At 71.1% G+C, this 225,616-nt stretch carries 215 protein-coding genes, 1 tRNA gene and 9 pseudogenes (2 of these 225 only partly in view); 116 read left to right on the top strand and 109 right to left on the bottom strand.

Annotated features, from left to right (window positions below; all coding sequences use genetic code 11):
- A protein-coding gene (locus AMETH_RS29180) for a YciI family protein (RefSeq protein WP_017984753.1) crosses the window boundary here: on the top strand, positions 1-69 show its final stretch. The gene continues 231 nt to the left of window position 1, outside the view; 69 of the gene's 300 nt are visible here — the last part of the coding sequence; its start codon lies beyond the left edge, outside the window; its stop codon occupies positions 67-69.
- On the opposite strand, the gene AMETH_RS38260 is transcribed toward AMETH_RS29180, so the two are convergent.
- On the bottom strand, positions 66-227 hold the full coding sequence (locus AMETH_RS38260; RefSeq protein WP_156131735.1) for a hypothetical protein: 162 nt from the start codon (positions 225-227) through the stop codon (positions 66-68). The genes AMETH_RS29180 and AMETH_RS38260 overlap by 4 nt on opposite strands.
- Before the next feature lie 137 nt (positions 228-364).
- Here AMETH_RS38260 and typA point away from each other — a divergent pair, with 137 nt between their 5' ends.
- Both typA and AMETH_RS29170 read left to right on the top strand, forming a co-directional pair.
- Positions 365-2,278: a translational GTPase TypA gene (typA, locus tag AMETH_RS29175; RefSeq protein WP_085929378.1), complete on the top strand. Its 1,914-nt coding sequence runs from the start codon at positions 365-367 to the stop codon at positions 2,276-2,278.
- 194 nt (positions 2,279-2,472) lie between these two features.
- The gene (locus AMETH_RS29170; RefSeq protein WP_026153476.1) at positions 2,473-4,200 is read left to right on the top strand and encodes an ABC transporter family substrate-binding protein; all 1,728 of its coding nucleotides are present in this window, start codon (positions 2,473-2,475) and stop codon (positions 4,198-4,200) included.
- A gap of 68 nt (positions 4,201-4,268) precedes the next feature.
- On the opposite strand, the gene AMETH_RS29165 is transcribed toward AMETH_RS29170, so the two are convergent.
- From AMETH_RS29165 to AMETH_RS29145, 5 genes are all read right to left on the bottom strand, one after another.
- Positions 4,269-5,321 carry an ABC transporter ATP-binding protein gene (locus AMETH_RS29165; RefSeq protein WP_017984749.1) on the bottom strand — a complete coding sequence of 351 codons (1,053 nt, stop codon included), beginning with the start codon at positions 5,319-5,321 and terminating at the stop codon, positions 4,269-4,271.
- Complete coding sequence (locus AMETH_RS29160) at positions 5,318-6,403, bottom strand: ABC transporter ATP-binding protein (protein ID WP_017984748.1); 1,086 nt, start codon at positions 6,401-6,403, stop codon at positions 5,318-5,320. The genes AMETH_RS29165 and AMETH_RS29160 overlap by 4 nt, the downstream gene beginning before the upstream one ends.
- Positions 6,400-7,338, bottom strand: coding sequence for an ABC transporter permease (locus AMETH_RS29155; protein WP_017984747.1), 939 nt, complete (start codon positions 7,336-7,338; stop codon positions 6,400-6,402). The genes AMETH_RS29160 and AMETH_RS29155 overlap by 4 nt, the downstream gene beginning before the upstream one ends.
- Positions 7,331-8,311, bottom strand: coding sequence for an ABC transporter permease (locus AMETH_RS29150; protein ID WP_017984746.1), 981 nt, complete (start codon positions 8,309-8,311; stop codon positions 7,331-7,333). The genes AMETH_RS29155 and AMETH_RS29150 overlap by 8 nt, the downstream gene beginning before the upstream one ends.
- 168 nt (positions 8,312-8,479) lie before the next feature.
- On the bottom strand, positions 8,480-10,231 hold the full coding sequence (locus AMETH_RS29145) for an ABC transporter family substrate-binding protein (RefSeq protein WP_017984745.1): 1,752 nt from the start codon (positions 10,229-10,231) through the stop codon (positions 8,480-8,482).
- A 385-nt stretch (positions 10,232-10,616) separates the two neighbouring features.
- Between AMETH_RS29145 and mshB the strand changes: the two genes are divergently transcribed.
- Genes mshB through AMETH_RS29130 form a run of 3 tightly spaced genes read left to right on the top strand, consistent with a single transcriptional unit; the run spans position 10,617 to position 12,522 of the window.
- Positions 10,617-11,447, top strand: a complete 831-nt coding sequence (mshB, locus tag AMETH_RS29140; RefSeq protein ID WP_017984744.1) for an N-acetyl-1-D-myo-inositol-2-amino-2-deoxy-alpha-D-glucopyranoside deacetylase — start codon at positions 10,617-10,619, stop codon at positions 11,445-11,447.
- The gene (locus tag AMETH_RS29135) at positions 11,448-11,819 is read left to right on the top strand and encodes a hypothetical protein (RefSeq protein WP_017984743.1); all 372 of its coding nucleotides are present in this window, start codon (positions 11,448-11,450) and stop codon (positions 11,817-11,819) included.
- Positions 11,812-12,522, top strand: a complete 711-nt coding sequence (locus tag AMETH_RS29130) for a hypothetical protein (protein WP_026153475.1) — start codon at positions 11,812-11,814, stop codon at positions 12,520-12,522. Before AMETH_RS29135 ends, AMETH_RS29130 begins: the two co-directional genes overlap by 8 nt.
- 3 nt (positions 12,523-12,525) lie before the next feature.
- Here the strand turns inward: AMETH_RS29130 and AMETH_RS29125 are convergent, their stop codons facing one another.
- Positions 12,526-13,305, bottom strand: a complete 780-nt coding sequence (locus AMETH_RS29125; RefSeq protein WP_026153474.1) for a site-2 protease family protein — start codon at positions 13,303-13,305, stop codon at positions 12,526-12,528.
- A 213-nt stretch (positions 13,306-13,518) separates the two neighbouring features.
- Between AMETH_RS29125 and AMETH_RS29120 the strand changes: the two genes are divergently transcribed.
- Both AMETH_RS29120 and AMETH_RS29115 read left to right on the top strand, forming a co-directional pair.
- Positions 13,519-13,842, top strand: a complete 324-nt coding sequence (locus AMETH_RS29120; RefSeq protein ID WP_026153473.1) for a WhiB family transcriptional regulator — start codon at positions 13,519-13,521, stop codon at positions 13,840-13,842.
- A gap of 134 nt (positions 13,843-13,976) precedes the next feature.
- On the top strand, positions 13,977-15,914 hold the full coding sequence (locus AMETH_RS29115; RefSeq protein ID WP_017984739.1) for a hypothetical protein: 1,938 nt from the start codon (positions 13,977-13,979) through the stop codon (positions 15,912-15,914).
- A 108-nt stretch (positions 15,915-16,022) separates the two neighbouring features.
- On the opposite strand, the gene AMETH_RS29110 is transcribed toward AMETH_RS29115, so the two are convergent.
- Positions 16,023-16,484 (bottom strand): metallopeptidase family protein, encoded by a 462-nt coding sequence (locus AMETH_RS29110; protein WP_017984738.1) that lies wholly within the window; start codon positions 16,482-16,484, stop codon positions 16,023-16,025.
- Positions 16,485-16,580: 96 nt separating this feature from the next.
- Here AMETH_RS29110 and AMETH_RS29105 point away from each other — a divergent pair, with 96 nt between their 5' ends.
- From AMETH_RS29105 to manA, 5 genes are all read left to right on the top strand, one after another.
- The gene (locus AMETH_RS29105) at positions 16,581-16,937 is read left to right on the top strand and encodes a DUF3499 domain-containing protein (RefSeq protein WP_081617607.1); all 357 of its coding nucleotides are present in this window, start codon (positions 16,581-16,583) and stop codon (positions 16,935-16,937) included.
- 79 nt (positions 16,938-17,016) lie between these two features.
- Positions 17,017-18,372: a phosphomannomutase/phosphoglucomutase gene (locus tag AMETH_RS29100; protein ID WP_017984736.1), complete on the top strand. Its 1,356-nt coding sequence runs from the start codon at positions 17,017-17,019 to the stop codon at positions 18,370-18,372.
- Positions 18,373-18,381: 9 nt separating this feature from the next.
- Positions 18,382-18,594 carry a Trm112 family protein gene (locus AMETH_RS29095; RefSeq protein ID WP_017984735.1) on the top strand — a complete coding sequence of 71 codons (213 nt, stop codon included), beginning with the start codon at positions 18,382-18,384 and terminating at the stop codon, positions 18,592-18,594.
- Positions 18,569-19,672 (top strand): hypothetical protein, encoded by a 1,104-nt coding sequence (locus tag AMETH_RS29090; RefSeq protein WP_038532485.1) that lies wholly within the window; start codon positions 18,569-18,571, stop codon positions 19,670-19,672. The genes AMETH_RS29095 and AMETH_RS29090 overlap by 26 nt, the downstream gene beginning before the upstream one ends.
- 69 nt (positions 19,673-19,741) lie before the next feature.
- Entirely contained in the window at positions 19,742-20,965 is a 1,224-nt protein-coding gene (gene manA / locus AMETH_RS29085) for a mannose-6-phosphate isomerase, class I (protein WP_017984733.1), read from the top strand.
- Between the two features lie 411 nt (positions 20,966-21,376).
- Here the strand turns inward: manA and AMETH_RS29080 are convergent, their stop codons facing one another.
- Complete coding sequence (locus AMETH_RS29080) at positions 21,377-21,829, bottom strand: Lrp/AsnC family transcriptional regulator (protein WP_017984732.1); 453 nt, start codon at positions 21,827-21,829, stop codon at positions 21,377-21,379.
- A gap of 80 nt (positions 21,830-21,909) precedes the next feature.
- On the opposite strand from AMETH_RS29080, the gene AMETH_RS29075 reads away from it, so the two are divergent.
- From AMETH_RS29075 to AMETH_RS29065, 3 genes are all read left to right on the top strand, one after another.
- On the top strand, positions 21,910-22,368 hold the full coding sequence (locus tag AMETH_RS29075) for a DUF2000 domain-containing protein (RefSeq protein WP_017984731.1): 459 nt from the start codon (positions 21,910-21,912) through the stop codon (positions 22,366-22,368).
- A 57-nt stretch (positions 22,369-22,425) separates the two neighbouring features.
- Positions 22,426-23,340, top strand: a complete 915-nt coding sequence (locus tag AMETH_RS29070) for a cation diffusion facilitator family transporter (protein WP_017984730.1) — start codon at positions 22,426-22,428, stop codon at positions 23,338-23,340.
- Between the two features lie 80 nt (positions 23,341-23,420).
- Positions 23,421-24,956, top strand: coding sequence for an amino acid permease (locus AMETH_RS29065; RefSeq protein WP_017984729.1), 1,536 nt, complete (start codon positions 23,421-23,423; stop codon positions 24,954-24,956).
- A gap of 44 nt (positions 24,957-25,000) precedes the next feature.
- Here the strand turns inward: AMETH_RS29065 and AMETH_RS29060 are convergent, their stop codons facing one another.
- Complete coding sequence (locus AMETH_RS29060) at positions 25,001-27,301, bottom strand: hypothetical protein (protein WP_051079457.1); 2,301 nt, start codon at positions 27,299-27,301, stop codon at positions 25,001-25,003.
- A gap of 86 nt (positions 27,302-27,387) precedes the next feature.
- Between AMETH_RS29060 and ahcY the strand changes: the two genes are divergently transcribed.
- The 7 genes from ahcY (at position 27,388) to AMETH_RS29025 (ending at position 34,753) form a co-directional block, all read left to right on the top strand.
- Positions 27,388-28,860 (top strand): adenosylhomocysteinase, encoded by a 1,473-nt coding sequence (gene ahcY / locus AMETH_RS29055; protein WP_017984727.1) that lies wholly within the window; start codon positions 27,388-27,390, stop codon positions 28,858-28,860.
- A gap of 58 nt (positions 28,861-28,918) precedes the next feature.
- Positions 28,919-29,209, top strand: a complete 291-nt coding sequence (locus tag AMETH_RS29050) for a toxin-antitoxin system HicB family antitoxin (protein WP_017984726.1) — start codon at positions 28,919-28,921, stop codon at positions 29,207-29,209.
- Positions 29,203-29,649, top strand: coding sequence for a type II toxin-antitoxin system VapC family toxin (locus tag AMETH_RS29045; RefSeq protein WP_017984725.1), 447 nt, complete (start codon positions 29,203-29,205; stop codon positions 29,647-29,649). Before AMETH_RS29050 ends, AMETH_RS29045 begins: the two co-directional genes overlap by 7 nt.
- A gap of 24 nt (positions 29,650-29,673) precedes the next feature.
- Positions 29,674-30,321: a dTMP kinase gene (locus AMETH_RS29040; protein WP_017984724.1), complete on the top strand. Its 648-nt coding sequence runs from the start codon at positions 29,674-29,676 to the stop codon at positions 30,319-30,321.
- A 74-nt stretch (positions 30,322-30,395) separates the two neighbouring features.
- Positions 30,396-31,073, top strand: coding sequence for an MtrAB system response regulator MtrA (gene mtrA, locus AMETH_RS29035; protein ID WP_017984723.1), 678 nt, complete (start codon positions 30,396-30,398; stop codon positions 31,071-31,073).
- Between the two features lie 7 nt (positions 31,074-31,080).
- Positions 31,081-32,775 (top strand): MtrAB system histidine kinase MtrB, encoded by a 1,695-nt coding sequence (gene mtrB / locus AMETH_RS29030; RefSeq protein ID WP_017984722.1) that lies wholly within the window; start codon positions 31,081-31,083, stop codon positions 32,773-32,775.
- A gap of 232 nt (positions 32,776-33,007) precedes the next feature.
- Positions 33,008-34,753 (top strand): LpqB family beta-propeller domain-containing protein, encoded by a 1,746-nt coding sequence (locus tag AMETH_RS29025; RefSeq protein WP_017984721.1) that lies wholly within the window; start codon positions 33,008-33,010, stop codon positions 34,751-34,753.
- Positions 34,754-34,839: 86 nt separating this feature from the next.
- On the opposite strand, the gene AMETH_RS29020 is transcribed toward AMETH_RS29025, so the two are convergent.
- The gene (locus AMETH_RS29020; protein ID WP_026153469.1) at positions 34,840-35,493 is read right to left on the bottom strand and encodes a ComF family protein; all 654 of its coding nucleotides are present in this window, start codon (positions 35,491-35,493) and stop codon (positions 34,840-34,842) included.
- 678 nt (positions 35,494-36,171) lie between these two features.
- Between AMETH_RS29020 and hpf the strand changes: the two genes are divergently transcribed.
- Together hpf and secA are read left to right on the top strand one after the other, a co-directional pair.
- A complete protein-coding gene (hpf, locus tag AMETH_RS29015) occupies positions 36,172-36,858 on the top strand; it encodes a ribosome hibernation-promoting factor, HPF/YfiA family (protein ID WP_017984719.1) in 687 nt (228 codons plus the stop codon).
- A gap of 197 nt (positions 36,859-37,055) precedes the next feature.
- Positions 37,056-39,866, top strand: coding sequence for a preprotein translocase subunit SecA (gene secA, locus AMETH_RS29010; protein ID WP_017984718.1), 2,811 nt, complete (start codon positions 37,056-37,058; stop codon positions 39,864-39,866).
- 373 nt (positions 39,867-40,239) lie between these two features.
- On the opposite strand, the gene AMETH_RS29005 is transcribed toward secA, so the two are convergent.
- Positions 40,240-40,674, bottom strand: a complete 435-nt coding sequence (locus AMETH_RS29005) for an Rv3235 family protein (protein ID WP_017984717.1) — start codon at positions 40,672-40,674, stop codon at positions 40,240-40,242.
- Between the two features lie 102 nt (positions 40,675-40,776).
- On the opposite strand from AMETH_RS29005, the gene AMETH_RS29000 reads away from it, so the two are divergent.
- Entirely contained in the window at positions 40,777-41,157 is a 381-nt protein-coding gene (locus AMETH_RS29000) for an HAD-IA family hydrolase (protein ID WP_017984716.1), read from the top strand.
- On the opposite strand, the gene AMETH_RS28995 is transcribed toward AMETH_RS29000, so the two are convergent.
- Complete coding sequence (locus AMETH_RS28995; RefSeq protein ID WP_017984715.1) at positions 41,135-41,899, bottom strand: TrmH family RNA methyltransferase; 765 nt, start codon at positions 41,897-41,899, stop codon at positions 41,135-41,137. The genes AMETH_RS29000 and AMETH_RS28995 overlap by 23 nt on opposite strands.
- A 30-nt stretch (positions 41,900-41,929) precedes the next feature.
- Here AMETH_RS28995 and AMETH_RS28990 point away from each other — a divergent pair, with 30 nt between their 5' ends.
- Genes AMETH_RS28990 through pruA form a run of 3 tightly spaced genes read left to right on the top strand, consistent with a single transcriptional unit; the run spans position 41,930 to position 45,491 of the window.
- Complete coding sequence (locus AMETH_RS28990) at positions 41,930-43,336, top strand: WS/DGAT/MGAT family O-acyltransferase (RefSeq protein WP_017984714.1); 1,407 nt, start codon at positions 41,930-41,932, stop codon at positions 43,334-43,336.
- Positions 43,333-43,833, top strand: a complete 501-nt coding sequence (locus AMETH_RS28985; RefSeq protein ID WP_017984713.1) for a DUF6912 family protein — start codon at positions 43,333-43,335, stop codon at positions 43,831-43,833. Before AMETH_RS28990 ends, AMETH_RS28985 begins: the two co-directional genes overlap by 4 nt.
- Positions 43,834-43,862: 29 nt before the next feature.
- Positions 43,863-45,491 (top strand): L-glutamate gamma-semialdehyde dehydrogenase, encoded by a 1,629-nt coding sequence (gene pruA / locus AMETH_RS28980; RefSeq protein ID WP_017984712.1) that lies wholly within the window; start codon positions 43,863-43,865, stop codon positions 45,489-45,491.
- Here pruA and AMETH_RS28975 read toward each other — a convergent pair.
- The 4 genes from AMETH_RS28975 to rsgA form a co-directional block, all read right to left on the bottom strand.
- The gene (locus AMETH_RS28975; RefSeq protein WP_017984711.1) at positions 45,488-46,213 is read right to left on the bottom strand and encodes an SCO4651 family lipoprotein; all 726 of its coding nucleotides are present in this window, start codon (positions 46,211-46,213) and stop codon (positions 45,488-45,490) included. The two genes, pruA and AMETH_RS28975, sit on opposite strands and share 4 nt — an antisense overlap.
- A 140-nt stretch (positions 46,214-46,353) precedes the next feature.
- A complete protein-coding gene (locus tag AMETH_RS28970) occupies positions 46,354-47,178 on the bottom strand; it encodes an SCO4651 family lipoprotein (RefSeq protein ID WP_026153468.1) in 825 nt (274 codons plus the stop codon).
- An 85-nt stretch (positions 47,179-47,263) separates the two neighbouring features.
- Positions 47,264-47,545, bottom strand: coding sequence for a hypothetical protein (locus tag AMETH_RS28965; protein ID WP_017984709.1), 282 nt, complete (start codon positions 47,543-47,545; stop codon positions 47,264-47,266).
- Between the two features lie 264 nt (positions 47,546-47,809).
- Positions 47,810-48,799: a ribosome small subunit-dependent GTPase A gene (rsgA, locus tag AMETH_RS28960; protein ID WP_017984708.1), complete on the bottom strand. Its 990-nt coding sequence runs from the start codon at positions 48,797-48,799 to the stop codon at positions 47,810-47,812.
- Positions 48,800-48,907: 108 nt separating this feature from the next.
- Between rsgA and AMETH_RS28955 the strand changes: the two genes are divergently transcribed.
- Together AMETH_RS28955 and AMETH_RS28950 are read left to right on the top strand one after the other, a co-directional pair.
- Complete coding sequence (locus AMETH_RS28955) at positions 48,908-49,678, top strand: SOS response-associated peptidase (RefSeq protein WP_017984707.1); 771 nt, start codon at positions 48,908-48,910, stop codon at positions 49,676-49,678.
- Entirely contained in the window at positions 49,675-50,283 is a 609-nt protein-coding gene (locus AMETH_RS28950) for an alpha/beta hydrolase family protein (RefSeq protein ID WP_017984706.1), read from the top strand. The genes AMETH_RS28955 and AMETH_RS28950 overlap by 4 nt, the downstream gene beginning before the upstream one ends.
- A gap of 111 nt (positions 50,284-50,394) precedes the next feature.
- Here AMETH_RS28950 and ybaK read toward each other — a convergent pair whose 3' ends face one another.
- Positions 50,395-50,871 (bottom strand): Cys-tRNA(Pro) deacylase, encoded by a 477-nt coding sequence (ybaK, locus tag AMETH_RS28945; protein ID WP_017984705.1) that lies wholly within the window; start codon positions 50,869-50,871, stop codon positions 50,395-50,397.
- Between the two features lie 242 nt (positions 50,872-51,113).
- On the opposite strand from ybaK, the gene AMETH_RS28940 reads away from it, so the two are divergent.
- Together AMETH_RS28940 and rsrA are read left to right on the top strand one after the other, a co-directional pair.
- Complete coding sequence (locus AMETH_RS28940; RefSeq protein WP_026153467.1) at positions 51,114-51,749, top strand: sigma-70 family RNA polymerase sigma factor; 636 nt, start codon at positions 51,114-51,116, stop codon at positions 51,747-51,749.
- Positions 51,746-52,066 (top strand): mycothiol system anti-sigma-R factor, encoded by a 321-nt coding sequence (gene rsrA, locus AMETH_RS28935; RefSeq protein ID WP_017984703.1) that lies wholly within the window; start codon positions 51,746-51,748, stop codon positions 52,064-52,066. Before AMETH_RS28940 ends, rsrA begins: the two co-directional genes overlap by 4 nt.
- A gap of 99 nt (positions 52,067-52,165) precedes the next feature.
- Here rsrA and AMETH_RS42805 read toward each other — a convergent pair whose 3' ends face one another.
- Positions 52,166-52,240 (bottom strand): 50S ribosomal protein bL37, encoded by a 75-nt coding sequence (locus tag AMETH_RS42805; protein ID WP_369794341.1) that lies wholly within the window; start codon positions 52,238-52,240, stop codon positions 52,166-52,168.
- A 113-nt stretch (positions 52,241-52,353) separates the two neighbouring features.
- Between AMETH_RS42805 and AMETH_RS28930 the strand changes: the two genes are divergently transcribed.
- Entirely contained in the window at positions 52,354-53,859 is a 1,506-nt protein-coding gene (locus AMETH_RS28930) for a sensor histidine kinase (RefSeq protein WP_017984702.1), read from the top strand.
- A gap of 702 nt (positions 53,860-54,561) precedes the next feature.
- Here AMETH_RS28930 and AMETH_RS28925 read toward each other — a convergent pair.
- Positions 54,562-54,813 carry a WhiB family transcriptional regulator gene (locus AMETH_RS28925; protein WP_026153466.1) on the bottom strand — a complete coding sequence of 84 codons (252 nt, stop codon included), beginning with the start codon at positions 54,811-54,813 and terminating at the stop codon, positions 54,562-54,564.
- A gap of 264 nt (positions 54,814-55,077) precedes the next feature.
- Positions 55,078-55,989: a diacylglycerol/lipid kinase family protein gene (locus AMETH_RS28920; protein WP_017984700.1), complete on the bottom strand. Its 912-nt coding sequence runs from the start codon at positions 55,987-55,989 to the stop codon at positions 55,078-55,080.
- A 265-nt stretch (positions 55,990-56,254) separates the two neighbouring features.
- On the opposite strand from AMETH_RS28920, the gene AMETH_RS28915 reads away from it, so the two are divergent.
- Positions 56,255-56,725 (top strand): DUF7144 family membrane protein, encoded by a 471-nt coding sequence (locus AMETH_RS28915; protein WP_017984699.1) that lies wholly within the window; start codon positions 56,255-56,257, stop codon positions 56,723-56,725.
- Here AMETH_RS28915 and AMETH_RS28910 read toward each other — a convergent pair.
- From AMETH_RS28910 to AMETH_RS28900, 3 genes are all read right to left on the bottom strand, one after another.
- Entirely contained in the window at positions 56,722-57,204 is a 483-nt protein-coding gene (locus AMETH_RS28910; protein WP_017984698.1) for a GNAT family N-acetyltransferase, read from the bottom strand. The two genes, AMETH_RS28915 and AMETH_RS28910, sit on opposite strands and share 4 nt — an antisense overlap.
- Positions 57,205-57,252: 48 nt before the next feature.
- Positions 57,253-58,152 carry a uroporphyrinogen decarboxylase/cobalamine-independent methonine synthase family protein gene (locus tag AMETH_RS28905; protein WP_017984697.1) on the bottom strand — a complete coding sequence of 300 codons (900 nt, stop codon included), beginning with the start codon at positions 58,150-58,152 and terminating at the stop codon, positions 57,253-57,255.
- Positions 58,153-58,322: 170 nt separating this feature from the next.
- The gene (locus AMETH_RS28900) at positions 58,323-58,904 is read right to left on the bottom strand and encodes an acid phosphatase (protein ID WP_017984696.1); all 582 of its coding nucleotides are present in this window, start codon (positions 58,902-58,904) and stop codon (positions 58,323-58,325) included.
- Between the two features lie 58 nt (positions 58,905-58,962).
- Between AMETH_RS28900 and AMETH_RS28895 the strand changes: the two genes are divergently transcribed.
- Positions 58,963-59,430: a hotdog fold domain-containing protein gene (locus tag AMETH_RS28895; RefSeq protein WP_017984695.1), complete on the top strand. Its 468-nt coding sequence runs from the start codon at positions 58,963-58,965 to the stop codon at positions 59,428-59,430.
- On the opposite strand, the gene AMETH_RS28890 is transcribed toward AMETH_RS28895, so the two are convergent.
- On the bottom strand, positions 59,424-60,068 hold the full coding sequence (locus AMETH_RS28890; protein WP_017984694.1) for a hypothetical protein: 645 nt from the start codon (positions 60,066-60,068) through the stop codon (positions 59,424-59,426). The two genes, AMETH_RS28895 and AMETH_RS28890, sit on opposite strands and share 7 nt — an antisense overlap.
- A gap of 126 nt (positions 60,069-60,194) precedes the next feature.
- On the opposite strand from AMETH_RS28890, the gene AMETH_RS28885 reads away from it, so the two are divergent.
- Complete coding sequence (locus tag AMETH_RS28885; protein WP_017984693.1) at positions 60,195-61,793, top strand: GMC oxidoreductase; 1,599 nt, start codon at positions 60,195-60,197, stop codon at positions 61,791-61,793.
- Positions 61,794-61,871: 78 nt separating this feature from the next.
- The gene (locus AMETH_RS28880; RefSeq protein WP_038533533.1) at positions 61,872-62,516 is read left to right on the top strand and encodes a gamma carbonic anhydrase family protein; all 645 of its coding nucleotides are present in this window, start codon (positions 61,872-61,874) and stop codon (positions 62,514-62,516) included.
- Positions 62,517-62,520: 4 nt separating this feature from the next.
- Here AMETH_RS28880 and AMETH_RS28875 read toward each other — a convergent pair whose 3' ends face one another.
- Positions 62,521-63,123, bottom strand: coding sequence for a dTDP-4-dehydrorhamnose 3,5-epimerase family protein (locus AMETH_RS28875; protein WP_017984691.1), 603 nt, complete (start codon positions 63,121-63,123; stop codon positions 62,521-62,523).
- Positions 63,124-63,461: 338 nt separating this feature from the next.
- On the opposite strand from AMETH_RS28875, the gene AMETH_RS28870 reads away from it, so the two are divergent.
- The 3 genes and pseudogenes from AMETH_RS28870 to AMETH_RS28860 form a co-directional block, all read left to right on the top strand.
- Positions 63,462-64,682, top strand: coding sequence for an NAD(P)-dependent malic enzyme (locus AMETH_RS28870; protein WP_017984690.1), 1,221 nt, complete (start codon positions 63,462-63,464; stop codon positions 64,680-64,682).
- A 58-nt stretch (positions 64,683-64,740) separates the two neighbouring features.
- Complete coding sequence (locus AMETH_RS28865) at positions 64,741-65,829, top strand: ABC transporter ATP-binding protein (RefSeq protein WP_017984689.1); 1,089 nt, start codon at positions 64,741-64,743, stop codon at positions 65,827-65,829.
- A 161-nt stretch (positions 65,830-65,990) separates the two neighbouring features.
- A pseudogene (locus AMETH_RS28860) lies at positions 65,991-67,178 on the top strand (S8 family peptidase); the annotation flags it as partial.
- A 278-nt stretch (positions 67,179-67,456) separates the two neighbouring features.
- Here AMETH_RS28860 and AMETH_RS28855 read toward each other — a convergent pair.
- Positions 67,457-71,152, bottom strand: a complete 3,696-nt coding sequence (locus AMETH_RS28855) for a multifunctional oxoglutarate decarboxylase/oxoglutarate dehydrogenase thiamine pyrophosphate-binding subunit/dihydrolipoyllysine-residue succinyltransferase subunit (RefSeq protein ID WP_017984687.1) — start codon at positions 71,150-71,152, stop codon at positions 67,457-67,459.
- A gap of 248 nt (positions 71,153-71,400) precedes the next feature.
- Between AMETH_RS28855 and AMETH_RS28850 the strand changes: the two genes are divergently transcribed.
- The 6 genes from AMETH_RS28850 to AMETH_RS28825 all read left to right on the top strand — a co-directional run bounded on the left by AMETH_RS28850 (position 71,401) and on the right by AMETH_RS28825 (position 78,693).
- Positions 71,401-71,919, top strand: a complete 519-nt coding sequence (locus AMETH_RS28850; RefSeq protein WP_017984686.1) for a YbaB/EbfC family nucleoid-associated protein — start codon at positions 71,401-71,403, stop codon at positions 71,917-71,919.
- An 8-nt stretch (positions 71,920-71,927) separates the two neighbouring features.
- Positions 71,928-72,305, top strand: coding sequence for a type VII secretion target (locus AMETH_RS28845; RefSeq protein ID WP_017984685.1), 378 nt, complete (start codon positions 71,928-71,930; stop codon positions 72,303-72,305).
- Positions 72,302-75,562, top strand: coding sequence for a hypothetical protein (locus AMETH_RS40945; RefSeq protein WP_051079455.1), 3,261 nt, complete (start codon positions 72,302-72,304; stop codon positions 75,560-75,562). Before AMETH_RS28845 ends, AMETH_RS40945 begins: the two co-directional genes overlap by 4 nt.
- A 21-nt stretch (positions 75,563-75,583) precedes the next feature.
- Positions 75,584-76,423, top strand: coding sequence for an immunity 49 family protein (locus AMETH_RS28835; RefSeq protein WP_017984684.1), 840 nt, complete (start codon positions 75,584-75,586; stop codon positions 76,421-76,423).
- Complete coding sequence (locus AMETH_RS28830) at positions 76,420-77,232, top strand: hypothetical protein (RefSeq protein ID WP_017984683.1); 813 nt, start codon at positions 76,420-76,422, stop codon at positions 77,230-77,232. The genes AMETH_RS28835 and AMETH_RS28830 overlap by 4 nt, the downstream gene beginning before the upstream one ends.
- A gap of 81 nt (positions 77,233-77,313) precedes the next feature.
- Positions 77,314-78,693 (top strand): FAD-binding oxidoreductase, encoded by a 1,380-nt coding sequence (locus AMETH_RS28825; protein ID WP_017984682.1) that lies wholly within the window; start codon positions 77,314-77,316, stop codon positions 78,691-78,693.
- A gap of 294 nt (positions 78,694-78,987) precedes the next feature.
- On the opposite strand, the gene AMETH_RS28820 is transcribed toward AMETH_RS28825, so the two are convergent.
- The 4 genes from AMETH_RS28820 to ald all read right to left on the bottom strand — a co-directional run bounded on the left by AMETH_RS28820 (position 78,988) and on the right by ald (position 86,090).
- Positions 78,988-82,734: an ABC transporter ATP-binding protein gene (locus AMETH_RS28820; protein WP_017984681.1), complete on the bottom strand. Its 3,747-nt coding sequence runs from the start codon at positions 82,732-82,734 to the stop codon at positions 78,988-78,990.
- Positions 82,735-82,756: 22 nt separating this feature from the next.
- Positions 82,757-83,638: an ABC transporter permease subunit gene (locus tag AMETH_RS28815; RefSeq protein WP_017984680.1), complete on the bottom strand. Its 882-nt coding sequence runs from the start codon at positions 83,636-83,638 to the stop codon at positions 82,757-82,759.
- Positions 83,638-84,702 (bottom strand): ABC transporter ATP-binding protein, encoded by a 1,065-nt coding sequence (locus AMETH_RS28810; protein WP_026153462.1) that lies wholly within the window; start codon positions 84,700-84,702, stop codon positions 83,638-83,640. The genes AMETH_RS28815 and AMETH_RS28810 overlap by 1 nt, the downstream gene beginning before the upstream one ends.
- Before the next feature lie 272 nt (positions 84,703-84,974).
- On the bottom strand, positions 84,975-86,090 hold the full coding sequence (ald, locus tag AMETH_RS28805) for an alanine dehydrogenase (protein WP_017984678.1): 1,116 nt from the start codon (positions 86,088-86,090) through the stop codon (positions 84,975-84,977).
- A 155-nt stretch (positions 86,091-86,245) separates the two neighbouring features.
- Between ald and AMETH_RS28800 the strand changes: the two genes are divergently transcribed.
- Positions 86,246-87,178 carry a zinc-binding dehydrogenase gene (locus AMETH_RS28800; protein ID WP_026153461.1) on the top strand — a complete coding sequence of 311 codons (933 nt, stop codon included), beginning with the start codon at positions 86,246-86,248 and terminating at the stop codon, positions 87,176-87,178.
- Between the two features lie 228 nt (positions 87,179-87,406).
- Here the strand turns inward: AMETH_RS28800 and AMETH_RS28795 are convergent, their stop codons facing one another.
- The 3 genes from AMETH_RS28795 to rdmE form a co-directional block, all read right to left on the bottom strand.
- A complete protein-coding gene (locus tag AMETH_RS28795; RefSeq protein WP_017984676.1) occupies positions 87,407-88,132 on the bottom strand; it encodes an MOSC domain-containing protein in 726 nt (241 codons plus the stop codon).
- Between the two features lie 10 nt (positions 88,133-88,142).
- Entirely contained in the window at positions 88,143-89,660 is a 1,518-nt protein-coding gene (locus AMETH_RS28790; protein WP_026153460.1) for a PucR family transcriptional regulator, read from the bottom strand.
- A 66-nt stretch (positions 89,661-89,726) separates the two neighbouring features.
- Positions 89,727-91,277, bottom strand: a complete 1,551-nt coding sequence (gene rdmE / locus AMETH_RS28785; protein WP_017984674.1) for an aklavinone 12-hydroxylase RdmE — start codon at positions 91,275-91,277, stop codon at positions 89,727-89,729.
- Between the two features lie 170 nt (positions 91,278-91,447).
- Between rdmE and AMETH_RS28780 the strand changes: the two genes are divergently transcribed.
- Both AMETH_RS28780 and metX read left to right on the top strand, forming a co-directional pair.
- Entirely contained in the window at positions 91,448-92,752 is a 1,305-nt protein-coding gene (locus tag AMETH_RS28780) for a bifunctional o-acetylhomoserine/o-acetylserine sulfhydrylase (RefSeq protein ID WP_017984673.1), read from the top strand.
- Positions 92,753-92,766: 14 nt separating this feature from the next.
- Positions 92,767-93,888, top strand: a complete 1,122-nt coding sequence (gene metX, locus AMETH_RS28775; RefSeq protein ID WP_017984672.1) for a homoserine O-acetyltransferase MetX — start codon at positions 92,767-92,769, stop codon at positions 93,886-93,888.
- Here metX and AMETH_RS37425 read toward each other — a convergent pair.
- Positions 93,809-94,696 (bottom strand): annotated as a pseudogene (locus AMETH_RS37425) (AraC family transcriptional regulator); the annotation flags it as partial. The gene metX and the pseudogene AMETH_RS37425 sit on opposite strands and share 80 nt — an antisense overlap.
- Before the next feature lie 90 nt (positions 94,697-94,786).
- Between AMETH_RS37425 and AMETH_RS28765 the strand changes: the two are divergent.
- Complete coding sequence (locus AMETH_RS28765) at positions 94,787-95,209, top strand: pyridoxamine 5'-phosphate oxidase family protein (RefSeq protein WP_017984670.1); 423 nt, start codon at positions 94,787-94,789, stop codon at positions 95,207-95,209.
- Positions 95,210-95,249: 40 nt separating this feature from the next.
- On the opposite strand, the gene AMETH_RS28760 is transcribed toward AMETH_RS28765, so the two are convergent.
- Positions 95,250-95,660 carry a hypothetical protein gene (locus AMETH_RS28760; protein ID WP_223843266.1) on the bottom strand — a complete coding sequence of 137 codons (411 nt, stop codon included), beginning with the start codon at positions 95,658-95,660 and terminating at the stop codon, positions 95,250-95,252.
- Between the two features lie 115 nt (positions 95,661-95,775).
- Positions 95,776-96,366: an SACE_7040 family transcriptional regulator gene (locus AMETH_RS28755; RefSeq protein ID WP_017984668.1), complete on the bottom strand. Its 591-nt coding sequence runs from the start codon at positions 96,364-96,366 to the stop codon at positions 95,776-95,778.
- A gap of 153 nt (positions 96,367-96,519) precedes the next feature.
- Here AMETH_RS28755 and AMETH_RS28750 point away from each other — a divergent pair, with 153 nt between their 5' ends.
- Positions 96,520-97,299: an SGNH/GDSL hydrolase family protein gene (locus tag AMETH_RS28750; protein ID WP_017984667.1), complete on the top strand. Its 780-nt coding sequence runs from the start codon at positions 96,520-96,522 to the stop codon at positions 97,297-97,299.
- A gap of 46 nt (positions 97,300-97,345) precedes the next feature.
- Here AMETH_RS28750 and AMETH_RS28745 read toward each other — a convergent pair whose 3' ends face one another.
- The gene (locus AMETH_RS28745; RefSeq protein WP_017984666.1) at positions 97,346-97,924 is read right to left on the bottom strand and encodes a dihydrofolate reductase family protein; all 579 of its coding nucleotides are present in this window, start codon (positions 97,922-97,924) and stop codon (positions 97,346-97,348) included.
- A 155-nt stretch (positions 97,925-98,079) separates the two neighbouring features.
- Here AMETH_RS28745 and AMETH_RS28740 point away from each other — a divergent pair, with 155 nt between their 5' ends.
- The 9 genes from AMETH_RS28740 (at position 98,080) to AMETH_RS28700 (ending at position 107,717) form a co-directional block, all read left to right on the top strand.
- Entirely contained in the window at positions 98,080-99,693 is a 1,614-nt protein-coding gene (locus AMETH_RS28740) for a carboxyl transferase domain-containing protein (RefSeq protein WP_017984665.1), read from the top strand.
- A 5-nt stretch (positions 99,694-99,698) separates the two neighbouring features.
- Entirely contained in the window at positions 99,699-101,660 is a 1,962-nt protein-coding gene (locus AMETH_RS28735) for an acetyl-CoA carboxylase biotin carboxylase subunit (protein ID WP_017984664.1), read from the top strand.
- The gene (locus tag AMETH_RS28730) at positions 101,657-102,811 is read left to right on the top strand and encodes an acyl-CoA dehydrogenase family protein (protein WP_017984663.1); all 1,155 of its coding nucleotides are present in this window, start codon (positions 101,657-101,659) and stop codon (positions 102,809-102,811) included. The genes AMETH_RS28735 and AMETH_RS28730 overlap by 4 nt, the downstream gene beginning before the upstream one ends.
- A gap of 81 nt (positions 102,812-102,892) precedes the next feature.
- Positions 102,893-103,384 (top strand): SigE family RNA polymerase sigma factor, encoded by a 492-nt coding sequence (locus AMETH_RS28725; protein ID WP_017984662.1) that lies wholly within the window; start codon positions 102,893-102,895, stop codon positions 103,382-103,384.
- Positions 103,381-104,202, top strand: a complete 822-nt coding sequence (locus tag AMETH_RS28720) for a hypothetical protein (RefSeq protein WP_223842961.1) — start codon at positions 103,381-103,383, stop codon at positions 104,200-104,202. The genes AMETH_RS28725 and AMETH_RS28720 overlap by 4 nt, the downstream gene beginning before the upstream one ends.
- Positions 104,203-104,494: 292 nt before the next feature.
- Positions 104,495-105,262, top strand: a complete 768-nt coding sequence (map, locus tag AMETH_RS28715) for a type I methionyl aminopeptidase (protein WP_017984660.1) — start codon at positions 104,495-104,497, stop codon at positions 105,260-105,262.
- On the top strand, positions 105,262-105,756 hold the full coding sequence (locus tag AMETH_RS28710; RefSeq protein WP_017984659.1) for a GNAT family N-acetyltransferase: 495 nt from the start codon (positions 105,262-105,264) through the stop codon (positions 105,754-105,756). The genes map and AMETH_RS28710 overlap by 1 nt, the downstream gene beginning before the upstream one ends.
- A 33-nt stretch (positions 105,757-105,789) precedes the next feature.
- Positions 105,790-106,623, top strand: coding sequence for an SDR family oxidoreductase (locus AMETH_RS28705; protein WP_017984658.1), 834 nt, complete (start codon positions 105,790-105,792; stop codon positions 106,621-106,623).
- Between the two features lie 53 nt (positions 106,624-106,676).
- The gene (locus tag AMETH_RS28700) at positions 106,677-107,717 is read left to right on the top strand and encodes an alpha/beta fold hydrolase (protein WP_026153457.1); all 1,041 of its coding nucleotides are present in this window, start codon (positions 106,677-106,679) and stop codon (positions 107,715-107,717) included.
- Here AMETH_RS28700 and AMETH_RS28695 read toward each other — a convergent pair.
- A complete protein-coding gene (locus AMETH_RS28695) occupies positions 107,714-108,103 on the bottom strand; it encodes a VOC family protein (RefSeq protein WP_017984656.1) in 390 nt (129 codons plus the stop codon). The genes AMETH_RS28700 and AMETH_RS28695 overlap by 4 nt on opposite strands.
- Complete coding sequence (locus AMETH_RS28690) at positions 108,100-108,381, bottom strand: ArsR/SmtB family transcription factor (protein WP_017984655.1); 282 nt, start codon at positions 108,379-108,381, stop codon at positions 108,100-108,102. The genes AMETH_RS28695 and AMETH_RS28690 overlap by 4 nt, the downstream gene beginning before the upstream one ends.
- A 237-nt stretch (positions 108,382-108,618) precedes the next feature.
- On the opposite strand from AMETH_RS28690, the gene AMETH_RS28685 reads away from it, so the two are divergent.
- From AMETH_RS28685 to AMETH_RS39435, 4 genes are all read left to right on the top strand, one after another.
- On the top strand, positions 108,619-108,966 hold the full coding sequence (locus AMETH_RS28685) for a hypothetical protein (protein WP_223842960.1): 348 nt from the start codon (positions 108,619-108,621) through the stop codon (positions 108,964-108,966).
- Between the two features lie 126 nt (positions 108,967-109,092).
- Positions 109,093-109,665 carry a TetR/AcrR family transcriptional regulator gene (locus AMETH_RS28680; RefSeq protein WP_017984653.1) on the top strand — a complete coding sequence of 191 codons (573 nt, stop codon included), beginning with the start codon at positions 109,093-109,095 and terminating at the stop codon, positions 109,663-109,665.
- Positions 109,666-109,683: 18 nt separating this feature from the next.
- A complete protein-coding gene (locus AMETH_RS39440; protein WP_209436819.1) occupies positions 109,684-110,058 on the top strand; it encodes an alpha/beta fold hydrolase in 375 nt (124 codons plus the stop codon).
- An 11-nt stretch (positions 110,059-110,069) separates the two neighbouring features.
- Positions 110,070-110,504 (top strand): hypothetical protein, encoded by a 435-nt coding sequence (locus AMETH_RS39435; RefSeq protein WP_209436818.1) that lies wholly within the window; start codon positions 110,070-110,072, stop codon positions 110,502-110,504.
- On the opposite strand, the gene AMETH_RS28670 is transcribed toward AMETH_RS39435, so the two are convergent.
- The 4 genes from AMETH_RS28670 to AMETH_RS28655 all read right to left on the bottom strand — a co-directional run bounded on the left by AMETH_RS28670 (position 110,453) and on the right by AMETH_RS28655 (position 115,097).
- Complete coding sequence (locus AMETH_RS28670) at positions 110,453-111,832, bottom strand: FAD-binding oxidoreductase (RefSeq protein WP_017984652.1); 1,380 nt, start codon at positions 111,830-111,832, stop codon at positions 110,453-110,455. The two genes, AMETH_RS39435 and AMETH_RS28670, sit on opposite strands and share 52 nt — an antisense overlap.
- A 117-nt stretch (positions 111,833-111,949) precedes the next feature.
- The gene (locus tag AMETH_RS28665) at positions 111,950-113,158 is read right to left on the bottom strand and encodes an acyl-CoA dehydrogenase family protein (protein ID WP_017984651.1); all 1,209 of its coding nucleotides are present in this window, start codon (positions 113,156-113,158) and stop codon (positions 111,950-111,952) included.
- 19 nt (positions 113,159-113,177) lie between these two features.
- Entirely contained in the window at positions 113,178-114,476 is a 1,299-nt protein-coding gene (locus tag AMETH_RS28660) for an acyl-CoA dehydrogenase family protein (RefSeq protein WP_017984650.1), read from the bottom strand.
- A 117-nt stretch (positions 114,477-114,593) separates the two neighbouring features.
- Positions 114,594-115,097 carry a hypothetical protein gene (locus AMETH_RS28655; protein WP_017984649.1) on the bottom strand — a complete coding sequence of 168 codons (504 nt, stop codon included), beginning with the start codon at positions 115,095-115,097 and terminating at the stop codon, positions 114,594-114,596.
- A 120-nt stretch (positions 115,098-115,217) separates the two neighbouring features.
- Between AMETH_RS28655 and AMETH_RS38255 the strand changes: the two genes are divergently transcribed.
- On the top strand, positions 115,218-115,391 hold the full coding sequence (locus AMETH_RS38255) for a hypothetical protein (protein WP_017984648.1): 174 nt from the start codon (positions 115,218-115,220) through the stop codon (positions 115,389-115,391).
- 131 nt (positions 115,392-115,522) lie between these two features.
- Here the strand turns inward: AMETH_RS38255 and AMETH_RS28650 are convergent, their stop codons facing one another.
- Positions 115,523-116,698 (bottom strand): TetR/AcrR family transcriptional regulator, encoded by a 1,176-nt coding sequence (locus tag AMETH_RS28650; protein WP_017984647.1) that lies wholly within the window; start codon positions 116,696-116,698, stop codon positions 115,523-115,525.
- Between the two features lie 127 nt (positions 116,699-116,825).
- Here AMETH_RS28650 and AMETH_RS28645 point away from each other — a divergent pair, with 127 nt between their 5' ends.
- Positions 116,826-118,037, top strand: a complete 1,212-nt coding sequence (locus AMETH_RS28645) for an acetyl-CoA C-acetyltransferase (RefSeq protein WP_017984646.1) — start codon at positions 116,826-116,828, stop codon at positions 118,035-118,037.
- Positions 118,038-118,039: 2 nt separating this feature from the next.
- Positions 118,040-120,202 carry a 3-hydroxyacyl-CoA dehydrogenase NAD-binding domain-containing protein gene (locus AMETH_RS28640; RefSeq protein ID WP_038533528.1) on the top strand — a complete coding sequence of 721 codons (2,163 nt, stop codon included), beginning with the start codon at positions 118,040-118,042 and terminating at the stop codon, positions 120,200-120,202.
- 320 nt (positions 120,203-120,522) lie between these two features.
- Here the strand turns inward: AMETH_RS28640 and AMETH_RS28635 are convergent, their stop codons facing one another.
- From AMETH_RS28635 to AMETH_RS28620, 4 genes are all read right to left on the bottom strand, one after another.
- Entirely contained in the window at positions 120,523-122,076 is a 1,554-nt protein-coding gene (locus AMETH_RS28635) for an acetolactate synthase large subunit (protein ID WP_017984644.1), read from the bottom strand.
- A gap of 8 nt (positions 122,077-122,084) precedes the next feature.
- Positions 122,085-123,458, bottom strand: a complete 1,374-nt coding sequence (locus AMETH_RS28630) for an FAD-binding oxidoreductase (RefSeq protein ID WP_017984643.1) — start codon at positions 123,456-123,458, stop codon at positions 122,085-122,087.
- Positions 123,459-124,158: 700 nt separating this feature from the next.
- Complete coding sequence (locus tag AMETH_RS28625; protein ID WP_017984642.1) at positions 124,159-124,659, bottom strand: DUF3830 family protein; 501 nt, start codon at positions 124,657-124,659, stop codon at positions 124,159-124,161.
- A 14-nt stretch (positions 124,660-124,673) separates the two neighbouring features.
- Positions 124,674-125,933: an aspartate aminotransferase family protein gene (locus AMETH_RS28620; RefSeq protein WP_017984641.1), complete on the bottom strand. Its 1,260-nt coding sequence runs from the start codon at positions 125,931-125,933 to the stop codon at positions 124,674-124,676.
- 95 nt (positions 125,934-126,028) lie between these two features.
- Between AMETH_RS28620 and AMETH_RS28615 the strand changes: the two genes are divergently transcribed.
- From AMETH_RS28615 to AMETH_RS28605, 3 genes are all read left to right on the top strand, one after another.
- Positions 126,029-127,492 carry an NAD-dependent succinate-semialdehyde dehydrogenase gene (locus tag AMETH_RS28615; protein ID WP_017984640.1) on the top strand — a complete coding sequence of 488 codons (1,464 nt, stop codon included), beginning with the start codon at positions 126,029-126,031 and terminating at the stop codon, positions 127,490-127,492.
- The gene (locus AMETH_RS28610; RefSeq protein WP_017984639.1) at positions 127,489-128,547 is read left to right on the top strand and encodes a tartrate dehydrogenase; all 1,059 of its coding nucleotides are present in this window, start codon (positions 127,489-127,491) and stop codon (positions 128,545-128,547) included. Before AMETH_RS28615 ends, AMETH_RS28610 begins: the two co-directional genes overlap by 4 nt.
- A 524-nt stretch (positions 128,548-129,071) precedes the next feature.
- Complete coding sequence (locus AMETH_RS28605; protein WP_038532466.1) at positions 129,072-133,373, top strand: HAD-IC family P-type ATPase; 4,302 nt, start codon at positions 129,072-129,074, stop codon at positions 133,371-133,373.
- 1 nt (position 133,374) lies between these two features.
- Here AMETH_RS28605 and AMETH_RS28600 read toward each other — a convergent pair whose 3' ends face one another.
- The 4 genes from AMETH_RS28600 to AMETH_RS28585 form a co-directional block, all read right to left on the bottom strand.
- The gene (locus AMETH_RS28600; RefSeq protein ID WP_017984637.1) at positions 133,375-134,040 is read right to left on the bottom strand and encodes a hypothetical protein; all 666 of its coding nucleotides are present in this window, start codon (positions 134,038-134,040) and stop codon (positions 133,375-133,377) included.
- 215 nt (positions 134,041-134,255) lie between these two features.
- Positions 134,256-134,921 carry a GntR family transcriptional regulator gene (locus AMETH_RS28595; RefSeq protein WP_017984636.1) on the bottom strand — a complete coding sequence of 222 codons (666 nt, stop codon included), beginning with the start codon at positions 134,919-134,921 and terminating at the stop codon, positions 134,256-134,258.
- A gap of 3 nt (positions 134,922-134,924) precedes the next feature.
- Positions 134,925-135,641 (bottom strand): maleate cis-trans isomerase family protein, encoded by a 717-nt coding sequence (locus AMETH_RS28590; RefSeq protein ID WP_017984635.1) that lies wholly within the window; start codon positions 135,639-135,641, stop codon positions 134,925-134,927.
- 43 nt (positions 135,642-135,684) lie between these two features.
- Entirely contained in the window at positions 135,685-136,425 is a 741-nt protein-coding gene (locus AMETH_RS28585) for a maleate cis-trans isomerase family protein (RefSeq protein WP_017984634.1), read from the bottom strand.
- 90 nt (positions 136,426-136,515) lie between these two features.
- On the opposite strand from AMETH_RS28585, the gene AMETH_RS28580 reads away from it, so the two are divergent.
- The 3 genes and pseudogenes from AMETH_RS28580 (at position 136,516) to AMETH_RS42265 (ending at position 140,451) form a co-directional block, all read left to right on the top strand.
- Positions 136,516-137,511 (top strand): D-2-hydroxyacid dehydrogenase, encoded by a 996-nt coding sequence (locus AMETH_RS28580; RefSeq protein WP_026153456.1) that lies wholly within the window; start codon positions 136,516-136,518, stop codon positions 137,509-137,511.
- Positions 137,512-137,521: 10 nt separating this feature from the next.
- Entirely contained in the window at positions 137,522-138,928 is a 1,407-nt protein-coding gene (locus AMETH_RS28575; RefSeq protein ID WP_026153455.1) for an amidase, read from the top strand.
- A 357-nt stretch (positions 138,929-139,285) separates the two neighbouring features.
- A pseudogene (locus AMETH_RS42265) lies at positions 139,286-140,451 on the top strand (aldo/keto reductase).
- 38 nt (positions 140,452-140,489) lie between these two features.
- On the opposite strand, the gene AMETH_RS28565 reads toward AMETH_RS42265, so the two are convergent.
- Entirely contained in the window at positions 140,490-141,854 is a 1,365-nt protein-coding gene (locus AMETH_RS28565) for a WS/DGAT/MGAT family O-acyltransferase (protein ID WP_017984629.1), read from the bottom strand.
- A 93-nt stretch (positions 141,855-141,947) separates the two neighbouring features.
- Here AMETH_RS28565 and AMETH_RS28560 point away from each other — a divergent pair, with 93 nt between their 5' ends.
- Together AMETH_RS28560 and AMETH_RS28555 are read left to right on the top strand one after the other, a co-directional pair.
- Positions 141,948-142,949, top strand: a complete 1,002-nt coding sequence (locus AMETH_RS28560) for a glutathione S-transferase family protein (RefSeq protein WP_017984628.1) — start codon at positions 141,948-141,950, stop codon at positions 142,947-142,949.
- 22 nt (positions 142,950-142,971) lie between these two features.
- Positions 142,972-144,615: a thiamine pyrophosphate-binding protein gene (locus tag AMETH_RS28555; protein ID WP_017984627.1), complete on the top strand. Its 1,644-nt coding sequence runs from the start codon at positions 142,972-142,974 to the stop codon at positions 144,613-144,615.
- A 1-nt stretch (position 144,616) separates the two neighbouring features.
- Here the strand turns inward: AMETH_RS28555 and AMETH_RS28550 are convergent.
- From AMETH_RS28550 to AMETH_RS28535, 5 genes and pseudogenes are all read right to left on the bottom strand, one after another.
- A pseudogene (locus tag AMETH_RS28550) lies at positions 144,617-145,479 on the bottom strand (sigma factor).
- Positions 145,480-145,485: 6 nt separating this feature from the next.
- Positions 145,486-145,743: a VOC family protein gene (locus tag AMETH_RS28545; RefSeq protein WP_017984626.1), complete on the bottom strand. Its 258-nt coding sequence runs from the start codon at positions 145,741-145,743 to the stop codon at positions 145,486-145,488.
- A 60-nt stretch (positions 145,744-145,803) separates the two neighbouring features.
- On the bottom strand, positions 145,804-145,926 hold the full coding sequence (locus AMETH_RS41770; RefSeq protein WP_017984625.1) for a hypothetical protein: 123 nt from the start codon (positions 145,924-145,926) through the stop codon (positions 145,804-145,806).
- A 57-nt stretch (positions 145,927-145,983) separates the two neighbouring features.
- On the bottom strand, positions 145,984-146,955 hold the full coding sequence (locus AMETH_RS28540; RefSeq protein ID WP_038532463.1) for a zinc-binding dehydrogenase: 972 nt from the start codon (positions 146,953-146,955) through the stop codon (positions 145,984-145,986).
- Positions 146,956-147,354: 399 nt separating this feature from the next.
- The gene (locus tag AMETH_RS28535) at positions 147,355-147,972 is read right to left on the bottom strand and encodes a flavodoxin family protein (protein WP_017984623.1); all 618 of its coding nucleotides are present in this window, start codon (positions 147,970-147,972) and stop codon (positions 147,355-147,357) included.
- A gap of 103 nt (positions 147,973-148,075) precedes the next feature.
- Between AMETH_RS28535 and AMETH_RS28530 the strand changes: the two genes are divergently transcribed.
- Entirely contained in the window at positions 148,076-148,267 is a 192-nt protein-coding gene (locus AMETH_RS28530) for a DUF2795 domain-containing protein (RefSeq protein ID WP_017984622.1), read from the top strand.
- Between the two features lie 49 nt (positions 148,268-148,316).
- Here AMETH_RS28530 and AMETH_RS28525 read toward each other — a convergent pair whose 3' ends face one another.
- The 3 genes and pseudogenes from AMETH_RS28525 to AMETH_RS28515 all read right to left on the bottom strand — a co-directional run bounded on the left by AMETH_RS28525 (position 148,317) and on the right by AMETH_RS28515 (position 150,750).
- Complete coding sequence (locus AMETH_RS28525) at positions 148,317-149,147, bottom strand: alpha/beta fold hydrolase (RefSeq protein ID WP_026153453.1); 831 nt, start codon at positions 149,145-149,147, stop codon at positions 148,317-148,319.
- A gap of 486 nt (positions 149,148-149,633) precedes the next feature.
- A pseudogene (locus AMETH_RS41765) lies at positions 149,634-149,882 on the bottom strand (styrene monooxygenase/indole monooxygenase family protein); the annotation flags it as partial.
- Between the two features lie 463 nt (positions 149,883-150,345).
- The gene (locus AMETH_RS28515; protein ID WP_017984621.1) at positions 150,346-150,750 is read right to left on the bottom strand and encodes a flavin reductase family protein; all 405 of its coding nucleotides are present in this window, start codon (positions 150,748-150,750) and stop codon (positions 150,346-150,348) included.
- A 194-nt stretch (positions 150,751-150,944) separates the two neighbouring features.
- Here AMETH_RS28515 and AMETH_RS28510 point away from each other — a divergent pair, with 194 nt between their 5' ends.
- The gene (locus AMETH_RS28510; protein ID WP_017984620.1) at positions 150,945-151,637 is read left to right on the top strand and encodes an IclR family transcriptional regulator; all 693 of its coding nucleotides are present in this window, start codon (positions 150,945-150,947) and stop codon (positions 151,635-151,637) included.
- 37 nt (positions 151,638-151,674) lie between these two features.
- On the top strand, positions 151,675-152,127 hold the full coding sequence (locus AMETH_RS28505) for a hypothetical protein (protein WP_017984619.1): 453 nt from the start codon (positions 151,675-151,677) through the stop codon (positions 152,125-152,127).
- Here the strand turns inward: AMETH_RS28505 and AMETH_RS28500 are convergent.
- The 3 genes from AMETH_RS28500 to pepE form a co-directional block, all read right to left on the bottom strand.
- Positions 152,124-152,954: a PaaX family transcriptional regulator gene (locus AMETH_RS28500; RefSeq protein WP_267283499.1), complete on the bottom strand. Its 831-nt coding sequence runs from the start codon at positions 152,952-152,954 to the stop codon at positions 152,124-152,126. The genes AMETH_RS28505 and AMETH_RS28500 overlap by 4 nt on opposite strands.
- Positions 152,955-153,068: 114 nt before the next feature.
- Positions 153,069-153,296, bottom strand: a complete 228-nt coding sequence (locus AMETH_RS28495; RefSeq protein WP_038533525.1) for a hypothetical protein — start codon at positions 153,294-153,296, stop codon at positions 153,069-153,071.
- A gap of 233 nt (positions 153,297-153,529) precedes the next feature.
- A complete protein-coding gene (gene pepE, locus AMETH_RS28490) occupies positions 153,530-154,240 on the bottom strand; it encodes a dipeptidase PepE (RefSeq protein WP_017984616.1) in 711 nt (236 codons plus the stop codon).
- Between the two features lie 94 nt (positions 154,241-154,334).
- On the opposite strand from pepE, the gene AMETH_RS28485 reads away from it, so the two are divergent.
- Entirely contained in the window at positions 154,335-154,766 is a 432-nt protein-coding gene (locus tag AMETH_RS28485) for a TIGR03667 family PPOX class F420-dependent oxidoreductase (protein ID WP_017984615.1), read from the top strand.
- A gap of 293 nt (positions 154,767-155,059) precedes the next feature.
- Here the strand turns inward: AMETH_RS28485 and AMETH_RS37420 are convergent, their stop codons facing one another.
- On the bottom strand, positions 155,060-155,317 hold the full coding sequence (locus AMETH_RS37420; protein WP_027934250.1) for a helix-turn-helix domain-containing protein: 258 nt from the start codon (positions 155,315-155,317) through the stop codon (positions 155,060-155,062).
- 72 nt (positions 155,318-155,389) lie between these two features.
- Here AMETH_RS37420 and AMETH_RS28480 point away from each other — a divergent pair, with 72 nt between their 5' ends.
- Positions 155,390-155,674, top strand: coding sequence for a GntR family transcriptional regulator (locus AMETH_RS28480; RefSeq protein WP_017984614.1), 285 nt, complete (start codon positions 155,390-155,392; stop codon positions 155,672-155,674).
- On the opposite strand, the gene AMETH_RS28475 is transcribed toward AMETH_RS28480, so the two are convergent.
- Positions 155,671-156,726, bottom strand: a complete 1,056-nt coding sequence (locus AMETH_RS28475) for a J domain-containing protein (protein WP_017984613.1) — start codon at positions 156,724-156,726, stop codon at positions 155,671-155,673. The genes AMETH_RS28480 and AMETH_RS28475 overlap by 4 nt on opposite strands.
- A gap of 54 nt (positions 156,727-156,780) precedes the next feature.
- Here AMETH_RS28475 and AMETH_RS28470 point away from each other — a divergent pair, with 54 nt between their 5' ends.
- Positions 156,781-157,353 carry a hypothetical protein gene (locus tag AMETH_RS28470; RefSeq protein WP_017984612.1) on the top strand — a complete coding sequence of 191 codons (573 nt, stop codon included), beginning with the start codon at positions 156,781-156,783 and terminating at the stop codon, positions 157,351-157,353.
- Here AMETH_RS28470 and AMETH_RS28465 read toward each other — a convergent pair.
- From AMETH_RS28465 to AMETH_RS28455, 3 genes and pseudogenes are all read right to left on the bottom strand, one after another.
- Positions 157,337-157,729, bottom strand: coding sequence for a DUF2237 family protein (locus AMETH_RS28465; protein ID WP_017984611.1), 393 nt, complete (start codon positions 157,727-157,729; stop codon positions 157,337-157,339). The genes AMETH_RS28470 and AMETH_RS28465 overlap by 17 nt on opposite strands.
- Positions 157,726-158,171: pseudogene (locus tag AMETH_RS28460) on the bottom strand (GNAT family N-acetyltransferase). The gene AMETH_RS28465 and the pseudogene AMETH_RS28460 overlap by 4 nt, the downstream one beginning before the upstream one ends.
- Before the next feature lie 7 nt (positions 158,172-158,178).
- A complete protein-coding gene (locus tag AMETH_RS28455; protein WP_017984610.1) occupies positions 158,179-159,567 on the bottom strand; it encodes an MFS transporter in 1,389 nt (462 codons plus the stop codon).
- 103 nt (positions 159,568-159,670) lie between these two features.
- On the opposite strand from AMETH_RS28455, the gene AMETH_RS28450 reads away from it, so the two are divergent.
- Genes AMETH_RS28450 through AMETH_RS28435 form a run of 4 tightly spaced genes read left to right on the top strand, consistent with a single transcriptional unit; the run spans position 159,671 to position 162,300 of the window.
- Positions 159,671-160,213 (top strand): UGSC family (seleno)protein, encoded by a 543-nt coding sequence (locus tag AMETH_RS28450; protein ID WP_017984609.1) that lies wholly within the window; start codon positions 159,671-159,673, stop codon positions 160,211-160,213.
- A complete protein-coding gene (locus tag AMETH_RS28445; protein ID WP_017984608.1) occupies positions 160,210-161,250 on the top strand; it encodes a hypothetical protein in 1,041 nt (346 codons plus the stop codon). The genes AMETH_RS28450 and AMETH_RS28445 overlap by 4 nt, the downstream gene beginning before the upstream one ends.
- Positions 161,247-161,483, top strand: coding sequence for an ADP-ribosylation factor GTPase-activating family protein (locus AMETH_RS28440; RefSeq protein ID WP_017984607.1), 237 nt, complete (start codon positions 161,247-161,249; stop codon positions 161,481-161,483). Before AMETH_RS28445 ends, AMETH_RS28440 begins: the two co-directional genes overlap by 4 nt.
- Positions 161,473-162,300, top strand: a complete 828-nt coding sequence (locus tag AMETH_RS28435) for an SDR family NAD(P)-dependent oxidoreductase (protein ID WP_017984606.1) — start codon at positions 161,473-161,475, stop codon at positions 162,298-162,300. The genes AMETH_RS28440 and AMETH_RS28435 overlap by 11 nt, the downstream gene beginning before the upstream one ends.
- Here AMETH_RS28435 and AMETH_RS28430 read toward each other — a convergent pair.
- Positions 162,297-163,634, bottom strand: a complete 1,338-nt coding sequence (locus tag AMETH_RS28430) for an MFS transporter (protein ID WP_017984605.1) — start codon at positions 163,632-163,634, stop codon at positions 162,297-162,299. The genes AMETH_RS28435 and AMETH_RS28430 overlap by 4 nt on opposite strands.
- Before the next feature lie 112 nt (positions 163,635-163,746).
- Entirely contained in the window at positions 163,747-164,385 is a 639-nt protein-coding gene (locus AMETH_RS28425; protein WP_017984604.1) for a TetR/AcrR family transcriptional regulator, read from the bottom strand.
- 65 nt (positions 164,386-164,450) lie between these two features.
- Here AMETH_RS28425 and AMETH_RS28420 point away from each other — a divergent pair, with 65 nt between their 5' ends.
- On the top strand, positions 164,451-166,238 hold the full coding sequence (locus AMETH_RS28420) for a bifunctional sugar phosphate isomerase/epimerase/4-hydroxyphenylpyruvate dioxygenase family protein (RefSeq protein ID WP_026153451.1): 1,788 nt from the start codon (positions 164,451-164,453) through the stop codon (positions 166,236-166,238).
- Here AMETH_RS28420 and AMETH_RS39430 read toward each other — a convergent pair.
- Entirely contained in the window at positions 166,226-166,402 is a 177-nt protein-coding gene (locus tag AMETH_RS39430; protein WP_017984602.1) for a hypothetical protein, read from the bottom strand. The genes AMETH_RS28420 and AMETH_RS39430 overlap by 13 nt on opposite strands.
- Before the next feature lie 226 nt (positions 166,403-166,628).
- Here AMETH_RS39430 and sigK point away from each other — a divergent pair, with 226 nt between their 5' ends.
- Positions 166,629-167,222: an ECF RNA polymerase sigma factor SigK gene (gene sigK / locus AMETH_RS28410; protein WP_017984601.1), complete on the top strand. Its 594-nt coding sequence runs from the start codon at positions 166,629-166,631 to the stop codon at positions 167,220-167,222.
- On the top strand, positions 167,219-167,944 hold the full coding sequence (locus AMETH_RS28405) for an anti-sigma factor (protein WP_017984600.1): 726 nt from the start codon (positions 167,219-167,221) through the stop codon (positions 167,942-167,944). The genes sigK and AMETH_RS28405 overlap by 4 nt, the downstream gene beginning before the upstream one ends.
- A 422-nt stretch (positions 167,945-168,366) precedes the next feature.
- Here the strand turns inward: AMETH_RS28405 and AMETH_RS28400 are convergent, their stop codons facing one another.
- Positions 168,367-168,825 carry a nuclear transport factor 2 family protein gene (locus tag AMETH_RS28400; RefSeq protein ID WP_017984599.1) on the bottom strand — a complete coding sequence of 153 codons (459 nt, stop codon included), beginning with the start codon at positions 168,823-168,825 and terminating at the stop codon, positions 168,367-168,369.
- Between the two features lie 76 nt (positions 168,826-168,901).
- Here AMETH_RS28400 and AMETH_RS28395 point away from each other — a divergent pair, with 76 nt between their 5' ends.
- The 4 genes from AMETH_RS28395 to AMETH_RS28385 all read left to right on the top strand — a co-directional run bounded on the left by AMETH_RS28395 (position 168,902) and on the right by AMETH_RS28385 (position 171,904).
- Positions 168,902-169,348, top strand: a complete 447-nt coding sequence (locus AMETH_RS28395; protein WP_017984598.1) for an SRPBCC family protein — start codon at positions 168,902-168,904, stop codon at positions 169,346-169,348.
- Complete coding sequence (locus AMETH_RS42800) at positions 169,348-169,629, top strand: KTSC domain-containing protein (protein WP_017984597.1); 282 nt, start codon at positions 169,348-169,350, stop codon at positions 169,627-169,629. Before AMETH_RS28395 ends, AMETH_RS42800 begins: the two co-directional genes overlap by 1 nt.
- Before the next feature lie 34 nt (positions 169,630-169,663).
- On the top strand, positions 169,664-171,049 hold the full coding sequence (locus AMETH_RS28390) for an alkaline phosphatase PhoX (protein ID WP_017984596.1): 1,386 nt from the start codon (positions 169,664-169,666) through the stop codon (positions 171,047-171,049).
- A 63-nt stretch (positions 171,050-171,112) separates the two neighbouring features.
- Complete coding sequence (locus AMETH_RS28385; protein WP_017984595.1) at positions 171,113-171,904, top strand: aminotransferase class IV family protein; 792 nt, start codon at positions 171,113-171,115, stop codon at positions 171,902-171,904.
- Between the two features lie 6 nt (positions 171,905-171,910).
- Here the strand turns inward: AMETH_RS28385 and AMETH_RS28380 are convergent, their stop codons facing one another.
- Together AMETH_RS28380 and AMETH_RS41760 are read right to left on the bottom strand one after the other, a co-directional pair.
- Positions 171,911-172,588 (bottom strand): NmrA family NAD(P)-binding protein, encoded by a 678-nt coding sequence (locus tag AMETH_RS28380; protein WP_085929376.1) that lies wholly within the window; start codon positions 172,586-172,588, stop codon positions 171,911-171,913.
- A complete protein-coding gene (locus tag AMETH_RS41760) occupies positions 172,492-172,800 on the bottom strand; it encodes an NmrA family NAD(P)-binding protein (RefSeq protein WP_085929375.1) in 309 nt (102 codons plus the stop codon). Before AMETH_RS41760 ends, AMETH_RS28380 begins: the two co-directional genes overlap by 97 nt.
- Before the next feature lie 86 nt (positions 172,801-172,886).
- On the opposite strand from AMETH_RS41760, the gene AMETH_RS28375 reads away from it, so the two are divergent.
- Positions 172,887-173,237 (top strand): MerR family transcriptional regulator, encoded by a 351-nt coding sequence (locus AMETH_RS28375; protein WP_017984593.1) that lies wholly within the window; start codon positions 172,887-172,889, stop codon positions 173,235-173,237.
- 28 nt (positions 173,238-173,265) lie between these two features.
- Here the strand turns inward: AMETH_RS28375 and AMETH_RS28370 are convergent.
- A tRNA-Leu gene (locus AMETH_RS28370) sits at positions 173,266-173,342 on the bottom strand.
- A 101-nt stretch (positions 173,343-173,443) separates the two neighbouring features.
- Between AMETH_RS28370 and AMETH_RS28365 the strand changes: the two genes are divergently transcribed.
- Positions 173,444-173,665, top strand: coding sequence for a DUF3618 domain-containing protein (locus AMETH_RS28365; RefSeq protein WP_017984592.1), 222 nt, complete (start codon positions 173,444-173,446; stop codon positions 173,663-173,665).
- Between the two features lie 4 nt (positions 173,666-173,669).
- Here AMETH_RS28365 and AMETH_RS28360 read toward each other — a convergent pair whose 3' ends face one another.
- On the bottom strand, positions 173,670-174,143 hold the full coding sequence (locus tag AMETH_RS28360; RefSeq protein ID WP_017984591.1) for a hypothetical protein: 474 nt from the start codon (positions 174,141-174,143) through the stop codon (positions 173,670-173,672).
- A 230-nt stretch (positions 174,144-174,373) separates the two neighbouring features.
- On the bottom strand, positions 174,374-174,928 hold the full coding sequence (locus AMETH_RS28355) for a TetR/AcrR family transcriptional regulator (protein ID WP_017984590.1): 555 nt from the start codon (positions 174,926-174,928) through the stop codon (positions 174,374-174,376).
- A 136-nt stretch (positions 174,929-175,064) separates the two neighbouring features.
- Between AMETH_RS28355 and AMETH_RS28350 the strand changes: the two genes are divergently transcribed.
- A complete protein-coding gene (locus AMETH_RS28350; protein WP_026153449.1) occupies positions 175,065-176,540 on the top strand; it encodes a flavin-containing monooxygenase in 1,476 nt (491 codons plus the stop codon).
- A gap of 395 nt (positions 176,541-176,935) precedes the next feature.
- Here the strand turns inward: AMETH_RS28350 and AMETH_RS28345 are convergent, their stop codons facing one another.
- The 4 genes from AMETH_RS28345 to AMETH_RS28330 form a co-directional block, all read right to left on the bottom strand.
- Complete coding sequence (locus AMETH_RS28345; RefSeq protein ID WP_017984588.1) at positions 176,936-177,409, bottom strand: helix-turn-helix domain-containing protein; 474 nt, start codon at positions 177,407-177,409, stop codon at positions 176,936-176,938.
- Between the two features lie 190 nt (positions 177,410-177,599).
- A complete protein-coding gene (locus AMETH_RS28340; RefSeq protein WP_017984587.1) occupies positions 177,600-179,426 on the bottom strand; it encodes an LCP family protein in 1,827 nt (608 codons plus the stop codon).
- 88 nt (positions 179,427-179,514) lie between these two features.
- Positions 179,515-181,677, bottom strand: coding sequence for a hypothetical protein (locus AMETH_RS28335; protein WP_017984586.1), 2,163 nt, complete (start codon positions 181,675-181,677; stop codon positions 179,515-179,517).
- Between the two features lie 672 nt (positions 181,678-182,349).
- Positions 182,350-183,582 carry a GGDEF domain-containing protein gene (locus AMETH_RS28330; protein WP_410468243.1) on the bottom strand — a complete coding sequence of 411 codons (1,233 nt, stop codon included), beginning with the start codon at positions 183,580-183,582 and terminating at the stop codon, positions 182,350-182,352.
- Here AMETH_RS28330 and AMETH_RS40940 point away from each other — a divergent pair.
- Positions 183,500-183,751: a hypothetical protein gene (locus tag AMETH_RS40940; protein WP_223843301.1), complete on the top strand. Its 252-nt coding sequence runs from the start codon at positions 183,500-183,502 to the stop codon at positions 183,749-183,751. The two genes, AMETH_RS28330 and AMETH_RS40940, sit on opposite strands and share 83 nt — an antisense overlap.
- Before the next feature lie 445 nt (positions 183,752-184,196).
- On the opposite strand, the gene AMETH_RS28325 is transcribed toward AMETH_RS40940, so the two are convergent.
- Complete coding sequence (locus AMETH_RS28325) at positions 184,197-185,390, bottom strand: MFS transporter (RefSeq protein WP_017984584.1); 1,194 nt, start codon at positions 185,388-185,390, stop codon at positions 184,197-184,199.
- A gap of 437 nt (positions 185,391-185,827) precedes the next feature.
- Here AMETH_RS28325 and AMETH_RS28320 point away from each other — a divergent pair, with 437 nt between their 5' ends.
- Entirely contained in the window at positions 185,828-186,721 is an 894-nt protein-coding gene (locus AMETH_RS28320; RefSeq protein WP_017984583.1) for an SDR family NAD(P)-dependent oxidoreductase, read from the top strand.
- A gap of 4 nt (positions 186,722-186,725) precedes the next feature.
- Here the strand turns inward: AMETH_RS28320 and AMETH_RS28315 are convergent, their stop codons facing one another.
- Positions 186,726-188,513 carry an AMP-dependent synthetase/ligase gene (locus tag AMETH_RS28315; RefSeq protein ID WP_017984582.1) on the bottom strand — a complete coding sequence of 596 codons (1,788 nt, stop codon included), beginning with the start codon at positions 188,511-188,513 and terminating at the stop codon, positions 186,726-186,728.
- 132 nt (positions 188,514-188,645) lie between these two features.
- Here AMETH_RS28315 and kynU point away from each other — a divergent pair, with 132 nt between their 5' ends.
- Positions 188,646-189,812 (top strand): kynureninase, encoded by a 1,167-nt coding sequence (kynU, locus tag AMETH_RS28310; RefSeq protein ID WP_017984581.1) that lies wholly within the window; start codon positions 188,646-188,648, stop codon positions 189,810-189,812.
- A gap of 652 nt (positions 189,813-190,464) precedes the next feature.
- Here the strand turns inward: kynU and AMETH_RS28305 are convergent.
- From AMETH_RS28305 to AMETH_RS28285, 5 genes are all read right to left on the bottom strand, one after another.
- A complete protein-coding gene (locus tag AMETH_RS28305; protein ID WP_017984580.1) occupies positions 190,465-190,938 on the bottom strand; it encodes a VOC family protein in 474 nt (157 codons plus the stop codon).
- 279 nt (positions 190,939-191,217) lie between these two features.
- On the bottom strand, positions 191,218-191,913 hold the full coding sequence (locus tag AMETH_RS28300; protein ID WP_017984579.1) for a response regulator: 696 nt from the start codon (positions 191,911-191,913) through the stop codon (positions 191,218-191,220).
- Positions 191,910-193,418, bottom strand: coding sequence for a sensor histidine kinase (locus AMETH_RS28295; protein WP_017984578.1), 1,509 nt, complete (start codon positions 193,416-193,418; stop codon positions 191,910-191,912). Before AMETH_RS28295 ends, AMETH_RS28300 begins: the two co-directional genes overlap by 4 nt.
- 20 nt (positions 193,419-193,438) lie before the next feature.
- Positions 193,439-193,816, bottom strand: coding sequence for a pyridoxamine 5'-phosphate oxidase family protein (locus AMETH_RS28290; protein ID WP_026153445.1), 378 nt, complete (start codon positions 193,814-193,816; stop codon positions 193,439-193,441).
- A 220-nt stretch (positions 193,817-194,036) separates the two neighbouring features.
- Positions 194,037-194,855, bottom strand: coding sequence for an inositol monophosphatase family protein (locus AMETH_RS28285; protein ID WP_017984576.1), 819 nt, complete (start codon positions 194,853-194,855; stop codon positions 194,037-194,039).
- Between the two features lie 57 nt (positions 194,856-194,912).
- On the opposite strand from AMETH_RS28285, the gene AMETH_RS28280 reads away from it, so the two are divergent.
- Positions 194,913-195,416: an FBP domain-containing protein gene (locus AMETH_RS28280; RefSeq protein ID WP_026153444.1), complete on the top strand. Its 504-nt coding sequence runs from the start codon at positions 194,913-194,915 to the stop codon at positions 195,414-195,416.
- A gap of 389 nt (positions 195,417-195,805) precedes the next feature.
- On the opposite strand, the gene AMETH_RS28275 is transcribed toward AMETH_RS28280, so the two are convergent.
- Complete coding sequence (locus AMETH_RS28275; protein ID WP_026153443.1) at positions 195,806-198,397, bottom strand: bifunctional FO biosynthesis protein CofGH; 2,592 nt, start codon at positions 198,395-198,397, stop codon at positions 195,806-195,808.
- 147 nt (positions 198,398-198,544) lie between these two features.
- Here AMETH_RS28275 and AMETH_RS28270 point away from each other — a divergent pair, with 147 nt between their 5' ends.
- On the top strand, positions 198,545-200,140 hold the full coding sequence (locus AMETH_RS28270) for an IS1634 family transposase (RefSeq protein WP_017984573.1): 1,596 nt from the start codon (positions 198,545-198,547) through the stop codon (positions 200,138-200,140).
- A gap of 43 nt (positions 200,141-200,183) precedes the next feature.
- Here the strand turns inward: AMETH_RS28270 and AMETH_RS28265 are convergent, their stop codons facing one another.
- Positions 200,184-201,785 carry a RecQ family ATP-dependent DNA helicase gene (locus AMETH_RS28265; protein WP_017984572.1) on the bottom strand — a complete coding sequence of 534 codons (1,602 nt, stop codon included), beginning with the start codon at positions 201,783-201,785 and terminating at the stop codon, positions 200,184-200,186.
- A gap of 50 nt (positions 201,786-201,835) precedes the next feature.
- Between AMETH_RS28265 and AMETH_RS28260 the strand changes: the two genes are divergently transcribed.
- Entirely contained in the window at positions 201,836-202,357 is a 522-nt protein-coding gene (locus tag AMETH_RS28260) for an NUDIX hydrolase (protein WP_017984571.1), read from the top strand.
- Positions 202,358-202,470: 113 nt separating this feature from the next.
- Here the strand turns inward: AMETH_RS28260 and AMETH_RS28255 are convergent, their stop codons facing one another.
- Complete coding sequence (locus AMETH_RS28255) at positions 202,471-202,797, bottom strand: DUF8129 domain-containing protein (protein ID WP_017984570.1); 327 nt, start codon at positions 202,795-202,797, stop codon at positions 202,471-202,473.
- 83 nt (positions 202,798-202,880) lie between these two features.
- Between AMETH_RS28255 and AMETH_RS28250 the strand changes: the two genes are divergently transcribed.
- Positions 202,881-203,285: a four-helix bundle copper-binding protein gene (locus tag AMETH_RS28250; protein WP_017984569.1), complete on the top strand. Its 405-nt coding sequence runs from the start codon at positions 202,881-202,883 to the stop codon at positions 203,283-203,285.
- Here AMETH_RS28250 and AMETH_RS28245 read toward each other — a convergent pair.
- Genes AMETH_RS28245 through AMETH_RS28235 form a run of 3 tightly spaced genes read right to left on the bottom strand, consistent with a single transcriptional unit; the run spans position 203,277 to position 206,483 of the window.
- A complete protein-coding gene (locus AMETH_RS28245) occupies positions 203,277-204,803 on the bottom strand; it encodes a glycoside hydrolase family 13 protein (RefSeq protein ID WP_017984568.1) in 1,527 nt (508 codons plus the stop codon). The genes AMETH_RS28250 and AMETH_RS28245 overlap by 9 nt on opposite strands.
- Entirely contained in the window at positions 204,800-205,240 is a 441-nt protein-coding gene (locus tag AMETH_RS28240; protein WP_026153442.1) for a hypothetical protein, read from the bottom strand. The genes AMETH_RS28245 and AMETH_RS28240 overlap by 4 nt, the downstream gene beginning before the upstream one ends.
- Before the next feature lie 37 nt (positions 205,241-205,277).
- The gene (locus tag AMETH_RS28235) at positions 205,278-206,483 is read right to left on the bottom strand and encodes a site-2 protease family protein (RefSeq protein WP_017984566.1); all 1,206 of its coding nucleotides are present in this window, start codon (positions 206,481-206,483) and stop codon (positions 205,278-205,280) included.
- 147 nt (positions 206,484-206,630) lie between these two features.
- Between AMETH_RS28235 and AMETH_RS28230 the strand changes: the two genes are divergently transcribed.
- The 3 genes and pseudogenes from AMETH_RS28230 (at position 206,631) to AMETH_RS41750 (ending at position 208,147) form a co-directional block, all read left to right on the top strand.
- The gene (locus AMETH_RS28230) at positions 206,631-207,020 is read left to right on the top strand and encodes a hypothetical protein (protein WP_017984565.1); all 390 of its coding nucleotides are present in this window, start codon (positions 206,631-206,633) and stop codon (positions 207,018-207,020) included.
- Positions 207,021-207,174: 154 nt separating this feature from the next.
- A pseudogene (locus AMETH_RS41755) lies at positions 207,175-207,696 on the top strand (erythromycin esterase family protein); the annotation flags it as partial.
- A gap of 46 nt (positions 207,697-207,742) precedes the next feature.
- Entirely contained in the window at positions 207,743-208,147 is a 405-nt protein-coding gene (locus tag AMETH_RS41750) for an erythromycin esterase family protein (protein ID WP_323806966.1), read from the top strand.
- Between the two features lie 236 nt (positions 208,148-208,383).
- Here the strand turns inward: AMETH_RS41750 and AMETH_RS28220 are convergent, their stop codons facing one another.
- The 3 genes from AMETH_RS28220 to AMETH_RS28215 form a co-directional block, all read right to left on the bottom strand.
- Positions 208,384-209,325 (bottom strand): PfkB family carbohydrate kinase, encoded by a 942-nt coding sequence (locus tag AMETH_RS28220; RefSeq protein ID WP_223842959.1) that lies wholly within the window; start codon positions 209,323-209,325, stop codon positions 208,384-208,386.
- A 90-nt stretch (positions 209,326-209,415) separates the two neighbouring features.
- On the bottom strand, positions 209,416-209,586 hold the full coding sequence (locus AMETH_RS38850) for a hypothetical protein (RefSeq protein WP_017984562.1): 171 nt from the start codon (positions 209,584-209,586) through the stop codon (positions 209,416-209,418).
- Between the two features lie 73 nt (positions 209,587-209,659).
- Positions 209,660-210,133: a hypothetical protein gene (locus AMETH_RS28215; protein WP_017984561.1), complete on the bottom strand. Its 474-nt coding sequence runs from the start codon at positions 210,131-210,133 to the stop codon at positions 209,660-209,662.
- 48 nt (positions 210,134-210,181) lie between these two features.
- On the opposite strand from AMETH_RS28215, the gene AMETH_RS28210 reads away from it, so the two are divergent.
- The gene (locus tag AMETH_RS28210; protein WP_017984560.1) at positions 210,182-210,775 is read left to right on the top strand and encodes a TetR/AcrR family transcriptional regulator; all 594 of its coding nucleotides are present in this window, start codon (positions 210,182-210,184) and stop codon (positions 210,773-210,775) included.
- A 234-nt stretch (positions 210,776-211,009) separates the two neighbouring features.
- Here AMETH_RS28210 and AMETH_RS36130 read toward each other — a convergent pair.
- Positions 211,010-211,789: pseudogene (locus tag AMETH_RS36130) on the bottom strand (FAD-dependent monooxygenase); the annotation flags it as partial.
- Positions 211,790-211,942: 153 nt separating this feature from the next.
- Here AMETH_RS36130 and AMETH_RS28195 point away from each other — a divergent pair.
- The 3 genes from AMETH_RS28195 to AMETH_RS28185 all read left to right on the top strand — a co-directional run bounded on the left by AMETH_RS28195 (position 211,943) and on the right by AMETH_RS28185 (position 214,146).
- The gene (locus tag AMETH_RS28195; protein WP_017984557.1) at positions 211,943-212,968 is read left to right on the top strand and encodes a glycosyltransferase family 4 protein; all 1,026 of its coding nucleotides are present in this window, start codon (positions 211,943-211,945) and stop codon (positions 212,966-212,968) included.
- 170 nt (positions 212,969-213,138) lie between these two features.
- Positions 213,139-213,624 carry a MaoC family dehydratase gene (locus AMETH_RS28190; protein ID WP_017984556.1) on the top strand — a complete coding sequence of 162 codons (486 nt, stop codon included), beginning with the start codon at positions 213,139-213,141 and terminating at the stop codon, positions 213,622-213,624.
- Positions 213,625-213,684: 60 nt separating this feature from the next.
- A complete protein-coding gene (locus tag AMETH_RS28185; protein WP_020486736.1) occupies positions 213,685-214,146 on the top strand; it encodes a DUF4383 domain-containing protein in 462 nt (153 codons plus the stop codon).
- On the opposite strand, the gene AMETH_RS28180 is transcribed toward AMETH_RS28185, so the two are convergent.
- The gene (locus AMETH_RS28180; RefSeq protein WP_017984554.1) at positions 214,143-214,748 is read right to left on the bottom strand and encodes a maleylpyruvate isomerase family mycothiol-dependent enzyme; all 606 of its coding nucleotides are present in this window, start codon (positions 214,746-214,748) and stop codon (positions 214,143-214,145) included. The genes AMETH_RS28185 and AMETH_RS28180 overlap by 4 nt on opposite strands.
- 75 nt (positions 214,749-214,823) lie before the next feature.
- On the opposite strand from AMETH_RS28180, the gene AMETH_RS28175 reads away from it, so the two are divergent.
- Positions 214,824-215,243, top strand: coding sequence for a MarR family winged helix-turn-helix transcriptional regulator (locus AMETH_RS28175; RefSeq protein WP_017984553.1), 420 nt, complete (start codon positions 214,824-214,826; stop codon positions 215,241-215,243).
- Between the two features lie 208 nt (positions 215,244-215,451).
- The gene (locus tag AMETH_RS28170; protein WP_017984552.1) at positions 215,452-216,303 is read left to right on the top strand and encodes a hypothetical protein; all 852 of its coding nucleotides are present in this window, start codon (positions 215,452-215,454) and stop codon (positions 216,301-216,303) included.
- Here AMETH_RS28170 and AMETH_RS38845 read toward each other — a convergent pair.
- From AMETH_RS38845 to rfaE2, 4 genes are all read right to left on the bottom strand, one after another.
- Positions 216,300-216,458: a hypothetical protein gene (locus AMETH_RS38845; protein WP_017984551.1), complete on the bottom strand. Its 159-nt coding sequence runs from the start codon at positions 216,456-216,458 to the stop codon at positions 216,300-216,302. The two genes, AMETH_RS28170 and AMETH_RS38845, sit on opposite strands and share 4 nt — an antisense overlap.
- Positions 216,459-216,525: 67 nt before the next feature.
- Positions 216,526-217,239: a BON domain-containing class I SAM-dependent methyltransferase gene (locus AMETH_RS28165; RefSeq protein ID WP_038532452.1), complete on the bottom strand. Its 714-nt coding sequence runs from the start codon at positions 217,237-217,239 to the stop codon at positions 216,526-216,528.
- Positions 217,240-217,244: 5 nt separating this feature from the next.
- Positions 217,245-218,045: a glycosyltransferase family 2 protein gene (locus AMETH_RS28160; RefSeq protein ID WP_017984549.1), complete on the bottom strand. Its 801-nt coding sequence runs from the start codon at positions 218,043-218,045 to the stop codon at positions 217,245-217,247.
- Positions 218,042-219,547: a D-glycero-beta-D-manno-heptose 1-phosphate adenylyltransferase gene (gene rfaE2 / locus AMETH_RS28155; RefSeq protein WP_223842958.1), complete on the bottom strand. Its 1,506-nt coding sequence runs from the start codon at positions 219,545-219,547 to the stop codon at positions 218,042-218,044. The genes AMETH_RS28160 and rfaE2 overlap by 4 nt, the downstream gene beginning before the upstream one ends.
- 96 nt (positions 219,548-219,643) lie before the next feature.
- Here rfaE2 and AMETH_RS28150 point away from each other — a divergent pair, with 96 nt between their 5' ends.
- Positions 219,644-220,738, top strand: coding sequence for a glycosyltransferase family 9 protein (locus AMETH_RS28150; RefSeq protein ID WP_017984547.1), 1,095 nt, complete (start codon positions 219,644-219,646; stop codon positions 220,736-220,738).
- Between the two features lie 130 nt (positions 220,739-220,868).
- On the opposite strand, the gene AMETH_RS28145 is transcribed toward AMETH_RS28150, so the two are convergent.
- Complete coding sequence (locus AMETH_RS28145) at positions 220,869-221,969, bottom strand: FUSC family protein (protein ID WP_038532449.1); 1,101 nt, start codon at positions 221,967-221,969, stop codon at positions 220,869-220,871.
- 2 nt (positions 221,970-221,971) lie between these two features.
- On the opposite strand from AMETH_RS28145, the gene AMETH_RS28140 reads away from it, so the two are divergent.
- Positions 221,972-222,478, top strand: coding sequence for a GNAT family N-acetyltransferase (locus tag AMETH_RS28140; protein WP_017984545.1), 507 nt, complete (start codon positions 221,972-221,974; stop codon positions 222,476-222,478).
- 13 nt (positions 222,479-222,491) lie between these two features.
- Here AMETH_RS28140 and AMETH_RS28135 read toward each other — a convergent pair whose 3' ends face one another.
- Both AMETH_RS28135 and AMETH_RS28130 read right to left on the bottom strand, forming a co-directional pair.
- Positions 222,492-223,238, bottom strand: coding sequence for an ANTAR domain-containing response regulator (locus AMETH_RS28135; RefSeq protein WP_017984544.1), 747 nt, complete (start codon positions 223,236-223,238; stop codon positions 222,492-222,494).
- Between the two features lie 326 nt (positions 223,239-223,564).
- Positions 223,565-223,993, bottom strand: a complete 429-nt coding sequence (locus AMETH_RS28130) for a cupin domain-containing protein (RefSeq protein WP_017984543.1) — start codon at positions 223,991-223,993, stop codon at positions 223,565-223,567.
- A gap of 119 nt (positions 223,994-224,112) precedes the next feature.
- Between AMETH_RS28130 and AMETH_RS40935 the strand changes: the two are divergent.
- Both AMETH_RS40935 and AMETH_RS28125 read left to right on the top strand, forming a co-directional pair.
- A pseudogene (locus tag AMETH_RS40935) lies at positions 224,113-224,265 on the top strand (CBS domain-containing protein); the annotation flags it as partial.
- A 160-nt stretch (positions 224,266-224,425) separates the two neighbouring features.
- Positions 224,426-225,229, top strand: coding sequence for an SDR family NAD(P)-dependent oxidoreductase (locus tag AMETH_RS28125; protein ID WP_017984542.1), 804 nt, complete (start codon positions 224,426-224,428; stop codon positions 225,227-225,229).
- Here AMETH_RS28125 and AMETH_RS28120 read toward each other — a convergent pair.
- A protein-coding gene (locus AMETH_RS28120; protein WP_017984541.1) for an alpha/beta fold hydrolase crosses the window boundary here: on the bottom strand, positions 225,220-225,616 show its 3' portion. It continues 176 nt past the right edge of the window; the window shows 397 of its 573 coding nt (coding positions 177-573); the start codon falls outside the window, past its right edge; it ends in the stop codon at positions 225,220-225,222. The genes AMETH_RS28125 and AMETH_RS28120 overlap by 10 nt on opposite strands.

Here is a 225,616-nt window from a genome sequence, read left to right as displayed (position 1 = left end):
ATCGTCGAATTCGGCGCCACCCGCACCGCGCCGGAACTCCGGTTGGTGAACGAGGCGCTCGCCGTCTAGGCCGCCTTCTTGACGTCCGTCTTCGCCCGCTGGAGTGCGAGGACCGGGCACTTCTTGCAGCGGGGCTTCGAGCGGCAGCACTTCTTCTTGACCTTGCCCGCCTTCATGAGCTTGCGGACGACCTTGCGCGGGTCCGCGTCCTTCTTGCCCAAAACCACCACTCCACGACTCGGGGGTGCCCTCAGGTTAGGTGAGCCTAAGTGATCATCCACCGTGGCACTGGTCACAATGTGGTACCGGGTATCCTGAACGGGATCGCGTATGCCAAAGCGGGCCCGCGATTCATCCCTTCGAAATGTTCAGGAGCCCTCGCGTGCCCACAGCAACCGCCGAGAAGGTCCGCACCGACCTCCGCAACGTCGCCATCGTCGCGCACGTCGACCACGGGAAGACCACCCTGGTCGACGCCATGCTGCGGCAGTCCGGCGCCTTCGGCGAACGTGCCGAGCTCGTCGACCGCGTGATGGACTCGGGCGAGCTGGAACGTGAGAAGGGCATCACGATCCTCGCCAAGAACACCGCGATCCGCCGCCAGACCGCCGACGGCCCGGTCACCATCAACGTGATCGACACCCCCGGCCACGCCGACTTCGGCGGCGAGGTCGAGCGCGGCCTGTCCATGGTCGACGGCGTCCTGCTGCTGGTCGACGCCAGCGAGGGGCCGCTGCCGCAGACACGGTTCGTGCTGCGCAAGACCCTGCAGGCCGGGCTGCCGGTCGTGCTGGTGGTCAACAAGGTCGACCGCCCGGACGCCCGCATCGCCGAGGTCGTCGAGGAGACCCACGACCTGCTGCTCGACCTGGCGGGCGACATCGAGGACGCCGACCTGGACGCGGTCCTCGACCTGCCGGTGATCTACGCCTCCGCGCGGGCGGGCAAGGCGAGCCTGGAGCAGCCCGCCGACGGCGCGCTGCCGGACAGCGAGAACCTCGACCCGCTGTTCGACGTCCTGCTGCGCCACGTGCCGCCGCCGAAGGCCGACCCGGACAGCCCGCTGCAGGCCCTGGTCACCAACCTCGACGCGTCGAACTTCCTCGGCCGCATCGCGCTCATCCGCATCCACGCGGGCAAGCTCCGCAAGGGCCAGACCGTCGCGTGGCTGCGCGAGGACGGCTCGGTGCAGAACGTCCGGATCTCGGAGCTGCTGGTCACCGAGGCGCTGGAGCGGGTGCCCGCGCAGGAGGCCTCGGCCGGTGACCTGGTCGCCATCGCGGGCATCCCGGACATCACGATCGGGGACACGCTGGCCGACGTCGAGAACCCGGTGGCGCTGCCCCGGATCACCGTCGACGAGCCGGCCATCTCGATGACGATCGGCGTGAACACCTCGCCGCTGGCCGGCCGCAACGGCGGCGACAAGGTCACCGCGCGCCTGGTCAAGGCCCGGCTGGACCAGGAGCTGATCGGCAACGTGTCGATCCGCGTCCTGCCCACCGAGCGCCCGGACACCTGGGAGGTCCAGGGCCGTGGCGAGCTGGCGCTGGCGATCCTGGTCGAGCAGATGCGCCGCGAGGGCTTCGAGCTGACCGTCGGCAAGCCGCAGGTGGTCACCAAGACCATCGACGGCAAGCTGCACGAGCCGTTCGAGCGGCTCACGCTGGACATCCCCGAGGAGCACCTCGGCGCGGTCACCCAGCTGCTCGCCGCCCGCAAGGGCCGCATGGAGGACATGAGCGGGCACGGCACCGGCCGCATCAAGCTGGAGTTCGTGCTGCCCGCGCGTGGCCTGATCGGGTTCCGCACCGACTTCCTGACCGAGACCCGCGGCACCGGCATCGCGAACCACGTGTTCGAGGGCTACCACCCGTGGGCGGGCGAGATCCGCACCCGGCACAGCGGTTCGCTGGTCGCCGACCGGTCCGGACCGGTCACCTCCTACGCGATGATCCAGCTCGCCGACCGCGGCACGTTCTTCGTCGAGCCGGGCGCCGAGGTGTACGAGGGCATGGTCGTCGGCGAGAACCCGCGCGCCGAGGACCTCGACATCAACATCACCAAGGAGAAGAAGCTCACCAACATGCGCTCCTCCACCGGTGACGAGCTGGAGCGCCTGGCGCGCCCGCGCAAGCTGGGCCTGGAGGAGGCCCTGGAGTTCTGCGCCGCCGACGAGTGCGTCGAGGTCGCGCCGAACGCGGTGCGCGTGCGGAAGGTGACGCTGGAGATCACGCAGCGGGCCAAGGAGCGTTCGCGCGCCAAGTCGCGCGGCTGAGTTCGCCGAGCCGGGGGGCGTCCATCGCGGTGGGCGTCCCCCGTTCCGTTTTCCGGGGGAACCACGACACGCTCAGCAACGTCCACCTTTCGGCGGTACCTGATCCGGTGACAGCGAGTCCCGGCCGGTCTGGCAATCTCGGTACCGCGGCTACGGCCTTGTGACACCATCATGGGCTCATCAGGGGAGGCAGCGTGCGGGGAAGCGGTAAAGCGGCGGCACTGGTCACGGTGCTGCTGACCGCGTTGGCCGCCTGCACCAGCACCCCGCCGCCGCCGGTCGTGACGTCGCCGGTGGCCCAGTCGTCGAGCCCCGCGGCGCCGACGGCGTCGCAGATCGTGATCGGCGTCGACGACATCGCGGGCGGTTACAACCCGCACAACCTGGCCGACCAGTCCACGATCACCACGGCGCTGGCGCAGATGCTGCTGCCGTCGGTGTTCCGGCCCGACGCCAACGGCGAGAACCAGCTCGACACCACGCTGATGCGCTCGGCCGAGGTCACCTCGACCGACCCGTTCACGGTCACCTACCTGATCCGGCAGGACGCCTCGTGGTCCGACGGCGCGCCGATCGCGGTGGAGGACTTCGTCTACCTCGCCGAGGCCATGCGCGACCAGCCCGGTGTCGTACAGCCGGCCGGGTACCGGCTGATCAGCAACATCCAGCCCAGCGAGGGCGGCAAGGGCGTCCAGGTGACGTTCTCCGAGCCGTACCCGGGCTGGCGGACGCTGTTTTCGAACCTGCTGCCCCAGCACCTGCTCAAGGACGCGCCGGGCGGCTGGCAGGGCGCGCTGCAGGACAGCTTCCCGGCCTACGGCGGGCCGTTCTCGATCAAGACGCGGGACAACGCGCGTGGTGAGATCATCCTGGAGCGCAACGAGCGCTACTGGGACAAGCCGGCCGCGGTCGACCAGATCGTGCTGCGCCGGTCCGACGCCACCGGCCTGGCCGGCGCGCTGCGCAGTGGCAACGACCAGTTCGTCATGTCCCGCACCGACAGCGCCGGCTTGAACCAGTTCCAGGTGCTCGGGCCGAGCGTCCAGCTGAGCACGGTGGCCAGCCCGCGGGTGGCCGAGGTGCTGCTGCGCCCGGCGAACGGCCCGCTCGTGGACGACCAGGTGCGCGAGGCCGTGTCGGCGATCATCGACCGGAACAAGCTGATCGACGAGGGCACCGGCGGCGGCCCGTCGGCCGGGCTGCGGGCCGACGCGCAGGTGCGGTGGCCCTCGCAGGCCGGCTACGCGCCGACGATCCCCGCCGGTTACGGCGTGCCGGACCCGGCGAAGGCGGAGTCGCTGCTGACCGCGGCGGGCTACGTCAAGGAGGCCGGGATCTGGCGCAAGGACGGCAGGGCGCTCACGCTGGTCGTCGCGTCGCCGGGGCAGCAGGAGCCGTACGCGAGCATGGCGAAGGAGCTGAGCAACCAGCTCATCGCGGCCGGCATCCAGGTGAACACGCTGAACGCCCAGCCGCGCGACCTGTTCGCCAACCTGCTGGCGTTGCCGGTGAGCCAGGGCTCGACCGCCCCGACGGGCAACTCCGGCGCGGTGGGCGTCGACATCGCCGTGGTGCCGCTCCCGGTAGGCGGCGACGCGGCAACGGTCCTGGCGTCGACGTTCGGCTGCCGTCCCGGACAGTCCTCGCCGTCGGCGAACGTGGCGGTGGTCCCGGCGAACCCGGTCGCCGTCTGCGACGAAAACCTGCAGACGACGATCGAAGAGGCGCTGACCGGGGAGAAGCCGCTGGCGGACGCGCTGGCCGAACTGGAGCCGAAGCTGTGGGCGCAGCACACGGTGCTGCCGTTGTTCCAGCTGGCCGACACGCTCGCCACGGGACAGGGCATCTCCGGGATGACCGCGGGGCCGCCGCTGCTCGGCCCGTTCAGCGAAGCCGTGAACTGGACCCGCAGCCCCCGCTGACCAGAAGCTGACTCGGTGGCGGAACGAAGAAGGCCCCCGGCGGAACCGGGGGCCTTCTTCGTGAGAGATCAGATCAGCTGCCGCGCCTGCGCATAATGGCAAGCCGCCGGGTGACCCTGCCCTCGATCGACGAGCGACGGCTCCTCATCGATGCACTTCGAACGCTCCGCATCGCTCAACTCGTTCGCGAACTTCGGGCACCGCGTGCGGAACCGGCAGCCGCTCGGCGGGTTCGCCGGGCTCGGCACGTCACCGGTGATCACGATGCGCTCCCGCGAGCGTTCCTTGCGCGGGTCGGGCACCGGGATCGCGGAGATCAGCGCCTGCGTGTACGGGTGCGCCGGGTTCTCGAACAGCTCCTCCGACGGCGCCGTCTCGACGATCTTGCCCAGGTACATCACCGCGATGCGGTTGGCGATGTGCCGGACCACGGACAGGTCGTGCGACACGAACAGGTACGACAGCCCGAACTCCGACTGCAGGTCCTGCAGCAGGTTCAGCACACCGGCCTGGATGGACACGTCCAGCGCCGACACCGGCTCGTCCAGCACCAGCAGCTTCGGCTGCAGCGCGAGCGCCCGCGCGATGCCGATGCGCTGCCGCTGGCCGCCGGAGAACTCGTGCGGGTACCGGTTGCCGTGCTCGGGCCGCAGGCCGACCGTGGCGAGCAGCTCGCGCACCCGCTCCCGGCCGCCCTTTTCGTACAGGTTGTGGATCCGCAGCGGCTCCGCGATGATCTCGTTGACCGGCATGCGCGGGTCGACCGAGGCGTACGGGTCCTGGAACACGATCTGCATCTGCCTGCGCAGGCGCTGCATGTCCTTGCGGTTCAGTTTGTGCAGCTCGGTGCCTTCGAAGCGCACCTCGCCCGCGGTGGCCGGCTGCAGGTTCAGCACCACCCGCGCGGTGGTCGACTTCCCGCACCCCGACTCGCCGACGAGCGCCAGGGTCTCCCGCTCGTAGATGTCGAACGACACCCCGGACACGGCCTGGACCTCGCCGATCTGGCGCCGGATCAGCCCGCCGCTGCGCACCGGGAAGTGTTTGACGACGTCGCGGGCCGACAGCACCGGGGTCCGCTGGTCCTGCTCGGGCAGCACGCCGGCTGCGCTCTCGCTCATTCGGTCTTCTCCCCGGGGGTCACCGCGGCCACCGCGTCGACGTCGTCGACCGAGGTGGGGTTGAACAGATCAGTGGCTTCGCGGCCGGCCAGCTGGTCGCTGAAGTGGCAGGCCGCCTTGTGCAGACCGTCGGTGGTCGGCGCGAGCACCGGCTCCTCCTGGTCGCAGATGTCCTGCGCCATCGGGCAGCGCGGGCTGAACGGGCAGCCCGGCGGCATGTTGACCACCGAGGGCGGCGAGCCCGCGATCGGGGTGAGCCGGTCGGTCTTGATGTCCAGTCGCGGCAGGCTGCCGAGCAGGCCCAGCGTGTAGGGCATGCGCGGGGTGTAGAAGATGTCATCGACCGTGCCTGCCTCGACCACCTTGCCCGCGTACATGACCTGCACCCGGTCGGCCTGCCCGGCGATGACGCCGAGGTCGTGGGTGATCAGCACCATCGCGGCGCCGGTCTCCTGCTTCGCCGCCTGCAGCGCGTCCAGCACCTGCGCCTGCACGGTCACGTCCAGCGCGGTCGTCGGCTCGTCGGCGATGATCACCTCGGGCCGGTTGGCGATCGCGATCGCGATCACCACGCGCTGCCGCATACCGCCGGAGAGCTGGTGCGGGTACTCCGTGGCCCGCTGCTGCGGGTTCGGGATGCGCACCAGGTCCAGCAGCTCCACGGCCTGCTTGCGGGCCACGTCCTTGCGCACGTCGTGGTGCGCGGTGATGGCCTCGGCGATCTGGTCGCCCACCGGGTAGACCGGGTTCAGCGACGTCATCGGGTCCTGGAAGACCATCGCGATGCCGCTGCCGCGGACGCGCGTCATCTGCTTCTCGGACAGCTCCAGCAGGTTGCGGCCCTTGAAGTTGATCGTGCCCTCGACGCGCGCCGAGCGGGGCAGCAGGCCCATGATCGCCAGCGAGGTCACCGACTTGCCGGAGCCGGATTCACCGACGACACCCAGCACCTCACCGCGGCCGAGCTGGTAGCTCACACCGCGCACGGCCTGCACCAGGCCGTCGTCGCTGGGGAACTGGACGGTGAGGTCCTCCACCGAGAGGACGGGGTCGGCCGTCGTCTGGGAGTCGAACGAGGTCATGCGCGCACCTTCGTCTGCTGGGGGTCGAACGCGTCGCGGAGCCCGTCCCCGATGAAGTTGATCGTCAGCGCGATCAGGATGATGAACAGGCCCGGGAAGTAGAACAGCCACGGGCGGGTGTCGACCGCCGTCTGCGCGCTGCTCACCAGCAGGCCGAGCGAGGTGTCCGGCGGTCGCACACCGAAGCCGAGGAACGACAGCGCGGTCTCCAGCAGGATGCCGATGGACACCAGGATCGTCGCGTTCACGATCACCGAGCCGAGCGCGTTGGGCACCAGGTGCCGGAAGATGATCCGCGCGTCACCGGCGCCGAGCGCGCGGGCCGCCTCGATGAACTCCTTCTCCCGCAGCGACAGCACCACACCGCGCGCGACACGGGACACGTAGGCCCAGTACAGGCCGGCGATCACGACTGCGATCAGCCACCAGCTGCCACCCGCGTTGTGGCCGAGGACGGCGGCGACGGCCAGCAGCGGCAGGGTTAGCACCAGGTCGGCGATGCGCATCAGGACCGTGTCGATCCACCCGCGGTAGTAGCCGGCGACCGCGCCCCAGATCGTGCCGACCACCGTGGAGAAGATCGCGACCAGCACGGAGATCTGCAGCGAGATCTGGGTGCCGCGGAGCACCTGGGCCAGCATGTCCTTGCCGACCGCGTCGGTGCCGAACGGGTGCGCCAGCGACGGCGCCTCGGAGTTGTCCGGCGTGATGTCCTCGGGCCCGTACTTCCAGAGCCAGCCGCCGACGTAGGCCAGCAGCACGATCACGATCAGCAGGATCAGGCTCGCCACGGCGAGCCGGTGCTGCAGGAACCGGCGCAGGACCAGCTGGAACTGGCCGCGCTCCTGGACGGTGAACTCGCGCTCGACGGTGCCCTTGGGGCTGTCCTGCAGCTGGGCCGTCGCGGTGGTTTCGGTGGTCGAAGGCTCAGGCATGGCGGATCCTCGGGTCGAGCACGCCGTACAGCAGGTCGGCGACAAGGTTGAACAGGATGACGAAGGTCGCCGAGATCAGCAGCCAGGCCTCGACGGCGTACACGTCGCTCTGGGCGATGGCGTCCAGCAGGAAGGTACCCGCGCCCTGCCACTGGAACACCTTCTCGGTCACGACGGCTCCGGAGATGATGGACGCGAGGTCCAGCGCGGTGACGGTGGTCAGCGGGATGAGGGCGTTGCGCAGCGCGTGCCGCCGCATCACGACGCCGCGGGACAGGCCCTTGGCGCGGGCGAGCCGCACGTAGTCGCTGTTGAGCACCTCGAGCATCGACCCGCGCTGGAAGCGGCTCCAGGAGGCGTAGGAGATCAGCGCCAGCGAGATGGTCGGCAGGATCATGTGCCCCAGCACGTCGCCGAGGTGCGCCCAGAAGCCGCCCTGCACGTAGATCGAACTCGCGCCGATCGTGTAGAAGACCTGGTCGCCGACGGTGTTGTTGATGTTGATGCCGGCCTGCTTCAGGAGCACCGCGAGCCAGAACGCGGGCATCGACAGGAAGAGGAAACCGAAGAAGGTGGCCGTGTAGTCCAGCTTGGAGTACTGCTTCACGGCGCTGACGGCGCCGACGACGATCGCCAGGATCAGCGCGATGACCATCGCGAGGAAGATCAGGCGGAACGTGACGCCGAAGCGGGAGATGACCTCCGACCCGATGTCCATCGTCGAGTTGACGGATGGGCCGAAGTCGCCGCGGAAGATGCCGGTGATCCAGTTCCAGTACCGCTCCATCAGCGGCTGGTCCAGGTGCAGCCGGTGGGTCTCGGCGGCGATGGTCTGCGGGGGCGGTGGCGGATTTCGGGTGATGAGGTTGCTGAGCGGGTTGGCCGACAGCGACACCATCACGAAGACGACGAACGTCGACAAGATGAGGATCGGCACCGACACGAGCAGCCGGCGCAATGCGAAGGCGAGCATGGAGGTCTTCCTGCTGAAGTTCGACCAGCACGCCGCTCGTGACGGCGGAACCGGGCGGCGCGACCTGTCTAGTTGTGGTGGTTTCGTGCGGTTAGGGGGTGGGGGAGACCGGCGTCGCCGGCCTCCCCCACCGAATTACTTCTCAGTAATGTACTCCGGCTTGGCTGGTCAGCCCTTCCGGATGCCCCATTCCTGCATGTTGTAGACCGGCCCGTCGAGGGTCGAGTTGTTGCGGATGTTGGCGATGTTGTCGTACGACGCGATGAAGGTCGGCTTCTGGTACAGCGGAAGCACGTACGCGTCGTCGGCCATGATCTGGTCGGCCTGGTTGAGCAGTTCCGCCGCCTTCGCCTGGTCGGTCTCGGCGTTGGCCTGCGCGATCAGGTTGTCGACCTGGGTGTTGCTGTACTCGCCGTAGTTGCTCTCCGAACCGGTGGTCCAGTTCTGCTGCGCACCGGAGAACGGGAACGGCGAGGCGACCCACGCGAACACGATCACGTCGAAGTCGCCGTTGCTGGTGGTGTCACCGAGGTCGTCGGTGGGGATGATGTCCACCTTGACGCCCAGCTGGCTCGCGGCCTGCTGGAACAGCTCGCACTCGTTCTGGCGGATCTGGTTGCCCACGGTGTAGCGCATCCGCAGGGCGGGCACCGGCGCGCCGCTCGGGTCGATCAGCTGGTCGCCCTGCAGCTTGTAACCGGCCTCGGTGAGGATCTGCTTCGCCTTGTTGATGTCACCTGTGCCCTGGCCGGTGGACGAGATGACGTCCTTGTAGCCCTCCTGGCCCGGCATGAAGTTGTGGTTCTGCAGCGGCTTCACCTTGTCGGTGAACTGGCCGACGGTCTTGTCGATGACGCCCTGGACGTCGACCGCGGTGTACAGCGCCTGACGCAGTGCCTTGTTGGCCAGCGCCGGGTTCTTCAGGTTGAAGTCGAAGTGCTCCCAGGTCAGGCCGAGGCCGATGTAGGAGGACACGTTCGGGATGTTGCGCACCTGGTTGACCAGGTCGACCTGCGGCTGCGGGTAGATGACCTGGACCTCGTTGTTCTGCAGGGCCGTCGGCTCCTGCGAGGCGTCGGTGATGATCCGGAAGATCACGCGCGACAGCTTCGGCTTGGCGCCCCACCACGCGGGGTTCGGCACCATGGTGATCGACACGTTGTTCTGGAAGTTGTCGATCTTCCACGGGCCGCCGGACCAGGTCGGAACCGTCTCGCCGAACCACTTGTACGACTCGGCCAGGCCGGCCGGGGTGTTCAGGTCACCGTGCTGGGCGGCCAGGTGCGCGGGGTACATCGCACCGGTCGAGCTCCACAGGACCTTCCAGTCGGTGAACGGGTTGGTGAAGGTCACGGTGACCGTCTTGCCGTTGTCCGAGCCCACGACCGAGGCGATCCGGTCGTAACCGGAGGTGCTGGCGGGGGCGCAGTCCGGGCAGTCCTTGCCGTTCTGGACCTTCCAGTTGTAGATGAAGTCGTCCGCCGTGATCGGCGTGCCGTCGGACCACACGGCCTTCGGGTTGATCTTGTAGACCACCGTCTGCGGGTTCGTGCTGGTGATGTCGGCCGAGGTCACGAAGTCCGTCGCCAGCGTCGGCTTGAGGTCCGGCGTCGTGTAGAAGGTGTAGGGCAGGATGCCCTTGGTCACCATGCCGGTCTCGAAGACGTTGCCCTCACCGGACGTGACGTTCCAGTTCGGGATGTTCTTCTCGATCGCGAAGGTGACGTCACCGCCGTCCTGCAGCTGGTCAGCGGCGGCCGAGTTGCACCCGTTGGCGTTGGCGTCGCACTCGGCGAAGGCCTGTCCGGTCTGCACGCCGCTGTTGCCACCACCGCCGCCGCCACACGCGGCGAGGACCAGCGCTGCGGTCGCGGCGAGCGCGCCGATTCTGGCGGCACGTGACTTGGTCTTCCCTAACATTCATTACTCCTTGCTCGACGCCGTCGTGGGTAGCGAGGCGGCCTCGTCCTGTGGCGGCGAACTGTCGAGGTGATCGAGTTTGCTCACCGTAGTCGTGCAACTTAGGCAGCGGAACAGCCGAGACGGACACTCAGCGTGAGATTGTGATGGAACAGTGACGCGCGGTCCCTAACTCGAACGGGTGACGAGAGTCGCCGTTCGTGGCCGCCGGTCCTGCCCACCGGATCTCGGTGCACGGGCACCCCTTCTTGGATTTCCCCTGCTACGGCGCGGTGCGTAGCTCGGGGGAGAATAACCGACGCGTCCCACTTTGTGGACCCCACGAAAGGACTAGTCATACGCCTGTGACAGGAACGCCACACAATCTTCTAATTAACCTGAAGTCGTGACCGCTACCTCCGCACGTAGGCTCCTCCTCGTCCACGCCCACCCGGACGACGAGAGCATCACCACCGGCGGGACCATCGCCCGCTACGCCGCCGAAGGGGTTGAGACGACCCTCGTGACCTGCACACTCGGTGAGGAGGGGGAGATCATCCCGAAGCGGCTCGACCAGCTCGGGGCGTGGGCGGGGGACCAGCTCGGGGGCTACCGAGCGGGGGAACTGGCATCCGCCGTCCGGGCGCTCGGGTTGACCCGGCAGTGTTATCTGGGGGGTATCGGGCGCTGGCGTGATTCCGGCATGGCAGGCACGCCGTCGGCCGATCACCCGCGGGCGTTTTCCGGAGGAGATCCACGTGAGCAGGCCGCCCAGCTGCGGGCCGTTCTCGACGAGACGCGGCCCCATGTGGTGGTGACCTACAACGACTTCGGCGGGTATGGGCACCCGGACCACATCCGGGCACACGCAGTAACCATGCTCGCCGTCGAGGACGCCCCCTACGTGCGGCGGGTCTTCCACATCGCCGCCTCCCGCGACGCGCTCGCCCGCGGGGTCGCGCGCCTGCGTGCGGAGCCCGGCCTGCCGTGGCGGCTGCCCGCAGACGGCGAGCTCCCGGTCATCCCGGACGAGGAGATCACCACCGCCATCGACGTGCGCGACCACCTCGACGCCAAGATCGCGGCGCTGGCCGCCCACGAGACGCAGATCAGCGTGCGGCCGCCGGCGTTCGCGTTGTCCAACGGCATCGCGCAGCCCATCGACGAGGTCGAGCACTATGTACTCGTGCGCGGCCCGGCGGAGGGCGCGGAGCGCGACCTGTTCGGAGGGCTGTAGGTGTCCAGGCTGCTGCTGGTGCTGCTGGTGCTCGACGCGGCGCTGCTGGCCGTGCTCGAGCTGTTCTTCCTGCCGCTGTACGTCGGCGGGACCATCCCGTTCCCGGTGATGGTGCTCGTCGCGGCGCTCACCACCCCGCTGCTCGTGCGGCTGGCCGGACGGCTGGTGGCGCGGCGCGCGGCGTTTGCGCCGCTCGTCGCGTGGGTACTGGTGATAGTGATCGTCGGGCTGTTCGGGCCCGGCGGGGATCTCGTGCTGCTGCGGGACTGGCGAGCGTTGCTGCTCATCGCCGGCGGGGCGCTGCCGGCGGCCATGAGCCTCGGTGGCGCGCTCGCCGAACCGCCGAAGAAGGGTGCTGCCAGCCGTGGGTGAAGCGATTTCCGATCGTCAGGTCGTCGGCGTGCTGCGCCCGGTCGTGCGCGCGTCCGGCCCGGTGCTGCTCGCGTTGCGCACGCCGGGCCGCCTGGAGGGCCTGGCTTCGGTGCGGGTGCCCGGTTCGGCCGCGTGGGAGGCGACCGACCGCGACGGCCACATCGACTGGTGGGTCAACCGCCTCGGCAGGCTGACGTCGCTGGTCACCTCGATCCCCGGGCTCGGCGGCGCGCTCGCCGACCGGCTGCCGGTCCAGGACGCGCTCGGCACGGCCACGCAGGCCCTGCTGCTGACCGCCATCGCGGAGGAGTACGGCATCCGCGACGTCGGCGAGAAGGTCCGGCTGGTCGCCTGGGTGCTCTTCCAGCGCGACATCGACCCGGCGCTCGCCGCGGGCAAGAACGAGGACTTCGACGTCGCCGACGAGGACGCCGAGACCGCCAAGCTGGCCGGCGAGTTCTCCCAGGTGGAGCAGCGACCGCGCCGCATCACGCTGAAGTCGGCCGGTAAGACGCTGTGGCGCATGGGCCGCTCGCTCCTGGCCATCACCGACGAGCTGGACAAGCGGCCGCACGGCCGGTTCTACCACCGGGCCGTCGGGATGCTGCCGGTGGTCGGCATGGTCGGCGACTACCTCGGCGAGCGCAGCGGGCTGAAGCGGGTCGTGCGCCGCGCGGACGAGTGGCTCGCCCGCGCGGCCTGAACCTCAGTGGCGCCAGAACAGGAAGGTGTACTGGCCGACCGCCGCCGCGATGTCGTCGCCGCCGATCGCTCCGTAGATGAACGAGACCAGGTCCCAGAACGCGTCGCCCACCGCGGGAACCGCGAACAGCAGGGCGAACAGGACCAGTGGCGCCCACGGCCGCGCCTTCGCGCCGAACTCGCGCGCGTCCGGTGACAGGTACGGCTCGATCGCGCCGTAGCCGTCGAGCCCGGGCACCGGCAGGATGTTCAGCACGAACGTCGCGATCTGCAGCAGCGCCAGGAACGACAGGCCCACCAGCAGGCCGGCCGGCATCGGCACCAGCATCACGACCACGGTCAGCACGATGCCGATCAGCAGGTTGGACAGCGGGCCGGCGAGCGACACCCAGGACGCGACCCCGCGGGTGCGCAGCGCCCAGCGGTTGATCCACACCGCGCCACCGGGCAGCGGGATGCCGCCGATGAGCAGGAAGACGAGCGGCAGCACGATCGACAGCACCGGATCGGTGTAGTGCCGGACGTCCATCGACAGGTAGCCCTTCGAGGCCACCTCGTAGTCGCCGCCCTTGAAGGCGACGAAGGCGTGCCCGAACTCGTGCAGCGTGAGTGAGAGCACCCAGCCGGCGATCACCAGGATGAAGACGCCGGCTACCACCATCGGGTCTTGGTCGGAAGTGAGCAGTGTGCTCGCGTCACCGAACGCGGCCAGTAGGCCACCCACTACGGTGAGTGCGAGAATGCCGAAGAAGACAGGACTTGGTCGGACCGCGGATCGTTGCACGGGGTCCAGTCTGTCGCATCCTGGCGAGTTGATGTTCGGCGTGTCCGCTTGCGCGACGGGGCAGAAGCATCCCCCAACCTCGCTACTCCGCTTGACCTAGCCTCATTACACGGGTGTAATCACAGTGCTGTTATTCGTTGCTGCAAGGGGGCGACGGTGACGGCGATGCAAGACCGCCAGCCTGGGGAGTGCGTGGAAGCAGAGGAGGCGGACGTGCGGTTGGAATCCGACGGAAGGGATTGGGGGAACGTCGTGGAGTGGCGAGAAGGCCCGGAAGTGGAGCTGGGCGAGCTCGTCGACCTCTTCGACAACGACGAGCCCCCCGAGTGGCAGGACCGCGCACTGTGCGCGCAGACCGATCCAGAGGCGTTCTTCCCGGAGAAGGGCGGCTCGACCCGTGAGGCGAAGCGGATTTGCCAGGGCTGCGAAGTGAAGGGCGAATGCCTGGAGTATGCGCTGGCCCACGACGAGCGCTTCGGCATCTGGGGTGGTCTGTCCGAACGGGAGCGTCGGAAGCTCAAAAAGCGGGCTGTGTAAGGGAATTTAACGCCTGCTTCACAACGAGGTGACAGGTCTCCGCGTGCTCGTGCGGGTGCGTGGAGTCACGGTCGGCTCAGCTAGGCTGGCGCGGCAAAGATCCTCACCGATCGCCGCCGCCCACTGGAGAAGCCTTGCCCGACAACGTGAACGTCCCGGACAGGACCTCGAAGGTGGCCAGGATCGCCCCGGTGGTGGGCGTTTTCGTGGTGCTCGCCGCGCTGGGGCTGTCGGTGAACGCGGGACGACTGGGGTTCGACCTCGCGGGCGGACGGCTCCTCGAAGCCGGTTCGCTGAGCGAGGTCTGGTCGGCTTACCTCGCGGGCTGGCATGCCGTGGACGGCGGCACCGCGAGCGCCGCGCCTGCCGCGCTGGCCGTGCTCGGCACCTTCGGTGCGGTGTTCACGCCGCACGGGTTCGTGTCGTTGCTGATGATCGCCGACGCTCCGCTCGCCGGGGTGTCGGCGTTCTTCGCGACGCGGCGGTTGCCGGTGCAGCCGTGGGTGCGGGCGGTGATCGCCGCCGCCTACGGACTGCTGCCCGCCGCGACCGCGGCGGTGTCGCAGGGCCGGCTCGACGTCGTGGCCGCCCACATCCTGCTGCCGCCGGTGATCGCCGGCATCGCGGGCGTGCTCGCCGATCCGGGGCAGCGGTGGCTGCACTCGTCGTCGCTGTGCGCGCTCGGCCTGGCGTTGCTCGGCGCGTTCTCGCCGCTGGCGCATCTGCTCGCGCTGGCCGGGCTGGTCGTCGGGTTCGTCGTGCTGCCCTCGCCGGCGCCGCCGCTCAAGCGCGCCGCGTCGGTGGTCATCGTCGTGCTGGTGCCGTTGGCGTTGCTCATGCCGTGGCCGACCGTGCTGGTCAACCACCCGGCGCTGGTGCTGCACGGACTGAGCGGGCCGGGCGATCCGGTGACCGCGGTCGACCTGGCCGGGCTGGACCCGGGCGGTGCCGGGGCGTGGCCTGCCGGGCTCGCGTTGCTGCTGGCGGCCGTGATCGCGTTCGCGGTGCGCCCCAGCCGGGCCGCCGGGGCCGGGCTCGCCGTGGTGGTGCTCGGCGTCGCCGGACTGCTGGTCGTGCGGCTGGTGGAAGTGGCGCCGCTGCAGGGCGGGCCGGTGTCACCGGGCTTCGCCGGGGTGCCGCTGCTGGTCATCGGGGCTGGGCTGTTGTGGGTCGTGCTGTCGGCGTGCCGTGGCCCGGTCGGAAAGCCCTTTCTCGCTGGTGGCGCGGTGCTGCTGGTGGCGCTGGCCGTCGGGGTCGTCGTGGCGGGCAGCGGCGGGCCGCTGCACTCCGGCGGCGGGCCGGCGCTGGCGCAGGACCAGGCCGACGAGCTCGCCCGAACCGGCCGGTCGGTGCTGCTGCTGGACGCCGGGGACGCGCCCGCGCTGCAGACGGGCGGCCGGATGCCGCGGTTCGGGGACGAGCAGCTGGCGGTGAGCGCGGCGACGCCCGCCCGGCTGGCCGGGTGGCAGGACGCGCTGACCGACCCCGAGCCGGGCCGGACCAGGGCCGCCCTGTCCGGCGCCGCGGCGTCGGGGGCGTTGTTCGTGGTGCTCCCGGCGGGCGCCGATCCGCGCCCGATCGTGACGATGGCCGGCGACCTGGCGTCGTCGGTCGCGCCGACGTCCGACGGGCGGCCGGTGCTGCGGCTGCTGGAGCCGGGCGGGCAGGTCGTGCTGATCCCGCCCGGGGTGGCGCGTCAGGCGGTGACCTCGCAGGCGCCGACCAGCACGCTCGGGGTGACGCCGGTGGACGCGCAGCTGCCGGACGTGCGGGTGCGGGTGTCGGAGGGCGTGCCGGGGCGGCTGCTGGTGCTGGCCGCCGAGCACGAGGACGGGTGGCGGGCACGGGTGGACGGCAAGCCGGTGCCGATCGTGCCGGCGTGGGGGCACCAGGTGGCGGTCGCGGTGCCGACCACCCAGGCCGAGGTGACGCTCGAGCACCCATCGACCCTGCGGGACGTGCTGCTGCTGGTCCAGATCGCGGCCGCGCTGTTCACCCTGCTGACCGCGGTGCCGACCCGGCTGCGCGAGCCGCGCCCGCTGGAGCCGACCTCGGAGCCGGCGCACTCCTGAGCAATCCGGCAGGTCGGCGCAGCTGCTGCGCCCACGAGCCGGCCGGTGCCACCGCCATCGGAGAACCAGCCGCCCGGAAACCACTCGCTCCGGGCACCGCCGGGGGAACTACTCGCCGCCCTCGATGATGTCCGGTTCGACGCCCAGGTAGCCCGCCACCTGCTCGACCAGCACGTCGTGCACGAGTTCGGCCAGTTCGCCGGGGTCCTTGGCCCGCGCCTCCAGCGGCCGCCGGTACAGCACGATCCGCGCGCGCGTCGGCAGGCCGGTGCGGTCGACCCCCGCCGGGACCAGGCGGGACAGCGGCACCGCCCCGTCGTGGAGCACCCCGTCGTCCACCGGGCCCCCGGCGCCGCGGATCTCCGGCACGTCGTCGACCGCCACGTCGAGCTTGGTCAGCTGGTCCCGCCACCTGGCCTCGATCGGCTCAAGCGCGTCGAGCACGAGCTGGTCGAACTTCTCCGCGCGGCTGGCCGCGGCCGGCAGGGTCGCCGGGTACAGCGGCCCGCGCAGCCCGCGGCCATGCCGGTCCCGGCGGACACGCCGCCGATGCCGGGAACTTCGAGCCATAGACACATCCGGAAGGTTACGCGTTGGCCTCGGTCGGTGGCCTGCACCGGTGCGCCTGCGCGCACTTGTCAGGGGGAAGCGCTATCGTCCCTGATCGTGTCGAGCGTACGAAAGTGTTCGCGAACGGGGTGCCTGAACCCGGCCGTCGCCACGCTTACCTACGCCTACAGCGATTCGACCGCGGTGGTCGGTCCCCTCGCGACGACGTCCGAGCCGCATTCCTACGACCTGTGCGAGGCGCACGCGCTCCGCCTGACCGCGCCCCGGGGGTGGGAGGTCGTCCGGCACGAGGGCGAGTTCGCCGCCCCGGACCGGTCCGACGACGAGCTCACGGCGCTCGCCGAGGCTGTCCGGGAGGCTGGCCGGTCCGACAAGCCCGCCCCGCCGCCGGAACCGGAGGGCCCCTCCGGCCGCCGCGGCCACCTGCGGGTGCTGCCCGACCCGATCTCGTAGGTCACGCCACATCCGCCCGGCGTTCCCCCGGTAGGCTCTCGGGTATCCGCAGCCCATGGACAACTCTCGGGGAGAGCGCGTGTCAGACCTGTCGGCCATCGTCAAGGCCTACGACATCCGGGGCGTCGTCGGCGAGCAGCTGGACGCCGGCCTCGTACGGGACTTCGGCGCCGCCTTCGCGTTGCTGATCAAGCCGGAGTCGCCGTCGGTGGTGATCGGCCACGACATGCGCGAGTCGTCGCCCGGCCTGGCCGCCGCGTTCGCCGAGGGTGTCACCTCGCAGGGCGTGGACGTCGTGTCGATCGGCCTGTGCAGCACCGACCAGCTCTACTTCGCCTCCGGGTCGCTCAACATGCCCGGCGCGATGTTCACCGCGAGCCACAACCCGGCCAAGTACAACGGCATCAAGCTCTGCCGCGCGGGCGCCGCCCCGGTGGGGCAGGAGTCCGGGCTCGCCGAGATCCGCGACACCGTCGAGCAGGGCGTGCCGGAGTTCGCGGGCCAGCCCGGAAGCGTGACCGAGCGGGACGTCCTCCGCGACTACGCGGCGTACCTGCGCAAGCTGGTCGACCTGTCCGCCAGCCGCCCGCTGAAGATCGCCGTCGACGCGGGCAACGGCATGGGCGGCCACACGGTCCCGACCGTGTTCGAGGGGCTGCCGATCGAGATCGTGCCGATGTACTTCGAGCTCGACGGCACCTTCCCCAACCACGAGGCCAACCCGCTCGACCCGAAGAACCTGGTCGACCTGCAGGCCAAGGTCCGCGAGGTCGGCGCCGACGCGGGCCTGGCCTTCGACGGCGACGCCGACCGCTGCTTCGTGGTCGACGAGAACGGCGACCCGGTGTCGCCGAGCGCGATCACCGCGCTGGTCGCCGTGCGCGAGTTGGCCAAGGACCCGGGCGGCACGATCATCCACAACCTGATCACCTCGCAGGCCGTGCCGGAGATCGTCGCCGAGCACGGCGGCACGCCGGTGCGCACCAGGGTCGGGCACTCGTTCATCAAGCAGGAGATGGCCGCCACCGGCGCGATCTTCGGTGGCGAGCACTCCGCGCACTACTACTTCCGCGACTTCTGGCGCGCCGACACCGGCATGCTGGCCGCGCTGCACGTGCTGGCCGCGCTCGGCGAGCAGGACCGGCCGCTGTCCGAGCTGACCGCCGCGTACTCGCGTTACGCGGCGTCCGGCGAGATCAACTCGACGGTCGACGACCAGGTCGCCAAGCAGCTCGCGGTCAAGGACGCGTTCGCGAGCCGTCCCGGCGTCGAGATCGACGAGATGGACGGCCTGACGGTGAAGCTGCCGGGCAAGGCGTGGTTCAATCTGCGCCCGTCCAACACCGAGCCGCTGCTGCGGCTCAACGTCGAGGCCGCCGACGAGGACGCGGTCCGGGCGCTGACCGACGAAGTCCTTGCGATCGTTCGCAGCTAGGGAGGTTCCATGGCAGTCGCGCTCGATGCCCAGTTGCTGGAGATCCTGGCGTGCCCGTCCGACGACCACGCGCCGCTCCGCCCCGGAACGGCGAGCGACCCGGAGGCCGACGCGTTGACGTGCACCTCCTGTGGTCGCGAGTACCCGGTCCGGGACGGCATCCCGGTGCTGTTGCTCGACGAGGCCACGATTCCGGATGAGTCCCGTGCCGACGGTGCTTGACGACACCCTCCTGGACGACCCCGCGCGCCTGGCGGAGGCCGACACCGCGGGACTGTTGAGGGCGGCGGCGATGGCCGGTGCCCAGGTGCGCTCCACCGCCGAGGTCGCCGCGGACGCCGAGCTGGCCGACCGGCTCGACCTCGGCCGTCCGCGGGCGCTCGTGCTCATCGTCCGTCCCGGGGTGAGCCGGAGCGTCGCGCGTCTGCTGTACGCGCTGCTGGCGCCGGCCTGCCCGGCGCCGGTCGTGGTCAGCGAGGCGGTGCCGCCGTGGATCGGGGCGCTCGACGTCGTCTTCGCGCACACCGACGACCCGTTCGACCGCGAGCTGGCTGCCGGCGTGGAGCGGGCCGCGCGGTACGGGGCGACGGTGGTGCTGTCCGCGCCGAACGAGGGCCCGGTCGCGGCGTCGCTGGCGGGCAAGGGCGTCCAGCTCGTCCCGCGGGTCCCGGTGCCGCCCGAGCTGACCTTCGCCCGCGGCCTCGCCGCCGGGCTGCTCACCGCGAACGCACTCGGCCTGCTGGTCGCCGACGTGCAGTTGCTGGCCGACCAGCTCGACTCCGAGGCCGAGCGCGGCCACCTCGGCCGCGACTCCTTCGCCAACCCCGCCAAGGCGCTCGCCTTGCGGCTCGCCGACCGGATCCCGCTGCTGTGGGGGCTGGACCCGATCGCGGTCGCGGTCGCCCAGCACGCCGGCTACGCGCTGGGCTCGTTCGCCGGGGTAGTCGCCGATATCGCCGACTACCGGCAGGCGATGACCCGTCGCGCTCTGCGTCAGGCCGCGGCGAGCAGCTCCGGCGAGCGGGACATCTTCGCCGACCCCGATTTCGACACCGACCTGCCGAACTACCGGGTGCTGCTGCTCGCGGTGCACAGCGGCCCAGCGGCCGACGCGGCGCGCCACGACGCTTCGCATACGCTTCCCGGGGCCGGAGTGGTCGCCCCAGCGGACGAGATCGTCGGTGACGAGCCCGTGCGCGCCGGGGTGCTCGCGCTACGGTTCGAGCTGGCCGCGGTCTACCTCGGGCTGGCGACCGCCACCACGGGTGGTGGCGGGCACTACGAGCCCGCGTCCGCCTGACGCCGGTTTCGGGCCCGATCCCGCGGGAATCGGGCGAGGGGTTGGAAGAGCCAAGGAGTTGAGAAGACAGTGGAGCTGCTGCGCAATGCGGTGCGGCCCTACGCCTGGGGGTCCCGGACGACCATCCCCGAGCTGCTGGGACGCGAGGTGCCCGCGCCGCACCCGGAGGCGGAGCTGTGGATGGGCGCCCACCCCGGCGACCCGTCGCGCATCGTCGGTCCGGATGGCGACGAGCGCAGCCTGCTGGAACTCGTCGAGGCCGACCCGCTCGGCCAGCTGGGCCGCGAGTGCGCCGAGCACTGGGGCAACCGGCTGCCGTTCCTGCTGAAGATCCTCGCCGTCGAGGAGCCGCTGTCGATGCAGGCGCACCCGTCGGCCGAGCAGTCGGCCGAGGGCTACGCCCGTGAGGAGGCCGCCGGCATCCCGCGGGACGCGCCGAACCGGAACTACCCGGACCCGACCGCGAAGCCCGAACTGGTGTGCGCGCTGACCGAGTTCCACGCGCTGGCGGGCTTCCGCAAGCCGGAGCGGACGGTCGAGCTGCTGCGCGCCATCGAGACCCCCGGTCTGGCGAAGTACACCGAGCTGCTGGCGGCCCAGCCGGATTCCGACGGCCTGCGCGCGTTGTTCACCACGTGGATCACGCTGCCGCAGCCGGTGCTGGACGAGCTGCTGCCCGAGGTGCTCGACGCGTGCGTGCTGCACGTGAAGGACCACGGCGAGTTCGACGTCGAGTGCCGCACGATCCTCGAACTGGGCGAGGCGCACCCGCGGGACGCCGGTGTGCTGGCCGCGCTGCTGCTGAACCGGCTGACGCTGAGCGCGGGCGAGGCGATCTACCTGCCTGCCGGGAACCTGCACCTGTACCTGCACGGCACGGCCGTGGAGATCCTGGCGAACTCGGACAACATCCTGCGCTGCGGGCTCACGCCGAAGCACGTGGACGTGCCCGAGCTGCTCCGCGTCGTCGACTTCACGTGCGCGGACATGCCGATCCTGCGTGGCGAGCCGTCCGCGTGCGGCGAGGTGTACACGACCGACGCGCCGGAGTTCGAGCTGTCCCGGTGCGAGTGGGACGCCGGGGAGACCGGTTCGCTGCGCGTCGACAACGGTAAGCCGCAGATCCTGCTGTGCACGCAGGGTTCGGTGCGGATCAAGGCGGAGAGCGGCCAGGAGATCGAGCTGCGCCGCGGGCAGTCGGTGTGGGTGCCGGCTTCGGACCCGGCGGTCGCCGTGCACCCCGCGGAGAGCGGCCGGACGCAGTTGTTCCGCGCCACCTCGGGCTGCCTGTAGCGATGATCCCGGCGCACCGGAACGGTCCTACTGGCAGGACCGATTCCGACCGGACCGGAAGGTCCGCTGGCCGCGCACTTCTGGCCGGTTGTGCACGCCGGACGGACGCACTAGCGGTTCACCTCACCGCCCTGTCCGGCCGGCAGCGGGCCACACCGTCGCCGTGCGCGGGCTGACCGTGTGCTAGTGCTCGCCCGCATCACCACGGACGAGGCTGACTGCCGCGCGACCTCATCGTACTCGTGCGGGGCCGCGTCGATGGCTGTGGCTGGCGGCCACCGACGGCCCGTTCGCGACCGGCTCCGGTCCGCTGGTCACCGGAACCACCCTGGCGCTGATCATGGCGATGACCGGTCGCACGGCGTACTGCGACGAGCTCGACGGCGACGGGGTGGCTCTGCTCCGCGACCGCTAGGCCGGGTCGATCACACGGCTGCGGATGTGCTCGTAGACCACGCTCGTCCGCACGTCGGCCACTTCCTTGCGCTGCGTGAGGCGGTCGATGACGAACGCGTACAGGGCGTCGTTGTCCGGCACCGCCACGTGCACGAGGAAGTCCTCGCCGCCGGAGACCACGAACACGCCCAGCGTCTCGGGCAGCAGGGTCACCCATTCCCGGAAGGCATCGATGACCGGCCGGGACGGCGGGCGCACCCGGACGGCGATCAGCGCCTGCACCGGGCGGCCGATCTCGGCCAGGTCGAGGTCGACGTTGTAGCCGCGGATCACGCCGCGTTCCCGCAGGGCCCGGACGCGCTCCAGCGACGTGGATGGCGAAACCCCGGTCGCGGCGGCCAGCTCGCGGTTGGTGCGCCGTCCGTCGCGCTGCAGTTCCCGCAGCAACGCCTGATCAAGTTCGTCCAAGCGGGCCAAAACGGGCCTCCCGTCGAATTAAGTTCGGACTTGCTGGCTGACTCGCACATCTTTGCCTAGCTTGTGCGCTCGTGACCACAGATCATCAGGTTGAAGTCCAGCTCGACGCCACCACCCGCACCGCGACGGTCAAGTGGGTGATCATCGCCGACCCGTCCATCGGGCCGGGTCTCGTCGCGAACGCCACCTCGTGCCTCGGCGCCGCGGTCGGCAAGGTCCTGCCCGCGCTGGTCGGCCCCCAGGTCGAGGACGCCTCCGCCCGCACGCACGCGGGGCTGCCGTGGACCGGCTGCTCGATCCTGGCCGCCGACGCGGCGAAGCTGCTGCAGATCCGCACGAAGGCCGCCAACCGCGAGGGGATCTTCGTCGCCGACATGTCCAAGCACGCGCAGGCCAGCCGTTCCTACGCGGAGTACACCGAGGCGATGGCGGGTACCGACGAGGAGGCCTTCGAGTACTACGCCGTGAGCCTGGTGGGGCCGCGGAACAAGATCGACAAACTGGTCGGCGGACTCCCACTGCTGCGCTGAGGCGGGAAGCTCTAGGCTCATCCCCGACAAACGGGTAGCACTCAGCAGGGGGTCAGCGTGTCGGCAAGTGGCGGAACCAAGGCGATCCTCGCGGCACTCACCGCGAACGCCGGGATCGCGGTGGCGAAGTTCGCCGGGTTCCTGATCACGGGGTCGTCGTCCATGCTCGCCGAGTCGGTGCACTCGGTCGCCGACACGTCCAACCAGGGCCTCCTCCTGCTCGGCCAGCGCCAGGCGCGGCGGCGGGCCACCCGGGAACACCCGTTCGGCTTCGGCCGGGAGCGGTACTTCTGGTCGTTCGTGGTCGCGCTGATGCTGTTCACCCTCGGCTCGGTGTTCGCGCTCTACGAGGGCATCCACAAGATCGAGCACCCGGAGCCGTTGACCAGCCCGCTGGTCGCGGTCGGCATCCTGGTCGTGGCGATCGGCCTGGAGACCTACTCGTTCGTCACGGCCATCGGGGAGTCGCGCAAGATCAAGGGCGATGCGACGTGGTGGCAGTTCATCCGCCAGTCGCGCACGCCGGAGTTGCCGGTCGTGCTGCTGGAGGACACCGGCGCGCTGCTCGGCCTGGTCTTCGCGTTGATCGGCGTCGGGCTGTCCGAGGTGACCGGCGAGCCGGTGTGGGACGGCATCGGCACCGTGATGATCGGTGTCCTGCTCGGCATCATCGCGATCATCCTGATCGTCGAGATGAAGAGCCTGCTGATCGGCGAGGGCGCCACCGACCGCGAGCTGGACAGCATCTGCGCGGCCCTGACCGGCGGCCGCGTCGACCGCGTGATCCACATCCGCACCCAGTACCTAGGCCCGGACGAGCTGCTGGTCGCCGCGAAGCTCGCTCTCGCCCCGCGCCTGGAGCTGTCCGAAGTGGCTGGCGAGATCGACGCGGCCGAGGCCAGGGTGCGCGAGCGGGTGCCGTCCGCGCGGCTGATCTACCTGGAGCCGGACCTGGACCGTCAGCTCGTCTGACCTCCGATTCGCTCGCCTCACCCGTTCGCGTTAGGGTGACCAACCGGACCTGAGACCCAGGACACCGGGAGGAGACACCCTTGCCAGGTAACGGGCTGTGGCGCACGAAGTCGATCGAGCAGTCCATTAAGGACACCGACGAGCCGGACACCAGGTTGCGGCGCAACCTGTCCGCGTGGGACCTGACGGTGTTCGGGGTCGCGGTCGTGATCGGCGCCGGTATCTTCACGCTGACCGCGCGCACGGCGGGCGACTACGCCGGACCGTCGGTGTCGCTGGCGTTCGTGTTCGCCGCGATCGCGTGTGGTCTCGCCGCGCTGTGCTATGCCGAGTTCGCCTCGACGGTGCCGGTCGCCGGGAGCGCGTACACGTTCTCGTACGCGACGTTCGGCGAGTTCATGGCCTGGATCATCGGCTGGGACCTGGTTCTGGAGCTCGCCGTCGGCGCGGCCGCGGTGTCCAAGGGCTGGTCCGTGTACCTGGAGACGGTGCTGGGCTACATCTTCGGCGACGGCGCGAAGACGACATTCGACATCGGCGGCGTCATCGTCGACTGGGGCGCGTTGATCCTGGTGCTCGCGCTGGCCCTGGTGCTGACGATCGGCACCAAGCTGTCGTCCCGGGTGTCCATGGTGATCACCGCGATCAAGGTCGGCATCGTGCTGTTCGTGATCGTGCTCGGCCTGTTCTACGTCAAGGGCGCCAACTACTCGCCCTACATCCCGCCGGGTGCGCCTGCGTCCAGCGGTGAGTCGGGCGTCGACCAGTCGCTGTTCTCGGTCATCGCGGGCGGGGCGAGCAGCTCGTTCGGCCTGTTCGGTCTGCTGGCAGGCGCCTCGCTGGTGTTCTTCGCGTTCATCGGGTTCGACATCGTGGCCACCACGGCGGAGGAGACGAAGAACCCGCAGCGCTCGGTGCCGCGCGGCATCTTCGGCTCGCTGGCGATCGTCACCGTGCTGTACGTGGCGGTGTCGCTCGTGGTCGTCGGCATGGTGCCCTACACCGACCTGGCCACCGACGCGGGCGACGGCAGCCACAAGACCCTGGCGACCGCGTTCGCCGCGAACGGCGTCAACTGGGCGGCGAACGTCATCTCGGTCGGCGCGCTGGCCGGCCTGACCACCGTGGTGATGGTGCTGATGCTCGGCCAGGTCCGGGTGCTGTACGCGATGTCGCGCGACGGTCTGCTGCCGCGCTCGCTGGCCCGCACGAGCGAGCGGGGCACCCCGGCGCGCGCGACCATGCTGGTCGGCCTGCTGGTCGCGGTGGCGGCCACGTTCTTCCCGGCGGACAAGCTGGAGGAGATGGTCAACGTCGGCACGCTGTTCGCGTTCGTGCTGGTGTCGGCGGGTGTGCTGGTGCTGCGCCGGACGCGGCCGGACCTGCCGCGGGCGTTCCGGGTGCCGTGGGTGCCGGTGGTGCCGATCCTCGCGATCCTGGCGTGCCTGTGGCTGATGCTGAACCTGACGGTGCTGACCTGGCTGAGGTTCCTGGCCTGGATGGTGCTCGGCGTGGTCATCTACTTCGCCTACAGCCGACGCCACTCGCTGCTCGGCAAACGCGGCGCGACCGAATCGCCTGTGCCGGTGGAAGGTGCCGACCCGACGAAGCCTTGAGACACGAAAAGGCCCCCTCGCCGAGGGGGCCTTTTCGTGTGCGCTCAGCGAGCCATGTTCAGGTGGAATCGGGGGAGGTCGGGGAACAGGGGAACCTGCTCGGCCTCCCCGCGGGCCGGTTTGCCCGGTGTCTCCAGGCCTGCCGCGATGGCCACCGCCTGGTCCCATTCCGGGTCCACCAGGTAGTCCGCGTGCCCGAGCACCCCGGCCGCCCAGCGCCGGGCGCCGGACGGTGGGTGGACCGGATCGGGCAGCCAGTGGTCCCCGCCCAGGACGAGCGCGCCGGTCGCGCCCGCCGCGGCCGGCGGCAGCGCGCCCCAGCCTCCGCCCGGCAGGTAGCCCTCGCCGGTCAGCTTGTCGCCGTCGACCTGGTGCCGCCAGGTGGTCACGCCGCCGCCGAAGATGTCCGTGCCACGCGCCAGCCCGCGCCACCGCCCGTCCAGCGATCCGTACAGCGTGGCGAGCGCGGCGTGCGGCAGCACCGCTGGGAACGCCCGCTGGTACCCCCACTGCAGCGGTGACCCGGCGCTGAGCAGGCCCACCCGTTCCCGGTCCGCCGGCGACACCGTGTGCACGAGCCGCGCGGCCGCGATCACCGCCAGCACGCTGCCCAGCTTCTCCCCGCCCAGTACGACGCGCGTGTTCGGCTCGGCCAGGTGTTCCTTCGCGCGGGCCGCGAGGTCGGGCACCACCTTCAGCGCGTAGCACGGCGGGATCGCCGGGTGCGCCGCTCGCGGCCAGAAGCACACGAGGTCGGCCAGCGCGCCCAGGTGACGGTTGCGTCCTGGCTTCGTCGCGGCGGTGTAGACCACCCGCAGCAACCCGACGGCCAGCACGCCCAGCCCGAACACCCCGGCCGCGGACAGCGGGTCGAGCCAGCCGGGGAACGTGCCGAAGCCGTACCAGGCGACCAGCAGCGCGGCCGCACCGAGCGACAGACCCGCGATCACGCCCAGCGCGAGGTGGTGCAGGTGCCGCCGTTCCCAGGCCGACCGGGCCCACGCGGCAGCCGCGGCCTGCTGGTCCGCCGGAGATTGCAGCATCCGCACGACTCCGGGAATCCCGCGCGACCGCCGCCGCAGGGGAACGGCTACCGCGAACCCGAGCACGCCCAGCACGATCGCCAGCACCAGACCGCCGCCCCACAGCGCGGTCACCAGCCGGTAGCTGTCTGGCAGCCGCAGGTCGCTCGCGCCGGCCAGCCGCCGCAGCCCGGTCGCCAGCCCCGCGCCGAACCCGCCGCCGAGCAGCGCCGCGAGCGCCAGCGCCGGCGCGGCCGCCCAGCCACCGGCCCACGGCCGCAGCCGCTTCGGCAGCTCGCGCCAGGTCCGTCGCGCCAGCAGGGCCGCCGGGACCAGCAGCAACGCGAACACCAGCCACGCGCCGAGCAGTGCCGCGCCGACGCCTTCCACGGTGGCGTCCGATCCGGTGGGCACGGCGCCGCGCACCCCGACCGCGACCAGGAGCGCCACCGCCACCCACAGCAGCCCGCCGCGCGCCCACCGCGGCAGGTCCCGCACCCCGGACGCCGACGTGACGAGCGCGACCCCGGCGAGCACCAGCGAGGCGGCCCACAGCAGCCGCCCGAAGACGTCGCCGGGCACGTGCAGCGGCCCGCCGACGGCGAGCAGCGCGATGGTGCTCAGCGCCGCGAGGGTGTGCACGCAGCGCAGCACGGGCGAGTCGGTGTCGCCGCGCAGCGCGTCACCGGGCAGCGTGTCCCCTGGCGGCGGCGGGGTGTGCGCCTGGACGGTCCAGTTCGTGCCGGACACCCGGAACAACACGAGGACCACCAGTGCGGCAGGCAGCAGCCCCGTGGTCAGGCGGATCTGCTCGACGTCGCGCAGCCATTCCGGCAGCCACGTCAGGCAGCGGCGGCCGGGCGCCAGGCACTGCGCGGTGAACAGGTCCAGCGTGACGACCGCGACCTGCGCGACGAGCAGCATCGTGAGCAGCAGTGCGGCGATCCGCAGCACGCCCCGGCACAGCCCGCCGAGCACGGCCGCCGCGCGGCTGCCGTCCGGCACCGGCGGCAGCATCCAGTGCGCCACGTTGGCCAGCGAGAACGGGAACAGCAGCGCCCACGCCGCTTTGGTGGCGCCCCCGGAGGTCATCCCGCTCCACAGGTAGCCCTCGAGCGTGCGGGGGACCGAGCGGCCGAGCGCCTGCAGCACCGGACCGGGCGCCGGGCGCCGCAGCCGGTCCGACGGGCGGATCACCCGGCCGACACCGTCCCCGGCGACTTCCACCGTGCCGGCCGCGTCCAGCAGCTCTTCGCCGCTGGTGCCGGAAAGGCCCGGCACGCGTAGTTCGACCACTCGGGTGTCGGGACCAGGAAGCGGCACGTCGGCTGTCTCCTTTTCCGGGTGTTCCGCGATGAACGGACAACGGTACTGTTCAGGTGGAGTCGATCGTTGGAGGAAATGCCGCTATGACCCCCGAAAGCGTTGCGAAGTGGCACGACACCCGCAACGGGGTGGAATTCGCCGTCGCGGATCTGGAGCTGGCCGAGTTCGGCCGCAAGGAGATCCGGCTGGCCGAGCACGAGATGCCGGGGCTGATGGCGCTGCGCCGCGAGTACGCGGAGGTGAACCCGCTGCGCGGTGCGCGGGTGTCGGGTTCGCTGCACATGACGGTGCAGACGGCGGTGCTGATCGAGACGCTGGTCTCGCTCGGCGCCGAGGTGCGCTGGGCGTCGTGCAACATCTTCTCCACGCAGGACCACGCGGCGGCCGCGGTCGTGGTGGGCCCGCACGGGACTCCGGAGGCGCCGCAGGGGGTGCCGGTGTTCGCCTGGAAGGGCGAGTCGCTGGAGGAGTACTGGTGGTGCACCGAGCGGATGCTGACCTGGGACGGCGAGGGTCCGAACATGATCCTCGACGACGGTGGCGACGCGACGCTGCTGGTGCACAAGGGCACCCAGTACGAGGCGGCCGGGGTGGTGCCGCAGCCCGACGACAACGACTCCGACGAGTGGAAGGTCGTGCTGGAGCTGCTGCGGGCGTCGCTCGCCGCGGACGGGCAGAAGTGGACCCGGATCGGCCAGGGCGTGCGCGGGGTGACCGAGGAGACCACCACGGGTGTGCTGCGGCTCTACCAGCTGGCGGCGGCGGGTGAGTTGCTGTTCCCGGCGATCAACGTCAACGACTCGGTGACCAAGTCGAAGTTCGACAACCGCTACGGCATCCGGCACTCGCTGATCGACGGCATCAACCGCGGCACCGACGTGCTGATCGGTGGCAAGGTCGCGGTGGTCTGCGGTTACGGCGACGTGGGCAAGGGTGCGGCGGAGTCGCTGTCCGGCCAGGGCGCGCGGGTGATCGTGACCGAGATCGACCCGATCTGCGCGCTGCAGGCGGCGATGGACGGCTACCAGGTCAAGACGCTGGAGTCGGCGCTGCCCGAGGCCGACATCGTGATCACCACGACCGGGAACAAGGACGTGGTGATGGCCGAGCACATGGCCCGGATGAAGCACCAGACGATCGTGGGCAACATCGGCCACTTCGACAACGAGATCGACATGGCCGGGCTCGCCCGCTACCCGGGCATCCGCCGCATCAACATCAAGCCGCAGGTCGACGAGTGGGTCTTCCCGGACGGCCACAGCGTGCTGGTGCTGTCCGAGGGCCGGCTGCTGAACCTGGGCAACGCGACCGGGCACCCCAGCTTCGTGATGTCGAACTCCTTCTCCAACCAGGTCATCGCGCAGATCGAGCTGTTCACCAAGCACGAGGAGTACGACAAGGAGGTGTACCGCCTGCCGAAGAAGCTGGACGAGAAGGTGGCGCGCATCCACCTCCAAGCCCTCGGCGGCGAGCTGACCAAGCTGACGAAGGAGCAGGCCGAGTACATCGACGTCGACGTCGAGGGCCCGTTCAAGTCGGAGCACTACCGCTACTGAGCGCACCCTGCCGCGCCGAGGTGCTATCATCGATGTCCGCCTGTGATAGCATCTCGGTGTGAAGCAGCAACTGATCCTCCGGATCGATCGCGAGTTGCACGCCAGGCTCAAGGCCAGGGCTGAGGCCGAGGGGCGGAGCGTCAACGACTTGGCGACCGAGTGGCTGCGTGCCGGTGTCGGACACGACGAGACCCCGCGCGAGTGGCACGAGCGTCTCCTGGCCGACGGCAAGCTCGTCACCTTCGAGCCGGACGGCCCCGCGCCCGGGCACGACGAGCTCGACCGCGTGTCGGCGGGCTGGGGAACCTCGGTGAGCGAGGCCCTGGACTGGACGCGTGGCGAGTGGTGACCGCGCTGTACGCCGACACCAGCGCGGTTGTCGGCGCCTTCTTGGCGGACGAGCCCGGCCACGCCGACCTGCGTGAGCTGCTCCTGTCCGGCCGTCACCGGGTGCTCACCAGCGAACTCACCCGCGTCGAGTTCGCGAGCGCCATGACGGCTGCCAAGCGCACGGGTCGCATCCCCGACGGGAGGCAGTTCCTGAACCAGTTCGACGAGGACGCCCGGACCGGGTTGCTGGGCGTGATTCCGCTGGTCGCGTCGAGGATCCTGCCCGCCGCGCGGCGGCTCGTGATGGACAACCACCCGTTGCGGACCCTGGATGCCATCCACCTCGCGGTCGCCCTCAACGACACCGCGGCCCTCACCGATGGTGAGCCGATCGTGATGGTCACCCGCGACCAGCGGCAGGCCGACGTCGCCAAGGCGCACGGCCTCGAAGTGCGCTGACCACCGCCGGATAGCCTGAGCCCCGTGGGAAACCTGGTGGTCATCGAGGGGCTCGACGGTGCGGGCAAGCGCACCCTGACCGACGGCCTCACCAAGGCGCTGCACGACCAGGGCCGCACGGTCACCACGCTCGCCTTCCCCCGCTACGGCCGCAGCGTGCACGCCGACCTCATCCACGAGGGCCTGCACCGCCGCCACGGCGACCTCACCGACTCCGTCTACGGCATGGGCCTGCTCTACGCCCTCGACCGTCGCGAGGCCGCGCCCGAGATCCGCGCCGGCCTCGACACCCACGACGTCGTCCTGCTCGACCGGTACGTCGCCTCCAACGCCGCCTACGGCGCGGCCCGCCTGCGGCAGCACGCCGACGGCGAGTTCGTCCGCTGGGTCCGCGAGATCGAGATCGACCGCTTCGGCCTGCCGCTGCCGGACGCGCAGATCCTGCTGCGTGTCCCGCCCGCCGTCGCCGCCCGGCGGGCCGAGCAACGCGCCTCGACCGACGCCGCCCGGGCCAAGGACGCGTTCGAGTCCGACGACGACCTTCAGGCCCGCTGCGCGGCCGTCTACGACGAGCTCGCCGCCGCGTCCTGGTTGTCCGGATGGCACGTCGTGGACGGCGCGGCGGGGGTCGACCACGCCGCCCTCGTCACCCGGCTGGTCCATCCGGGCTAACCGGTGTGCTCAGTTCGTGACGTCTTCGCAGGGTCGGACGTCACGAACGGTCTCCGTAGTGCGAATATGTGGTCATGAAGGCACGTGTGTTGGTCGTCGACGACGACCCCGCTCTCGCGGAGATGCTCACCATCGTGCTGCGCGGCGAGGGGTTCGACACCGCGGTGGTGGCGGACGGCTCCCGGGCGCTTCCCGCCCTGCGGGAGCTGAAACCCGATCTCGTGCTGCTCGACCTGATGCTCCCCGGCATGAACGGCATCGACGTCTGCAAGGCGATCCGGGCCGAGTCGGGCGTGCCGATCGTCATGCTCACCGCGAAGAGCGACACGGTCGACATCGTGCTGGGCCTGGAGTCCGGCGCCGACGACTACGTCGTCAAGCCGTTCAAGCCGAAGGAGCTGGTCGCCCGGGTGCGCGCCCGGCTGCGGCGCACGGAGGCCGAGCCGGCCGAGACGCTGACGATCGGTGACCTGACCATCGACGTGCCAGGTCACGAGGTGACCCGGGAAGGCAAGGCCATCCCGCTCACCCCGCTGGAGTTCGACCTGCTGGTCGCCCTGGCCCGCAAGCCCCGCCAGGTGTTCACCCGCGAGGTCCTGCTCGAGCAGGTCTGGGGCTACCGGCACGCGGCCGACACCCGCCTGGTCAACGTGCACGTGCAGCGGCTGCGCTCGAAGGTCGAGAAGGACCCCGAGCACCCCGAGGTCGTCCTGACCGTGCGCGGCGTCGGGTACAAGGCGGGCCCGCCGTAACAGACACATGAAGCGAAGAGTCCTGGCCTTCGTCTGCGCGGTGCTGCGACTGGCCCCCCGCGCGGGCGCCTACGCCCGCGGCCGCGCGGTCGCGTTCGGCGTGCTGTGGCGGCGGTCGCTGCAGTTCAAGGTGACCGTGTCGACGCTCGCCCTGTCGTCGGCGGTCGGTCTCGTGCTGGGCATGGTGCTGCAGAACCAGATCACCCAGCGCCTCACCGACACCAAGCGGCAGGCCGCCGTCGCGCAGACCCTGCAGGTCGTGCGCACGGCGGAGAACGAGCTGGTCGGCATCAGCGACCAGGACGCGCTGGCCGACCGGCTGCAGAACGCGCTGAAGAAGATCACCAGCAGCTCGTCGGAGGACCAGGGCACGGCGGCGTCGGCGGCGGGCGCGTTCGAGCCGGTGCTGACCGCGGGCGGGGAGGACTCGACCGATTCGGCCGGGCCGATCACCAAGGTGCCGGACGGCCTGCAGCGGTTCGTTGAGAACAACCAGGTCGCCTGGCAGATCAACACCGACACCGACGCGGACGGCACCCGCACGACGCACCTGATCGTCGGTGCGCCGGTCACCAGCACCGGCCGCCCGATCCAGCTGTATCTGCTGTTCCCGATGACCGCGGAGCAGAACACCGTCCAGACGGTGCAGAACACGCTGCTGGTCGGCGGTCTGGTGCTGCTCGTGCTGCTGGCCGGTATCGCGAACCTGGTCACCCGGCAGGTCGTGCGCCCGGTCCGGCAGGCCGCGGCGGCCGCCGCCCGGTTCGCGGGCGGTGAGCTGGACGAACGTCTGCCGGTGACGGGTGAGGACGACCTGTCGAAGCTCGCCGTGTCCTACAACGAGATGGCGGCGAGCATCCAGCACCAGATCCGGCAGCTGGAGGAGTTCGGCACGCTGCAGCGCCGGTTCACCTCGGACGTGTCGCACGAGCTGCGGACCCCGTTGACGACGGTGCGGATGGCGGCGGACGTGCTGCACGCGTCGCGTGAGCAGTTCCCCGCCGGGCTGGCCCGCTCCACCGAGTTGCTGGTCGACGAGCTGGACCGGTTCGAGGCGCTGCTTGGCGACCTGCTGGAGATCAGCAGGCTGGACGCCGGGGTCGAGGAGCTGGCCGCGGAGTTCATCGACGTGTCGTCGATCGCGCGGCGCGCGGTGGAGCAGGTGCGGGTGATCGCGGGCAACGCGGAAACCGAGATCGAGCTGGAGCTGCCCGAGGAGGAGACGCTCGCCGAGATCGACGCGCGCCGCGTCGAGCGGATCCTGCGCAACCTGCTGGCCAACGCGGTGGACCACAGCGAGGGCAACCCGGTGCGGCTGACGCTGGCGGCGAACGAGCACGCGGTCGCGATCACGGTCCGGGACCACGGCGTCGGCCTCCGGCCAGGGGAGGCCGACCTGGTGTTCAACCGGTTCTGGCGCGCGGACCCGTCTCGCAACCGCCGCACCGGCGGCACCGGACTGGGGCTGGCGATCAGCCACGAGGACGCCCGCCTGCACGGCGGCCAGCTGGAGGCGTGGGGCGCGCCAGGGCACGGCGCGTGCTTCCGGCTGACGCTGCCGCGCAAGCAGGACGAGCCCTTCGAGGAGAGCCCGCTGCCCCTGGTCCCGGACGACGCCCCGGCGACCAACGGGCACCTGCAGATCGGCCTGCCGACCGAGTACACGATCACGATCGGCGAGATGCGCAAGGAGGACGCATGAGTGAGCTGCCCGCGACGCCGCTCAAGCGGCCCAGCCCGCGGTTCGATGCGGCGCGGCCGCGCGGACGCGACTCCTTGAGGGCGGCTGTGCCGCCGCGTTTCAGCCGGACGTCTGGCGTCGGCTGCGTGAGCGCCGCTGTTCGGCTACCCGGTCAGAGGCGCGGCGGCGATTCCGTGAGCGTCGCCGTTCTGCCGCCTCCCGGCCGGGCGCGGCTGTCCGTACGGGAGGGCGTGTGAGGGTCCTGCCGCGCCTGTTCGCCTTGTTCGCCTGCCTCGTGCTCGCCGCGGGGTGTGCGAACGTGCCCGAGGAATCGCAGCCCGTCGCCGTTCCGCAGCAGGAGCTGGGGCAGCCGGTCAACCCGGACGTGCCGCAGCCGGCGAAGGACCTGGACGCGCTGACCGTCGTCCGCGACTTCGTCCGCGCGAGCGCCCAGCCGATCAGCAACAACGCCGCCGCACGCATGTACCTCGACGATGGTGCGGGCAAGGCCTGGGCGCCCGGCAAGGTCATCACGATCATCGACGACGTGTTCGCCACCGTCCCGGCCACAGGCGCGGACACGACGGCGAACCCGAACGAGGTCAACGTCGTGCTGCGCGGCACCGGCCTCGGCACGCTGCGCGAGGACGGCGCGTTCATTTCGCTGCGCACGCCGGTCGAGCTGAAGCTGCTGGTGCGGCGCCAGTCCGACGGGCAGTGGCGGATCACGAACCCGCCGCCGAACCTCGTGATGCCCTACAGCGACTTCACCGCGAACTACGTGCGGGTCCAGGCGTTCTTCTTCGCGCAGGACTCGAACACGGTGGTCCCCGACCTGCGGTACGTGGCGGGCAAACCGCAGACCGGCCTCGCCGGGCGCGTGGTCGGGCTGCTGCTGGCCGGGCCGTCGACGAGCCTGGTCGGCGCGGTGCGGAACCTCCTTCCCGAGGATGCGAACACCGAAGGCAACGTGACGACCGCGCCGGACGGTGCGCTCGTCGTGCCGCTGACCGGCGTCGCCGACGAGACCGCGGACGTGCGGCGGCTGATCGCCGCGCAGATCGTGCTGTCCCTGCAGTCGGTGACCACGAACCGGGTGCGGCTGTTGTCCGACGGTGCCCCGCTGGTGGACGGGCACGAGGACTGGGTGCCGAGCGACCTGCCGTCCTACACGGCGCTGGCCTCGCCGAGCGCGGACCAGCCCGGGCTGGTGACTGTGAACGGGCGGGTGCGCTCGCTCGGCGACGGTTCGCTGATCTCCGGCCCGGCCGGCCAGGGCAGCGGCTACCAGGTGGCGAGCGCGGCGCAGTCGATCGACGGGCGTCAGCTGGCGATCGTCGAATACGCCGACGGGCGGCAGCGGTTGCGGGTCGGCCAGTTCGGGAAGGACGCGGCCCCCGTGGACCTCGCGGGCGCGACGATGACCCGGCCGACCTGGCGGCCCACGGCCACCGCGGACGGTTCCGGTGAGGTGTGGACCGTCGTGGACGGGCAGACGGTGGTCCGCGCGTTGCGGACGCCGGACGGCAGCTGGGTGCCGCAGGTGGTGAACGCCGATGAGATCCTCCAGGTCGGTCCGATCAGTGTGCTGCGGTTGTCCCGCGACGGCGCGCGGGCCGCGGTGGTCGCGGGCGGCCAGTTGCTCGTGGCGTCGGTGGTGCGCGCCCAGGACTCGGTGACGCTGCGCGCGCCGCGGATCCTGCAGGGCGGGACCCTGGGCGGGGTCGTGGACGTCGACTGGCTCAGCCAGGACGCCCTGGTCGCCGCCACGACCATGCCGTCGCAACCGGTGGTCAAGATCCCGATCGACGGGCTCCGGCTCGACCCCTTCAACATCTCGAACCTGACGCTCCCGGTGCACGCGATCACCGCCGCGCCCGGCCGGTCGATCGTCGTCGCGGACGACGGTGGCCTGTGGACGGCCTCCGACGTCGGCGAGGTGTGGCGCCCGCACCCGCACAGTTTCGGCGGCAACGCGTCGCCGTTCTACCCGGGCTGATCTTCGGGCACACGGCAGCGAGCTCCGGAGACTCACGTCACCGGCGGCTGTCAGGGCACGTGACAGTGAGCAGCGGGGTCTCCAGGTCACCGAGCGGCGGTCAGCACCAGTGCCGAGGTCACCTCCCAGCCTCCGGTGGCGAGTGTCCGGGTGCAGGCGGCGATCGTCGCGCCGGTGGTGGTCACGTCGTCCAGCAGGACGACCGGGGCGCCCGGCGGTGGGTGGCCCCGCGGCTCGAGCCGGAGCCGGCCGGCGAGGTTCTCCGCGCGCTGGTCGCGGTCGAGCCCCACCGCGTCGCGGGCCCGGGACGACAACCACAGCGCCGGCGCGACGGCGGCAGCGTGCCCGGCACGGGCCAGGTGCGCGGCGCACCGCCGGGCCAGGCGGAGCAGGTGCGCGCCGCCCCGCTGCCGGGACGCCGACCGGCGCGACGGGGCCGGGACCAGCCACCACGTCCCGTCCGGAGCCGCCCTGGCCTCGGGGAGATGGGGCACCGCGGCGGCCATGGCCCGGCCCAGCGGATCGGCCAGGTCCCGGCGGCCGCGTTCCTTGTAGGCCAGCACCAGACGCCGTGCGGTGCCCTCATAGGCGGCCAGTGCGTAGACCGGCACCCCGGCCGAACCGCGCGGAGCCGGGTGCGGGCGGGCGAGGTCGAGCAGGCAGGCCGCGCAGCAGGCGGCGCCGGCCACCCCGCAGCCGGCGCACAAGGCGGGGAGGAGCAGATCCAATGCGAGCTTCATGCGGAGAGTGTGCGGGTGGGCACCGACAGTTCTGGGCGCCCCGGCCTCCAGTGGCCGGCGATTAGATCAAATGGACCAACCGAGCCGGCCGTCGAGGAGCGCGTCCGGCGGCGCGCAAACCCGGCGCTCCGTCCAACCGCAACTGATCGACGTTCAAGAATCTTCCTTGTGTGACAAGGCATCTCGCGTCTGTCACCCACCCGGGCGCAACTCGCCGGGAACGCGAGGCGGTCCCCGGCCGTTGTCGGGACATGAGGCCCTGGAACGCCGGAGCGGCTCATCCGCAAGCGTCCAGGGGAGTGCTGCGGCCGGAGCGCGGTTCCGTCACCCACGGGGCTGGACGCCGGAAAACGGCTCAATGTCAAGGTGAAAACCGGTCTCGCGTCCTGCTCCGAACGGAGCAGCAGGTCAGCGCGCCCCGACGGGTTCGGACGCGCACCGTCACCGGTTCCCGATCCGTGACATCCCCCGGCTCGGGGGGTTTTGTGATCCGCGTTACCGCGCTAGCGTGCTGCGCTATAGCAAGTCCCGCCGGCAGGGAGGTGAACAGCCGATGACCCTGGCGCCGACGGAAGATTGACCCCCGGTTCTGCCATCAGACCGGTCGGGTGGGAGCGGCGTCGGCGCCGATCCATCAGGAGAGCTCTCGAACTCATTCCGCAATGAGGGAGGTCGTGTATGGAAATCGTCGTCAAAGGCCGTAACGTCGAGGTGCCGGATCACTACCGCACACACGTCGGTGACAAGCTCGAGCGCCTGGAGCGCTACGACAAGAAGGTCTTCCGCTACGAGGTCGAGCTCTTCCACGAGCCCAACCGCAGGCAGCTGAAGAACTGCCAGCGGGTGGAGATCACCGGCCGGGGCAAGGGCCCGGTCGTCCGGGCCGAGGCCTCCGCGGGTGACTTCTACGCCGCCCTCGACACCGCTCTCAACAAGCTCGAGAACCGCCTTCGCAAGATGCACGACCGCCGGCGCGTCCACTACGGGCGCCGCTGTCCGGAATCCGTCGCCGAAGCGACGTCGAGCGCCGTCGCCGCGGGAGCGACGCCGGCCACCGGCCGCGCGTCGACCGCAGTGCTCGAGGCGCCGGCTCCCGTGGCCGAAGAGGTCGGGACCGCCCTCCCAGAGGACATCGAGCTGCCCACCCAGCAGCGCTGGGACGACGAGGCCGCCGAACACCTCCCCGGCCGGATCGTCCGGGAGAAGCACCACTCCGCCAAGCCCATGACCATCGACCAGGCCCTCTCCGAGATGGAGCTGGTCGGACACGACTTCTACCTCTTCAACGACGTCGAGGCCGGCGTCCCCAGCGTCGTCTACCGGCGCAAGGGCTTCGCTTACGGCGTGATCCGCCTCGACCACTAGCGGCGTCCGGAACGGCCCGCGCGCGACCTGCGCGCGGGCCGTATCGCGCATGTTCGCACGTTGCGTGCGCCGACGCGCGCACCTTCCCTACGATGGAGGGTGCGCACGACCCGCACCACGGGTCGGAGAGGTGTCGGACACGGCGCGGTCCAGGGACTGAGCCTGGGTGCGTCCCAACAGCTAGTGAGGTCGACCGGATGGTTCTCAACCGCCTGCTGCGTGCGGGCGAGGGCAAGATGATCAAGCGGCTGCGCAACATCGCCGAACACATCAACACCCTCGAAGACGAGGTGAAGGACCTCACCGACGACGAGCTGCGTGCGAAGACCGCCGAGTTCCGCGAGCGGCACGACGGCGGGGACGGCGAGTCGCTGGACGACCTGCTGCCCGAGGCGTTCGCGGTGGCCCGCGAGGCCGCCCTGCGGGTGCTCGGCCAGCGCCCCTACGACGTCCAGTTGATGGGTGGCGCGGCGCTGCACCTCGGCCAGGTCGCCGAGATGAAGACCGGTGAGGGCAAGACCCTGACCTCGGTCCTGCCGGTGTACCTGAACGCGATCTCCGGCAAGGGCGTCCACGTCGTCACCACCAACGACTACCTTGCCAAGCGCGACTCGGAGTGGATGGGCCGCGTGCACCGCTTCCTCGGTCTCGAGGTCGGCGCGATCCTGTCCGAGATGACCCCGGCCGAGCGCCGCACGGCCTACCACGCCGACATCACCTACGGCACGAACAACGAGTTCGGCTTCGACTACCTGCGCGACAACATGGCGTGGAGCCTGGACGACTGCGTCCAGCGCGGCCACAACTTCGCCATCGTCGACGAGGTCGACTCGATCCTGATCGACGAGGCCAGGACGCCGCTGATCATCTCCGGCCCGGCCGAGCAGTCGGCCCGCTGGTACGTCGAGTTCGCCCGGATGGCGCCGCTGATGAAGCGCGACACCCACTACGAGGTCGACGAGCGCAAGCGGACCGTCGGTGTCACCGAGAAGGGCGTGGCCTTCATCGAGGACCAGCTCGGCATCGACAACCTGTACGAGTCGGCGAACACGCCGCTGGTCGGCTACCTGAACAACGCGCTCAAGGCCAAGGAGCTGTACAAGCGCGACAAGGACTACATCGTCCGCAACGGCGAGGTCCTGATCGTCGACGAGTTCACCGGCCGCATCCTGGCCGGCCGCCGCTACAACGAGGGCATGCACCAGGCGATCGAGGCCAAGGAAGGCGTCGAGATCAAGGCGGAGAACCAGACGCTCGCCACGATCACGCTGCAGAACTACTTCCGCCTCTACGACCGCCTCGCCGGCATGACCGGTACCGCCGAGACCGAGGCCGCGGAGTTCCACCAGACCTACAAGCTGGGTGTGGTGCCGATCCCGACCAACCGGCCGATGGTCCGCAAGGACCAGCCGGACCTGATCTACAAGACCGAGGAGGCGAAGTTCGAGGCGGTCGCCGAGGACATCGCCGAGCGGCACGCCAAGGGGCAGCCGGTGCTGGTCGGCACCACCAGCGTCGAGAAGTCCGAGTACCTGTCGAAGCTGCTGGTCAAGCTGAACGTGCCGCACGAGGTGCTGAACGCGAAGTACCACGACCGGGAAGCGCTGATCATCGCGCGCGCCGGCCGCAAGGGCGCAGTCACGGTCGCGACCAACATGGCAGGCCGCGGTACCGACATCGTGCTGGGCGGCAACCCGGACATCATCGCCGACGAGCGGCTGCGCGAGCGCGGCCTGGACCCGGTCGAGAACTCCGCCGAGTACGAGGCCCTGTGGCCGAAGGTGCTCGAAGAGGTCAAGGCCGAGGTCAAGGCCGAGGCCGAGGAGGTCCGTGAGGCGGGCGGCCTGTACGTCCTGGGCACCGAGCGGCACGAGTCGCGGCGCATCGACAACCAGCTGCGCGGCCGCTCCGGCCGTCAGGGCGACCCCGGTGAGTCGCGGTTCTACCTGTCGCTCGGTGACGAGCTGATGCGCCGGTTCAACGCGGTGATGGTCGAGCGGGTCATGACGACCATGCGGCTGCCCGACGACATGCCTATCGAGCACAAGATGGTCTCGCGGGCCATCAAGAGCGCTCAGACGCAGGTCGAGCAGCAGAACATGGAGATCCGCAAGAACGTCCTCAAGTACGACGAGGTCATGAACCAGCAGCGCAAGGTGATCTACGCCGAGCGCCGCCGCGTCCTTGAGGGCGAGGACCTCTCCGAGCAGATGCAGCACATGCTGGTCGACGTGCTCACCGCGTACGTCGAGGGCGCCACCGCCGAGGGTTACGCCGAGGACTGGGACCACGAGAAGCTGTGGACCGCGCTCAAGCAGCTCTACCCGGTGTCCCTGAACTGGGAAGACCTGATGGAGGAGCACGAGGACCTCAGTGCCGAGGTGCTCCGGGACGCGCTGGTCGAGGACGCGAAGGCCGCCTACGCCCGGCGCGAGGCCGACATCGACGCGCGGGTCGGCGAGGGCGCGATGCGGCAGCTGGAGCGGCAGGTGCTGCTCTCGGTGCTGGACCGCAAGTGGCGTGAGCACCTCTACGAGATGGACTACCTCAAGGAGGGCATCGGCCTGCGGGCCATGGCGCAGCGCGACCCGCTGATCGAGTACCAGCGCGAGGGCTTCGACATGTTCAACGCCATGCTGGACTCGCTGAAGGAGGAGGCCGTCGGCTTCCTGTTCAACCTGCAGGTCGAGGCGGCGCAGCCGCAGGAGGCGGCGGCTCCGGCCGCGGCCGCGCCTGCGGCGGCGGGCAATGGGCGTCACGCACAGCCCGTGCCGCCGCAGCAGCCCGAGCCGCCGCGCTCCCCGGTGCCGAGCGCGCTGCGCGGCAGGGGGCTCGGCAACGAGAACCCGCAGCAGGGCCTGACCTTCTCCGGGCCGGCCGAGCAGGGCGGCGTGCAGTCCCGCGGGACGGCCACGGCGTCCTCCGACGGCCAAGGCGCGGCGGGCACGCGGCGCGAGCGTCGCGCGGCTGCCCGCACTCAGGCGAAGAAGACCAAGAAGCGTCGCTGAGCTGGGTCTTTGCGCGGGGGCGGCACCGGTTGGTGCCGCCCCCGCGTTATTTGGTGGGTGGCCATTCGCTGGGTGTGGGCCTGCGCCTTGCGGGCCGGGTGGTGGGTGTGTGGTGCCGCTGCCGCGTGGGTTGGTGGGCTGAGTGGGCCGGGTGGTGGTGGCCGCCCCGCGTGCTTGATGGGCGAGTGGTGCCCCGGCCCTTGGTGCCCGCTTCCCGCGCCTTCGGCGCGCGTGTGCCCGGTGGTGGCGCGCGTGTGCGCCCCTTGGGCGTGCCCACTGGGCCCGCAGATGGGCACACGCACGGTGGGTGGGCCTGGCGCGGCCGCCCCGGCTCCTGACGGACGCGATCCGCCAGGAGTAGGAGCCCCGCAGGTCAGCGGTGTCTCTGCGGCTGCACCACGGTGAAGAATCCGCACCGCCAGCCGGCTTCGGAGTGTTCGAACCTCGCCATCACGGCGGTCGCCCGGCGGTCGGCGTGCGCGGTTCCGCAGATTTCGATCGTGCCGGGCGCGCTGTGGCTCGCCCGCACCGACTTCACCGTGTAGCGCGGGCCCGGCGACGGTGGCACGCCCCGCAGGTGCTGGTACATCCGCGGCGTGACCACCGCCCGCAACTGGCCCGGCGCGCGCCGGCCGGAGCGGACTTCCAGGATCGCCGTCAGGACGGTCCTCGCGTGGCGCAGTTCGAGCGGTTCGCCCGGACGGCCGCGCCGCCACGTGCGGGCGGCCCCCGCCTGTTCCGGAATCGAATCCGGCGGCGCCGCGCCCCGGTTCGGTTCGTACGGGTACAGCTTGCACAGTCCGGTCATCGGTCCCCCTCGGTCGAGTCATGCCGCTCCCTAGAGCGGCACTCCCGGGAGAACCGGACAGCCTTGGCCCGATGGTGTGAACGGGACCGGTAGGGTCCGCACGTGCTGCGAGGACTGGTGCTCGACTACGCCGGTGTCCTGACCGATCCGGACGCCGCCGACCTGCTGGCCGCCGTTGATGCCCTGCGCCAACGCGGAATCCGGACCGCTGTGCTGTCCAATGCGGACGGTGGCGCCGGCCGCGGGGGTCTCGCCCGCCACTTCGACGCGTTCGTCTTCTCCGGCGAGGTCGGCATCGCCAAGCCGGATCCGCGGGTCTTCCGGCTGACCGCCGCACGCCTCGGCCTCCCCGTCACCGGCTGCGTCATGGTCGACGACTCGCGGGCCAACATCGACGGCGCCACCGCAGCCGGCATGGTCGGCGTGCACCACACCACGGTGGCGGACACGCTCGCCGAGCTCAGCGCGTTGTTCCCCGCCTGACCAGTTCGAAGCACAGCACCGCCGCGGCCGCGGACACGTTCAGCGATTCGACCTCGCCCGGCATCGGGATCGACAGCCATCCGGTCACCAGCGACGCGACCTCGTCGCTCACCCCCGCCGTCTCCCCGCCCAGCACGAACGCCGCCCGCTCCAGCAACGGTGCCTCGAACAGCGACGACCCGCCCTGTGCACCAAGTGCATACAATCCGTATCCAGCCTCTACCAGCATTGATGCGGCCTCGGCGGCCGTCGCGCAGCGGAGGACCGGCGCGCGGAACGCGACCCCCGCCGAGGCCTTCACGACCAGCGGGTCCAGGGCCGCCACACCCCGACGCGGCACGACGATCCCGCCGAGCCCGGCCGCCGTCGCGGTGCGCAGGATCATCCCCACGTTCGCGGGCGTGGTGATGCCGTCCAGCAGCAGCACCCGCGCCGGCGCGTCGGCCAGCGCGGCGCTCAGCGGCCGCATCAGGGGCGCGACCACGTCCGCCAGCACACCCTGGTCCTGCTTGCCGTTGCCGGCCAGCACCTTCACCCGGTGCGCGCTCGCCCGCTGCACCGGCACGCCCGCCGCCTTCGCCGCCCGCTGGATCTCCGCCGCGGCCGGACCGCGGGCGGTGTCGGCGAGGATGACCTTGTCCACCCGGAGCTCCGGGTCGTCCAGGGCCTCCAGGACCGGTTTGCGCCCGTAGACGGTCAGGAATCGGTCTTTGGGGGAGACGGTCGTTTCAGCCACGAGCACTAGTAGACCAGTCTGTGTCAGGATCGCGTCATGCCCGATCGCCTTTCCGCACTCGACGCTTCGTTCCTCTACCTGGAGGACGCGACGACGCCGATGCACGTGGGTGGCGTCGCGGTCTTCGAGCGGCCGCGCGACGGCTTCGACTACGAGCAGCTCCTGTGCCTGATCGGTCAGCGCCTCGCGTTCCTGCCGCGCTACCGGCAGCGGGTGCTGAACGTGCCCGGCCACCTCGCCCGCCCCGTGTGGGTGGACGACGTCGACTTCGACCTCAACTACCACGTCCGCCGCTCGGCGCTGCCCGGCCCGGGCACCGACGACCAGCTGTACGACCTGGTCGCCCGCCTGATGGCCCGCCCGATGGACCACGAGCGCCCGCTGTGGGAGGCCTACTTCGTCGAAGGGCTCGCGGGCGACCGGGTCGCGCTGGTCACCAAGACCCACCAGTCCGTCGTGGACGGCACCGGCACCGTCGAGCTGGGACAGCTGATCCTGGACACGATGCCGCAGGCCTGTGAGCCGTACGAGGACACCTGGTCGCCCCGCCGCCTGCCCAGCCCCGCCCAGCTGGTGCTCGACGCGGTCAGCGAGGCGGTCCGCCGTCCGGGTGAACTCGTCGAGAACGTGCGTGACGTGGTGAGCGACCTGTCCGCCACGGCGGGCAAGGTCACCGACGCGGTCGGCGGGGTCGCCGCCGCGGTCCACCGGGTCCTGCAGCCGGCGCCGTCCGGGCCGCTCAACCGGCACGTGTCCGGCGGCCGCGTGTTCGACGTGGTGCGCACGCGGCTGGAGGACTACCGCAAGATCCGCGCCGAGCACGGCGTCACGGTCAACGACATCGTCCTCGCCGCCATCACCGGCGCGCTGCGCGAGTGGCTGCTCTCCCGGGGTGAGGGCGTGTCGGAGGCGACCACGGTCCGCGCGCTGGTCCCGTTGGCCGTGCTCGAACCGGACACCGTCGAGTTCTCCCCGGCCGGACTGGTCAACAACGAGGTCGAGCCGTACCTGGTGGACCTGCCGGTCGGTGAGCCCAGCCCGGTCCTGCGGCTCCAGCACATCAGCCACACGCTGCGGGCGCACGCCGACTCGGGCCGTTCGGTGGCCGCCCGCGCGATGCTCAAGGTGGGCGGGTTCGCCCCGGCGACGATGCACGCGCTCGCCGCCCGCGCGGCGGGCTCGTTCTCCGGGCGGATCTTCAACCTGCTGGTCATCAACTCGCCGGGGCCGCAGGTGCCGCTGTACGCGGGGCAGGCGAGGATGACCGAGATGTTCCCGGTGATCCCGCTGGCGCGCAACCAGGCGCTGGCCATCGGGGTCACGTCCTACCACGGTGGCGTCTACTTCGGACTCAACGGTGACCGCAAGGCGCTGTCCGATATGGACGTCCTCGTGGGGATGATCGAGGATTCACTGGAAGAGCTGAAGGGTGCGAGCTGGTGAGGGTCTACCTTCCGGGCACGATCGGAATGCTGCGCAGGCTGGTGGCGGACGGCAGGCTGCAGCCGCCCGGCGGGACGGGCTTCGCCCTGACCCCGGCGCTGCGCGAGTCCTACCTCAGCGGGGACACCGAGGAGCTGGAGTACGTCGCGCTGCTGGACGCCGCTCGCGCGTCGCTGCGGCTGATCGGGGCCGCCGAGGAGGACGCCAAGGAGCTTCCGCGCCGGGTGGTGATCTCGGTCGACGTCGAGAACGCGACGCCGCGGCCGGACCTGGACGCGCCGGTGGTGAAGCTGTCTGGGCCGATCAGCTACGAGGACGTCGCGGCCGTGCACGTCGACGCGGAGGAGGCCGAGGAGGCCGTGCGCGCGGCCGCGCGGGTCGTCGACGCCGCGGACCTCGGCGACCCGGACGCGGAGTTCGTCCTCGGCGAGGCTGAGGACCACGAACTGGCCTGGTACGCGCCTCAGGAGCTGCCGTTCCTGCTCGACCTGCTCTAGCGTTTACAGCAGCCGTCGAGGAGGTAGGCATGGACGCCATCACGAACGTGCCCGTCCCGGTCAACGAGCCCGTCCGGACCTACGCGCCGGGCAGTCCCGAGCGGGAGTCGCTGCAATGCCGGATCGCCGAGCTGGAGGGCGACAAGCACGAGCTGCCGCAGACCATCGGCGGCAGGCGGCGGATGGCGGGCGGGGACACCTTCGACGTCGTCCAGCCGCACGACCACGCGCACGTGCTGGGCACGTCGGCGCAGGCCACCCGCGAGGACGTCGCGGATGCGGTCGCCGCCGCGAAGGAGGCCGGCCCCGCCTGGCGGGAGATGCCGTTCGACGAGCGCGCCGCGGTGTTCCTGCGCGCCGCGGACCTGATGGCCGGCCGGCACCGCGACACGCTGAACGCCGCGACGATCCTCGGCCAGTCGAAGTCGGTGCAGCAGGCCGAGATCGACGCCGCCTGCGAGCTGATCGACTTCCTGCGGTTCAACGTGCATTACGCGCGCCGGATCCTCGCCGAGCAGCCGAACTCGGTGCCGGGCGCGTGGAACCGCATGGACTACCGGCCGCTGGACGGGTTCGTCGTGGCCATCACCCCGTTCAACTTCACCGCGATCGCCGGGAACCTGCCCAGCGCGCCCGCGTTGATGGGCAACACGGTCGTCTGGAAGCCGACACCGACCCAGCAGCTCGCCGCCCACTACACGATGCAGGTGTTCGAGGAGGCCGGCCTGCCGCCGGGCGTGATCAACCTGGTGACCGGCGACGGGCACGCGGTCAGCGAGGTCGCGCTCGCCGACCCCGGGTTCGCCGGCCTGCACTTCACCGGTTCGACCGCCACGTTCAAGTTCCTGTGGCGGCGGATCGCGGAGAACCTCGACACCTACGCGAGCTACCCGCGCATCGTGGGCGAGACCGGCGGTAAGGACTTCGTCGTCGCGCACGCCTCGGCGAACCGCGAGAAACTGGTGGCCGGGCTCGTCCGGGGCGCGTTCGAGTACCAGGGGCAGAAGTGCTCCGCGGCCTCGCGCGCGTACATCCCCCGGTCGCTGTGGGAGAGCGGGCTGCGGGACGAGCTGGCGGACCTGACGCGGACCGTGAAGTACGGCGACGTCGCGGACCTGTCGGTGTTCGGCGGAGCCGTGATCGACGCGCGGGCGTTCGCGAAGCACCAGCGGCTGCTCGACAGCGTGGACGCGGACAACGACCTCGACGTGCTGGTCGGCGGCCACTGCGACGACTCGATCGGGTACTTCGTCGAGCCGACCGTGCTGGTGTCCGCCGATCCGGCGCACACCGCGTTCGCCACCGAGTACTTCGGCCCGATCCTCGCGGTGCACGTCTATGACGACGGCTCGTACGGCGAGATCCTCGAACTGGTCGACCGTACCTCGCCGTACGCGCTGACCGGCGCGGTGTTCGCCGACGACCGGGCCGCCGTGCAGCAGGCGCACCAGACGCTGCGGTTCGCGGCGGGCAACTTCTACGTCAACGACAAGCCGACCGGGTCGATCGTGAGCCAGCAGCCCTTCGGCGGCTCCCGCGGCTCGGGCACGAACGACAAGGCCGGGTCGATGTTCAACCTGCTCCGGTGGACGAGCCCGCGGTCGGTGAAGGAGACGTTCGACGCGCCCACCGCGATCGGCTACCCGCACATGGGTTAGCCGGCCAGCTCGGCGACCTGGTCGGCAGGCGGGGCGGCGATGTCGACCGGCTCGCCCCAGCCGGTGTAGCGCATGGTCATCGGGCCCATCTGCGGGTCGCCCGCGGACGCGAGCCCGCTGAAGTCGAACAGCATCTGGGCGGGGAGCTGGTCGGCGTCGAGCCACAACTCCATCGGCGCCGTCCGGCCGGCCATCTCCGGCAGCCCGGAGGTCTTCCCCAGGTCGATCGTGATCCAGTAGTGGCTGGCCAGCTGCCCGTCGAGGGTGGTCTGCTCGCGGCGGTCGATCGTGCCGCCCTTGCGGACGTCGTCGAGCACCTGGGCGGGATCGCTCTGGCCGGACTCGCGCATCATGGCGCCGAGTTCCTTGCCCTTCGCGCTGTCCGCCGAGTAGCGGCCCCACGGCCTGCCCCCGGTGAGCCCTCGTGCCTGTTCTGGGATCGACACGTACTGCGCGCCGTCCACCACCCGCGTCTCGGACGTGACGCCGTCGGCGGTGTGCGTCATCTTCATGGCCCACCCGGGCTCCGTGAACCGCATCTCGCCGGTGGCGGTGGTCTCGCGGCCGGCCACGGTCACCGCGACGGAGAACCGCACCGTCTGGGCCTTGCCCGTCTGCTCGGTCGCGGCGCGCACCAGCGTCTGCGCGTCGCCGAAGAGGGCGGGCCCGGCGGCGGGCTTCGCGCCGCAGGCGCCGATCAGCAACGCGAGTGCGAGGACCAATGCTGGCTTCTTCACGCGGGTTCCCCCCGGTCGTATCACCTCTGCCGGGTGAACTACCGGACATATGTCGCGAAGGGACACTCGCGTTACGGAAAACGGCGCGGTCCCGGCGAACCGAGACCGCGCCGCAACAACCGGTGTCAGCCGCCGATCTTGAGCTCGCCCACCTGGTCGGCGGGCGGGGCGGTGACGTCGACCGGGGCGCCCCAGTCCCTGTACTTCATCGTGATCTTCGCCTGCTGCGCCTCGGCCGGCGCGCCCACGGCCTGCATCACCGGGCCGAGGTCCTGCGTGATCTGCACCGGCAGCTGGTCGCTGTTCAGCCACAGCTCCATCGGGTACGTCACGTTCATCGACTTCAGCTGCTCCAGCGTCTCCGCGGGCAGGCCGGACGAGGCCAGCTCGTCGGACGCCTTCGCCACGTCGATGGTGACCCAGTAGTGGCTGACCTGCTGCCCGTCGAGCGTGGTCTGCTCGCTGCGGGTGATCGTGCCGGCCTTTTCGATCTGCTCCAGCGTCTTCGACGGGTCGTTCGACTCAGCCTGCTCGAGGCTCGCGCCCAGCGTCTTCGCGGCCTCGCTGCCCTCCGGGAACGTCGCCCACGGCTTGCCGCCGGTCGCGGCCTGCGCCTGCTCCGGCAGCTTGAGGTAGAGGACCTTGTCGACGATGCGCATCTCCTGGCTCTGCCCGGCGACGGTCATCGTCATGGCGATCGCGCTGTCGGCGCCGTTGAAGCGGCCCTCGCCGGTGCCGGTCATCTGCTGCCCGGCGATCGAGCCGGAGATGCTGAACTTCGCCGACTGCACCTGACCGGTCTTCGCCGACGCCGCTCGGACGAGTTCCTGGGCGTTGCCGAACAGCGTCGGCCCCGCGGTCCCGCCGCTGGAGCCGGACTCCCCGCCACCACACGCGGTGAGCCCGAGCACCAGCGCCAGGATCCCGGACGCGAGAGCGGTTTTCTTCATGTGGAACATTCCCCTTTGGTCGAGGCCACCCGTCTTCGTGTGGCCAACGGGGGTATGTCCCAAGAGGACGCCCGCGTTACTTCTGTCAGTCCGCGGTCTTCAGCTCGCCGACCTGATCGGCGGGCGGGTCCGCGACGTCGACCGGCGCGCCCCAGTCCCGGTACTTCATCGTCATCGTGGCGTTCTGCGCGCCTGCCGGCGCACCCGCTGCCTGCATGACCTGCGTCAGGTCCCGCGTCACCTGCACGGGCAGCTGGTCGGAGTCGAGCCAGATCTCGACTGGGATGACGGCGCCGGAGTTCTTCAGCTTGTCCAGCACCTCCGGCGGCAGTTCACCGGTGTTGAGCGTGTCGGTGGCCTTGGCCACGTCCAGGTCGACCCAGGTTCAGGTAGAGAACCTCGTCCACGGCCCGCATCTCCTGGCTCTGCCCGGCGAGGCAAGACCCGCCAGGCGCAGACGGGGAAGTTCACGCTCACCGGATCGGTGGCAGGCGAGACCTTGGACGCCAGCGGCGGAGGGCGCTTCACCGGGCCGTCGCCCGCGATGAGCATGAACCATGACCGTCGATCCCTCAGTCGAATGTCCCCCATGTGGGTTGTCACCGACGGGGATGGGCAAAACGGGCGAAGATCAAACCTCCATGCCCGCCCGCGACGCGAGCAGGCGGCGCAGCGACGGCAGCCGGCGCTTGTCCTCGACCTCGTCGAGCATGCAGTCCGGGTCCTCCGGCGGCCCCAGGTGCCCGCACCCCGGCGGGCACTCTTCGGCGGCCTCGGCGAACTCGTCGAATGAGGCCACGATGTCGTTCGCGGTCACGTGCGCCAGGCCGAACGACCGCACACCGGGCGTGTCGATCACCCAGCCGCCGTCGGGCAGCGGCAGCGCGACGGCCGCGACGGACGTGTGCCGCCCCTTGCCGACCGCGCTGACCTCGCCGGTGGCCAGCTCGGCGTCCGGCACCAGCCGGTTCACCAGTGTCGATTTGCCGACCCCGGAATGGCCGACGAGCGCGGACACCCGGCCGCGCACGGTTTCGGCCAGCGGCAGCGAGTCCTCGTCGAAGCGGGTCACCACCGCGGGGACGTCCAGCTCGGCGTAGCGGGACAGCAGCTCGTCCGGGCTCGCCAGGTCGGCCTTCGTCAGGCACAGGACCGGCTGAAGGCCACCGGCGTAGCAGGCCACCAGGCAACGGTCGATGAACCCGGGCCGCGGCGGCGGATCGGCCAGCGCGGTGACGATGAGCAGCTGCTCGGCGTTTGCCACGACCACCCGCTCGAACGGGTCCGTGTCGTCGGCCGTGCGGCGCAGCAGGCTGGTGCGCTCGTCGACCCGGACGATGCGGGCCAGCGTGCCCGGCTCGCCGCTGGTGTCGCCGACCAGGCCGACCTGGTCGCCCACGACCACCGGGGTCCGCCCCAGCTCACGGGCACGCATGGCGGTGACCAGACGGCCGGGGTCGCTGTCGATCGCGCAGGTCCAACGGCCGCGGTCGACCGCGATCACCATCGCCTGGGTGGCGTCGGAGTGGGTCGGCCTGCGCTTGCTGCGCGGGCGCGAACCCTTTCCCGGGCGCACGCGGACGTCGCTTTCGTCCAGATCGCGCCAGTCCCTGCGTGCCAAGCCCCGAGCCTCCTTCCGAGCACAGATGATCCCCCATCCCGCTCGCCAGTGGTGCGCCACCCGTGTCACGATGGGTTATCCGCAGCCGGTCCGAAGGAGTTGGGCGACATGTGCGGCCGCTACGCGGCGAAGAAGAACCCGGCCGATCTGGCCCAGGAGTTCGACGCCGTGGACGAGACCGACGGCAAGGCGCGCGAGGCCGACTACAACGTCGCGCCGACCAAGAACGTGGTCACCGTGGTGCAGCGGCACCCGCGGGACGCCGACGGGCAGGTGCTGGAGGACGAGCCCGCCGTGCGCAGCCTGCGGGTGATGCGCTGGGGGCTGGTTCCGTTCTGGGCCAAGGACGTGTCCGTCGGCAACCGGATGATCAACACCCGCGCCGAGACGGCGTCCGAGAAGCCGGCTTTCAAGAAGTCGCTCGCGCAGCGGCGCTGCCTCGTGCCCGCCGACGGCTGGTACGAGTGGCGGCGCACGGGCAAGCAGAAGGAACCGTTCTACATGACCCGGCCGGACGGCCACTCGCTGTCCTTCGCCGGAATCTGGGACACCTGGCGCGACCCGAAGGATCCGGATGCCCCGCAGCTGATCACCTTCTCGATCATCACGACCGACGCGGCCGGGCGGCTGACCGACGTGCACGACCGCATGCCGCTGGTCATCCACGAGCGGAACTGGGTCGACTGGCTCGACCCGGACCGCACCGAGGTCGGCGAGCTGTTGGCGCCGCCGATGGACCTGATGGAGACCATTGAGCTGCGGCCGGTGTCCGACCGGGTCGGCAACGTGCGCAACAACGGCCCGGAGCTGATCGAGCGGGTCGAGCCGGCCACCGACCTGGACGCCGCCGAAGCCCTGTTCGACCTGCCGAAACCATGACCCGGATCGAGATCCCGACACCGCACGGCCCGGCCATGGCGGAGCTGCATTGCGCACCCGACGGTGAGGCGGTGCTGATGCTCGGCCACGGCGCCGGCGGCGGGATCGAGGCGAAGGACCTGGTCGCGGCCACCCGCGCGGGACAGGCGGCCGGGGTGCACGTCGCGCTGGTCGAGCAGCCCTACCGGGTGGCAGGCCGCCGAGCGCCCGCGCCTGCCAAGCAGCTGGACACGGCGTGGCTCGCGGTGGCCGAGGAGCTGTGCGACCGCTTCGACGACCTGCCGATGGTGTTCGGCGGCCGCTCGTCGGGGGCGCGGGTGGCGTGCCGGACGGCGGCGGCCGGGCAGGCGGTGGCGGTGCTGTGCCTGGCGTTCCCGGAGCACCCGCCGGGCAGGCCGGAGACGAGCAGGCAGGCCGAGCTGGACGCCGTGGAGGTGCCGACGCTGGTCGTGCAGGGCGAGACCGACGCGTTCGGCTGCCCGAAGCCGGGGCCGCATCACGAGGTCGTCGTGGTGCGCGGGACGCACGCGCTGGACGCCGACCTGGAGGCGGTGTACCGCACGGTGCACGAGTGGCTCGCGAAGGTGCTGCGGCCACTGACGTAGGCGCAGGGCATCGCCGGGCGGCGCTCAGGGCCTGTTCAGCGGCGGAGAGGGGACGGCACTGTCCGCCCAGCGCCGTACCCGAGGTGTCGTGGCCGGGTGCCGCCCGCCGGCTCAGGCGCGGATGGGCGCCACCGTGGCGGAGGTCAGTCGCACCAGGTCGGCGGGCGCCAGCTCCACCTCCAGCCCGCGACGGCCTGCCGAGCAGTAGATCGTCTCGAACTTCTCCGCCGTCTCGTCGATCACCACCGGCAGCCGCGAGCGCTGGCCCAGCGGCGAGATGCCGCCGAGGACGTAACCGGTCGCGCGCTGGGCGGCCGCCGCGTCCGCCATCTTCGCCCGTTTGCCGCCGACCGCCGCGGCCAGCGCCTTCAGGTCCAGCTGCCCGGTGACCGGCACCACGCCCACCGTCAGTTTTCCGTCCACATCGGCCACCAGCGTCTTGAACACGCGGTCCGGTTCGAGTCCAAGCACCTCGGCCGCTTCCAGGCCGTAGGACTCGTGCTTCGGGTCGTGGTCGTAGGCGTGCAGCTTGTGTGCGACTTTCTGCTTCGCGAGCAGGGCGGTCGCCGGCGTTCCCTTCCCGGCCATGGGGTGCACGGTAGCCGGGAGGCGCAAGTCCTTTTCCCGCGGCGGGGAATGTGCCCGGATCGTGCGGTGTTGACACGGACGTGCCGTCAAAGCTTGCTGATCGACGAGCCCGTGTGCAGGCCGTCGCCCGGCCAGCCGGTGTACCCGGCCCGGCCAAGCACGTCCGCGTATCCTCGAAGCTGTCGTATGCGCACCCGGCCACGGGTGTGGACCGCTTCGACGCGGATGGGAAAGGGAACGGTTTGCCGAGCACGCAGAACTCCGCGGTGCCCGAATCCGGCTCCGAGCAGGAGCCGGTCGAAGAGCGCGCCGAGCGCTTCGAGCGCGACGCGATGCCGCTGCTGGACCAGCTGTACTCGGCCGCTCTGCGCATGACGAGGAACCCGGCGGACGCCGAGGACCTCGTGCAGGAGACCTACCTCAAGGCCTACGGCGCGTTCGCCTCCTTCAAGGAAGGCACGAACCTCAAGGCCTGGATGTACCGCATCCTCACCAACACCTACATCAACGGGTACCGGAAGCGTCAGCGTCAGCCGGTGCAGCAGCCGACCGAGGAGATCACCGACTGGCAGATCGCCCAGGCGGAGAGCCACACCTCGAGCGGTCTGCGGTCGGCCGAGGTCGAGGCGATGGACCGGCTGCCCGACAGCGACGTCAAGGACGCGCTGCAGCAGCTGCCGGAGGAGTTCCGGCTCGCCGTGTACCTCGCCGACGTCGAGGGCTTCGCCTACAAGGAAATCGCCGAGATCATGGACACGCCGATCGGGACCGTGATGTCCCGCCTGCACCGTGGCCGCGCCCAGCTGCGCAACCTGCTCGCCGACGTCGCGCGCGAGCGCGGCTTCATCCGCGGCGCCAAGCAGGAGGTAGCGCGATGACCACCGGTCGTGAGCCGCACAAGGACGACGTCCGCTGTTCCGAGGCGCTCGCCGAGATCTTCCTGTTGCTGGATCGCGAGTGCAGCCCGGAGCGGGATGCGCAGCTGCGCAAGCACATCGAGGACTGCCCGCCGTGCCTCGAGGAGTACGGCATCGACGAGCAGCTCAAGCAGCTCCTGCACCGCAAGTGTGGCGGCGACACCGCCCCGGACGAGTTCAAGCAGAAGCTGCGGGCGTCGATCTACCAGACGGTCGAGCGGCGCGGTGACGTGAAGATCGAGCGGACCGAGGTCCGGCTCGAGCAGAACGCGGAGTAGTACCCCGAAGACGGCGAAGGCCCCGGTGCGGCGCACCGGGGCCCTTTTCGTGCTTGAACAGCGCAGTTCGTGCTCGAACGGCGCAGTTCGTGCCCGAACTCAGCTGTTGGGCTTCTTGCCGTGGTTGGCGCCGTTCTTCCGGCGGTCGCGGCGCTTGCGGGCTCGCTTCGACATGCCTGCTCCTTCCCTGGTCGCGATCTGCCCACCAGTGTCTCAGGTTCGCCCCGGCGGGTGCTGGGAAGGTCCCGCTCTGGTTCACTTGAGCTGCCCCGAGGAGGAGTACCAGCGTGACGACACTTTCCGACCTGCTGGCCGAGAACACCGGCCTGTCCGGCGAGGCGGCGGACCACCTCCAGGCCGTGGTGGCCGAGTGGCAGCTGCTCGCCGACCTGTCCTTCGCCGACTTCCTGCTGTGGGTGCCGGTGTCGCCGGAGCACAATGAGCAGGGCGGCGACTTCGTGTGCGTCGCGCAGGCCCGCCCCACCACGGCGCCCACCGCGCACCCCGAGGACGTGGTCGGCGCGCGGTTCACGGTGGCGGACCACCCGCAGCTCGCGCGGGCGATCCGGGAGGTCCGGATCTGCCGCGAGGAGGACCCGCACTGGTACCGCGACCTGCCGATGCGCCGGGAGGCGATCCCGGTCACGTTCGGCTCGAACGTGATCGCGGTGCTGTCCCGCGAGACGAACCTGGCCGCGCCACGCGTGCCGAGCCCGCTCGAGGTGGCTTACCTGGGTAGTGCGGGCGACCTGTGCCAGATGATCGTCGACGGCACGTTCCCGCATGTGGACAGCCAGACGGACGTGCACACGAGCCCGCGGGTGGGGGACGGGCTGATCCGATTGGACGCGGCCGGCAACGTGGTGTTCGCGAGCCCCAACGGTCTGTCGGCGTACCACCGGATGGGCCACGAGTCGGACCTGGTGGGGACGCGGCTGGCGCCGTTGACGCGGTCGCTGATCCGGGACCCGTTCGATGCGACGGAGGTCGCGCACCGGATCCTGGACGCTCTGGACGGGAAGCCGGGCAGCCGCACGGAGGCCGAGTCGCGGCGCGGCGCGGTCGTGTTGTTCCGGGCGTTGCCGCTGCGGCCGCACGGGCAGCCGGCGGGGGCGCTGGTGCTGTGCCGGGACGTGACCGAGGTGAAGCGGCGGGACCGCGCGCTGCTGTCGAAGGACGCGACGATCCGGGAGATCCACCACCGGGTCAAGAACAACCTGCAGACGGTGGCCGCGTTGCTGCGCTTGCAGTCGCGGCGCACTTCGAACGCCGAGGCGAGACAGGCGCTGACGGAGTCCGTGCGGCGGGTCGCGTCGATCGCGATGGTGCACGAGGCGCTGTCGGTGTCGGTCGACGAGCGGGTCGACCTGGACAAGCTGCTGGACAACGTGCTGCCGATGGTCGGCGAGGTCGCGACCGCCGAGTCGCGGGTGAGCATCAGCCGGTCCGGCTCGTTCGGGGTCGTGGTCGCGGAGATCGCGACGCCGCTCGTGATGGTGCTGGCGGAGCTGGTGCAGAACGCGGTGGAGCACGCTTTCCCGGATGGGCGGCCGGGCAAGGTGGAGATCGTGGTGAGCCGCTCGGCGCGCTGGCTGGATGTTCTGATCCGCGACAACGGCCGCGGGTTGCCGTCCGGGTTCTCGCTGGAGCGGGCTGATGGGCTGGGGCTGCAGATCGTGCGCACCCTGGTCGAGTCCGAGCTCCGGGGTTCACTGTCGTTGCGGAAGCTGCGGGACGGCGCGGCGCGCGGCACGGAGGCCGCGCTGAGGCTTCCCCTCGGGCGGCGGCCGTAGTTTCTTGGGGCCCTGCCTTGGGGCCGCTCGGTGGGGTGGGCACGGGTGGGGCAGCCGTGCTTGCGTGAGATGGCCGGGCGTGCCCGGGCGAGGTGGCCAGTCGTGGCCGCGTGAGTGGGCCAGTCGTGCGCATCGCGTGAGGTGACCAGTGGCGCCTGCGTGATGTGCCCGACCGTGCCCTCGCGGGTGGGCCAGTGGTGCTTGGAAGGTGCGAGCGGGCCAACGGTGCCGAGGCGGGAGGGGCAACGGTGCCCTTGCGAGTGGGCGTCTCGCGCGGGTGCGAGGTGCCCGAGCAGGTGGCGGCAGCCGGGCTGCAGCAGAAGCCAGCGCTGGGCCGAGGCGGGAGCTGGGCCGGGGCGAAAGCCGGGCTGGGCTGGGGCGAGAACCGTGCCGGTGCGGGGCGGAAGCCGAGGCTGAGCCGAAGCGGCAGCGGTTCCCAGGCGGAAGCAGCAGTTGGGGCTGAGCGGCGGCCCGGCAGCAGCCGCAGCTGGGCCGAAGTTGGAACGTCACCGGGCACCGTGAGGCGCCCGCTCAGCGATCAGCCGAAGCCAAATAATCCCTGCTCAGGACATTCAAGCCCGGCACCCGCGGGAGGTGGGTGCCGGGCCTTCGAACGTTAAGTGGGGGCGTGTGAGCCCCTGCGTCAGGTCCCGCGTACTCTCGTAAGAGACGCGTTAAGCGACGCCGCAGCGCGTGGAGAGGTCAGGCGGTGCGCATGCCGATGTGAGCACGACGGCGCTTCAGGGCACGGCGCTCGTCTTCGCTCATCCCGCCCCAGACACCGGAGTCCTGGCCGCTGGCCAGGGCCCAGGCCAGGCACTCGGACGCTGCCGGGCAGCGGTGGCATACGGCTTTCGCCTCGGCGATCTGCAGCAGCGCGGGACCGCTGTTCCCGACAGGGAAGAACAGCTCGGGGTCCTCGTCGCGGCAGGCAGCGTCGTGGCGCCAGTCCATTTCTGTGAGCTCCTTCTCGGGGCGCAGAGCGTGCTGCGCCACAGGTCGTCATGGCGGATCGTTTCTTGGGGTGCTTGTGAATGCTTTCACGAAGCACCGCTTTCGACAAGTGTTTTCGCAACATCGGTGAGTCAGCTCACCTGGTCAGGCGACCCTGCTGACCTGCGGTTTCTCTCCGAAACGGCCTTCGCGGGGGAAGGACGATGCGGTGAGTGGACCGTGTGCGTCGACGAACGGCAAGTTGCAGATCGCCGGACCGATCACTCACGCCAGCACGGTCAGCACGTCGGGCACGCTCGTGAAGTCCACGTGCGTCCGACGGCCGATCAGGTCGCCGTCGACCTGGAAGTTTACCGGCTCCTCGGCCGTCACGCTGAGTTTCGCCAGGTCGTCGTACTTCACGAGCGCCTTCCCGCGGTGCTCGGCCTCCGCCCGCAGCGCCTGGCGGACGTGCCGGAACACCAGCGGCAGCGACAGCTTGCGCAGCGCGAACAGCCCGAGACCCCGCTCGAAGGAGCTGCCGGTGTTGAGGTGGACGGGCCGCTCGCCGAGGTAGCTCCACGGATCCGTGTTCGACACGAACGCCATCCGCACCTCGGCCGGCTCTTCGCCGGGCACGTGCACGGTGAGCGGCAACCGGGGCGACCGCGGGCGGAAGTAGCACGTCACCGCCGCCCGCATGTACAGCAGCGCGTTGGTCTGCTTCCCGCGCCGGTCGGCGACCGTGGCGACCACGTCGGCGTCCCAGCCGAGGCCCGCGTTGAAGGTGAACCACCGCCCGTCCGCCAGGCCCAGCCCGACGCGGCGGCTGCGGCCCGACTCGATGGCCGACAGCAGCTGGTGCGTGGCCTCCACCGGATCCCGGGAAACACCGAGGGCGCGCGCGAACACGTTGGCCGACCCGCCGGGCACGACGCCGAGCGCGGGCACCGGCGCGCCAGGCCCGTCGGCGAGCAGGCCGTTGACGACCTCGTTCACCGTGCCGTCACCGCCGTGGGCGACCACCAGGTCGACCCCGTCCCGGGTGGCGTCCCTGGCCACCGCCAGCGCGTGGCCGCGGTAGTCGGTCTCCACGACCTCCAGCTTCACCTGGCTGGCCAGCGCGTGCGCGAGCACGTCCCGCCCGCCGGCCGTCGTGGACGTGGCCTGCGGGTTGACCACCAGAATCGCGCGCATGCTCGCAGGGTAGGCCAATCGGGCGCATCCCAAGCGTCAGCGCGAACCTCATCACTGCGAAAAGACTGCCGGTTGACCTCCCGTCGTTCGGCACGGTCCGTTCGTCGTGACAAGTGCACCCCGGGCGTCCGCCGGCTCATCGACGACACCCAGATCTTGGCGCGGTTGGCCGCGGTTCGAAAACGGCCGACCGGGTGGCTTAGTATCGATGGCGTTCACGCACGGTCACACGTGCCGCTCAGCCGCTGGTGGAAGGCCCTTCGCGATGGCGCTCGCCGACAAGATTTCACCCGCTCCGCGCGAGGTCAGGGTGGCCGGCGCGCTGACCGTCCTGCCGGGGATCGGCCTGCTGGTGTTCGGCGCCCTGCTGTTCGCCTCGCCCGGTGACTCCATGCCGCTGACCAGCGTGCTCGCCGAGGGCGCCTTCTACGTGCTGTTCGGGCTCGCCGTAGTCGGCTGCGCGATCGGGCTGCTGTTCGGCCACACCTGGGCCCGCTCGCCGGGGCTGGTGATGGCGCTCATCACCGCCGGCGTCGGCTGGTACATGGCCGGGCCGTCCGGGCGGCCGGGGTTCGGGGTGCCGATCATCGTCCTCGGGGTGGCGATCATCGTGCTGCTGTTCCGCCAGCCCGCCCGGGCCTGGGCGCTCGGGCAGCACGAGGGCGAGACCGAGGAGGAGGCCGCCGAGCGCGGTGGGATGGCCGGCCGCCGCCGGGAACGCGGCGAGGACGACTAGGCGAGCTTCGCCAGCTTGTCCAGGGCGGTGTCGGTGAGACGGTAGACGGTCCACTCGTCCATCGGGGTCGCGCCGAGCGATTTGTAGAAGCCGGTCGCCGGGTTCCAGTCCAGCACCGACCACTCCAGCCGCGCGAAGCCGCGGTCAACGCACTCTTTCGCGAGCGTCGCCAGCAGCGCCTTGCCCAGCCCGGACCCGCGCAGCTCGGACTTGACGAACAGGTCCTCCAGGTAGATGCCGTGCACGCCGCGCCACGTGGAGAAGTTCAGGAACCACAGCGCGAACCCGACGATCTCGCCGTCCTGCTCGGCGACGTGCCCGAACACCGCCGGGCTGTCGCCGAACAGCGCCACCCGCAGGCGGTCGGCCGTCAGGTGGCAGTCCTGCGGCGCCTTCTCATAGGCGGCCAGTTCGTGCACCAGCTGCGCGACTTCGTCCACATCGGACTCGCGGATACGGCGGATGCGGCTGTCGGGCATGGGGACTCCCAGGATTCGGCGGGTGAGCTGCACCCGATCCTGCCAGACTCAGACCCTGCCCCAGACCCGCTGCGCCACCGAAACCGTCAGGTCCAGCTTCCGGCGCTGATCATCCCAAGCCAGCGGGTTTCCCTGCACCTCGGATGCGAACCCGCACTGTGGGCTGACCGCCAGATCCGCCAGCGGGACGATCCGCGCGGCCTCGTCCACCCGGCGCGCGAGCTCGTCGGGATCCTCCAGCGCACCGGTCTTCGTCTTGACCAGGCCCAGCACGACCCGCACCCCGTCCGGCACGTGCTGCAGCGGCTCGAAGGTGCCCGCACGTTCGGAGTCGTACTCCAGCGGCCAGTGGTCCACCGGGATGCCGCCGAACACGTCTGCCCCGATGTCGTCGTAAGAGCCCTCGTTGAACCACTGGCCGCGGTAGTTGCCGCGGCAGATGTGCATGCCCACGGCGACGCCGCGGTCGCGCAGCAGCCGGACGACGGCCGCATCGGCTTCGATGCAACGTCGCAGCAGGTCCCGCGCGTCGAGGCCCGCCGACTCGAAGAGCCCGAGGATGCGTGGATTGGCGAAGGCGATGAAGCACGGCGCGTCGATCTGGACGTGCCGGACGCCGTCCTCGGCGAGCGCCGCGGCCTCCTGCAGCAGGACGGCCGCCAGGTCGTCGACGATGTCGGCGCGGCTGGGGTAGTGCGGACCACTGACCCGCGGGTTCCAGTCGGCGACCACGAAGTTCGTGATCTCCGGGATGGTGACCTCGAACGGGCCGGGCGCGTGCGCGGCGAGGAAGGCGGCCTCGCGGTCGGTGAACCGTTCGCGGTAGGTGAGCCTGCCCCCGATGAGCCGGAGGATGTTGCTGTCCTCCTCGGCGTGGTCGCCGGACCGCCATTCCAGCGACGGCGCCTGCGCGGCGAAACCGTCCATGTGCTCGGTGAGCCTGCTCATGAAATCCGTGCGCAGGTACTCGCCGTCGGGGGACGGAGGAGGCTGCCGACGTGGGTCGCCCGAGCGAAGGAGTTCACGGCTCGACGCTAAGCGAGGCGGATGGCGCCGGACTGGCCTCGTCGACCTCGATTCAAGCGAGCTGACCGCGGTGCGGTGCGGGATCGCTACGGTCAGGACGGCGGGATGTTGAGGTGCTCGATCTTCGGCTCACCGCGCTCGTCGCCGAGTACCGTCACGCCGGCCGGGTCCAGTCCGAAGTGGACACCGGCGGTGGCGGGCAGCCCGATCCAGCGGGCGATCAGCACCCGGCTGAAGTGGCCGTGGCCGACGAGGATCACCTCGGTGTCGGCCAGCGCCGCACGCACCCGCTCCAGCAGGGCGTCCGCGCGGGCGGTCACCTGCTCGACGGTCTCGCCGCCGGGCATCTCGTGCGTCCAGACGGTCCAGCCGGGCACGGTCTTGCGGATCTCCGGCGTGGTGACGCCCTCGTAGTCGCCGTAGTCCCACTCCGCGAGGTCCTCGGTCTGCTCGTCGATCGGCAGCCCGGCCAGCTCGGCCGTGCGCACCGCGCGCTGCCGCGGGCTGGTCAGCACCAGCGCGGGGCCCTTGCGCAGGGTCTGCAGGGTCAGGCCGGCGGCGCGCGCCTGGTTCTCCCCGGCGGGGGTCAGCGGGATGTCGGTGCGGCCGGTGTGCCTGCCGTTCACCGACCACTCGGTCTGACCGTGGCGGAAGAGGAAGAGCTCGTGGTCCACGTTTGCGAATATAGCCACCTGTCTGCTTTGCTACCGGTCAGTAACATTGGAGGAGCCGGTGGTTTCGACCTACTCGCTGTGGCGGCGGCTGAGCGCGCTGCCCGGCGGCAAACGACTGTTCTCGACCGCGATTTGCCTGCGTGTGCCCTATTTCGGCTCGGTGCTGCCGACCGTGGAGGAGCTGCGTCCCGGCTATTGCGCGGTGCGCGCGCCGAAGTGGTGGGGTGTTCACAACCACATCGGCACCTTTCACGCGATCGCGGCGTGCAACCTCGCGGAGATCGCGATGGGGATGCTGGCCGAGTCGACCCTGCCCGCCACGCACCGGTGGCTGCCCAAGGGCATGACCGTGCGGTACGTGGCGAAGGCGGAGACGAGCCTGCGGGCGGTCGCCGAGCTGCCGGAGATCCCGGAGTTCGGCGCCGAGGGCGTGGAACTGCCGGTGCCCGTCGTCATCTCCGACCGGGTGGGCAAGCCCGTCGTCACCGCCACCATCACGATCTGGGTGACGCCGAAGCGTCAGTAGTCGCGCAGGCGGACCGTCGTGGTCTGGGCGTAGGAGTTCGTCCCGGACGCGGCGGGCAGGCCGAGGCGGTGGTCGACCAGCCGGCCCAGCGGGCCGCAGTTCTCCGTCGCGGGCACGGCCAGCTCGTGGTCGTGGGTGGCGAACTTCAGCGTCAGCGGATCGGTCGAGACGACCTCGGTGGGCCCGTCGGCCCGCAGGACGGAGTGGATGACGCCGGTCGCGCAGTCGCGCGGCAGGTAGGGCGCGTCGAACTCGGCGACCAGGTCGATCTCGCCCTTGCGTTCGTCGTTGGACTGGAAGTCGGAGTGGCCGCCGTAGCCCAACCGCACCGTGGCGCGCGGCAGCCCCGGCACCGCGACCGGCTCGGACCTCAGCGCGCCGAACACCTGCGCGTACCGGCCGTCCAGCTGCCCCTCGGCGAAGGTCAGGCGCATCGGGCCCAGCGGGAGGTCCTGGACGTCGCCGAAGGACATGGTGGCGGTCGAGTCGAGCACCTCGCAGCGCCACTGGCCCGGGTCGGCGCCGGCGGGCAGGGCGGGGCAGGCCGCGAACGTGTCGTCCGCGGCGCGGGCGGGGATGGCGCTGGTGGCCGTCAGGGCGAGTGCGGCGACGGCGGCCGCGGCGAGCGCGATCTTCATGATCCAAATCCTGTCCGACCTGCGCAAACGACACCATCGGGGAAAGCTCGGAGCCGACCCTGGCGTCGCCCCACTAGGGATTAACACCGTTTACAAAGCGCGGCAGATCCGAATATGGTTCGCGTTATGTCCCTCTCTCGACGCCGGTTCCTCGGCCTGACCGCGCTCAGCTCCGCAACCACGCTCGGGCTGACCACGATCTCGACCCGGACCTCCGCCTCGGCGGCCACCGACTACTCGCCGGCCGTCGTCGTCGGCACCGGATACGGCGCGGCCGTCACGGCGCTGCGCCTCGGGGCGGCCGGCGTCCCGACGCTGATGCTCGAAATGGGCCAGCTGTGGAACACGCCGGGCGAGGACGGCAAGATCTTCTCGGACATGCTCAGCCCGGACCGCCGGTCGTCGTGGTTCAAGAACCGCACGGAGGCGCCGCTGGCCTCGTTCCTGTGGCTCGACCTGGCCAACCGCGACGTCGACCCGTACGCCGGTGTGCTGGACCGCGTGCACTTCGGCGACATGTCGGTCTACGTCGGCCGCGGTGTCGGCGGCGGCTCGCTGGTCAACGGCGCGATGGCGGTGACCCCGAAGCGCTGGTACTTCGAGGAAATCCTGCCCGAGGTCGACGCCGACGAGATGTACGGCAGGTACTACCCGCTCGCGAACTCCATGCTGGGCGTGAACAACATCGACCCAGACTGGTTCGAGACCTGCGACTCCTACCAGTTCGCGCGCGTCTCGCGGAAGCACGCGCAGAAGACCGGGCTGAAGACGACGTTCGTGCCCAGCGTCTACGACTTCGACTACATGCGCCGCGAAGAGGCAGGCGAGGTGCCGCGCTCCGCGCTGGCCTCGGAGGTCATCTACGGCAACAACCACGGCAAGCGCTCGCTGGACAAGAGCTACCTGGCCGCCGCGCTGGGCACCGGCAACGTCACCATCCAGACGCTCACCGAGGTCCGCGACATCGCCCAGCAGCAGGACGGCACGTACACGCTGACGGTGCGGCAGATCGACGCCGAGGGCAACGTGCTCGGCGTGCGCCAGCTGGGGACGAAGTACCTGTTCCTCGGCGCGGGGAGCCTCGGCTCGACCGAGCTGCTGGTGCGGGCGCGCGACACCGGCAAGCTGCCGGACCTCGGCGAGGACGTCGGGCAGGGCTGGGGCACGAACGGCAACGTCATGCTGGGCCGGGCCAACCACGTGTGGGACCCGGTCGGCGCCGTCGAGTCGGGCATGCCCGCGCTCGGCATCGACGCGTGGGAGGACCCGGTCAACCCGGTGTTCGCCGAGATCGCGCCGGTGCCCGCCGGGCTGGAGACGTGGGCGAGCCTCTACCTGGCGATCACGAAGAACCCCGAGCGCGGGTGGTTCAAGTACGACCCGGGCGCGGACAAGGCAGTCCTGCAGTGGGACGTGGCACAGGGCCAGCCGTCGATCGACGCGGCGAAGAGCCTGTTCGACCGGATCAACTCGGCGAACGGCACGATCTACCGCTACGACCTGTTCGGCGACACTCGCGCGTTCGAGAACCGGTTCACCTACCACCCGCTGGGCGGCCTGGTGCTGGGCAAGGCGACCGACCTGTACGGGCGCGTGAAGGGCTACCGCAACCTCTACGTCACGGACGGCTCGCTGATCCCGGGCAGCACGGGGGTGAACCCGTTCGTCACGATCACCGCGCTGGCCGAGCGCAACATCGCGCGGGTGCTGGCGGAGGACTTCTAGTGCCGTATCAGCCGACGGGCGAACGAGACGTCCGAAATCCGCCAGCACGCTCGCGGCCGGTCGGCCGAGAATCCGGTGGTGATCGTGCGAGCGCGGGGAATCCGCATCCGGCACCGCGGGTGTGAACCGCAGGTCCACCCCACCGCCTACATCGCCCCGACGGCCACACTCGTCGGCGATGTTCGCGTGGGGCCGAGGGCGCGGGTCATGTACGGCGCGGTGCTCGATGCCGAGGGGGCTCGGATCGAGGTGGGGGAGGCGGCGGTGATCTGCGAGAACGCGGTGTTGCGCGGGTCCGCGGTCGCCGGCGACCAGCCGGTGCTTCTCGACGACCACGTCTTCGTGGGACCACACGCCACGCTGCTGGGTTGCGAGGCAGGCAGGTGCGTCTACGTGGCGACCGCGGCGACGGTCCTGCAGCGCGCACGGTTGGGAGCCGGCTCGGTCGTCGCTGTCGGCGCGCTCGTCCATGCGCGCACCGTTCTGCCGGACGAGTACTTCGTGCCGCCGCACACCGTGGCGCTCGACGCGCCGGTGCGGCTGCTGGCCCCTGGAGATCCAGGCCTGGCCGAGGCCGTCCGGCGGGTGGGCTTCGCGCAGGCGGCGTTCGGTGTCGACGCGGAGTGGACCGACCGGATCAGCCGGTACGAGCGCATCGCGGAGGTGCGCGTCGCCGAGTTCGGCGCGCACGCGGACGATGAGGGTGTGAACGTCGTCGGATGAGGCTCTAGCCCGCGCGGAGTTTTTCGTAGTGGGCGACGCAGTCGGCGTAGACCGGCAGCAGCCCGGCGGCGGCGGCCTCGGCGAGAGCCGGGGCCGCTTCGTCCTTTTCGGACAGGATCGGCGCGAGGTCCGACGGCCAGGGCAGGCCCAGTTCGGGGTCCAGTGGGGTGATCCCGTGTTCCCCCGATGGGTTGTACCCGGTGGAGCAGAGGTAGGCCATCACCGTGTCGTCCTCCAGCGCGACGAACGCGTGCCCGAGGCCCTCGGCGATGTAGACCGCGCGGTAGTCCACCGAATCGAGCCGCACCGCGTCCCAGGTGCCGAACGTGGGCGAGCCGACCCGCAGGTCCACCACGACGTCGAGCAGCGCGCCACGCGGGCAGTAGACGTACTTCGCCTGGCCGGGCGGCGTGTCGGCGAAATGCACTCCCCGGATCGTCCCCCGCCGGGACACACTGTGGTTCGTCTGCGCCACGTGCAGCGGGTGCCCGATCGCCTCGACGAGCGCCGCCTCCTGGAACGGTGCGACGAAAAGGCCGCGGTGATCCGGGAACGAACGCGGCGTGAACTCGTAGGCGTCGGGGACGGCGAGCTGGCGAACCTCCATGCGGCAACAGTAGCGGGGGCCTCCCAAGCCGGACGGACGTCTTGCTAGAACCCCGTTGACCTCCCCTTTTTGTGACATCAACCGCACCTCGGCATCACAACCGGTGCGGAGCCTGCAACACTAGGGGGACCGCCGCGTTCGCGGCCGTCGCCTCACCAAGGGCTTCGCACGGCCGAGACGGACGCCGAGCCGGCTGCCGGCGCCACCGCGCCCGGGCTACCGAGCTGCGAGATCAACCACGCCACTGGGGGATGGGGCAGTGTCCCCGCACACGGTCCCGGGAGGGATTCATTTCCATGACCTACGCTCAGACCTCTGATACGAGGGCAGGGACATCGATGAACGACGAGGTCAGCAAGAGCACGGCGGCCGAGGCAGTGCCGCCGACGGGAACCGACTTTTCGCCGGTGACCGACGACGAGATCTTCCGCGGTCACGAGGGCGGCAAGCTCTCGGTGGCGGCCACGCGCCCGATCTCGCAGCCGCGCGACCTTTCGATCGCCTACACGCCGGGGGTGGCCAAGGCGAGCCGCGCCATCGCCGAGAACGCCGAGCTGGCCCAGCGGTACACATGGGCGCACCGGCTGGTGGTGGTCGTCAGCGACGGCACCGCGGTGCTGGGGCTGGGCGACATCGGCGCGAGCGCGTCGCTGCCCGTCATGGAGGGCAAGTCGGTGCTCTTCAAGACCTTCGGCGGGCTGGACTCGATCCCGCTGGTGCTGGACACCAAGGACGTCGACGAGATCGTCGAGACGCTGGTGCGGTTGCGCCCGTCGTACGGCGCCGTCAACCTGGAGGACATCTCCGCGCCGCGCTGCTTCGAGCTTGAGGACAAGCTCAAGGAGGCGCTGGACTGCCCGGTCATGCACGACGACCAGCACGGCACGGCGATCGTGACGCTGGCCGCGCTGCGCGGCGCGAACCTGGTGCTCGACCGGGACATCAAGCAGCAGCGGGTGGTCGTCTCCGGCGCCGGCGCCGCGGGTGTCGCGTGCGCGAAGATCCTGCAGGAGGCCGGTGTCGCCGACGTCACGGTGCTGGACTCGCGCGGCATCATCCACTCCGGCCGGGACGGGCTGAACCCGGTCAAGGAGAAGCTGGCCCAGACCACCAACAAGGCCGGTCTGCGCGGTGGCCTGGCCGAGGCGCTGCGCGGCGCGGACGTGTACCTCGGGCTGTCCGGGTCCACCATCGAGCCGGAGTTGCTGGCCGACATGGCCGATGACCCGATCGTGTTCGCGTTGTCCAACCCGGACCCGGAGGTCCACCCGCACGAGGCCGCCAAGTACGCGGCGATCGTGGCGACCGGGCGCAGCGACTTCCCGAACCAGATCAACAACGTGCTCGCCTTCCCCGGCGTGTTCCGGGGCGCGCTGGACGCCGGCGCGCGGGCGATCACCGAGAACATGAAGCTGGCGGCCGCCGAGGCGATCGTCGCCGTCGCGCAGGACGACCTGGGGGCGGACCGCATCGTGCCGAGCCCGCTCGACCCGCGCGTCGCCCCCGAGGTCGCCGCCGCCGTGGCGAAGGCGGCGATCGAGGACGGCGTCACCGGCTAAGCTGGACCTTCCCGGAGGCGCTGGGCGCGTCTCCGGGAAGGCTTTTCGCTGGGAGGGCGTGTTGATCGAGTTCGACGGCGTGACCAAGCGCTACCCGGACGGCACGCTCGCCGTCGACGACCTGAGCCTGACGGTCGAGGACGGCACCATCACGGTGTTCGTCGGGCCGTCGGGCTGCGGGAAGACGACGTCGCTGCGGATGATCAACCGCATGGTGGAGCCGACCTCGGGCCGGGTGCTGCTCGACGGCAAGGACATCCGCGAGCAGGACCCGCCGGTGCTGCGGCGCGGCATCGGGTACGTGATCCAGAACGCCGGGCTGTTCCCGCACCGGACGGTGCTGGACAACGTCGCCACCGTGCCCGTGTTGTCCGGGTGGGGCAAGCGCAAGGCACGTGACCGCGCGGCCGAGCTGCTGGATATCGTCGGTCTGCCCGCGGAGCTGGGGAAGCGTTATCCGGCGCAGCTGTCCGGTGGTCAGCGTCAGCGGGTCGGGGTCGCCAGGGCGCTGGCGGCGGACGCGCCGGTGCTGCTGATGGATGAGCCGTTCTCGGCCGTCGACCCGATCGTGCGGGAGGGCTTGCAGGACGAGTTGCTGCGGCTGCAGTCGCAGCTGGGCAAGACGATCGTGTTCGTCACCCACGACATCGACGAGGCCGTGCGGCTGGGCGACAAGGTGGCCGTGATGCGCGTCGGCGGGCGGTTGGCGCAGTACGGCACGCCGGCCGACGTGCTGCGGCACCCGGTGGACGACTTCGTGGCGTCCTTCGTGGGACGCGACCGGGGCTACCGTGGACTGTCTTTTGTGGACTCGACGGGCGTGGAAGTGTGTTCGGTGGCCACGGTTCCGTTGGGCGACAACGTCTCCGGTCCGACGGCGGAGTGGCTGCTCGCGGTGAACGATTCCGGGCAGCCGCGTGGCTGGCTGGCTCCCGGGTCCAGTGTGGACGGCGGGCTGGCCGAGTCGGACCTGGTCGCCGGTGGTTCGCTCTACCGGCGCGGCACGTCGGTGCGGGGCGCGCTGGACGCGGCGTTGTCGTCGCCGGCCGGGCTGGGGGTCGTGGTGGACGAGACGGGGAAGGCCGTGGGGGCGGTGACGGCGCGGCAGGTGCTGGACGTGATCGAGGGCGCCACGACAGCGGACTGATCCAGACCGGGCGGCTGGTCCGCCCTACTTTCGCCGGGAGCCACCCGGGTGCCAGTCCTTCCGCGGGGCGGTGACGCGGTCCTACCGTGAAAAAGTCTCACCCCTTGCGGTGCGGTGGGCGATTCCCCAGCTCATCGCGCCGGCCCTGCCAAGGAGGACTCATGTCCAAGTCCCTGCTCAGCAAGGCCAGATCAGCCGGTGTGGCGCTCGCGGCCGCGGCGGTCGCGACCGTCGGGTTCACCGCCCCGGCTTCCGCCCAGGAGGGATCGATCGTCGGCGCGGATGCGCCCGGCGCGATCTCCGGCAGCTACATTGTGGTGTTCAAAGACTCGTCGTCACCGGTGTCTTCGCTGGTCAGCGAGGTGACCGGCAAGCTAGGCGGCAACGTGCGTCAGACGTTCTCGCGTGCGCTGCACGGCTATTCGGCGTCGATGAGCGAGTCGCAGGCGAAGCGGGTCGCGGCCGATCCGTCGGTGGCGTTCGTGGAGCAGAACCGGCGCGTCACGATCACCGCCACGCAGACCAACCCGCCGTCGTGGGGCCTGGACCGCGTCGACCAGCGCAACCTGCCGCTTAACCAGGCATACAACTACTCGACCACCGCGTCGAACGTGCACGCCTACATCATCGACACCGGCATCAACCTGACGCACAGCGACTTCGGCGGCCGTGCGACGTCCGGCTACGACTTCGTCGACGGTGACTCGAACGCCAGCGACTGCAACGGCCACGGCACGCACGTCGCCGGAACTGTCGGTGGTTCGGCATACGGTGTGGCGAAGGGGGTGCGGTTGACCGCCGTGCGGGTGCTCGACTGCGAGGGTTCGGGCACCTACGACCAGGTGATCGCCGGCATCGAGTGGGTCACGCAGAACGCGGTGAAGCCGGCGGTGGCGAACATGAGCCTCGGCGGCGGCGTGTCGACGGCCGTGGACAACGCGGTGAAGGCGTCGATCGCGGCGGGCGTGACGTACGCGGTCGCGGCGGGCAACAGCAACGCGAACGCCTGCAGCTCGTCCCCGTCCCGCGTCCCGGCGGCGATCACTGTCGGAGCCACGACGAGCACGGACGCACGGGCGAGCTACTCGAACTACGGGAGCTGCCTGGACATCTTCGCGCCCGGCAGCAGCATCAAGTCGGACTGGATCGGCAGCACGAGCGCCACGAACACCATCAGCGGCACCTCGATGGCAACGCCCCACGTCGCCGGAGCCGCAGCGCTCTACCTGGCAACCCACACCTCCGCGACGCCCCAACAGGTGCGAGACGCTCTGGTGGCAGCGGCCACGACGGGCAAAGTCACGAGCGCAGGAACGAACAGCCCCAACACCCTGCTCTACACCGGCGCCTAGCGCCAGTCTTTGAACCAAAGGTAGCCCGTCGCCTGCCAGTACGGCGAGGACTCTTTTGATCTTTAGAGCCGCCGCCTGACACGGCGAAGAGCCCACCCTGCGGGCGGAAACAGCGCCTCACGGCGCTTGAAAGGTCACCTTCGACCACCCCCGCCCCCGATGTCTGGTTGGGGTAGTCGCTTGCTTTGCGTTGCCGGCTTGCGGTTCGCTGAAAAAGAAAAGAAGGGCGCCCTCCCCAGGGCTGGGGAGGGCGCTCTTCTTTTTTTGTTGCTAGGTCAGCTGAAGGCCTTGGCGATCAGCGCCTTCTGCTCCACCTCGTGCACCTTCGACGAGCCGGCCGACGGGGCGGCCATCGGACGCCGCGAGACGACGTCCAGCTTGCCGAGCACGTCCGGGAACATGCGCGGCAGGTGGAGGCCGAAGAACGGCCACGCGCCCTGGTTCTCGGGCTCCTCCTGGACCCACACGACCTCGGCGCCGGTGTAGCGCTCGAGCGCCGCCAGCAGCTTCTTCTTCGGCAGCGGGTAGTACTGCTCGATGCGCACGATGGCCACATCGTCGGCGTCGCGCTTGGCCCGCTCGGCCACCAGCTCCCAGTAGAGCTTGCCGGAGGTCAGCAGCACCTTCCGGACCTTGCCGGGCTCCACCTCGGCGTCGTCGATCACCGACATGAACTTCGAGTCGCCGGTGAAGTCCTCCAGGCCGGACGTCGCCGCCTTGTTGCGCAGCATCGACTTCGGCGTGAAGACGATCAGCGGGCGCTGGATGCCGTCCAGCGCGTGGCGTCGCAGCAGGTGAAAGTAGTTCGCCGGGGTCGACGGGACCGCCACGGTCATCGACCCCTCGGCGCACAGCGACAGGAACCGCTCGATGCGGCCCGACGTGTGGTCCGGGCCCTGGCCCTCGTGGCCGTGCGGCAGCAGCAGCACGACGTCCGACCGTTGGCCCCACTTCGCCTCACCGGACGAGATGTACTCGTCGATGACCGTCTGGGCGCCGTTGACGAAGTCGCCGAACTGGGCTTCCCACAGCACGAGCGCGTCGCTGTTGGCCACCGAGTAGCCGTACTCGAAACCGACCGCCGCGTACTCGGACAGGGCCGAGTCGTAGATCATCACGCGGCCCTGGTCCTCGGCCAGGTTCTGCAGCGGCGCGTACTCCCGGCCGGTCTTGCGGTCGATCAGCACCGAGTGGCGCTGCGTGAACGTGCCGCGGCGAGAGTCCTGGCCGGACAGCCGCACCAGGCGGCCCTCCATCGCCAGCGAACCGAACGCGAGCAGCTCGCCGAAGGCCCAGTCGACGCCGCCCTCGCGGGACATCTTGTACCGCCGCTCCATGACCGGCTTGACGCGCGGGTGCGGGGTGAAGCCCTCGGGGACGTTGACGAACGCGTCACCGATCCGCTCGATCACCTCGGCGGGCACCGCGGTCGGCACCTTCGCGGGCACCTGTTGCTCCTCCTCGACGGAGGGGCTCGGTGCGATCGGGTGCTTCTCCAGCTCGCGGACCTCGTTGAAGACGTGCTCCAGCTGGCTCGAGAAGTCCCGCAGCGCGGCCTCGGCCTCCTCGACCGAGATGTCACCGCGGCCGATCAGCGACTCGGTGTAGGTCTTCCGCACCGAACGCTTCGTGTCGATGATGTCGTACATCGCCGGCTGCGTCATCGACGGGTCGTCGCCCTCGTTGTGGCCGCGGCGGCGGTAGCAGATCATGTCGATGACGACGTCCTTGTTGAACGCCTGGCGGTAGTCGACGGCCAGCTTGGCCACCCAGTGCGCTGCCTCCGGGTCGTCGCCGTTCACGTGGAAGATCGGGGCGCCGATCATCTTCGCCACGTCCGTCGCGTACTGCGAAGACCGCGAGTGCTCCGGTGCGGTGGTGAAGCCGACCTGGTTGTTGATGATGATGTGCACGGTGCCGCCGGTGCGGTAGCCGCGCAGCAGCGCCAGGTTCAGCGTCTCCGCCACGACACCCTGGCCGGCGAACGCCGCGTCACCGTGCAGCAGCACGGGTAGCACCGAGAAGCCGCCGGTGTCGCTGTCGCCCTTGTCGAGGATGTCCTGCTTCGCGCGGACGATGCCTTCGAGCACCGGGTCGACGGTCTCCAGGTGCGACGGGTTCGCGGTCAGCGACACCCGGGTCTCGCCGTCGCCGAACATGCGGAAGTACTTGCCCTCCGCGCCCAGGTGGTACTTCACGTCGCCGGAGCCGTGCGCCTGGCCCGGGTCGAGGTTGCCCTCGAACTCCTGGAAGATCTGCGAGATCGGCTTGCCGACGATGTTGGCCAGCACGTTGAGGCGGCCGCGGTGCGGCATGCCGATGACGACCTCGTCGAGCTCGTGCTCGGCGGCCTTGTCCAGGACGGTGTCCAGCATCGGGATGACGGTCTCGCCGCCCTCCAGCGAGAACCGCTTCTGGCCGACGTACTTCGTCTGCAGGAACGTCTCGAACGCCTCGGCCGCGTTCAGCTTCGACAGGATGTACTTCTGGACATTGGGGTCCGGCTTGGCGTGCGGGACCTCCACGCGGTCCTGGATCCAGCGGCGCTCCTCCGGGTCCAGGATGTGGGTGTACTCGACGCCGACGGTCCGGCAGTAGGAGTCACGCAGCACGCCCAGCACGTCGCGCAGCTTCATCTTCTGCTGGCCGGCGAACCCGCCGACCGCGAACTCGCGGTCCAGGTCCCACAGGGTCAGGCCGTGCGAGAGGACGTCCAGGTCCTCGTGGCGGCGCTGGCGGTAGTTCAGCGGGTCGGTGTCGGCCATCAGGTGGCCGCGCATCCGGTACGCGTCGATCAGCTCCAGTACCCGGGCGGTCTTGTCGATCTCGCCCTCGGGGATGTCGGAGACCCAGCGGACCGGCTCGTAGGGCAGCCGCAGCGACGTGAAGATGTCGTCGTAGAAGCCGTCCTCGCCGAGCAGCAACTCGTGGATGCGCTTGAGGTACTCGCCCGACTCGGCACCCTGGATGATGCGGTGGTCGTAGGTCGAGGTCAGCGTCATGATCTTGCTGATGCCCAGCTTGACGAGGGTCTCCTCGCTGGTGCCCTCGAAGTGCGCCGGGTACTGCATGGCGCCGACGCCGATGATCGCGCCCTGCCCGGCCTGCAGCCGCGGCACCGAGTGGTTGGTGCCGATGCCGCCCGGGTTGGTCAGCGAAATGGTGGTGCCCGCGAAGTCGTCCGCGGTCAGCTTGTTGTTGCGGGCCTTCTTGACGATGTCCTCGTAGGCCTGCCAGAACTGGCGGAACGTCATGTTCTCGCAGTTCTTGATTGAGGCGACGACCAGCGCGCGCCCCCCGTCCTTGCCCTTCATGTCGATGGCGAGGCCGAGGTTCACGTGCTCCGGCGTGACGGCGTGCGGCTTGCCGTCGACCAGGGCGTAGTGCCGGTTCATGTTCGGGAAGTCCTGCAGCGCCCGCACCATGGCGTAGCCGATGAGGTGCGTGAACGAGATCTTCCCGCCGCGGGTGCGCTTGAGGTGGTTGTTGATGACGATGCGGTTGTCGGCCATCAGCTTGGCCGGGACCGCGCGCACGCTGGTGGCGGTCGGCACGGCCAGCGAGGCGTCCATGTTCTTGGCGATCGCGGCCGCGGCGCCCCGCAGCTGCTTGCTCTCCGGCTCGGCGGCCGGCTTCGTCGCCGCGGCGGCCGGCTTCGCGGCGGCGGGCTTGGCGGCGGCCGGCTTGGCGGGTTGCGCGGCCGGCTTGGCGGCGGGCTTCGGCTGGGCGGGCGCGGCCGGGGCCGTCGCAGCCTGGTTGACCTGGCCGTTGCCCGGCTTGGCGGGCTGCTCACGGACGGGCGCGGGTGCGGCGTCCGGCTTCGACTCCGTGGTCTGCGTCGGCTTGAAGTCCGAGAAGAACTCGTGCCATGCGGCGTCTACTGAAGAGGGGTCGGCGAGGAACTGGTCGTACATCTCCTCGACGAGCCATTCGTTGGGGCCGAACTGTGACGCAGGGCTGCTGCTGGACACGGCAGGGACTCGCCTCTATCCATATCTCGATCTTGTTGTCCGCTTGATGCGCCTACCAGGCTAACCCCCCTCGCGTTCGCCGTTGTGACCGAAGTGGCCCAAGTCCCGGGACTCGGGTTTGGGATTCCTCACTTGATCGGTCCAGCGTCCATCCGGACGAGTATGGGACCTGCTGATATCGAGTACGGGGCGGGTGTGGAACCGGTACGGTCGCCGGACCGTCTGCAGGAAGAGCGGAAGGGGTTTCGGTGGCGGACCTGTCGGACATCGAGCGCATGCTCGGGGACTGGGAGCGCAACGCGGTCGAGCGGTCGCAGCGCTTCCAGGCGATGCAGCACGAGGTCGAGCAGATCTCGATCACCGAATCGGTGGCGAACGGGGCGGTCAGCGTGACCGTCGGCAACAACGGCATCCCCACCGACGTGCGCATGACCGACGCCGTCCGCGGCATGAGCCCGGACGAGATCGCGGCGAACGTGCTCAAGGCGATGCAGAAGGCCCAGTCGAAGTACCCGCAGGTCATCCAGGAGATCGTGGCCGGGACGGTGGGCGAGTCGGACAGCGCGGCGCAGCACATCGTGCGGACCGCGGCCGAGAACTTCCCGGAGGCCCCGCCGGAGGACCCCGAGCCGCCCGCCCCGGGCCGTCAGCTGCGGATCGAGAACGAGGCCGACGACGAGCCGCCCCGGCCGCCGCGCCGCCCGGCGCCGCCCCGGCGCGATGACGACGACGACTTCGGCGACCAGTCCTTCCTGCGACGCGACTAGGGGGAGCGATGACCAGCAGCTTCGCGCGGGGCGCGGGCACCAGGGCGGGCGGTTCCGCCGCCCGTGGCGCCGCCAACGGCTACGAGGTGCTCACCGACGAGCTCGGCACGCACGCCGGCAAGGTCGACGGGCTGGCGGAACGCTTGCAGACCGCTGTCGAGGCGGCCCGCCAGGTGAGCATGGACAACAGCGCGTTCGGGGTGATCTGCCAGCCGTTCGCGATGATGCTCGACCCGTTCGAACAGATGGGCGTCCGCGCGCTGGAGGTGGCGACGGAGTCGGTCAGCGGCACCGCGGGCAACATCCGCACGACGGTCACCAACTACGACGGACAGGACGACAGCACCCGGCAGACGGTCAAGCAGCTGGGTGAGCCCCTGACATGAGTAACCCGCTCGTCGCGCAGGCCCAATCGCAGACGACCGCGGTCACCGGCATCGGGATCCTCGAGTCCGCGCAGGACCTGTCCAACGGCATCAAGGACGGCTCGTGGGTCGAGGGCGGGCTGGGGGCGCTCGGCACCGGTCTCGAGGTGCTGTCCATGGTCATCGACCCGCTGGGCACGCTGGCGCAGTACGGGGTCGCGTGGCTGATCGAGCACGTGCGGCCGCTCAAGGAGGCGCTGGACTGGCTGGCCGGGGACCCGCCGGTGATCCAGTCGTTCTCCGACACGTGGGCGAACGTGGCCAAGGAGGTCGGCGCGGTCGCCGGTGACCTGAAGAACGAGGTCGACGGCGGCACGGCGGGCTGGACCGGCCAGGGCGCCGACACCTATCGCCGGTCGGGCGCGGAACAGGCCGAGGCGATCGCGGGGGCGGCGTCACTGGCCGACGGCATCTCCACCGGCGTGATGATCATGGGGATGGTCGTCGGGTTCGTGCGCGAGATGGTGCGCGACATCGTCGCCGAGCTGGTCGGGAAGCTGATCACCTGGGCGCTGGAGGCGGCCTGCACCTTGGGCTTCGCCACGCCGCTGATCGCCGCGCAGGCCACGGCGGCGATCTCGTCGGCGGTGACGCGGATTTCGGACTTCATCCGCAAGCTGGTCAAGACCATCGGCAACGTCTCGCCGCGGATCAGCCGGATCATCGGCAAGTTGGATGAGATCATCCAGCAGCTGACCAAGATCGGCCGCAGGTTCGGGCGCGCGGACGGCTCGGCCCCGTCCGCCGGTGCTCGCAACGTCGACCTGCCGAACGTGGACGGCCCCCGGTCGCCGAGCACCGCCGTCCGGAATGCCGACGCGCCGTCATCACCGGACGGGCCAGGTGGGCCGCCGCTGCGGAACACCGACGACGCGCCGGATACGCCCTCCGCGGGCGACGCGCCCTCCCGGTCGCCGGAGGCTGGCAGCGCGCCCCGGACACCCGCGCATTCCCCGGACGCGCCGGGGTCGCCGCACTCGCCCGGTGGGCCGCACTCGCCGGACGCACCGCGGTCGCCGGACGCGCTGGGCTCGCCCGGTGGGCGGCACTCGCCTGGCGCGCCGGGCTCGCCCAGCGGCCCGCACTCGCCTGGCGGGCCGGACGCGCCTAGCGGCCCGCGCTCGCCTGGCGGGGCGGATGCGCCCGGTGGGCCCCACTCACCGGACGCGCCGGCGAGCAGGCCGTCCGCCGACGGCCCGTCCGGGGCGAGCGCTCCGCACAGCTCCGGACATACCTCCGCGAGTTCCGTCGCGCCCCCGGCCACCCCGCGCGCGCCGGCCGAGCCGGGGCCTCTGCCCTCGCCGCGCCAGGCGGATGCGCCGTCCAGCCCGCAGAGCCCGGGCGCCGCACCCGCCTCACCCGCCTCGCCGAACGCACCGGCCTCGCCGTCCGCGCGCCCGGGCGGCACCTGGAGCGGCACCCCCGGCACCCGCCCGCCAGAGGTCGCCGCCCGCGGCGACGCCCCCGGCCGAACCGCGGACCCGCATCGCGCCGATCCGGACAGCCCGCGCCACGACGACCCGCACCGGGACGGCACCCACCAGGACGGTCCGGAACAGGACAGCCCGGACACCGCCCACGACCAGGACCCGCTGACCCCGGACGAGGTCAACCAGCGCCACGCCGAGCCGACCCCGGCCGGCACCTCCTACCACGCCGGCGACCCGGAGATGGGCGACCTGCCGCAGCGCGTCCGCCCCGACCCGGACGGCAGGCACACCGTCGACGTGCACGTGACCCCGGACGGGCGCGCCCGCATCGGCGACCGCCACTACACCCCGGAGGAGTTCGCCGACATCCTGCGGCGCAACCCGGGCTACGACGGCGGCCCCATCCGCCTGCTCGGCTGCGACAGCAGCACCAACGGCTTCGCGAACCGGCTGTCCCGCGAGCTGGACACCGAGGTGCTCGCCCCGACCAGGCCGGGCTGGAGCGACTCGCAGGGCCGGGTCTACTCCTCGGACTACGAGATCGGCCCGGACGGCACCCGCCGCCCGAAGATCCCGCCGACCGGGGAGTGGGAGGTCCACCGTCCGGACGGCACGACCTCCCGCGCCGGCGACGACGGCTTCACCCCGGGCACCCGGGACGCCGACAAGCAGGACGTGGACCCGGCCGACGCCCGCGACCGCGGCGACGAGCCGGACGACTGGCGCGACCGCCCCGGCCCCGACGGCCGCACACCGCGCGAGAACATCGCCGACCCGAAGTACATCGAGGAGCACTACTACCGGCGGACCCGCGCGGACGGCGTGGAGGAACTGGTGGTCAACCCGAACCGGGTAGATCCGCGGAACCCGCCGCCGCCGCTCGACCTCGTCGACGGCAAGCCCGCCTTCAAGTCGGACCGGCCGCCGGTCGAACGGCTCGGGTTCGACGACGCCCGTTCGCGCGTCTACCCGCCCACCCGCCAGGCCGACGACCTCGGCGGCGCGCCGGATCCGTCCACACCGGACACGCCCGCGACCCCGGACAGCCCGGCGACCCCCGACAACGCCGACCAGCCGGACTACCCGGACCACAGCCAGGACTGGCGCGACGACGACTACGACGCGATCGACGAGAAGATCGCCGACCGCGAGGAAAAGATCGAGCGCTACCGGGAAACCCCGGAGGACGCCGACGACTGGGTCGACGCGCACAACCAGAAGAACGACGCGTCGGAAGCGCTCGGGGAACGGGCGGCCGAACACGCGATCCGCGACCGCGTGCACCGCGATTTCAGCGAGGCGTACCCGGACCGGCCGATCACGTTGCGCGAATCCCCGGACCACGGGCCGGGCAGCCAGCACTACCAGGTGGTCGACGCCGACACGGGCGACGTGCTGGGCGAGATCATCCCGCGCCACTCGACCGACGGCGGCAAACCCGGGTCCGGCAAGTTCGACCAGATCTGGGAGGTGCACTACCAGCCGGGTGAACCGCCGCACTACATCGTGCACGAGGCCAAGGGGCCGGGTGGCCAGCCCAGTTCCCGGTACCTGCCCGCGGAGAACCGGGTCGTGGCGCAGGGGCACCCGGACTACTTCGACGACGTGGCCAGCCGGATCCCGGACCGGGACCTCGCCGCGGAACTGGAACTGGCGAAGCTGGACAACCGGCTGGATTATGTGGAAGTGCGCGCGCTCGTCGACGAAACCGATTCCCCGCATGTGAACCTGGGATACGAATACAAGCCTTATCTGGGCTACGATTACCAACCGCCATTCGGCGAATGACGACGTGAGGACAGCGACTTCATGACGACCGTTCCCCGGCACCCCGTCGACCGCGAGGCCGCGAGCCGTGAGGTGGAAGCCGCCGAGCCGAGGCTGGGGCAGTTCCTCGGCTACGTCGAGAAGAAGGCCGACGCGGTCGACACGGTCTTCCGGTGGGCCGGGCTGGTCGCGCGGAACCGCACGGTCCTCGACCCGGGCGCCGCGGACCCGGCGACCTGGCGCGCGTTCGACCTCACCGGCCAGGCGGCCGCGGCGACGTTCGCGATGGCCGGGGCGAGCGAGGGCGCGGTCGGATACCAGTTGGGGGACAACCGGTTCCAGCTCCCGGCGACCGGTCCGGCCAGGCACGCCAACGCGGGCAAGTGGCTGACCGCGGTGTGGTACGCGGTGGTGCTGCGCGACGACGCCCGTGTCCAGGAGTTGTGCGCCGTGCCGCTGGACCTGCTCCGCGCCTCCGGCGTCGACCACGATCCGTACGTGTACCCGTGGATCGAGTCGCTGCAGGCGTTCCTGCGCCGCGAGCGGGTGCCACCGTCGATGTTCACGCCCGCGATGGACGGCACCGACCCGGACTCGGCGCGCATCACCCCGCGGGGCGCGATGCTGCAGCTGGTGTACCCGCCGATCAAGATGTTCTACTACATCCTCCGCCGCGACGCGGAGCGCTTCAACGACGCCCTGGTGCAGGCGCTGGAGCTGCACCGTGAGTACTGGACGGCGCGTGACCGGGCCACCGACTCCGAAGGGTTCGTCGCGCTCGCCCCGCTCGCCGTCGCCGTGCTGGGGCAGGCCGTCGGGTTCACCCTCGACGTCGAGTCGGACTACCTGCCCGCCGGTCTGCTGTCCGGCTCGCGGCCGTGAACCAGCCGTTCGCGCCGCTGACCCCGCAGCAGCAGTGGCAGATCCTCGCCCAGGCCGGGCAGGTGCTCGCGGGCGCCGTGCCGCCGGGGTGGCGTCAGATGCGGGCCGAGTACCGCGCCGCCGGGCGGCACGTCGAGGTGGACGTCGCCGTCGTCGGGCCGGACGGGGCCGCGCGGCCGGTGCCGCCGCCCCCGCCGATGGTCCAGTTGCTCGGGCGGCTGCGGGCGGGCATGTACCAGCCGGGCCGGGGGACGTGGCTCGCGGCGGTGGTGGTGTTCGACCCGGGCCGCCCGCCGCAGGTCGACTACGTCATCGACCACGAGCCGCGGTGGCGTCAGGTGCCGCCGCCGATCGGGTTCGCCGACGAGCTCCGGTTCTTCCCGCGTGCCGAGGAGTTCGTGCCGGCGTGGTTGCGGGAACGGGCCCAGCCGCGGTCCGAAGTGGACACCCTGGTGCGCTCGCCGCGCGTGTACGACGGGCTCGACTCCGACGGGCGCCCGATCGTGCGCCGGGAGCCGCTCGCCCCGGAGGAGCGGGCGCGTGTCCTCGCGTACCTGGAGGCCGCGCCGGTCGTGCTGGCCGCGCGCAGCTACGCCGTCGACGAGTTCGCACCGGAGGAGCCGCCGTCGGTGCCGTTGAACTTCCGCACCGACGGCCACTGGGTGTGGCCGGGCGCGGTGACCCACTACCTGCGTGAGCACGGTGTCCCGCCGGACCCGGAGCTGGTCGCGCACATCCGGGCGCGCGGCTACGTGGTGCCCGAGGTCGGTGAGCAGGCCAGGGATCGCGCCGTCGCCGCGGTGACCTGAGGCTGTAGCGGGCGTCTCACCTGCCGCTCAGCGTGCCCCGAGGCCGTCGTCACACCGGTAGCCTGCTCGGTGGAGGTTGTGATGGATTCCCCGACACTGGTGGCCGCCCTGAGGCGGGTCGTTCCGGCCGAGCGCGTGGTTGACGACCCGGCCGTGGTCGAGTCCTACCTGCAGGACCACGCGGAATGGGCCGAATACGGGCAGGCCGCCGCGGTGGTGCGGCCGCGCGCGACCGCCGAGGTGCGCGACGTCGTGCGGTTCGCGGTGGAGCACCGGATCCCGGTGGTGCCCCGCGGGGCCGGGACGGGCCTGTCCGGCGGGGCGAACGCCGTCGACGGTTGCATCATGATCTCGTTCGAGTCGATGGACTCGGTGCTGGAGATCGACCGCGCCGAGCGGCTCGCGGTGGTGCAGCCGGGCGTGGTGAACGACGACCTGCGGGCGGCCTGCGCCGAGCAGGGGCTGTGGTACCCGCCGGACCCGGCGAGCTCGCCGTGGTCCACGATCGGCGGGAACGTGGCCACCAACGCCGGCGGGCTGTGCTGCGTCAAGTACGGCGTGACCAGGGACTACGTGCTGGCGCTCGAGGTGGTCACCGGGCGCGGCGAGGTCGTGCGGCTGGGCCGTCGCACGGCGAAGGGCGTCGCCGGGTACGACCTGTGCGGCCTGATGGTCGGCTCCGAGGGCACGCTCGGCGTGATCACCGAGGTGACGGTGCGGCTGCGTCCGCGGCGTGAGGCTGAGCGCACCATCGCCGGGTACTTCGACTCGGTGATCGCCGCGGGCGAGGCGGTCAGCGCGGTGTCCGCGTCCGGGGTGATCCCGTCCGCGCTGGAGCTGGTCGACCGGCACTGCCTGGAGGCGGTCGACGCGTGGAAGAACATGGGCCTGTCCACGGAGGCGAACGTCGTGCTCCTGGGCCGCGTCGACACCCCCGGCCACGCCGGCGAGGAGGAGGCGCGGACGATCCTGCGGTGTTTCGAGGAGGCCGGCGCGACCTGGGCGGCGCTGTCCACGGACGAGCACGAGGCCGAAGCACTGTTCGACGCACGGCGCCTGGCGTACCCCGCACTGGAGCGGCTCGGCCCGGTGCTCACCGAGGACGTGTGCGTGCCGCGAGCGCTGGTGCCGGAGATGCTGGCCCGGATAGAGAAGGCCGCCGCCAGGCACGACACGCTGATCGCGAACATCGCCCACGCCGGCGACGGAAACCTCCACCCGTTGCTCATCACACCGATCGGAGACGACGCGGCTCGGCTACGGGCGCAGGCCGCATTCGAGGACATCATCGCCGACGCGGTAGAGCTGGGCGGCACGGTGACCGGCGAGCACGGAATCGGACTGCTCAAACGCGGCGGCTTGCGTCGCGAGGTGAGCCCCGAGGTGCTGGAGATGCACCGCGCGGTCAAGAATGCGCTGGACCCACACGGCATTCTGAACCCAGGCAAAGTCTTCGCCTAAACCACCACCAAACCGCCGCCCGGCAACGCAACAGCACCGACTACCCCAACCAGACCTCCCCCGCCCCCGATCCACAGCCGATCTTTGGTCGCCGATCAGCGGGGTCAAGGTGCTCTTTCCCGCCTTGACACGCCTGCTCGGCGACTGAAAACACGGGGGGGGGCGAAGGTGACCTTTTAAGCGCCGTGAGGCGTTTTTCCCGCGACAGCGCGGGTTTAAAGATCAAGAGATAGTCCTCGCCGGACGGGCAGGCTCCGGGAGGACCACCCAGCTACCTTGGTTCAAAGATTGGCGCTATGCGCCTGTTTTCCACAGTTGTGCGTAGTGGCCGTTCGCCGCCAGCAATTCTTCGTGGGTGCCCTGTTCCACGATTCGTCCGTGGTCGAGCACCACGATCCGGTCCGCGCGAGAGGCTGTCGCCAGGCGGTGTGCGACCACGAAAGTCGTGCGGCGTTTGGCCACCGTTTCCGTTGCGGCGAGGACCGTGGCTTCCGCGGACGGGTCCAGTGCGGCCGTCGCCTCGTCGAGTAGCAGCACATCCGGGTCCACCAGTTCCGCGCGGGCCAGTGCGACCAGTTGCCGTTGCCCCGCGGACAACGACCGGCCTCGTTCGCCCACCGGCTGGTGGAAACCCTGCGGCAGGGCGGCGATCGCGTCCACCGCGCCGACCGCGCGCACCGCGGCTTCGACCTCGGCGTCCGACGCGGATGGGTTGCCGTACCGGACGTTGTCGGCCACGGTGCCGGAGAACAGGTGCGCCTCCTGCGGCACGACGCCCATCCGCCGGTGCAGCCCGGCCAGGTCGTAGTCTCGCACGTCGACCCCGTCGATGCTCACCTTGCCGCTCGTCGCATCGTAGAACCGTGCCGCCAGCTTGACCACTGTGGACTTCCCGGCGCCGGTCGCGCCGACCAGGGCGACCGTCTCGCCCGGCGACACCTTCAGCGAAACATCCGTCAGGGCAAGGGATTCCGTACCGGTGTAGGAGAAGTCCACGGCGTCGAACGCGACCTCGCCGCGCAGGCGTTCGGGCACCGGCACCGGGTCCGTGGGCGGCGGCACCGACGTCGGGGTGCGCAGCAGGTCGCCGATCCGGTGCAGGCCGACCTTCGCCTGCTGGTACCCGTCGAACACCGACGACAACTGCTGGATCGGCGAGAAGAACAGGTTCAGGTACAGCAGGAACGCCAGCAGCACACCGACCGCCAGGGTGCCGTCCGCGACCCGGTTCGCGCCCGCTATCAAGACGATCGCCTCGGCGACACCGGAAAGCAGTGTCACGAACGGGAAGTACGTCGCCACATACCGCTGGGCCCGCAGCCGCGAACGGCGGTACGCGTCGCTCCTCGACGCGAAGTCCTCGGCCGACCGCTCCTCCCGGCTGTACGCCTGCGCGACCCGCAGACCGCTCACGTTCTCCTGCATGTCGGCGTTCACGGCGCTGACCTTCTCCCGCGCCTCGGTGTACGCCGCACTGGACAGGCGCCGGAAGATGACCGTCGCGATCACCAGCACCGGCACCACGGACAACGCGTACAGGGCCAGCGACACGTCGGTGATCAGCAGCGCCCCGGTGATCCCGATCAGCGTCAGCGCGCTGATCACCGCCTGCGCGACACCGGTCTGCAGGAACGTCGACAACGCGTCCACGTCCGTCGTCATCCGCGTCATGATCTTGCCGGACAGTTCGCGCTCGTAGTAGTCGAGCCCGAGTCGCTGCAGGTGCGCGTAGCTGCGCACCCGCAGCGAGTACAGCACCGTCTCACCGGCCCGCGCGGTGATCCGCGTCTGCGCCGCGATCACGAACCAGTCCACCGCGATGATCACCGCGCCGACCCCGGCGCACAGCCACACCACCCACGCCAGGCCGGGACGCACACCGTGGTCGACGCCCTGCTGGTACAGCGCGGGCAACGCGATCGACGCCGCCGCGTCCAGCCCGACCAGCAGCACCGCGGCGATCAGCAGCGCACGCACCGGACGCAGCGCGGAACCCAGGCGGAACCTCGGATCGGGCGCGGTCACCGAGTCCGGATCCAGCGCGGGCCGGTCCCTGGCAGGCGGCAATTTGCGCACGCCCTCCAGCAGTTCGGCCGTCGGCGGCGCGTTGAGCGCGCTGCTCGCGCCCATGCCCCCGCCGCCTGGCATCGGCGCCGGCGCGTTCCGCTGCTGCGCCGCTTCGGCCAGCTCGTCGACCGCGTCCCGCTCGCCGGTCTCCGGCCACAGCGCGGGCGTGGTCCCGGTTTCCGGGCTCGCCACGCAGTCGCGCTTGTGCACGTTCTCCACACCTTCGCCAGGCCCGGCGATCAGCTCGCGGAACAGCTCGCACCGCTCCGCCAGCTCGTCGTAGGTGCCGACGTCCACCACCCGGCCGGCGTCGAGCACCGCGATCCGGTCGGCGAGCGACAACGTCGATTTGCGGTGCGCGATCAGCAACGTCGTGCGGGTCGCGGTGACCGAGCGCAGCGTCTCGTAGATCGCCGCCTCGGTGACCGTGTCCACCGCGGACGTCGCGTCGTCCAGGATCAGCACCCGCGGATCGGTCAGCAGCGCCCGCGCCAGGCCCAGCCGCTGCCGCTGACCGCCCGACAGCGTCAGGCCGCGTTCACCGACCTGGGTGTCGTAGCCGTCCGGCAGCTCGGAGATGAACTCGTGCGCCTCCGCCGCCTTCGCGGCGGCGATCACCTCCTCGTCGCTCGCGTCCGGGCGGCCGTAGGCGATGTTGTCGCGGATGGACGTGGAGAACAGGAACGCCTCTTCGAACACCACGCCGATCGCCTGCCGCAGTTCCGGCAGCTTCACGTCCCGCACGTCGCAGCCGCCCAGCCGCACGCTGCCCGAGTGCGCGTCGTAGAACCGGGGCAGCAGCAACGAGATCGTCGACTTGCCGGAACCAGCCGTGCCGACCAGCGCCAGCGTCTCGCCGGGTTCCGCACGCAGACTAAGCCCGTCCAGGACCGGTTCCGACCGCGTGTAGCCGAAGCGCACGTCGTCCAGCTCGATGCCGAGCGGGCCGTCCGGCAGCGGCTCTGGATCCACCGGATCGGTGACCTCCGGCTGGGCGTCCACCAGCTCGTACACGCGTTCCGCGCCGGCGCGGGTCAGCTGGGCCTGCACCACCAGCGCCGACATCATGCGGGCCGGTCCGATCAGGCCGGAGACGTAGCTGGCGAACGCGAGGAACGTCCCGAGCGTGACCTGCCCGTTGAGCGCCAGGATGCCGCCGAAGGCCAGCACCGCGACCTGCCCAGCCGCGGGCAGCGCGGACGTCGTCGCCGTGGGCACCGCGGCCAGCCGCGCCGCGCGCAGCCGCTCGGCGAACAGCCGCCGCGCGGTCTTCTCCAGCCGCGCGACCTCCCTGGCCTCCTGCCCGAAGCCCTTCACGACGCGGACGCCGGTGACGGTCTCCTCGACGTGCTGCGCCAGGTCCGCCGCCCGCTGCTGCGCCGACCAGGTGGCCGGGAACAGGCGCTTGCGGGCCATCCCCGCGACGATCGCGACCGCGGGCACCACGATCAACGCGATCACCGTCAGGCCGGGCGACATCCACAGCATCGCGGCGACCGAGAACACCGCGAACACGACCGAGCCCGCCGACAGCGGCACCACGAACAACAGCGACACGACCAGCTGCAGATCGGTGATCGCCCGCGACACCACCTGGCCGGTGCGCAGCGAGTCCTGCTTGCCACCGTCCAGCCGGGACACCGAGTCGAACACCCGCTGGCGCAGGTCGTGCTGCACGTCCAGCGCTAGCCGCCCGCCGAGGTAGCGGCGGACGAACGCGGTGCCGAACATGAGCAGCTGCACGCCGATCAGCCCCGCGACCAGCAGGCCGAGCCGCCCGGTCTGCGAGGCCACCGCGTCGTCCACGGCGACCTTCACCAGCAGCGGGCTCGCGGCCTGCAGGCCGACGCTCAACACCGCCGCGGCGAGCGAGGAGACGACCAGGACCGGATGGCGCCAGCAGGCCGCGGCCAGCCGGCGGATCCATCCGGTCCCGGGGTTTTCGACAGTGCGTGGTGGTGCGACAGTCACCACGCCAGGTTATGCGCGTGTGCGCCTACGTGATGTCGCGGCGCTGGTTGGAGGCCCAGCCACCGACGAAAAACACCAGTGTCCAAGCCAGGAACACCAGCGCGGCGGCCCACCACGAGATCAGGCCCGGCGCACCGGCCGAGAGCTGCAGCCCCAGCTTGTCCCAGTGCTCCACACCACCCGGCAGGTTGATCGAGTCGATGCCGAACGCCTCCGCCGCGACACCGCCGACGATGCCGTTCGCGGTGCTGTTCGGCAGGATCGCGCCCAGCACGTCGGTGGTGTTCCACATCGCGATGACCAGCACGTTCTCCACGATCAGGAAGTACCCGATCAGCAGGATCACGGCCAGCACGACCTTGTTGAGCACCGCGCCGAACCCGATGCCGAACAGCGTCACCAGGATGTAGGCGAGCACCGTCGCGCCGAACGCCGCGAGCCACTGACCGCCGGTGGGCAGCCGGTCGCTGTCCACCGTGATGGCCGTGGCCAGCGCCGACACCGCGAAGCTGAGCAGACCGTAGAGCGCGCCCCACAGGATGTAGGTGATCATCTTCGCGGTCAGCGCGGACACCCGGTTCGGCGCCGTGAGGAACGTCGTCGTGATCGTCTTGCTGTTGTACTCACCGGCAAGCGCGAACACGCCGAAGATCGCCGGGACCAGCTGCGCGATGTTCACGCCGTGCGCGATGCTCAGCAGCCCGACCGGCAGCGCGTCGGCGGACACCCCGGCCTGCTCGGCGATGATCCGCGCGGTACCGGAGCCGATCCAGTCGGCGAAGTCGTTGGTGATCCTGCCCCACGCGAACGACATCCAGAACGCGACCAGCACCAGCGGGATGATCAGGATCCACCAGGTGTTGAGGCTGAGCGTCTTGCGGAACTCCGCCTTGATCAACCGGCCCATCAGCCCTGTCCTCCCCAGCCGCCGTGCCCCTGCTGCGGCGGTGCTTGCTGGTACTGCTGCTGCGGTGGGTATCCCGGCGGTGGCGGGCCGCCCCAGCCGCCCTGCTGCGGCGGCTGGCCGTATGGCTGCCGCGGCGCTCCCGAGTACTGCGCTCCCGGGTATTGGGGGCTGGTCAGCTGGAAGAACAGCTTCTCCAGGTCCGCCCGCTCCTCCTCGATCCCGTACACCGCGATCCCGGACTTCGCGACCAGATCACCGATCTGCTGACGGGTCGCGCCGACCACCGCGACGCGCCCGTCCGGCGTCGGCTCCACCTGCGTGAAACCGGCCTCCTGAAGCGCTTTCACCAGAGCGTTCGCGTCCGCCGCCTGCACCAGCACCCGCGACTGCTGGCTGCTGCGCAGCTGGTCCAGCGGGCCGTAGTAGCGCGTGACGCCGTGACTGATGATGACGACCTGGTCGATTGTCTGCTCCACCTCGGACAGCAGGTGGCTCGACACCAGCACGGTGCGCCCTTCGCGGGCGTAGGCGCGCAGGAAGTTGCGCAGCCACACGATTCCCTCCGGGTCGAGGCCGTTCGCCGGCTCGTCCAGCACCAGCACCTGCGGGTTGCCGAGCAGCGCGGTCGCCAGCGCCAGCCGCTGCCGCATGCCGAGCGAGAACCCGCCCGCGCGGCGGTCCGCGGCGCTGGAAAGGCCGACCAGGCCCAGCACCTCCTCGACGCGGTTGTCCGGCGCGCCGATCGCCGCGGCGTACACCTTCAGGTGGTTCCGCGCGGTGCGCTTCGGGTGGAAGCCCTCGTTCTCCAGCACCGCGCCCACGACCTGCGCCGGGTTGCCCAGCTGCTGGTACGGGCGGCCGTTGATGGTGGCGACACCCGCGGACGGCGTGACCAGGCCGAGCAACATGCGCAACGTGGTGGTCTTCCCGGCGCCGTTCGGGCCGAGAAAGCCGGTGACCGAGCCGGGCCGGACCTCGAAGCTCAGATTCTGCACCGCGGCGACCGGGCCGAAGTGTTTGCTTAGGTTCTGCACGAATATCCGGCCGCTGCCGTCGTGTTGCATGCGCGCCCCTCCCGGCCCGGTGAACTTGATCGCGGGCACATAGTGCCCTACTCGGGTCCGGTTCAACCCGTCCGGGTGCCGTGTGTCGGGGAGGGTGCGCACAAAGGGGCGGCCCGCTCAACCAGCCTGGGGGTCACTGGGAGCGGGCCGCCACATACAAGTTTAGGTGGTATCCCCGGACTTCGCTTACGCGGGGGCCCATGTTGGTCTGAAAAGTTCTTCACGCGTTCTGTGGTGCGGTGGGCGGTCCCTGACGCGGGTCCGCCCACCGGTCAGGCGAGGACGTCGGCCAGCGGAGTGTGCGGCAGGTCGTGCGCCTGCGCGACGGGGGCGTTGACCAGCGCGCCGTCGTGCGCGTTGAGGCCGAGCGACAGCGGGCCGTTGGCACGCAGCGCGGCCTGCCAGCCGTGGTCGGCCAGCTGGACTGCGTAGGGGAGTGTGACGTTGGTCAGCGCGTAGGTGCTGGTGCGCGGGACCGCGCCGGGCATGTTCGCCACGCAGTAGAAGACGGACTCGTGCACGGTGTAGGTCGGGTCGTCGTGCGTCGTCGGGTGCGAGTCGGCGAAGCACCCGCCCTGGTCGATCGCGATGTCCACGAGCACGCTGCCCGGCTTCATGCGCGCGACCAGCTCGGTGGAGACGAGTTTCGGCGCCCGCGCGCCGGGCACCAGCACCGCGCCGATCACCAGGTCGGCCTCCAGCACGGCCTGCTCGACGGCGAACGCGTTCGAGGCGACGGTGCGGATGCGGCCGGCGAAGTCGTGGTCGATCTGGCGCAGGCGGTCCACGTTGGTGTCCAGGATCTCGACGTCCGAGCCGAGGCCGAGTGCGATGCGCGCCGCGTTGAGGCCGGCGACGCCGCCGCCGATCACGACCACTCGCGCCGGGTGCACCCCGGGCACGCCGCCGGGCAGCACGCCGCGGCCGCCACTGGGCTTCATCAGGGAGTGCGCGCCGACCTGCGGGGCGAGCCGACCGGCGACCTCGGACATCGGCGCCAGCAGCGGCAGCGCGCCGCTGGGCTGCTGCACGGTCTCGTACGCGATGGCGGTCGTGCCCACGTCCAGCAGGGCCTGCGTGAGCGGGCGGTCGGCGGCGAGGTGCAGGTAGGTGAACAGCACCTGGTCGCGGCGCAGCCGGGGGTACTCCTCGGCGACCGGCTCCTTGACCTTGAGGACCATCTCGCCCTCGGCCCAGACGTCGTCGGCGGTGGCGAGGATCTTCGCGCCCGCGGAGACGTACTCGTCGTCGCTGATGGCGGACCCGAGGCCGGCGCCGGCCTCGATGAAGACCTCGTGGCCCCGCGCCGTCAGTTCGTGCACCCCGGCCGGGGTCACGGCGACGCGGTACTCGTGCTTCTTGACCTCGCGGGGGACGGCGATGCGCACTGCTTCCTCCTGCATCCGTGGACGTGGTGCTGACCACGGTGAACCACCCGGATGGCGGTGTCATCGTGCCTCGCCGACAATTCTCCTTCGCTCGAGTGGTGCCCGCAGGACAAGGTCTTGACCTCCACCTTGGTGGAGATCCCAGGATGATCTCCATGAGAGCGGTGTGGTTGAGGGAGTTCGGCGGGCCCGATGTGCTCGTCGCCGGTGAGGCGCCGGATCCGGTGCCCGGTCCAGGGCAGGTGCTCGTCGGTGTGACATTCGCCAACACGACGTTCGTGGAGACGCAGTTCCGGGCGGGGCTGCCGGGGCCGTTCCGCGCGGAGCCGCCGGTGATCCCGGGCAACGGGGTCGGCGGGGTGGTGCTGTCCGGACCGGATGACCTGGTGGGCGCGCCGGTGGTGACGAGCCTGAATGGGTCGGGCGGGTACGCCGAGCGGGTCGTGGTGGACGCGGCGGCGCCGTTCCGCGTGCCGGACGGCCTGGCGCTGGACGACGCGGTGGCGTTGCTGGCCGACGGCCGGACCGCGACGGCGCTGATCCGCGCGGCCGGCGTGTCGGCGGGGGAGCGGGTGCTGGTGGAGGCCGCCGCGGGTGGCGTGGGGAGCCTGCTGGTGCAGCTGGCGCGCAGCGGGGGCGCGACGGTGATCGCGGCAGCGGGCGGCTCGCGGAAGACGGCGGTGGCCCGCGACCTCGGGGCGGATGTGGTGGTCGACTACACGCAGCCGGACTGGGCCGCGCAGGTCGGCCCCGTGGACGTCGTGTTCGACGGCGTGGGCGGCGCGATCGGGGCCGCCGCGTTCGGGCTGGTGCGGCGCGGCGGGCGGCACTTCAGCTACGGCTTGGCGAGCGGCGCGTGGACGGAGGTGTCCGAAGAGGAGGCCGCCGCGCGGGGCGTGGTGTTGCACCGCGGACCGCTGGGCAGCCCGGCCGACCTGCGCGCCGCGACGGAGTGGATCCTGGCCGAGGCCGCCGCCGGACGCGTCAAAGCCCTTGTCGGACAACGCTTCCTGCTCGCCCGAGCCGCCGACGCGCACCGGGCGATCGAAAGCCGCGCCACGATCGGCAAGACACTGCTCGAAGTCTGACCGCGAGTCCCACGCCCCGCCGCGCGAGTTCTGCGTTCGGGGTGTGAGTTCCCGGCCCTCAGGCGGGACGGGCTTTCACGTGCGGTTTTCTCTGCTCGAGCTGGTGAGCCGTGCGCAGTGGTCGGCGCGCCGGCGCGTCGGAGGTTGCGCACCGGGTACGAGATGCGTGTTGGTCCTGGGCGATGAGGCCCCCAGGACCGCTGTCGGATCGCCCGATGCCGAATGGTCTCAGGCGGGACGGGCCGAGACGGCGTCCCCGGCGGTGACCACCCCGGCGCGCGTCACGCGCATGATCACGCCGAACTTGTTGGCGTGCCGGTCGATCAGGTGGGTCTGCAACTCCGGCCACCGATCCCGGCCGGACGGCTCCCAGCTGGGCACCGCGCAGCGGATGCACGGTCCGGCGTGCTCGCCGGTCACCTCCAGCGACACCTCGCCGATGTCGAGCGTCGTCCCGGTGATCCAGTCCTCCTCAGCGAAGGCGGGGGCGTCGGTGGCCAGGTGGATGTTCGGGCGGAACCGGTGGAGTTCGACGGGCCTGCCGAGCTCCGCCGCGAGCGCCACCAGCGACGCCTCGAACGTGACCAGCACGGTGGGGCCTCGGTCCTGCTGCCCGTCCGCCGCGCGCAGCTCCACCGGCATCCCGAACGACCCGGCGAGCGCGTCCACCAGGCCGGGCTCGTCCCACGACCAGGACCGGCCGTCCGGCGCGTGCAGTATCGGCGGCTTCGGCGGGTCGATCACGTCGCCGCCGTACTCCGCGCCCCAGGTGAGCATCGGCGGGTTCTGGCGCACCGTCAGCACCTTCCCGCGGCGCTTCTCCCGCCCGTCGACCAGCGCGTGCGCCCGGTCGCCCGCCATGCCCCGTCCGTCGAAGCGTGCGGCGCGGACCTCCTCGCCCCGCAACGACTTCACCGGCCAGCGGTGCAGCCCGGCAACCGTCCCCTCGAACACTGAAACCCTCCTACGACCAGCGCACGGCGACGAGCTGGACCAGCAATGCTAACCGGACGTCCGGGTCGTTCAGGTCGAGCGGGACGAGTTCGAGCACGCGCCGCATGCGGTACCGGAACGTGTTGGGGTGGATCCGTAGCGCCTGCGCCGCCGACCGCGGGTCCCCGGGGTGGCGCAACCACTCGTACAGCGTGTCGACGTAGCCCGTGCCGTTGATCCGGTCGTACTCGCGGAGCTGTTCGAGCGGCCCGAGTTCGGCGACGCCCGCCGCGGCCGCCGCCGAAGCCGTGCGGTGCAGCGCGAGCGCCGTCCACAGGCCGTCGAAGCTGCCGGACGGCCCCTCGATCACCCCGGCGCGCAGCAGGCTCAGCGTCTCCTCCGCCTCGGCGCGTGACCGCGGCAGCTCGCCGATCTTGACCGCGCTGCCCGCCGCGACCCGTGGCGCGCCGCGGGACGGGTCGGCCAGCGACGGCCAGTCCGCGCCGTCCGGCACGACCGTGTAGAGCAGCCCGCCGAGTTCTGTCGCGATCGGACGGCGCCCGATGCCCAGCGACATCCGTTCCATCAGGGCGAGCCGCAGGCCTTCGTCGTCGCCGGGGGTGTCGACGACGACCACCCGGTGCGGCTCGTCGGTCAGCTCCAGTTCGGCGATCGCGGCGCGCGGGCCGGCTTTTCCCTCCAGCACGGCACGCAGCAGTTCGGCCGACGCGCGCCGCTGGGCGTCGGCGTGGGCCCGGCGCCGGAGGAGGTGCAGCGCGACGACCGGCGCGGTGTCGGCGAACGCGGCGGCGCGCTCGTCGGACACCGGCCCGCGCACGACCGCCCACATCGAGCCGAGCAGTTCGCCGCCCATCCGGATCGGCACGATGAGCCGCGGCAGCGTGCCGTCCCGTTGCGCCGGAACGAAAATCGTCTGCCTGCCGCGGGACAGTTCGCGGAACACGCCGCGCGAGCGGAACTTCGCGAGGACGTCGTCGGGGATGCGGCGGCCCATGATCGTCGACACGCGCGCCGGGTCGGTGATGTCCTGCCGCGCCGAGTAGGCCAGCACCCGGGAGTTGGTGTCCTCGATCGTCACCGGAGCGTCGACGACCGCCGCCACGGCGTCCGCGAGCCGGAACAGGTCCGCCGAGGCCGGATCCCCCTCCAGCGACTCGGGTTCCTCGGCGGCGGCGTCCAGCACGGTGCGGAGCAACCACACCAGCTGGGCCCACGCGGTCGCGGCGCGAACCTCGATGAGGGCGATGCCCGCCGCCTTCGCCGCCCGCCGGACCGGCGGCTTCCGCGCGACCGGTGGTTTGAGCAGCACCGCGGCGGCGCCGGCCGCGGCGCTGTGCCGGACGAGCTCGACCGCCGCGTCGGTGTCGCCGGTGGCGACGCCGAGGACCAGGTCGCCCGCCGCGAGCTGGGCGGGCGACCCCGGCTCGGCGATCACCACATCCGCCACCGCGGGGCAGGGGTCGGGCAGCTGAACCGCGTGCAGCAACGTCGGCCCCACACGGTCGACCACGCTGCGGACGGACACCATTTCCGCAGGATACGGCTCGGCGGCGCGCGGGTGGCGGCGCGAGGTGCCGCGCGCCGCCACCCGCGGCTACCTGCTCAGCACCCTGGCCAGCACGTCCCACAACGTGGCGGCCGGGTCGGCGGCACCCCCGGGGCACCGCCACGCCACGATCCCGTCCGGCCGCACCAGGCTGGCGCCGCCGTCGCCCAACCCGAACCGCGCGCGGAACACGCCGTCGGGGTCGTCGAAATCGGCGCCGCACTCCCGGTACTCCAACGCGATGCCCGTCTCCGCGCGCACCTCGGCGACCGCGTCGCGCCAGCCGCCGGTGCCGAAGACGACCCAGCCGTGGCCGAGGAAGTCCCAGGTGGACCCGGTCGCGGTGGGCACGTGCGGCGCGCGGAACCCGGGACGGCCGGACGGCTCCACCGGGTTCTCCAGCAGGTCGTCGTCCTCGGTCAGCACCGCGCCCGAGCGGTATCGGAATCCCAGCGTGAGCGCGAGCTGGTCGACCGGCGGGGCCACCCCGGTCAGGTCGAGGTCCGGCATCATCCGCTCCTTCGCGTTGTGCAGCGAAGTGCTGACCACCATCTCCGCGATCGGCCTGCGCTCGGCTTCGTAGCTGTCGAGCAGTCCCGGCCCGGCGTCGCCGCGGAGCACCGCCGTCAGCTTCCACGCGATGTCGTGGCCGTCGCCGACCGCGGTGTTCCCGCCCATGCCGCCGGTGGGCGGCGTGACCTTGGCGGCGTCGCCGACCAGGAACACCCGGCCCGCCGCGAACCGGTCGGCGACCCGCGCCGCCATCTCCCACGCGCCCGTCCACTGGATCTTCGGCTCCAGGTCCGGCAGATCGGTGGCCCCCCGGATCAGGTGGACCAGCCGCTCCTCCGGGAAGTCGTCGGCCGTCTCGCCCGGCCCGATGTCCACCGCGCACACGTACCGGCCGGGCACGTCGGTGTTGACCAGTGCGCCGGTGAACTCCGCGTGCTGCAGGTAGAACAGGTCGGTCACGCCGGGCAGCAGCCGGTCGCCGAGATCGGCGTCGAACACCACCCCGATCGATTGCGCGATCGCGCCGAGCCCGGATGTCCCGATCCCGAGCGCCTCCCGGATCCGGCTCCGCCCGCCGTCGGCGGCCACCAGGTACGACGCCCGCACGGTCGTCTCCGAGCCGGTCCGCGAGCGCAGCACGGCGGTCACCCCGTCGTCGTCCTGCGTGAACGACACCAGTTCCGTCGAGAACCGCACGTCCGCGCCCGCCTCGCGGGCCCGCTCCAGCAGGATCGGCTCGACCACGTCCTGCCCCGCCATTCCCCACGGCGCCGCGGTCGCCGCGCTCAGGTCGACCTCCCCGAGGTCCTCCACGATCCGGTGGAACACCGGCCCGCTCAGGCTCGCGGCGACCGTGATCCGCAGCCCCTGAGAGGCGCGCTCGCTGACGCCGAGCACCTTTCGATCGATCCCGGCGAACCGGTACAGCTCCATCGTCCGCGGCGTCTGCCCGGACGCCCGCGGGTGCAGCGACGTGCCCGGATGCCGTTCCACCGTCAGCACGTCCACGCCGCCGAGCGCCAGGAACACGCTCGCGGACAGGCCAGCCAGTCCGGCCCCCACGACCAGGACGTCGGCTCGTTCCATGGTTCCTCCTCGCTGTGGAAATCCCGTGCGCCAAGTATCTTAGAAGCTAAGAAATTGAGCAAGAGAGAAAAATCCACACTGTGGGAACCGGTTGGGCGGATTGATCCGATCTGACTAGCTTCGGACACGGCGGCTTCCGCTGAACAGCCCACGCATCAAGGAGAACGACGATGACCGAGTCGCACGCCTGGTCCTTCGAGACCAAGCAGATCCACGCCGGCGCGAGCCCCGACCCGGCCACGGGCGCCCGCGCGACCCCGATCTACCAGACGACGTCGTACGTCTTCCGCGACAGCCAGCACGGCGCCGACCTGTTCAGCCTCGCCGAGCCGGGCAACATCTACACCCGGATCATGAACCCGACCCAGGATGTGCTCGAGCAGCGCCTCGCCGCGCTCGAAGGCGGCGTCGCCGCACTGGCCTTCGCGTCCGGTTCCGCGGCCACCACGGCGGCGATCCTGAACGTCGCCAACGCCGGTGACCACATCGTGTCCGGCGCGAAGCTGTACGGCGGCACCTACAACCTCTTCCGCTACACGCTGCCGAAGCTGGGTGTCGAGGTGTCGTTCGTCGAGCAGCAGGACGACCCGGAGCAGTGGCGGGCCGCCGTCCGCCCGAACACCAAGGCGTTCTTCGGCGAGACGCTCGCCAACCCGGGCAGTGACGTCCTGGACATCCGGACGATCGCCGACCTGGCGCACGAGGTGGGCGTGCCGCTGATCGTGGACAACACCATCCCGACGCCGTACCTGCTGCGCCCGATCGAGCACGGTGCGGACGTCGTCGTCCACTCGGCCACGAAGTACCTCGGCGGCCACGGCACCACGGTCGCGGGCGTGCTGGTCGACGGCGGCACCTTCGACTTCGGCGCGCACGGTGACCGCTTCCCCGGCTTCACCGAGCCCGACCCCAGCTACCACGGCCTCAAGTACTGGGAAGCCCTCGGCCCCGGCGCGTACGCGGCGAAGGCCCGCGTCCAGCTGCTGCGCGACACCGGCGCGGCGATCGCGCCGCTCAACAGCTTCCTGATCCTGCAGGGCATCGAGACGCTGTCGCTGCGCGTCGAGCGGCACGTCAGCAACGCGAAGGCGCTGGCCGAGTGGCTGGAGCAGCGCGACGAGGTCGAGCGCGTCTACTACGCGAGCCTGCCGTCGAGCCCGCACTACGACCTGGCGCAGAAGTACCTGCCGCAGGGCGCCGGTGCGGTGCTGTCGTTCGACCTGCGTGGCGGCGTCGAGGCCGGGCGGAAGTTCGTCGATGGCACCGAGCTGCACAGCCAGCTGGTTAACATCGGTGACGTGCGCAGCCTCATCGTCCACCCCGCCAGCACCACCCACAGCCAGCTCACCCCCGAGGAGCAGCTCGCCAGCGGCGTCACGCCGGGCCTGGTGCGGCTCGCCGTGGGGCTGGAGGGCCTGGAGGACCTCAAGGCCGACCTTGAGGCCGGGTTCCGGGCGGCGAAGGCGGTCCTGTGACGCAACCGTCCACTGTGGATCTCCTGCCTGCGACGGGTGCGTGGCGGGAGGGGGACCCACCGGGGCGGCGGCAGTGGGCCGCCGGCGGACAGCTGCGGCTGGACGCCGGCGGCTCGCTGCCGGAGTACCGGATCGCGTACGAGACGTGGGGCACGCTGAACTCAGATGGCTCCAACGCGGTCCTGATCGAGCACGCCCTCACCGGCGACAGCCACGCCGCCGGTGAGGCCGGGCCGGGGCACCCCACGCCGGGCTGGTGGGACGGCCTGATCGGGCCCGGCCGCGCGCTGGACACCGACGAGCTGTTCGTCGTGGTGCCCAACGTGCTCGGCGGCTGCCAGGGTTCGACCGGTCCCTCGTCGCCGGACCCGGACGGCCGGACGTGGGGGAGCCGGTTCCCGCGAATCACGATCCGCGACCAGGTCCGGGCGGAGGCCGTGGTGGCCGACGAGCTGGGTGTCGAGCGGTGGGCCGCGGTGCTCGGCGGGTCGATGGGCGGCATGCGGGCGCTGGAGTGGGCGGCGACGTTCCCGTCCCGGGTCGCGGCGTTGCTGGTGCTCGCCGCGCCTGCCGCGTCATCGGCCGACCAGATCGCGTGGGCCGCGCCGCAGCTGCACGCGATCACGTCGGACCCGGGTTGGCGCGGCGGCGATTACCACGACGCGCCGCCGGGCGAGGGGCCGCACCGCGGGCTGGGCGTCGCGCGGCGGATCGCGCACGTGACCTACCGCAGCTCACTCGAACTCGACCAGCGGTTCGGCCGGTCGCCGCAGGGTGACGAGGACCCGTTCGACGACGGCCGGTACGCCGTGGAGTCCTACCTCGACCACCACGCGGGCAAGCTGGTGCGCCGCTTCGACGCGGCGTCCTACGTGTGGCTCACGCGGTCGATGAACACGCACGACGTGGGTCGCGACCGCGGTGGCGTCGGCGCGGCGCTGGCCGGGGTGACCGCGCGCAGCGTGATCGCGGGCGTCGATTCCGACCGCCTCTACCCGATGCGGCAGGCGCACGAGCTGGCGGCGGGGATCCCGGGTGCGGGCGAGGCCGCGGAGATCACTTCGCCGTACGGGCACGACTCGTTCCTGATCGAGGTCGCGCAGGTGTCGGCGCTGGTGAAGGCGCTGCTGCACTGACTCCGGTCCGGCCGCGCCGGAACTCGCTGGGGTTGACGCCCCGGACCCGTTTGAACGCCGCGCTGAACTCGAATGGATCGGCGTAGCCGACGGAGCGGGCGACCTCGCCTATGGTCGCGGCCTCCCGCGTCACCAGCCGATCCGCCGCGAGCGTCATGCGCCAGCGGGTCAGGTAGGTCAGCGGCGGTTCGCCGACCAGGTCGGCGAACCGTTTGGCCAGGCTCGACCGTGACACGCCGGTGCGCTCCGCCAGCGCCGCGACCGTCCACGGGGCCCCCAGGCTCGGCGTGCAGCAGGCGCAGCGCGCGGCCGACCACCGGGTCGCGCTGGGTGGCCCACCACGCCGGGGGCTCGCCGCCCGGCCGGTCGAACCACGCGCGCAGCGTGCAGACCAGCAGCCAGTCCAGCAGCCGGTCGAGCACGACCTGCTGACCCGGCGCGTCGACGGCGACCTCGGCGGCGAGGTGATCCAGTACGGGGTCGGGGGTGTCCCCGGCATCGCCCACGCGCACCACGACGGGCAGCGCGTCCAGCAACCGACGGCTGATCTCGCCGCGCACCGGGTAGGCACCGACGATCAGCGTCGTCGCGCCGTCGCCGTGGTCGCGCCACCCGCGCCGGTATCGCGTCCCGCCCTGCTCGGCGTCGCGCAGAACTCGCCGCACGCGACCGGCTCGGCGCGGGTGTCCGGCTCGTTGACGAAGGTGAAGGTCCCCGGGTCGCGCACGATGATCGTCTCGCCGGCGCGGAGCCGCTCGGGCGGGTGGTGTTCCGGCACGATCCAGCCCTCACCGGTGAGCACGGTGCACGTCCCACGGCGACGAGATTAGACGATCACACAGGTGATCCGGTCTTTTGACCATGTGCTCGTCCGAGCCTGCGGTGTTCAACCGGGATCATGAGCGACAGTGCGCTGACTCCCGACGACCTTGAGTTCCTCCGCCGTCCCCTGCACGGATTCCCGACCGTGGCCGCGGGTCCGGTCCCGCCGCAGCCGCGGCCGGTGTGGTTCGAGGCCACCGACGTCGGCACGATCCAGCTGTGCACCACCCCGGACTCGCCCAAGGTGCGGCAACTGCGCCGCGATCCACGCGCCTCGATCGTCGTCGCCGCGCCGGTCGGTGAGCGCGAACGCTGGGTGTCGGTCGCCGGCCGGGTCACGCTGGAACCGGATGGCGCACAGGAACTGAGCGCCCGCCTGGCCGCCCGCTACTGGGACCTCGACGACCCGGCCCGTGCCGCGGACCTCGCCGGGATCGAGGCCGAGGAGCAGGTCCGCATCGTCATCCGCCCGGATACCGTGCGCCGCTACCACTACTGACGCCGGGCCGCGGCCGGGGCACGCCTCCCCGCGTTCCGGATCAGGAGAGCGCCTCGGAGATCCACTCGGTGACCGGCAGGTCCCGCTCCAGGCACTCGGCCGAGAGCCGCACCGTCCACCGCAGCGCCTGCAGCGTCAGGCTGTCCACCTCGTCGCGGTTGGCGCTCTTCAGGGCGATCTCCACCTGTTCCGCGGCGGCCTCGGTGTTGCCGTGCACCTCCGCGAGCAGCGTGCGGACGGCGGTGCGCACCGGCGGGTCAGCCTGGTCGATCGACACCTCTTCACCGGTCTCGTCGAACACCTGGACCTTGACCGGGGCGCTGCCGCCGTCACCGAGCGTGGTCACCATCATGCTGCACTCCTCGAACAGGAGCAGCATCAGCTCGCGCGTCTCGTCCCGGCTCGACGGGGCCACCTCGTCGAGCGCGTCCTTGTCTCGGCCGAGCTGCATCGCGACGAGGGCGCGCTGCGCCCGCGAGATCAGCTGCTGCCGGTCCTGGGTCACGGGATCTATCAAAGCCGGGGAAAGGCGTTCAACGGTAGTGGGAAAACGAGTGACGTGATGATCACGCGGCGGACTGCAGTGCGCCGAGCGCGAGGCGCCGCAGCAGGACGGCCAGTTCTTCGTCGTCCAAATGGCGGTTGTACGGCGTCGAGTTGATCAATCCGAACACGGCGTGTGCCGCCGAGCGTGCCTGGCGTTCCCCCACTCCGGGTACGGCATCGCGAATGACCTTGACCCATATCTCCACGTAGCGACGCTGCAGTGCCCGCACCTGCTTCCGGTCGGCGTCGGTGAGGTTCGCGAGGTTGCGTTCCTGCACCGTGATCAGCGACGGGTGGGTGAGCGCGAAGTCGACGTGGAACTCGACCAGCTGCGCCAGCGCCTGCTGCGGGTCGGCGGTCGCGTCGACGCGCGCCGTGCCGCCGTCGAGGAGGTAGTGGCTGATCGAGTTCAGCATCTCCCCCAGCATCGCGTCCTTGCTGCGGAAGTGCCGGTACAGGGCGGGGCCGGAGATGCCGACGGCCGCGCCGATGTCGTCGATGCCGACGCCGTGGAAGCCGTGCCGGGCGAACAGCTCCGCGGCCGCGCTCAGGATCTCCTCGCGGCGGGTGGCCTTTTCGCCGGTGACCAGCGGTGTGGGACTCGTCGACACGTGAACATCTTATCGAGTCAGGTTAGCGAGCGCTAACGTCCGCCTCCTGTCACCTGCTGGTAGCCGAAATGCCTACTAAAAGGGGGTCCCTTGTGGGCATTGCACCTGGTAATCACTCAGTGAGTTGATTACTCACGGAAGGTGGTCCCCGCTGTGCTGAGAACGCTTGCAACCACCGTCGTCGCGGCCCTGGCCGCGATCGGCCTGACCTCCGGGGTGGCCAATGCCGCCACCCTCGACTACGTCGCGCTCGGCGACTCCTACTCCTCGGGGGTCGGCGCCGGGAGCTACCTGGACTCGTCCAGCTGCAAGCGCAGCTCGAACGCCTACCCGGTGCTCTACGCCGGGCAGACGTCGGCTTCGCTGAACTTCCAGGCGTGTTCCGGCGCGAAGACCTCGGACGTGCTGAACAACCAGGTGAGCGCGTTGTCCGACGAGACCGATCTGGTGACGATCAGCGTCGGCGGCAACGACGCCGGGTTCGCGGGTGTCATGCAGGACTGCATCCTCGGCGGGGACTCGGGCTGCAAGACCGCGATCGACAACGCGAAGGCGTTCGTCAACGGCACGCTGCCGGGGCTGCTGGAGAAGACCTACGGCGAGATCCGGTCCCGCGCACCGGAGGCGACGGTGATCGTGCTGGGCTACCCGCACTTCTACAAGATCGGCGGGTCCTGCTCGGTCGGGCTGTCCGACACCTCCCGCGGGTACATCAACAGCGGGGCCGACGCGCTCGACTCGGTCATCCAGAAGGAGGCCTCGGAGGCGGGGTTCGCCTTCGCGGACGTGCGCCCGGCCTTCACCGGGCACGAGATCTGCTCCGGTTCGGCGTGGCTGCACAGCGTGACGTACCCGATCGACGAGTCCTACCACCCGACGGCGACCGGGCAGGCCCAGGGCTACTACCCGTCGCTGGTGGCGGCGCTGGGATGACTCTCGCCGAGGGGCGGCCGCGTGCTGCGGCCGCCCCTCGGTGTCTTCAGCCGTGCAGCGTGGGCCGGTAGATCAGCTCCTGGACGTGCCCGTCGAGCGTCCGGTGCTCGATGAGCTCCAGGTCGAAGTCGGCCCCGCCGGCGAAGATCGGGTCCAGCCCCGTCTTCGCGGTGATCACGGGGAAGAGCGTCACGTGCAGGCGGTCGACCAGGCCGGCGGCCATCAGCGCCCGGTTCATCGACAGGCTGCCGTGCGAGCGCAGCGGCGCCGCCGACTCCTCCTTGAGCCGTCTGATGACGTCGACCGCGTCGCCGCTCACCACGGTCGCGTCCGGCCAGTCGAGCGGTTCCCGCAGCGTGGACGACACGATCGTGGCCGGCAGGTTCCGCATCCGGGTCACCCACGGGTCGCGGACGTCGGAGTCCTCGGTGCTCTCGGCCAGCATCTGCGCGAACGCCCGGTACGTGTTGGCGCCGAAGACGATCCGCGGCTCCTCGTCGTACAGGGCGAGGCGGCGTTCGAGCAGCTCGGGGCCCTGTTTGCCCCAGTAGCCGGTCCAATCGCCGCCGGCCGCGCCGAAGCCGTCGAGGCTGGTGAAGACGTCGAATGTGTAGGTCGCGGTCATGGTGTCCTCCTCGTCTCTCACTGCCACGTCGGACGAGCCCACCACGATTCGACACCCTCGTGTGCCCGAATCTGGACATCGCACGTTAGTAGTGGTTAACATCGGTACCGCTGTTAACGACTACTAACCACGTCCGGCGTCGGATGAGGAGGGTCATGGACTTCCCGGTGCTCGGCACCTCCGCGGACCCGCGAAGCGAGCAGTACGCCCGGAACGCGACCGCGCACGCGGAGCTGGTCGAGGATCTGCGCAAGCGCTTGGCGGCAGCCCGAACGGGTGGCCCCGAGAAGGCGCGCGCCCGGCATGTGGAACGCGGCAAGCTCCTGCCGCGGGACCGCGTGGACGCGCTTCTCGACCCGGGCTCGCCGTTCCTGGAGCTGTCGCCGCTGGCCGCCAACGGGCTCTACGACGACGAGGCCCCCGCCGCCGGCATCATCACCGGCATCGGGCGGGTCTCCGGTCGCGAATGCGTCATCGTCGCCAACGACGCGACCGTCAAGGGCGGCACCTACTACCCGATGACGGTCAAGAAGCACCTGCGCGCGCAGGAAGTCGCCCTGCACAACAACCTGCCGTGCATCTACCTGGTCGACTCGGGCGGCGCGTTCCTGCCCAAGCAGGACGACGTGTTCCCGGACCGCGAGCACTTCGGCCGCATCTTCTACAACCAGGCGACCATGTCCGCGCGCGGCATCCCGCAGATCGCGGCCGTCCTCGGCTCCTGCACCGCCGGTGGCGCGTACGTCCCGGCGATGAGCGACGAGGCGGTCATCGTCCGCAACCAGGGCACGATCTTCCTCGGCGGCCCGCCGCTGGTGAAGGCCGCGACCGGCGAGGTCGTCACCGCCGAGGAGCTGGGCGGCGGGGACGTGCACGCCCGCCAGTCCGGCGTCACCGACCACCTCGCCAACGACGACGCGCACGCGCTGTCGATCGTCCGGAACATCGTCGCCACCCTCGGCCCGCGCAGCCCGCGCCCGTGGGAGGTCCGCCAGGTCGAGGCGCCCGCGGTCGACCCGGAGCAGCTCTACGGCGTCGTGCCCACCGACTCGCGCACCCCGTACGACGTGCGTGAGGTCATCGCGCGCATCGTCGACGGCAGCCGCTTCAACGAGTTCAAGAAGGAGTACGGCGCCACCCTGGTCACCGGTTTCGCGCACATCCACGGCCACCCGGTCGGGATCGTCGCGAACAACGGCGTCCTGTTCGCCGAGTCGGCCATGAAGGGCGCGCACTTCATCGAGCTGTGCGACAAGCGCTCGATCCCGCTGGTCTTCCTGCAGAACATCAGCGGCTTCATGGTGGGCAGGGACTACGAGGCCGGCGGCATCGCCAAGCACGGCGCCAAGATGGTCACCGCCGTGGCGTGCGCCCGGGTGCCGAAGCTGACCGTGATCATCGGCGGCTCGTTCGGCGCGGGCAACTACTCCATGTGCGGCCGGGCGTACTCGCCCCGGTTCCTGTGGATGTGGCCCAACGCCCGGATCTCCGTCATGGGCGGTGAGCAGGCCGCGTCGGTGCTGGCGACCGTGCGCCGCGATTCGATCGAGAGCCGCGGCGGCGAGTGGCCTGCCGAGGAGGAAGAGGCGTTCAAGGAGCCGATCCGCCGCCAGTACGAGGAGCAGGGCAGCCCCTACTACTCGACCGCGCGGTTGTGGGACGACGGCGTGATCGACCCGGCGGACACCCGCACGGTGCTCGGGCTCGCGTTGTCGGTCGCGGCGAACGCGCCGCTGGAACCCGTCAGCTACGGCGTCTTCCGGATGTGAGGGGCATGTTCGACACAGTCCTCATCGCCAACCGCGGCGAGATCGCGGTTCGCGTCATCAGCACCCTGCGGCGCCTCGGCATCCGCTCGGTCGCGGTCTACAGCGACGCCGACGCCGACGCGCGGCACGTGCACGAGGCCGACACCGCGATCCGCATCGGCCCGGCCGAGGCGACCCGCAGTTACCTGTCCATCCCGGACATCGTGCGCGCCGCCGTGGATTCCGGAGCGCAGGCCGTCCACCCGGGCTACGGGTTCCTCGCGGAGAACGCCGAGTTCGCCGCCGAGTGCGAGAAGGCCGGGCTGGTCTTCATCGGCCCGCCGGTGAGTGCGATCGACGCGATGGGCGACAAGATCCGGGCCAAGGCCACGGTGTCCGCCGCAGGCGTGCCCGTGGTGCCCGGTCTGTCCGATGTGGACGACTTTGCCAAGGCGGCCGACGAGGTCGGGTACCCGTTGCTGCTCAAGCCCTCCGCGGGCGGTGGCGGCAAGGGGATGCGGCTGGTCACCGAGCCCGGTGAGCTCGCGGCCGCGGTCGAGTCCGCGCAGCGCGAGGCCCGCTCGGCGTTCGGGGACGACCGGCTGCTGCTGGAGCGGTTCGTCACCACGCCGCGGCACATCGAGATCCAGGTCCTCGCCGACACCCACGGCACGGTCCTGCACCTGGGCGAACGCGAGTGCAGCCTGCAGCGGCGGCACCAGAAGATCGTCGAGGAGGCGCCATCGGTGCTGCTCGACGAGGAGACCCGGGCGCGGATGGGCGCCGCCGCCGTCGAAGCCGCCCGCTCGGTCGGGTACGTCGGCGCCGGCACGGTCGAGTTCATCGTCTCCGCGCGCAAGCCGGACGAGTTCTTCTTCATGGAGATGAACACCCGGCTGCAGGTCGAGCACCCCGTGACCGAGATGGTGACCGGCCTCGACCTCGTCGAATGGCAGGTGCGGGTCGCCGCGGGCGAGCCGCTTTCCCTGACGCAGGACGACATCCGGCTCACCGGGCACGCCGTCGAGGCCCGCGTCTACGCGGAGGACCCGGCGCGCGGGTTCGTGCCGACCGGCGGCACCGTGCTGGCGCTCGACGAGCCGCGCGGGCAGGGTGTCCGGGTCGACTCGTCGCTCACCGAGGGCTCGGTGGTCGGCTCGAACTACGACCCGATGCTGGCGAAGGTCATCGCGTGGGGCCCGGACCGGGCCTCGGCGCTGCACCGGCTGGACCGGGCGCTGGCCGGGACTTCCGTGCTGGGCGTGCCGACCAACGTGACGTTCCTGCGCGCCCTGCTCGCCGATCCCGACGTGCAGGCCGGGCGGCTGGACACCGGTCTCGTCGAGCGCCGCATGGACGAGCTGGTCGAATCGGCGGTGCCGGCGGAGTTCTTCGTCGCCGCCGCGATGGACCGGCTGCTCGGGCTGGTGCCCGAGGACACCTCCGACCCGTGGGCGGTGCCCAGCGGGTGGCGGCTCGGCGGACCGGGCGGCGTCACGTTCCGGCTGCGGGCCGGGGACGCCGAAGCGCTCGTCACGATCGAGGGTTCGCCGGACGCCGCGCAGGTCACTGTGGACGGTGGGGAGCCGATCCCGGTTTCCGCACGGCGCAACGGGAACCGGCTCGAAGTGCACTACGACGGCGAGTTCCGCCGGTACCTGCGGGCCGACGCGCCGCAGGACCGGGTGTGGCTCGGCCGCGACGGGCACGGCGTGGTGGTCGGCGAGCGGCCCAACCTGCTCGCCACGCACGGCGACGCGAGCGAGGCCGGCCCGGTGGTCAGCCCGATGCCCGGCACGGTACTGGTGGTCAAGGTCGCGCAGGGCGACGTGGTGAGCGCGGGCGCGCCGCTGCTGGTCGTCGAGGCGATGAAGATGGAACACACGCTGGTCGCCCCGGTCGACGGCGTGGTCGAGGAACTCCGCGTCCAGGTGGGCCAGCAGGTGGCCCTCGACGAGACGCTCGCGGTGGTCAAGGAGCAGAAATGATCGACTTCCGGCTCGGTGAAGAGTACGAGGCGCTGCGCAAGAGCGTGCACGACTTCGCGCAGAAGGAGGTCGCGCCCGTCATCGGCGGCTTCTACGAGCGCGAGGAGTTCCCGTACGAGATCGTGCGGGGCATGGCGCGGATGGGCCTGTTCGGGCTGCCGTTCCCGGAGGAGTACGGCGGCATGGGCGGCGACTACTTCGCGCTGTGCCTGGCGCTGGAGGAGCTGGCGCGGGTCGACTCGTCGGTGGCGATCACGCTCGAAGCGGGCGTGTCGCTGGGTGCGATGCCGTTGTTCCGCTTCGGTTCGGCGGAACAGAAGGAGAAGTGGCTGCCATCGCTGTGTTCCGGCGAGGCGCTGGGCGCGTTCGGGCTCACCGAGCCCGGCGGCGGTTCGGATGCGGGAGCGACCCGCACCGCGGCCCGGCTCGACGGCGACGAGTGGGTGATCAACGGCAGCAAGTCGTTCATCACCAACTCCGGCACCGATATCACCCGGCTGGTCACGGTCACCGCGGTGACCGGGGAGAAGCCGGGCGGTGGCAAGGAGATCTCGGCGATCATCGTGCCGTCCGGCACGCCTGGGTTCACGGTGGCGCCGAAGTACTCGAAGGTCGGCTGGAACGCCTCGGACACGCACGAGCTGTCGTTCGACGACTGCCGGGTGCCCGCGGAGAACCTGCTCGGCGAGCGTGGCCGCGGGTATGCGCAGTTCCTGTCCATCCTGGACGAGGGCCGGGTCGCGATCGCCGCGCTGAGCGTCGGGCTCGCGCAGGGCTGTGTCGACGAGTGCCTGCGGTACGCGGGGGAGCGGGAGGCGTTCGGGCACCGCATCGGCGAGTACCAGGCGATCCAGTTCAAGATCGCCGACATGGAGGTGCGCGCGCACACGGCCCGGCTCGCTTACTACGCTGCCGCGTCGAAGATGCTGCGTGGTGAGCCGTTCAAGAAGGAGGCCTCGATCGCGAAGCTGGTCGCCTCGAACGCGGCGATGGACAACGCCCGCGACGCGACGCAGATCTTCGGCGGCTATGGGTTCATGAACGAGTTCCCGGTCGGACGGTTCTACCGGGACGCGAAGATCCTCGAGGTGGGTGAGGGCACGAGCGAGGTGCAGCGGATGCTCATCGCCCGTGAGCTGGGTCTTCGTTGAATCCGGTGAACTGAGGCAACCTGCCGCGCCCCCTGCGCGTGTACCGCCCGGACGAGCCGGGACGGCTGAGCAGGGGGCGCGGTGGACGAGGATTTCGCGGAGTTCGTGCGGGCGGCATTGCCCGGGCTGCTCCGTTACGGTCACCTGTTGACCGGCAACCCCCACGACGCGGCCGACCTGGTGCAGATCATCCTGGAAAAGATCGGCGTCCGCTGGGGGACGTTGCGGGGTGCGGAGAGCCCGCTGCCGTACGTGAAGCGCGCCATGGCGAACACGCACATCAGCCGGTGGCGCAGCAGGCGGCGGGAGAGCCTGGTCGCCGACATTCCGGAACCGCCCCCCTACACCGCGCCCGACCGGCTCGAAAACGAGCCGTTGTGGCAGGCGCTGGCGGCTTTGCCGCCGCGGCAGCGGACCGTGGTCGTGCTCCGGTACTACGAGGGGCTGTCCGAAGCCGAGATCGCCGATGCGATGCGGATCAGCCCCGGGACGGTGAAGAGCCAGGCCAGCAAGGCGCTGGCCAGCCTGCGCGGGAAGCTGGGGAGCCTGGTGGGGGTGGGTGACGAGTGGTGAACCTCGAGGACGAACTCAGCCGGCTGTTCGAGGATGAGCGCCTCGACGTGCCCGTCCGGCCCGGCGCGGAGCAGCTGGTGGTGGCCGGCGCCCGGCGACGCCGGTACCGGCGCAATTCGGTGGTGGCGACCGGCGGGGCGTTGACGCTGGTCGCGGTCACCGCGGTGGGCATCGCCCTGTCCGGGGTCGGTGGTGGCCGCACGGACACGCTGCCCGCGACGAACCTCCCGGTGACGACGATCGCGACGACGGCAGGCTCGGAAACGGCTTTGCCGCCGGTCGCGACCAGCTCCAGTGCGCCGCCGCCGCAGTCGACGACGGGGGTGTCGAGCGTGCCGAGCGTGACGGGTTCGCAGAGCCCGTCCCACAGCCCGTCGCGGAGTTCCAGCACACCGACCGGATCGGCGCAACGCCCGGCGTCCACCGACCCGACGATCGGCCCCACCGGCTGGGGCAGGCTCGCATTGGGCATGAGCGAGGCGGACGCGGTGGCGACGGACGAGTTCGACATGAGCGAGGGCTACTCGGGCAGCCCGTGCCACAGGTACTGGCTACGCGGCGGCGGAACCCCGGTCGACATATCACCCACCTACGGGGTGGCCCGCATCAACGCGAAGCCCGGCGTCACCACGCCGGAGGGCATCGGAGTCGGCTCGACGGACGCGGAAGTGATGGCGGCGTACCCCAACGCCACGACCGCCAATTACGTCATCACCGCACCAGTGCCGGGAAATCCGAAAGCGGTCTACGTGTTCAACACGGACCCATCACAAAAAATCTTCAGCCTCCGCCTGGAACTAGCAACACACAACTGCTAAAGGACAAAACCGCCACCCGGCAACGCAACGCCACCGACTACCCCCACCAGACCTCCCCCGCCCCCGAGCCACAGCCGATCTTTAGTCGCCGACCAGCTAGGCGACCGAAACACAATCAGGGAGAGGGGGCGGGGGTGGTCGTAAGGTGACCTTTCGGGCGCCGTAAGGCGCGGTTGCGGCCCTGGCTCAAGGTGATCGTCACGTGTCAGGCGACGGGATGACCACCCAGCTACCTTGGGTTTTGGGGCGTGGTGCTATAACGTCCGGTATAACTATACCGGCGAGGTGGCATGTGATCGAACTGAAGAGTCGCGGTGAGCTGGAGGCCATGCGCGCTGCGGGGCGAGTCGTCGCGAAGGTGCTCCGGGCTGTCCGTGAGCACGCCTCCGTCGGGACCAGCCTGCGCGAGCTCGACCAGCTCGCCGCGGACATCCTCAACGACGAGGGCGCCAAGTCGTCCTTCCTGCACTACCACCCGCGTTTCGCGCCGTCGCCCTATCCGGCTGTGCTCTGCACGAGCGTCAACGACGCTGTCGTGCACGGTATCCCGACGGACTACCGCCTCGGCGACGGCGATCTGCTGAGCGTCGACTTCGGAGCGCACGTCGACGGCTGGCACGGGGACGCCGCGGTCAGCTTCGTCGTCGGCAACGGGAACCAGGCCGACCTCGACCTGATCGCCGCCACCGAGCGGGGCATGTGGGCGGGCATCGAGCAGGCCCGCCCCGGGAACAGGATGGGCGACATCGGCCACGCGATCGCCGCGATCGGGCGTCGCGCCGGGTACGGGTTGCTCGCCGACAACGGGGGTCACGGCGTGGGCCGCGCGATGCACGAAGCGCCGCACGTGCCGAACGAAGCCGTCGCGGGCAAGGGGATGCCCCTGCGGGAAGGGCTGGTCATCGCGATCGAGCCGATGTTTCTCGCGGGCGGGCGCGACGACTACCGCTACGCCGACGACGGCTGGACGATCCTGACCAGCGACGGCTCCCGCGCCGCCCACGTCGAGCACACCATCGCCGTCACCGCGGACGGCCCGCTCGTCCTGACGGCGCAGTGATGGAGATCCGCGAGTCCGGCGAGGGCGACCTGCACATCGTCCTGGGGCTGTTCGACGCGGCCGTCGAATGGCTCGTCGCCCGCGGCAGCGCCGGCCAGTGGGGCACCGAACCGTGGTCGGCGGACCCGGCGAAGGTCGAGCGCGTCCGCACGATGCTGCGCGACGGCCGCCCGTTCCTGGCCATTTCGGACGGTGTGCCCGCCGGCGCCCTGATCCTCGACCACCCGCTGCCGTACACGCCGCCGGTCGACGAGCCCGAGGTGTACGTGACGCTGCTGCTGGCCTCCCGCGAGTACCGCGGCGTCGGCGCCAGGCTGCTGGAGTTCGCACGCCAGGACGCGCGCGACCGCGGCATCGGCCTGCTGCGCGTCGACTGCTGGGCCGGTGGCGACGGCAAGCTCGTCCGCTACTACGAGGGCCAGGGGTTCACGCCGACCGAGCGGGTGCGCGTGCGCGACGACGTGTGGGTGCAGATCTTCGAACAGCGAGTGTGACACCTCTGGCGCGAATGTCAGTTACCGGGCAGTATGGCCGGCATGGCAACGTTGCTGGGCAAGGTCATCGTGATCACCGGAGGCGCGCAGGGGATCGGCGCCACCACGGCCGCCGCCCTGGTGCGGCTGGGTGCGAAGGTCGCGATCGGCGACCTCGACCCGGTCCTGGCCGAGAAGACCGCGGGTGAGCTGGGCGGCGACACGCTCGCCCTGCCGCTCGACGTGACCGACCACCGCGGCTTCACCGAGTTCCTGGACGAGGTCGAGCGCCGCCTCGGGCCGATCGACGTCCTGATCAACAACGCCGGCGTCATGCTGCTGTCGCCGCTGGCCGACGAGGACGACGCGGCCACCGCGAAGCAGATCGACGTCAACCTGCGCGCGGTCGTCCACGGCACCCGCGAGGCCGTCCGCCGCATGCGCCCGCGTGGCCGAGGCCACATCGTCAACGTCGCCTCTATGGCGGGCAAGGCCGGGTTCCCCGGCGCGGCGACCTACTGCGCCACCAAGCACGCCGTCGTCGGGCTGTCCGAGGCGGTGCGGCAGGAGCTGCGCGGGTCCGGGGTGGACATCTCGTGCGTGATGCCCGCCGTCGTCCGCACGCACCTCGCCGACGGCCTGCCCGAGACCAGGCTCTTCCCGTCCCTGCGGCCGGAGGACGTCGCGAAGGCGATCGTCGAAACGCTGCAGAAGCCGCGGTTCGACGTGTTCGTCCCGAAATCCCTCGACGTGACCGGTCGCGTCAGCCGCCTGCTGCCGCGCGCGGCGGCGGAGTGGTTCATGCGCGCGATCAGCGCCGACAAGGTGTTCACCCAGGCGCACGCGGGCGCGCGGGCGGAGTACGAAGCAAGGGTGAGGCGGCCTTGAAGTAGCGTCGGTCCGGGGGAAGGATCGGTGCGGAGATCGGAGTTTCGAGGTAGATGGTGGTACCAGCAGTGACCGCGATGGCGGCCAACGCGCTCGGCGTCCTGCGCGGCGGTCTCGCCGACCTGCGTCCGGTTCCGCGCGTGCTGGTCGACCAGGGCCCGAACCGGTCGCTGTACCGGATGACCCCGTCGCCGGACGGTGATCCGGTGCTGCTCGTGCCGCCGCTGGCCGCGCCCGCGCTGTGCTTCGACCTGCGGCGCGGCTGCAGCCTCGCCGAGCATCTGGTCGACCGGGGCCGCCGCACCTACCTCGTGGACTACGGCACCGTCGCGTTCTCCGACCGGCGGCTGGGCATCGAGCACTGGATCGACGAGGTGCTGCCGCGGGCCATCCGCAAGGTCAGCGAGGACTCCGGCGGGCGCGGCGTGCACCTGGTGGCGTGGTGTCTCGGCGGGTTGTTCTCCCTGCTGACCACGGCCGACCGCCCCGACCTGCCGGTGCAGTCGATCACCACGGTCGCCTCGCCGGTCGACTTCACCGCCATCCCGCTGGTCGCGCCGTTCCGGCCGCTGGTGGACATCACCGGCGGCTACCTGCTCACGCCGCTGTACCGGATGCTCGGCGGCGCACCGTCCTATGTGGTCGAACGCGTGTTCTGGGCGACGGGCATCAACAAGCAGCTGACGAAGCCGCTGGCGATCCTGCAGAACCTCGGCGACCGGGACTACCTCGCCCAGATCGAGGCGGTCGACCACTTCATGGACAACATGATCGCCTATCCCGGCCGCACGTTCGGGCAGATGTACCACCGGTTCTTCCGCGCCAACGACCTCGTCGAGGGCGGCCTCGACCTGAACAGCCGGATCATCTCGCTGTCCGGCGTGAAGGTGCCGACGCTGGTGATCGCCGGGCGCAACGACACCATCGCCCCGCGGCGCGCCGTCGAGCGGCTGGTGCCGTTGCTGGAGAACGCGCCGGACGTGCGGTTCGAGACCGCCCCTGGCGGGCACCTCGGCGTGCTGACCGGCCGCCGCGCCAGGGACACCACCTGGCGGCACATCGACACGTTCCTCGGCGACCAGGTGTCCGATTAGGACTTCATCTGGCCGATCTGGATGAGGTTGCCGCAGGTGTCGTCGAACACCGCGGTGATCACGGTGCCCATGTCCGTCGGTTCCTGCGTGAAACGCACGCCGAGGCCACGCATCCGCTCGTACTCCGCCTGCACGTCGGACACGGCGAACATGGTCCACGGGATGCCGTCGGCGACGAGCGCGTCCTTGAACGGCTTCGCCGCCGGGTGTCCGCTCGGCTCCAGCAGCAGTTCGGTGCCCTCCGGGTCCTCCGGCGACACCACGGTCAGCCACCGGTCCGCGCCCATCGGGATGTCGTGCTTCTTCACGAAACCCAGCACGTCGGTGTAGAACCGCAGCGCCTTCTCCTGGTCGTCGACGAGCACGCTCGCCAGGTTGATCCTCATGTCCGTCCCCGCTTCCTGAGCCACCGCTCGACTATCGGTTCGAGCGGTTCCGTGTTGATGTAGTGGAACTTGTACCGGCCTTCACGCCTCGACTCGACCAGACCGGCGGATTCGAGCACGTCGAGGTGCTGCGAAACCGCCTGCCGAGACGAACTGAGCCCGTGGATGGACACCAGCCGGGCGCAGAGTTCGAAGAGCGTTTGCCCGTCCCGGCCGGTCAGTTCGTCGAGGATCGTGCGGCGCGTGGGGTCGGCCAGGGCTTTGAAGACGTCACCCACGCCGGCAACGATAGGCAAGTGAATACTTGCCTGTCAACTTCGCGTTCGGCGAGGAGGACTCTCGCAGGTCTTTCGCTCCGTCGTACACTGCGCCGTCCCGGGCGGTCCGAAGGAGGAGACGCCACCATGAGATCCGGTGCCCCGAACGGCCCCTACGACTGCCCGGGCCGCCCGGCGGGCACGGACATGCCCGGACTGATGAGGGGGGCGCGGGCGCTCCTGTTTGTCATGGGTGGCATGCAGCTCACCGTCGGTGTGCTCGTCGCCGGCCTCTTAGCCGGCGTCATCGCTAACAACGGCGGCAGCATCGCCGATGCCGTCGCAGTCGTCGGTGTGCTGCTGGGCCTGGGTGCGCTGTCGATCGTCCTCGGGACGAAGTTCGCCAGCCGCGGCGGAGGTGTCCGGGTCACCACGATCGTGTACGCCTCGCTGATGATCGTGGCCTGCCTGGGCAGCCTGGGCCTCGGGGACGGCTTCGGTCCTATCTTCACGGGCGGCCCGGTCATCGGCCTCGCTTGCAGCGGCATCATCCTGGCGTCGATGGTCACCGCACAGGCCGGCGCCTGGTTCAACCGCCCACGGTAGGTACTAGAGCGGCACGTGGGTTTCTGTGTGGAGTCGGGCACCCGCATCTGCTTGCCGACGGCCGTGATGTCGGCGTCCTCGTCGGAGGTGGCGGGGTCTGCCGATACCGGGAGGCTGGACTCCTGTGTGCCGCGTGGGAGGATCACGCCGGACGCGCTGGTGTCGGCCGCCGCCGACCTGGCCGACAAGATCGGCTTCGAGAACGTGACGCTGGCGGCGCTCGCGAAGCGGTTCGGCGTCCGCGACGCCAGCCTCTACACCCACATCCGCAGCCTCGCCGACCTGCAGGAACGCGTGGGGTTGCGGGCGCTTTCCGAATGGGCCGAAGCGTTGAGCGCGGCGGTGGCCGGACGCGCCGGCCGCGACGCGCTCACCGCCTTCGCCGACACCTACCGCACCCTGGCGACCGAGCACCCTGGCCGCTACGCCGCCACCCGGCACCCGGTGCCGCCGGAGCGGGCCGCCGAGACGCCGGGCGTCATGCGCATCATCGAGGTCTGCTACGCGCTGCTCCGCGGGTACGACCTGTCCGAACCGGACGCCACCGACGCGGTCCGGTTCCTGCGCAGCACCCTGCACGGCTTCAGCGACCTGGAAGCCACCGGGGCCTTCACCGCCGACCACAGCATCGACGTTTCGTGGCGTCGCGCGGTCGACGCGCTCCACCACACGCTGACCAACTGGACGAAGATCCACTGATCCGGACCGGAGAAGCCCATGCGCCTCACGCTCGACGGCACGCCCATCGACTACCAGGAGCGCGGTGACGGACCGCCGCTGCTGCTCCTGCCCGGCGGCGCCGGTCACGCCGACATCTTCGACGGGCTCGCCGCGCACCTGGCCGATCACTACCGCGTCGCCGCCATGTCCAGCCGCCTGGTGTCGGCGCGGCAGAACGGCGACCAGCACCCGAGGGTCTACGCCGAGGACGCGCTCGGTTTGATCGACGCGCTCTTCGACGAGCCGCCCGCGGTGTTCGGGTTCAGCGCCGGCGCCATCACCACGCTCGACCTGCTCGCCCGCCACCCGGAGCGCGTGCGCCTCGCGGTGGTCCACGAGCCGCCGGTGGCCTGGACGAAGCGGCGCGGCTGATGACCGAGGCCATGACGGCTTCCGAACCCGGCGCGGCGACCCCGGAGTTGCGCCACGTCGGCGACTGGTTGGAGGGCTACGCGGAAACAAGCCCGGAGCCGCCGACTCCGGAACTACTTGAGCTGTTCGCCCGCCTCGGCGAACTCCAGCCACTGTTTCTGGAGCACGTCCTGGTGCCGTTCACGTCCGCGGACGTCGACCTGGCCGCGCTCGCCGCCGCCGGGCCGCCGTTGGTCCCGGTCGCCGGGATCGACTCGCGGGGCCAGCTGCCGTACCGGGCTGCCGCCGCTCTGGCGAGCCGGCTCGGACTACCGCTGACCGAGTTTCCCGGCGGCCACCTCGGGCCGGTCGAACGCCTCACGCAGTTCGCCGCGGCGCTCCGGGCTCTCCTCGGTCAGGCCGGCTTGATGTCGTGCCAGCGGTCGAACACGTTGTCCGGGTCGTAGTCGGCCTTGATGCGTTGCAGGCGCCGGTAGTTCTCCTCGCCGTAACCGGCCACGATGCGGTCGTCGCCCTCGTCGCCGATGAAGTTGAGGTAGACGTCGCCGGACGCCCACGGCCGCATGTCGGCGCGCAGGTTGCGGGCCCACGCGATGGCGCGGTCGTCGTCGGCCGGGTCGGCCCACAGGCCCAGCGGGTGCACGGCCCACTGGTTGTCGCGGTCGAATCCCGGCCAGTCCTGGCCGCGGGTGACAGCGCCGCCCCACGGCAGCAGCGCGTGCTGCGACGGCGACGGCACCACCATGTCCAGTGCGCGTTCGCAGAACCGGTCGAGGGCTTCGTCGGGCAGTTCGCGCAGGTTCTCGTCGGACCAGTAGTTCCGGAAGCCCGCTGGGTCGTCGAGCATGGACTGCAGGCCGGCGTAGGGGACGTCGGTGATGACCTGGCCGGGCGGCGCGGTCGCGAGCAGCGGGCCGATGATGTCGCGCAGCCGGGTTTCCGGGCCGGTGCAGGTGACCAGGACGCCGCAGCAGAGCCGGCCGACGAGGTGTCCGGGCACGAACTCCTCGGGCGGGCCGGTGAGGTAGAGCAGGCCGCCGCCGATCTCGTCCGGCGCGGTGCGCATGAGGTCGCGGTAGACACCGGCGACGGCGCGCCCCTGGTCGCCGGGCCACAGCATCAGAGCCATCGAGAACTCCGGCAGGTCGTGCAGCCGGAAGGTGAGCCGGGTGGCGACGCCGAAGTTTCCTCCGCCGCCGTGCAGGGCCCAGAAGAGGTCGGGGTTCTCCAGCTCGCTCGCCGTGACCTCGCGGCCGTCGGCGGTGACGAGGTCGACGGAGAGCAGGTTGTCGCAGGCGAGGCCGAACTTGCGCTCGATCCAGCCGGAGCCGCCGCCGAGCGTCAGACCGGCCACCCCGGTGGTCGACACGCGGCCGCCGGTGGTGGCCAGGCCGTGCGGCTGGCAGGCTTTGTCGAAGTCGCCCCAGGTGGCGCCACCGCTCGCCGTCGCGGTCATCGCGTCGGCGTCGACGGTGACGGCGTTGAGGCGGCGCAGGTCGATGACGAGACCGTCCTCGACAAGACACGCCCCGGCGACGCTGTGACCCCCACCCCGCACGGCGACCGGAAGGGCGTTGTCCCGGGCGAACCGCAGCGCCGCCGTGATGTCCCGGACGGTCCCGCACTGGGCGATGACCTGTGGGCGGGCGGTGATCATTGCGTTGAAGACGCCGCGGACGGTCTCGTAGTCGCCGTCCTCCGGCGTGACGATCCGGCCGTCGAAGCCGTCACGGAACCTTTCCACCGAGGCGGGCTGGACGAGGTAACCAGTCATCTTCGGGCCTCCCTTCGGGATAGTAGGGAGAGTCGCACCCGGGAGGACCGCGTTACAGACCGCGCCGAACGGCAACCGCCCGGCCTCGCGGATGCAGAGACCGGGCGGTGTCACAAGCTACTTGAGCTCAGCACTCGTCTTCCCCAGCAACCGCCGCGCCACGATCAGCTGCTGGATCTGCTGCGTGCCTTCGAAGATGTCCAGGATCTTCGAGTCCCGCGCCCACTTTTCGAGCAGCATCTCTTCCGTGTAGCCGAGCGTGCCGATCAGCTCGACGCACTTCAGCGTGATGGCGACGACCGACCGGCCGGCCTTCGCCTTCGCCATGGATGCTTGCAGCGAGTTCGGCTTGCGGTTGTCGGCCATCCAGGCCGACTCCAGCGTCAGCAGGTACGCCGCTTCGTAGTCGGCTTCAAGTTCCAGGTACGTGGCCGCCGCGGCGTGCTGGTGGTGCGCCGGGCGGTCGTAATCAACCACGACACCTGCCTCGGCCAGGATCTTCGCCGTCTCCTCCAGCGCGGCCCGCGCCAGGCCGACCGCCATCGCCGCGACCAGGGGGCGCGTGTTGTCGAAGGTCTGCATGACCCCCGCGAACCCCTTGGACGTGTTGATCTCCGGCGAGCCGAGCAGGTTTTCCTTCGGCACGCGGCAGTTGTCGAACCGCAGCACCGCCGTGTCCGACGCGCGGATTCCGAGCTTGTGCTCCAGCCGCACGACTTCGAAGCCCGGCGTGCCCTTCTCGACCACGAACGACTTGATCGCCGCCCGGCCGAGCGACTTGTCCAAAGTGGCCCAGACGACCACGGCGTCCGCGCGGTCACCGGAGGTGACGAAGATCTTCTCGCCGTTGAGGATGTAGCTGTCGCCGTCCTCGGTGGCGGTCGTGGTGATGTTCGCGGAGTCCGAACCGGTGCCCGGCTCCGTGATCGCCATCGCGGCCCACACCTTCGCGAACCGCTTCAGCTGCTCGTCGTTCGCCACCGAAGCGATCGCGGCGTTGCCGAGACCCTGCCGCGGCATCGACAGCAGCAGACCCACGTCGCCCCAGCACATTTCGATCGTGCCGAGCACCGTCGCCAGGTTGCCGCCGTTGCGGTTCCCGGTCGCCTTCTCCTTCTCGTTGCGCCGCACGCCGGCCGCGCCCGCGCCGCCCTCGCCGGAGGAGTTCAGCCCGTCCAGCACCGCGGCGAACATGTCCAGCTCGACCGGGTATTCGTGCTCGGCGCGGTCGTACTTGCGCGAGATCGGCCGCAGCACTTCCGACGCCGCCTGGTACGCCTGGTTGATCAGCGCCCGGGCCTTCTTCGGGGTTTCCAGATTGATCATGATGCCCTTCCCAGGCTTGTCAGAGGAGGACGACGCCCTCGAGCACACCGATCGCACGCAGGTCGCGGTACCACCGCTCCACCGGGTGCTCCTTCACGAACCCGTGCCCGCCCAGCAGCTGCACCCCGGCGCTGCCGATGCGCATGCCCTTGTCCGCCGCGAGCTTGCGGGCCAGCGCGACCTCGCGGGCGAACGGCTTGCCCTGCTCGGCCCGCGCGGCGGCGCGCAGCATGACCAGGCGCATGCCCTCCAGCTCGATCGCGATGTCCGCCACCGAGAACGCGACCGCCTGACGGTGGCTGATCGGCTCACCGAACGCGGTGCGCTCGTTCACGTACGGGATCACGTAGTCCAGCACGGCTTTCGCGGTGCCGGTGGCCAGCGCGGCCCAGCCGAGGCGGGACAGCCGCACGGCCTCGGTGAACACGTCCGGCGAACCGCCGCCGAGCAGCGCGCCCGCGGGCAGCGACACCTTCTCCAGGTGCAGTTTGCCGGTCGCCGCGCCCCGCAGGCCCATCGCCGGGTCGGCCTCGATCGACACGCCCTTGGTCGACGACTCGACGAGGAACAGCGCCGGGCCGCGCCCTTCGAGGTCGGCGGACACGACGAACAACTCCGCCTGGCCCGCGCGGGGGACCAGGGACTTCACGCCGTCCAGCTGGTAGCCGCCGGGGGTGCGGCGGGCCTTGGTGGCGGGCTTGAACGGGTCGAACAGCGGCTTGGACTCCAGCAGGGCCAGCGCCGCGGCAGGCACGTTCTCGCCGACGAACTCAGGCAGGTAGTCGGCCTGCTGCTGGGCGTCGCCCCACAGGACGAGCGCGTTGCTGACCGCGGACGGCGCGAGCACCGCGACGGCAAGGCCGAGGTCGCCGTGGGCGAGTGCCTCGGCGACCAGCGCGTTGGTGACGACCGAGCGCTCCGCGCCCGCGCCGCCCAGCTCCTCCGGGATGCCGATGAGCGTCACGCCGAGCTCGGCGGCCCTGGTGAGCAGGCCGTCCGGCGGGCTGAGCTTCTCATCCGCCTCGGCGGCCGCGGGACGCAGCTGCTCGGCCGCGAACTCGCTCACCGTCTCGACGATCATCTGCTGGTCTTCGGACGGCGTGAGGTCGAACAGGCCCTTGTCCTCGGCCGGTGCCGGGCGGGTCGCGTCGCCGCCCCGCTTGCGCGACGAGGAGAACGTCCGGCTGGCCGCGCCGGCGACCTTGAAACCGCTCCTCGTCGCCGCCGAAACCAGGTTCTGAACCGGCTCGCGCAACCCGCTGCGTTCCAGCGTCCTGCTGCCCGCGAGCCGGGAGAGGGCGGCCAGGCCGAGGCCCATCACGTCCCGCTTCCGGCCGCTGTTCTCCCTGAGCGCTGCCACGTCGCACTCCCATCGCCGTTACCTACTCGCGAGTAGGTTAACGCATGGGGGCGGGTGAACGCCAGTCGCCCGCCGTCAGGGGCGCCAGGTCGGGATGACGGGCAACGGGGGCCGCAGCGAGCTGGGCGGCGGACCGGCGCCCCCGGACACGAGCCGGAGCACGGCCGTGCCGTCCCGCACGTCGACGACCTGCATCGCGAGAACCCCGTCGACCGGCTCCGGCTTCGCGGGTTCGCCGCTGCTGCAGCGCGAGCCGGAGCCGTTTTCGTAGAGGGTGGAGACGCAGCCGGGGGTGAGGATGCCGCTGCCGTCGCCGGTGGAGAACTCGATGCCCTCGGCGGTGACCGCGCGGACGGAGATCCGGTCGACCCCGCCCTGCCCGGTGAGCGCGATGTCGACCGGCTCGCTCACCAGGACCTCGCACGTGCCGTCCAGGCAGGCGCCGTAATCCCGCCCATCGGCGGCGGTGACAGCCGGCGGCGCGGACGAGGTGGTGGCCGGTGCCCGGGTTTCGGTGGGCTCGCTGTCGTTGGTGCACGCGGCCAGCGGAAGGAGGAGGAACAGGAGGGCGCGCTTCACTGTGGTGACCGTAGCGGTGGGGTGCCGGTTTCGGGGTGAGTTGGCAAGTTTCGGCCAGGTGCGTCCGGGTGCGCTGTACCGCGGTGAGCGACGTGTTACTCGAGGGCGAAGTGGGCGAAAGTGGCGAACCTGTCCAATCAGTGGCCGCAGGCGCTGGAGGTGGCGATGCGCAACTGTGACGCCGCCGATGAAGCCGCGACGCAGTATCTCGGGCGCTCCGATCTGCTGCGTTCGCTCGATGCCTGCATCGTGCTCGACCAGCTGCTCGCCGGTCAGGGGCTTCCGACCCGGTGAGCGAAAGACTTCAGGTGGGACCTCCAGCGGACGGGATGTGCGAGATCGGCCTCGCGGTCGGCGAGCATGCGCGGACCCTGGTCATCGCCTCGATCTCGCGGTCCGATGTTCGAACCCCTGCTGCCCAAGCCCTAATCCAGGTCCAGCACCGCCGCCATCAGGACTCGCAGCTCGGCCGCCAGCCCGGGGCGCGAGTTGACCCGCCGGGTGCGGGACAGGTCGTTCGCGACCGTCAGCGCCGCGTGCACCGTGATCTTCGCTTCGCGCGGGTTCAGCGCCGGCTGCGCCGCGCCCAGCAGGCTCACCCACTGCGCCACGTAGTCCCGCTGGATGCGCAGCAGCTCGGGGCCCTCGTCCTCCGCGTAGTTGACCGCGTCCGCCGAGAACGACACCGCCAGCTCCGCCGAACCGGTCAGCACCCGCACGTATGACTCGATCAGCCCGCGCAACGCCTCCGTCTCATCGGCGCTGCTCAGGCGCACCCGTTCGGCGTCCAGCAGCAACCGGTCGCCCGCCCGCCGCGCGATCGCCCCCAGCAGCGCCGCCTTGCTCGAAAAGTGCCGGTACACGCTCGGGCCCGCGATGCCGGCCGCCGCGCCGATGTCCTCCATGCTCACCGCGTGGAAACCCTTGCGGTGGAACAGCTCCGCGGCCGCCGACAGGATCTGCTCCCGCCGGGACGGCACCCCGACACCGGCCGGGGCGAGCGCGGGCTCCGGAACAGCGTCCGGCAGCCGCACGTGCAGCACCCGCCGCGCCAGCTCCGCCAGCAACTCGGCGAACCGCTTCCGCGCCACGGACGTCCGGTGCACCGAAACGCTGCCGAACACGCTCATCGCCGCCCAGCACAGCAGCTCCGCGTCCGCAGGCCCCAGGTCGGCGCGCAGGTTCATGAGCTCCTTGGCCCAGGTCGACAGCAGCGCCGTGGACCGCCGGGCGATCTCGCGCTGGTCCTCCGGCGAAAGGTGCCGCCCCTCCCACCGCCACAGCGCCGCCACGTCGCGCCGCTCCACCGACGCCTCCGCGATGCCCCGCAACAGCCGCTCCACCTGCGCGCCGTCCGGCCGCCGCAGGCTCGACAACGCGGCCGCGGTCGCGTCCTCCATCTCCCGCACCCCGCCGAGCAGCACGTACGCGAGGATCGCCTGCTTGTCCGCGAAGTGCCGGTACAGGGCGGGCCCGGTGATGCCGGCCGCCGCGGCGATGTCGTTGATGCCGACGCCGTGGTAGCCGCGGGCGCGGAACAGCTCGGCGGCGAGGCCGGCCAGCTGGCTCTTGCGGTCGGGGCGACGGGAGGTGCTCGACATGGTGATCCCACTCTAGCCGGAGTGAGGCCCCCTGCAAACGGTTGACACCAGGGGATTCAGGCAGAGTATGTTAGTGGCAATTAGCGTCAGACCCAGACGGATGCAGTAAGCAGGAAGGACCGTCGGTGTGAGCAACGAGGCATACATCTACGAGGCGATCCGGACGCCCCGTGGCAAGAACAAGGGTGGATCCCTGCACGGGGTGAAGCCGATCGACCTCGTGACCGGACTGATTCACGAACTCCAGGCGCGGCACCCCGGCCTGGACCCGGCCGCGATCAACGACATCATCCTCGGCGTCGTCTCGCCGGTCGGTGACCAGGGCGCCGACATCGCGCGCGCCGCGGCGATGGCCGCAGGCCTGCCCGACACCGTCGCCGGTGTGCAGCTCAACCGCTTCTGCTCCTCGGGTCTCGAGGCCGTCAACCAGGCCGCCGCCCGGGTGCGCTCCGGCTGGGAGAACCTGATCATCGCCGGTGGCGTCGAGTCGATGTCGCGGGTGCCGATGGGCTCCGACGGCGGCCCGATGTTCACCGACCCGGCCACGAACTACGACACGTACTTCGTGCCGCAGGGCATCGGCGCGGATTTGATCGCCACCATCGAGGGCTTCAGCCGCGAGGACGTCGACCGGTTCGCGGTCCGCTCGCAGGAGAAGGCCGAGGCGGCCTGGTCCGGCGGCTACTTCGCGAAGTCGGTCGTGCCGGTCAAGGACATCAACGGCGTCACGATCCTCGACCACGACGAGCACCGCCGCCCCGGGACCACGCTGGAGAGCCTGGCCAAGCTCAAGCCCGCCTTCGAGACCATCGGCGAGTTCGGTGGTTTCGACGCGGTGGCGCTGCAGAAGTACCACTCGGTCGAGAAGATCAACCACGTCCACACCGGTGGCAACTCCTCGGGCATCGTCGACGGTGCCGCGCTGGTGCTGCTCGGCAACGAGCAGGTCGGCAAGGACCTGGGCCTGACCCCGCGCGCCCGCATCGTGGCGGCCGCGATCACCGGGGCCGACCCGACGATCATGCTGACCGGCCCCACCCCGGCCACGAAGAAGGTCCTCGACATCGCCGGCCTGACGGTCGACGACATCGACCTGTTCGAGCTGAACGAGGCGTTCGCCTCCGTCGTGCTGAAGTGGATGAAGGACCTGAAGCTGCCGGACGAGAAGGTCAACGTCAACGGCGGGGCGATCGCGATGGGCCACCCGCTCGGCGCGACCGGTGCCATGATCCTCGGCACCATGGTCGACGAGTTGGAGCGGCGCCAGGCGCGGCGCGCGCTGCTGTCGCTGTGCATCGGCGGCGGAATGGGTATCGCGACGATCATCGAGCGGGTGTGATCATGACCAACACTATTCGCTGGGACCAGGACTCCGACGGCATCGTCGTGCTCACCCTGGACGACCCCAACCAGTCGGCGAACACGATGAACGCCGACTTCCGCGAGTCCTTCAAGAACACGGTCGAGCGGCTGGAGTCCGAAAAGGACTCGATCACCGGTGTCGTGATCACCTCGGCGAAGAAGACCTTCTTCGCGGGTGGTGACCTGCGCGACCTGATCCAGGCCACGCCGGAGCACGCGGCCGAGATCACCGAGAGCACCAACGCCATGAAGGCCCAGCTGCGGAAGCTGGAGACCCTTGGCAAGCCGGTCGTGGCCGCCATCAACGGTGCCGCGCTCGGCGGTGGCCTGGAGATCGCGCTGGCCACGCACCACCGGATCGTCGCGGACGTGCCGGGCACCGTCATCGGCCTGCCCGAGGTGACGCTGGGCCTGCTGCCCGGCGGCGGTGGCGTGGCGCGCACCGTGCGGCTGCTTGGTATCCAGAGCGCCGTGCTGAACGTGCTGGTGCAGGGCCAGCGGCACAAGCCGGCGAAGGCGCTGGAGCTGGGCCTCGTGCACGAGGTCGTGTCCAGTGTGGACGAGCTGCTGCCGAAGGCCAAGGAGTGGGTGAAGGCCAACCCCGAGGCGCAGCAGCCGTGGGACGTCAAGGGCTACAAGATGCCCGGCGGTTCCCCGTCGAACCCGAAGTTCGCGGCGAACCTGCCCGCGTTCCCGGCGAACCTGCGCAAGCAGCTCAAGGGCGCCCCGATGCCCGCACCGCGCGCCATCCTGGCCGCCGCGGTCGAGGGCGCGCAGGTCGACATCGAGACCGCGACGCAGATCGAGACCCGGTACTTCGTCAGCCTGGTCACCGGTCAGGTCGCGAAGAACATGACGAAGGCGTTCTTCTTCGACCTGCAGCACATCAACTCCGGCGGCTCGCGGCCGGACGGGTACGAGAAGTACCAGGCGCAGAAGGTCGGCGTGCTCGGCGCGGGCATGATGGGCGCCGCGATCGCCTACGTGTCGGCGAAGGCCGGTATCGAGGTCGTGCTCAAGGACGTCTCGCTGGAGGCGGCCGAGAAGGGCAAGGGCTACGCGGTCAAGCTCGAAGAGAAGGCGCTGTCCCGGGGCAAGACCACGAAGGAGAAGTCGGACGCGCTGCTGGCGCGCATCAAGCCGACGGCCGACCCGGCGGACTTCGCCGGGGTGGACTTCGTGATCGAGGCCGTGTTCGAGAGCCAGGAGCTCAAGCACAAGGTCTTCGGCGAGATCGAGAACATCGTCAACCCGGACGCCGTGCTCGGGTCGAACACCTCCACGCTGCCCATCACCGGCCTCGCGCAGGGCGTGCAGCGGCAGGAGGACTTCATCGGCATCCACTTCTTCTCGCCGGTCGACAAGATGCCGCTGGTTGAGATCATCCGCGGGGAGAAGACCTCGGACGCCACCCTGGCGAAGGTCTTCGACTACACCTTGCAGATCAAGAAGACGCCGATCGTGGTCAACGACAGCCGCGGCTTCTTCACCAGCCGGGTGATCGGCACGTTCATCAACGAGGCGGTCGCCGCGCTCGGCGAAGGTGTCGAGCCGGCGTCGATCGAGCAGGCCGGTTCGCAGGCAGGCTACCCGGCGCCGCCGCTGCAGCTGATGGACGAGCTGACGCTGACCCTGCCGCGGAAGATCCGCGAGGAGACCAAGTCGGCGATCGAGGCGGCCGGCGGCACCTGGAAGGCGCACGCCTCCGAGGCGGTCATCGACCGGATGATCGACGAGTTTGACCGGAAGGGCCGGTCGTCTGGTGCGGGCTTCTACGAGTACGACGAGAACGGCAAGCGCGTCGGACTGTGGCCCGGTCTGCGCGAGGCGTTCAAGTCCGGCAGCGGCAACGTGCCGTTCAAGGACCTGCAGGAGCGCATGCTGTTCGCCGAGGCGCTGGAGACGGTCCGCTGCTTCGACGAGGGCGTGCTGACGTCGGTGCAGGACGCCAACATCGGCTCGATCTTCGGCATCGGTTTCCCGGCGTGGACCGGCGGTGTCATCCAGTACATCAACCAGTACGAGGGCGGCCTGCCCGGTTTCGTGGCAAGGGCGAAGGAGCTGGCCGAGAAGTACGGTGAGCACTTCCAGCCGCCGGAGTCGCTGGTGAAGAAGGCCGAAGCCGGCGAAAGGTTCGAATAACAAGAACAGAAAGGCGCCCTTCCCGACAACCCGGGGAGGGCGCCTTTTTTCTTTGCAACGAACCGCCGCCCGGCAACGAAACAGAAGCGGCCCACCCAGCCAGACCTCCCCCGCCCCCGATCCACAGCCGATCTTTGGTCGGCGACTGAAACACAATCAGGCATCGGGGGCGGGGGTGGCCGTAAGGTGACCTTTCAAGCGCCGTGAGGCGCTTTCCGCGCGAAGGCGTGGCTTTAAAGATCAAAAGAGTCCTCGCCGGACGGACAGGCCCGGGATGACCACCCAGCTACCTTGTGTTCAGGGCCTGGCGCTATGCGCCCTTAGAGCAGTGGGGGTACTGCTGCGTCGATGAGGTGGGGGCCCGGCTCGTTGAGCGCGTTGCGGAATTGCTCGGCCAGTTCCTCGGCCGTCGTCGCCCGTGTTGCTGAGACGCCCATGCCTTCCGCGATCTTCACGAAGTCGATGTCGGGCCTTGCGAGGTCCAGCAGGTCCTTCGCCTTCGGGCCGGACGCTTCCGCTCCGACTCGCTGCAGTTCCATGCGCAGGATGGCGTAGGCGTGGTTGTTGAGGATCACCGTGGTCACGTTGAGGTTTTCCCGCGCCATCGTCCACAGTGCCGAGATGGTGTAGAGGGCGCTGCCGTCCGCCTGCAGTGCGATCACCGGGCGGTCGGGGGCGGCGATCGCGGCGCCCACGGCTACCGGGAGTCCCTGTCCGATGGCGCCGCCGGTCAGGGTGAGCACGTCGTGCCGGGAAGCACCGGCCGTCGCGCCCGGTAGGAGCAGTCCGGAGGTGTTGGCCTCGTCCGAAATGATCGCGCCCTCCGGCAACAGCGCGCCGATCACCTCGACCCAGTTCTGCACCGTGAGCGCACCGGTCGGCAGCGCCGGACGAGCCGGTTCCTGCAGCACCGGGTTCACATCGGACGCGACCTCGTCCGCGAGTGCTTCCAGCGCGGCCACCACGTCCTGGTCCAACTCGGCCAGCGTGTGCACCTGCGCGCCCTCCGGCACCAGGTCGCTCGCCTTGCCGGGGTAGGCGAAGAACGACACAGGCGGCTTGGTCCCGGCCACGATGACGTGCTTGATGCCCTCCAGCTGCCACTGCACCTGCTCGGCCAGGTACGCCAAGCGCTCGATCGTGGGCAGTCCGGCGCCGCGTTCCAGCCTCGCCGGGAAGGTCTCCACGAACGGCTTCGCGCCGGTCGCGGTGGCGATCCGGCTCACCGCACGCAGACCGGGTTCGCGGCAGGCCGGTCCGCCCACCAGCAACGCGACCGGCTCACCGGTGCGCAGCACCTCCGCGACCGCCTTGACCGTGGTGTCCGTGACGGTCTGCGGCGCGCGCGGCGGCATCGGCTTCACCGCGACACCACCGTCGCCCCACGAGACGTCCGCGGGCAGGATCAGCGTCGCCACCTTGCCCGGCGCCTCCTGCGCCGCGGCGACGGCGAACGCGGCGTCCGCGCCGACGTCCGCGCTGTTCCCCGACCGGCGCACCCACCCGTTCAGCGAACCGGCGATCGCCTCGATGTCCGACTCCAGCGGCGCGTCGTACTTCTTGTGGTACGTCGCGTGGTCGCCGATCACGTTCACCACCGGCACATGGCCGCGCCGGGCGTTGTGCAGGTTCGCCAGGCCGTTGCCCAGCCCCGGCCCCAGGTGCAGGAGCGTCGCGGCCGGCTTGCCCGCGACCCGCGCGTAACCGTCGGCGGCGCCGGTGACCACGCCCTCGAACAGGGCCAGCACACCGCGCATCTCGGGCACCGAATCGAGCGCCGCGACGAAGTGCATCTCCGACGTGCCGGGATTGGAGAAGCACACGTCGACACCCGCGTCGACGAGCGTGCGGATCAGGGACTGCGCGCCGTTCATCTCACTCCTCAGTCGAACAGGACATCCGGGTTCAGGATGCCCTTCGGGTCGAAGGCCTGCTTGATCCGGCGCAGCAACGCGACCTTGGCCGGGTCCTCGAGCGCGAGGAAGTGGTCCTTCTTCGCCTGCCCGATGCCGTGCTCACCGGAGATCGCCCCGCCGACCGCGATGCCCGCGGTGAAGATGTCGTGCAGCAGCCGGTGCCGCTTCTCCGGGTCCTTGCAGAAGATTCCCAAGTGGACGTTGCCGTCCCCGGCGTGGCCGCAGCCGATCGCGCCGGCCTCGGCTGCCGTGGCGAGCTCCCGGACCTTCGCCAGGAACCCGGGCATCTCCGAGCGCGGCACCACGACGTCGATCACGTCGTCGGCGCCGGCGGCCTTCGCCGTCCAGAACGCCTTCTCCCGCGCCTCGATGAGCTTGCGGGCCGAACCGCCGTCCAGCACGTACACGTCGGATGCGCCCAGCTCGCCGAGCAGCTCGCCGGCCCGCTCGACGTCGCCGTCCAGCCGATCGCCATCGCGGTTTTCCAGACCCACCACCAGGTAGGCCTGCGTGGCGTTGCGGACCTCCTCGGGGACGCCCAGCTCCAGTTTCTCGTTGTAGGTGATCGCCGCCATCGTCAGGTTGTCGATGTACTCGAGGATGTTCGGCGTCAGACCGCTGGCGATGACCTCCGGGACGGCGCGCATCACCTGGTCGAGGTCACCGAACGGGGCGAGCAGCGTCGCGGCGTGCGGCAGGCGCGGGTACAGCTTGACGATCACCTCGGTGACCAGCGCGAGCGTGCCCTCGGAGCCGATGATCAACTGGGTCAGGTCGTAGCCGCTGGAGATCTTGGACGTCTTGCCGCCGGTGCGGATGATCTCGCCGGTAGGCAGAACCGCCTGCAGGCCGACGATGTTGTGCCGCGCCACGCCGTACTTGACCGCGCGCATGCCGCCCGCGTTGGTGCCGACGTTGCCGCCGACGCTCGCGCTCAGCTCGCCCGGGTAGACCGTGTAGGCGAGGCCGGCCTCCTTGGTCGCCTCGTCCAGTTCGCTGAGCGTGACGCCCGGCTGGACGACGGCGACTTGGTTGGCGGTGTCGATCTCCAGGACCGCGTTCATCCGCTCGAACGAGACGAGCAGGCCGTCCTCGCGAGGGCGGGCCGCGCCGGACAACCCGCTGCCCGAGCCGCGAGCCGTGACCGGCAGGCCGTTCTCGGCGGCGACGGCCAGCACGGCGGCGACCTCTTCGGCGGTGGCGGGTTTGACGACGTGGGCCGGCTTGACGGCGTCGACGGTGAGGGACTCGTCCTTCGCGTAGTCGTCTGGGACGGAGTCCCCGGAGAGGAGGTTGCGCTCGCCGACGATCTCGGCGATCCGCGCGGTGACGTCGCCCATGACGTGCCCGGTCCTTTCCTGCGCCTGCCCGAATGACGGAAGCCTAGTACGGGAGAGCGCAGGACCGGAAGCGAAGGAGATTCACGTCTGGCGGAGGCGACGCAGCCGCCGCCGGGCGACGGTGACTCCGTGGTCGCAAACGTGGACGCGCAGCCTTCCTGTTCGCCCCCAGTTTGTTCGCACCGGAAAGGGGGCGGGGCCGGTCCGCGCCAACGTACCGGCCCCGCCTTCTCGGGTCAGCGGGTCAGACCAGCCAGCCGAGGACGTGCGCGAGACCGGCCAGGATGTTGGAAACGATGTCGTGGCCGTGGTGGAAGTGCGCAGCGAACATTGGAGAGGGGCTCCTTTGCGAAAATCAAACCTTGCGAATCTGGCTGCTTTCGAAAGCAAGGGAAGATTTTCAGTTCCGCTGGGCGGTGTCAAACCGCCCTGGAAAGCGTGGAGCCGCGCGAATACCGCGGTGGAAAATCCGCCCAGCCTAAACACGTAACACTTTCGGGTTCTCGGCTGGGGGTGCCGTTGTGCTGCTCGTAGCGCCGTCGGGCGGGCTCATCTGGGGTGATGCTGATCTTGACCCGGCACACCGGGTGATGCCCGCCCGAACGGGTGAACACATTGCCACGCAAGGTGATCCCCCTATGATCACGCTAACGGGTGACGGGGGGCCAGGGTTCTGCCCCTAACGACCGCAGGTCGAGAGCTACTCGGCGCGGGCGAAGGACAGCGTTTCGCCCTCGACGCCACGCAGCCACAGGTCCTGCGCGGCCGCCGCCATTTCCGGCAGGCCCTCCACGATCGTGGCGAACACGTTGCCGGGAACCCAGCCCGCGTCGCCGTTGATGAGCAGGTTGTTCCGGCCGTAGAAGATCGCCAGATCGGTCGCGCCCTTGTCGCTGTGGGCCTCGCTGCTGTCTTCGTACCCGTATGCCGGATTTCCGATTTCCCACGCCTCGAACCCGAAATAGACGACATCCCCGGGAATGGGGGTGACCGTCGGGTTCTCCCGGCCCGGCTTCGGGTCGGCGAACGGTGGCACCAGCGTGTAGACCTCGTTGCGGGCGTACTTCGCGTGGTAGGCCGAACCGCTCTGCGGCAGCGCGTTCCACACCGCCTGGCAGGTCCGCGGCGCCTCCGCGTCCAGCAGCACCGCACGGCAGGACACGCCGCGCTTGTCGAGTGAGATGGTGATGTAGCGGGCCAACGTGCTTCTTCTCTCTACTTGGAACCGGTGACGGTGGCGACGGTCTCGGCCCAGATCGCGAGCGCGTCGTCGATCTGCTCGGCGGTGACCACCAGCGGTGGGATCATCCGCACGACGTTCGAGTACGCGCCGCAGGTGAGCAGCAGCAGCCCGCGCCGCGCCGCCTCCTGCTGCGCCGCCGCGGCCAGCGCGGTGTCCGGCGTGCCGTCGGCCTTGGTGAACTCCGACCCGACCAGCAGGCCCAGCCCGCGCACCTCGCCGATCTCCGGCGTCTTGTCGGCGATCAGCCGTGCGCCTTCGAGCAGCTGCTTGCCGCGCGCCGCCGCGTTCTCGACCAGGTTCTCCTCCTCGATCACGTCGAGGGTGGCCAGCGCGGCCGCACACGACACGGCGTTGCCGCCGTACGTGCCGCCCTGTGAGCCGGGGAACGCCTTGGACATCAGCTCCTTCGACGCCGCGATGCCGGACAGCGGGAACCCGCTCGCCAGGCCCTTCGCGATCAGCACGACGTCCGGCCGCACGTCGAAGTGGTCGTGGCCCCAGAACCGGCCGGTGCGCCCGAACCCGGTCTGGATCTCGTCGATCACCAGCAGGATGCCGTGCCGGTCGGCGCGCTCGCGCAGCCCGGCCATGAACTCCCTGTTCGCAGGCACGTACCCGCCCTCGCCGAGCATCGGCTCGATGAAGAACGCGGCCGTCTCGTTCGGGGCGCTGATCGTCTGGAAGAGGTAGTCCAGCTCGCGCAATGCGAACTTCGTCGCGGTCTGCTCGTCCCAGCCGTAGTGGTAGGCGTAGGGGAAGGGGGCCACGTGCACGCCACCCATCAGCGGCGAGATGCCGGCGCTGAACCGCGTGCCCGAAGTGGTCATCGACGCCGCGGCGACCGTGCGGCCGTGGAACCCGCCCTGGAAGACGATGACGTTCGGCCGCCCGGTGGCCTGCCGCGAGAGGCGCAGCGCGGCTTCGACGGCCTCGCTTCCGGAGTTCGCGAAGAACAGCGAGTCCAGCCCCGCGGGCAGCACGTCGCCGAGCCGTTCGGTCAGCTTGAGCAGCGGCTGGTGCATCACGGTGGTGTACTGCGCGTGGATGACCTTGCCGATCTGTTCCTGCGCCGCCTTGACCACCTTCGGGTGGCAGTGGCCGGTGCTGGTCACGCCGATGCCGGCGGTGAAGTCGAGGTGGCGGTTGCCGTCGACGTCGTAGAGGTAAGCGCCTTCGCCGTGCTCGACGACGACCGGTGTGGCCTGCTTGAGCAGGGGGGAGAGCTGGGCCATGACGGCGGAACTCCTAACGCGGAGTGAGCTTGTAGATTGTTGACAATCTGTCTAGCATGGCCCGTGGACAGGCGCAAGGTTGATCAGGAGGACCAATGGCCGAGCTGACCGAATCGGGTGTCGTGGACGCCGTCGGCAAGGAGCTGTTCATCGGCGGGAAGTGGGTCCCGTCGAGCACCGGGCGGACCTTCGCCGTCGAGGATCCCGCCACCGGCCGGGTCCTCTGCGAGGTCGCCGACGCCGCGCCCGAGGACGGGAAGGCGGCCCTCGACGCGGCCGTGTCCGCGCAGGCCGACTGGGCGAAGACGGCGCCGCGCGAGCGCAGCGAAATCCTGCGCCGCGCCTACGAACTGCTGAACGCCCGCGTCGACGAGCTGGCGCTGTTGATGACGCTGGAGATGGGCAAGCCGCTGGCCGAGGCGAAGGGCGAGGTCGCCTACGCGGCCGAGTTCTTCCGCTGGTTCTCCGAGGAGGCGGTGCGCATCGACGGCGGCTACCAGGTCGCGCCCAACGGGGCAGGCCGGTTCCTCGTCACCAAGCAGCCGGTCGGGCCGTGCCTGCTGATCACGCCGTGGAACTTCCCGATGGCCATGGGCGGCCGCAAGATCGGCCCGGCCATCGCCGCCGGCTGCACGATGGTCATCAAGCCGGCCGAGCAGACGCCGCTGTCGATGCTCGCGCTGGCCGCGATCCTGACCGAGGCCGGGCTGCCCGCCGGCGTGCTCAACGTGGTCACCACCAGCGATCCCGGCGGCGTGATGGAGCCGATGATCAAGGACGGCCGTGCGCGCAAGCTGTCGTTCACCGGATCCACCGCGGTCGGGCGCAAGCTGCTGGAGCAGTGCGCGGACAAGGTTCTGCGCACGTCGATGGAGCTGGGCGGCAACGCGCCGTTCCTGGTCTTCGACGACGCCGACCTGGACGCGGCGGTCGAGGGCGCCATGCAGGCCAAGATGCGCAACATCGGTGAGGCGTGCACCGCGGCGAACCGGTTCTACGTGCAGCGCGGGGTCGCCGACGAGTTCGCCCGGCGGCTGACCGAGCGGATGTCCGCGCTGCCGCTGGGCCGCGGCACCGAGCCCGGCGTGGTCGTCGGCCCGCTCATCGACAGCGACGCGGTGAACAAGGTGACCGAGCTGGTCGCCGACGCCACGTCCCGGGGCGCCAAGGTGCTCACCGGTGGGGCCACTGTGGACGGTCCGGGCAACTTCTACCAGGCCACGGTGCTGACCGACGTGCCGCGGGACGCGCGGATGGCGAGCGAGGAGATCTTCGGCCCGGTCGCGCCGATCAGCGTGTTCGACGACGAGGACGAGGCCGTCGCCGCTGCCAACGACACCGAGTACGGCCTGGTCAGCTACGTCTACACGAACGACCTCAAGCGCGCGCTGCGTGTGTCGGAGTCGCTGGAGGCCGGCATGATCGGGCTGAACCAGGGCATCGTGTCCAACCCGGCGGCGCCGTTCGGCGGGGTCAAGCAGTCCGGGCTCGGCCGCGAGGGCGGCACCGTCGGCATCGACGAGTTCCTGGAGACCAAGTACATCGCGGTGAGCCTGTGAGCACCTACCGGATCGCGAGCATCCCCGGTGACGGCATCGGGGTCGACGTCACCGCCGAGGCGCGCCAGGTTCTGGACCGGGCAGGCGAAGTGCACGGGTTCCGTCTGGAGTGGACGGAGTTCGACTGGAGCTGCGAGCGGTACACCAAGACGGGCCGGATGATGCCGGAGGACGGCATCGACCAGCTGCGGCCGTTCGACGGGATCCTGCTCGGCGCGGTCGGGTTCCCCGGGGTGCCGGACCACGTGTCGCTGTGGGGGCTGCTGATCCCGATCCGGCGGGCGTTCGCGCAGTACGTGAACCTGCGGCCGGTGCGGCTGCTGCCCGGGACGACGTCCGTGCTGGCCGGCCGGGAGGCCGACGAGCTGGAGATGGTGATCGTCCGGGAGAACACCGAGGGCGAGTACTCGCAGATCGGCGGGCGGCACAACCCGGGGCAGCCGGGCGAGTTCGCGGTCCAGGAGTCGGTCTTCACACGGGTCGGGGTCGAGCGGATCATCCGGTTCGCGTTCGAGCTGGCCCGCACCCGCAGCGGCCGGGTGTGCTCGGCGACCAAGTCGAACGGGATCATCCACACGATGCCGTTCTGGGACGAGGTCTTCGCGGAGGTCGCCGCGGAGTATCCCGACGTCCACAATGAACAGACGCACATCGATGCGCTCGCGGCTCGGATGGTGCAGCACCCGGACCGGCTGGACGTCGTGGTGGGGTCGAACCTGTTCGGCGACATCCTGAGCGACCTGGCGGCGGCTGTGACCGGAGGGCTAGGCATGGCGCCGTCCGGCAACGTCAACCCGCCGGGCGAGTACCCGTCGATGTTCGAGGCGGTGCACGGCAGTGCCCCGGACATCGCCGGGCAGGGCATCGCGAACCCGGTGGCGCAGATCCTGGCCGGCGCGATGATGCTGGAGCACCTGGGCGAGAAGACAGCCGCGGCGGCGGTGCACAAGGCCGTCGAGGAGGTGCTCGCGGCCGGCTCGGTGGCGACCCCCGACCTGGGCGGCAAGTCGACGACCACCGAGCTGGGCGCCGCCATCACCGACGCGCTCGCCTGACCGGCTGGGCTCGCCTGACCGGCCGTGCTCGGTTGACCGGGCGCGCTCGCGTGGCGGTGGCGGGCCGTGTGGCGGCTGGGCTCGCCTGACCCGGCTGGGCTCGCTGGCGGTGGCGTGCCGCGTCGCGGCCGCGCTCGCCTGACGGCAGGGTGCTGTGCGCGGCCTTGCGGCCTTGCGGCCTTGCGGCCTTGCGGCCGCAGGCGCTGCGGCCTGACGGGCTCGCCCGGGCGCCGGGGCCTGTGGGGCGGCGCCGCCCGCCCCGCCTTCGCCCCGCCGCCCAGCCCGCCCCGGCCCTGGCATGCCACTGCCCGCGCCCAGCCGCGGGCGGGCAGCGCGCCTCGGCGAGCTCGCTGCCGGAAACGGTGACCTCGCCGTCCGGAGCGGTCGGCTCGGGGGTGGGCAACTCGCCGCCGGGCAGCCTCGGCCGGCCCCGTAAACCAGGGGCCGACCTGCGGCGGCAGGCATATCTTCACCCGCAATGGGCAACCCCATGCACCTGAGGCGTCGAGGTGCGGGAGTGGTTCATGGAGTTGCTGGGTGTCCGGCTGCCCGGTCCGGTGTCGGCGGTGAAGGGCCTCGCCGGGGCGGTGTTATCGCCGCTGAGCAGGCCCCGCCGCCGGGTGTGGTCCTGCCCGGGCCGGCTGCACATCGAGGCCCACGGGGTGCACGGTCCGGGCGGCGAAGCGGTCGCGCAGCGCATCGAGCAGGCCGTGCAGCGTCACCCGGGCGTCGCGTGGGCGCGAGTCAACGCGCCCTCCTCCCGGGTGATCATCGGCGTCGAGGACCCCGCCCCGGACAGCGACGAGCTGATCCGCGTCGTCGAGGAGGCCGAGGGCGCGCCCAACGGCGTCGGCGAAGAGAGCAGGGAGGACGAGCTCCACCACCCGGCCGACGGCCTGCGCGGCACCCGCCTCCTGCCGACCCTCGCCGCCGACACACTCGGCCTCGGCCTGTCGCTGATCACCCGGCTCGCGCCGAGGGCGCCGATCCCGACCGAGATCGCCGCGCTGCCCAACGTCGTCGACCTGCACCCGCGCCTGCGCAAGATCGCCGCCGAGCGGGCGGGCAGCAGCGAGAAGGCCGACACCGCGACCTCGGCCTTCGGCGCGTTCGCCCAGGGCTTGGCGTCTGGCGGCGAGGGCACGGTCGTCGACATCATCCAGCGCGCCGAGCAGTACCGCGAGGCCCGCGCGCACGAACGGCTGTGGTGCCAGGCCGAGAGCCGCCTGATCCACGGCCCGGAGGACGCCGCGGCCGGCCCGGTCGTCGTCGAGCGGCCGCGGGAGATCCCGGACGGCCCGGTCGAACAGTACGAACAGCGCATCCTCAACCTCGGCGCCGCCGCGGCCGCCGTCTCGCTGCCGTTCGCGCGCCCCCGCCGGACGATCGGCATCGGCCTGGCCGCGCTGCCCAAGGCCGCCGAGGCCGGGCGCACCGCGTTCGGCGCGCGCATCGGCCGCGTGCTGGCCACCGAGGGCGTGCTGGTCATGGACCGCGGGGTGCTGCGCCACCTGGACGCCATCGACACGCTGCTCCTCGACGAGCAGGCCTTCGACACCGGGCGCATGGTCCTCAACGACCTCGTCCCCATCGGCGACGGCGACGCCAGCGAGCTGGTCGAACGCGCGTGGCAGCTGTTCGACGCGCACACGCCCGGCAAGCCCCACGAAGACGACGGCTGGCGCCTCGGCCCGCTCGACGAACTGGGCGTCGACCAGGGCGCGCACGAGCGCGAGCAGCTGGAGAAGCGCGGCGCGGCGGCGGTCCTCGGCCTGGTGCGGGACCAGCATCTGACCGCCGTCATCGGGCTCGGCAGGCAGGTGCCGCCCGGCGTGGCCGCGGTGATCGCCGCCGCCCGTCGCTGGAACATCGAGGTCGTCAGCGCCAACGGCGGCCACGCCGCGTTCGAGGCCGACCGGCTCATGCCCGGCGGCGAGCGCCTCGTCTCGACCGTGCGCGAGCTGCAGGGCGACGGGCACGTGGTGATGCTGGTGTCCGACGACCGCCGCGCGCTCGGCGCCGCCGACTGCGGCATCGGCACCCATCGGCCCGGCGACCCGCCGCCGTGGGGCGCGCACCTGCTGATCGGCGAGGAGATCGGCATCGCGGCGCTGGTCGTCGACGCCATCGCCGCCGCCCGCGAGGTCAACCGCGACAGCATCTGGCTGTCCCAGGGCGCGACCGGCGTCGGCGCGGTCAGCGCGCTGCAACCGGGCCGCCGCAGCCCGGCCAACCGGGCGATGCGGGCGGTGAACCTGGGCGCGGCCGTCGCCCTGACCAACGCGCACCGCCGCGCCAAGAAGCTCGCCGAGCGGGACACGGGCCTGGCCGGCGACGCCGCGCCGTGGCACCTGATGCCGGTGGACGTCGTGCTCGACCGCCTCGGCACCGGCCCGGACGGCCTGAGCGACGACGCTGCCCAGAAGCGCGCACGGGCGCGCGGCACGGGCAGCGGTGGCCGGACGAGCCTGATGCAAGCGTTCATCAACGAGCTGTCCAACCCGCTCACCCCGGTCCTGATCGGGGGCGCCGCGTTGTCCGCGTCCGTCGGGTCGCCGGTGGACGCCGCGCTCGTCGCCGGGATCACCGGCGTGTCCGCGCTGGTCGGCAGCGTTCAGCAGGTCCACACCGAGAAGCAGCTGGCCGAGCTGCTGAGCCGGTCGGCGATCAGCACGACCGTGATCCGCGGCGGCCGGGAGCGCGTGGTGAGCGCGGACGATCTGGTGCCCGGCGACGTCGTCAAGCTGACCTCCGGCGACGTCGTGCCCGCGGACTGCCGGCTGCTCGAGGCCGACGGCGTCGAGGCGGACGAGTCGTCGCTGACTGGCGAGTCGCTGCCGGCGGCGAAGGACCCGTCGCCGGTGATCGCCGCGGACGTCGCCGAGCGCGCGTCGATGTTGTACGAGGGCACGACGATCGCGGCCGGTGAGGCCGTCGGCATCGTCGTCGCGACCGGTGCGGACACCGAGGCGGGCCGCAGCATGGCCATGGCCCGCGAGAACGCGCCGGTCACCGGGGTCGAGACAAGGCTGGCCGAGCTGACCTCGAAGGCGATGCCGCTGGCGATCGGGTCGGCCGTCGCGGTGGCCGGTGCCGGCCTGCTGCGCCGGGTGCCGCTGCGGGAAAGCCTGTCCGCGGCGGTGAACCTGGCCGTCGCGTCGGTGCCGGAGGGGCTGCCGTTCCTGGTTAGCGCCGCGCAACTGGCGGCAGCGCGGCGGCTCGCCGAGCACAACGCGCTGGTCCGCAACCCGCGCGGCATCGAGGCGCTGGGCCGGGTCGACGTGCTGTGCTTCGACAAGACCGGCACCCTGACCGAGGGGACGCTGACGGTCCACGAGGTCGACGACGGCCGCAAGCGCCGCAAGATCGAGGACCTGGACGACGAGACCGAGTCGGTGCTGCTCACCGCGTTGCGGGCGACGCCGCACGCCGACGACCCGTCCGACCTGCCGCACGCGACGGACCGCGCGATCGTCGAGGGCGCGCGGCGGGTTTCCGTGCACACCGACGGGTGGGAGCTGGTCGACGCGGTGCCGTTCGAGCCGTCGCGCGGCTACCACGCCTCGCTGATGCGCAACGGCGACGGCCTGGTGGTGAGCGTCAAGGGGGCGCCGGAGTCCGTGCTGCCGCGCTGCGACCTGGACGAGGGCCGTCGGAAGAAGCTGGCGGGCCGGATGAAGAAGCTGGCCAAGGCCGGGCAGCGGGTGCTCGCGGTCGCCGAGTCCACTCCGGACAGTGCGACGCTCGACGAGGACTCCGTGACGAGGTTGCGGTTCAAGGGTTTCGTCGCGATCGCCGATCCGGTGCGGGGGAGCGCGGCGGCCGCGGCGGCGGACCTGCGGGCGGCGGGCGTGCAGATCGTGATGATCACCGGCGACCACCCGGACACCGGGGAGGCGATCGCGGGCAAGGTCAGCGAGGACGGCGCCGACCTGCACGTGGCGACCGGCGCCGAGCTGGACGCGATGGACGACGACCAGCTGGCGTCCACTTTGGAGACCCTGGACGTGGTCGCGCGGTGCAGCCCGGCGCAGAAGGTGCGGATCATCAAGGCGTACCAGAAGCACGGCCACACGGTCGCGATGACCGGGGACGGCGCGAACGACGCGCCCGCGATCCGGCTCGCGGACGTCGGCATCGCGCTCGGTGGGCACGGCGCCGCGGCCGCGCGCGCAGCGGCCGACCTGGTGGTGACCGACGACCGCCTGGAGACGATCATCGCGGCGCTTGTCGAGGGCAGGGCGATGTGGGCCTCGGTGCGCGAGGCGCTGGCGATCCTGCTCGGCGGGAACCTCGGCGAGATCGGGTTCAGCGTGCTCGGCGCGACGCTGACCGGCCGGTCGCCGCTGGGCGCCCGGCAGTTCCTGCTGGTCAACCTGCTGACCGACCTGGCGCCGGCGCTGGCGATCGCGTTGCGGCGGCCCGAGGACGGCTCCGACCTGCTGCGAGAGGGGCCGGAGAGTTCGCTTGGCAAGCGCCTGCAGAAGGACATCGGCGTGCGAGCCGGGGTCACGGCACTCGGCGCGACGACCGCGTGGATGCTGGCGCGCGCGACGGGCCGCGGCCGCCGCGCGAGCACCGTCGCGCTGGCCGGGCTGGTCGGCACGCAGCTCGGGCAGACGCTGCTGACTGGCGGCTGGAATCGGTCGGTGCTGGCGACGTCGCTCGGCTCGGTGGCCCTGCTCGCGGCCGTGATCCAGACCCCCGGGGTGAGCCAGTTCTTCGGGTGCACGCCGCTCGGCCCGATCGGGTGGGGGATGGCGCTGGGCAGCGCGGGCGCGGCGACGGCGCTGGGCGCGGTGGTCGGGCGGATGATCGAGGGGTGAGTCAGGCGCGGGTGAGCGCGGTGGCGAGCATCTGCCCGACGCGCGGCAGGTCGGTCTCCATCTGCGCGGGCGGGACGGCCGGGTTCTTGTCGCTGACGCTGTAGGCCGCGACCATCGCCGCGTTCTGCCTGCCCAGCAGCAGCACGCAGACCCGGTTGAAGCCGAACGAGTCGATCGAGTCCCCGCAGAAGGCCGCCTGCTCATCGGCGCCGACCAACGGCGGCACCGCGACCTTGGTGGCTCCGGGCAGCTGGATGCAGCCGCTGAGCGCGCGGCCTTGCGCGACTGCGGTGGGGCCCGTGGGGCCGCGGTAGGACGCGGTCGTCAGGTACAGGTAGGTGCCGTGGTCGAAGTTCCCCGACGTAGCGGTGGCGTACTCGGCCGCCTGGATCGCGACGTCCGAGGGCAGGTGGTCCGGGCAGTCGTAGATGAACTTGTAGCGCGAGTTTTGCGACTCGATGAACGGCAGGGGCTCCTGGAGCCAGTGCAGACCCAGCTGGGCGAGTTCGGGGTCGGTGGGCATGGCGCCGACGAGCCGCTGCTGGAGGTCGTACTTGGACACGACCGGCCCGGTGCCCGGCGCCGGGACGTCCGCGGTGCCGGCGATCTCCGTGCTGCACCCGGCGAGGACGAGCACCGCGGCGAGCAGCGCCGCGAGGCGCCTCACACCCGGCTCACGGGGGTGGGGAGCAGCTCACCGCGCGGCGCCTCCGAAGTGGACAGCGAAGCCGGTGCCGTGGTGAGAGGCGCTGCTGAACCCGCGCGAGGTACCAGTACAGCCGCCGGTGCCCAAACCCGCACGCGATCCTCCCCGTTCCACCGCGTCGCGCGCGGACGAAACCAAGATCGCGGACCCGCAACCTTCCGTTACAGCAGCACGATTCAGGCGTGCAGGCTGGTTCCCGGGGCGAGGCGCTGCACCGCGTCCTCCATGTGCGCCTCCAGCAGCGACACCGCGAGCTCCTCGTCACCGGCGCCGATCGCCTCCGCGATGCGCTTGTGCTCGGTCACCCGCTCCTCGTTCGTCGCGTACGTGCGGTGCAGCGCGGACAGGCACATCCGCGTCTCGATGAGCAGCGTCCGCGCCATCCGCCCGAGCCGCTTCGATCCGGAGGCTGCCACCAGCTCCTCGTGGAACCGGACGTCCGCGGCCGACACCTCGTCCCCGTCGGTGGCCGACGCCATCTCCTCCACCGCGTCCAGCAGCCGGAGGGCCAGCCCCTCCCGGTCGCCGTGCCGCAGCACCCGGATCAGCGCGGCCCGCTCGATGGCGAACCGTGCCGAGTAGATGTCGTGCACGTCGTCCGGTTCGAGGTCGATCACGAACAGCCCGCGGTGCCGCTCGCTGCGCAGCAGGCCCTCTGACACCAGCCGCTGCATCGCCTCGCGCAGCGGGCCGCGGGACACCTGGAACCGGCCGGCCAGCTCGGTCTCCCCGAGCTGCGTGCCCGGCGCGAACGTGCCGTTCATGATCGCCTCGCGGAGCTGCCGCGCGATGATCGCCGCGGTCGACTCCCGGCTCACCGGTTCGATGTCGGCCAGGGCCATGGTTCACCTGCCTTCTGCGAACAGCCTGCCCAGCTGGTCGCACCGGGGCACCTGGCCGGTCAGCCGGAGCCCTTCCCAGATCGTCACCTGGTTCGCGGTCAGGACGGGCTTGCCCAGCCGATCCTCGATCGCGCCCAGCACACCCAGCGTGCGCATCGCGGTGTCGGGCACCAGCACGGCGTCCGCCGCCGGGTGATCATGCGCCACCGCCAGCTCGACGACGGCCTCGGGGCTCAGCCTGCCGACCTCCGCGGCCGTGTCGATGTCCTCGCTCGACATGGCGACCACCTCGATGCCGCCCGCGCCGAGGAAGTCCACGAACAACTTCGCCACGTCGTCCGGGTAGCTCGCGGCCACCGACACCCGCTTCAGACCGAGCGCCTGCGCGGCCCGGACGAACGCGAACGACGTGCTCGACGCCGGTTTCCCCGCCGCGGCCGACAGCTTCTCCACCTGCTCGTGCGCGCCCTGCCAGCGGTAGACGAAGCTGCCGCTGGTGCACGCCCACACCACGGCGTCCGGCTCGTGCCTGGCGAGCAGCGCGGCGCCCTCGGCCAGCCGCTTCTCGCTGCCCAGGTCGAGCAGCTCGGGCACGGCGTGCAGGTCGGTGCCGTAGATGTGCTCGACCGGCAGCGAGATCCGGTAACCCAGCAGCCGCTCGGCGAACGGGTAGTCGTCCTCCGCGGCGTGGTCCGGGTAGATGAAGCCGACGGTCGCCATGCACAAACCTCCCAAGATTGTCGACAATCCTACGTTAGCGGGTTCAGGACACTTCGCGCAGCCACTTGCCGGGGCCGACGATCGGCAGCTCCATGCGTCTCAGGCAAGCCCACATCGTCAGCTGGTTCGCGGTCAGCACGGGCTTGCCCAGGGCCATCTCCAGCGGTTCGATCACGTCGTACGTCGGGAGGTTCGTGCAGCTCACGAAGATCGCCTCGGCGTCGGGGTGGTCGGCGCCCAGGATCCGCTCGGCGATCGTGCGGTAGCTGACCTTCCAGATCCCGCCGCCGAGGCCGAGGTGGTCGCTGGAGACGGTGTCCACGTTCAGCTCGGCGAGGAAGTCGTGCAGGCTCGCCGTCAGGTCCGCGTCGTACGGGGTGATCACCGCGACCTTGTGGACGTCCAGCAGGTGCAGCACCTCGGCCAGCGCGCCCGACGTGGTGACCGCGTCCGGCGCGCCGGCGTCGCAGATCGCCTTGCACAGCGAGCGCTCGTAGTCCAGGCCGTTGACGAAGCTGCCCGACGTGCACAGGTACGCGACCACCTCGGGCTCGACGTGCAGCACGTCGCGGGTGGCGGCGGCCAGGTGCTGGTGGTTGCTGACCAGCTGGGCCATCTCCATGCTGACCGGCACCGGTTCGTAGGGCGTGCGGGCGAGGTGCAGCGACACCTCCATCGGGATCCAGCGCCAGAGCTCGCGCTCCAGCGCCAGGTCGAAGGGTGCGATGACTCCGATGCCTCGCTGTGCCAGTGGCCCGTCGAAGACAGGGAAGTCGAAATCCAAGGCTCAGCCTCCGGGACGTTCTGAAGGAAGCCTCCGGGGTGGCTCCTCGGATTGTTGACAATCATACGACCGGCTCCTACCGTGTCAACGGTGATCGGTACTGAGAATCCGGTGCTGGCGGTGTTGTGCGGTGAAGACCAGGCCCGGGACCTCACCGAATCGCCGGCCATGCGGCGCATCGCTTCTTCGGCCGTCGTGCGTTACACCGGCGAGGCCGGCTTGGCCGATGCGCTCCGCGGCGCCGACGTCCTGTTCGTCCACGATTTCCTTTCCCGTGCGGTGCCGGAGGCCTGGCCCGCGGCGGACCGGCTGCGCTGGCTGCACATCGCCAGCGCCGGGGTGGACCCGGTGATGTTCCCCGGGATGCGGGACAGCGACGTCGTGCTCACCAACTCGCGCGGCGTGTTCGACGACTCGATAGCGGAATACGTCCTGGGGGTGATCCTCACCTTCGCGAAGGACCTGCACGGATCGCTCGACCTGCAGCGCCAGAGCCGCTGGCAGCACCGCGAGACCGAGCGGATCGCCGGGCGCTCGGCGCTGGTGGTGGGGACCGGGCCGATCGGCAGGGCGATCGCGCGGATGCTGCGGGCCGTCGGGATGAGCGTTTCGGGCGCCGGCCGCCGGGCGCGCTCCGGTGACCCGGACTTCGGGGACGTCCACGCCTCGGACCGGCTGGTCGAGTACCTCCCGGCGTTCGACTACGTCGTCGCCGTGGCGCCGCTGACCGAGGAGACCAAGGGCCTGTTCGACGCCGCCGCGTTCGCCGCGATGAAGCCGACGGCCCGGTTCGTCAACGTCGGCCGCGGTGAGCTGGTGGTCACCGGCGACCTGGTCGAGGCCCTGCGGACGGGGCGCATCGCGGGCGCCGCGCTGGACGTGTTCGACACCGAGCCGCTGCCCGTGGACAGTCCGTTGTGGACGATGCGGAACGTGCTGGTCTCGCCGCACATGTCCGGTGACTTCATCGGGTGGCGGGACACGCTGGTCGAGGTGTTCGCGGACAACTTCCACCGCTGGCAGACTGGCGCCCCGCTTCGTAATGTCGTGGACAAGCAGCTGGGGTATGTGCCGTCCGATCGGTGAGGAGTTCACCATGAGCACCCTGTTGACGGCGAGTGAGCTGGTCGCCGCGTACTCGACCGGCGAGATCAGCCCCGTCGAGGCCACCGAGGCCGCGCTGCGCTCGATCGAGGAGCGGGACCGGGAGTGCAACGCGTTCTGCCTGGTCGACCCGGAGGTGGCCCGCGAGGGGGCCAAGGCGTCGGAGACGCGGTGGCGCGAGGGCAACCCGATCGGCTCGCTGGACGGGGTGCCGACCTCGATCAAGGACATGTTCCTGACCCAGGGCTGGCCCACCCTGCGTGGTTCGACGTGCGTCGACCGGGACCAGCCGTGGGAGGTGGACAGCCCGGTCACCGCGCGGCTGCGGGAGAACGGGCTGGTCCTGCTCGGCAAGACGACGACGCCCGAGCTGGCGTGGAAGGGCGTGACGGACAACCCGCTGACCGGGGTGACGCGCAACCCGTGGAACCCGGCGAAGACGCCCGGCGGGTCCAGCGGTGGCAGCGGCGCGGCGGTCGCGGCCGGGATGGGTGAGCTGTCGGTCGGGACCGACGGTGGCGGGTCCGTGCGGATCCCGGCGTCGTTCTGCGGGATCGTCGGGCTGAAGCCGACATACGGTCGTATCCCGTTGTGGCCGGCGAGCCCGTTCGGCGCGTTGTCGCACGCCGGGCCGATGGCGCGGTCGGTGTCGGACGTGGCGTTGTTGCTGGACGTGCTGGCGCTGCCGGACCACCGGGACCCGAACGCGCTGGAGCCGCCGGCGGGCGCGTACCGCGAGGCCGTGCGGCGGGACGTGCGGGGTTTGTACGCGGCGTTCTCGCCGACTCTGGGCTGGGCCCGCGTGGACCCGGAGGTGCGGCAGATAGTCACGTCGGCGGTCGCGGCGCTCGATGAGGCCGGGTTGCGGGTCGAGGAGGCCGACCCGGGTTTCGCCGACCCGCGGGAGGCGTTCGACGTGCTGTGGTCGACCGGCGCGGCCCAGTGGCTGGACACGTTCCCGGCCGGCTGCGAGGCGAAGGTCGACCCGGGCCTGCGGCAGGTGTGGGAGCAGGGGAAGACGTACTCGGCGGCTGACTACCTGGCGGCCAACGCGGAGCGCGCGGAGCTGGGTATCAGGATGGGCGAGTTCCACACGCGGTACGACGTGCTGATCACCCCGACGGTGGCCATCCCGCCCTTCGAGGCCGGTTTCGATGTGCCGCCGGGCAGCGGGATGAGCGGCTGGCCGGACTGGACGCCCTTCACGTACCCGTTCAACATGACCCAGCAGCCGGCGATCAGCGTGCCGGCGGGGATGACGGCGGATGGTCTGCCTGTGGGGTTGCAGATCGTGGGGCCGCGGCACTCGGATGACCTGGTGCTGGCGGTGGCGAGGCTGTTCGAGGAGGTCCGCCCGTGGCCGACGGACCGGCCCGCTGGGCGGCCGGGTGCGCCGTGAGGTGGCTGGCTGGGCGGTGAATGGCCCGTTCATCCGCGCGCGAGGTGCATCCGCCGTCGAGTCGCGTATGGCGCGTGCATGAGTGGGTTTCTCGCGGAGGGGTGAACGGTCCGTTCATCGCGCCGCGAGGTGGGTCTGTCGTGGACTCGCGAGTGGTGGCTGCGTGGGTGGGTCTCTCGTCAAGCGGTGAATGGTCCGTTCATCGCGGTGCGAGTGCATCTGTCGTGGAGTTGCGCGTGGCGCGCATGAGTGGGCCTGTCGCCGAGCGATGAACGGTCGGTTCATCCCTGTGCGAGGTGCATCTGTCGTCGACCCGCCACTGGCGGCCGCGCGAGTGGGGCTCTCGTCAAGCGGTGAATGGTCCGTTCATCGCCGCACGAGCCGCACCAGCCGCACTTGCCGTCGACCCGGTCGGCCGCATCCGCAGCAGTGGTCCACTCGCCAAGCCATGAACGGCCCATTCGGCCACCAAAATCCACAAAGGACCCGAACCGCCCGGCACCAGCTTCACGATGCGCCCCACCGCGCCATGCGCTGTCCTTGAAGCCATGCGGAGAACCACTTTGGGCAAGAGCGGACTCGACGTCTCCCGGATCGCCGTTCGGGACCTGGCAGCTCGGCGGCGACTGGGGCTCCTTCGACGATGACGCGGCGGTCCAGGTCATCCAGCACGCACGTGAGCTCGGCGTGAACTTCTTCGACACCGCTCAGGCGTACGGTTTCGGCAAATCGGAAGCCATCCTCGGCCGGGCCCTGCGCGACGAGCTGAAACGCGACCGCGACAGCCTGGTGATCGCCACCAAGGGCGGCATCAACCCGGGCAGCGACCGGCCCCGCGACGCCCGCCGCCACTGGCTGCGCAAGGGCGTCGACGAGAGCCTGCGCCACCTCGACCTCGACCACATCGACCTGTACCAGGTCCACTGGCCCGACCCGGATACGCCGGCCGAGGAAACCGCCCAGGCACTGCAGGAACTCGTCGACGCGGGCAAGATCCGCCACGTCGGCGTGTCCAACTACGACACCGCGCAACTGGCCGCGTTCGACCGCACCCGATCCGTCGAGACCTTGCAGCCGCCCTACCACCTGTTCCGCCGCGCGCTCGAAGACGACCCGCTCCCGTACTGCCGCGAGCACGACATCGGCGTCCTCGTCTACAGCCCGCTCGGCAGCGGCCTCCTCACCGGCGCCCTCAACCCGCGCACGACCTTCGAGCCCGGCGACTGGCGCGCGAACCCCAGCGCGTCCAGGGCGCGAACCTCCAGAAGAACCTGGAGGTCGTGGAGCAGCTCAAGAACCTCGCGGCCGAGAAGGGCGCCACCGTCAGCCAGCTCGCCATCGCGTGGACCCTGCACCAACCGGGGGGCCACGTGGCGATCGTCGGCGCGCGGCGGGCCCGCAACATCGAGGACAGCGTCGCCGCGGCGGATCTTGACCTCATCGGCGACGACCTGGCCCGCATCGAGAAGATCGCCTCGCGTGGCGTCCAGGCCGAGGGCGCCAGCCCGGAGGGCGTGGCCTGACCACGACCGGCGGAGCCGCGCGTCGGCCCCCGCCCGTGTCAGCGCGCGGCGAACTCCAGTTCCTCCAGCGCTGTGTCCAGGTGCGTCAGGATCCGCTGCAGGTGCGGCACCGACCGGCGGCACCCCGTGATCCCGAAGTCCAGGTTGTCCCCGTTGTTGGTCAGCGTGATGTTGAGCGCCTGCCCGTCCAGCAGCACCGACGCCGGGTAGATGCCGTCCAGCTTCGCGCCGTTCCAGTACATCTGCTTGCGCGGCCCCGGCACGTTCGAGATCACCAGGTTGAACGGCGGGCGTGTGTTGTTCACGAACCCGGGCACCGGCGAGATGCCCAGTGGCGCCACGTTGATACCCGACAGCAGCAGCGCCTGCAACGGCGTCAGCTCCTTGAAGATCCGCTTCGCCTCGCGCATCGACTGGTGGATCGTCATCAGCCGGGACGCCGGATCCGGCTTATCGGTCCCGAGGTTGCACAGCACCGCGCCGATCTGGTTGCCGGCGGCCTCCCCGGTGTCGGTCGGCTTGCGCATCGACACCGGCACCATCGCGACCAGCGGCGCGTCCGGCAACGCGCGCTGCTCGATGAGGTAGTCCCGCAACGCGCCCGAGCACATCGCGAGCACCACGTCGTTGCGGGAGGTCCCGGTGGCGGTCGCGATCGCACGCACCCGCCCGAGCGGCCAGGACTGCGCGGCGAACCGGCGCGCGCCGCCGATCGGCACGTTGAAGATCGTCTTCGGGGCCTGCATCGGCAGCAGCAGCGTGTGCTCGCGGAACGCTTCCCGCGCCACCTTCGCCGCTGCCGGCGCCATTCCGGCGATCTGCTTCAGCGAACTCGTGCCCACGCGCAGCAGTGACCGTGCGTTACGTGGCGGCTTGCCGCGCGACACCTGACGCGAGCCCCACGGCGGCGGGCAGCTGCGATCGTCCGGGTCGTCGGACAGCGTGCCCTGCAGGTGCCGCAACGCCGAAACGCCGTCCATCAGCGCGTGGTGCACCTTGCTGTACATGGCGAACCGGCCGTCCTGCAGGCCTTCGACCAGGTGGATCTCCCAGAGCGGACGGTGCCGGTCGAGCAGCGTGCTGTGCCAGCGTGACGTCAGCTCCAGCAGTTCCCGCACCCGGCCCGGGTACGGCAGCGCGGAATGCCGGAAGTGGTAGTCAAGATCGAGATCTTCGTCGCGGGCCCATGCGGCGTAACCGAGCGTGTTCACGGGGCGGGCAACGCGCTGCCGGAACAGCCGGCGCACGTCGGTGTTCTTGACCAGGTCCTCACGCAGGCTGCGCAGCCAGGTGTGGTCGGCGCCCTCGGGGGTCTGGAACAGCTGCAGGCCGCCGACGTGCATCGGGTGCTCGCGACTTTCCACCAGCAGGAACATCGAGTCGGTGAAGGGCATCAACGGCATCGGTGACCACCTTCCGTCGAGGGCGCTGGTGTGCCCAGGGTCATTGAGTCTACGCGTACTGCTACGGCCCGGAACACAATCTACGCTGAGGGAATGACCATCCCGACGGATCCGGAAACCGGCGAGTTCAAGCGAGCGCCGAACCGCTTCACGGCGCGGATCACGGCCGACGGAGCGGATGGCTGGCCTGCCGAGGCGGGCCGGTACCGGCTCGTCGTCAGCCGCGCGTGCCCGTGGGCCAGCCGCGCGCTCATCGTGCGCAGGCTGATGGGGCTGGAGGAAGCGCTGTCAGTCGCGATCGCCGACCCGATCCAGGACGAGCGGAGCTGGCGGTTCACACTCGACCCCGGCGGGCGGGATCCCGTGCTGGGCATCGAGTTCCTCGGCGAGGCCTACCGCGCGGCCGACCCGGACTACGACGGCGGCATCAGCGTGCCCGCGATCGTCGACATCCCCAGCGGCAAGCTGGTCACCAACGACTACCCGCAGATCACCCTCGACCTGGACACGCAGTGGGGCGCCCACTACCGCGACGGCGCGCCGGACCTGTACCCCGAGGCGTTGCGCGACGAGATCGACGAGATCAACCGCGCGGTGCACCGCGACGTCAACGCCGCGGTGTACGAGGCGGGGTTCGCGACGAAGCAGTCCGCCTACGACGACGCGTACCGGCGGTTGTTCGCGCGGCTCGACGAGCTGTCCGAGCGCCTGGCGGGCCAGCGGTACCTGGTCGGGGACACGATCACCGAGGCCGACATCCGGCTGTTCACCACGCTCGTCCGGTTCGACGCGGTCTACCACGGGCACTTCAAGTGCAACCGGAACAAACTGACCGAGATGCCGGTCTTGTGGGCGTACGCGCGGGATCTGTTCCAGACGCCCGGTTTCGGCGACACCGTGGACTTCGACCACATCAAGCGGCACTACTACCAGGTGCACGAGCAGGTCAACCCGTCGCGGATTGTGCCGGGTGGTCCGGACCTTTCCGGGTGGGCGCAGCCGCACGGGCGCGCCGACCTGGGCGGACGGCCCTTCGGCGACGGCACACCGCCGGGGCCGCCGCCCCGGCACGAGGTCGTCCCCCCGCAGTGGTGACGGGGTGCCATACTCTGACGGCGTGACGAAGACCGGCGCCCAGCACCTCGTGGACGCGCTGCTCGAGCTCGGGGCCGAGGTCGCGTTCGGCCTCCCGGGCGTGCACAACCTGCCGATCTGGGAAGCGCTCGCGGACAGCCCGCTCCGGCTGATCGGCGTCCGGCACGAACAGACCGCCGGGTACGCGGCGGACGGGTACGCGCGGGCGACCGGCAAGCTCGGCGTCGCGATCGTGACGACCGGACCGGGCGCGGCGAACACGATCGCCGCGGTCGGTGAGGCGATGGCGTCCGGCACGCCGGTGCTGGTGATCGCCACCGACATCCCGGCGGGACTGCGGCGGCCGGGCACGGTGCGCGGCGTCCTGCACGAGACCAGCGACCAGGCCGCGTTGTTCGCGCCGGTGACGAAGGCGGCGTTCACCGTCGAGACGCCCGAGGACCTCGCGCCCACGGTTCTGCGCGCCGCCCGGCTGGCGGTGCGGCCGCAGAGCGGCCCGGTGTACGTCGGTGTTCCCACGGATTTCTTGCGGCACAACGGTTTCCGTGGTCCGGACCCGGAACCGACCGAGGCGTTCCCGGCGCTGGCGGTGGCGGATCTCGACGCGGCGCGGCGCATGTTGGCGATGGCGTCGAGGCCGCTGATCTGGGCGGGCGGTGGCGCGGCCAGGGCCGGGGCGGGCGAGGTGATCGGGCAGCTGGCGGAGAAGCTGGCCGCGCCGGTGATCACGACGTTCGCCGCGCGCGGTCTGCTGCCGCCCGCGCACCCGTGTGCCGCGCCGAACCCCGTGCACGCGCCGGAGGTGGGCGCGCTGTGGGACGAGGCCGACGTGGTGCTCGGCATCGGCACCGACTTCGACGGGCTGATGACGCAGAACTGGCTCATGCCCAAGCCGCCGAAGCTCATCGTGATCAACGTCGATCCCAAGGACGCGGCCAAGAACTACCCGCCCGACATCACCCTGGCCGGCGACGCGCGGGACGTGGTGCCCGAACTGCTGCAGGGGTTGCCGGCGCGGCCCGGGCTGGCCGAGCTGACCGAGCGGCTGCAGCGGATCTCCGAGCAGGTGCGCCGCCGTATCCGCAGCGAGGAGCCGCAGGCCGCGGATTTCCTGCGCACACTGGAAGAAACGCTGCCCGAGCGCGCCATGCTGGTGGCGGACATGTGCATCGCCGGTTACTGGGCGGGCGGTTTCCACCGCGTGCGGGCGCCGCACCGGTTCGCGTACCCGATGGGCTGGGGCACGCTCGGGTTCGGCTTCCCGGCCGCGCTGGGCGCGGCGGCCAGCGGGGCGGGCCGGGTGGTGTGCGTCAGCGGCGACGGCGGTTTCCTTTACGGGTGCGGCGATCTGGCGACACTGGCGCAGGAGTCGCTGCCGGTGACGGTGATCATCGTCGACGACGGCGGCTACGGCATGCTCCGGTTCGACCAGGACCGGGAGGGCCTGCCGCACCGCGGCGTAAACCTGCACACGCCGGATTTCGTCGGCCTGGCCCGGTCCTTCGGCGTGGACGCCGGCCGGGTGGAGGGCTTCGGCCGCGCATTCCGGCGGCTGCTCGGCGAATTCGTGCGCAGCGACGAGCCGAACGTCCTGGTGGTGCGTGCGTCGTTGAAGCCTCCCGTGAACACTTCGCCCCGGTGGTACCGGGCCATGCGGTCGCGTTGACTCAAACCGGATCTGGTAGGTTCACCGCCCCGAGCTTGACCGGGTCGGTGACGACCGTGATGTCCACGATCCGGCCGTCGACGACGGTGAACGCGATGACCGAGAGCGGGGCACCGTCCTCGCTCCAGGCGACGAAGCCGGGACGGCCATTGACGAGCATCGACCGTCCCCGCGCGGCCGCGGACAGCCGGGCGCCGGCGGCGACCTTGGTGGCGCCGAGGACGACGACCGTGCCGTCGGGTGTGTCGGCGGTGAGCTTGACGTCGGGATCGAGCACCCGCAGCAACCCCTCGAAGTCGCCGCGATGGGCGGCGGCCTGGAACGTCGCGACTACCTCCCGTTGCTCCCGGCCCGCGGCCGGCGGCTGACCGCTGGCCCGCACCTTCCGGCGCGCGCGGCTGGCGAGCATCTTGGTGGCGGCGGTCGACTTGCCGAGGATCCGGCGATCTCGTCGAACGGCACCGCGAACAGGTCGTGCAGGACGAACGCCAACCGCTCACCCGGCCGGAGCGACTCAAGTACGACGAGGAGCGCGAGCCCGACCGAGTCGGCGAGCGCCACGTCGTCCTCGGGCGCGGCGTCGTCGGCGGCCGTCACCACGAGCTCCGGCAGCTCGCCGTGGTGCGTTTCGGTTCGACGCGCGTGCAGGAGATCCAGGCTGAGGCGGCCGACGACCGTGGTCAGCCAGCCCGCCAGGTTCGCGATGGTTTCGGCGTCCTGGCGGGACAGCCGCAACCAGGCCTCCTGGCCCACGCCCTCGGCGTCGGCGTGGGAGCCGAGCACGCGGTAGGCGATCGCGCGCAGCCGGTCGCGCTGGGCCTCGAACGCCTCGGTCACCGGGTTCGTCCGGTCGTCGTCGGTCATCGTTTCTCAGCCGTTCCAAGGCCGCTGCTCGCGCAGGGAGACCCGGTTGCCGTCCGGATCCACCGCCTCGATCCGGACACCGAACGGGTAGTCCTGCGGCTCGGGTTCGTCGAACGTCACGCCGCGACAGCGGAGCACCTCGAAGTCCTTCCGCAGATCGTCCGATTCGAGGACGACCGGACCGGGCGCGCCGCCCGGGGCGACCGGTTGTCCGGCGGCCGCGGGGTGCGACCACAGGATGATCTTGACCGGGGTGCCGGGCACCCCCACGGTGAGGAAGCGCCCATCCGGGCCCGGGTAGTCGACGCCCCGCTCCAGGCCCAGCTACTCCGTGTAGAACTCCAGCGCGCGGTCCTGGTCGGTCACGTAGACCGTCACGTACATGATGTTCGTCAGCATCCTGTTCCACCTCGTTCTCGTTCGACCACCACGGTTTGTGGTCGGCACCGGTATGACGGGTGGCGACCGGAGGAGGTAACAGAGCCGCTCTGTCGGAGGCCGGCGTCAGTCGTTCCGGACCACCACCTTTCCGGCGGCCTGGTTGGCCTCCATGTAGGCGTGCGCCTGGACGATCTGCTCCAGCCGGAACACCCGGTCGAGGTTCGGCTGGTACACGCCGTTCGCCACACCGTCGACGATCGCCTGCAGCGCTTCGCCGCCGGACGCGCCCCGGATGTCGTTGCTCTGGAACGCCGTCAGCTTCGTGCCGGACGGGATCGCCGCCACCGGCTGGAAGTCCGGGATCACCCACTCGCCGCTCAGCATGCCCGCCACGCACACCGTGCCGCCGCGCTTGACCAGCCGCAGCGAGCCCGGCACCGTCGGCGCTCCGATCAGGTCCAGCACGAAGTCCGGGCCGTCCGGGAACAGGGTGCGGACGTCGGCGCCGATGTCCCCGCGGTCCACCACCACGTGCGACGCGCCCGCCTTTTCCAGCGCCGCCACCTTGTCCCGGTTGCGCGTCGTCGCGATGGTCACCAGCCCCCGCTCCCGCGCCAGCGACAGCGTCGCCATCCCCACCGACGACGTCCCGCCGCGGATCAGCAGGCTCTGCCCCGGCGACGCCGGCCCGAACGCCGCCAGCGACCCCGACGCGGTCAGGTAAGTCTCCGGCAGCGCGGCGAAGACCTCCGACGGCAGGTCGGTCTGCACCGGGATCAGCAGGTCGTCCGGCAGCAGCGCGTACTCCGCGTACCCGCCGTCGAACTCCCGGCCCATCTCGCCCATCACAGCGGCCACCTTGGCGCCCGGCGGGAGGCGCGCGGACTCCACGACCACGCCGACGCACTCGATGCCCAGCACCCGGGGGAACCGCACGTTCGGCGACAGACCCTGGCGGGTCATCAACTCCGACCGGTTCAGCCCGAACGCCTCGACGCGCACCAGGGTCCAGCCGTCCCGCACCTCGGGCACCGGAACTTCCCGCACCCGCAACACTTCCGGCCCGCCCGGGCCGTCCACCACAACCGCTCGCATCTCCGCCCCCTTCCGGACACCGCGAACACTAGCGAGGGGGTACGACAATTCCGGGGGCGTCAGCGACGGATTGCCACCCGGGTGGGTTTGGCCGGGCGGGTTCGCCGTGTGGAACGGGATGAGCATGGGGGTGAGGGGTCGAGCAGCCGCGCAGCAGGTGCAGGTCGAGGCGACCGGGCCAGGGGGCTGGGCGCAGCCGGTCGGCGGCGTCAGTTTTCGCTGCGGAGATTGCTGCTGGGGTTGGCGATCGTGTGAGCGTGGGGGCGCGGTGCTCGTGGTGTGACGTGGCGGCGCGACCGGGCAGCGGGGCCGGGCCGTGCTCGCCCGGCTGGTCGACGGTGCCGGTTTTCGCCGCGCGAGACTTTGCTGAGATTGGGCGGTTGCGCAAGGGCGGCGGCGTCAGTCTTCGCCGCGGGAGATTTCTGCTGGGATCGGGCGGTCGCGCAGTGCGGCGGCCAGCGCGTAGAGGTTCTTCGCCATCAGGCCCGCCACTTGGTGGACGTACTGGTGCCCGTGGTCGGTGTCGCTGTAGCTCGGGCCCGGCCCTGGGCCCATGTTCCAGTTGACCCAGGCCTGCCCGGGAATCCTGAAGCCGATGTCGCCGAGCGCGCCGTTGTTTTCGCTGATCACGTGGTGCGCGCCGTCCTCGTTGCCGGTCACGACCACGCCCGCCACGCGGTTGTATGCAACCGGTGTACCGTCGTCGCCCGTCTCGGACAGCATCGCGTCCATGCGTTCGATCGCCCGCTGCGCGACCGACGAGGGGTGCCCGACCCACGTGGGTGACGCCATGATGAGGATCTCGGAGTTCACGATCTCCTCGCGGATGCCGGGCCACTCGTCGCCGTCGCCCATGTCGCTGCTGACACCCGACTTGATGTCGTGGTCGACCAGCCGGATGGTCCGCACGTCGGCGCCGAGTTCGCGCAGGCCTGCAGCCACCAGCTCGGCCAGCGCGTCGGTGTTCGACGGTTCCGGCGAGGGCTTCACCGTGCAGTTCAGGATGGTCGCGCGCATGGTGACGGGCTTCCCGTCCGGTCGATCCGCGAAACGGGACGAGTGGCGGCCCGATTGGTGGATAGCCCCCGGGTGAACGAGAGACAACAGGAAGGAGCAGGACATGGCTGCCCCGGACCCGATCCAGATGCAGAAGTTCCTGTCCGGCGTCGACTACCCGTGCACGCGGGACAAGTTGGTCGACCACGCGCAGAGCCAGGGCGCGCCGGAGGGCGTGCTGGACCACCTGCGCCAGCTGCCGGACCGCGAGTACGACGGCCCGAACGCGGTGAGCGCCGAGTTCTCGCGCTCCTGACCGGAGACCGACGCGCGGCGCCGTGAACAGGCACGGCGCCGCGATGGCGTCAGAAGGCGTTCAGGTGCTCCAGCATCATCGCTGTCAGCACCTCCGGAACCTCCTCCGGGATCCAGTGGGTGACGTCCTCCAGCATCTGGAACGTGTACGGCCCGGTCACCCAGTTCTCGGTGTCCAGTGCCGCCGTCGAGCCGAGGGCGACGTCCTCCGTGCTCCACACGTAGAGCGTCGGCACGGAAACCTTGTCGATGGCGGCCCGCGGGCGGTTCGCGCGGTACCAGTTGAGCGCCGCGGTCAGCGCGCCCGGCTCGGACAGCCGCCGGATGTACTCGTCGACCCGGCTCTGGGGCACCTTCCACTCGAACATGCGCCGCAGGGCCTCGGCGTTGTTCGCGAGCATCTGCCGTTCGGTGGAACCGGACCGCCAGTCGCGCATGTACTGCGACCGCATCTGCTGGTCCTCGTCCGTGCGCAGGGCCTGGCCCAGCGCCCCGGGGTGCGGCGTCGACACCGCCGTCAGGGTCCGCAGCCGCTCCGGGTGCTCCGACGCCGTCCACCACGCGACGGCGCCGCCCCAGTCGTGCCCCACCAGGTCGAACCGCGACCACTCCAGGGCGTCGGCGATCGCCAGCACGTCCCCGACCAGCTCGTCCATGCCGTACTCGGCCGCCTGCTCCGGGCGCACCCCCGGCGAGTAGCCGCGCTGGTCCGGCGCCACCGCGCGGAACCCACGGTCGCCCAGCACCGCGACCTGGTACTCCCAGGAGATCGCCGCCTCCGGGAAGCCGTGCAGCAGCAGCACCGGCCTGCCGTCGGCGGGCCCGGCCGCGATCGCGTCGAACGTGCCGGCCGCGGTCGGGATGCTCAGGTAATCCATCACGCCGGGAACCTTACGGCCTGCCACCGACAGTTCACTCCGCCATCCCGTGCCCAGCCAGGAACTTCCGCACCCGTTCGGGCGACGCGAGGATGTCCCACTGGCGGTCCGGGTGGCTGAAGTTGTCGGTGAAGGTGTCCGCCTCCGCCTGGCTCGCCGACATCGCGCCGAGCAGCTGCAGCAGGTGCGGGGCGCGAACCGCTCGTCGAAGGTCTGGTCCTCCAGGATGGTCCGGCCCAGCTCCCACGCCGAGTACGACGCGCCGTTCGCGCCCTGGCCGACCACCGGGTCGACCAGTGTGTGCGCGTCGCCGAGCGCGACGACGTACTTGCCGTTGGGCAGCCGTGTGTAGTCCTCCCGCACCGACGGCAGTACCCCACCCTGCAGCAGGTCCTGCGGCCCGGTGAGCCGGAACTTCGCCGGGGCGATCCGCTCGAACGTGCGCGGGTGGTGCCGCCGCGTCTTCTCCAGCACCAGCTTCTCGAACGCGGACGGGCCGTCGTCGTAGCGCGTCTCGGCCAGCACCTCGGTGTCGCCGCCGGGGATGTTCTCGAACAGCGGCGCGGTGACGTGACCGGCGAAGGAGAAGATCGGGATCTCCAGCAGCTCGCCGCTGCCCGGCGAAATGCTCATCGTGACGCCGCGCGGCTCGGAGTGCGCGATGCCCTCGTAGAGCCCCACGCACAGCTTGCGCAGCGGGCTGTCGAAGGTCGACTTGTCCGCCCGGCGCGGGAACATCGCGCTCAGGCTGCCGCGTCCGAAGGCCACGATGACGAGGTCGTGGCGGTCGGACAGCTCCGCCACATCCGCGGGATCAACTGGCCGCACCTGGAAGTCGCCGCCGCGGACGGTGAAGTCCGCCAGGATCCGTGGCAGGTAGATGCGGTAGTCCAGCGCCCGCGACGGCGCGGTGAAGGAACCGGGGAACGACAACGGGTCCGGCAGCCCGATGTAGTGGTGGTGGCCGAAGTAGAAGTACTCCTCGGCATCCCAGTGGTCGATGCCGAGCAACCGCTCGTGCGCGACCGTCGTGTGGTGGTGCGCGACGCTGTTCGGCAGGCGGCCGCCCGCCAGTTGCTCCGCGGTCCGGCCGCTGTAGATGGTGACTGGGACGTCGTGCTGCCGTAGTTGCAGGCCCAGGTGCAGGCCGGCGATCCCGGCGCCGACGATGCCGATTCCCGCCATTGAGAACTAGCCTCGTTCAGTGCAGTGCGCGATAGGAACCGGTGAAGAAGAGCAGCGGCTCGGCGTCCGAATAGGACAGACGGGTCACGCGGCCGGGGAACAGCAGGTGGTCCCCGGCCGGGTGCACCTCGGCGACGTCGCAGCCGATGTGGCTGAGCGGGCCGTCCAGGAAGGCGAACCCGTCGTGGTGGTGGAACTCCGGGCGCAGCCCGGGCACCGGCTGCCCGGCGAAGTGCCGCGAATGGTCCTGCTGGTCGCCGGCGAGCACGCTGACCGCGTACCGCCCGGTGCGGCGCAGCAGGCCGGCCATGCGCGACCGGCGCCCGAGCGACACCAGGACCAGCGGCGGCTCCAACGAGACCGACAGGAAGCCGTTGGCGGTCATGCCGTGCACGTGCTCGCCGTCGACCGTGGTGACCACCGTGACGCCGCTGGTGAACCCCCCATGGTGCGGCGGAAGTGCGCCGGGTCGACGGCCGGGTGCTCATCGAGCGACGTCTCGGGCACGACGAAGCCTCCCCAGGCAGCTCTGATATCGAGCGTTGATCGGTGTTCTGAGCTCGATATGCGAGCAGCCTCGCGTGTAGAGTGACGCGGGCAACGAAGGGGAGCGCGGTGGAGACCAAGCCGGGCGTTCGCGCGCAGACGCTGGATCGGGCGCTCGACGTGCTGGATGTCCTCGCCGATGGCCAGCCGCGCACGAGCCACCAGATCGCCGACGCCGCCGGGTTGCACCGCTCGATCGTCTACCGGATCCAGCGCACGCTGGAGGAGAGCCAGCTGGCGCGGCGCACCGCGGAAGGCCGCTACACGCTGGGGCTCGGGCTGCGCGTGCTGTCGCCGACCGTCCCCGGCGATGCCCAGGCCCGCCTGCGTGAGGTGCTCGGCGAGCTGGCCGACACGGTGGGCGCGACGGCGTTCTTCGCGGTGTCACGAGGTGGTCAGGTCGTCTCCGTGGTGACCGTCGAACCGGATCGCCGTCGCGCCGCCGTCGCCTACCAGCCGTGGACGCGGGCGCCGCTGGATCGCGGGGCGTGCGGCCTGGCGATTCAGTCCACGGGTCCCGCACATCCGGACGAGCGTCCTGAGGTCAGCTGGGCGCGGCAGACCGGGTACGTCCGCACGGTCGGCGAGATCCACGCCGGGCTCACCGAGATGGCCGCGCCCGTCCGGCTCGCGCACGGCGCCGCGGGCAGCGTCGCCTTGGTGTTCGTGCCGGGCGACGTGGACGAGGACCGGGCCGCCGAAGCGGTGCGGCGCACGGCGATCCGGCTCACGCAGCCGGAGTCCGGGGTCTGGGAGCTGTAGTTGACCTCCAGTCTGCTGGAGGTTCTACCGTCGGCTCGTGATCAAGGAGTACAGCGACGAAGAAGTGGCCGCCCAGCCCATCGGGGCGTGGAGCGGCGAGGCGTACCGGTTGGTCGTCGGTGCGCTGCGCGAGGCGCTCGCAGTCGAAAGCCTCACCCAGCCGCACTGGTGGACGCTGAACCACGTCGCGGGCAAGCCGGGGGAGTGGACCCGCGAGGCGCTCGTCCGGCGCCTCGCCCGCTACGACGACCTGGGCATCGACTTCGACGCGGTCTTCGACGACCTCGTCGCGCGGGGCTGGATGCTCGAGCGGGACGGCCTGACACTCACCGAAGCGGGCGAGGCCGGCCGCCTGCGGGCCCGCGACCGCAACGCGCGCGTCCACGCGCGGACGCACGAGGGGGTGGACCGTGGCGACTTCGTGACCACGATCAACATCCTGCGGCGGATGGTCGCGAACCTCGGCGGGGACGGGAACCTGCCGGACTAGGCCGCTTCCTCCTCGCTCACCAGCGTGTCCCAGTGGCGCTGCGCGACCGGCCGCCATTCCACGTGCCTGCGGTGGAACAGCTCCGCGGCCTTGGCGCCGCTCCAGCCGTCGGGCAGCAGGCGGCCCGGCAGGCGCGGGTCGAGGAACGGGAAGCGGCGCCACTCGTGCACCAGGCGGGTCTGCGCGTACAGCACTTCCTCGCCCGACTCGGGCGCCAGCGCGGCGAACTCGTCGACGAAGTCCTCGTAGCGCTCTTCCAGCGCCGTCAGGTCCCAGGCCCGCGCGACCATCGCGTCCTCGTCGCCGATCCGGCCGTACGACGCGACGAACGACATCGCCTCCGCGTCCAGGCCCAGCTCACGCACGATGGAGTTCGCCTCGTCCTGGCGGCTCGGGTCGGGGCAGATCCACACGCCGGGCGTCGGCGACCCGAACCCGGCCCAGGTCAGCCGCGTGCGGAGGCTATGCCGCAGGTCCCGCTTCGTCTCGGGCACCGACACCAGCAGCATCAGCCACGTGCCGTCCCACGGCGTGTCCGCGCGGCCGAAGCCGTAGATGCGCTCGGCGCCCTCGGTCAGCAGCCGCCGTCCCGGCGCGGTCAGCGACCAGCGCACGCGCCGGCCCTGCCGCTGCGACACCAGCCAGCCCTCGGCCGCGGTGCGGGCCAGGGCCTGGCGGGCCGATTTCTCCTCGACGCCGAACATGCCGAGGACGTCGACGAGGGTGGAGGTCCACACCGGGCGGTCGCGGGGCAGCACGAACTCGCCGAGCACGGTCATCAGGACCGACCGCGCGCTCGTGTGGCTGACCTCGCGCCGCCTGCTCACGGTGGGGTGGGCCGTGGTGTCCGCGATCGCGCTCACCTCCCGCACAAGCTGACCTCGACGCCATTGGCGTTGCTCAGGTTAGCCCACCTGGCGCAGTTCGCGGAGCGCGGTAGGTCAAAGGAGGAAATACGACAGGTCGTGCACCAAATCCCATTCGGCGCGGTGCGCCTCCGGTGGGCCCGTCCACGGTTCGTGAATGATCTGCTCGTCGCGGGCGCATTGCCCGCAAAGCGGATGGCCCTGCGCGTCGAAACACCATTCCTCGTCGACGGGGGTCTGCTCGTGGGGAACGAGGCAGCCGAAGCGGCTGTCGGCGGGGCGAAAATCGATGTGCGTGGTCATGATCGCATCCCGTCGCTCGCAGTCGCACCATGGTAGGCCCGGGTCGGAGCGGCCACGAAGCATCATCATCCGAATGTAGCAAACGGTTGTCTCGGCTGCTGAAACTCCGTTGAACCTTTATTGACGGGCGTGGTTCACCGCTGTCGGAAACGTGTGGAAATGACGTGGACCGGCCTTGATTCGAGGCGTCCCGCCGCGCGTGCCGGAAAATGCTTGATCAATTTTTCGCGGGTTCAGGCGATTTCGCTCGCCAGTAGGTCGCCGAGGTCCGCGCCCGGCCGCAACTCGGCCGGCTCGGAACCGCGGCGGAACAGGCGGGCGCCGCTTTCGTCGCCACCCAGGGTGAGGCTCCGGTCCTCGCGGCGCAACCAGGTGCCCTCGCGCAGCCCCAGCACGGGAACGTCGTTCTCCTCGAGGAACTGCTCGATGCGCTCCTCGCGGGTCTCGCCCATGTGGGTGGAGCCCGGGTCGGGGTCGAGGTAGTGCGGGTTGATCTGGAACGGCACGAACCCGGCCGCGTCGAACGCGGGCGGCTGCACGATCGGCATGTCGTTGGTGGTGCGGATGGTGGGGCAGGCGACGTTCGTGCCCGCGCTCGATCCGATGTAGACGGTGCCGTGCGCCACGCGGTCGCGGATCGGGGCGAGCAGCTCGCGGCGGTAGAGCTCGCGCAGGAGCCGGAACGTGTTGCCGCCCCCGGTGAACACGGCCTGCGCGGAGTTGAGCAACCTGATCGGATCATCCTGGTGGGCGCCGGCGACCTCGACGCCGAACGGGGCGAGCGCCTTGGCGACCGTGGCCGTGTAACCGTCGTGGTCGGCCAGCGCGAACGGGACGAACACCAGGCGACGCACGTCCTGGAGCACTTCGCCCAGCGCGTCGGTCGCGTGCTCGAGATAGCCGCGTCCGGGCGCGGTCGAGTTGGACAGCAGCAGCAGACGCATCGATGATCCTTTCCGGCGCTCGATCCCCGAATGACTATCACGGGCGGTCCGCGGAGTTGCCGCGGAAGTGAGCCCGGCCACTACGCTGGGCGGTATGGCAGATGGCGTTCTTCCCGACCCGTCCAGACCCTTCGGGCAGCGGGTACGCGAACGGCTCGAGCACGAGCGGGTCGTCTGGTTCACGACAACCGGCGCCGACGGCACCCCGCAGCCGAACCCGGTGTGGTTCGTGTGGGACGACGGCGGGTTCCTGATCTACAACGCCGCGCACGCCAAACGGCTGTCCCACATCCAGGACCGGCCGCAGGTGGCGCTCCACTTCAACAGCAACGAGCAGGGCGGGGACATCGTGGTGTTCCGCGGCCTGGCTCACCCGGCCGACACGCAACCCCCGGCCCACGAGACCCCCGCGTACATGGCCAAATACCGGGAGGCGATGGAGTCGATCAGCGGCAGCCCGGAGGCGTTCTCGAAGGCGTATCCGCAGGTACTGCGCGTGCAAGTGAACGCGGTACGCGGATACTGAGGCGCGAAAGCGCCGGGGCTTTCGAACCAAAGGTCGCTGGGTGGTCATCCCGTCGCCTGCCCGTCCGGCGAGGACTCTTTTGAGCTTTAAACCCGCGCTGTCGCGCGGAAAGCGCCTCACGGCGCTGGAAAGGTCACGTTACGACCACCCCCGCCCCCGATGTCTGATCGTGTTTTAGTCGCCTGGTCGGCGACTGAAGATCGGCTGTGGATCGGGGGCGGGCGAGGTCTGGTTGGGGTAGTCGGTTCCGTTGCGTTGCCGGCCGCCGGTTTTTTGGGTTCGTCCGTTCGTCCTCACCGGTCCCGGTCGTCCAGCAGTTCGGCTGGGTGTACTCCCATTGCCTCGGCCAGGCGGAACAGTGTGTCGAGCGTGATGTTGCGCGTTGGGCGTGGGGAGCCTTGCGCGAGTCTCGAACGTTCCAGTTCGGCGATCACCGAGCGGGACACCCCGGCCCGGTCCGCGAGGTCGGCCTGGCTCAGGTCCCGGTCCCGTCGCAGTCGTCGGACACGCGTTGCCAGTGCGCGTAGCCGGGCGTCCAGTGCCTCCTCCATCGTCACAGCGACGCAGCCTACCAACGGTCCCGATGAGCCGACTTTTTGTCTTTTCTATGCTACCGTGGAGGGGTGAATAGAGAACTTCCCGCCACTGGCCCCGCCTACCTCTACAACCTCGTCGCCGACGACCTGGCCCGTCGCATCGAGACGGGGGAGCTCGCGGTCAACACGCCGCTTCCGGCCGAACAGACACTGGCCCGGCAGTACGGTGTCTCGCTCGGTACCTGCCGCCACGCGACGAAAGTCCTGCGCGATCGTGGGCTCGTGCGCACGATCCCGTCCAAGGGGACGTTCGTCGCGGAGCGGCCCAACCGCACGGCCGTCTACTGCTTCGAGCCGTACCTCGTGGCCTAGACGACCTGTGCGCGCACCTTGCGCAGCAGCCGCACGTCCACGCGCGCCGGCTCGGCGGCCAGCCAGTCGCCGATCACCTGCACGAACTGGTCCGGCGTCATCGGCGGCGCGGGCACGTCGAAGTCCTCGTCGGTGGTGATCTCGCCCGTCCGGCTCGGGTACACGATCAACGCGCCCCGGATCTCCGCGCCCGGCAACAACGTGCGGAACGCGTCGAGGGCCTCTGGCAGCTGCGTCGCCCCGCCGCGGAAACGACGGTTGTCCCGCCACAGATCGCCGTACTCGTCAGCCGCGTAGTGCCCGGGCAACCACGTCTTCGACTCGATCAACACCAGCCGCCGCCCCGCCAGCACAGCGTGATCGATGTCGGCGAACACCGAACCCGGCCAAGCCAGCCCGTGGAAGATCCGCGCCCCCGGCAACCGGGTCAGGTACCGCTCCAGCAGCTCCGCCGTCAACCGCTCGCCCCACTGGTCCGGCTCCGCACCGGGCGCGCCGAACACGACCGTGCCACCGAACTCGTCATCCACCGCGCGCTCGGCCCGCGCCATCTCCCGGTGCTGCCGCACCAGCCAGATCGCCACCGCCGACGCCAGCACCAGCCACACCGCGACAGCCAGCGCGCCCGCCATGATCGGCAGCACCACCAGCAGCAACCACGCCAGCAACAAAGCCGCCGGAGCGTGCCCAGGCGCGGCCCGGTCCGCGGTCCGCGCCTTCTCCCGGGCCGCGTCCCACCACTCCAGCGCATCCGGGTCAAGCACCGGCAACTCGGCCGTGAAACTCGGGTCCTCACCCAGCTTCCGCCCCGGCCGCCGCGCACGCACCGGCGACGCGGTCGCGGCCGCGCGGTCCAGTGCCCGGTCATAGGCCGCGCGCTGCAACGGATCGACCAGCACCTCGTAGGCCTGCCGCAACGCCTGGAACTCGTCGGGCGAACCACCGGCGTCCGGGTGCGCGGTGCGCGCCCGCTGCCGGTACGCGGACTTGATCTCCGACGTCGAGGCACGCCGGTCCACCCCGAGCAGGTCGTAGTAGCCCTCGCCACGCACGCGGTCACTTTATGTGGTCTCCGTTTTCGCGCCACATGTGGCTAGAGTCAGCCGATGGTCCTCGACATCACGGACAGGCTGGGCATCCGCACCGGCCGCCACGTCGCGCCCGCCGGGCTCGCCGCGATCGTCCTTGGGGCCGCCCTCTTCGTCCTCCCACCACACAGCACCCTCGCCGCGATCGCGCTCGCACTCGCCGGCGGCGCGGCCTTCGCCCTTGGCACCGCCCGCCGCGCGAACGGCCGGTGGTGGGCCCTCGTCGCCGGCCTGATCAGCGCGGCACTCCTCTTCGCCGCACTGACCGTCGCCGGCCGCGGGCTCGCGCTCCGCGCCTTCGGCCAGGCCGAAACGTGCACGGTCACCGACCGCGTCATGATCGAGACCGGCGCCCGCTACCACCACTACGGCTTCGTGCACACCCTCGCCTGCGGCAGCGGCACCCTGACCATCCGCACCGACCCGGGCGACCGCGTGCCCGTCGGGACCGCGGTGCTGATCCTGACCAGCGACCTCATCGAGCCGGACTTCGCCGACCGGCACTCCCTCCTGCTGGAGGTGCCCGCCGTGCTCGGGTCGATCGCCCTGACCGCTGTGCTCGTGCGGCGTTCCGTCAGGTCAGCGAACTAGGGTCCGCCGGCACGTCCACCGCGTGCCGCTGCAGCGCCTCCAACGGCACGACGTCCAGCGCCCGCTCGTGCGTCGACGCCAGCACCACCGGCGCGGCCACCCCCGCCTCGAACGCCTGCAGCCACCGCGCGGCCACCACGCACCAGCGGTCACCGGGCTGCAACCCGGGGAAGCCGTACTCCGGGCGCGGCGTGGACAGGTCGTTGCCGACCCCGCGCTGGTACTCCAGGAACTCCTTGGTCACCACGGTGCACACCGTGTGACTGCCGAGGTCGTCGTCACCGGTGGTGCAGCACCCGTCCCGGTAGAAACCCGTCATCGGATCGGTGCCGCAGGGCTCGAGTTCGCCGCCCAGAACATTGCGATCGGTCGTCATGGCAGTCCGTGCTGTCGTATCCAATCGTCCTTGGCCAGAGCGTACTCGACGTCACCGTGTTCGGCCCCCGGAAGCGGGTCCGGCCAGTCTTCGTGGAACGTTCGCACGTACCGCAAGCCGGACTTCTCCATCACTCGCCGCGACCCGGTGTTCACGGCCATGGTGAACGCCACGACCCGCTCGACCCCGCCCTCGACCGCCGCCGCAGCCGGTAGCCGAGTTCCACCTCGCCGCCGCCGCGCGGGCGGAACTCGAACCAGCCGGTGAACTCGCCGCCCGCCTTCTCGACCGCGGCGAAGTACCCCTCCCGCCCGGCCACGTCGCTGGCGGCGGCCTCACCCAGGTAACGCATCACCTCGGGGTCGCCGTCCAGGTCCGCCACGAGGTCCGCGTCGGCGGGCGTGAGGGGTCGCAGGATCAGCCGGTCGGTCTCCAGGCGCACGCCCCGATCATGCCCGCACCTGCTCCGCCGAGTCCCGCCCGCCGCTGATCGCCGTCAGGGAACGGCCCGTCGTCGGGATGGCCAGGTAGAAGATGATCAGTGCGGCGAACACGTACCCGGCGGCGAGCACCAGCATCGACACGTGCGGGCCCGCCGCGGCGACCGCCACCAGCACCACCGACTGCAGCACGCCGCCGGTCTGGCCCAGCCCGCCGGCCAGCGAACCACCGCTCGCGCGGGCGTGCGTGGGGAACACCTCCGCCGCGTAGGAGAAGCCGGGCACGAACAGGATCGGCCCCGCGACCTGCGTCAGCACCGACCCGAGCACGACAGCGGCCGGGTGGCCGGAGGTGACCGTGACCAGCAGCGGGCTCAGCGTCGCCAGCGCCAGGCCCAGCACGATCAGCTTCTTGCGCTCCACCCGGTCGATCACGAACGGCATGACGCAGTAGGTCGCGACCCCGGCCAGCGTCCCGATCGCCAGCAGCATCGTCCCGCTCGACAGGGACAGCCCGAACTCGGTGAGGATCGTCGGCTGGAACGTGATCGTCGCGCGCACCGACCACTGCACCCCGAACCAGAACCCGATCACCACCAGCAGCCGCTGCAGGTAGGGCGGGCGGAACAGCAGGCGCAGCGGGAACCTCTCGCTCGCGGTGTCCGGCGGCACGTCCGGGACCGCGGGCAGCGCGTGCCCGGCCGCCGTCATCCGGCGCTCCAGTGCGGTCGTGATGCGGTCGGCCTCGTCCAGCCGTCCGCGGGTGGCCAGCCAGCGCGGCGACTCCGGGATGATCGGCTCCCGGGTGAAGAACATCAGCACCAGCGCGACCGCCCCGACGCCGAACAGGATCCGCCACCCGACGTTCTCCACCGGCACCAGCGCCGTCGACAGGAACGCGGCGGCCACCGCGGCGACCCCGGACCAGAAAACGTTGTAGGCGAGGTACTTCCCACGCCGCTCGGCCGGGGAGAACTCCTGCACCAGCGCGGTCACCACGGCGATCCCACCGCCGGTGGCGAACCCGGACAACACGCGGAACACCAGCAGCGACGGGGTGTCCCAGGCGACCGCCGTCAGCAGCGCGGTCACCGTCAAGGCACCGAGGCCGAGGAAGAACGACCGTTGCCTGCCCAGGATGTCGCCCAGGAACCCGAACAGGATCGCGCCGAGCGCGGTCGCCACGAGATTGCCGGTCAGCATGACCGTCACCTGGGTTGCCGTCAGGTGGAAGTGCTCTTTCAGCACGGGCAGCGAGTAGCCGACGATCGACACGTCATAGATGTCGACGAAGTACGCGATGCCGAGGATCGCGAACGCGGCCTTCGGCAGTCCCCAGCCGGGGAGGCGGTCGATGCGGGCGTTGATCACGGCGCTGCCGCGGAGATCGGCTGGCAAGGCGGAGGTCCCTTCTTCCGGTGACGCGTCAGGCCATTACCGATCACGGCCGCGGAACCGGCAAGCGGGGTCACCGCCCCACGGAAGACAAGGAGTCGAACCGATGGTTGAGGCCATACTCGATCCGACGGGCGGGCGGCGCGCCGTCGCGCAGGGCGCCGCGGTGCTCACGCCGAACCGGCTCAAGCTGGCCGGCGCGACGATCGGGCTGCTGGAGAACACCAAGAAGAACGCGGCGCCGTTCCTCGCCGAACTGGGCAGGCTGCTCGTCGAGCGGCACGGCGCGGCCGGGGTGGTCGCCCGCACCAAGACCGCGTTCGCCATGCCGATCCCCGAGGAGCAGCTGGCGGAGCTGGCCCGGACCTGCGACGCGGTGATCACCGGCGTCGGCGACTGCGGCTCGTGCAGCGCCTCGGCGGTCGCGGACGGGATCGCGTTCGAGCGCCACGGCATCCCGGCGGCGGTCATCTGCAGCGACGCGTTCATCGTGACCGCTGACGCGATGGCCGGGATGCGTGACGCGACCGGCTACCACTACGTCGTCACGCCGCACCCGGTGGCGGTGCTCGGGCCGGACGAGGTCCGCAAGCGCGCCGAGGAGGCGCTCGACGACGTCGTCGCGATCCTGACCTCGGTGGCGTCGTGACCGCACCCGATCCCGTCGTCGCCCAGGAGGCGATCGAGCACTGCTACGAGCAGGGCTGGACCGACGGGCTGCCGGTGGTGCCCGCGTCGCGCCCGCTGGTCGACCAGTTCCTCGCGCGGACCGCGCGTGCCCCGGACGAGGTGATCGGCCGCGTCGAGCAGCTGGACCGCGAGTGCACCGTCGAGCAGGCCGCGATCAGCGCGGCGATGGCCGGGTGCCGTCCCGAGTACTTCCCGGTCGTGCTGGCCGCGTGGGACGCGCTGATGCTGGACCGCGCGGCCCGCGGCGGTGGCTGGCAGAGCACCAGCGGCCCGTCGCCGATGCTCGTCGTCAACGGGCCGGTGCGCCAGGAGCTCGGCTTCAACAGCACCGGCGGCGTGTTCGGGCCCGGTTTCCGTCCGAACGCGACAGTGCCGCGCGCGATCGGACTGATGGTGCGCAACGCCTTCGGCATCCACCCGCACGTCCTCGAACAGGCGACCCAGGGGCTACCCGGCCGGTGGCAGATCTGCTTCGGCGAGAACGAAGAGGAAAGCCCGTGGGAGCCGCTGTCGGTGTCGGCGGGGCTCGCGGACGGGGGCAGCGCGGTCACGGCGATGCTGCTGCGCACGGTCGAGTACGTCGACAACCGGCACACGCAGGACCACGAGCAGGTGCTGTGGGACCTGGCCGACACGATGTCCCGCACCGGCGCGCTGATCTTCCGCGAGGCCTCCTACGGGCTGGTGCTCGGGCCGGAACACGCCCAACTGCTCGCCAAGAACGGGATGTCCAAACAGGACGTGCAGGCGTGGATGATCGAACACGTCGGCCGCGCCGGCCGGGATCTGCGGCGTGCCGGCAAGAGCGCGGGTGAGAAGCAGGTACGGGGCGCGTCCGGGTCCACCGACGGCGACGACGAGTTCCAGCGGTTCCTGCCTTCGCCGCGGCACGTCCCGGTGGTCGTGGCGGGTTCCCGCAACGCGGCGATGTCGATGGTGGTGCGGGTGTTCGGCGAATGGTCCGGCAAGGCGGTGGCGGTGGAGGGAACGGCATGATCGACCAGACCGGCCTGGCGGCGATGCGCACGACGCTCGCCGCGGATGGCTACGCGCTCGACGTCGCCGAGGAGGGCGGCCGGGTGGCGGTGCGGATTTCGGTGGCCGATCCGGCCGCCTGCGCGGACTGCCTGGCGCCGGAGCCGATCATGCGCGGCATCCTGCATCAGTCGCTCGGCGTGCCCGAGCAGGTGATCGACCTGACGTACCCGGGAGACGACGATGACCGGTGACCCACTGGCCTCGGCCGGTCCACTGTGGATGGCCAGCCGCCGCGTGATCGTCAGCGGCGGCGGGCTGTCCGGTTCGGCGGGCGGCGTCGGCTACGCGGTGAGCCGCCTGTTCGCCGCGCAGGGCGCCCGCGTCGCGGTGCTGGACCGCGACCCGGCCGCGGGCAAGCGGACGGTGGCCGACATCGAGGCCGACGGCGGCGAGGCGATCTTCATCCAGGCCGACCTGACCCGGGACGAGGACTGCGAGCACGCCGTCGCCGCCACCGCCGAGGAGTTCGGCGGCGTGGACACGCTGGTCAACAGCGCCGCGTCCGGTGATCGCGCCGGGGTCTTCGACGTCACGCCGGAACGCTGGGACGAGCTGATCGCGCTCAACCTCAAGACCACGTGGATGATGACGCGGCACGCGGCGGAAGCGATGACCGGCGGCGGGGCGGTCGTCAACATCTCGTCCGCGGCGGTCACCGCGGCCGGGCCCGGCACGGTGTACGGCATCGGCAAGGCCGGGGTGGAGCACTTCACGCAGGGCGCCGCCTCGACGCTCGGACCGCGGGGGATCCGGGTCAACTGCGTGCGGGTCGGGGCGATCTGGTCCTCGATGGCGGCGCGCGACCTGCCCCAAGAGATGCGCGAGGTGCGGGCGAAGGGCGTGGCGCTGCAGACGGAAGGCACCGGGTGGGACATCGCCTACGCGGCGTTGTTCCTGGCCAGTGACCGCGCCCGCTGGGTGTCGGGCGCGGTCCTGCCGGTCGACGGCGGCGGCCCGCACCGCGCAGGCTTCCCGAGCCGCTCCGCCGACGCCGCCCGCAACCGCTAGGCGGTCGCCCCGCCCGGGGAGGCCACCGGTACCCGTCCGCCGCCGGCGTCCTTGCGGCCCAGGTCGGCGGTCGGGACCCGGTAGTTGTCCCGTCCGGTCAGCACCGCGATCACGTTCACCAGGCACAGGCCCGCGGTGAAGATCGCGACGCCGACCCAGTTCGCGCTCTTGTCACCGGCGATGGCGGCGGCGATGGTCGGCGTGAACCCGGCGATCGCGAACCCGATCTGCGTGCCGATCGCCATGCCGGACAGCCGCACCCGCGCCGGGAACATCTCGCCGTAGAACGCCGGCCACACCGCGTTCGTCGCGCTGTAGACGACGCCGAACATCAGGATGCCCACGACGAACACGAGCACGTAGTTGCCCGACGCGATCGCGCCCAGGTAGGCGAAGATCAGCACCCCGCAGCCCAGCGACCCGCCGACGAACACCGGCTTGCGCCCGACCTTGTCGGCCAGCATCGCCCACAGCGGGATCGCGCCGAGCGCCACGACGTTGGCGAGCACGCCGACCCACAGCATCGGGGTGCGCGCCAGGCCGGCGGAGTTGACCGCGTAGGACAGCGCGTAGACGGTGAAGATCGTGCTGACCGCGGCGATCACGGCCGCGAACACGACCCGCAGGACGTCGGCCCAGTGGTCCCGGAACAGCACTGCGACCGGCAGCTTCGCCCGCTCCTTGCCGGCCACCTCACGCTCGAAGACCGGCGTTTCGTCCAGCTTGCGCCGGATGACGAACGCGGCGACGACGACCAGCGCGCTGGCCCAGAACGGCATCCGCCAGCCCCAGCTCTGCAGCGCGGCGGTCGGCATCGCGGCGACCGGCAGGAACACCGCGGTCGCCAGGATCTGCCCGGCCTGCGTGCCGGACAGGGTCCAGCTCGTGTAGTACGAGCGGCGGTTCTCCGGCGCGTGTTCGAGCGACATCGAGTTCGCCCCGGCCTGCTCACCGGCCGCGGACAGTCCCTGCAGCAGGCGCAGGGCCACCAGCAGCACCGGGGCGAGCACGCCGACCTGCTCGTACGTCGGTAGGCAGCCGACCAGGAACGTCGAGGCGCCCATCAGCAGCACGGTGAAGACCAGGACCTTCTTGCGGCCGAACCGGTCGCCGACGTGGCCCAGGATGAACGCGCCGATCGGGCGGGCGACGTAACCGACCCCGAACGTGGCCAGCGCCAGCAGCGTGCCTGCCGCCGGGTCCGAGCTGGGGAAGAAGATCTTGCCGAAGACAAGTGCGGCGGCCGTGCCGTAGATGAAGAAGTCGTAGTACTCCAGCGCGCTTCCGACCCAGGCGGCCACCGCTGCCTTGCGGGGCTTTCCGTGCTCGACCACTTCCACGCTCCTGTCGCTCCGTTGCGGACCGGGTTAATGTACCGTCTGGTTACGTACCAGATGGTGAGTTAGCCGGACGAGGCTTGTCAACCCGGAGAAGGGGGCGAAACGCTCAGTGCGCGGTCAGGTACTCGACCAGCAGGTCGCCGAGCATCTTGCGGTAGTGCTCGCGCCGGTCGGGGGCGAGCATGTCGCGCTTGAAGATGGCGTTGAACGTGTGCCGGTTGGCGGTGCGGAAGATGCAGAACGCGCTGATCATCATGTGCACGTCCAGCGCGTCGACGTCCTCCCGGAACGCGCCGGCGGCCCGGCCGCGTTCCAGGATGCGGGTCAGCACGTCCAGCGCGGGGTTGGCGAGCGTCGAGAGCACCTCGGAACGTCCGATGTGCTCGGCGTTGTGGATGTTCTCGATGCTGACCAGCCGGATGAAGTCCGGGTGCGACTCGTGGTGGTCGAAGGTCAGCTCGGCCAGCTGCCGGAGCGCCTCGACCGGGTCGAGGTGGTCGACGTCGAGCTCCTGCTCGCGGGCGCGGATGCCGGAGTAGGCGCGTTCGAGCACCGCGATGTAGAGGCCTTCCTTGCTGCCGAAGTAGTAGTAGAGCATTCGCTTGGTGGTGCGGGTCTTCGCGGCGATCTCGTTGACCCGCGCCCCGGCGTAGCCCTGGTCGGCGAACTCGCGGGTCGCCACGTCGAGGATCTCGGCGCGGGTGCGCTCGGCGTCGCGCAGGCGTTCGGCGCTTTCGGTCGGCATATGCGCACCGTAGGACTCACCGACTGGTTCGACCAACACCGGCCCGTGCGAGAGGAGTCCCGGCCGTGAGGCGAGGGATCGCGACCGTGTGCCTGTCCGGCACGCTCGAAGACAAGCTGACCGCGGCGGCGGCCGCCGGCTTCGACGGCGTCGAGATCTTCGAGAACGACCTGATCGTCTCGCCGCTGTCGCCGGCCGAGGTCCGCCGCCGTTGTGACGACCTCGGGTTGTCGGTGGACCTGTACCAGCCGTTCCGGGACTTCGAGGCGGTGCCGCCGCCGGTGTTCGAGGCGAACCTGCGCCGCGCCGAGCGCAAGTTCGACGTGATGGAGCAGCTCGGCGCCGACACGATGCTGGTGTGCTCCTCGGTGTCGCCGGACGCCGTCGACGACGACGATCTGGCCGCCGAACAATTGCATACACTCGGTGTACGAGCTGCTCAGCGCGGTATGCGCATCGCATACGAGGCGCTGGCGTGGGGGCGGTTCGTCGACACCTACGACCACTCGTGGCGGATCGTGCGGCGCGCCGACCACCCGGCGGTCGGCCTGTGCCTGGACAGCTTCCACGTGCTCTCCCGCGGCAGCGACCTCGCGCTGATCCGGACCATTCCGGGCGAGAAGATCTTCTTCCTGCAGCTGGCCGACGCGCCCCGGCTGCACATGGACGTCCTGCAGTGGAGCAGGCACCACCGGTTGTTCCCCGGGCAGGGCGCCTTCGACCTGACCGCGTTCGTCGGGCACGTGCTCGCCACCGGCTACTCCGGGCCGCTGTCGCTGGAGGTCTTCAACGACGTGTTCCGGCAGGCCGACCCGGGGCGCGCGGCGGTCGACGCGATGCGGTCGCTGCTCGGGCTGGAGGAGTCGCTCGGGGAACCGGCGATCGCCGCGCCGGAACTGACCGGGCACGCGTTCACCGAGCTGGCCGTTGACGAGTCCACCGTCCCGCAGCTGGCCGCGGCGCTGACCGCGATGGGCTTCGCGCACACCGGGCAGCACCGGTCGAAGCCGGTGCAGCTGTGGACCCAGGGCGAGGCGCGGGTGCTGCTGAACGCGACCGGCGGGCCCACCGAGATCAGCGCGCTGGGCGTGGAGAGCGCGGACCCGGCGCGCTCGGCGGAGCGGGCGGAGTCGTTCCATGCGCCGGTGCTGCCCCGCGAGCACCGCGCCGGTGAAGCGGACCTGTCCGCGGTGGCCGCCCCAGACGGCACGGCGGTGTTCTTCTGCCGCGACGGCTGGCTGTCGGACTTCACGCCGACTGGTTCCTCCGCCGCGGGCGCCGGGTTGCTGGGCACCGACCACGTGTCGCTGAGCCAGCCGTTCGACAACTTCGACGAGGCCGCGTTGTTCTATCGCACGGTGCTCGGGCTGCAGCCGGAGATGCCGACCGAGTTCGCCGCGCCCTTCGGCCTGATCCGCAGCCGGGCGGTCACCAACCCGGCCAACAGGGTGCGGATCGCGCTGAACGTGGCGCTGCTGCGCCGCGGCGAGTGGGCGCCGGGCGTGCCCGACCCGCAGCACATCGCCTTCACCAGCGACGACGTGCTGGCCACGGCCAAGGCGATGCATGCGGCCGGCGCGCCGCTGCTGGAGATCCCGGCCAATTACTACGACGACCTGGACGCCCGGCTGGCCCCGCCGCCGGACCTGCTCGCCGCCCTGCGCGAGTACTCGGTGCTCTACGACCGCGACGAGCACGGCGAGTTCCTGCACTTCTACACCGAGGTGCTGGGTTCGCGGGTGTTCTTCGAGGTGGTCCAGCGCATCGGCGGCTACCGCGGCTACGGGGCCGCCAACGCGCCGGTGCGGATGGCCGCCCACCGGCGGCTGCGGCTGGCGCGTCAGTCCGGCTGAGCAAAGACCTCGGGGTAGGCGGTGAACACCGGGTTCGCCGCCACCCAGTCCCACAGCTCGTCGGTGATGTCGCCGTAGATCTCGGCTTCCACCATGTCCGCGCACTCGCCGCCGCGCTCGAGCAGGGCCGCTCCGCGGTCGTTGTGTGCGAAGGCGGCGTCCACGTCGGTGTACTCCTCGATGACGACGTAGCTGCCCGGCTCCCCGGAGAACCAGCGGTCGCGGCCTGGTCGCGCAGCGCGCGGGCGACCTCCTCGAACCCCTGCTGGTCGTGGACGTCGAAGCGGGCACGCACGTAGAAACTCATCCCCGGATCCAACCAGTGATCCAGCCCATCCGGTCCCGTTTCGGCGCCGAACACAGGGTGTCGGTGTGAGGGAGGATGACGGGATGGACGATCCGGTCCGGGCGATGCGCCCGGCCGCGCCGGGGCAGGCGGGCCCCTCGCCCGAGGACCTGATGGCCCAGGTCGCGCGGGGGAGTGAGGCGGCGTTCGAGCAGCTTTACGACGTGGTGGCCGGCCCGGTGTTCGGCGTGGTGCGGCGGGTGCTGCGCGATGTGGCCCAGTCCGAGGAGGTCGCGCAGGAGGTCCTGGTCGAACTGTGGCGCACCGCGGCGCGGTACGACCGCGGGCAGGGCAGCGTGCTGAACTGGTCGCTGACCCTGGCGCACCGCCGCGCGGTCGACCGGGTGCGGTCGGCGCAGGCGCGCACCGACCGCGAGCAGCGGGCCGGTGTGATGGCGCCGGGGCGGGAGTTCGACGAGGTGATGGAGGCGGTCACCGCCCGGCTGGAGCGGGAGCAGGTGCGCCGCTGCCTGAACGGGCTGACCGAGCTGCAACGCGAGTCGATCATGCTGGCCTACTACGGCGGCCACACCTACCCGGAGGTCGCGGACCTGCTGCAGAGTCCACTCGGGACGGTCAAGACGAGGATGCGGGACGGCCTGATCCGCCTGCGCGACTGCCTGGGGGTGACGCGGTGAACCCGGACGTCCACATGCTGACCGGCGCGTACGCCCTCGACGCACTCGACGACCTGGAGCGGCGCCGGTTCGAGGAGCACCTCGCCGAGTGCGCGGACTGCGAGCGCGAGGTGGCCGGACTGCGCGCGACGACGGCCCGGCTCGGGGCCGCGGTGTCCGAGACGCCGCCTGCGGCGCTGCGGGACCGGGTGCTGCGGGACGTGCGCCAGGTCCGGCAGGCGCCACCCGGCCGCCGGGCGCCGACGCGGGGTTCCCGCAACTGGACGACACGTTTTCTCGCAGCGGCGGCCGTGATCGCGATCGCCGTCGCCGCGGTCGCCGGGGTGCTCGCGGTGCGGGCGGACCGGCAGCGGGAGACCGCGCAGGAGCAGTACGCGGTGGTGACGCAGCTGCTGGCGGCGCCCGACGCGCGGACGCTGGACGGCGCGGACGCGGGCATCCCGGGCGAGGCGCGGATGGTGATGTCGCCAAGCCAGGACCGGGCGATGCTGATGATGACCGGAATGCCCGACCAGCCGGCCGACGTGACGTACCAGGCGTGGACGATCGACGCGGCGGGCCCGCACCCGGCCGGGGTGATGGGGCACGCCGGAACCACCGGTGCGCCGCTGATGCTCGCGGGCCTGACGGGGGTGCGCACGGTCGCCGTGACGATCGAACCAGCTGGCGGCTCGGAGCAGCCGACCACCGCGCCGGTGGTGCTGTTCACGATGCCGGCGTGACGGTGGCGGTGGCGGTGGCCGTGATGTGACCCCGCGTGGTGGTGCCCGGTGGCCGGGGTGCTTCGGCCACCGGGTGCTACCGCAGCGGCGGGCGGCTGGTGGGTGGGCAGCGGGTTGCGGCCGCGGGGTGGTCCGCGGTGCTTCGGCCACACGGGGCCGGCGCATGGCGGCGGCTTGTGCGTGGGCGGTGGTTGCGGCGTCGTGGTGGCTCGAGGTGCTCCGCCTGCCGAGTGTTGCCGCGCCTGGGGCGGCCGGTGGGTGGCCGGGGTGCTCCGACCACCGGGTGCCGCCGCGCCGCGGCGGATCCTGCGTAGGCGGTGGTTGCGGCGTGGGTGGTGGCCCGGGGTGTGCTCCGGTTGTCGAGCCGCCGCGGCATCAGCGCTGGTCAACACCCGACAGCGCCGGCGTCGGCGAGCGGGAGATCACCGTTGCAAGCGGCGTCGTCCGGTGAGGGGGCCCAGGCCGGACCGCCACCAGGCGCGCCACGCGCCGGGCCGGCCGGCGACGGCCATCGCCACCGGCATCGAGTCGAAGAAGGAGTCCCGGCGCGTCACGCGGCCGTCGGTGTTCAGCCACAGCTCGTCCACGGCCCGGAAGGCGAGCGGCTTGCCGCGCAGGGTTCCGCTCAGCCGCAGCTCGATGAACAGCCGGTCCTCCCGGCCCGCCCACGACAGCACCACGCCCCGCAGGTCCGGCAGGAACCCCAGCAGCCGCTCGGCCTCCCGCCCCCACCCCTGCCTGCCCCGCGTCGGCGGCACCATCGGCTGGTTCAGCTCGACGTCTTCGGCCAGCAGCGCGTCCCACGCCTGCGGGCGCGGCCGCGCCCAGCCCTCGGCGAAGGCAGCCACGGCCTTCTCGTGCACGGCGGTCCAGTCGGTCATCGTCGACCTCCTTCTTGCAACGGTTGCAAGAAGTATATGGTTCGAAAACCGGGCAGGCTGAACTACCCTCGAATTCGTGCCAGTCGACGTGCGCACCGAAATCGTGGTCGCGCTGCCCAGGGAAAAGGTGGCGTCCTACGCGGGCGACCCGTCGAACGCGCCCGAGTGGTACGCCAACATCCTGAGCGTCGAATGGGAAACCCGCCCGCCGCTGCGCGAGGGCACCCGGCTCGGATTCGTGGCGCGTTTTCTCGGCCGGACCCTGCGGTACACCTACGAGGTGATCGAACTCGTGCCCGGCGAACGGCTCGTGATGCGCACGGCGCAGGGCCCGTTCCCCATGGAAACCACCTACAGCTGGGAATCCCTGGACGCGCACAGCACCCGCATGGTGCTGCGCAACCGCGGCGAGCCGAGCGGATTCGCGAAGGTCGGCGCCCGGGTGATGGCCGCGGCGGTGGAACGCGCGAATCGCAAGGATCTGCGCAGGCTGAAGAACCTGCTCGAAACCGGACGGCCCTAGTGAGCCGCCACCCCGTTTCCTCCAGTGCGCTCGCTTCCGTCGGCTACGACGCGGCGCGGCGCATTCTGGAGGTGGAATTCCTGCACCACGGGATTTACCGGTACCGCGGCGTGGAAAGCGCTATCTACCGCGCGTTGCTCGCCGCGGAGAGCAAGGGTGGCTACTTCCCAACCCGCATCCGCGACCCGCTACCCGCACGAGCGGCTCGCCTGAACCGTTCGCCGGCCGTTCGCCTGCGTGTCGTCCGCGATCCCCGCCCAGGTCGGAATCGGCGGTTTTGATCCCTTCGCACGGTTCCCACCACAGGAGGTCGTCATGGCTCCACTTTCCCGGCGTGATCTGCTGCGCACCGGCGCGGCGAGCGGTCTGGGCGTCATCGTCGCGGGCAGCGTCGACGCGATCGCGGCGCCCGCCGCGGCCGCGCAGGTCGCCCGCGCCACCGGCTACGGCCCGCTCGTCGACGACCCCGCCGGCCTGCTGGCGCTGCCGAAGGGCTTCCGGTACAAGGTGATCGCGCAGTCCGGCGTGACGAAACTGGAGACCGGCGAGTTCACCCCGAGCGACCCCGACGGCATGGCGTGCTTCCGCAGCGGCCGGGACTTCGTGCTGATCAACAACCACGAGATCGGCGGCAGCGAGCCGCACCGCACGCCCGCGCTGGCCGGCCTCACCTACGACCCGGGCGCAGGCGGCGGCACGACGACCATCGTGGTGGACCGGGAGGGCAACCGGAAGAGCGAGTACGTCAGCCTGGCCGGCACGCACAACAACTGCGCGGGCGGCGAGACTCCGTGGGGCACCTGGCTGACCTGCGAGGAGACCGAGCAGCGCGCCGGTGGCGTGTACCAGAAGGACCACGGTTACGTGTTCGAGGTGGACGCGTTCGACCGCGACGCGAACATCGAGCCGGTCCCGCTGAAGTTCCTCGGCCGCTACTCGCACGAGGCCGTCGCCGTCGACCCGAAGACCAGCGAGATCTACCTGACCGAGGACGCGAGCGGCCCGAACGGCCTGTACTTCCGGTGGGTGCCGCCGAAGGGTTTCCGCGGCGGCAAGGGCGCGCTGCGGGCGCTGGCGCTGTCCGCGGGCGGCGACACCGCGGGCCGGCTGCAGGCGATGAGCGCGTTCAAGGGCAGCAGGCACATCGACGACCTGTCCGAGGCGACCACGCCCGGCACCCGCTACAAGGTCCGCTGGGTCGACGTGCCCGACCGCGACGCGCGGACCGTGTCGGTGCGCAAGCAGTTCGAGCCGGGCCAGGTGACCCACAGCCGCAAGCTGGAGGGCGCCTACTGGGGCGACGGCGGGGCGTACTTCGTCGCCAGCTACGCCCGGATCAGCGACGGCAGCGTCAACGAGCACGACGGCCAGGTGTGGTTCTACGACCCGCGCGCGGAGACGATCGAGCTGAAGACGATCTACGGTGTGAACCCCGACCCGGAGGCCGACACCGACTACGACGGGCCCGACAACATCACCGTGTCCCCGCACGGCGGCCTGATCCTCGCCGAGGACGGGGAGGGCCTGAGCCATCTCGTCGGCGTCACGCGGGACGGCAAGTCGTACCCGATGGCGCGCAACGACCTCAACGACAGCGAGTTCACCGGGCCGGTGTTCAGCCAGGACGGGCGGATCCTGTTCGCCTGCATCCAGAGCCCCGGCCACGTCTTCGCGATCACCGGCCCCTGGGGAGACCGCTGACCGGGTGATCCAGCTCATCACCGCTGGAGCCTCACACCGGTGTGAGGCTCCAGGTTCGGCGGCATGAGCGTTTTCGTCGTCCACCGCAACGGCCGTCCGGCCACCACCGGGGATCTGGCCCCGCTCGCCTTCGCCGGGTACGCCCACTTCACGGCGATGCAGGTGCGCGGCGGCCGGATCCGTGGTCTCGACCTGCACCTGGACCGGTTGCGTGCCGCGTCGGCCGAGCTGTTCGGCCGGGCCCTGCCGGACGACGTGGTGCTCGCGCACCTGCGGGCCGCGTTGCGGGAGGGGCCGGCGGACGTCTCGCTGACCGCCACCGTGTACTCGCCGGAGTTCTCGACAGTGGACGCCTCGCCCGAGTTGCTGGTGCGCACCGGGCCGGCCACCGACGGCCCGGCAGGCCCGCTGAGCCTGGCGACGTTCGAGTACGAGCGGGTCCTGCCGGAGTTCAAGCACGTCGGCGAGGTGGCCAAGACGTACTACGCGCGACAGGCGGTGGCGCGCGGCTTCGACGACGCCGCGTTCGTCGACCGCCACGGCCGGCTCACCGAGGCGTCCATCTGGAACCTGGCGTTCTGGGACGGCGCCTCGGTGATCTGGCCCGAGGCGCCCGTCCTGGCCGGGATCACGATGGGCATCCTGCGACGGCAACTCGACCGGCTCGGCGTGCCGCAGCGATCGCAGGTCCTGACCACGGCCGACCTGCGCGAATTGCATGGGGCGGTGGTCATGAACTCCTGGACACCCGGCGTGGCGGTGCGCCGGATCGACGACGTCGAGCTGGACACGCCGGAGTCCTTTGTGGAGCTGCTGCACCGCGCGTACGCGGAGGAGCCGCTGGTCGCTCCGTGACGGCGGTCAGCGCGCGAACCGCCGGGCGAATTCGGCCACACCAGTGGGCCGGACAGCGGGGTAGCGGTCGTTGTCGAGCGGGTCGAGCTTGGCCTTCCCGGTGACCATCGCCCAGACGTACTGGAGGGCGACGAAGTCGGCGGGGCCGGTGGCGACGGCGCGGCGCCGCCGGATCTCGGCCTCCAGGTCGGAGACGTCGCCGCGTACGCGGAGTTCGAGACGCCGTCCCGAGCCGCGCTGCAGGGCGTCGTGGAACTCCGTCATCGTGAGCACGTCCCCGGCCACGCGGACCGGCCGCCCGGCGACGGCCGGATCGAGCGCCACTTCGGCGGTGTAGGCCGCGGTGTCCGCCACCGTGGTGAAGCCGCAGGGCTGGTCGCCGTCGCCCCAGTAGGCGAACGTGTCGTTGTCCCAGTCGACGACCGCCAGGAACGGCGCGGTCATCACCTCGGTGAACGCGCCGTTCAGGACCGAGGTCACCTGCACGTGGGTGCCATCGAACGCCTCGTGGGCCCGGCGCCGGTGGTCGAGGAAGACGTTGTCGCCGTCGTCGAGGCGGAACAGGTCGACGGCGAAGTCCGACGGGATCAGCCGCGGCACACCGGCCTTTTCGGCGGCGCGCAGCAGAGCCGTCTGCCCGTCGACCACGACGTCCTCCCCGCCCTGCAGCGCGGAAATCGCCACGTCCGCGCCTTCGAGCAACCGGCTGGGCGTTCCGGCCCGTCGGTGAGCGAGCCTTCGGCGATCGCCACGCCCTTGTCCGCGAGCGCTTCGACCGTCTCGCGCTTGCTGGAGGGCCGGACCAGCGCCCGGACGCGGACGTCCCGCCGCAACAGGCTGTCCACGATCGCACCGCCCAGCATGCCGGTCGCCCCGGCCACCAAAACCTCTGTCACTGCCGTTCCTCTCGTCACGTTGACGTGTCCGGCGACGAAGCTAATCCTTGAAACCAGTTACAAGGTCAAGTCGCGGAGGGGGACGGATGCGCATCGGGGAACTCGCGCGGCGAACCGGGGTGGACGAGCAGCTGCTGCGGTACTACGAGAAGCAGGGGTTGCTCCGGCCCGAGCGGACGCCGAACGGATACCGCGACTACGCCGAGGACGACGTGACGGTGGTGCGCCGCATCCGGGAGCTGCTCGCGGCCGGGCTGACGACGGCCGGGATAGCCGAGATCGGCACCTGCGTCCGGGGCGAACCGCCGACCCCCGCCTGCGACGGGGTGCTGGAGAGGCTCCGCGCGGAACGGTCCCGGATCGACGCCGCGATCGCCAGGTTGCAGGGCGCGCGGACGGCGCTGGACACGGTGATCGACCGCCGCGACAGCGCCTGAAGCGGGCAGGCGCCGTCGAGCGGCTTCGTGGTGGGCCCGGAGAGACTCGAACTCTCACTGGCATGGACCTAAACCATGTGCCTCTGCCAATTGGGCTACGGGCCCCGACGCCACCAGCCTAGCGCCCGGGCCTCGTACGGCGTGGCCGGTGCCGCCCGTCGCGGGGCGTGATCTACGGTTGTGCCCTGCGAAGGTGAGGAGGACCTGTGGCTCGCGACCCGGACACCATCGAGCGGGAGATCGTGAAGGCCCGCGAAGCGCTTGCGTCGACGTTGGATCAGCTGGGCGAGAAGGCCAGCCCCAAGCGGCTGGCCGACAACGCCAAGACGACCCTGCGCACGAAGTTCGACGACCCCAAAGTCAAGTTCCCGCTGATCGGGGTCGGCGTGCTCGTCGCCGCACTGCTGGTGCGCAAGCTCTTCCGCTGAGGGCTCAGGCCCGCGCGGCCGGCGTGCTCGCGGCCGCGGTCACCTTGATCGACGAGGTGGCCGCCGGCTGCGGCGCCGCCGGCTTCGCGGCCGTCAGCGCATCCCCGATGTCCGCCGTCAGCTTCGCCTTCGGCTTCTTGTCCGGCTTGGGCGCCGGCTGCTCTGGTACTTCAGCCGGTGCCTCCGCCGACGCGTCCGCGGGCGCGGTCGGCTCCGGCACCTCGATCGGCGCCGGCTCGGGCCGCGTCAGCCGCGCGGTCATGTACGCGGCGGTGAACTCCAGTGCACTGCCGTTCAGCAGGTGGACGACCGTGGCCCCCTTCGCCTCCGCGCTCAGCTCCTCGACGAACTGGTCGACCCGGTCCCGCGCCGCGATGATGCCCGGCGCCCGCGCGGTCAGGCTTTTACCCCCGCCGGTCACAGTGACCGCCCAGTCGTCGTCCTCCGGCACGTAGATCGCCGTGATCGGTACCGCCATGAGTCTCACACCCCTGCCGCTCTCGGCTGCAACTCCACTTTGAGGGAGCAATCCGAAGCCTCTTCATGACGCCGATCGCGTTCATCCGATCGGGCGTGCTTCTGCCGCCATCTGCCTAACGCTCTGTCAGCTTCTATCGATACATCAACAGAACTCTGCGTGACAAGTTCTGGGCGAAACTGTGCGATGCGTGACGACCGGATGGAGCAACCACCTGCGGATACGCGTGATCACTGAGCGCGAAGGCTCAGTCCGGTCCACAAGACCTCCATCGCGAGGTCGGTCGCCAAATCGGGTGTCACCTCGTCGTGCTGCTCGCACCAGATGGCGAGCCGCTCGCACGCCCCGACGACGAGCTCGGCCGTCGCCTCCAGCAGGATGTGCCCCGCCTCGCCTGCGTCGAAGTACTGCGCCATCAGTTTGGCGATGAGATCCGTCTGCTGGCGCCGGGTGTCCTCCAGCGCGTCCGAGGCCGACGTCCCGATCAGGGCGAGCTCGTGACGCAGCAGCGACCAGCCCTGCCGGCGCTCGCGCGCGAACACGAAGAACGCCCGCAGCCCGCTGCGCAACGCCTCGCGCGCGTCCGTCTGGCCGGCCACCGCACGTTCGGTCACCTCGCGCAGCTCGGCCCTGGCCTGCGCGACGCACGCCAGCAGCAGGCCCTCCTTCGAGTTGAAGTACTCGTAAAGCATCGGCTTGGACACACCCACCCGCTCGGCGATCTCGTCCATCGACGCCGCGGCGAACCCGCGCTCGGCGAACACCGCTTCCGCGACTTCGAGCATCTGCTGCTCGCGCTGGGCTCGTGGCATGCGTTTGCGGCGGGTCGGCCCGGTCATGAAACTGACTCTACCGGAGGTAACTTACTCCGAGTAAGATGGACTCGCGGTAACACCTAATGCTCAGTGTGGAGGAAGGTACATGGCAGAGCACACGCGAACGGGCGTGATCATCGTCGGCACCGGGTTCTCCGGCCTGGGCATGGCGATCCAGCTGCGCAAGGAGGGGCGCGAGGACTTCGTCATCCTGGAGAAGGCGGACGACGTCGGCGGCACCTGGCGCGACAACACCTACCCGGGCTGCGCCTGCGACATCCAGTCGCACATGTACTCGTTCTCCTTCGAGCAGAACCCGAACTGGAGCCGTTCGTTCTCGCCCCAGCCGGAGATCTGGGACTACCTGCGCGGCGTCGCGCGCAAGTACGACCTGTACGAGCGCACGCGGTTCGGCCAGGAGATGACCGGCGCCCGGTGGGATCCGGACGAGCACCGCTGGCACGTCACCACCAAGAACGGCGACACGTTCAGCGGCCGGTTCCTGGTCAACGGTGTCGGCGCGCTGCACCTGCCGCAGATCCCCGACCTCAAGGGCATCGAGCGGTTCCAGGGCAAGACCTTCCACTCGGCGCGGTGGGACCACGACTACGACCTGCGCGGCAAGCGCGTCGCGGTCGTGGGCACCGGCGCCAGCGCGATCCAGTTCATCCCGGCCATCGCGCCCGACGTCGAGCAGTTGCACGTCTTCCAGCGCACCCCGGCGTGGGTGATGCCGAAGCCGGACCACGCGATGCCGGAGTGGGCCAAGTCGGTGTTCGCGAAGATCCCCGGCACGCAACGCGCCTACCGCAACCTCCTGTACTGGATGCTGGAGGCCCGCGCGATCGGCTTCAACGGCCACCAGGGCCTGATGAAGGTCGCGCAGAAGCTGGCGAAGTCCAACATCGACAAGCACATCGACGACCCGGCGCTGCGTGCGAAGCTGACGCCGGACTACCTGATGGGCTGCAAGCGCGTGCTGATCTCCAACGACTACTACCCGGCGCTGAACCGGGACAACGTCGACGTGATCACGAACGGCGTCGCCGAGGTCACCGAGACCGGCGTGATCGACACGGCGGGCGTGGAGCGCGAGGTCGACGCGATCATCTTCGGCACCGGCTTCCACGTCACGGACGCGTTCGACAACTTGGACATCATCGGGGTGGAGGGCCGCAAGCTCAACAAGGAGTGGGCGACCGAGGGGATGCGGACCCACCTCGGCATCACGGTCAACGGGTTCCCGAACATGTTCTTCCTGCTCGGGCCGAACACGGGGCTGGGGCACAACTCAGTCGTGTTCATGATCGAGTCGCAGATCCGCTACGTCGCCGAAGCGATCCGGCTGGTCGAGCAGACCGGCGCCGGTGCGCTGGAGCCGCGGGCCGAGGTGCAGGAGCGGTTCAACGCCGAGATCCAGCAGAAGCTGGCCAAGGGCGTGTGGACGCAGGGCGGATGCAAGAGCTGGTACCTCGACGCGAAGGGCGTGAACCGGACGATCTGGCCCGGCTTCACCTGGCGCTATTGGCTGAACACGCGCAAGCTTCGGCCGTCCGACTTCGAGCTGGTCGGCCGCGGCTGACCAGCGTCGTTCCCGAGCGGAGTGCGATCCGGGTGGGGTCGCGCTCCGGCCGGGAGCGTCCGCTTATCCGTTCTCCAGGCCCGGAGGTTGCGCGTAGGCGGTCCAGCGGTGCGGGACAGTGAGATTGCGCAGCTGGATGGCTGGCCGGTCGAGGCGTACCTAGTGCGGGAGCTGGGTTGGTGCAATTTGTCCGGCCGGGAGCGTTCGGTTAGTCGTTCTCCAGGCCGGAGATCGCGCGTAGGCGGTCCAGCAGTGCGGGCACGGTGAGGTTGCGCAGCGGGGCCATCCACCACAATGGCCGCCCGGTCGAAGTGGGCCTCGCGCGCGGCGCCGGGTCGGCGCGGTGCGCCCTGCCGGAGTGCGATCCGGATGGGGTCGCGGTCCGGCAGGGGACGTCAGTCGTCCTCTACGCCGGAGACCGCGCGTAGGCGGTCCAGCAGCTCGGGGGCGGTGAGGTTGCACAGCTGGGCCATCCACGACATGGCCGCCCGGTCGAGGCGCACCTCGCGCGGCGCGCCCGGCTGGCGCAGTCTGCCTTCCGCCCACCGGCGCAGCGGCAGCAGCTCGGGCCGCTCATCGGCGACGATCCGGGTCAGGTCAAGCCGCACCTTGCCCGGCTCGTCGGTGAAGACGCGGCGATGCACGCGGGCCAGCAGATCCTGCGGCAGCTCGTCCATCGCGAGGCACAGCTCGACGAGCCGCACCACCGAGCACTGCCGCGTGCCCAGTTCATAGGTCGCCAGCGTCTGCAGCGAGATGTCGCTCTGCAGGTGCTGGTTCAGCTCCTTACGCGTCCAGCCTCGTCGCCGGCGCAGCTTGCGGAGTTCCTCCCCCAGGATTCGCTGGTAGAGGTCATTGTCGATGCGCACTCCCCGTCCCCTGCCCTGACCTTGCGTCGCGCCGCACCCCTGCTCTGGCACGTCCGGTCGAACTCCAGCGGTGTTCACGGGTATGTAAGTCGCTGAGTGCACGTTCCTTACGCGGCTTTGCCCACTCCGCTTCCGTTGACCACCGTTATTAGGCCGATCGGGCTAACCCGGGGTGGGCTGGACGGTGTGGTCAGTTGACGCAAGTGATGCCGTTGGCAGTGATCGGCTCGTCGCTGCCCGGCGCCGGATTCTGAGTGGTCGCGGGCGGCGCGGCGGCCGCCTGCTGGACGACGCGCGACGGGGACGTCGAGTAGTCGCTGCCGACGAGCACGACGACGTGACCCTTGGTCACCGTCGGGTCCTGCTCGATCGTCGCGCCCGAGCCGAGCGCGTCCGCGACCTGCTGGGCCGCCTCCTGGCCGCCCGCCGGGTACCGGACCACGGTCGACTTGCGCGACGTGGTGTTCGACGTCTGGCCGCCGGTGAAGCCCTTGCCGGTCAGGCTCTGCAGGACCGTGGAAGCGAGACCTTCGCGGCCGGTTCCGTTTCGGACGTCCACAGTGGTCGCCGAGTTCGCCGGGCCGGTATCGGCGGGCGGGGCGGGCTGGGCCGGGGCGGCGGTCAGGCCCTGGACGAACTCGCGGATCTGGCCGGGGTCGACCTGGATGGCCTGCCCGTCTTCCGGGGTGCTGTAGTCCATGTTGACCACCGGGATGGTGCGGAACTCCAGCTGCCCGCCGGTGAGCCCCTTCATCTGCTGGGCGAACCCGAGGATGTCCCAGCCCTGGTTGAGCACCACGGACTTCTTGACCGCGTCCGTGAGGCTGTTCAGCTTGCCCGGATCGGCGAGGGTGCCCGCGGACAGCACCTTGCGCGCCATCCCGGCCATGAAGACCTGCTGGCGCACGACCCGGTCGAGATCGCCGCGCGGAAGACCGTGCCGCTGGCGGACGAACTCGAGCGCCTCGACGCCGGAAATCGTGTGCTGGCCCTTGGTGAACTTCGCGCCCGAGTACGGGTCGTTGACGTTCTCCTTCAGACACACGTCCACGCCGCCGATGGCCTTGGTGATCTCGGAGAAGCCGAGCAGGTTGACCGAGGCGTAGTTGTCGATCGTCGAGCCGGTCAGCTGCTCGACGGTCTGGATGAGGGTCTTGGCCCCGGCCTGGTTGGACTGCACCTCGATGGACTTGGCGTCGGTCTCGCCCTCATCCTGCAGTTTCCGGCGTTCCGCGGCCTTCGCGCGCGCGTACGCGGAGTTGATCTTGTGCTTGCCGAAGCCGGGGATGTTGACGTAGGAGTCGCGGGGCAGCGAGACCGCGACGGCTTTGCTGCCGTCGTTGGGGATGTGGACCATGATCAGCGTGTCGGTGTTCTCCTCGCCGTCCGCGACACCGGCGCGGAGCTGGGCGAGGAGGTCCTCCGGCAGCGGGTTGCCCTGCGCGTCGGTGCGGCTGTCCATGCCGACCAGCAGGATGTCGCGGGCCCCGTCGGCGGGCTGGTCCGCGTCGATCACGTCCGTGGTGGTGAGGCCGTTGACCAGGCCTTGCATCGCTGCCCACGCGTAGCCGGTGAGGCTCATGACCAGCAGGGACACCAGCCCCACGGCGACCTTCGCGCCCCGGCGCGACGAGCGCCTCGGCGGCGGCGGCGGACGGCGGCGGATCTGGGCGGGCGCGGCCCGGTCGCGGGGCGCCGGTCCTCCCACGGCGCGGCCGGCCGGTGGGCGGCCCGCCGACGTGCGGTTGCCCGCCGGTTTGCCTCCGCGGTCGACGGGCGGGCGCCCCGCGGAGGTGCGGCCCGCGCGATCGGCCGGGGTGCGGCCCGTTCGGTCGCCCGGGACGCGGTCGGCGGAGGTCCGGCCGGCTCGGTCGGGCGGGATGCGGTCGGCGGAGGAGCGACCGGCTCGGTCGGACGGCGTGCGCCGGACCGGGCCTTCGTGGCGGGCGTCGATCTGGCGCGGCTGCCGCGGCCGTGCGGGCCGGCCGGTCCCACGATCGTTCCGCGGGTCGTCCACGCCAGGTGCTCCTTTCACCGCCGTTAGCGTTCACCTACTCGGCCGTAGCGTCGCATACGGCCAACGCGAAGTGGTTCACAACACTCGGTTACGTGTTTTGCACCACCGCCTTGGTGGATACGAGCGTGCTGGCCACTGCCGCCAGCGCGATCAGGGCCGTCACGCCGTGCACCGCCATCGTCACGGGATCGGCCGCCGACAGCAGTGCCGGAACGCACGCGAAGCCTGTGACGACCCACGTGCTGCGCGCGCCGCTGAGCCCTGTCCGCACCGTGTGCAGGAGGAATACCCCGATCAGCAGCTGGATAAGGTTCTGGATCGGGTCGACGGGCAGCCCCAGGATCGAGCCGTCGTCACCGCCGAACCGGGTCAGCGCGAACCCGAACAGCCCGACCACGGCGAACCCGATCCCGAGCATGGTCGCCGCGTGCGCGAGCCAGCCGCCGGAGCCCGGGTGGTCCGCGACCGGGACAGCCGTCTCCCGCGGGTGGCGCTCGAACCACCAGAAGACCATCAGCGCGGGGACCGCCAGCAGCGCCAGCGCGAACCACGTGCGGGGGTCACCGAGCCAGCCGAAGATCGCCGCCGGGTGGCCCGGCAGGTAGACCAGCGCGACGACGAGCAGCATGGCGGCGAGGAAGCCCAGGTACAGGCTCATCGGCGCGCGCATCGCCAGCCGGGCGGCGCCGGCGCACCGGGTGGTCAGGCTGGCGAGCGGTTTCGCGGCCAGGCCGAGCAGGCCGATCTGGGTGGCGCCGAGCAGCAGGACCGGCAGAGTGGGGCCGGACAACGCGGGCGGCGCGCCCGGCGCGCCGAGCAGGTCGCGGCTGAGCCCGCCGACCGTCGTGAGCAGGGCGAGACCGGTGGCCCCCGCCGCCGCGACGCCGACCAGGAGCAGGCGGTTGGACGTGCGGATCCGCCCGAACGCGACCTGCTGGGCGAGCAGGGCCAGACCGAACGCCGCCAGGTAACGCGGGATGGGTGAGCCGAGGGCCCGCGCAGCCATCTCGGCCAGCACGACGAAGGCGAGCAAACCCGCGACCGAGGCCGCCGCGGCGCGCCGGTGCAGGGCGAGCATGAGCGGGGTGGCGACCACCGTCAGCAGGTAGATGCCCAGCAGCCACAGCGGGTGCAGCGCGATGCGCATGATCGCGGCGTTCGTGCCCTCGGGGATGCCGAGCAGTTCCAGCGCCAGCGGGACGAGTAGCGCCACCACGACGAAGATCAGGGCCGGGCGCAGCAGCCAGCTCGCCCGGTGGGCGAGGTACTGGCGGTACCCGCCGCCACTGTCCCTGGTGGCGCGCCAGCCCGCCGCGTTGGCGCGGCCGCCGGCGAAGAAGAACACCGGGGCGAGTTGAGCCAGCCAGGTGAGCGGCCACAGCCAGTCCGCGCCCACGCCCGCCCACCGGGCCAGCGCGATGGCCGATTCGCCGAGGATCAGCAGCACCAGGCTGCCCACGCCGAGCGTCACCCACGGGGACAGCGGCGCCGGCGGGGCCGTGGCGGCCGGTGGCGGGGGCGTGGCGACGCGGGCGTGCCGGTGCTGCAGCCAGCCGCGGAGCCGGAAGATCAGCAGGCACCCGATCACGGCGACGCCGGCCAGCAGCGGCCCGATCGGGTCGCCGACCGGCGGGCCCCAGCGCTGGTGCCAGGAGTTCACGACGAGCCCGGCGGAGTAGAGGCTCGCGACGACGCGGCACGTGCGCGGCGAGTCGACCGGGTTGATGACGCAGGCCGCGTGCATGTCGCCGGACAGGCGCTGGTCCAGCGCCTCGCGGACGTCCTGGCCGAGGGGGTGGCCGACCGCGGCGGCGTAGCGGAGGAGGTCGTAGCCGAGGTCGTGCGCCTTGCACGGGACCGCGTAGTCCCACTTCGTATTGTCGTCGCCCCACGGCGTCGAGCAGCCGCCGTCGACGTGCACCGCGCGGACCGTGCCGTCCCGCGCCTGCATCTGGCCGGGGACGACGCCGGTGACCTGGGTGAAGTCGGCAGGCAGGAGGTCGAGCGCGGTCGCCTGCGGGCCTGGGTGGACGAGCGCATCGATGGCCTGCTGGGCGGCCAGCGCGCCGCCGGTGGGCGGCCCGGTGTCCGGCGGGGAGGCCGGCCGCGACGCGACGAACCCGAAGGTGACGACGGCCAGCGACAGCACCAGCAGCCAGGCGGAGGTGGCCAGGCGGCGGTGCACCCGGGGCGCCGGTGTAGCGCCCGGCCCGGGTGGCGGGTGGTCGGTGAAGGTCGCTGGGCTGATCATCGCCTCCCAGAGTGGCAGGGGAGCGGCCTCTGCGGCCACCAGGGAATTCCCTGATCGTGGATTCCGGAGTGCGCCACTCTAGTGGGTGAGGGGTCGGAGGTTTAGGAGTCGGGGGGCCGGGGTGGGGCGAACGCCCTGGTGGGAGCGGGTGCGGTTCGGGTGCGGGCCGTTCGGGGCGCGCGAGAGGCCATTTCGTGGGGGTGTGGGTGGGCCAGTCGTCACGGGGTGAGTGGGCCGCTCGTGGGGGCGGTGTCCGTGGGCTGGCGCGGCGGGTGGGAATCGCCGTGGGGTTCGTGTCCCGGGAGGGGAGTTTGGCGTGGTGGCCGTGGGGTTTGAGTGGCTGATGGTGAGCTTGGGGTTCCGTGCGTGGTGGGGCTCGCGCGGGAGTGCGGGGAGATGAGTGCGCGGGTGGCGGGAATTGCCTTGGTGCCCGCGTGATTGGGGGTCTCCCGGGTGGGGGCTCGGGAGGGAGCTTGGCGCGGTGGGATTGCGGGTGGTGAGAATCGCCGTGGCGGCGCGCGCGTGCTCGGAGCCGGTGCGGGGCGTGGATGAGCGGCGCATCCTGGTATGGCGGAAAACGCTGAATGCGGCGGGTGGGCAAGGTGGCCCGTATGAGTGGATTCGCGAGCGCGAGTAGAACAGAAGGGCTTCGCCGGGGCGCCCGTCAATCGCTCAGTGCGTGATGTGCTTGGCTTCGCGCGGGGGTTGCGGCAGCGGCGCGGAGTCGCGGGCGGCCCGGGCTATCCGGACCTGGTTGCGGCCGCCCTCTTTCGCCTCGTAGACGGCCGCGTCCGCGGCCTGCATCAGGGTCGGCAGGGTGTCGCCGTGATCGGGGAACACCGCGACCCCGATCGAGGCCGTCCGCTCCGACACCAGCGTCTGGTCACCGCGCTTGTTGGTCGTCCTGATCTGCAGCCCCGCCACCGCGGAGCGGATGCGCTCCCCGGCGACCGTCGCCGCCGCCTGGTCCGTGTCCGGCAGCAGCACCAGGAACTCCTCGCCACCGAAGCGGCCCACCACGTCGCTCGGGCGGGTCACCTCGTCCAGCAGCTGCGCCAGGTTCCGCAGCACGTCGTCGCCCGCGGGGTGGCCGAACGTGTCGTTGATCCACTTGAAGTGGTCCAGGTCGATCATCAGGATGGCCAGCGGGTCGGCCGCCTTCGCCGCCCTGGTCAGGGCCCGCTCGGCCGACTCGGTCCAGCCGCGCATGTTCGCGACCTGCGTCTTCGGGTCGGTCCGCACGTCGGCCTGCAGCTGCTCGATCTCGGCGAGCCGGTTGAAGACCACCGTCACCACGGCCATGATCGCGACCGTCGGCGGCATGATCACCAGCAGGATCGCCGTCACCGCGCCGAGGCCGATCGTGATCGCCTCCAGCACGTTGTCCGCGGGGCTGCCCAGCACCGTCCGCGCGTTCGCCTTCTCCGGCGCGGCCAGCGCGATCACGGATCCGATGTAGAGGATCTGCACGCCCTCGTAGATGAGCCCGGCCACCAGCATCCAGCCGAACTCGGTGAGCGAGCCCGCGATGTCCAGCGAACCCCAGTCGTGTGGCCCCAGCTCCACGTAGACCTGATGGGCGAGCGTCGCCGCCAGCATGTGGGCCACCGTGGAGTACACGAAGTTGTGCGCCGGCCGCCGTGCGACGAACCACCGCTGCACCCGGACCAGGCCGACGACCAAGATCGTCAACGGCACCGGGAGAATAATCGCGGCCGGCACGACCCAGACCGCGGTCAGGTCGATCAGGACCCGCCCGCCCGCATTTCGCCGACGTTCTTCCTGCCGCCGGGTCAGTTGAATGTGCGCCGTCGCACCCACGGTGAGAATCGCGAAGCGCAGCCAATCGAGACCGCTCGGCGGGCTCGCGTTCACGAATGCGACGACCAGCCACGCGACGGCAATCAGTTCGGTGACGAGCAGGAAAACGATGAAACGCTTCGGCCGCCGCCACAATGCCCAATTCCGCGGCAGCATGGCGCGGCGCGTGCTCGACGCATCACGCTTTGTGTTCGCCTCCGCCCTCTCGGGCGCGGCTTGGCGGGGTACCGAATTTCGCTCCTCGATGGACTGAACGTCCTCCCTGAGGTCCGGATCGCCGTGGAGTGTAGGCGATCGCCGACGCGCGTGGTGCGGAGGCATCGGCTCACCTTCCCTCGACATCGCGTACCGTCGCCGGGTAACTTTGCTGTGCCCGGAACGACGCCGGGTACTTTCCATCAACAGGTATCATCTCACCGCACGCGAAGCGTCGCGTACCGCCGCCGCGAGCGGCCGCGCGGACGCAACGCGTCCCGGCCACAGGCACCGAATGGAGGTGTTCCTCGTGTCTGACCGCGACTTCTGATCCCCTGGTCTGAATAGCGTTCGTTTTCGTTCCCGTGGGAGAGGTGTTCGTCGTGCGCGACCGCGACTTCTGAGGTGTCCTCGATTTGTGTTTGTTTCCGACCGAATAACGTGAGGTGAATCGTCGTGCGCGACCGTGACTTCTGATCTTCTGAATGCAGCCGCCGCTGCCGTCAGCCGGTGCGGGCCGCATCGCTGTCCGTGCCAAGCACCCGGCCCCACGCCACCGCGAGGGGCACGCCGAGGACCACCCCGGCCGCGCCCGCGACCATGATGGCCGTGGTCGCCGCACCGGACCACTGCGCGAGCATGCCGCCGAACGCGACCCCGACGCCCTGCGCGACCCGCAGGCCGGTCCGGTACAGCCCGCCCGCGCCACCGCGAAGCTCGTTGGGCACCCACGTGATGAACGTGGCCCCGACGGTGATGATGTACGCGCCCGCCGCGCCGGCCAATGCGAGGACGACGAGGGCGAGCACCAGGTCCGGGCGCAGCCCGAACGCGAGCAGCAGTGCCGTCGGCACGACCGCGAGCACACCGACCGTGCGGCGGCGGGCCGAGGCCGAGACGTAGCGGGACAGGACGAACACGCCCAGCGCGAACCCGAGCGGGTCCGCGGCCAGCAGCCACCCGACGGCCTCGTCGGGCGCGCCGATCTCGCGCGCCAGCGGGGCGGCCAGGCCTGCCGGCACCATGGCCAGCCCGACCAGCCAGGACAGGCCGAGCAGCACGCGCAGCCTGCGCTGCGAGGCGACCCAGTTGATGGCGCCGAACCAGGAGCCGTCGCCGTCGCCCGCGGCGGGGCGCGGGCGCACCCAGTGGTGCAGGGCCACCGCGCTGATCGCGAACGTCAGCGCGTCCAGGGCCAGCGCCAGCGACGGGCCAGCGGCCGTGACGATCACGCCACCCAGCGCGAGCCCGGCCAGCATCGTGGTGTTCGTGGTGATGCCGCGGACGTCCTGGCTGCGCAGGTACAGCTCGTCGTCGGTGAAGATCTCGCGGGTCAGCGCGTTCTGCGCGGCGTTGGACGGCGCGCCGGCCAGCCGCGCGAGCATGACCAGCACGCACAACCACACCACCGGCATGCCCGGCACGGCCATGATCGCGATGAAGAACGCCTGCATTGCGGCGGTGACCACGAGGATCGTGCGGCGTGGGTAGCGGTCGGCCAGCTGGGCCAGTCCGAGCCCGCCGGCCAGCGCGGGCAGGAACGTCAGGGCATAGGCGACCGCGGACCACAGCGCCGAGCCGGTGCGGTGGTAGACGGTGAGGGCCAGCGCGACCGTGGTCAGCTGGTCACCGAGCACCGACTGGGCCTCGGCCAGCCACACGGTGCGGAACTCGCGGTTGGCGAGCGCCGCACCCATGGATGGGCGAGTCGTGGTCTTCACACCTGTCCCCACTTCCCCCTCGTCGGCTGGGTGCCTGCGCTCACTGACTCTGTCGTTGCCCGCCCGGTTCCTGTGACGCCAATCACCCAGGTGTCGCATTCCGCAACTATCAGTATGCCGCTCACTACGCGCAGGCGAACAGTCACAGCGCGACCGTATCTCGTCAATGGGCCTATACGGTCGTAGACCTTCTAACCTTCGGGTTACGACGAACGGTGGAAGTTTCCGTCCCGCGTCACCCGTGGTGCGGTAAGCCCGGCCGATCAGACGTCACTCGTTCAGCGCAGTGGACGGACCGTTCGTCGGTGCGCGGTCACCGCCGGGCAGTTCCGGCGCGAAGACTGGGAACACAGGCCAGGGAGAAAGCCGAGGACGGGCTGGAGCTCGGGGACTGGCCGGTGGGGAGAGAACCGATGAGCATGCTGATGCAGGACCGGGCTGTTGTGGTGACCGGCGCCGGGCGGGGTCTCGGTGAGGCCTTCGCGGTGCACCTCGCGCAGGCCGGCGCGGCGGTCGTGGTCAACGACGTCGACGCCGAGCTGGCCGAACGCACCGCGGCGAACATCCGCGCGCACGGGGGGCGGGCGGTGGCCAGCGGGCACAGCGTGGCCGACCCGGCGCAGGCCGCGGCGATCGTCGACCTGTGTGTGTCCGAGTTCGGCGCGATCGACGGACTGGTGAACAACGCCGGCCTCAACTACGAGGCGCTGCCCTGGGAGGAGGACCTCGACGAGGTCCGGGAACTGGTCGAGGTCAACGTCCTCGGCGTGATGTACACCGGGATAGCGGCCGTGAAGGCCATGGTCGCCGCAGGCCGCGGCGGGTCGATCGTCAACATCTCCTCCGGGGCCTCGCTCGGTCAGCGCAAGCTCGGCGTGTACGCGGCGAGCAAGGGGGCGGTGGCGTCGCTGACCTACTCCTGGGCGCTCGACCTGGAGGAGTCCGGCATCCGCGTCAACGCCGTCTGCCCGTTGGCCCACACCCGGATGGTCTGGAAGTCGGAGCGCTCGCTGCGCAACTGTCCCCCCGATCGGACGCCGTCGCGCATCGCGCCCGTCGTGCTGTTCCTGCTGAGCGACGCGGCGGAGGGCATCACGGGGCAGCTCGTGCGGTGCAACGGGCCGCAGCTGCACATCGTCGGGCAGCCCTACCTGAAGGCGCCCATCCTCGAACGGCACACGTGGGACACCGACACGGTGCGGCAGGCGTTCGACGAGGTGTTCAGCGCCCACCTCGAGCCCTACGGCCTGGAGAAGCGTGTTCCACCGCGCTTGCGCAAGTGGACCACGCCTCTCCGTTCGGCCTAGGTATCTACTGGTCCGCCGTGTAGAGGGCGGCGATGTCGTTCGCGTAGCGGTCGTAGATGATCCGGCGCTTCAGCTTGAGCGTCGGGGTGACCTCGCCGCTCTCCGGCGTCCACGGCTTGGCCAGCACCTGGTACTTCTTGATCTGCTCGACGCGGGCCAGCCGCGCGTTCGCCGCCTCGACCGCGCGATGGATCTCCTCTCGCACGGCCGGGTGTTCGGCCAGCACGACCGGGTCGCTGCCCTCGATGCCCTGCTGCGCGGCCCACGCCGGCAGGAACTCGTCGTCGACCACGATCAGCGCCGTGACGTACGGCTTGTCGTTGCCGATCGCGACCGCCTGGCCGATCAGCGGGTGCTCCTTGAGCAGCCCCTCGATGCGGGTCGGCGCGATGTTCTTGCCGCCCGAGGTGATGATCAGCTCCTTCTTGCGGTCGGTGATCGTGACGAAACCGTCGTCGTCGATCGTCCCGATGTCACCGGTGTGGAACCAGCCGTCCTCGTCCAGCGCGGAGGCGATCGACCCGTCCTCCTGCAGGTAGCCCATGAACACCAGCGGGCCACGCACCAGCAGCTCGCCGTCGGCGTCCACCTTGATCTCGGTGTCGGCCAGCGGCCGACCCACGCTGCCGGCGCGGAACGCCGTCGCCGAGTTCGACGTGATCGCGCCGGAGGTCTCCGACAGGCCCCACACCTCGTGGATCTCCACGCCAAGGCCGGCGAGGAAGTACATCACCTCGACCGGCAGCGCGGCCGCGCCGCTGGAGCAGAAGTGCAGCTTGTCGAACCCGAGCAACGCGCGCACCGGCGCGAGCACCGCGCGGTCGGCTTCGGCGATCTTCTCGGCGAGGTCGGCGGGCACCTCCTGGCCGGCGTTGCGCAGCTTGTACCCCTGCTGCAGCAGATCGCTGGCGGACAGCAGCGCTTCGCGCCGGTCCTCGGGCAGGTTTGGCAGCATCGCCTTGAGCCCCGCCGCGATCTTCTCCCACACCCGCGGCACGCCGAAGAAGCCCTGCGGGTGGACCCGGCCGAGCGCGCCCGCGACCTGCGTCGGATCGGCGAGCGTGTGCACGTGACCGGCGTAGACGATCGGCATGTAGATCGAGATCTCCCGCTCGGCGATGTGAGCGAGCGGCAGGTACGCGATGTTCGACAGGTGCATCGGCGACTCGTGCAGCGCGTGCACGGCGTAGGCCTCGAAGATCACGTTGTGGTGGGACAGCACCACGCCCTTCGGGTCGCCGGTGGTGCCCGAGGTGTAGATCATCGCGATCGGGTCCTCCGGGCGCAGGTCCGCCCAGCCGTCCTCGAACGCCTGCGGGTCGGCCTGGTGCAGCTCGGCGCCGCGGGCGCGCAGCTCGGCGAGGCTGACGAACCGCTCGTCGCCTGCGGGGACCGCGTCCGGGTCGATCATCACGATGCGGCGCAGCGCGGGCAGCTCGTGCAGGACCTGCTGCCAGCGCTTGAGCTCGTCCGTGCCCTGGAGCACGACGACCGGGGTACCACTGTGGCGGGCGACGTAGGAGATCTGCGCCGGGCTCAGGGTCGCGTACGCGGTGCACGAGATGGCGCCGAGGTGCGTGGCGGCGAGATCGGCGATCAGGTGATCCGGGGTGCTCGGCGCCATGATCAGCATCCGCTCACCGCGGCGCAGGCCGAGATCGGCCAGGCCGCGGGAGACCGCGGCGATCTCGTGGCGGAACGCCGACCAGGTCAGCGTCGGGCGGTCCGGGTCGTCCAGTGACGTGAGCGCCGGCAGGTCGCCGTACTCCGCGGCGTTGCGGCGGAGGAGCATGGGGATGGTCAAACCCTCGGCCTGCTCAGCGACGGACGGTTGGCTGGTCAACTGCGACCTCCTCGTGATCAGCTGGCGGATACACCACCCTATGTGACCGCCAACACAGGGCGATAGAGAGAAAGGGACACGATGTCGCTGCGAGACGAAGCGGCCGAACTCGACGCGCGGGACCCGCTGGCGGGCAAGCGGGCGGAGTTCGATCTCGACCCGGACGTGTCCTATCTGGACGGAAATTCACTGGGCGCCCCGCCGCGCGGGGTCGCGCCGCGGCTCGCGGAGGTCGTCGGCGAGCAGTGGGCCGGGCGGCTGATCCGGTCCTGGGACGAGGGCTGGTGGGACGCGCCGGAGCGGATCGGCGACCGCATCGCACCGTTGATCGGGGCGGGGCCGGGCCAGGTGGTGGTCGGTGACTCGACGACGGTGAACCTGTTCAAGGCGGGGGTCGCGGCGGCGCGGTTGAACCCGGGGCGGCCGGAGATCCTGGTCGACGCGGGCACGTTCCCCACGGACGGCTACATCGCTGAGAGCGCGGCGCGCATGACCGGTCACTCGGTGCGGCGGGTGCCGGTCGGGGCGCTGGCGTCGGAGGTCGGTCCTCGGACGGCCGTGGTGCTGGTCAACCACGTCGACTACGTGACGGGGGAGCTGCACGATATGCCGGGCATCACGGCGGCGGTGCACGCGGCCGGGGCGGTCGTGGTGTGGGACCTGTGTCATTCGGTGGGGGCCGTGCCGGTGCCGCTGGACGCTGCCGGGGTCGACCTGGCGGTGGGGTGCACGTACAAGTTCCTCAACGGCGGGCCCGGGGCGCCGGCTTTCCTCTATGTGGCGCGGAAGTGGCTCGACGAGTTCGACCAGCCGCTGACCGGCTGGGCCGGGCATGCGGATCCGTTCGGGATGACTCCGGCCTATGCCGGGCGGGCGGGCATCAGCCGCGGCCGCACCGGAACGCCGGACATCCTGTCGATGCTGGCGCTGGACGCCGCGCTGGACGTGTGGCGCGACGTGACGATCGACCAGGTCCGAGCGAAGGGGCTCGCGCTGGGGGACTTCTTCCTGCGGTGCCTGGACTCGCTGGTGCCGGGCGCGCGCGTGGTGACGCCGCGGTCGCACGCGCGGGGGAACCAGGTGTCGGTCGCGTGGCCGGACGCCAAGGCGGCGATGGGGAAGCTGATCGCGCGCGGGGTCATCGGGGACTTCCGGCCGCCCGAGGTGCTGCGATTCGGGCTGGCCGGGTTGTACGTGCGGTACGCGGACGTGCTGCGGGCTGCCGAGGAGTTGCGTGGGTTGCGGTAGGGGTGTTTTTGGGCGGTGGCTTCTTTGGTGGTCGGTGAACTGCCGGTCGTGCCTGGTTGAACGGTCATTTCGATGAGGTCTGAGGTGTGGCTGGAGTGGAGCCGCGTGGTTGAAAGGCCCTTTCAACCGGGTCTGAGGGAGCATTCCCGGCGAGGGGCGAGGGGCGAGGGGCGAGGGGCGAGGGGCGAGGGGCGAGGGGCGAGGGGCGAGGGGCGAGTTGATTGCCTGAGTTTCGGCATGCCGTGAGGGGTTTCGGCCTGCGCTGAGGGCGATTGGTGGTTGAGAGCTGTCCGGTCGCGCCGGTTGAACGGTCATTTCAATGAGGTGCGAGGTGCGATTGGGGCGGGCGTGGTGGTTGAAAGGTCCTTTCAAGCGCCGCGGGATGAGGGGTCAGGACATGCAGGTGGATCGGCGCTGCGCTGAGGTAACGCGGCGACGCGGCGCGGTGTGCAGGCGTACGGCGGGTGAGGCAGCGCGGTAAGACAGCGCGGTGCGCAGGCGAGGCAGCGCGGCAAGACGGCACGGTGCGCAGGCGAGGCACCTGGCGAGGCAGCGCGGTGCGCGGAGCGAGGCACCCGGCGAGGCGGCACGGCGCGCAGGCGAGGCAGCGCGATGGACAGGCTGGTCGGCGCTGCGCAGCGGCACCCAGGCGTCAGTCCCGCCCCTGCCAGGTCGTGATGCAGGCTTCGTTCCCCTCGGCGTCGGCCAGTACCCAGAATGCCGGTGCCGCCTCGTCGGAGCGCAGGACGCCCCTGGCGGCGAGCGCGGCTTCGATCTGGCGCGGCGCCTCGTCGTGGGGGACGGACACGTCGATGTGCATCCGGTTACGCTGGGGGCGCGGGGAGTCCATCTGCTGGAACCAGATCGACGGCCCCTGCCCCCGCGGGTCGACCACCTCGGGCGGCCGCGGGCCGTCGACGTAGTCCACCACCGCCCGCCAGAACGGCACGATCCGCGAAGCGGCGAGCGTGTCGATCGCGATTTCCAGCACCTGCGCGTCCCCCGGCGATGGCTCGTAACCCACATCCCGGACCAGCTCGGAGATGCGCCGGGCCACGTCGATCTCCCGCGCGGTCACCGGGGCGAGCACCAGCCGTACGCGACCCGGCCGGATGTCGACCGCCACCTCGCCACCGACAGCACCCGCTGCGCCACAACACCCGCGTCGCGCGCCGACGGCACCGCCACCGCGGTCGACAAACCCGCCAGGACGTACCGCAGCCGGCGTCGCGCACCGCGTCCGAGATCTCCGCCCCAGTGAGCCCCATCCGGCGAAACCTACCCCCACTGTCCACAACAGACAATAGTTGACCGGAGCAGCGGGAGGGGTGGGAGGCCGCTGCTCCGGCCGGTTATCTCAGCTCGCGGCGACCGGCGCGGCCGAGAATCTTCTGTTCTGGCCTCTTCACCTTCGCCGGTCACGTGCGCCGCGAACAGGGTCCAATGGCCCTGTTTGCCGACGGGAAATGTCACGTCGCCGGGTGGCGTACACGGCGGCTTCGGTGCGCCGCTCGAAGCCGAGTTTGTGCAGCACCGACGACACGTAGTTCTTGACCGTCTTCTCGGCCAGGTGCAGCTGCTCGCCGATCTGCCGGTTGGTCAGCCCATCCGCGATCAGCTCCAGCACCCGCCGCTCCTGCGGGCTGAGCTGCGCATACCCCGGATCCACCTCGCCCCCGCCGCGCATCCGGTTCAGCACCGTGGCGGTCAGCTCCGGGTCCAGCAACGACGCGCCCGCCGCCACCCGCCGGACCGCGTCCACCAGGTTCATCCCGGACACCTGTTTCAGCAGATAACCCGCGGCACCAGCCATGATCGCCCCGAACAGGGCCTCGTCGTCCGAGTACGACGTCAGCATGAGGCACGCCGGCGCCGGCTCCACCGACGACCGGATCTCCCGGCACACCCCGATCCCCTCGCCGTCCGGCAGGCGCACGTCGAGGATCGCCACGTCCGGCGTGAGCGGCGGAATCCGGTGCAGGGCCTCGGCGACGGTGCTCGCCTCGCCGACCACCCGGATGTCGCCTTCGGACTCCAGCACGGTCCGCAAACCCGTCCGCACCAGCTCGTGGTCGTCGAGCAGGAAAACCGAGACCGTCATCGCACCCTCTCCGCGCCGTTGAGCTCGGCCGTCCACACGAGCTTCGTCCCGCGCTCACCGCTCCGGGCGACCGAACAGCTGCCGCGCCACCGCGCCGCGCGCTCGTCCAGGTTGACCAGCCCGCTGCGCCGCCCGGGCTCGTCCGGGATTCCGACACCGTCGTCGGTGACGGTCAGCGTCAGCGACCGTCCGGCCAGGTCCACCGCCACCTCCACCGACACCGCGTCCGCCTTGGCGTGGCGGGCGACGTTCGACAACGCTTCCCGCACCGTCGCGGTGAGGTCGGCGCGCGCCGGTGGCGGCACAGCCGAATCGACCGGCCCGGTGAACCCGAGCCGGGGCGTGAACCCCAGCGCGGGCGCGCAGTCCTGCGCCAGCCGCAGCAGCTCCGCGCGCACACCCTCGACGTCCTCGTCGGGCTGGGTCAGCGAGAAGATGCTGTTGCGGATCTCGCGGATGGTGCGGTCCAGCTCCTGCACGAAACCGGTCAGCCGGTTCGCGACCTCCGGCTGCGTCACGAGCGGCCGCAGCCCCTCCAGCCCCAGCCCGGTCGCGAACAGCCGCTGGATGACCAGGTCGTGCAGGTCGCGGGCGATGCGGTCGCGTTCGGTGAACACGGCCAGCCGCTGCCGGTCCTCCTCGGCGCGGGCGAACTCCATCGCCAGCGCCGCGTGCCCGGCGAACGTCCTGGCCAGGGCGACCTCGTCGTCGGTGAACGGCTCGGCGCCGCCGAACTTCGCGACCAGCAGGACGCCGAGGGTCTCCCCGCCGACGATCAACGGCACGGCGACCGCCGAGTCCAGCTCGGTGACCTGCTCCGGCATCTGGATGTTGACCTTGGCCTGCTCCTTGGCGGCGTGGCGGCCGTAGTTGCGCACCACCACCGCTTCACCGGAGCTGAACGCCACACCGCTCGCCGTGCCGTCGACCGGCACCGTCAACCCGGCCAGGCCGGGCGGGGCGCTCTCGCCGGCGGCGACGACCTCGAACACCAGGACGCCGGGGTCGTCCTCGCGCGGGACGGCGACCGCGGCGGCCGTGGCGCCCGCGACCAACCGGGCGTGCTCGGCGATCAGGCGCAGCGTGCGCTGCGGGTCCTCGCCGGTCAGCAGGGCCGCCGTGACCTCGTGCGAAGCCTCCAGCCAGCGCTCCCGGCCGCGCGTCCGCTCGTACAGGGTGGCGTTGTCGATCGCCATGCCGGCCGTGGCGACGAGCGTGACCACGGCTTCCCGGTCGGCGCCGGTGAAGCCGCCCTCCTTGCCGGTGAGCCGCAGCTCGCCGAACCGCCCGCCGCGGGCGTGCAGCGGCATCGTCAGCGACGCGCCGGGCGCGGCCGGATCCCCGGCACGCACGGGCGCGGCGTCCGGCACCTGGATCACGGCGTGCGCGGCGCCGGTGAGGTCGCACGCGCTGGCGACGATCTTGGACAGGATCTCGGGCAAGCTGAGGTCAGCCGCGACCCCGACGACGGCCTCGACAAGTCCGCGAACGCCCGGTCCGATCACCCGCTGCCCTTCCGGCAGCCCTACCCCACGAGCCGCCGACCCGAGACTACTTCCAACGGGATGCGGATCCAACGGTCATCGGCGGTGCTCGCCGGCCACGCCCTGGCGCGTTCCCGGGTGGCCCGCGCCCGGCCGAGCACCGTCACCCACCAGCCGGACCCGAGGTCCGGGGCGAAGGCGTCGGCCTCGAACGCGACCACTCCGTCGTGCGCCGCGGCGAACAGCGGGCTCGCGGCAGGCGCGCCGAAGTTGACGGCGTCGTCCGCCAGCACGAACCGGACCGGCTGGACGGCGGGCAGGCCGCGCGTGGTGAACACGACCCGCCCGATCCCGGCGGTGGCGAGCAGCTCCAGGCACTGCTCCCGCCCCAGCACTTCCAGTCCGAACGGATCGAGCATCGGAGCGACCGATCTTTCGCGCGCGGGGAACGTCACGGCCACCACGATCACCCCGGCCGGTGGTGACCGGTAGGGCCATTGGACCCGGGGCAGCCGGGCATGGTTGTGGCGGCCGGTCGGCGGGGCCGGGCCAGCGGTGGCTGGGCGCGGGTTGCGGCGGGGAGGGTGGAGCCGCGGTGTGGGTTGTTTCGGGGGTGGCCGCGGGGGCGGTGGGGCCGGTCTAGCCGAGGACGATCGCGGCGAGGTCGTCGGCCAGTGCGCGGCTCGCGGCGGCGATCCCGGACCAGCGGCGGGTCAGGTCCGGGTCGATCTCCAGGGGGCGGCCGCGCACGTCGATCACCGCGCCGCCGGCCGCGGGCACCGTCACCATCGCCGTCGCGAGGTCGACCAGCCGGTGGGTGTCCGAGCCGGGGTCGCAGAACGCGTCGACCGAGCCTTCGGCGACCAGTGCGCACTCCAGCACCGTGGTGGACAGGATCCGCACGCGCTGGGCCTTGTCCGCGACGCGCATCCAGGCTTCGGCGTTGCGCTTGTGCGGGCGGAGCAGGTTGACCGTCGCGCCGGTCAGAGCGGTGCGGCCGGTGGTGCGGAACGGGACCGGCTCGCCGGCGCGGGCGTGCCAGGCGCGGCCGGTGTCCAGCCACACGGTGAGCGCCTCGGTCGCCTGGCCGTCGACCGCGACCGTGCCGCCGAAGCAGCTCAGCGGCACCCCGTTGGCGGCGTTGTTGGAGCCGTCGACCGGATCGACGACGAGCGTCACCGCGGAGCCGTTGTCGACGAAACCGACCTCCTCGCTGAGCAGGTTGACGCGGTGCCGGTCCGCCTCCTCGGCGATCGCGGCCTCGACGATCTCGTCCACGCGCATCGTCGGGGTGCCGTCCGCGCCGTCGGCGACCTTCTCGGCCAGCTCCGCGCGGGTGTGCCTGCGGCGGGCGTCCCCGTAGGCGGCGCTGGCGGCGCGAGCCATCGCGGCCAGTGCGGGGTGGACGTTCTCGGGAAGGCCCGGGGCGGGCACCGGCCACGCGATCTTCGTGCTCATCACAGTCGATCCTAAATGACTTGCCCGGTCGTGGCGGTGCGACGGATCATTCCCGCCGTGCAACCCCTTGACGAGAACCGCATCCGCAAGTCGTTCGTGAACTGCTCGAAGGGGGAGGCGCAACGGCTGGCGCTGCCGGCGGGACTGGCCGGGCTCGACTGGTCCGAAGTGGACTTCCTGGGCTGGCGGGACCCGCGTGCGGCGCAGAACGCCTACCTCGTCGCGCCTTACGGGGACGAGGTGGTCGGAGTCGCGTTGCGGGCCGCGGCGAAGCACCGGAGCTCTGTGAAGTCCTCGTTGTGCGCCTTCTGCGGAACGATCCACGCGGCGACGGACGTGTCGCTGTTCGCCGCCCGGCGGATCGGCGCGGCGGGGAAGCAGGGCAACACCGTCGGAACGTACGCGTGCGCCGACCTGGCTTGCGGGCTGTACCTGCGGGGCAAGCGCCGCCCGGCGGTGCACAACCCGGTGGACCGCGCGCCGTTGGCGGAGCGGGTGGAGCGGATGCTGGCCAACGTGGCGCGCTTCCTGGACGAGGTGACGACCAACAACGTCGGCTGACGCGGCGGTTCGGTGCCCGGAGGGGTGAACCGCCGCGGGTGCGGGGAACCACTGCCACAGGTGGGGAACTCGGTGCGCACGGAGGGCCGACTCGGCAGCGGGAGGGGTGGACTCGGCGGCCGGAGCGGCCGACTCGCCGACGCCGGCGCTCGTGAACGCAATAAGGCGCGCGGATGGGTGAATTGGCGAAGGCGGGCTCGGATGGCGAACCGCGCGCCAAGTGGCGAAAACGCCCCCCCGGGGGCGAATGCACGGTCAAGGGCGAACTCGCCGCGCCAGCTGGCAAAACCCGCTCGGCGGCAGGGGTGGACCCTGTGCGGCACGTCGTGGGTGCGGCGGTCGGAGGGGCGCACACTCCGCAGCCCGCGGAGTGTGCGCCCCTCCGCGGCTCAGCTCACGATCGGCAGCGGCAGCGGGCGTCGGACGGCCTGGGTGACTCCGTCGGAGGCGAGCGCGGCCGCTACGCGGTCCGGCGATGGGCGGCCGTACGTCGTCGTCCGCTGGACCAGCGGGCGGTCGATCGGGGCGACCATCGCCTCCAGCTCGCTGATCGTCTTGTACGAGCCGTTGTCCGCGCCCGCCATGCGGCTGATCGTCTCCTCCATCAGCGTGCCGCCGAGGTCGTTGACGCCACCGTTCAGCACGTCCCGGCAGGTGTCCTCACCCAGCTTCACCCACGAGCACTGGATGTTGTCGATCAGGCCGTGCAGCAGGATCCGCGCCAGCGCGTGCACCGCCCGGTTCTCGCGCTTCGTCGGGCCGGGGCGGGACAGCCCGGCCAGGTAGATCGGCGCGTTCTGGTGGATGAACGGCAGCAGCACGAACTCGGTGAACCCGCGCCGCCCCGTCTTCTCGAGCGCTCGCCGCTGCAGGTCGGCGATCAGCTTGATGTGCCCGACCCAGTGGGCGGGCGTGTCGACGTGCCCGTACATCATCGTCGACGTCGTCGGGATGCCCAGCTCGTGCGCCGTGGACACCACCTCGATCCAGCTCGACGCGGGCAGCTTGCCCTTGGTGAGCACCCACCGCACGTCGTCGTCCAGGATCTCCGCCGCCGTGCCCGGCAGTGAGTCCACACCGGACTCGTGCGCGCGCGTCAGCCAGTCCCGGATGGACAGGTTCGTCCTGGACGCGCCGTTCACGACCTCCATCGGGCTGTAGGAGTGCAGGTGGATGTCCGGCTGCCGCCGCTTCACCTCGGCCGCCAGGTCGAAGTACGCCGTGCCGGGCATGTCCGGGTGGATCCCGCCCTGCATGCAGATCTCCGTCGCCCCGGCCTCCCACGCCTGGTCGACCCGGTCGCCGACCTGCGACAGCGACAGGGTGTAGGCGTCGACGTCCGTGCGGCGCTGCGCGAACGCGCAGAACCGGCAGCCGGTGTAGCAGACGTTGGTGAAGTTGATGTTCCGCGTGACCACGAACGTGACGTCGTCGCCGTTGACGTCCCGGCGCAGCCCGTCCGCCAGCGAGGCGAGCGCCTCCAGCTCGGCGCCGTCCGCGTGCAGCAGCGCCAGAGCGTCCTCATCGGACAGACCGGCCGGGTCGCGTTCCGCGCGGCGCAACGCTTCCGCGATGTCGGTGTCCATCCGCTGCGGCGCCGTCGGAACCTGCGAAGCGAGTTCCTTCCAGTCGCCGTACACCGAGTCGAAGTCGCTGCGCCGGTCCTCGGTGCGGCCCGTGGTGTCGACCTCGACGTGCAGGTCGGTGCGGCCGGTGCCGGCCTGGTCCTGCCAGCCGCCGTCCGGCTCCTGCCACGGGCGGCCCTCCACCACGACGTCCTCGCGCGCCAGTCCGGTCTTCGGATCGGCCAGGGCGGCGACGTGACCGGCGATGCGCGGGTCCAGCCACGGCTCGCCGGCGAGCACGTACTCGGGGTAGACCGGCAGCCGCTCACGCAGCGTGTAGCCGGCCTTCTCGGTCTGCCGCCGCAGTTCGTCGATGTGCGGCCACGCCCGCTCCGGGTTGACGTGGTCCGGCGTCACCGGCGACACGCCGCCCCAGTCGTCGATTCCGGCGCGCAGCATCAGGTCGTATTGGCTGCCGATCAGGTTCGGCGGCGCCTGGATGCGCATCTTCGGGCCGAGCACGAGCCGCGCGACGGCGATCGTCGCGGCCAGCTCCTGCAGGTCGGCGTCGGGCGTGGCGCGCATCTTGGTGTCCGGCTTCGCGCGGAAGTTCTGCACGATGACTTCCTGGATGCTGCCGTACTGGCGCGCCACCTTGCGGATCGCGAACAGCGAGTCGGCGCGCTCCTCGTAGTTCTCGCCGATGCCGATCAGGATGCCGGTGGTGAACGGCACCGACGTCCGGCCGGCGTCCTCCAGCACGCGCAGCCGCACGGCCGGGTCCTTGTCCGGCGAGCCGTAGTGCGGGCCGCCGCGCTCGCTCCACAGCCGGGTCGCGGTGGTCTCCAGCATCATGCCCATCGACGCGGCGACCGGCTTGAGCCGCTGCAGGTCCTGCCAGCCCATCACGCCGGGGTTGAGGTGCGGCAGCAGACCGGTCTGCTCCAGCACCAGGATGGCCATCGCGCGCACGTACGACAGCGTGTCGTCGTAGCCGTGCGCGTCGAGCCACTCGCGGGCCTGCTTCCAGCGGTCCTCCGGGCGGTCGCCGAGGGTGAACAGGGCTTCCTTGCAGCCCATCGCCGCGCCCTTGCGCGCGATCTCCAGCACCTCGTCCGGCGACAGGAACGGGGCGTCCAGTTTGCCCGGAACCGTCGCGAACGTGCAGTACCCGCAGCGGTCGCGGCACAGGCGGGTCAGCGGGATGAACACGCTGCCGCTGTAGGTGATGACGCCTTCGCGGCCGGCCAGCGCCAGCCCGGCGTCGCGAATTCGGGAGGCGTGCTCGGACAGCGTTTCGAGGTCTTCGTCGCGCGCGTGCAACAGCACGGTCGCCTCGGTGATGTCGAGGGTCTTGCCGTCGCGGGCACGGGCCAGCGCGCGGCGCATCGCGGAGGCGGTGGGAGCGGATGCCATACCGGAAACGCTAGGACCGGCCCGGCCCGCGGTGCCAGGACCAGACCGCGCAAGATCGGCCACACCGGGCGGCGGGAACCCTGTTTCCGCTGCTCACCACGGCCGTGGTCGTTGCGCCGCGGCCGGTGCGGGCGTATTACCTAAAGTGTGGCTTCGGTGATCGGCAAGCGGGTCGGCGGCAAGACCTACTACTACCTCGCGCACACCGGGCGGGTGAACGGCGCGCCGCGGATCACGTCGCAGCGTTATCTCGGCACGGCGGAGGAGATTGAAGCCGCCATCGCGTCCTCTTCCGGTGCGGCCGGTTCACCCGACGGTACGCGGCACCTGGCGTTCGGTGATGTCGCGGCCGTGTGGTCCACCCTGGAGCGGCTCCAGGTGCGTTCGGCGATCGACGACGTTCTCGGATCGCGCAAGGCGAAAGTGTCGATCGGGACGTACTTCGCGTTGTCGGTGCTGCACCGCGCGACCGCGCCGGGCACGGATCTGGCGCAGTGGTGGGCGGGCAGCGCGGCGAGCCGCTTCGTGCGGCCGCGGATCGCGGCGGCCGCCGTGCAGGACGACGAGTTCTGGCGCGCCACGCGGCGGCTGACGCGGGCGCAGCTGGAGCGGATCGAGGAGGCGGTGTCCGCGCGGGTGCGGGAACACCTGCCCGAGCCGATCCTGCTCGCGGTGGACGTGCCGAACTTCGCGACCTACGCGGAATCGGAAACCGCGGCGGCGTCCCCGGCCGGGTTGAGCACGGTGGTCACACGGGACGGCGCGATCCCGCTGGCGTCGAGCGTGTACCGGCGGGAGGGCGCGGTGCCGTTCGGGGTGTCGGCCGACCGGCTGGCGTCGCGGGTGGCCGGCCCGGTGACGCTGGTGTTCGAGACGGGCCAGCACGCGCAGCTCGACCTCGACGACGGCAGGCACTTCGTCGGCGCGTTGCCGCTGGGCGACTATCCGGAGCTGCTGGCGCGCCCGGCGTCGGCGCGCCGGTCGGTCGGCCCGGACCGCTTCGCCGGGGTGACGGCGCTCGACACGCACGCCGTGGTGTCCGGCACGACCCGGCGGGTGGTGCTCACGCACTCGGCGAAGCTGCACGCGGCGCAGGCGCGCGGGTTCGCGCAGGCGCTGAGCAGCGCGACGCGGCAGCTCGACGGCCTCGCCCTGGCACTGGCGGCGGGCACCAACCGGCGGCCCCGCGAGCAGGTACTGACCGAGATCGCGCGGATCACCCGGGTGCGGTGGGTCGACCGCGTGCTGTCCACGCGGCTGACCGGCACGCGCCCGGCCGAGCTGCGGCTGGAGTGGCGGGTCGACGAGAACGCCCGGTCGCGCCTGGACGAGGAGTACTTCGGCAAGCAGCTGCTGGTGACCGACCACGACTGGCCGGTCGCCGACGTGATCACCGCGTACCGGGCGCGCTACCACCTGGACTCGACGTTCCGGCAGCTCAACGGCCCGTTCGTGGCCGCGTCGGCGCCGCGGCGGCACTGGACCGAGCACCGGATCGCGGTGCACTCGCTGGTGAGCGTGCTGGCGACGGCGGTCACGCACGTGATGCGGCAGGAGGCCGACCGGGCCGGGCTGGACCTGTCGGTGCGTGAACTCCTGGACCTGCTATCGCGCATCGGGGAGACGGTGCTGCGGTACCCGTCGACCGGCGGCCGCCCGCGCACCCGGCGGCTGCTGACCTGCCGGGACGCGGTGCAGCAGAAGCTGTTCGACCTCTTCGGCCTGGACGCCTACGCACCCTGAACGCAGAACTCGCGCCTCGGAGCGTGGACTCGCGGCGCTGATCTCACTCCTCGGTCAGCAGGTGTTTTTCGCGGACCGCGGGCAGCGACAGCGAGCGGTAGCCGGCCTCGTCGAACAACACGGTGACCTTCTCGGCCTCCCGGCGCACGACCTGGCCGGTGCCCCACTCCGCGTGGCGCACCGACGCGCCGGGCTGGAACTCGCCGTCGGACGGGGTCAGCTCGGCCGCCGTGCCCGCGTCGCAGGTGTCGCAGAACCCGCACGGTTCGTTCAGCGTCTCGCCGAAGTAGCCGAGCAGGAACTGGCGACGGCAGGCGGACGTCTCGGCGTACTCGCGCATCACCTCGACGCGGGACCGGTCGAGCTTCTTGCGCTGCTCGGACACCTCCGCGGCGCGCTCGGTCGCCTCCTCTGGGTCGATGCCGGCGTAGCTGAACTTCCCCTGCCCGGTCTCTTCGACCAGGCCGGTCTGCTCCAGCAGGTTCAGGTTGTTCATCGCCCGGCGGTGCGGCTGGTCCACCTCGCCGTCGATCTCCTGCGGGCTGGCCGGGCCGTCCTGCTCCCGCAGGGACTCAGCGAGCTCCGCGATGCCCTCGTCGTCGAAGCGCCGCGCGGTGAGGAACACCTGCAGGCGCAGGTCCTCCGGCCGGTAGAACAGCAGCGCGTCGGCGCGTTCGCCGTCCCGGCCTGCGCGGCCGGTCTGCTGGTAGTACGAGTCGACCGACTCGGGCGCCGACGCGTGCACGACGAACCGCACGTTCGGCTTGTCGATGCCCATGCCGAACGCCGACGTGGCGACGACGACGTCCACCCGGTCGGCGAGGAAGTCCTCGTGCACGCGCTTGCGGTCGGCCGCCTTCATCCCGGCGTGGTAGGACATCGCGCCCAGTTCCTCGGCGTAGCGTTCGCTGTCCTTGCGGGTCGCGGCGTAGACGAGGCCGGGTTTCTCCGCGTCCCGCACCCACTGCAGCAGGGCGGCGCGCTTGTCCTCCTCGCTGGTGGCGCGGTGCACCGCGAGGTGGAGGTTCGGCCGGTCGAACCCGGACACCACGCGCACCGGGTCGCGCAGGCCGAGGTGCTCGACGATGTCGTCCCGCACCGGCCCGCCCGCGGTGGCCGTCAGCGCCAGCACGCGCGGGCGCCCGAGCCGCTCGATGGCGTGCCCGAGCCGGAGGTAGTCCGGGCGGAAGTCGTGGCCCCACGCGGACACGCAGTGCGCCTCGTCGACGACGAACAGGCTCGGCCGGATGTCGTCGAGCCGCTTCAGCACCTCGTCCTTGGCCAGCTGCTCCGGCGCGAGGAACAGGTACTTCGCGTCGCCGCGGGTGACCGCGTCCCAGGCCTTGTTCGTGGTGTGCGCGGGTTGCGTGGAGTTGACCGCGACCGCGTCCGGGGCGTCGCTGTCCTCGATCTGCCCCACCTGGTCCCGCTGCAACGCGGTCAGCGGCGACACGACGAGCGTCGGTCCGTCCATCAGCAGCGCGGGGATCTGGTAGATCGCGGACTTGCCGGAGCCGGTCGGCATGACCGCGAGCACGTCGTGCCCGTCAAGCAGCGCTGCCATCGCGGTGAGCTGGTCGTCGCGCAGCTCCGCCCAGCCGAAGGTGTCGCATGCGGTCCGGCGGAGTTCGTCGTGTCTGGACACCGGCGGGGTGTTCCCGCATCGATGGGGCGGAAACGTCGTAGGCTTCGGGCATGCTGGAGGGGTACACCGCACGGGACGAGACCGAGAACGCCGATGTGGCGCGGATCCGGGAGGTGCTGGCCACCGCGGCGGACCCGTTCGCCCGCGAGATTCCCTTGCACGTCACGGGATCCGCGGTGATCGTGCACCCGGAGAGCCGCCGCGTGCTGCTGCGCTGGCACCAGCGTCAGCAGGCGTGGCTGCAGGTCGGCGGCCACGGCGACCCGGGTGAGACGGACCCGCTGGTGATCGCGCTGCGCGAGGGGCGCGAGGAGACCGGGCTGACCGATCTGCGGCCGTGGCCGACCGGGGACCTGCTGCACGCGGTGGTCGTCCCGGTGCCCGCGAAGGGCGCCGAGCCCGCGCACGAGCACGCGGACCTGCGGTACGTGCTGGCGACCGGGCAGCCGGAAGCGGCGCGGCCGGAGAAGCCGGGCGCGCCGCTGAAGTGGCTTCCGCTCGACGAAGCGATCGGCGCCGTCTCGGAGGACAACCTGCGCGAGACGCTGCGCCGCGTTCAGGAGCGGCTCTAGGTGTGCTGATCCAGAGATGTTGGTGACGGGCTGACACAGGCCACTCACACCAACGTCGCCGCTGAGCGAGCCACGCCGCTACCACCGCGACCGCGGGGGCGGGTGGAGCTGTTCTAGGAACGTCCCCGGTGCGGGGTCTGGTCGGCGACGCCGTGGCGCAGCGGGGTGTTCGGCTCGGCCGCCGTCTGCTGCTTAGCCGGTGAGCCGCCCGCGCGGCCGGTCACCTCGGGGATCTTGGTGTGCTCGCCGTGGGACGGCTCGGCGCCATCGTGGAGCTGGCGCTTGCGCACGCGCATCAGCTCCAGCACCGGCAGCCGGTTGGCGTGCTTCAGTTCGTAGGACATCAGCTGGTCGAGCTGCTCCTCGTCGAGTGACCGGATGCGGTGCTGCAGCGAAGCCAGTGGAAGCTCGTCGTACTCGGGTAGTGGTAGTTCGGACATGTGCCAAGGCCTACCCGGGCGGCGGCCGGGCAAACGGTTGGACGCGGCCCGGCCGGGTATGCGCCGAGGGAGAGGAGGACGTGATGACCAACGCCCTGCGCATGGTGCAGACCCACCCCGCCGACTTGGGCGGCCTCGACCCGGAGGCCATCGCCGCGTGCCTGGAGGAGTGCGTGTCCTGCGCGCAGACCTGCACGGCCTGCGCCGACGCCTGCCTGTCCGAACCGGATCCGGCCCCGATGGTGCGGTGCATCAAGCTCGACCAGGACTGCGCCGCCGTGTGCGCCGCGACCGCCCAGGTGCTGTCCCGCCGCGGCGACCCCGCCGGAATCGTCGCCGAGCTGCTCGCGCTGTGCGAGAAGGCCTGCCGGGCGTGCGCCGAGGAGTGCGAGAAGCACGCCCGGCACCACGAGCACTGCGCGGTGTGCGCGGAGGCCTGCCGCAGCTGTGCGGACGCCTGCCGGCAGTTGCGCCTGCACCTAGGTTGACAGCCACACGGCGGAGTCGGGGGCGAGTTCGTCCGCCGGTTCGGCGCTGGCCAGCAGGATCTTCCGGTGCGGCGGCACCGCGACCGGAGCCGAGCCGAGGTTGACCACGCACACCACGCCCGGCTCGCGCCGGAAGGCCAGCACGTCCGGCGCACTGTCCAACCACGACAGTTCCCCGTCCCCGAGTGCGGGGTGTTCCTTGCGGATCCGCAGCGCGTCCCGGTAGAGGCACAGCACCGAGTCCGGGTCGTCCTCCTGCGCGGCGAGCGTCTTCGCGGCCCAGCGCGCGGGCTGCGGCAGCCACGGCGTGCCGGCTGAGAACCCGAACGGCGGCTCCCAGCCGGACCACGGGAGCGGCACCCGGCACCCGTCGCGACCGCGTTTGGTGTGCCCGGACCGCTCCCACGTCGGGTCCTGCAGCACCTCCTCCGGCAGGTCCTCGACCTCCTCCAGCCCCAGCTCCTCGCCCTGGTAGAGGTACGCGCCGCCGGGCAGCGCGAGCATCAGCAGCAACGCGGCCCGCGCCCGCGGCAGCCCGCCGCCGTACCGGGTGACGTGCCGTTTGACGTCGTGGTTGGACAGCACCCAGGTGGCCGGCGCGCCCACCGTGGCGAGCGCGGTGATGCTGGAGTCGATCACCGACCGCAGCTTCGCCGCGTCCCACGGGCAGCGCAGGAAGTCGAAGTTGAACGCGGTGTGCAGCTCGTCCGGCCGCACGTACCGGGCCAGCCGCCGCGGGCTGTCCACCCAGGCCTCGGCCACGAAGATCCGGTCGTCGCCGTAGTGGCGGACGAGCTCGCGCCAGGACCGGAAGATCTCGTGCACGCCGGGCCGGTCCCAGTGCGGGTGGTCGCTGCGGTCCGGCGGCTCGACCAGGCCCTCGTGGTCCAGGCCGAGGCCGGGCAGCGCCGGGTCCTTGACCATGCCGTGCGCGACGTCGATGCGGAATCCGTCCACCCCGCGGTCGAGCCAGAACCGCAGGACGTCCAGGAACTCCGCGCGCACCTCCGGGTGGTCCCAGTTCAGGTCCGGTTGCGCGCTGTCGAACAGGTGCAGGTACCACTGGCCGTCGTCGACCCGGCTCCACGCGGACCCCCCGAAGACGCTGCGCCAGTCGTTCGGCTCGTCGCGGAACACGTACCGCTCCCGCTCGGGCGAGCCGCGCCCGGCGGTCAGCGCGGCCTGGAACCACGGGTGCCCGTCGCTGGTGTGGTTGGGCACGATGTCGACGATGATCCGCAGGCCGTGCCGGTGCGCCCCGTCGATCAGGGCTTCGGCGTCGGCGAGCGTGCCGAACACCGGGTCGATGTCGCGGTAGTCGGCCACGTCGTAGCCGCCGTCGGCCATCGGCGACGGGTACCACGGGGTGATCCAGAGCGCGTCCACGCCGAGGCCGGACAGGTAGGGGAGTTTCGCGCGGAGGCCGGCCAGGTCCCCGACACCGTCGCCGGTGCCGTCCGCGAAGCTGCGGATGTAGACCTGGTAGATGACGGCGTCCCGCCACCACTGGCGGGTCACGTCTGCGGCAGGTCGTGGGCCCAGGACACCAGGTGGATCAGCGCGTCGATCTGCCCGCACGGATCCGGGTCCCCCGCGATGAACTCCAGCTGTGCCGCCAGCCCCGCGCTGTCCTGGTTGAGCTCGGCGAGCACGGCGCGCAGGACGGCCCGCAGCGCCGGCTGGAGGTCGTCGATCGGCACGGCCTCGTCGGTCTCGTCGGACAGCGTGATGGTGAACAGGTCCGCGCCCTCCGGTGCCGCGCGGGCCCGCACCTCGCCGGCGATCACCGCGACCAGCTCCGCGCACAGCGGCCGGAGCAGGCCGGCGTCCGGCGCGTCGGCGCCGATCACCCTGGGTAGCACGCGGGACACGGATTCCAGGTCGTGCCGGTCGAGGCCGTCCACGAGCTGATCGGCCAGGCGCCGCACGTCTCGCTGGGTGTTTTCGTGGCTCATCGGAAGCGAGGATTCCCCTGCCCGGAGGTGCCGAAACTCACGGCCAGCGCTGGGCGGCCGGACGGCCCAGCGGCGGGCTGGACGGGCTGCGCGCGACCGCGACGTCCGCGCCGCCGTGCCAGTCCACGCCGAGACCGCGCAGCGTCACGGCGCGGCTGATGTCGGACGGCGACACGATCCCGACGAGCCGGTCGGCGTCGAACACGAGCGCCCGCCCGTCCGCGCACCCGGACATCCTCGGCAGCAAAGCCAGCAGTGGCTCGTCCGGGGTGGCGCGCGGGATTTCCGTTGGCGGGCAAGCGATTTCCCCGAGCAGGGTGTTCGGGCGCTGCTCCGGCGGAACGGCCCGCATGCGGGTCAGCGTGACCAGCCCGGCGAACCGGCCGACCGGGTCGACGAGCGGGTAGGCCGAATGCTGGCGCAGCATGGCGTTGTCCCGCAGGAAGGCCGCCACGGTGGTGGCGGCGGGCGCGGTCGCCGGGCGCATGGTCATCACGTCCCGCACCCGCATCGCGGCGAGGCTGGTGCCGAGTTCGGCGTCGCGTTCCTCGGCCAGCGCCAGGTTGACGATGAACAGGCCGACCAGCAACGGCCACACGCCGAGCCCGATCGGCCCGCGGAGCAGGGTCACCACGCCGAGCGCGCAGACGGCGAAGCCGAGGACGCGGGCGCCGCGGGCGCTGCCGAGCGTGGCGCGGTGCCGGTCGTGCCACGCGGCCCACAGGATCGACCGCAGCACGCGGCACCCGTCCAGCGGCGCGACCGGGATCAGGTTGAACACACCCAGCACGAGGTTCAGCACCGCGAGGTAGCCGAGCACCGCGCCGGACAGCGAATCGCCCATCGGCGACGTCATCCAGGTGGCGAAGCCGAAGATCGCCGCCAGCAGCAGGCTCATCAGCGGCCCGGCGAACGCGACGCGGAACTCCACGCCGGGCGACCGCGGTTCGCCGCGCAGCCGTGTGACACCGCCGAGCAGCCACAGCGTCACCTCGCGGACCTCGAGGCCGGATCGCCGCGCGACGAGTGCGTGCGGGAGTTCGTGGGCGCACAGCGACACCACGAACAGCGCGGCGGTGATCAGGCTCGCCACGATATAGGCGAACACCCCCTGCACCGGCGCGAGCGGCGCCCACTGGGTGAACGGCAGTGCCACGACCAGCACCCCGGCCATCGCGAAGACGCTCCAATGCAGACCCACCCGGATGCCTTCGAACCGGCCCAGCCACACGGTCGTCGCCATCGCCCACTCCCCTCTCGCGCGAAAGTCCCCGTGCACATCTACCCGCGTTGATCCTCCGTTGAACGTTTTGCCCGGCACGGTTTGGTTTCGGGGCGGAAGGGGAAAGCTGAACCAGTACGACCGGCGTCAGACAGGGGACCGGCGAAGATGGACGTGTCACGGAACAGCGAGGTGGCGGCCAGCTGCGGCGGGCTGGCGGAACAGGCCCAGCTGGCGACGCGCGGGTTGTACCACCGCGCCTCCGGGGTCGGCGGCGAAACCGGCATCGACGGCGCCGCGGAGATCTACCAGGTGCTCGGATCGCTCAAGTTGCTCTCCCAGAACGTCGCCCGCAGCCTGCCCGAACTGGGCACGTGGCTGGAACGGCAGCTGTGGTTGGGGAACCTGGACGTGCCGGGTGACCAGGGCAGGTACGAAACGCTGATCACGTCGGTCTTCGACGCCACGGCCGCGCTGGCCAGGGCGCAGGAGGTCACGGTGCGGCTGTGCCAGGAGCTCGCCACCGCGCAGGCCGCCGCCAAGGAGCTATCGTATTGACCCCGCGCGAGGACGCCATCGGGCTGCGCCGGCTGGAGGACCTCGACCCGCTGATCAACCGCATCGGTGACGCGCGTTTCGTGCTGCTGGGCGAGGCCTCGCACGGCACGGCCGACTTCTACCGGTGGCGGGCGGGCGCGGTGATCCGGAGGCGATGCTGTCCGGTTTCGACCGGTGGCCGCGCTGGATGTGGGCCAACGACGACGTGGTGGAATTCGCCAGGTGGCTGACGGCGTACAACGCGGCGCGGTGCGGCGACCGCCCGGTGGGTTTCCATGGTCTGGACGTCTACAGCCTGTGGGATTCGCTGCGGGAGATCGTGGGGTACCTGCGCGAGCACCAGCCGGGCGAGGTGGCGACGGCGCTTTCCGCGATGCGCTGCTTCGAGCCGTTCGCCGAGAACCCGCACGACTACGCATACTCGACGCGGCTCGTGCCGGAAAACTGCGAAAGCGAGGTGCTGCGGCTGCTCGCCTCGCTGCGGGGTACCGCCGATGTGTCCGGTTTGGACGCCGGTTCGGTGGCGCGGCAGAACGCCGAGGTGCTCGCCGTGGCGGAGCGCTACTACCGGACGATGGTTCGCGGCGACGTCGAATCGTGGAACGTGCGGGACGAGCACAAGACCGACACGCTCGACCGGCTGCTGGAGACGTACGGCCCGTCGGCGAAGGCCGTGGTGTGGGCGCACAACACGCACATCGGCGACGCGCGGGCGACGGACAATGGCCGCGGCCGGAATGCTGAACGTGGGGCCGCTGGTGCGGGAACGCCACCCCGGCGAGTCGTTCACGGTGGGTTTCGGCACGCACCGGGGCACCGTGATGGCCGGTTCGCGGTGGGGCGCGCCGCCGGAGGGCATGCCGGTGCCGCCCGCACGGGAGGACAGCCTGGAGTCGCTGCTGCACTCGACCGTCCCCGACACCGATTCGCTGTTCCCGCTCGATGAGGCCGGTGAGTGGGTCTCGCAGGTACGGGGACACCGGGCGATCGGCGTCGTGTACGACCCGCGGTTGGAGTGGCGGGGGGAATTACGTGCCGACGATGCTTTCGCGACGGTACGACGCGTTCTTGTTCTGCGATTTCTCCAGCGCCGTGGTGCCTTTGCACGCCCCGGTGGGGTTTCTTGAGATTCCTGTCCGCAAGCCGGCAACGAAAAGCGACCACCCCACGAGCCACCCCCTCCCGAGTGCCTAGGGCTCCCGCGGCGCCGGCAATTCAGGCAAGGGAGTGTGCGCCCGGCAGTTGGTGCACACCAGCAGGGTCGCCAGCGGCTCATCCGCCTCGTTGACGAGCTTGGCGATGCGCAGGGCGGAGTAACCGCATTCTTCGCACGGCACGGGTGGCGCCGCGCGATTCGGGGCTATCAGTATCCGGGTTGCCGGTCTGGGCTGGCTGAGGGGCATGACTGCTTCCGCGACTCGAGGATGCCGGGGGTCAGCCGGGGTCGGCCCCCGGCGTGTTCGGTTGTGCTCGCCGCTGCCTCGACCGCCGCTCGTGCTGCGGTGCGCAGGTCCTGTCCGCGCGACAACGCGCAGGTCAGGGTCGCGACCAGGGCATCTCCCGCGCCGGTGGTGTCGACGACGTGCGCGTCGCCGTGCGGGAGGAACTCGTAGCCGGCCCGGCTGACGAACACGTTGCCGTGGCCGGCCACCTCAAGTACTGCCAAGTCGAGCCCGTGCGCGAGCAGCATAACCCCCGCTTTGACCCCTTCGGCCACATTCTCGACGGGCTGTCGGGTGAGAATTTCCGCTTCCCTGGCGTCGGCGCGGAGGACATCGGCGCACGCCAGCAGGTCCTTGGCCGCGGGCACGCCGTCCAGCACCACCCGGGCGCCGGCTTCGCGGGCGAGCCGGGCCGCGGCCATCGCTGCCTGGGCGGGTTGCTGCAATTGGATGATCACCGACGACGCCTCCCGGAGCAGTGCGGCCGAGGAGAGCACGTCGTGTTCCGCCACCTGGACGTCTTCGGGGATGTCCTCCAGGTAACGCCACTGGCCGTGGTCGTCGACGACGTTCACGATGAGCGCCGACCGGGCGTGCTCCCGCACCACGCAGTGCGAGACGTCGATGCCGTCGGCGGCGGCGTGGGTCAGCAGGTCGTGCCCGGCGCGGTCGTCGCCGACCACCGCGAGCAACGCGACCGGCACACCGAGCTGGGCGACGCCGACAGCCTGGTTCGCGCCCTTGCCGCCGAGCACCTCGTCGCGGCAGCGCACCGCAGCCGACGTCCCGGCCTCCGGGGCGTCACCCACGCGCAGGACGAGGTCACGGGCGATCTGCCCGACCACGACCACCTCTGGTGTCACGGCCGGAGCAGTACCCGATACCGATTCGCACTAATCAACCCGAACGGGCGGCACCGTTCGCGACGCGCATGACCTGCGCTTTCCCGCCCGTCAGGGGGCGACGGGGACCTCGCCGGTGAGAGCGCCTTCCAGCGGCTGCGTCGCCTGTTCGTCTTCGGGTCGCGCGTGCCGGCCGCGGGCGGCGTGCCTGGCTTCGGTGACGAGGGCCGGACCGCCCCACTTCAGGTCCGTCCCCGCGTCGTCGATGCGGTGCCTGCCCATGCTTCCTCCCCGATCGAGCGCTGAGCCGGGATACCCCCTGGCCGTTCCGCATACACCTCCCCCTCGCGGGTGGTCAGCGGCGGCGTTTCCGCGCGGTGGCGGCGAAGGTCGCGGCGGTGACGAAGCCGTACGCGACGTGCGGGACCACGTCGCTGGCCCACTCGGCGAAGCTCCAGCGGCGCGGGTCGGTGATGCGCAGAACGGTCATCGGCCCGTTGGCGGCGACCAGCGCGGCGCCGGTCGCCGCGACGCCGCCGGTGACCGTGCCCGGCCGCCAGCCCGCGCCGTGCGCAGCCCCGTAAGCGGCGCCGACCGCGGTCCCGGTGAGCAGCCCGAGCAGCGCGCCGATGCCACTCTCCCGTGCCTGTTTCTGCTGCTCGTCGCCGGCGATGTCGACGCCGACGAGGTGCGCGATCTTCTCGACCGTCTGCTCTGGGGTCGAGCTCGCCGGCCGCCCGCGGACGGCCATGTCGACGTAGGTCACGGCGTTCAGCGCGGTGGCCCCGGCCGCCCCGGCGGCGGCGCCCCGCAGGATCGAAGACAGCATTCCGGGCGGATGCCCGGCCGCCGGGAGGGCAACCTCTAGGATCGGGACATGTCCCGGCGGACGACCTTCACCGAGCGTGCCCGCCGGGAGCAGATCATCGAGTGCACCATCGACCTGATCTCGACCAAGGGCTACCGCGGCACGTCGCTGTCCGCGATCGCCGAGGCGGCCGGGATCTCCAAGGCCGCGGTGCTGTACCACTTCTCGTCGAAGGAGAACCTCGCCCAGGCGGCGCTGGAGCAGGTGTTCGAGCAGTTCGGCGACTACGTGCGGGCCCGGGTCGACCGCCAGCCCGACGCCAGGTCCGCGATCACCGCGTACGTGCGGGCCATGATCAGCTACCAGTCGGCGCACCGGCGGCACGTCCGGCTCATCACCGAGGTGCTGCTCGACGACGCGAACGGGACGAAGCTCAAGGCGCCTGGCTCGCACGACGCCGGCGGCCGCTGGCAGGGGCTGGCCGCCCTGCTGGCGGACGGCCAGCGCGCCGGGGAGCTGCGCGAGTTCGACACCACGACGGTCGCGCTGGCCATCGGCGGCGCGATCGACGGGGTGGTGTCGCACTGGCTCGCGCACCCGGAACTGGACCTGGACGCGGCCGCCGACGAGGTGGAGCGCTTCGTGCTGGCGGCGATCACCTAACGCCGCGCGAAGGCCGGCGTGTGTTCCGGCCGGACGCCGATCCCGCCGAGGTAGGCCGCGACCACCGCGAGGAGCGGGGAACCGCTGCACCGCACGCAGCGGGGGCGGCACGCGGGTCAGGGTGCCCTCGAGCGCCGGCTTCAGCAGCATCTCGTGCTCGCCCAGCTGCGTCCGCTGCGCCACCCGCGTCGGCCACTCGCGTCGCTTTTGGACCTTCGCCAGATCCTGTGTGGACACCCGGCCCGCGGACAGCGGGCCGGCGAGGATCCGGGCGGCCGCGACGGCGTCCTGCACCGCCAGGTTCACGCCCACCCCGCCGACCGGTGACATGGTGTGCGCGGCGTCGCCGAGGCACAGCAAACAGCAAACCGTCCACATGCCACTGCGGCGGCCTGCCCATCGAGGTTTCCAGCAGCTTGACGTCGTCCCACGACCGGATCTCGTCGAGCACCTCACCGTCCCAGCCGAACAGTTCCGCGAGCCGCCCGCGGAACCCGTCGAGGCCGCGGGCGCGGGAATCCGCACCTGCCACACGTCCATCGGCAGCGGGAACTCGTCGGGGCGCAACCCGGCGGCCTGCCGCACCACCGAATCCCGCCCGTCGCAGGCGACCACCAGGTCCGCGGACAGTTCACCCTCGCCGTCGGAGTCCCGGTAGGTCACCCCGGTCACACGGCCGTCCGTCCTCCGCAGACCGGTCACCTCGGTGCCCATGCGCAGGTCCAGCGGCTCGGCGGCGGCCAGCAGGTCGAGGAAGTCCCACTGCGGGATCATCCTGATGTGCTTGTGCCGTCCGGGCAGACGGCCGACGTTCGCCGCCACCACCGTTTCCCCGGCAACCCGCATCCGCATCGCGGTCAGCTCGGGGCCAGGCAGCCGGCCCAGGCCCAGCTCGTCCAGAAGGCGCAGAGTGGACGGATGAACGGTGTCCCCGCGGAAGTCACGCAGGAAGTCACGGTGCTTCTCCAGCACGGCCACCTTGACTCCGGCCCTGGCCAGCAGGACGCTGAGCATCACCCCGGCCGGACCCCCGCCTACGACGCAGCACGTCACGTGTTCAATGCGGACGACACCTACCGGTCGGTCAGGGGTCTGACCGACCGGTAGGTGTCGGGTGATCGCGGAACGGGTAGCTGTGTCCGGTATGCCGACTACGTGAGGTGGCCGATGGAACGCCTGAACGTGGCGCTGGTGGTGGACAACGAGGCGTTCGGCGGCGCGGAGGTCTACGTCCGGCGGCTGCTGCGGTGTCTGCCGTCGTGGGTCGCGCCGAGCCTCGTCGTGGGCGAGCCGCTCGCCGGCGCGTTCCCGGAGCGCGTGCCGAAGCAGATCGTGGCGTCGGCGGTGCGGAGCGTGTGGGCCCCGCAGATCGAGAACGCGCTGCGAGCGCTTTCGCCAGACGTCGTGCACGTCAACCTGGCCGACGCCGGTGCGAACCTGGCCGCCGCGCAGGCCGCGGAGTCGGTGGCGCCGACCGTGGCGACGCTGCACCGGATCGGCGGCGCGCCGCAGTCGAGCGCGGTATGGGACTGCTACCGGCGGCTGGCCGGTGGGCTGGCGCCGTCGCGGATCGTCGAGGCGAGGTTGCGGGATCTGGGCACGCCGGCCGAGCGGGTGACGCGCATCCGGCCGGGTGTGGACATCCCGGCCGAGCCGGTCGAGCCGTCGGACCGGACGCCGGTCGTGATCGGCGCGATCGGCGGGGCGACCGGCCCGGACCTGCTGACCGCCGTGGCCGCGCTGCGGCGGCGGGGGCGCGCGGTGCGGGTGCTGGTCGCCGGCGACGGGCGGGACCTGGCGGAGCGGGCGCGCGGTCTGCCGGTGCGGTTGCTCGGGCGGCTGCGGGACGTGAGCGCTTTCCTGCGCGGTCTCGACGTGTTCTGCCTGCCGTCGCGGCGGGACACGTTGTCGCTGGCGGTGCTGGAGGCGATGGCGCACGGGGTGCCGTGCGTGACGACCGCGGTCGGGGAGGTGGTGGACGAACTGGCGGGCGCGGCGATGATCGTCCCGCCCGGCGACGGGCCGGCACTGGCCGCGGCGCTGGACCGGGTGAGCACGGACGTCGCGCTGCGCCGCAAACTCGCCCACGCCGCCCGCGAGAAAGCCGAGCAGGATTTCGACGTGCGACGCATGGCGGCTGAGACGGCGGATGCTCTGGCCGCGGCACACAACCTGAGCGGCTCGGTGCGCTGATCGGCGGCGTCGGGGCACTGCCCACTCCGGGGGTTGGCTCGCTGCGCGAAGGGGCGAGCCGCCGTCGTAGTGGCGAAGGCGCCGCCCGCGGCGGCCAACGTGCCACCACCGCCGCCGGGGCGGCGGGCGCGCGTCGAGGTGTGTGGCGGGGCCCGTGCGATGCTGGCGCCATGACGATGACCCTCAGCGAGGCGGACTTCGCCGCGCCGATCGACCAGCGCTTCTTCGAGGACTACGAGCCGGGCGCGGTCTACGAGTACGGGCACCTCTCGGTCACCGAGAAGGAGATCCTGGACTTCGCCGCCCAGTTCGACCCACAGCCGATCCACACCCAGCCGGAGGGGGCGAGCACCGGCCCGTTCGGCGGGCTCATCGCCAGCGGCTGGCACACGACGGGCCTCATGATGCGCCTGTTCGCGGACCACTACCTCTCCCGCAACGCCAGCCTCGCCTCGCCGGGAGTGGACGAGCTGCGCTGGCCCGCGCCGGTCCGGCCGGGTGACTCGCTGCGGCTGCGTGCCACGGTCGTGTCGGCGCGGGCATCCCGCTCCAAGCCGGACCGCGGTCTCGTCCACACCCGTGGCGAGCTGCTCAACCAGGACGACCAGGTCGTGCTGAGCCTCGTCGCGATGAATCTCGTCGGCCGCCGTCCCTGAACGGGTTTCGCCACGCTCGGCGGGGCTATCCGGGGGCCAATCCGTCCCTGAGGAGTAGTCATGACCGGGAGTTTCGCAACCGCGACCAGGGTCCGCAGGCCCGTGCAGACCGCGGCCACCATCGTCGCCGCCGTGTTCCTGCTCGTCGGGATCCTCGGGTTCATCCCGGGGATCACCACGAACTACGGCGACCTCACCTTCGCCGGCCACCACTCCGGCGCGATGTTGCTCGGGGTCTTCGCGGTGTCCATCCCGCACAACATCGTGCACCTGCTGTTCGGCATCGTGGGTCTCGCGCTGGCCCGCACCCCGGTCGGCGCCCGCGGGTTCCTCGTGCTGGGTGGCTTCGTCTACCTGCTGCTGTGGGTCTATGGACTGGTCATCGACCAGGGCAGCGGCGCCAACTTCGTGCCTGTGAACAACGCCGACAACTGGCTGCACCTCGGCCTTGGCGTCGGCATGATCGCCGTGGGCTGGGGTCTCACCGGCGTGGAGCGCGCGCGAGAGAACCGCACGGTCTAGATCCCGGTCAGCTGGGGGATGGTCGCGGTGCGGCCGGCCAGCAGCATGACCAGGGCCTGGATCGGGCCGCGGACCTCCGTGCCCTCGCCAGCGTGCCAGTCGGCGTCCGTCGCGATCAGACGGTGACCGGCCAGGCGTTTGCGGGCGTGGAACGGGAAGCCGATCTCCCACAGGTGGTTCGCGGACGCGACCGCTGCCTCTGTCGGCATCGGCAGCTGCCTGCCGAGCGGCATCGCGATGTCCTGCGCGTGGACGTGCACGTCCATCAACGCGTTGTCGAGACTCTGCCGCGGCGCGAGACGGCGCACGCCGACCGCCGTGCGGAGCAGTTCCACGACCTCCGGTGGTGAGCGCCGGGCCGACTCCCGTTTGGTCAGGTCGTAGACCATGCGGTTGAAGTTCCCGCGCGCCCGCAGCGCCGCCTTGAGGACGGTGCCGAACCCGACGTGCGGCGCCAGCGCGAGGTGCGTCGCGACGTCGTGGACCGTCCAGCCGTCGCACAGCGACGGGTACGTCCGCTCGACGTCGGTGAGGGTCTCGTAGAGGTCGGCGATCCGCGTGCGTTCCGCGTCGATCGCCAGCCACTTGTCGTTCTGTTCCATGGGAACCTCGCCCGAAAGTGGTAAGATATTCTGACTAGTTTAGGCAAGTCCTCTGACTATCGTCAAGGAGCGGGCGTGAACACCGGACTGCTGCTCTACATCCCGTACCGGCACCTGGAGAACCGGGTGATGGACGCGATCCGCGCCGCCGGGTTCGAGGTGACGCTCGCGCAGGCGCGGCTGCTGCAGCGGATCAACCCGGGCGGCAGCAGGCTGACCGAGCTGGCCGAGGCGGCGCAGGTGACGAAGCAGACCGCCGGGTTCCTGGTCGACCAGCTGGAGAAGGCCGGCTACGTGCAGCGGGTGCCGGACCCGCGGGACGGCCGCGCGCGCCTGATCCACGCCACGGACAAAGCCCGCGAGGCGGCGCCCATCGCGGAAGCGGAGATCGCCCGCATCGAGGCGGAGTGGGAGCAGCACGTGGGCAAACGCCGGATGACGCAGCTGCGGGCGACGCTGAAGAAGCTTTGTGAGATCACGGATCCCTACCGCTGAGGCGGCGCTGTTACGAGGAGCTCTGCGGCGGCGGCGGGCTGCTGGTGCGCGCCGTGGCCGGGCGGGGGCGGCGTGCGGGATGGCGCAGTTGCGGGCGACGCTGAAGAAACTCCCTACCGCTGAGGCGGCGCTGCCAAGAGAAACGAGGCGGCGGCGGCCGGCCGCGGACTTGCATCGTGGTCGAGTGGGTGCGGGCCAGCCGACTCGCATGGTGCCGGTGCGGTTTACGCTTACCGCGCCATCCACGGCCGCGGTCTACGGCGTCACCGGGCCACAGTCGGCGTTCGTCAAGATCCTCCAGGCCCCCCGGCATTCCGCGGTGTTCGCGACCGTGCCGCGAGAACTCCGCGAGCGGTTCGCGCGCGAGTTCCCCTGGCGCGGCGAAGCGGACTTCCTCCGGTCCGGCTTCGAGCTGCCGCCCGGCCTGCGCACACCCGCCGTCTTCCGCATCGACGAGCTGGGTGACGACCGCGTGGCCATGTGGCTGGAGGACGTCCGGTGCACGGACCTCCCCCGGGACCCGCCGCGGTTAGAGCACGCCGCGTACCTGCTCGGCCGCTGGGCCGGGCGGCGGTTCGGCGGCGCCCCCGGGCCGGCGCTCCGGATCCTCGCCGAAGGCAGGATCCACGCGGACGCCATCACCCGCGACGACCAGCGCACGCTCGCGCGAGGGGTGCCGGACCTGCTCGACCGTCTCGACGCCCTGCCGCAGACCACGGGGCACCACGACGCCTGCCCGCAGAACCTCCTGGTCCCGCGCGACGAACCGGACACGTTCGTGGTGATCGACGTCTGCTGGCAGTGCCCGCTCCCGGTCGGCTCCGGCCTGGGCGAGCTCCTCGTCGGACTGGCCGACGAGGGTGAGCTGCCGGTCGCCGCCCTGCCCGTGTTGCGGGAACTGGTCGTCGACGCCTGCCAGGACGGCCTCCGCGCCGAAGGTCACGCCGTCGGCAGGGATGAAATCGCCTTCGGCTGCGACGCCTCACTGGCGATCCGCAGCGCGTTCCACACGCCACCGGAGCTGTCCGCGTACCTGACGCGGCTCGGCCTCGCGGCTTAGGACTGCGCGTCGGCGGCGGGCGGCTCGGTCTCGTCGTGCTGCCAGAGCGCCGACCACACCAGGCCGCGGTTCTCCGTGCCGCCTGTCCGGGTCGTGCTCTCGGGCTGCTCCGGCCACAGGTTGATGGCGCCGGCCGGAATCCGGTGGGTCGTCATGCGATTCACGGTATGCATCCCGTGTTTCACCCCCGTTGCCGGGACCGCGCAGGTGCGTGTCAGGTCACTAGTCGAAGAACCGGGCGAGGTGCGGCGCGCCTGGCGCCTCCGCGGAACCGTCCTTGACCGGCCGCAGCTCGGCGAAGATGCTGGCCCCGTCGCAGTCCGCGTGCAGGGGGAACCAGGTGCGCGACGAGCCCGGCCTGCGGCAGATGCCCTTGATCGTCTGCACGTCCAGCATCCGCACGTGCGTCGGGTCGGCCACCGCGTTCACATAACGCCACCACGGCGACAGCACGTACGCGATGCCGTCCGGGCGCAGCACGCGGTGCACCTCGTCCACCAGCGGCAGGAAATCGATCAGGTGCTCCAGGATGTGCACCAGGAACACCCGGTCCGCGCACGAGTCCGCGAACGGCAGCGGCCCGGACAGGTCGGCGACCACGTCCACCTCGCCGGTGGCCATCAGGTCCACGCCGAGGTTGCCCGGGTACTGCTTCTGGCTGCCGCAGCCCAGGTCGAGGATCAGCGGGTCCCGCCCGCCGACCCGCACGCGGTCCCACACCCCGAACACCCCGTCCAGCCACCCGATCAGCTCACGTGCGGTGTCCAGGTGCGCGCGTTCGCCGACCTCGCCGGTCAGGTGTGCCACGCCGCGGTCGAAGCGGACCTGCAGGTCGAGCCCGCGCAACCGCTCGTCGTATTTGAACAACTCCTCCGCCGCCCGGTCCAGGAACTCGTCCCGGAGCCGGAGGCGCTGCTGGGAAACGGGCTCGGTCATGATCCTCACGGGGAAACGAGGTCGTAGGCTTCGGTGTCCCGGTTCACCACGGTGGTCGGTGACTCCAGGTGCACGGCCCCGGTGGGCAGGATGCCCGCCGCGCCGTACTTGGCGGCGACCTTCATCTGCGCCAGCACGTCCTCGCCGCAGTGCTCCGGCGGCAGCTCCTGCCAGAACTCGAAGCCGCCAACGTTGACCAGGGCCTCGCGGTCGAACATCACGCAACCGCCGACCCAGGCAACCTTGTAGGCGGTCCACTTCGGACGGTGCCGGACCCGCTCCGACAGGTGCGTCGGGTTGGCCGCGTTGTGCAGGGTCCAGCGCTGCCACTCGCGGGTGCCGGGCGTGATCCGCTCCGGCTCCGGCCTGCCGTCCCACTCCTCGTACGGCTCCAGCTCGTGCGGTCGCCGGTCGTCCACGTAGGACAGTCCGGTGACGGCGTTGCCGACCATCCCGCAGCCCAGCTCGGTGATCGCCGAGTGCATGCGGCTGATCGCGCCGGGTTCGAGCCACACGTCGTCGTCGAGGAACAACACGTGGTCCGATTTGGACTGGTCCAGCAGGTGGTTGCGCTGCTGCGCCAACCCGCGCCGGGGCAGGTTCCGGCTCAGCTGGACCGGGTGTCCCTGGTGCCGCAGCACCCGGACCATCGCCTCGGCGGCCGGGGAATCATACGAGGCGTCCCCGTCGGACTGGTCGGCCACGTGCACGGCGAAGTCCGGGAAATCCTGCGCGGCCAGGCCGGACAGCGTGACGGCGAGCTCGGCGGGCCGGTTGCGCGTGGGGATGAGGACGTCGACCCTCATGCGCCCTCCCCGACCGGCGCGGAGGTGCGGATCTTCTCGATCACCGAGGTCGTCGAGTGGTCGGCGACGTACCCGAGCACGCGGACCTCGCCACCATAGGACCGCACGGTCGGCGCTTCCGGCAGCATGTTCTCTGTGTAGTCGCCGCCCTTGACGTAGAGCTGCGGCTCCAGCAGCTTCAGCATTTCGATCGGAGTGTCCTCTTCGAACACCGCCACGTGGTCCACGCAGCTGAGCGCGGACAGCACGGCGGCGCGGTCCTGCGCGGTGTTCACCGGACGGTCCGCGCCCTTGAGCCGTCGCACACTCTCGTCGGAGTTGACCGCGACGATCAGCACATCGCCGAGCCGCTTGGCCTCGTTGAGGTAGGTGATGTGCCCGCGGTGGAGCACGTCGAAGCAGCCGTTGGTGAACACCACCCGGCGCCCGGCCTCGCGGTGCGCGGCGACGGCGCGGGCGAGTTCCCCGGCGGGCACCGCGGCCTCGCGTTCCCGGCTCAGCGCCAGGGACAGCTGCGCCTGGCTGCAGATCGCGGTGCCGTCCTGGTGCACCACGACGTTCGCCGCCGTCTGCGCCAGCTCCATGCAGCTCGTGGTCGGCAGCCCCGCGGCCCGCGCCAGCACGAGCGCCGCCGCGAACGTGTCGCCCGCGCCACTGGCCTGGCTCTCCGGCGCGGGATCGGCCCACGTGCGGTAGCCGCGGCCCTCGCCGGTGAGCAGCATCGCGCCGTGCCGGTCCATGGTCACGACCGCGGCCGCGGCGCCGGTCTTGCCGAGCAGCCTCCGCCGCTCGTCCTCGAACAGGCGCGCACGTTCCTCGCCGGGCTCCGGCAGGTCGGCACCGAGCAGGTTCGCCGCCTCCGCGGCGTTCGGGGTGACGAGGTCGGGCCGGGCCTGCTGCCAATGCTCGAAGTCGTGCGCGTCGACAACCAGCAGCGGGATGTCCGCCCGCAGCCGCGCCATCGCGTCCCGCAGCGGCTTGCCGAGCAGGCCGTTGCCGTAGTCGCACACCATCAGCGCGTCCGCGCCGGCGAGCGCGTTCTCCAGCGCCTGGGTGAGGCGGTTCGTCTGCACCGCGGGCAGGTCGTCGCGGTCGCCCTCGTCGAACCGCAGCAGCACCTGGTCGTCGGCGACCACGCGCTGCTTGCTGATGCTGCGCCGCGACGGCGCGGTGAGCAGGTTCTCGGTGTCGACGCCGTGGGAGACCAGCAGCGCGGCCAGTTCCCGCCCGGGCTCGTCGTCGCCGACGACGCTGACGAACCGGGCCCGCGCGCCCAGCGCGGCGAGGTTCGCCGCGGTGTTCGCCGCCCCGCCGGGGGACAGGGCGCGCGCGCCCACGTCGACGACGGGCGCCGGGGCCTCGCGGCAGATGCGCTCGCAGTGGCCGGACAGCCACACGTCGAGGATCGCGTCGCCGAGCACCACGACCGTGGGCGCGGTCTCCGACAGCAGCCGGACGAGGTCCGGCGTGATGGGGGCCACGTCCTTGGTCTCGCCTGCCATGTCCACCTCCACTCCTTCTCCTGCTCCACCAGTAGCCGGATCTTGCGGTGCGAAACATTTCCGTTTGCTGCCTGCGGAAACGGGCACCTTGAGCGCGTGGTGAATTCCGACGCAGGGCCCGCGGTCGGCCCGATCGAAGCGAAGTGGCCGGACGTGCGCAGGATCGCCGTGCTGCGCGGTGGCGGTCTGGGGGATCTGCTGTTCGCGGTGCCGGCGATGGCCGCGCTGCGGGCGGCCTACCCGGACGCCGAGATCGTGCTGCTGGGCACGGAACTGCACCGTGAGCTGTTCGCCGGGCGCCCGTCGCCGGTGACCGAGGTGCGGCCGCTGCCGCCGTACGAGAACGTGCACGAGCCCGCCGGGAAGCCGTTCGACACGGCGGAGCAGCAGGCCTGGTTCGACTCACTGAAGCCGGCCGACCTGGCCGTGCAGCTGCACGGCGGCGGGCGTAACTCCAACCCTTTCCTGCGCAGGCTGGAACCGCGGTACCTGGTCGGCGCACGGACACCGGACGCGGCGGAGGCCGACCGGTGGCTGCCGTTCCGGTACTACCAGCACGAGGTGCTGCGCGCGCTGGAGGTCGCCGGGCTGGCCGGGGCGCGGCCGGTGGAGCTCGAACCATCCATCACGGTGACCGACGTCGATCGCGCGGCGGCGGAGGAGGTGCTCGACGGGCTGCCGGAGCCGCTGGTCGTGGTGCACCCCGGCGCCGGTGACCCGCGCCGCCGGTGGCCCGCGGAGCGGTTCGCCGAGATCGCGGCCAAGCTCGCGGCGGGCGGGCGCGGTGTGGTGGTGATCGGGGCGCCGGACGAACGTGAACTGGTCGAGCGGGTGGCCGGCCTGGCCAGGCCGCCGGTGCGCGCACTGACCTCGCTGAGCATGTCCGCGCTGGTGGGGGTGCTGGACCGGTGTTCGGCGTTCGCGGGCAACGACAGCGGCCCGCGGCACCTGGCGGCGGCGGTCGGCGCGCCGACGGTCAGCGTCTACTGGATGGGCAACGTGGTGAACGCGGGGCCGCTCAGCCGGTCGCGGCACCGGTTGCTCATCTCGTGGACGGCGAACTGCCCGGTGTGCGGCGTCGACTGCACGCGCGAGGACCTGCCCCGCTGCGAGCACGACGACTCCTTCGTGGCGACGGTCCCGGTCGACCACGTACTGGGTGAGCTGGAGGAGCTGCTGGCCGGGCGGTGAGCCGGGGTGCTCGCGGGGCGGTGGGCCGGGGTGCTCGCCGGGCGGGGAGCTGGCGCGATGGCGCGGCTGGGCGCCACGCCTCCGCGCGCTAGCCATGATCGCCGTTTCTTCGCGGGGAAGGTCAAACGGGTCAGCTCGGCGCGGCCGTCTCCAGCACCCGCGCCGAGCGGGCCACCGCGAGCAGCGCCGCGTCCTCGGCCTGCCGCATCACCGTCGTGACCCGGTCGAACCGCAGCCTGCCGTCCAGTTCGCGGTGGTGCGCGGCCAGCTCGTCCAGGTAGCCGGGCAGGTCGGCGAGCCGGTCGTCGTCCTGGTCCAGGCACGCGACCGCGCCGGCCAGCTGGTCGAGCAGCCGCGCGTACTCCGCGGTGAACTCCGGGTCGGCCTCGTCCTGCTGGGCGGCGGTCACCAGCGCCTCAGTGATGCGCTTGACCTGCTCGGAGACCTCCTTGAGCACGCTCAGCGGCGACTCGAAGGCCGACGGTAGCGGCAGGCGGCCGCGGCGGCGGTGCACCAGCCAGCGGATGTTGAACCGCACGCTCTCGCGTCCCCAGCTGACCGCGTCGTCGGCCCGCACCACCGTCGAATCGAGGCGGCGGGCGTGCCGCAGCCAGCGGGCGGCCGTGTCGGCGTCCCAGTCCTCGCGCAGGTCGCCGGCGAGCGACTGCAGCAGGTCGCGCACCTCGGCGGCCAGCGCGGTCACCGCGTCGCGTGTGTGGCGCAGGTGCACCGGCGGCAGGACCACCGTGTTCACCCCCACCCCGATGGCCGCGCCGAGCAGGCTCTCGGCCATGCGTTCGGCCAGGTAGAGGAGGTTGCCCGCGGTGCCGTAGGAGATCATCAGCAGCGCGGTCACCCCGACCCAGATGCCGCTGCCGCCGAACCGGTGCCACTGGCCGAGCAACATCCCGACGAAGACCGCGGCCGCGAGCGCCAGCGCCGGCTGCCGGATCAGGTGGGCCGCGGCGTAGGCGAGGGCCAGCCCGAGCAGCAGCGCCGCGGTCTGCTGCGCCGCGTTGGTGAGCGAGCGGTAGACCGTCGTGGTCATCAGGAACACGGCGGCGTACGGAGCCATGAACGACTGCGGCGACGGGACGACCACGCGCGCGACGAGCCAGGCGAGCACCGCGGCGAGCGCCATCTTGACCGCCTGCAGCACGGCCTCGCGCTCCCGCCCGGGGAAGCGCGCGGCCCGCCGCAGCCAGTACCAGGGTGACAGAATTCGTGCCATCGATGTTGCGGTACCCGGTCACACTGTCCGGCATGCGCATCAGGACTGCGACCGCGGCCGATTTCGAGCGGCTGCCGGAGGTCGAACGGTCGGCGGGGGAGCGCTTCCGGGACATCGGGATGCCCGAGATCGCCGACGACGTGCTGCCGACGCCCGCGGAGCTCGCGAGCTACCCGTTCGCGTGGGTGGCCGACGACCCGGAACCGGTGGCGTACCTGGTCGCGGCGCCGGTGGACGGTGCGCTGCACATCGAGCAGGTGTCGGTGCACGCCTCGCGCGCGCGCCGCGGGATCGGGCGGGCGCTGATCGAGGAAGCCGCACGGGCGGGTTTCCCGGCGCTGACGCTGACCACGTTCGCCGACGTGCCGTGGAACGCGCCGTACTACGAGCGGTGCGGCTTCGTCCGCCTGACCGCGGACGAGCTGACGCCCGGGCTGCGCCGGATCCGCGCGGCGGAGGCGGCGCGGCGACTCGACCGCTGGCCCCGGGTCGCGATGCGCCGCGCCTGACCCGGCCCGGCCGTCAGCGTGCGCGCACGGACTCCAGCAGGTCGATGGCGACCTGGCGGAGTTTGATGTTCTGCCGCTGCGACTGGTCCACCAGCCGGTCGAACGCCTCGGCCGCGCTGATGCCGTGCACCGCCATCAGCACCCCCTTCGCCTGGTCGATCTCGGCGCGCGAGGTGAGCGCGCTCTCCAGGTGCCGGATCTGCTGGCGCGCGTGGTACCAGCGGCGCGCGTTGCTGATCGCCGCGGAGGCCGCGCCGGTGAACAACCGCATCAGCTTCTGGTCGAACGGGTCGAACGCGCCGTCGACCCGGCTGTACAGGTTCAGCGAGCCGACGAGCTCGTCACCGTCGTGGGTGCCCGCGCCCAGCAACAGCGGCACGGCGAGGAACGCCAGGACACCGCGGTCCTGTGCGGCGGCGGTGAACTCGGGCCAGGTCTCATCGTCCGGTTTGGACACCGCGCGGACCGGTTCGCGCGTGCGGACGGCCAGCAGGCACGGGCCGTCGCCGGCCGCGTACTGGGCCTGGTCGATCCCGGTCAGGTCGTTGTCGGTGGTGGCCGCGGTGCGCGGCCCGGCGTCGTCGAGCAGCGTGACGCTGACCGCGTCGGCGTCGGCGATCGCGTTCACGGCCGTTTCGGCGAGCCGCCGCAGCACCGCGTCGAGCGGCTCCTCTTCGTCGATGCCGAGGCGCAGGTTCTCCAGCGCGAGGGTGACGTCGTCGAGTCTGGCCAGTGGCGCCGGCCGCTCGGATCTGGTCATGTGTGGGTTCTCTCCGCGAGTGCGCTGCCGGGCACACCGCCGGACCGCCGCGCGGAACGCGGGCGGTGGACGGGTGCCGTGACGTGGTGGGTGATCCGGGATCCGCGGCGGATCAGAACCGGAGCCTGCCCCCCAGCACCTTCGAGCACGGCGGGGACGAATGCGGACGTATCCGCTGGAGGTCGTTCATCGTCAAGCCCTTCGCCACGTGGTGCCGTCCGCCGTTCGGACGGCGTTGGGCGCCGGCTGCTTGACGCTGGCCAGGATCATACGTGCCCCCGCGACGGCGACCAACAGAGCCCGGAGAAGTGGGATCGGGTCGGCGCTCAGGAATCCGGCCGGTCCACCTGGGCCCACAGGCTCGGCAGGTTGACCACGACACCCTCCTGGCTGCTGCGCGCGATGATCACGACCGCGTCCTCGTCGCCGGGGTTCTCCTCGCGGTGCGGGACCCAGGGCGGCACGAAGATGTAGTCGCCCGGCTCGGTCTCCAGGCGGATCTCCTCGTCGCCATCGGCGAACACGAACACCGGGTGCCCGGACTTGACGTAGATCGCCGTCTCGGCTTCGCCGTGGTGGTGGTCACCCGAATTGGTGCGCGGGGCGACGTGCGTCTCGCCCATCCAGACCTTCTCCGAGCCGGCCGTCTTGCCGGACACCGCCTCCAGCCGCCGCATGCCGCTGGTCTGCGCGGTGTCGCCGGTCAGCTCGCTGCCCTTGATGTGCCGCAACGGGCGGTGCCAGGCCTCGGTCACGGGACGTCCTTCCAATCCGGTGAAGCTCCGCCTCCCACGGTAGCCGGTTTCGGCGGCCCCGATCGGGGGACGGCCTGTGGTGGAAGGTGTGACAACGACTGCGAGGAGGTCGGAAGCCCATGGCGCAGCTCGTGCGCGACGTGATGACCCGCAACCCGGTGACGCTGTCGCCGGACACCCCGGTGCGGCAGGCCGCGCAGGCGATGCGGGAGAAGGACATCGGGAACGTGCTGGTGCGCGACGGCGATCGCCTGGCCGGCATCGTGACCGACCGGGACCTGGTGGTGCGTGCGCCGGCGGAGAAGGACGATCCGCGGAGCTGCACGCTCGGCGAGGTGTGCAGCGGCGAACTGGTCACCGCGCGCCCGGAGGAGCCCGCGGACGCCGCCATCCAGCGGATGCGGCAGCACGCCGTGCGGCGGATCGCCCGCCATGACGAACACAGGAACCAGACCGCTCGCGGTCGTCACCGGTGCCTCCACCGGGATCGGGCGCGAGCTGGCGAAGCAGTTCGCCTCGCACGGCTACGACCTCGTGATCGCGGCGGAGAACGCGGAACTGGACCACGCGCAGCGCGAGTTGCTGGCGCTCGGCGCGCAGGTCCTGGGCGTGCGGGGCGATCTCGCGAGTTACGACGGGGTCGAGAACCTGGTCGCCGCGGTCGCGTCGGTGGATCGGCCCCTGGCCGCGCTGGCCGTCAACGCCGGGGTCGGCGTCGGCGGCGCGTTCGTGGACGGCTCGCTGCGCGACGAGCTGAACGTGGTGCACCTGAACGTCACCTCGGCCGTGCACCTGGCCCGCCGCCTGCTGCCGGGAATGGTGGAGCAGGCGGCCGGGCGGGTGTTGTTCACGTCCTCGGTCGCGGCCATGACCCCCGGCCCCTTCCAGGCCGTCTACAGTGCGAGCAAGGCGTTCCTGGCCTCGTTCGCCGAGGCGCTGCGCGAAGAGCTGAAGGACAGCGGCGTGACGGTCACCGCCCTGCTGCCGGGGCCGACGGACACCGAGTTCTTCGAGCGCGCCGGCATGACCGACACCAAGATCGCGCAGGGCCCCAAGGACGACCCCGCGGAGGTCGCCGAGCAGGGGTTCGCCGCGATGATGGCCGGGAAGGACAAGGTGGTCGCCGGTTCGGCGCGCAACAAGGTCCAGGCTGCCGCGGCGCGGGCAGTGCCGGACACCGTGAAGGCGGCGATGCACCGCCGGATGGCCCAGCCGGGTTCCGCCGGTCAGTCCTGAGTGGACAGACCCAGGAGTACGCCGGTGAGCCCGTCCGGTGCGGTGACCATGCACTCGTGGCCGGTGCGCAGCCCGGTGACCGGCCACCCGGCCTCCCGCGCCAGCCGGGCCAGCGGCATCCGCTCGTTGTCCAGGCACACCACGGCGTGGCAGGGGATGGACTCGACCGCGCCGGTCAGCGTCGTCGGCTCGGCGAACGACCGGCGCGGCTGCGGGACCATGTTCGCCTCCAGCCGCTTGACGTCGGCGGGGTCCGTCACGCCGACGGCCGCCGCGGGGGGCACGCCGATCAGCCCGTCGACCGTCATCGAGTCCACCCACTCGGTGAACCACCCCGGCGCGCGGCTGTCCAGCGACTCGCCGTCCAGGCCGAACCACGCGTCGACG

It is taken from the genome of Amycolatopsis methanolica 239 (assembly GCF_000739085.1).
GTDB lineage: Bacteria > Actinomycetota > Actinomycetes > Mycobacteriales > Pseudonocardiaceae > Amycolatopsis_E > Amycolatopsis_E methanolica.
The sequence above is the reverse complement of the archived record's forward strand: the minus strand, read 5'-3'. Positions and strand labels throughout refer to the sequence as shown.

Bases quoted from the DNA above. Each gene is read 5' to 3' on its own strand.
- AMETH_RS28950 (WP_017984706.1), top strand. From the start codon at position 49,675: ATGACCCGGATCGAGATCCCGACACCGCACGGCCCGGCCATGGCGGAG.
- AMETH_RS28465 (WP_017984611.1), bottom strand. From the start codon at position 157,729: ATGACGACCGATCGCAATGTTCTGGGCGGCGAACTCGAGCCCTGCGGC.
- AMETH_RS28710 (WP_017984659.1), top strand. From the start codon at position 105,262: ATGGAGATCCGCGAGTCCGGCGAGGGCGACCTGCACATCGTCCTGGGG.
- AMETH_RS28180 (WP_017984554.1), bottom strand. From the start codon at position 214,748: ATGGAACAGAACGACAAGTGGCTGGCGATCGACGCGGAACGCACGCGG.
- AMETH_RS38845 (WP_017984551.1), bottom strand. From the start codon at position 216,458: ATGACGACCCACCGGATTCCGGCCGGCGCCATCAACCTGTGGCCGGAG.
- AMETH_RS28170 (WP_017984552.1), top strand. From the start codon at position 215,452: ATGGTGCCGGTGCGGTTTACGCTTACCGCGCCATCCACGGCCGCGGTC.
- ybaK (WP_017984705.1), bottom strand. From the start codon at position 50,871: ATGGCCGGGAAGGGAACGCCGGCGACCGCCCTGCTCGCGAAGCAGAAA.
- AMETH_RS40945 (WP_051079455.1), top strand. From the start codon at position 72,302: ATGAGTAACCCGCTCGTCGCGCAGGCCCAATCGCAGACGACCGCGGTC.
- AMETH_RS28845 (WP_017984685.1), top strand. From the start codon at position 71,928: ATGACCAGCAGCTTCGCGCGGGGCGCGGGCACCAGGGCGGGCGGTTCC.
- AMETH_RS28165 (WP_038532452.1), bottom strand. From the start codon at position 217,239: ATGACCGAGCCCGTTTCCCAGCAGCGCCTCCGGCTCCGGGACGAGTTC.
- AMETH_RS28240 (WP_026153442.1), bottom strand. From the start codon at position 205,240: ATGAGCCACGAAAACACCCAGCGAGACGTGCGGCGCCTGGCCGATCAG.
- AMETH_RS28190 (WP_017984556.1), top strand. From the start codon at position 213,139: ATGACGATGACCCTCAGCGAGGCGGACTTCGCCGCGCCGATCGACCAG.
- AMETH_RS28230 (WP_017984565.1), top strand. From the start codon at position 206,631: ATGGACGTGTCACGGAACAGCGAGGTGGCGGCCAGCTGCGGCGGGCTG.
- AMETH_RS28635 (WP_017984644.1), bottom strand. From the start codon at position 122,076: ATGAACGGCGCGCAGTCCCTGATCCGCACGCTCGTCGACGCGGGTGTC.
- AMETH_RS28905 (WP_017984697.1), bottom strand. From the start codon at position 58,152: ATGAGCAGGCTCACCGAGCACATGGACGGTTTCGCCGCGCAGGCGCCG.
- AMETH_RS28530 (WP_017984622.1), top strand. From the start codon at position 148,076: ATGGCTGCCCCGGACCCGATCCAGATGCAGAAGTTCCTGTCCGGCGTC.
- AMETH_RS28260 (WP_017984571.1), top strand. From the start codon at position 201,836: ATGCTGGAGGGGTACACCGCACGGGACGAGACCGAGAACGCCGATGTG.
- AMETH_RS28275 (WP_026153443.1), bottom strand. From the start codon at position 198,397: ATGGCATCCGCTCCCACCGCCTCCGCGATGCGCCGCGCGCTGGCCCGT.
- AMETH_RS28565 (WP_017984629.1), bottom strand. From the start codon at position 141,854: ATGCCGTTGATGCCCTTCACCGACTCGATGTTCCTGCTGGTGGAAAGT.
- AMETH_RS28695 (WP_017984656.1), bottom strand. From the start codon at position 108,103: ATGAGGATCAACCTGGCGAGCGTGCTCGTCGACGACCAGGAGAAGGCG.
- AMETH_RS28670 (WP_017984652.1), bottom strand. From the start codon at position 111,832: ATGACTGGTTACCTCGTCCAGCCCGCCTCGGTGGAAAGGTTCCGTGAC.
- AMETH_RS28215 (WP_017984561.1), bottom strand. From the start codon at position 210,133: ATGCTGTCTTCGATCCTGCGGGGCGCCGCCGCCGGGGCGGCCGGGGCC.
- AMETH_RS28450 (WP_017984609.1), top strand. From the start codon at position 159,671: ATGGTTGAGGCCATACTCGATCCGACGGGCGGGCGGCGCGCCGTCGCG.
- AMETH_RS28485 (WP_017984615.1), top strand. From the start codon at position 154,335: ATGGCAGATGGCGTTCTTCCCGACCCGTCCAGACCCTTCGGGCAGCGG.
- AMETH_RS28815 (WP_017984680.1), bottom strand. From the start codon at position 83,638: ATGGGCCGGTTGATCAAGGCGGAGTTCCGCAAGACGCTCAGCCTCAAC.
- AMETH_RS28870 (WP_017984690.1), top strand. From the start codon at position 63,462: ATGAACGACGAGGTCAGCAAGAGCACGGCGGCCGAGGCAGTGCCGCCG.
- AMETH_RS28835 (WP_017984684.1), top strand. From the start codon at position 75,584: ATGACGACCGTTCCCCGGCACCCCGTCGACCGCGAGGCCGCGAGCCGT.
- pruA (WP_017984712.1), top strand. From the start codon at position 43,863: ATGGACGCCATCACGAACGTGCCCGTCCCGGTCAACGAGCCCGTCCGG.
- AMETH_RS28595 (WP_017984636.1), bottom strand. From the start codon at position 134,921: ATGGCCCTGGCCGACATCGAACCGGTGAGCCGGGAGTCGACCGCGGCG.
- AMETH_RS29165 (WP_017984749.1), bottom strand. From the start codon at position 5,321: ATGAGCGAGAGCGCAGCCGGCGTGCTGCCCGAGCAGGACCAGCGGACC.
- AMETH_RS28705 (WP_017984658.1), top strand. From the start codon at position 105,790: ATGGCCGGCATGGCAACGTTGCTGGGCAAGGTCATCGTGATCACCGGA.
- AMETH_RS28535 (WP_017984623.1), bottom strand. From the start codon at position 147,972: ATGCGCGCGACCATCCTGAACTGCACGGTGAAGCCCTCGCCGGAACCG.
- AMETH_RS28970 (WP_026153468.1), bottom strand. From the start codon at position 47,178: ATGAAGAAAACCGCTCTCGCGTCCGGGATCCTGGCGCTGGTGCTCGGG.
- AMETH_RS28290 (WP_026153445.1), bottom strand. From the start codon at position 193,816: ATGCTCGATCCGTTCGGACTGGAAGTGCTGGGGCGGGAGCAGTGCCTG.
- AMETH_RS28400 (WP_017984599.1), bottom strand. From the start codon at position 168,825: ATGACCGACTGGACCGCCGTGCACGAGAAGGCCGTGGCTGCCTTCGCC.
- rdmE (WP_017984674.1), bottom strand. From the start codon at position 91,277: ATGGAACGAGCCGACGTCCTGGTCGTGGGGGCCGGACTGGCTGGCCTG.
- AMETH_RS28390 (WP_017984596.1), top strand. From the start codon at position 169,664: ATGGCTCCACTTTCCCGGCGTGATCTGCTGCGCACCGGCGCGGCGAGC.
- AMETH_RS29020 (WP_026153469.1), bottom strand. From the start codon at position 35,493: ATGAAGCTCGCATTGGATCTGCTCCTCCCCGCCTTGTGCGCCGGCTGC.
- AMETH_RS38850 (WP_017984562.1), bottom strand. From the start codon at position 209,586: ATGGGCAGGCACCGCATCGACGACGCGGGGACGGACCTGAAGTGGGGC.
- AMETH_RS41750 (WP_323806966.1), top strand. From the start codon at position 207,743: ATGGCCGCGGCCGGAATGCTGAACGTGGGGCCGCTGGTGCGGGAACGC.
- AMETH_RS28735 (WP_017984664.1), top strand. From the start codon at position 99,699: ATGTTCGACACAGTCCTCATCGCCAACCGCGGCGAGATCGCGGTTCGC.
- AMETH_RS28740 (WP_017984665.1), top strand. From the start codon at position 98,080: ATGGACTTCCCGGTGCTCGGCACCTCCGCGGACCCGCGAAGCGAGCAG.
- AMETH_RS28605 (WP_038532466.1), top strand. From the start codon at position 129,072: ATGGAGTTGCTGGGTGTCCGGCTGCCCGGTCCGGTGTCGGCGGTGAAG.
- AMETH_RS28160 (WP_017984549.1), bottom strand. From the start codon at position 218,045: ATGAGGGTCGACGTCCTCATCCCCACGCGCAACCGGCCCGCCGAGCTC.
- AMETH_RS28195 (WP_017984557.1), top strand. From the start codon at position 211,943: ATGGAACGCCTGAACGTGGCGCTGGTGGTGGACAACGAGGCGTTCGGC.
- AMETH_RS28910 (WP_017984698.1), bottom strand. From the start codon at position 57,204: ATGCCCGACAGCCGCATCCGCCGTATCCGCGAGTCCGATGTGGACGAA.
- AMETH_RS28360 (WP_017984591.1), bottom strand. From the start codon at position 174,143: ATGGCGGTACCGATCACGGCGATCTACGTGCCGGAGGACGACGACTGG.
- AMETH_RS37420 (WP_027934250.1), bottom strand. From the start codon at position 155,317: ATGGAGGAGGCACTGGACGCCCGGCTACGCGCACTGGCAACGCGTGTC.
- AMETH_RS29145 (WP_017984745.1), bottom strand. From the start codon at position 10,231: ATGTTAGGGAAGACCAAGTCACGTGCCGCCAGAATCGGCGCGCTCGCC.
- AMETH_RS28495 (WP_038533525.1), bottom strand. From the start codon at position 153,296: ATGACCACGCACATCGATTTTCGCCCCGCCGACAGCCGCTTCGGCTGC.
- AMETH_RS28615 (WP_017984640.1), top strand. From the start codon at position 126,029: ATGGCCGAGCTGACCGAATCGGGTGTCGTGGACGCCGTCGGCAAGGAG.
- mtrB (WP_017984722.1), top strand. From the start codon at position 31,081: ATGAAGCGAAGAGTCCTGGCCTTCGTCTGCGCGGTGCTGCGACTGGCC.
- AMETH_RS28210 (WP_017984560.1), top strand. From the start codon at position 210,182: ATGTCCCGGCGGACGACCTTCACCGAGCGTGCCCGCCGGGAGCAGATC.
- AMETH_RS29090 (WP_038532485.1), top strand. From the start codon at position 18,569: ATGAGTCCCGTGCCGACGGTGCTTGACGACACCCTCCTGGACGACCCC.
- AMETH_RS28285 (WP_017984576.1), bottom strand. From the start codon at position 194,855: ATGAGCACGAAGATCGCGTGGCCGGTGCCCGCCCCGGGCCTTCCCGAG.
- pepE (WP_017984616.1), bottom strand. From the start codon at position 154,240: ATGCGTCTGCTGCTGCTGTCCAACTCGACCGCGCCCGGACGCGGCTAT.
- AMETH_RS28920 (WP_017984700.1), bottom strand. From the start codon at position 55,989: ATGCGCGCGATTCTGGTGGTCAACCCGCAGGCCACGTCCACGACGGCC.
- AMETH_RS28890 (WP_017984694.1), bottom strand. From the start codon at position 60,068: ATGAAGATCGCGCTCGCCGCGGCCGCCGTCGCCGCACTCGCCCTGACG.
- rfaE2 (WP_223842958.1), bottom strand. From the start codon at position 219,547: ATGGCAGGCGAGACCAAGGACGTGGCCCCCATCACGCCGGACCTCGTC.
- hpf (WP_017984719.1), top strand. From the start codon at position 36,172: ATGGAAATCGTCGTCAAAGGCCGTAACGTCGAGGTGCCGGATCACTAC.
- AMETH_RS28730 (WP_017984663.1), top strand. From the start codon at position 101,657: ATGATCGACTTCCGGCTCGGTGAAGAGTACGAGGCGCTGCGCAAGAGC.
- AMETH_RS28300 (WP_017984579.1), bottom strand. From the start codon at position 191,913: ATGACGGTCTCGGTTTTCCTGCTCGACGACCACGAGCTGGTGCGGACG.
- AMETH_RS39440 (WP_209436819.1), top strand. From the start codon at position 109,684: ATGCGCCTCACGCTCGACGGCACGCCCATCGACTACCAGGAGCGCGGT.
- AMETH_RS28375 (WP_017984593.1), top strand. From the start codon at position 172,887: ATGCGCATCGGGGAACTCGCGCGGCGAACCGGGGTGGACGAGCAGCTG.
- AMETH_RS28145 (WP_038532449.1), bottom strand. From the start codon at position 221,969: ATGGCACGAATTCTGTCACCCTGGTACTGGCTGCGGCGGGCCGCGCGC.
- AMETH_RS28825 (WP_017984682.1), top strand. From the start codon at position 77,314: ATGGATTCCCCGACACTGGTGGCCGCCCTGAGGCGGGTCGTTCCGGCC.
- AMETH_RS29150 (WP_017984746.1), bottom strand. From the start codon at position 8,311: ATGCTCGCCTTCGCATTGCGCCGGCTGCTCGTGTCGGTGCCGATCCTC.
- AMETH_RS28540 (WP_038532463.1), bottom strand. From the start codon at position 146,955: ATGCGAGCGGTTGTGGTGGACGGCCCGGGCGGGCCGGAAGTGTTGCGG.
- AMETH_RS28800 (WP_026153461.1), top strand. From the start codon at position 86,246: ATGAGAGCGGTGTGGTTGAGGGAGTTCGGCGGGCCCGATGTGCTCGTC.
- AMETH_RS28335 (WP_017984586.1), bottom strand. From the start codon at position 181,677: ATGATCAGCCCAGCGACCTTCACCGACCACCCGCCACCCGGGCCGGGC.
- typA (WP_085929378.1), top strand. From the start codon at position 365: ATGTTCAGGAGCCCTCGCGTGCCCACAGCAACCGCCGAGAAGGTCCGC.
- AMETH_RS28630 (WP_017984643.1), bottom strand. From the start codon at position 123,458: ATGGGCGACGTCACCGCGCGGATCGCCGAGATCGTCGGCGAGCGCAAC.
- AMETH_RS28250 (WP_017984569.1), top strand. From the start codon at position 202,881: ATGACCAACGCCCTGCGCATGGTGCAGACCCACCCCGCCGACTTGGGC.
- AMETH_RS28955 (WP_017984707.1), top strand. From the start codon at position 48,908: ATGTGCGGCCGCTACGCGGCGAAGAAGAACCCGGCCGATCTGGCCCAG.
- AMETH_RS28590 (WP_017984635.1), bottom strand. From the start codon at position 135,641: ATGGCGACCGTCGGCTTCATCTACCCGGACCACGCCGCGGAGGACGAC.
- AMETH_RS28925 (WP_026153466.1), bottom strand. From the start codon at position 54,813: ATGGACTGGCGCCACGACGCTGCCTGCCGCGACGAGGACCCCGAGCTG.
- AMETH_RS28440 (WP_017984607.1), top strand. From the start codon at position 161,247: ATGATCGACCAGACCGGCCTGGCGGCGATGCGCACGACGCTCGCCGCG.
- AMETH_RS28810 (WP_026153462.1), bottom strand. From the start codon at position 84,702: ATGCAACACGACGGCAGCGGCCGGATATTCGTGCAGAACCTAAGCAAA.
- AMETH_RS28620 (WP_017984641.1), bottom strand. From the start codon at position 125,933: ATGGCCCAGCTCTCCCCCCTGCTCAAGCAGGCCACACCGGTCGTCGTC.
- AMETH_RS28325 (WP_017984584.1), bottom strand. From the start codon at position 185,390: ATGGGTGCGGCGCTCGCCAACCGCGAGTTCCGCACCGTGTGGCTGGCC.
- AMETH_RS28765 (WP_017984670.1), top strand. From the start codon at position 94,787: ATGAGCGACAGTGCGCTGACTCCCGACGACCTTGAGTTCCTCCGCCGT.
- AMETH_RS28235 (WP_017984566.1), bottom strand. From the start codon at position 206,483: ATGGCGACGACCGTGTGGCTGGGCCGGTTCGAAGGCATCCGGGTGGGT.
- AMETH_RS28650 (WP_017984647.1), bottom strand. From the start codon at position 116,698: ATGTCGAGCACCTCCCGTCGCCCCGACCGCAAGAGCCAGCTGGCCGGC.
- AMETH_RS28760 (WP_223843266.1), bottom strand. From the start codon at position 95,660: ATGCAGCTCGGCCGAGACAAGGACGCGCTCGACGAGGTGGCCCCGTCG.
- AMETH_RS28685 (WP_223842960.1), top strand. From the start codon at position 108,619: ATGCAGCTCACCGTCGGTGTGCTCGTCGCCGGCCTCTTAGCCGGCGTC.
- AMETH_RS28885 (WP_017984693.1), top strand. From the start codon at position 60,195: ATGTCCCTCTCTCGACGCCGGTTCCTCGGCCTGACCGCGCTCAGCTCC.
- AMETH_RS28790 (WP_026153460.1), bottom strand. From the start codon at position 89,660: ATGGTGTCCGTCCGCAGCGTGGTCGACCGTGTGGGGCCGACGTTGCTG.
- AMETH_RS28425 (WP_017984604.1), bottom strand. From the start codon at position 164,385: ATGCCGACCGAAAGCGCCGAACGCCTGCGCGACGCCGAGCGCACCCGC.
- secA (WP_017984718.1), top strand. From the start codon at position 37,056: ATGGTTCTCAACCGCCTGCTGCGTGCGGGCGAGGGCAAGATGATCAAG.
- AMETH_RS28660 (WP_017984650.1), bottom strand. From the start codon at position 114,476: ATGGGCCTCGGCCTGGCCGCCCTCTCCCGGCTCGCGGGCAGCAGGACG.
- AMETH_RS28990 (WP_017984714.1), top strand. From the start codon at position 41,930: ATGCCCGATCGCCTTTCCGCACTCGACGCTTCGTTCCTCTACCTGGAG.
- AMETH_RS28125 (WP_017984542.1), top strand. From the start codon at position 224,426: ATGACGAACACAGGAACCAGACCGCTCGCGGTCGTCACCGGTGCCTCC.
- AMETH_RS28640 (WP_038533528.1), top strand. From the start codon at position 118,040: ATGACCAACACTATTCGCTGGGACCAGGACTCCGACGGCATCGTCGTG.
- AMETH_RS28385 (WP_017984595.1), top strand. From the start codon at position 171,113: ATGAGCGTTTTCGTCGTCCACCGCAACGGCCGTCCGGCCACCACCGGG.
- AMETH_RS29005 (WP_017984717.1), bottom strand. From the start codon at position 40,674: ATGACCGGACTGTGCAAGCTGTACCCGTACGAACCGAACCGGGGCGCG.
- AMETH_RS28915 (WP_017984699.1), top strand. From the start codon at position 56,255: ATGGCGCTCGCCGACAAGATTTCACCCGCTCCGCGCGAGGTCAGGGTG.
- AMETH_RS28140 (WP_017984545.1), top strand. From the start codon at position 221,972: ATGTTGCGGTACCCGGTCACACTGTCCGGCATGCGCATCAGGACTGCG.
- AMETH_RS28745 (WP_017984666.1), bottom strand. From the start codon at position 97,924: ATGACCGCGACCTACACATTCGACGTCTTCACCAGCCTCGACGGCTTC.
- kynU (WP_017984581.1), top strand. From the start codon at position 188,646: ATGTCGCTGCGAGACGAAGCGGCCGAACTCGACGCGCGGGACCCGCTG.
- AMETH_RS29160 (WP_017984748.1), bottom strand. From the start codon at position 6,403: ATGACCTCGTTCGACTCCCAGACGACGGCCGACCCCGTCCTCTCGGTG.
- rsrA (WP_017984703.1), top strand. From the start codon at position 51,746: ATGACCACCGGTCGTGAGCCGCACAAGGACGACGTCCGCTGTTCCGAG.
- AMETH_RS28255 (WP_017984570.1), bottom strand. From the start codon at position 202,797: ATGTCCGAACTACCACTACCCGAGTACGACGAGCTTCCACTGGCTTCG.
- sigK (WP_017984601.1), top strand. From the start codon at position 166,629: ATGGACGATCCGGTCCGGGCGATGCGCCCGGCCGCGCCGGGGCAGGCG.
- AMETH_RS28135 (WP_017984544.1), bottom strand. From the start codon at position 223,238: ATGACCAGATCCGAGCGGCCGGCGCCACTGGCCAGACTCGACGACGTC.
- AMETH_RS28780 (WP_017984673.1), top strand. From the start codon at position 91,448: ATGACCGAGTCGCACGCCTGGTCCTTCGAGACCAAGCAGATCCACGCC.
- ahcY (WP_017984727.1), top strand. From the start codon at position 27,388: ATGACCCCCGAAAGCGTTGCGAAGTGGCACGACACCCGCAACGGGGTG.
- AMETH_RS28315 (WP_017984582.1), bottom strand. From the start codon at position 188,513: ATGCTCCTCCGCCGCAACGCCGCGGAGTACGGCGACCTGCCGGCGCTC.
- AMETH_RS28435 (WP_017984606.1), top strand. From the start codon at position 161,473: ATGACCGGTGACCCACTGGCCTCGGCCGGTCCACTGTGGATGGCCAGC.
- AMETH_RS39435 (WP_209436818.1), top strand. From the start codon at position 110,070: ATGACGGCTTCCGAACCCGGCGCGGCGACCCCGGAGTTGCGCCACGTC.
- AMETH_RS28575 (WP_026153455.1), top strand. From the start codon at position 137,522: ATGAGCACCCTGTTGACGGCGAGTGAGCTGGTCGCCGCGTACTCGACC.
- AMETH_RS28665 (WP_017984651.1), bottom strand. From the start codon at position 113,158: ATGATCAATCTGGAAACCCCGAAGAAGGCCCGGGCGCTGATCAACCAG.
- AMETH_RS28700 (WP_026153457.1), top strand. From the start codon at position 106,677: ATGGTGGTACCAGCAGTGACCGCGATGGCGGCCAACGCGCTCGGCGTC.
- AMETH_RS28470 (WP_017984612.1), top strand. From the start codon at position 156,781: ATGGTCCTCGACATCACGGACAGGCTGGGCATCCGCACCGGCCGCCAC.
- AMETH_RS29095 (WP_017984735.1), top strand. From the start codon at position 18,382: ATGGCAGTCGCGCTCGATGCCCAGTTGCTGGAGATCCTGGCGTGCCCG.
- mtrA (WP_017984723.1), top strand. From the start codon at position 30,396: ATGAAGGCACGTGTGTTGGTCGTCGACGACGACCCCGCTCTCGCGGAG.
- AMETH_RS28875 (WP_017984691.1), bottom strand. From the start codon at position 63,123: ATGGAGGTTCGCCAGCTCGCCGTCCCCGACGCCTACGAGTTCACGCCG.
- AMETH_RS28320 (WP_017984583.1), top strand. From the start codon at position 185,828: ATGAGCATGCTGATGCAGGACCGGGCTGTTGTGGTGACCGGCGCCGGG.
- AMETH_RS29110 (WP_017984738.1), bottom strand. From the start codon at position 16,484: ATGGCTCGAAGTTCCCGGCATCGGCGGCGTGTCCGCCGGGACCGGCAT.
- AMETH_RS29155 (WP_017984747.1), bottom strand. From the start codon at position 7,338: ATGCCTGAGCCTTCGACCACCGAAACCACCGCGACGGCCCAGCTGCAG.
- AMETH_RS28560 (WP_017984628.1), top strand. From the start codon at position 141,948: ATGACCATCCCGACGGATCCGGAAACCGGCGAGTTCAAGCGAGCGCCG.
- AMETH_RS28350 (WP_026153449.1), top strand. From the start codon at position 175,065: ATGGCAGAGCACACGCGAACGGGCGTGATCATCGTCGGCACCGGGTTC.
- AMETH_RS28185 (WP_020486736.1), top strand. From the start codon at position 213,685: ATGACCGGGAGTTTCGCAACCGCGACCAGGGTCCGCAGGCCCGTGCAG.
- AMETH_RS28355 (WP_017984590.1), bottom strand. From the start codon at position 174,928: ATGCTCGAAGTCGCGGAAGCGGTGTTCGCCGAGCGCGGGTTCGCCGCG.